The organism is Pseudomonas sp. Leaf58, from assembly GCF_003627215.1.
Classification (GTDB): Bacteria; Pseudomonadota; Gammaproteobacteria; order Pseudomonadales; family Pseudomonadaceae; genus Aquipseudomonas.
In genome coordinates this window covers 1,942,832-2,168,056 of sequence record NZ_CP032677.1, presented here as the reverse complement: position 1 = coordinate 2,168,056, position 225,225 = coordinate 1,942,832, and the positions used below count along the sequence as shown (strand labels likewise).

221 protein-coding genes, 1 tRNA gene, 4 pseudogenes and 2 riboswitches (2 of these 228 only partly in view) are annotated in these 225,225 nt (G+C 62.8%); of the genes and pseudogenes, 128 read left to right on the top strand and 98 right to left on the bottom strand.

Going from position 1 to position 225,225, the window contains the following annotated elements; genetic code table 11:
- A protein-coding gene (locus DV532_RS10210) for a response regulator (RefSeq protein ID WP_056800721.1) crosses the window boundary here: on the bottom strand, window positions 1-2,324 show its 5' portion. The gene continues 1,144 nt to the left of window position 1, outside the view; 2,324 of the gene's 3,468 nt are visible here — the first part of the coding sequence; the start codon lies at window positions 2,322-2,324; its stop codon lies off the left edge, out of view.
- A gap of 247 nt (window positions 2,325-2,571) precedes the next feature.
- On the opposite strand from DV532_RS10210, the gene DV532_RS10205 reads away from it, so the two are divergent.
- On the top strand, window positions 2,572-2,922 hold the full coding sequence (locus tag DV532_RS10205; RefSeq protein WP_056800719.1) for a response regulator: 351 nt from the start codon (window positions 2,572-2,574) through the stop codon (window positions 2,920-2,922).
- Between the two features lie 95 nt (window positions 2,923-3,017).
- On the opposite strand, the gene cobF is transcribed toward DV532_RS10205, so the two are convergent.
- Window positions 3,018-3,767 carry a precorrin-6A synthase (deacetylating) gene (gene cobF, locus DV532_RS10200; RefSeq protein ID WP_056800717.1) on the bottom strand — a complete coding sequence of 250 codons (750 nt, stop codon included), beginning with the start codon at window positions 3,765-3,767 and terminating at the stop codon, window positions 3,018-3,020.
- Window positions 3,768-3,834: 67 nt separating this feature from the next.
- A complete protein-coding gene (locus DV532_RS10195; RefSeq protein ID WP_056800716.1) occupies window positions 3,835-5,124 on the bottom strand; it encodes an OprD family porin in 1,290 nt (429 codons plus the stop codon).
- A gap of 362 nt (window positions 5,125-5,486) precedes the next feature.
- Here DV532_RS10195 and DV532_RS10190 point away from each other — a divergent pair, with 362 nt between their 5' ends.
- The 3 genes from DV532_RS10190 (at window position 5,487) to DV532_RS10180 (ending at window position 6,899) form a co-directional block, all read left to right on the top strand.
- Entirely contained in the window at window positions 5,487-5,846 is a 360-nt protein-coding gene (locus tag DV532_RS10190; RefSeq protein ID WP_056800714.1) for a histone-like nucleoid-structuring protein, MvaT/MvaU family, read from the top strand.
- Window positions 5,847-6,031: 185 nt separating this feature from the next.
- Window positions 6,032-6,559, top strand: coding sequence for a lactoylglutathione lyase (gene gloA, locus DV532_RS10185; protein WP_056800712.1), 528 nt, complete (start codon window positions 6,032-6,034; stop codon window positions 6,557-6,559).
- Window positions 6,560-6,656: 97 nt separating this feature from the next.
- Window positions 6,657-6,899, top strand: coding sequence for a hypothetical protein (locus DV532_RS10180; RefSeq protein ID WP_056800710.1), 243 nt, complete (start codon window positions 6,657-6,659; stop codon window positions 6,897-6,899).
- A gap of 121 nt (window positions 6,900-7,020) precedes the next feature.
- Here DV532_RS10180 and DV532_RS10175 read toward each other — a convergent pair whose 3' ends face one another.
- Window positions 7,021-7,842 (bottom strand): shikimate 5-dehydrogenase, encoded by an 822-nt coding sequence (locus DV532_RS10175; RefSeq protein ID WP_056800708.1) that lies wholly within the window; start codon window positions 7,840-7,842, stop codon window positions 7,021-7,023.
- Between the two features lie 199 nt (window positions 7,843-8,041).
- On the opposite strand from DV532_RS10175, the gene DV532_RS10170 reads away from it, so the two are divergent.
- The gene (locus DV532_RS10170) at window positions 8,042-8,224 is read left to right on the top strand and encodes a hypothetical protein (RefSeq protein ID WP_056801527.1); all 183 of its coding nucleotides are present in this window, start codon (window positions 8,042-8,044) and stop codon (window positions 8,222-8,224) included.
- Between the two features lie 118 nt (window positions 8,225-8,342).
- Here the strand turns inward: DV532_RS10170 and DV532_RS10165 are convergent, their stop codons facing one another.
- The gene (locus DV532_RS10165; protein ID WP_056800706.1) at window positions 8,343-8,657 is read right to left on the bottom strand and encodes a hypothetical protein; all 315 of its coding nucleotides are present in this window, start codon (window positions 8,655-8,657) and stop codon (window positions 8,343-8,345) included.
- A gap of 164 nt (window positions 8,658-8,821) precedes the next feature.
- Here DV532_RS10165 and DV532_RS10160 point away from each other — a divergent pair, with 164 nt between their 5' ends.
- On the top strand, window positions 8,822-9,643 hold the full coding sequence (locus DV532_RS10160) for a S24 family peptidase (protein ID WP_056800704.1): 822 nt from the start codon (window positions 8,822-8,824) through the stop codon (window positions 9,641-9,643).
- A gap of 37 nt (window positions 9,644-9,680) precedes the next feature.
- On the opposite strand, the gene DV532_RS10155 is transcribed toward DV532_RS10160, so the two are convergent.
- Window positions 9,681-10,004 (bottom strand): DUF1654 domain-containing protein, encoded by a 324-nt coding sequence (locus DV532_RS10155; RefSeq protein ID WP_056800701.1) that lies wholly within the window; start codon window positions 10,002-10,004, stop codon window positions 9,681-9,683.
- A gap of 244 nt (window positions 10,005-10,248) precedes the next feature.
- Here DV532_RS10155 and DV532_RS10150 point away from each other — a divergent pair, with 244 nt between their 5' ends.
- The 8 genes from DV532_RS10150 (at window position 10,249) to glsB (ending at window position 19,904) form a co-directional block, all read left to right on the top strand.
- Complete coding sequence (locus DV532_RS10150) at window positions 10,249-10,923, top strand: polysaccharide lyase family 7 protein (RefSeq protein ID WP_056800697.1); 675 nt, start codon at window positions 10,249-10,251, stop codon at window positions 10,921-10,923.
- A gap of 176 nt (window positions 10,924-11,099) precedes the next feature.
- Window positions 11,100-11,906 carry a shikimate dehydrogenase gene (locus DV532_RS10145; protein WP_056800695.1) on the top strand — a complete coding sequence of 269 codons (807 nt, stop codon included), beginning with the start codon at window positions 11,100-11,102 and terminating at the stop codon, window positions 11,904-11,906.
- A gap of 112 nt (window positions 11,907-12,018) precedes the next feature.
- Window positions 12,019-12,828: an IclR family transcriptional regulator gene (locus tag DV532_RS10140; RefSeq protein ID WP_056800693.1), complete on the top strand. Its 810-nt coding sequence runs from the start codon at window positions 12,019-12,021 to the stop codon at window positions 12,826-12,828.
- A 251-nt stretch (window positions 12,829-13,079) separates the two neighbouring features.
- Complete coding sequence (locus tag DV532_RS10135; protein WP_056800691.1) at window positions 13,080-14,423, top strand: aromatic acid/H+ symport family MFS transporter; 1,344 nt, start codon at window positions 13,080-13,082, stop codon at window positions 14,421-14,423.
- A gap of 26 nt (window positions 14,424-14,449) precedes the next feature.
- Window positions 14,450-15,259 carry a sugar phosphate isomerase/epimerase gene (locus DV532_RS10130; RefSeq protein WP_056800689.1) on the top strand — a complete coding sequence of 270 codons (810 nt, stop codon included), beginning with the start codon at window positions 14,450-14,452 and terminating at the stop codon, window positions 15,257-15,259.
- A 44-nt stretch (window positions 15,260-15,303) separates the two neighbouring features.
- A complete protein-coding gene (locus tag DV532_RS10125) occupies window positions 15,304-17,022 on the top strand; it encodes an FAD-dependent oxidoreductase (protein WP_056800687.1) in 1,719 nt (572 codons plus the stop codon).
- A gap of 24 nt (window positions 17,023-17,046) precedes the next feature.
- The gene (locus DV532_RS10120; protein WP_056800684.1) at window positions 17,047-18,807 is read left to right on the top strand and encodes an FAD-dependent oxidoreductase; all 1,761 of its coding nucleotides are present in this window, start codon (window positions 17,047-17,049) and stop codon (window positions 18,805-18,807) included.
- A 188-nt stretch (window positions 18,808-18,995) separates the two neighbouring features.
- Window positions 18,996-19,904 (top strand): glutaminase B, encoded by a 909-nt coding sequence (gene glsB, locus DV532_RS10115; protein ID WP_056800683.1) that lies wholly within the window; start codon window positions 18,996-18,998, stop codon window positions 19,902-19,904.
- Between the two features lie 122 nt (window positions 19,905-20,026).
- On the opposite strand, the pseudogene DV532_RS10110 reads toward glsB, so the two are convergent.
- A pseudogene (locus DV532_RS10110) lies at window positions 20,027-20,677 on the bottom strand (TorF family putative porin); the annotation flags it as partial.
- Window positions 20,678-20,825: 148 nt separating this feature from the next.
- Window positions 20,826-22,547 carry an amidohydrolase gene (locus DV532_RS10105; protein WP_056800681.1) on the bottom strand — a complete coding sequence of 574 codons (1,722 nt, stop codon included), beginning with the start codon at window positions 22,545-22,547 and terminating at the stop codon, window positions 20,826-20,828.
- A 243-nt stretch (window positions 22,548-22,790) separates the two neighbouring features.
- Between DV532_RS10105 and DV532_RS10100 the strand changes: the two genes are divergently transcribed.
- From DV532_RS10100 to pbpG, 9 genes are all read left to right on the top strand, one after another.
- Window positions 22,791-23,702 (top strand): LysR family transcriptional regulator, encoded by a 912-nt coding sequence (locus tag DV532_RS10100; protein ID WP_056800679.1) that lies wholly within the window; start codon window positions 22,791-22,793, stop codon window positions 23,700-23,702.
- Window positions 23,703-23,941: 239 nt separating this feature from the next.
- The gene (locus DV532_RS10095) at window positions 23,942-25,012 is read left to right on the top strand and encodes a C45 family peptidase (RefSeq protein ID WP_056800677.1); all 1,071 of its coding nucleotides are present in this window, start codon (window positions 23,942-23,944) and stop codon (window positions 25,010-25,012) included.
- Window positions 25,013-25,068: 56 nt separating this feature from the next.
- The gene (locus DV532_RS10090; protein ID WP_056800675.1) at window positions 25,069-26,427 is read left to right on the top strand and encodes an MFS transporter; all 1,359 of its coding nucleotides are present in this window, start codon (window positions 25,069-25,071) and stop codon (window positions 26,425-26,427) included.
- 109 nt (window positions 26,428-26,536) lie between these two features.
- The gene (locus tag DV532_RS10085; protein ID WP_056800673.1) at window positions 26,537-27,097 is read left to right on the top strand and encodes a nucleotidyltransferase family protein; all 561 of its coding nucleotides are present in this window, start codon (window positions 26,537-26,539) and stop codon (window positions 27,095-27,097) included.
- 141 nt (window positions 27,098-27,238) lie between these two features.
- Window positions 27,239-27,694, top strand: a complete 456-nt coding sequence (locus DV532_RS10080; RefSeq protein ID WP_056800671.1) for an isoprenylcysteine carboxylmethyltransferase family protein — start codon at window positions 27,239-27,241, stop codon at window positions 27,692-27,694.
- Between the two features lie 12 nt (window positions 27,695-27,706).
- Window positions 27,707-27,907, top strand: a complete 201-nt coding sequence (locus DV532_RS10075; protein WP_256659125.1) for a LysR substrate-binding domain-containing protein — start codon at window positions 27,707-27,709, stop codon at window positions 27,905-27,907.
- A gap of 270 nt (window positions 27,908-28,177) precedes the next feature.
- A complete protein-coding gene (locus DV532_RS10070; RefSeq protein WP_056800666.1) occupies window positions 28,178-28,786 on the top strand; it encodes a GNAT family N-acetyltransferase in 609 nt (202 codons plus the stop codon).
- The gene (locus DV532_RS10065) at window positions 28,783-29,142 is read left to right on the top strand and encodes a cupin domain-containing protein (RefSeq protein ID WP_056800664.1); all 360 of its coding nucleotides are present in this window, start codon (window positions 28,783-28,785) and stop codon (window positions 29,140-29,142) included. Before DV532_RS10070 ends, DV532_RS10065 begins: the two co-directional genes overlap by 4 nt.
- A 454-nt stretch (window positions 29,143-29,596) precedes the next feature.
- Window positions 29,597-30,523: a D-alanyl-D-alanine endopeptidase gene (pbpG, locus tag DV532_RS10060; RefSeq protein ID WP_056801525.1), complete on the top strand. Its 927-nt coding sequence runs from the start codon at window positions 29,597-29,599 to the stop codon at window positions 30,521-30,523.
- 160 nt (window positions 30,524-30,683) lie between these two features.
- Here the strand turns inward: pbpG and DV532_RS10055 are convergent, their stop codons facing one another.
- Entirely contained in the window at window positions 30,684-31,121 is a 438-nt protein-coding gene (locus DV532_RS10055; protein ID WP_056800663.1) for a hypothetical protein, read from the bottom strand.
- A 202-nt stretch (window positions 31,122-31,323) separates the two neighbouring features.
- Between DV532_RS10055 and DV532_RS10050 the strand changes: the two genes are divergently transcribed.
- From DV532_RS10050 to DV532_RS10010, 9 genes are all read left to right on the top strand, one after another.
- Window positions 31,324-32,658 (top strand): lysine N(6)-hydroxylase/L-ornithine N(5)-oxygenase family protein, encoded by a 1,335-nt coding sequence (locus DV532_RS10050; protein WP_056800661.1) that lies wholly within the window; start codon window positions 31,324-31,326, stop codon window positions 32,656-32,658.
- 231 nt (window positions 32,659-32,889) lie between these two features.
- Entirely contained in the window at window positions 32,890-34,083 is a 1,194-nt protein-coding gene (locus DV532_RS10045) for a PepSY domain-containing protein (RefSeq protein WP_056800660.1), read from the top strand.
- On the top strand, window positions 34,080-34,619 hold the full coding sequence (locus tag DV532_RS10040; RefSeq protein ID WP_056800658.1) for a hypothetical protein: 540 nt from the start codon (window positions 34,080-34,082) through the stop codon (window positions 34,617-34,619). The genes DV532_RS10045 and DV532_RS10040 overlap by 4 nt, the downstream gene beginning before the upstream one ends.
- Window positions 34,616-34,936: a hypothetical protein gene (locus tag DV532_RS10035; RefSeq protein WP_056800656.1), complete on the top strand. Its 321-nt coding sequence runs from the start codon at window positions 34,616-34,618 to the stop codon at window positions 34,934-34,936. The genes DV532_RS10040 and DV532_RS10035 overlap by 4 nt, the downstream gene beginning before the upstream one ends.
- On the top strand, window positions 34,933-35,502 hold the full coding sequence (locus DV532_RS10030; protein WP_056800654.1) for a DUF6162 family protein: 570 nt from the start codon (window positions 34,933-34,935) through the stop codon (window positions 35,500-35,502). Before DV532_RS10035 ends, DV532_RS10030 begins: the two co-directional genes overlap by 4 nt.
- 17 nt (window positions 35,503-35,519) lie before the next feature.
- Window positions 35,520-36,422: a metal ABC transporter substrate-binding protein gene (locus DV532_RS10025; RefSeq protein WP_056800652.1), complete on the top strand. Its 903-nt coding sequence runs from the start codon at window positions 35,520-35,522 to the stop codon at window positions 36,420-36,422.
- Entirely contained in the window at window positions 36,419-37,168 is a 750-nt protein-coding gene (locus DV532_RS10020; protein ID WP_056800649.1) for a metal ABC transporter ATP-binding protein, read from the top strand. The genes DV532_RS10025 and DV532_RS10020 overlap by 4 nt, the downstream gene beginning before the upstream one ends.
- On the top strand, window positions 37,165-38,064 hold the full coding sequence (locus DV532_RS10015) for a metal ABC transporter permease (protein ID WP_056800648.1): 900 nt from the start codon (window positions 37,165-37,167) through the stop codon (window positions 38,062-38,064). Before DV532_RS10020 ends, DV532_RS10015 begins: the two co-directional genes overlap by 4 nt.
- A complete protein-coding gene (locus tag DV532_RS10010) occupies window positions 38,061-38,924 on the top strand; it encodes a metal ABC transporter solute-binding protein, Zn/Mn family (RefSeq protein ID WP_056800646.1) in 864 nt (287 codons plus the stop codon). The genes DV532_RS10015 and DV532_RS10010 overlap by 4 nt, the downstream gene beginning before the upstream one ends.
- 91 nt (window positions 38,925-39,015) lie before the next feature.
- On the opposite strand, the gene DV532_RS10005 is transcribed toward DV532_RS10010, so the two are convergent.
- The 6 genes from DV532_RS10005 to DV532_RS09980 form a co-directional block, all read right to left on the bottom strand.
- On the bottom strand, window positions 39,016-40,095 hold the full coding sequence (locus tag DV532_RS10005; protein WP_372339997.1) for a DUF1615 domain-containing protein: 1,080 nt from the start codon (window positions 40,093-40,095) through the stop codon (window positions 39,016-39,018).
- The gene (locus DV532_RS10000; protein WP_056800641.1) at window positions 40,092-40,643 is read right to left on the bottom strand and encodes a hydrolase; all 552 of its coding nucleotides are present in this window, start codon (window positions 40,641-40,643) and stop codon (window positions 40,092-40,094) included. The genes DV532_RS10005 and DV532_RS10000 overlap by 4 nt, the downstream gene beginning before the upstream one ends.
- Before the next feature lie 57 nt (window positions 40,644-40,700).
- Window positions 40,701-41,420: a thioesterase II family protein gene (locus DV532_RS09995; protein ID WP_056800639.1), complete on the bottom strand. Its 720-nt coding sequence runs from the start codon at window positions 41,418-41,420 to the stop codon at window positions 40,701-40,703.
- The gene (locus DV532_RS09990; RefSeq protein ID WP_056800637.1) at window positions 41,417-41,638 is read right to left on the bottom strand and encodes an MbtH family protein; all 222 of its coding nucleotides are present in this window, start codon (window positions 41,636-41,638) and stop codon (window positions 41,417-41,419) included. The genes DV532_RS09995 and DV532_RS09990 overlap by 4 nt, the downstream gene beginning before the upstream one ends.
- A gap of 415 nt (window positions 41,639-42,053) precedes the next feature.
- The gene (locus DV532_RS09985; protein ID WP_056800635.1) at window positions 42,054-42,455 is read right to left on the bottom strand and encodes a hypothetical protein; all 402 of its coding nucleotides are present in this window, start codon (window positions 42,453-42,455) and stop codon (window positions 42,054-42,056) included.
- Window positions 42,456-42,556: 101 nt separating this feature from the next.
- Window positions 42,557-43,441 carry a LysR family transcriptional regulator gene (locus DV532_RS09980; protein WP_056800634.1) on the bottom strand — a complete coding sequence of 295 codons (885 nt, stop codon included), beginning with the start codon at window positions 43,439-43,441 and terminating at the stop codon, window positions 42,557-42,559.
- A gap of 146 nt (window positions 43,442-43,587) precedes the next feature.
- Here DV532_RS09980 and DV532_RS09975 point away from each other — a divergent pair, with 146 nt between their 5' ends.
- The gene (locus DV532_RS09975) at window positions 43,588-44,607 is read left to right on the top strand and encodes an alpha/beta hydrolase (protein WP_056800632.1); all 1,020 of its coding nucleotides are present in this window, start codon (window positions 43,588-43,590) and stop codon (window positions 44,605-44,607) included.
- Window positions 44,608-44,647: 40 nt separating this feature from the next.
- Here the strand turns inward: DV532_RS09975 and DV532_RS09970 are convergent, their stop codons facing one another.
- Window positions 44,648-45,040 carry a hypothetical protein gene (locus DV532_RS09970; protein WP_236707517.1) on the bottom strand — a complete coding sequence of 131 codons (393 nt, stop codon included), beginning with the start codon at window positions 45,038-45,040 and terminating at the stop codon, window positions 44,648-44,650.
- Window positions 45,021-46,085 carry a polymorphic toxin type 44 domain-containing protein gene (locus DV532_RS09965; protein WP_056800630.1) on the bottom strand — a complete coding sequence of 355 codons (1,065 nt, stop codon included), beginning with the start codon at window positions 46,083-46,085 and terminating at the stop codon, window positions 45,021-45,023. Before DV532_RS09965 ends, DV532_RS09970 begins: the two co-directional genes overlap by 20 nt.
- 225 nt (window positions 46,086-46,310) lie before the next feature.
- On the opposite strand from DV532_RS09965, the gene DV532_RS09960 reads away from it, so the two are divergent.
- Complete coding sequence (locus tag DV532_RS09960) at window positions 46,311-47,033, top strand: pirin family protein (protein ID WP_056800628.1); 723 nt, start codon at window positions 46,311-46,313, stop codon at window positions 47,031-47,033.
- Between the two features lie 117 nt (window positions 47,034-47,150).
- Here the strand turns inward: DV532_RS09960 and DV532_RS09955 are convergent, their stop codons facing one another.
- A complete protein-coding gene (locus DV532_RS09955) occupies window positions 47,151-47,444 on the bottom strand; it encodes a DUF1330 domain-containing protein (protein ID WP_056800625.1) in 294 nt (97 codons plus the stop codon).
- Window positions 47,445-47,522: 78 nt separating this feature from the next.
- Here DV532_RS09955 and ribBA point away from each other — a divergent pair, with 78 nt between their 5' ends.
- From ribBA to DV532_RS09915, 8 genes are all read left to right on the top strand, one after another.
- Entirely contained in the window at window positions 47,523-48,644 is a 1,122-nt protein-coding gene (gene ribBA / locus DV532_RS09950) for a bifunctional 3,4-dihydroxy-2-butanone-4-phosphate synthase/GTP cyclohydrolase II (RefSeq protein ID WP_056800623.1), read from the top strand.
- A 289-nt stretch (window positions 48,645-48,933) separates the two neighbouring features.
- The gene (locus DV532_RS09945; protein WP_043199056.1) at window positions 48,934-49,959 is read left to right on the top strand and encodes an ABC transporter substrate-binding protein; all 1,026 of its coding nucleotides are present in this window, start codon (window positions 48,934-48,936) and stop codon (window positions 49,957-49,959) included.
- The gene (locus DV532_RS09940; protein WP_056800621.1) at window positions 49,956-50,873 is read left to right on the top strand and encodes an ABC transporter permease; all 918 of its coding nucleotides are present in this window, start codon (window positions 49,956-49,958) and stop codon (window positions 50,871-50,873) included. The genes DV532_RS09945 and DV532_RS09940 overlap by 4 nt, the downstream gene beginning before the upstream one ends.
- Before the next feature lie 6 nt (window positions 50,874-50,879).
- Entirely contained in the window at window positions 50,880-51,689 is an 810-nt protein-coding gene (locus DV532_RS09935; protein WP_056800618.1) for an ABC transporter permease, read from the top strand.
- Window positions 51,690-51,708: 19 nt separating this feature from the next.
- On the top strand, window positions 51,709-52,857 hold the full coding sequence (locus tag DV532_RS09930) for an ABC transporter ATP-binding protein (RefSeq protein ID WP_056800616.1): 1,149 nt from the start codon (window positions 51,709-51,711) through the stop codon (window positions 52,855-52,857).
- A gap of 379 nt (window positions 52,858-53,236) precedes the next feature.
- Window positions 53,237-54,544 carry a substrate-binding domain-containing protein gene (locus DV532_RS09925; protein WP_056800614.1) on the top strand — a complete coding sequence of 436 codons (1,308 nt, stop codon included), beginning with the start codon at window positions 53,237-53,239 and terminating at the stop codon, window positions 54,542-54,544.
- A 156-nt stretch (window positions 54,545-54,700) separates the two neighbouring features.
- Window positions 54,701-55,744 (top strand): TerC family protein, encoded by a 1,044-nt coding sequence (locus DV532_RS09920; RefSeq protein ID WP_056800611.1) that lies wholly within the window; start codon window positions 54,701-54,703, stop codon window positions 55,742-55,744.
- A gap of 245 nt (window positions 55,745-55,989) precedes the next feature.
- Window positions 55,990-57,342, top strand: coding sequence for an SPFH domain-containing protein (locus DV532_RS09915; protein ID WP_056800606.1), 1,353 nt, complete (start codon window positions 55,990-55,992; stop codon window positions 57,340-57,342).
- A 53-nt stretch (window positions 57,343-57,395) separates the two neighbouring features.
- Here DV532_RS09915 and DV532_RS09910 read toward each other — a convergent pair whose 3' ends face one another.
- Window positions 57,396-58,631: an acyl-CoA dehydrogenase gene (locus DV532_RS09910; RefSeq protein ID WP_056800602.1), complete on the bottom strand. Its 1,236-nt coding sequence runs from the start codon at window positions 58,629-58,631 to the stop codon at window positions 57,396-57,398.
- Window positions 58,632-58,770: 139 nt separating this feature from the next.
- Here DV532_RS09910 and DV532_RS09905 point away from each other — a divergent pair, with 139 nt between their 5' ends.
- The 4 genes from DV532_RS09905 to DV532_RS09890 all read left to right on the top strand — a co-directional run bounded on the left by DV532_RS09905 (window position 58,771) and on the right by DV532_RS09890 (window position 62,721).
- A complete protein-coding gene (locus tag DV532_RS09905; RefSeq protein ID WP_056800600.1) occupies window positions 58,771-59,697 on the top strand; it encodes a LysR family transcriptional regulator in 927 nt (308 codons plus the stop codon).
- A 103-nt stretch (window positions 59,698-59,800) separates the two neighbouring features.
- Complete coding sequence (locus tag DV532_RS09900; protein ID WP_056800597.1) at window positions 59,801-60,931, top strand: saccharopine dehydrogenase family protein; 1,131 nt, start codon at window positions 59,801-59,803, stop codon at window positions 60,929-60,931.
- A complete protein-coding gene (locus DV532_RS09895) occupies window positions 60,928-61,410 on the top strand; it encodes a DUF2269 domain-containing protein (protein WP_056800594.1) in 483 nt (160 codons plus the stop codon). Before DV532_RS09900 ends, DV532_RS09895 begins: the two co-directional genes overlap by 4 nt.
- Before the next feature lie 156 nt (window positions 61,411-61,566).
- Window positions 61,567-62,721, top strand: coding sequence for a cysteine desulfurase family protein (locus DV532_RS09890; RefSeq protein ID WP_056801521.1), 1,155 nt, complete (start codon window positions 61,567-61,569; stop codon window positions 62,719-62,721).
- A 25-nt stretch (window positions 62,722-62,746) separates the two neighbouring features.
- Here the strand turns inward: DV532_RS09890 and DV532_RS09885 are convergent, their stop codons facing one another.
- Window positions 62,747-63,400 carry an oxygen-insensitive NAD(P)H-dependent nitroreductase NfsB gene (locus DV532_RS09885; RefSeq protein WP_056800592.1) on the bottom strand — a complete coding sequence of 218 codons (654 nt, stop codon included), beginning with the start codon at window positions 63,398-63,400 and terminating at the stop codon, window positions 62,747-62,749.
- A gap of 104 nt (window positions 63,401-63,504) precedes the next feature.
- Here DV532_RS09885 and DV532_RS09880 point away from each other — a divergent pair, with 104 nt between their 5' ends.
- Genes DV532_RS09880 through DV532_RS09870 form a run of 3 tightly spaced genes read left to right on the top strand, consistent with a single transcriptional unit; the run spans window position 63,505 to window position 65,940 of the window.
- Window positions 63,505-64,428, top strand: coding sequence for a LysR family transcriptional regulator (locus tag DV532_RS09880; protein WP_056800589.1), 924 nt, complete (start codon window positions 63,505-63,507; stop codon window positions 64,426-64,428).
- Window positions 64,429-64,474: 46 nt separating this feature from the next.
- A complete protein-coding gene (locus tag DV532_RS09875; RefSeq protein ID WP_056800588.1) occupies window positions 64,475-65,305 on the top strand; it encodes an AraC family transcriptional regulator in 831 nt (276 codons plus the stop codon).
- A gap of 50 nt (window positions 65,306-65,355) precedes the next feature.
- On the top strand, window positions 65,356-65,940 hold the full coding sequence (locus DV532_RS09870; RefSeq protein ID WP_056800584.1) for a LysE family translocator: 585 nt from the start codon (window positions 65,356-65,358) through the stop codon (window positions 65,938-65,940).
- 51 nt (window positions 65,941-65,991) lie between these two features.
- On the opposite strand, the gene DV532_RS09865 is transcribed toward DV532_RS09870, so the two are convergent.
- A complete protein-coding gene (locus DV532_RS09865) occupies window positions 65,992-67,191 on the bottom strand; it encodes a sugar transporter (RefSeq protein WP_056800581.1) in 1,200 nt (399 codons plus the stop codon).
- A 204-nt stretch (window positions 67,192-67,395) separates the two neighbouring features.
- Here DV532_RS09865 and DV532_RS09860 point away from each other — a divergent pair, with 204 nt between their 5' ends.
- A complete protein-coding gene (locus DV532_RS09860) occupies window positions 67,396-68,712 on the top strand; it encodes a hypothetical protein (RefSeq protein WP_056800579.1) in 1,317 nt (438 codons plus the stop codon).
- A 79-nt stretch (window positions 68,713-68,791) separates the two neighbouring features.
- On the opposite strand, the gene calA is transcribed toward DV532_RS09860, so the two are convergent.
- Entirely contained in the window at window positions 68,792-69,844 is a 1,053-nt protein-coding gene (calA, locus tag DV532_RS09855; RefSeq protein WP_056800576.1) for a vanillin reductase, read from the bottom strand.
- A 181-nt stretch (window positions 69,845-70,025) separates the two neighbouring features.
- Between calA and DV532_RS09850 the strand changes: the two genes are divergently transcribed.
- A complete protein-coding gene (locus DV532_RS09850; RefSeq protein ID WP_056800573.1) occupies window positions 70,026-70,931 on the top strand; it encodes an AraC family transcriptional regulator in 906 nt (301 codons plus the stop codon).
- Window positions 70,932-70,978: 47 nt separating this feature from the next.
- Here DV532_RS09850 and DV532_RS09845 read toward each other — a convergent pair whose 3' ends face one another.
- Complete coding sequence (locus DV532_RS09845) at window positions 70,979-71,575, bottom strand: TetR/AcrR family transcriptional regulator (RefSeq protein WP_056800571.1); 597 nt, start codon at window positions 71,573-71,575, stop codon at window positions 70,979-70,981.
- Between the two features lie 93 nt (window positions 71,576-71,668).
- On the opposite strand from DV532_RS09845, the gene DV532_RS09840 reads away from it, so the two are divergent.
- Window positions 71,669-72,265: an NAD(P)H-dependent oxidoreductase gene (locus DV532_RS09840; RefSeq protein WP_056800568.1), complete on the top strand. Its 597-nt coding sequence runs from the start codon at window positions 71,669-71,671 to the stop codon at window positions 72,263-72,265.
- Window position 72,266: 1 nt separating this feature from the next.
- Here the strand turns inward: DV532_RS09840 and thpR are convergent, their stop codons facing one another.
- Entirely contained in the window at window positions 72,267-72,812 is a 546-nt protein-coding gene (thpR, locus tag DV532_RS09835; protein WP_056800563.1) for an RNA 2',3'-cyclic phosphodiesterase, read from the bottom strand.
- A 158-nt stretch (window positions 72,813-72,970) separates the two neighbouring features.
- Here thpR and lpxO point away from each other — a divergent pair, with 158 nt between their 5' ends.
- The 9 genes from lpxO (at window position 72,971) to DV532_RS09790 (ending at window position 83,352) form a co-directional block, all read left to right on the top strand.
- The gene (lpxO, locus tag DV532_RS09830) at window positions 72,971-73,870 is read left to right on the top strand and encodes a lipid A hydroxylase LpxO (RefSeq protein ID WP_056800561.1); all 900 of its coding nucleotides are present in this window, start codon (window positions 72,971-72,973) and stop codon (window positions 73,868-73,870) included.
- A 129-nt stretch (window positions 73,871-73,999) separates the two neighbouring features.
- Window positions 74,000-74,344, top strand: a complete 345-nt coding sequence (locus tag DV532_RS09825) for a carboxymuconolactone decarboxylase family protein (protein WP_013973174.1) — start codon at window positions 74,000-74,002, stop codon at window positions 74,342-74,344.
- 78 nt (window positions 74,345-74,422) lie between these two features.
- Window positions 74,423-74,992 carry a GNAT family N-acetyltransferase gene (locus DV532_RS09820; RefSeq protein ID WP_056800559.1) on the top strand — a complete coding sequence of 190 codons (570 nt, stop codon included), beginning with the start codon at window positions 74,423-74,425 and terminating at the stop codon, window positions 74,990-74,992.
- A 66-nt stretch (window positions 74,993-75,058) separates the two neighbouring features.
- A riboswitch (cobalamin riboswitch) is annotated at window positions 75,059-75,267 on the top strand.
- Window positions 75,268-75,375: 108 nt separating this feature from the next.
- On the top strand, window positions 75,376-77,502 hold the full coding sequence (locus DV532_RS09815; RefSeq protein ID WP_056800555.1) for a TonB-dependent siderophore receptor: 2,127 nt from the start codon (window positions 75,376-75,378) through the stop codon (window positions 77,500-77,502).
- A 174-nt stretch (window positions 77,503-77,676) separates the two neighbouring features.
- Window positions 77,677-78,843, top strand: coding sequence for a DUF1624 domain-containing protein (locus DV532_RS09810; RefSeq protein ID WP_056800553.1), 1,167 nt, complete (start codon window positions 77,677-77,679; stop codon window positions 78,841-78,843).
- 28 nt (window positions 78,844-78,871) lie between these two features.
- A riboswitch (cobalamin riboswitch) is annotated at window positions 78,872-79,070 on the top strand.
- A 110-nt stretch (window positions 79,071-79,180) separates the two neighbouring features.
- Window positions 79,181-80,191, top strand: coding sequence for an ABC transporter substrate-binding protein (locus DV532_RS09805; protein WP_056800551.1), 1,011 nt, complete (start codon window positions 79,181-79,183; stop codon window positions 80,189-80,191).
- A 2-nt stretch (window positions 80,192-80,193) separates the two neighbouring features.
- Entirely contained in the window at window positions 80,194-81,207 is a 1,014-nt protein-coding gene (locus tag DV532_RS09800; RefSeq protein ID WP_056800548.1) for an iron ABC transporter permease, read from the top strand.
- Window positions 81,204-81,992, top strand: coding sequence for an ABC transporter ATP-binding protein (locus tag DV532_RS09795; protein ID WP_056800546.1), 789 nt, complete (start codon window positions 81,204-81,206; stop codon window positions 81,990-81,992). Before DV532_RS09800 ends, DV532_RS09795 begins: the two co-directional genes overlap by 4 nt.
- 16 nt (window positions 81,993-82,008) lie before the next feature.
- A complete protein-coding gene (locus DV532_RS09790; protein ID WP_056800543.1) occupies window positions 82,009-83,352 on the top strand; it encodes an OprD family porin in 1,344 nt (447 codons plus the stop codon).
- A 48-nt stretch (window positions 83,353-83,400) separates the two neighbouring features.
- Here the strand turns inward: DV532_RS09790 and DV532_RS09785 are convergent, their stop codons facing one another.
- Complete coding sequence (locus DV532_RS09785) at window positions 83,401-83,724, bottom strand: hypothetical protein (RefSeq protein ID WP_056800541.1); 324 nt, start codon at window positions 83,722-83,724, stop codon at window positions 83,401-83,403.
- 247 nt (window positions 83,725-83,971) lie between these two features.
- Between DV532_RS09785 and DV532_RS09780 the strand changes: the two genes are divergently transcribed.
- The 6 genes from DV532_RS09780 (at window position 83,972) to DV532_RS09755 (ending at window position 91,257) form a co-directional block, all read left to right on the top strand.
- Entirely contained in the window at window positions 83,972-84,451 is a 480-nt protein-coding gene (locus DV532_RS09780) for a hypothetical protein (RefSeq protein ID WP_056800538.1), read from the top strand.
- 75 nt (window positions 84,452-84,526) lie between these two features.
- Window positions 84,527-86,101, top strand: a complete 1,575-nt coding sequence (locus tag DV532_RS09775) for a sensor domain-containing diguanylate cyclase (protein ID WP_056800536.1) — start codon at window positions 84,527-84,529, stop codon at window positions 86,099-86,101.
- Between the two features lie 105 nt (window positions 86,102-86,206).
- Entirely contained in the window at window positions 86,207-86,983 is a 777-nt protein-coding gene (locus tag DV532_RS09770; protein WP_056800533.1) for a ParA family protein, read from the top strand.
- A gap of 84 nt (window positions 86,984-87,067) precedes the next feature.
- Window positions 87,068-87,475, top strand: a complete 408-nt coding sequence (locus DV532_RS09765) for a DUF2946 family protein (RefSeq protein ID WP_056800531.1) — start codon at window positions 87,068-87,070, stop codon at window positions 87,473-87,475.
- A gap of 68 nt (window positions 87,476-87,543) precedes the next feature.
- Window positions 87,544-89,694, top strand: coding sequence for a TonB-dependent siderophore receptor (locus DV532_RS09760; protein WP_056800528.1), 2,151 nt, complete (start codon window positions 87,544-87,546; stop codon window positions 89,692-89,694).
- A 225-nt stretch (window positions 89,695-89,919) separates the two neighbouring features.
- Window positions 89,920-91,257, top strand: coding sequence for an MFS transporter (locus tag DV532_RS09755; RefSeq protein WP_056800526.1), 1,338 nt, complete (start codon window positions 89,920-89,922; stop codon window positions 91,255-91,257).
- 32 nt (window positions 91,258-91,289) lie between these two features.
- On the opposite strand, the gene DV532_RS09750 is transcribed toward DV532_RS09755, so the two are convergent.
- The 3 genes from DV532_RS09750 to DV532_RS09740 are packed head-to-tail and all read right to left on the bottom strand — an operon-like array spanning window position 91,290 to window position 96,928.
- Complete coding sequence (locus tag DV532_RS09750; RefSeq protein WP_056800523.1) at window positions 91,290-94,436, bottom strand: efflux RND transporter permease subunit; 3,147 nt, start codon at window positions 94,434-94,436, stop codon at window positions 91,290-91,292.
- A gap of 16 nt (window positions 94,437-94,452) precedes the next feature.
- Window positions 94,453-95,682: an efflux RND transporter periplasmic adaptor subunit gene (locus tag DV532_RS09745; protein ID WP_056800520.1), complete on the bottom strand. Its 1,230-nt coding sequence runs from the start codon at window positions 95,680-95,682 to the stop codon at window positions 94,453-94,455.
- Window positions 95,675-96,928: a TolC family protein gene (locus DV532_RS09740; RefSeq protein ID WP_056800516.1), complete on the bottom strand. Its 1,254-nt coding sequence runs from the start codon at window positions 96,926-96,928 to the stop codon at window positions 95,675-95,677. The genes DV532_RS09745 and DV532_RS09740 overlap by 8 nt, the downstream gene beginning before the upstream one ends.
- A gap of 307 nt (window positions 96,929-97,235) precedes the next feature.
- Between DV532_RS09740 and aroQ the strand changes: the two genes are divergently transcribed.
- Window positions 97,236-97,685, top strand: coding sequence for a type II 3-dehydroquinate dehydratase (aroQ, locus tag DV532_RS09735; RefSeq protein ID WP_056800514.1), 450 nt, complete (start codon window positions 97,236-97,238; stop codon window positions 97,683-97,685).
- On the top strand, window positions 97,682-98,533 hold the full coding sequence (locus tag DV532_RS09730) for a shikimate dehydrogenase (RefSeq protein ID WP_056800511.1): 852 nt from the start codon (window positions 97,682-97,684) through the stop codon (window positions 98,531-98,533). Before aroQ ends, DV532_RS09730 begins: the two co-directional genes overlap by 4 nt.
- Window positions 98,534-98,629: 96 nt before the next feature.
- Here the strand turns inward: DV532_RS09730 and DV532_RS09725 are convergent, their stop codons facing one another.
- The 3 genes from DV532_RS09725 to DV532_RS09715 all read right to left on the bottom strand — a co-directional run bounded on the left by DV532_RS09725 (window position 98,630) and on the right by DV532_RS09715 (window position 100,480).
- The gene (locus tag DV532_RS09725) at window positions 98,630-99,145 is read right to left on the bottom strand and encodes a thioredoxin family protein (RefSeq protein ID WP_056800509.1); all 516 of its coding nucleotides are present in this window, start codon (window positions 99,143-99,145) and stop codon (window positions 98,630-98,632) included.
- A 10-nt stretch (window positions 99,146-99,155) separates the two neighbouring features.
- On the bottom strand, window positions 99,156-99,431 hold the full coding sequence (locus tag DV532_RS09720; RefSeq protein ID WP_056800506.1) for a DUF2790 domain-containing protein: 276 nt from the start codon (window positions 99,429-99,431) through the stop codon (window positions 99,156-99,158).
- A gap of 260 nt (window positions 99,432-99,691) precedes the next feature.
- Window positions 99,692-100,480 carry an SDR family oxidoreductase gene (locus DV532_RS09715; RefSeq protein WP_056800504.1) on the bottom strand — a complete coding sequence of 263 codons (789 nt, stop codon included), beginning with the start codon at window positions 100,478-100,480 and terminating at the stop codon, window positions 99,692-99,694.
- Between the two features lie 145 nt (window positions 100,481-100,625).
- On the opposite strand from DV532_RS09715, the gene DV532_RS09710 reads away from it, so the two are divergent.
- The 5 genes from DV532_RS09710 (at window position 100,626) to DV532_RS09695 (ending at window position 104,027) form a co-directional block, all read left to right on the top strand.
- Window positions 100,626-101,069 carry a helix-turn-helix domain-containing protein gene (locus DV532_RS09710; RefSeq protein ID WP_056800501.1) on the top strand — a complete coding sequence of 148 codons (444 nt, stop codon included), beginning with the start codon at window positions 100,626-100,628 and terminating at the stop codon, window positions 101,067-101,069.
- 153 nt (window positions 101,070-101,222) lie between these two features.
- Window positions 101,223-101,963 carry a response regulator gene (locus tag DV532_RS09705; protein WP_056800498.1) on the top strand — a complete coding sequence of 247 codons (741 nt, stop codon included), beginning with the start codon at window positions 101,223-101,225 and terminating at the stop codon, window positions 101,961-101,963.
- Complete coding sequence (locus DV532_RS09700) at window positions 101,960-103,246, top strand: HAMP domain-containing sensor histidine kinase (RefSeq protein WP_056800495.1); 1,287 nt, start codon at window positions 101,960-101,962, stop codon at window positions 103,244-103,246. Before DV532_RS09705 ends, DV532_RS09700 begins: the two co-directional genes overlap by 4 nt.
- 137 nt (window positions 103,247-103,383) lie before the next feature.
- Window positions 103,384-103,533, top strand: coding sequence for a hypothetical protein (locus tag DV532_RS30245; protein WP_156675989.1), 150 nt, complete (start codon window positions 103,384-103,386; stop codon window positions 103,531-103,533).
- A 5-nt stretch (window positions 103,534-103,538) separates the two neighbouring features.
- Window positions 103,539-104,027 carry a DoxX family protein gene (locus DV532_RS09695; RefSeq protein WP_056800492.1) on the top strand — a complete coding sequence of 163 codons (489 nt, stop codon included), beginning with the start codon at window positions 103,539-103,541 and terminating at the stop codon, window positions 104,025-104,027.
- A gap of 36 nt (window positions 104,028-104,063) precedes the next feature.
- Here the strand turns inward: DV532_RS09695 and DV532_RS09690 are convergent, their stop codons facing one another.
- From DV532_RS09690 to DV532_RS09655, 8 genes and pseudogenes are all read right to left on the bottom strand, one after another.
- Window positions 104,064-104,759 carry a DUF2063 domain-containing protein gene (locus DV532_RS09690; protein WP_056800491.1) on the bottom strand — a complete coding sequence of 232 codons (696 nt, stop codon included), beginning with the start codon at window positions 104,757-104,759 and terminating at the stop codon, window positions 104,064-104,066.
- Window positions 104,752-105,585, bottom strand: coding sequence for a DUF692 domain-containing protein (locus tag DV532_RS09685; protein ID WP_056800488.1), 834 nt, complete (start codon window positions 105,583-105,585; stop codon window positions 104,752-104,754). The genes DV532_RS09690 and DV532_RS09685 overlap by 8 nt, the downstream gene beginning before the upstream one ends.
- Before the next feature lie 148 nt (window positions 105,586-105,733).
- Window positions 105,734-106,024, bottom strand: a pseudogene (locus DV532_RS09680) (EF-hand domain-containing protein); the annotation flags it as partial.
- 165 nt (window positions 106,025-106,189) lie between these two features.
- Window positions 106,190-106,744 (bottom strand): DUF4174 domain-containing protein, encoded by a 555-nt coding sequence (locus DV532_RS09675; protein WP_056800485.1) that lies wholly within the window; start codon window positions 106,742-106,744, stop codon window positions 106,190-106,192.
- 210 nt (window positions 106,745-106,954) lie between these two features.
- A complete protein-coding gene (locus tag DV532_RS09670; RefSeq protein WP_056800483.1) occupies window positions 106,955-111,451 on the bottom strand; it encodes an NEL-type E3 ubiquitin ligase domain-containing protein in 4,497 nt (1,498 codons plus the stop codon).
- A gap of 71 nt (window positions 111,452-111,522) precedes the next feature.
- Complete coding sequence (locus DV532_RS09665; RefSeq protein WP_056800480.1) at window positions 111,523-116,001, bottom strand: NEL-type E3 ubiquitin ligase domain-containing protein; 4,479 nt, start codon at window positions 115,999-116,001, stop codon at window positions 111,523-111,525.
- A 78-nt stretch (window positions 116,002-116,079) separates the two neighbouring features.
- Window positions 116,080-118,440, bottom strand: a complete 2,361-nt coding sequence (locus DV532_RS09660) for a DNA polymerase II (protein ID WP_056800477.1) — start codon at window positions 118,438-118,440, stop codon at window positions 116,080-116,082.
- A gap of 77 nt (window positions 118,441-118,517) precedes the next feature.
- Entirely contained in the window at window positions 118,518-119,705 is a 1,188-nt protein-coding gene (locus tag DV532_RS09655; RefSeq protein WP_056801519.1) for an MFS transporter, read from the bottom strand.
- A 118-nt stretch (window positions 119,706-119,823) separates the two neighbouring features.
- On the opposite strand from DV532_RS09655, the gene DV532_RS09650 reads away from it, so the two are divergent.
- Entirely contained in the window at window positions 119,824-120,720 is an 897-nt protein-coding gene (locus tag DV532_RS09650) for a LysR family transcriptional regulator (RefSeq protein WP_056800474.1), read from the top strand.
- Here DV532_RS09650 and DV532_RS09645 read toward each other — a convergent pair.
- Entirely contained in the window at window positions 120,701-121,621 is a 921-nt protein-coding gene (locus DV532_RS09645) for a LysR substrate-binding domain-containing protein (protein ID WP_056800471.1), read from the bottom strand. The genes DV532_RS09650 and DV532_RS09645 overlap by 20 nt on opposite strands.
- Before the next feature lie 160 nt (window positions 121,622-121,781).
- Between DV532_RS09645 and DV532_RS09640 the strand changes: the two genes are divergently transcribed.
- The 8 genes from DV532_RS09640 (at window position 121,782) to DV532_RS09605 (ending at window position 127,374) form a co-directional block, all read left to right on the top strand.
- Window positions 121,782-122,570, top strand: coding sequence for a YqcI/YcgG family protein (locus tag DV532_RS09640; protein WP_056800468.1), 789 nt, complete (start codon window positions 121,782-121,784; stop codon window positions 122,568-122,570).
- Window positions 122,571-122,572: 2 nt separating this feature from the next.
- Window positions 122,573-123,199: a LysE family translocator gene (locus DV532_RS09635; RefSeq protein WP_056800465.1), complete on the top strand. Its 627-nt coding sequence runs from the start codon at window positions 122,573-122,575 to the stop codon at window positions 123,197-123,199.
- A 39-nt stretch (window positions 123,200-123,238) separates the two neighbouring features.
- A complete protein-coding gene (locus DV532_RS09630; RefSeq protein ID WP_056800461.1) occupies window positions 123,239-124,321 on the top strand; it encodes a hypothetical protein in 1,083 nt (360 codons plus the stop codon).
- A gap of 138 nt (window positions 124,322-124,459) precedes the next feature.
- A complete protein-coding gene (locus tag DV532_RS09625) occupies window positions 124,460-125,155 on the top strand; it encodes a hypothetical protein (protein ID WP_056800458.1) in 696 nt (231 codons plus the stop codon).
- An 86-nt stretch (window positions 125,156-125,241) separates the two neighbouring features.
- Complete coding sequence (locus DV532_RS09620; RefSeq protein WP_056800454.1) at window positions 125,242-125,934, top strand: AzlC family ABC transporter permease; 693 nt, start codon at window positions 125,242-125,244, stop codon at window positions 125,932-125,934.
- On the top strand, window positions 125,931-126,245 hold the full coding sequence (locus DV532_RS09615; RefSeq protein ID WP_056800450.1) for an AzlD domain-containing protein: 315 nt from the start codon (window positions 125,931-125,933) through the stop codon (window positions 126,243-126,245). The genes DV532_RS09620 and DV532_RS09615 overlap by 4 nt, the downstream gene beginning before the upstream one ends.
- On the top strand, window positions 126,242-127,075 hold the full coding sequence (locus tag DV532_RS09610; protein WP_056800447.1) for an AraC family transcriptional regulator: 834 nt from the start codon (window positions 126,242-126,244) through the stop codon (window positions 127,073-127,075). The genes DV532_RS09615 and DV532_RS09610 overlap by 4 nt, the downstream gene beginning before the upstream one ends.
- A gap of 71 nt (window positions 127,076-127,146) precedes the next feature.
- The gene (locus DV532_RS09605) at window positions 127,147-127,374 is read left to right on the top strand and encodes a hypothetical protein (RefSeq protein ID WP_056800446.1); all 228 of its coding nucleotides are present in this window, start codon (window positions 127,147-127,149) and stop codon (window positions 127,372-127,374) included.
- A gap of 43 nt (window positions 127,375-127,417) precedes the next feature.
- Here the strand turns inward: DV532_RS09605 and DV532_RS09600 are convergent, their stop codons facing one another.
- The 5 genes from DV532_RS09600 to DV532_RS09580 form a co-directional block, all read right to left on the bottom strand.
- On the bottom strand, window positions 127,418-127,900 hold the full coding sequence (locus DV532_RS09600) for a copper chaperone PCu(A)C (RefSeq protein ID WP_056800443.1): 483 nt from the start codon (window positions 127,898-127,900) through the stop codon (window positions 127,418-127,420).
- A complete protein-coding gene (locus DV532_RS09595; protein WP_056800440.1) occupies window positions 127,901-128,509 on the bottom strand; it encodes an SCO family protein in 609 nt (202 codons plus the stop codon).
- 200 nt (window positions 128,510-128,709) lie between these two features.
- A complete protein-coding gene (gene nfuA, locus DV532_RS09590) occupies window positions 128,710-129,294 on the bottom strand; it encodes a Fe-S biogenesis protein NfuA (RefSeq protein WP_003250416.1) in 585 nt (194 codons plus the stop codon).
- A 58-nt stretch (window positions 129,295-129,352) separates the two neighbouring features.
- Complete coding sequence (locus DV532_RS09585) at window positions 129,353-130,387, bottom strand: acyltransferase (protein ID WP_056800437.1); 1,035 nt, start codon at window positions 130,385-130,387, stop codon at window positions 129,353-129,355.
- 209 nt (window positions 130,388-130,596) lie between these two features.
- Window positions 130,597-132,897 (bottom strand): fatty acid cis/trans isomerase, encoded by a 2,301-nt coding sequence (locus DV532_RS09580; protein ID WP_056801517.1) that lies wholly within the window; start codon window positions 132,895-132,897, stop codon window positions 130,597-130,599.
- A gap of 181 nt (window positions 132,898-133,078) precedes the next feature.
- Here DV532_RS09580 and metH point away from each other — a divergent pair, with 181 nt between their 5' ends.
- The gene (gene metH / locus DV532_RS09575; RefSeq protein ID WP_056800435.1) at window positions 133,079-136,786 is read left to right on the top strand and encodes a methionine synthase; all 3,708 of its coding nucleotides are present in this window, start codon (window positions 133,079-133,081) and stop codon (window positions 136,784-136,786) included.
- A 109-nt stretch (window positions 136,787-136,895) separates the two neighbouring features.
- Complete coding sequence (locus tag DV532_RS09570; RefSeq protein WP_056800432.1) at window positions 136,896-137,111, top strand: DUF2970 domain-containing protein; 216 nt, start codon at window positions 136,896-136,898, stop codon at window positions 137,109-137,111.
- A gap of 289 nt (window positions 137,112-137,400) precedes the next feature.
- On the opposite strand, the gene DV532_RS09565 is transcribed toward DV532_RS09570, so the two are convergent.
- Window positions 137,401-138,477, bottom strand: coding sequence for an ABC transporter substrate-binding protein (locus DV532_RS09565; RefSeq protein ID WP_056800429.1), 1,077 nt, complete (start codon window positions 138,475-138,477; stop codon window positions 137,401-137,403).
- A 213-nt stretch (window positions 138,478-138,690) separates the two neighbouring features.
- On the opposite strand from DV532_RS09565, the gene DV532_RS09560 reads away from it, so the two are divergent.
- The 4 genes from DV532_RS09560 to DV532_RS09540 all read left to right on the top strand — a co-directional run bounded on the left by DV532_RS09560 (window position 138,691) and on the right by DV532_RS09540 (window position 142,586).
- A complete protein-coding gene (locus DV532_RS09560) occupies window positions 138,691-140,343 on the top strand; it encodes a nitrite/sulfite reductase (protein ID WP_056800427.1) in 1,653 nt (550 codons plus the stop codon).
- Complete coding sequence (locus DV532_RS09555) at window positions 140,327-140,821, top strand: DUF934 domain-containing protein (RefSeq protein ID WP_056800424.1); 495 nt, start codon at window positions 140,327-140,329, stop codon at window positions 140,819-140,821. Before DV532_RS09560 ends, DV532_RS09555 begins: the two co-directional genes overlap by 17 nt.
- Window positions 140,822-141,162: 341 nt before the next feature.
- Window positions 141,163-141,972, top strand: a complete 810-nt coding sequence (gene dkgB / locus DV532_RS09545) for a 2,5-didehydrogluconate reductase DkgB (RefSeq protein WP_056800421.1) — start codon at window positions 141,163-141,165, stop codon at window positions 141,970-141,972.
- A 149-nt stretch (window positions 141,973-142,121) separates the two neighbouring features.
- Window positions 142,122-142,586, top strand: a complete 465-nt coding sequence (locus DV532_RS09540) for a DUF1348 family protein (protein WP_056800419.1) — start codon at window positions 142,122-142,124, stop codon at window positions 142,584-142,586.
- Here the strand turns inward: DV532_RS09540 and DV532_RS09535 are convergent, their stop codons facing one another.
- Window positions 142,587-143,942 (bottom strand): ATP-binding protein, encoded by a 1,356-nt coding sequence (locus tag DV532_RS09535; protein ID WP_056800416.1) that lies wholly within the window; start codon window positions 143,940-143,942, stop codon window positions 142,587-142,589.
- Complete coding sequence (locus DV532_RS09530; RefSeq protein ID WP_056800413.1) at window positions 143,939-144,649, bottom strand: response regulator; 711 nt, start codon at window positions 144,647-144,649, stop codon at window positions 143,939-143,941. Before DV532_RS09530 ends, DV532_RS09535 begins: the two co-directional genes overlap by 4 nt.
- Window positions 144,650-144,817: 168 nt before the next feature.
- On the opposite strand from DV532_RS09530, the gene DV532_RS09525 reads away from it, so the two are divergent.
- Both DV532_RS09525 and DV532_RS09520 read left to right on the top strand, forming a co-directional pair.
- Window positions 144,818-145,600 carry a VacJ family lipoprotein gene (locus DV532_RS09525; protein ID WP_056800411.1) on the top strand — a complete coding sequence of 261 codons (783 nt, stop codon included), beginning with the start codon at window positions 144,818-144,820 and terminating at the stop codon, window positions 145,598-145,600.
- Window positions 145,590-145,829 carry a hypothetical protein gene (locus DV532_RS09520; protein WP_056800408.1) on the top strand — a complete coding sequence of 80 codons (240 nt, stop codon included), beginning with the start codon at window positions 145,590-145,592 and terminating at the stop codon, window positions 145,827-145,829. The genes DV532_RS09525 and DV532_RS09520 overlap by 11 nt, the downstream gene beginning before the upstream one ends.
- Before the next feature lie 41 nt (window positions 145,830-145,870).
- Here the strand turns inward: DV532_RS09520 and DV532_RS09515 are convergent, their stop codons facing one another.
- From DV532_RS09515 to DV532_RS09505, 3 genes are all read right to left on the bottom strand, one after another.
- Window positions 145,871-146,158: a DUF3303 domain-containing protein gene (locus DV532_RS09515; protein ID WP_056800405.1), complete on the bottom strand. Its 288-nt coding sequence runs from the start codon at window positions 146,156-146,158 to the stop codon at window positions 145,871-145,873.
- A 230-nt stretch (window positions 146,159-146,388) separates the two neighbouring features.
- Window positions 146,389-147,477, bottom strand: coding sequence for an NEL-type E3 ubiquitin ligase domain-containing protein (locus DV532_RS09510; RefSeq protein WP_056800401.1), 1,089 nt, complete (start codon window positions 147,475-147,477; stop codon window positions 146,389-146,391).
- Window positions 147,444-150,725 (bottom strand): leucine-rich repeat domain-containing protein, encoded by a 3,282-nt coding sequence (locus DV532_RS09505; protein ID WP_056800398.1) that lies wholly within the window; start codon window positions 150,723-150,725, stop codon window positions 147,444-147,446. The genes DV532_RS09510 and DV532_RS09505 overlap by 34 nt, the downstream gene beginning before the upstream one ends.
- A gap of 181 nt (window positions 150,726-150,906) precedes the next feature.
- Here DV532_RS09505 and DV532_RS09500 point away from each other — a divergent pair, with 181 nt between their 5' ends.
- Complete coding sequence (locus DV532_RS09500) at window positions 150,907-152,055, top strand: M14-type cytosolic carboxypeptidase (RefSeq protein WP_056800396.1); 1,149 nt, start codon at window positions 150,907-150,909, stop codon at window positions 152,053-152,055.
- Window positions 152,056-152,226: 171 nt separating this feature from the next.
- Here DV532_RS09500 and DV532_RS09490 read toward each other — a convergent pair whose 3' ends face one another.
- The 7 genes from DV532_RS09490 to DV532_RS09460 all read right to left on the bottom strand — a co-directional run bounded on the left by DV532_RS09490 (window position 152,227) and on the right by DV532_RS09460 (window position 158,565).
- Complete coding sequence (locus tag DV532_RS09490) at window positions 152,227-153,195, bottom strand: spore coat U domain-containing protein (protein ID WP_056800393.1); 969 nt, start codon at window positions 153,193-153,195, stop codon at window positions 152,227-152,229.
- The gene (locus tag DV532_RS09485; protein WP_056800390.1) at window positions 153,192-155,489 is read right to left on the bottom strand and encodes a fimbria/pilus outer membrane usher protein; all 2,298 of its coding nucleotides are present in this window, start codon (window positions 155,487-155,489) and stop codon (window positions 153,192-153,194) included. Before DV532_RS09485 ends, DV532_RS09490 begins: the two co-directional genes overlap by 4 nt.
- A 108-nt stretch (window positions 155,490-155,597) precedes the next feature.
- On the bottom strand, window positions 155,598-156,374 hold the full coding sequence (locus DV532_RS09480) for a molecular chaperone (protein WP_056800388.1): 777 nt from the start codon (window positions 156,372-156,374) through the stop codon (window positions 155,598-155,600).
- Between the two features lie 40 nt (window positions 156,375-156,414).
- A complete protein-coding gene (locus tag DV532_RS09475; protein WP_056800385.1) occupies window positions 156,415-156,918 on the bottom strand; it encodes a spore coat U domain-containing protein in 504 nt (167 codons plus the stop codon).
- Window positions 156,919-156,921: 3 nt separating this feature from the next.
- Entirely contained in the window at window positions 156,922-157,452 is a 531-nt protein-coding gene (locus DV532_RS09470; RefSeq protein WP_056800381.1) for a spore coat U domain-containing protein, read from the bottom strand.
- Between the two features lie 18 nt (window positions 157,453-157,470).
- The gene (locus DV532_RS09465; RefSeq protein ID WP_056800379.1) at window positions 157,471-158,007 is read right to left on the bottom strand and encodes a spore coat U domain-containing protein; all 537 of its coding nucleotides are present in this window, start codon (window positions 158,005-158,007) and stop codon (window positions 157,471-157,473) included.
- Between the two features lie 30 nt (window positions 158,008-158,037).
- Window positions 158,038-158,565: a spore coat U domain-containing protein gene (locus DV532_RS09460; RefSeq protein WP_056800374.1), complete on the bottom strand. Its 528-nt coding sequence runs from the start codon at window positions 158,563-158,565 to the stop codon at window positions 158,038-158,040.
- 266 nt (window positions 158,566-158,831) lie between these two features.
- On the opposite strand from DV532_RS09460, the gene DV532_RS09455 reads away from it, so the two are divergent.
- The 3 genes from DV532_RS09455 to DV532_RS09445 are packed head-to-tail and all read left to right on the top strand — an operon-like array spanning window position 158,832 to window position 163,958.
- Complete coding sequence (locus tag DV532_RS09455) at window positions 158,832-161,081, top strand: ATP-binding protein (protein WP_056800371.1); 2,250 nt, start codon at window positions 158,832-158,834, stop codon at window positions 161,079-161,081.
- A gap of 14 nt (window positions 161,082-161,095) precedes the next feature.
- Window positions 161,096-161,557 (top strand): response regulator, encoded by a 462-nt coding sequence (locus tag DV532_RS09450; RefSeq protein ID WP_056800368.1) that lies wholly within the window; start codon window positions 161,096-161,098, stop codon window positions 161,555-161,557.
- A gap of 13 nt (window positions 161,558-161,570) precedes the next feature.
- Window positions 161,571-163,958 (top strand): hybrid sensor histidine kinase/response regulator, encoded by a 2,388-nt coding sequence (locus DV532_RS09445; RefSeq protein ID WP_056800366.1) that lies wholly within the window; start codon window positions 161,571-161,573, stop codon window positions 163,956-163,958.
- 112 nt (window positions 163,959-164,070) lie between these two features.
- Here DV532_RS09445 and DV532_RS09440 read toward each other — a convergent pair.
- Window positions 164,071-164,145 (bottom strand) — tRNA-Gln (locus DV532_RS09440).
- 259 nt (window positions 164,146-164,404) lie between these two features.
- Between DV532_RS09440 and DV532_RS09435 the strand changes: the two genes are divergently transcribed.
- The gene (locus DV532_RS09435) at window positions 164,405-164,647 is read left to right on the top strand and encodes a hypothetical protein (protein ID WP_056800364.1); all 243 of its coding nucleotides are present in this window, start codon (window positions 164,405-164,407) and stop codon (window positions 164,645-164,647) included.
- A gap of 1 nt (window position 164,648) precedes the next feature.
- On the opposite strand, the gene DV532_RS09430 is transcribed toward DV532_RS09435, so the two are convergent.
- The gene (locus DV532_RS09430) at window positions 164,649-165,074 is read right to left on the bottom strand and encodes a DUF1810 domain-containing protein (RefSeq protein ID WP_056800361.1); all 426 of its coding nucleotides are present in this window, start codon (window positions 165,072-165,074) and stop codon (window positions 164,649-164,651) included.
- Between the two features lie 158 nt (window positions 165,075-165,232).
- Between DV532_RS09430 and zapE the strand changes: the two genes are divergently transcribed.
- Entirely contained in the window at window positions 165,233-166,303 is a 1,071-nt protein-coding gene (zapE, locus tag DV532_RS09425) for a cell division protein ZapE (protein WP_056801515.1), read from the top strand.
- A gap of 120 nt (window positions 166,304-166,423) precedes the next feature.
- On the opposite strand, the gene DV532_RS09420 is transcribed toward zapE, so the two are convergent.
- Window positions 166,424-168,313, bottom strand: coding sequence for a propionyl-CoA synthetase (locus DV532_RS09420; RefSeq protein WP_056800357.1), 1,890 nt, complete (start codon window positions 168,311-168,313; stop codon window positions 166,424-166,426).
- 180 nt (window positions 168,314-168,493) lie between these two features.
- Between DV532_RS09420 and DV532_RS09415 the strand changes: the two genes are divergently transcribed.
- Window positions 168,494-169,360: a LysR family transcriptional regulator gene (locus DV532_RS09415; protein ID WP_056800354.1), complete on the top strand. Its 867-nt coding sequence runs from the start codon at window positions 168,494-168,496 to the stop codon at window positions 169,358-169,360.
- Here DV532_RS09415 and DV532_RS09410 read toward each other — a convergent pair.
- From DV532_RS09410 to DV532_RS09390, 5 genes are all read right to left on the bottom strand, one after another.
- Window positions 169,334-170,488 (bottom strand): HPP family protein, encoded by a 1,155-nt coding sequence (locus tag DV532_RS09410; protein WP_056800351.1) that lies wholly within the window; start codon window positions 170,486-170,488, stop codon window positions 169,334-169,336. The genes DV532_RS09415 and DV532_RS09410 overlap by 27 nt on opposite strands.
- A gap of 240 nt (window positions 170,489-170,728) precedes the next feature.
- Window positions 170,729-172,063, bottom strand: coding sequence for a sensor histidine kinase (locus DV532_RS09405; RefSeq protein WP_056800349.1), 1,335 nt, complete (start codon window positions 172,061-172,063; stop codon window positions 170,729-170,731).
- Window positions 172,060-172,728 (bottom strand): response regulator transcription factor, encoded by a 669-nt coding sequence (locus tag DV532_RS09400; protein WP_056800345.1) that lies wholly within the window; start codon window positions 172,726-172,728, stop codon window positions 172,060-172,062. The genes DV532_RS09405 and DV532_RS09400 overlap by 4 nt, the downstream gene beginning before the upstream one ends.
- Window positions 172,729-173,043 carry a PepSY domain-containing protein gene (locus tag DV532_RS09395; RefSeq protein ID WP_056800342.1) on the bottom strand — a complete coding sequence of 105 codons (315 nt, stop codon included), beginning with the start codon at window positions 173,041-173,043 and terminating at the stop codon, window positions 172,729-172,731.
- Complete coding sequence (locus DV532_RS09390; protein ID WP_056800340.1) at window positions 173,043-173,354, bottom strand: PepSY domain-containing protein; 312 nt, start codon at window positions 173,352-173,354, stop codon at window positions 173,043-173,045. Before DV532_RS09390 ends, DV532_RS09395 begins: the two co-directional genes overlap by 1 nt.
- Before the next feature lie 88 nt (window positions 173,355-173,442).
- Here DV532_RS09390 and DV532_RS30240 point away from each other — a divergent pair, with 88 nt between their 5' ends.
- A complete protein-coding gene (locus tag DV532_RS30240) occupies window positions 173,443-173,580 on the top strand; it encodes a hypothetical protein (RefSeq protein ID WP_156675988.1) in 138 nt (45 codons plus the stop codon).
- A 221-nt stretch (window positions 173,581-173,801) separates the two neighbouring features.
- The gene (locus DV532_RS09385; RefSeq protein ID WP_056800337.1) at window positions 173,802-174,980 is read left to right on the top strand and encodes a tyrosine-type recombinase/integrase; all 1,179 of its coding nucleotides are present in this window, start codon (window positions 173,802-173,804) and stop codon (window positions 174,978-174,980) included.
- 13 nt (window positions 174,981-174,993) lie between these two features.
- Here the strand turns inward: DV532_RS09385 and DV532_RS09380 are convergent, their stop codons facing one another.
- The 11 genes and pseudogenes from DV532_RS09380 to DV532_RS09330 all read right to left on the bottom strand — a co-directional run.
- Entirely contained in the window at window positions 174,994-175,197 is a 204-nt protein-coding gene (locus DV532_RS09380; protein ID WP_056800334.1) for a hypothetical protein, read from the bottom strand.
- Window positions 175,187-175,495, bottom strand: coding sequence for a hypothetical protein (locus DV532_RS09375; RefSeq protein WP_056800331.1), 309 nt, complete (start codon window positions 175,493-175,495; stop codon window positions 175,187-175,189). The genes DV532_RS09380 and DV532_RS09375 overlap by 11 nt, the downstream gene beginning before the upstream one ends.
- 73 nt (window positions 175,496-175,568) lie before the next feature.
- A complete protein-coding gene (locus tag DV532_RS09370) occupies window positions 175,569-175,793 on the bottom strand; it encodes a hypothetical protein (protein WP_056800328.1) in 225 nt (74 codons plus the stop codon).
- 180 nt (window positions 175,794-175,973) lie between these two features.
- Window positions 175,974-176,486, bottom strand: a complete 513-nt coding sequence (locus tag DV532_RS09365; RefSeq protein ID WP_056800327.1) for a DUF2514 family protein — start codon at window positions 176,484-176,486, stop codon at window positions 175,974-175,976.
- A pseudogene (locus DV532_RS09360) lies at window positions 176,483-176,626 on the bottom strand (structural protein P5); the annotation flags it as partial. The gene DV532_RS09365 and the pseudogene DV532_RS09360, both read right to left, overlap by 4 nt.
- 20 nt (window positions 176,627-176,646) lie before the next feature.
- Window positions 176,647-177,237, bottom strand: a complete 591-nt coding sequence (locus DV532_RS30875) for a major capsid protein (protein ID WP_082476976.1) — start codon at window positions 177,235-177,237, stop codon at window positions 176,647-176,649.
- A gap of 9 nt (window positions 177,238-177,246) precedes the next feature.
- A complete protein-coding gene (locus tag DV532_RS09350) occupies window positions 177,247-177,993 on the bottom strand; it encodes a DUF6651 domain-containing protein (RefSeq protein WP_056800324.1) in 747 nt (248 codons plus the stop codon).
- A 150-nt stretch (window positions 177,994-178,143) separates the two neighbouring features.
- Window positions 178,144-179,220, bottom strand: a complete 1,077-nt coding sequence (locus tag DV532_RS09345) for a hypothetical protein (protein WP_056800322.1) — start codon at window positions 179,218-179,220, stop codon at window positions 178,144-178,146.
- Entirely contained in the window at window positions 179,220-180,626 is a 1,407-nt protein-coding gene (locus tag DV532_RS09340) for a DUF4055 domain-containing protein (RefSeq protein ID WP_056800320.1), read from the bottom strand. Before DV532_RS09340 ends, DV532_RS09345 begins: the two co-directional genes overlap by 1 nt.
- A 2-nt stretch (window positions 180,627-180,628) precedes the next feature.
- Entirely contained in the window at window positions 180,629-181,927 is a 1,299-nt protein-coding gene (locus DV532_RS09335; RefSeq protein WP_056800317.1) for a terminase large subunit domain-containing protein, read from the bottom strand.
- Window positions 181,914-182,129 (bottom strand): annotated as a pseudogene (locus DV532_RS09330) (hypothetical protein); the annotation flags it as partial. The gene DV532_RS09335 and the pseudogene DV532_RS09330, both read right to left, overlap by 14 nt.
- 30 nt (window positions 182,130-182,159) lie before the next feature.
- Between DV532_RS09330 and DV532_RS09325 the strand changes: the two are divergent.
- The 4 genes from DV532_RS09325 to DV532_RS30235 are packed head-to-tail and all read left to right on the top strand — an operon-like array spanning window position 182,160 to window position 183,387.
- Window positions 182,160-182,573 carry a hypothetical protein gene (locus tag DV532_RS09325; protein WP_082476962.1) on the top strand — a complete coding sequence of 138 codons (414 nt, stop codon included), beginning with the start codon at window positions 182,160-182,162 and terminating at the stop codon, window positions 182,571-182,573.
- Between the two features lie 21 nt (window positions 182,574-182,594).
- Window positions 182,595-183,017 (top strand): hypothetical protein, encoded by a 423-nt coding sequence (locus DV532_RS09320; protein ID WP_056800316.1) that lies wholly within the window; start codon window positions 182,595-182,597, stop codon window positions 183,015-183,017.
- Window positions 183,014-183,217, top strand: coding sequence for a hypothetical protein (locus DV532_RS09315; RefSeq protein ID WP_056800313.1), 204 nt, complete (start codon window positions 183,014-183,016; stop codon window positions 183,215-183,217). The genes DV532_RS09320 and DV532_RS09315 overlap by 4 nt, the downstream gene beginning before the upstream one ends.
- Window positions 183,214-183,387 (top strand): hypothetical protein, encoded by a 174-nt coding sequence (locus tag DV532_RS30235; RefSeq protein ID WP_162948972.1) that lies wholly within the window; start codon window positions 183,214-183,216, stop codon window positions 183,385-183,387. The genes DV532_RS09315 and DV532_RS30235 overlap by 4 nt, the downstream gene beginning before the upstream one ends.
- A 456-nt stretch (window positions 183,388-183,843) precedes the next feature.
- On the opposite strand, the gene DV532_RS09305 is transcribed toward DV532_RS30235, so the two are convergent.
- Both DV532_RS09305 and DV532_RS31190 read right to left on the bottom strand, forming a co-directional pair.
- On the bottom strand, window positions 183,844-184,092 hold the full coding sequence (locus DV532_RS09305; protein WP_236707516.1) for a hypothetical protein: 249 nt from the start codon (window positions 184,090-184,092) through the stop codon (window positions 183,844-183,846).
- 22 nt (window positions 184,093-184,114) lie between these two features.
- Window positions 184,115-184,294: a hypothetical protein gene (locus DV532_RS31190; protein ID WP_082476955.1), complete on the bottom strand. Its 180-nt coding sequence runs from the start codon at window positions 184,292-184,294 to the stop codon at window positions 184,115-184,117.
- A 350-nt stretch (window positions 184,295-184,644) separates the two neighbouring features.
- On the opposite strand from DV532_RS31190, the gene DV532_RS09295 reads away from it, so the two are divergent.
- From DV532_RS09295 to DV532_RS09275, 5 genes are all read left to right on the top strand, one after another.
- Window positions 184,645-185,769 carry a hypothetical protein gene (locus DV532_RS09295; RefSeq protein ID WP_056800309.1) on the top strand — a complete coding sequence of 375 codons (1,125 nt, stop codon included), beginning with the start codon at window positions 184,645-184,647 and terminating at the stop codon, window positions 185,767-185,769.
- Between the two features lie 10 nt (window positions 185,770-185,779).
- A complete protein-coding gene (locus tag DV532_RS09290; protein ID WP_056800307.1) occupies window positions 185,780-186,541 on the top strand; it encodes an ERF family protein in 762 nt (253 codons plus the stop codon).
- A complete protein-coding gene (locus DV532_RS09285) occupies window positions 186,538-187,182 on the top strand; it encodes a lambda exonuclease family protein (protein WP_056800304.1) in 645 nt (214 codons plus the stop codon). Before DV532_RS09290 ends, DV532_RS09285 begins: the two co-directional genes overlap by 4 nt.
- Window positions 187,179-187,700, top strand: coding sequence for a single-stranded DNA-binding protein (locus DV532_RS09280; RefSeq protein WP_056800301.1), 522 nt, complete (start codon window positions 187,179-187,181; stop codon window positions 187,698-187,700). Before DV532_RS09285 ends, DV532_RS09280 begins: the two co-directional genes overlap by 4 nt.
- Before the next feature lie 242 nt (window positions 187,701-187,942).
- Complete coding sequence (locus DV532_RS09275; RefSeq protein WP_056800299.1) at window positions 187,943-188,257, top strand: hypothetical protein; 315 nt, start codon at window positions 187,943-187,945, stop codon at window positions 188,255-188,257.
- Here DV532_RS09275 and DV532_RS09270 read toward each other — a convergent pair.
- Window positions 188,254-188,451 carry a hypothetical protein gene (locus DV532_RS09270; RefSeq protein WP_056800296.1) on the bottom strand — a complete coding sequence of 66 codons (198 nt, stop codon included), beginning with the start codon at window positions 188,449-188,451 and terminating at the stop codon, window positions 188,254-188,256. The two genes, DV532_RS09275 and DV532_RS09270, sit on opposite strands and share 4 nt — an antisense overlap.
- A gap of 113 nt (window positions 188,452-188,564) precedes the next feature.
- On the opposite strand from DV532_RS09270, the gene DV532_RS09265 reads away from it, so the two are divergent.
- Window positions 188,565-189,155 carry a hypothetical protein gene (locus DV532_RS09265; RefSeq protein ID WP_236707515.1) on the top strand — a complete coding sequence of 197 codons (591 nt, stop codon included), beginning with the start codon at window positions 188,565-188,567 and terminating at the stop codon, window positions 189,153-189,155.
- 88 nt (window positions 189,156-189,243) lie between these two features.
- Window positions 189,244-190,884: a DNA methyltransferase gene (locus tag DV532_RS09260; RefSeq protein WP_056800288.1), complete on the top strand. Its 1,641-nt coding sequence runs from the start codon at window positions 189,244-189,246 to the stop codon at window positions 190,882-190,884.
- Window positions 190,885-191,079: 195 nt separating this feature from the next.
- Here DV532_RS09260 and DV532_RS09255 read toward each other — a convergent pair whose 3' ends face one another.
- The 3 genes from DV532_RS09255 to DV532_RS30230 all read right to left on the bottom strand — a co-directional run bounded on the left by DV532_RS09255 (window position 191,080) and on the right by DV532_RS30230 (window position 193,204).
- Window positions 191,080-192,273, bottom strand: coding sequence for an HNH endonuclease (locus tag DV532_RS09255; protein ID WP_201785246.1), 1,194 nt, complete (start codon window positions 192,271-192,273; stop codon window positions 191,080-191,082).
- A 266-nt stretch (window positions 192,274-192,539) separates the two neighbouring features.
- On the bottom strand, window positions 192,540-192,839 hold the full coding sequence (locus DV532_RS30870; RefSeq protein ID WP_056800285.1) for a hypothetical protein: 300 nt from the start codon (window positions 192,837-192,839) through the stop codon (window positions 192,540-192,542).
- Between the two features lie 152 nt (window positions 192,840-192,991).
- Window positions 192,992-193,204 carry a hypothetical protein gene (locus DV532_RS30230; RefSeq protein ID WP_156675987.1) on the bottom strand — a complete coding sequence of 71 codons (213 nt, stop codon included), beginning with the start codon at window positions 193,202-193,204 and terminating at the stop codon, window positions 192,992-192,994.
- Between the two features lie 171 nt (window positions 193,205-193,375).
- Between DV532_RS30230 and DV532_RS09245 the strand changes: the two genes are divergently transcribed.
- The 7 genes from DV532_RS09245 to queD all read left to right on the top strand — a co-directional run bounded on the left by DV532_RS09245 (window position 193,376) and on the right by queD (window position 195,635).
- Window positions 193,376-193,627, top strand: coding sequence for a hypothetical protein (locus tag DV532_RS09245; RefSeq protein ID WP_024086938.1), 252 nt, complete (start codon window positions 193,376-193,378; stop codon window positions 193,625-193,627).
- A 14-nt stretch (window positions 193,628-193,641) separates the two neighbouring features.
- Window positions 193,642-194,079, top strand: coding sequence for a hypothetical protein (locus DV532_RS09240; protein WP_120715322.1), 438 nt, complete (start codon window positions 193,642-193,644; stop codon window positions 194,077-194,079).
- 84 nt (window positions 194,080-194,163) lie between these two features.
- Window positions 194,164-194,397, top strand: a complete 234-nt coding sequence (locus DV532_RS09235) for a hypothetical protein (RefSeq protein ID WP_056800279.1) — start codon at window positions 194,164-194,166, stop codon at window positions 194,395-194,397.
- A 52-nt stretch (window positions 194,398-194,449) separates the two neighbouring features.
- A complete protein-coding gene (locus DV532_RS09230) occupies window positions 194,450-194,764 on the top strand; it encodes a hypothetical protein (protein WP_056800277.1) in 315 nt (104 codons plus the stop codon).
- 38 nt (window positions 194,765-194,802) lie between these two features.
- Window positions 194,803-194,979 (top strand): hypothetical protein, encoded by a 177-nt coding sequence (locus DV532_RS30225; protein ID WP_162948971.1) that lies wholly within the window; start codon window positions 194,803-194,805, stop codon window positions 194,977-194,979.
- Window positions 194,980-195,002: 23 nt separating this feature from the next.
- Complete coding sequence (locus DV532_RS09225) at window positions 195,003-195,215, top strand: AlpA family transcriptional regulator (protein WP_056800273.1); 213 nt, start codon at window positions 195,003-195,005, stop codon at window positions 195,213-195,215.
- 63 nt (window positions 195,216-195,278) lie between these two features.
- A complete protein-coding gene (gene queD, locus DV532_RS09220; RefSeq protein ID WP_056800268.1) occupies window positions 195,279-195,635 on the top strand; it encodes a 6-carboxytetrahydropterin synthase QueD in 357 nt (118 codons plus the stop codon).
- A 39-nt stretch (window positions 195,636-195,674) separates the two neighbouring features.
- On the opposite strand, the gene DV532_RS09215 is transcribed toward queD, so the two are convergent.
- Window positions 195,675-196,913, bottom strand: coding sequence for a hypothetical protein (locus tag DV532_RS09215; protein WP_056800266.1), 1,239 nt, complete (start codon window positions 196,911-196,913; stop codon window positions 195,675-195,677).
- Between the two features lie 73 nt (window positions 196,914-196,986).
- Window positions 196,987-197,454 carry a DUF1289 domain-containing protein gene (locus DV532_RS09210; RefSeq protein WP_162241134.1) on the bottom strand — a complete coding sequence of 156 codons (468 nt, stop codon included), beginning with the start codon at window positions 197,452-197,454 and terminating at the stop codon, window positions 196,987-196,989.
- Between the two features lie 406 nt (window positions 197,455-197,860).
- Between DV532_RS09210 and acnB the strand changes: the two genes are divergently transcribed.
- Window positions 197,861-200,470, top strand: a complete 2,610-nt coding sequence (gene acnB, locus DV532_RS09205; protein ID WP_056800262.1) for a bifunctional aconitate hydratase 2/2-methylisocitrate dehydratase — start codon at window positions 197,861-197,863, stop codon at window positions 200,468-200,470.
- 158 nt (window positions 200,471-200,628) lie between these two features.
- Here the strand turns inward: acnB and prpD are convergent, their stop codons facing one another.
- The 6 genes from prpD to DV532_RS09175 all read right to left on the bottom strand — a co-directional run bounded on the left by prpD (window position 200,629) and on the right by DV532_RS09175 (window position 209,274).
- Window positions 200,629-202,113, bottom strand: a complete 1,485-nt coding sequence (gene prpD / locus DV532_RS09200; protein ID WP_056800259.1) for a 2-methylcitrate dehydratase — start codon at window positions 202,111-202,113, stop codon at window positions 200,629-200,631.
- Between the two features lie 167 nt (window positions 202,114-202,280).
- The gene (gene prpF, locus DV532_RS09195; RefSeq protein ID WP_056800255.1) at window positions 202,281-203,471 is read right to left on the bottom strand and encodes a 2-methylaconitate cis-trans isomerase PrpF; all 1,191 of its coding nucleotides are present in this window, start codon (window positions 203,469-203,471) and stop codon (window positions 202,281-202,283) included.
- Window positions 203,472-203,633: 162 nt separating this feature from the next.
- Window positions 203,634-206,222 (bottom strand): Fe/S-dependent 2-methylisocitrate dehydratase AcnD, encoded by a 2,589-nt coding sequence (gene acnD / locus DV532_RS09190; protein ID WP_056801509.1) that lies wholly within the window; start codon window positions 206,220-206,222, stop codon window positions 203,634-203,636.
- A gap of 158 nt (window positions 206,223-206,380) precedes the next feature.
- The gene (prpC, locus tag DV532_RS09185; protein ID WP_056800253.1) at window positions 206,381-207,508 is read right to left on the bottom strand and encodes a 2-methylcitrate synthase; all 1,128 of its coding nucleotides are present in this window, start codon (window positions 207,506-207,508) and stop codon (window positions 206,381-206,383) included.
- 162 nt (window positions 207,509-207,670) lie between these two features.
- Window positions 207,671-208,561 carry a methylisocitrate lyase gene (gene prpB, locus DV532_RS09180; protein ID WP_056800251.1) on the bottom strand — a complete coding sequence of 297 codons (891 nt, stop codon included), beginning with the start codon at window positions 208,559-208,561 and terminating at the stop codon, window positions 207,671-207,673.
- Window positions 208,558-209,274: a GntR family transcriptional regulator gene (locus tag DV532_RS09175; protein WP_056800250.1), complete on the bottom strand. Its 717-nt coding sequence runs from the start codon at window positions 209,272-209,274 to the stop codon at window positions 208,558-208,560. Before DV532_RS09175 ends, prpB begins: the two co-directional genes overlap by 4 nt.
- 307 nt (window positions 209,275-209,581) lie before the next feature.
- Here DV532_RS09175 and DV532_RS09170 point away from each other — a divergent pair, with 307 nt between their 5' ends.
- The 5 genes from DV532_RS09170 to DV532_RS09150 all read left to right on the top strand — a co-directional run bounded on the left by DV532_RS09170 (window position 209,582) and on the right by DV532_RS09150 (window position 214,985).
- Entirely contained in the window at window positions 209,582-210,118 is a 537-nt protein-coding gene (locus DV532_RS09170) for an ATP-dependent zinc protease (protein ID WP_027919647.1), read from the top strand.
- A 5-nt stretch (window positions 210,119-210,123) separates the two neighbouring features.
- Window positions 210,124-211,659 carry an inactive transglutaminase family protein gene (locus tag DV532_RS09165; protein ID WP_056800247.1) on the top strand — a complete coding sequence of 512 codons (1,536 nt, stop codon included), beginning with the start codon at window positions 210,124-210,126 and terminating at the stop codon, window positions 211,657-211,659.
- On the top strand, window positions 211,659-212,639 hold the full coding sequence (locus DV532_RS09160) for an alpha-L-glutamate ligase-like protein (RefSeq protein WP_056800245.1): 981 nt from the start codon (window positions 211,659-211,661) through the stop codon (window positions 212,637-212,639). The genes DV532_RS09165 and DV532_RS09160 overlap by 1 nt, the downstream gene beginning before the upstream one ends.
- 123 nt (window positions 212,640-212,762) lie before the next feature.
- Window positions 212,763-214,106 (top strand): aminodeoxychorismate synthase component I, encoded by a 1,344-nt coding sequence (pabB, locus tag DV532_RS09155; RefSeq protein ID WP_056800242.1) that lies wholly within the window; start codon window positions 212,763-212,765, stop codon window positions 214,104-214,106.
- A gap of 144 nt (window positions 214,107-214,250) precedes the next feature.
- The gene (locus DV532_RS09150) at window positions 214,251-214,985 is read left to right on the top strand and encodes a phosphoadenylyl-sulfate reductase (protein WP_056800240.1); all 735 of its coding nucleotides are present in this window, start codon (window positions 214,251-214,253) and stop codon (window positions 214,983-214,985) included.
- A 72-nt stretch (window positions 214,986-215,057) separates the two neighbouring features.
- Here the strand turns inward: DV532_RS09150 and cysB are convergent, their stop codons facing one another.
- The 3 genes from cysB to DV532_RS09135 all read right to left on the bottom strand — a co-directional run bounded on the left by cysB (window position 215,058) and on the right by DV532_RS09135 (window position 217,728).
- Window positions 215,058-216,032: an HTH-type transcriptional regulator CysB gene (cysB, locus tag DV532_RS09145; RefSeq protein WP_056800237.1), complete on the bottom strand. Its 975-nt coding sequence runs from the start codon at window positions 216,030-216,032 to the stop codon at window positions 215,058-215,060.
- A gap of 126 nt (window positions 216,033-216,158) precedes the next feature.
- Window positions 216,159-216,656 (bottom strand): universal stress protein, encoded by a 498-nt coding sequence (locus DV532_RS09140; RefSeq protein ID WP_056800235.1) that lies wholly within the window; start codon window positions 216,654-216,656, stop codon window positions 216,159-216,161.
- A gap of 112 nt (window positions 216,657-216,768) precedes the next feature.
- A complete protein-coding gene (locus DV532_RS09135; RefSeq protein WP_056800232.1) occupies window positions 216,769-217,728 on the bottom strand; it encodes a putative 2-dehydropantoate 2-reductase in 960 nt (319 codons plus the stop codon).
- 231 nt (window positions 217,729-217,959) lie between these two features.
- Between DV532_RS09135 and DV532_RS09130 the strand changes: the two genes are divergently transcribed.
- Window positions 217,960-219,036 carry a 3-deoxy-7-phosphoheptulonate synthase gene (locus DV532_RS09130; RefSeq protein WP_056800229.1) on the top strand — a complete coding sequence of 359 codons (1,077 nt, stop codon included), beginning with the start codon at window positions 217,960-217,962 and terminating at the stop codon, window positions 219,034-219,036.
- Between the two features lie 67 nt (window positions 219,037-219,103).
- Here the strand turns inward: DV532_RS09130 and DV532_RS09125 are convergent, their stop codons facing one another.
- Window positions 219,104-219,385 carry a GNAT family N-acetyltransferase gene (locus tag DV532_RS09125; RefSeq protein WP_003250290.1) on the bottom strand — a complete coding sequence of 94 codons (282 nt, stop codon included), beginning with the start codon at window positions 219,383-219,385 and terminating at the stop codon, window positions 219,104-219,106.
- 504 nt (window positions 219,386-219,889) lie between these two features.
- Here DV532_RS09125 and oprI point away from each other — a divergent pair.
- Window positions 219,890-220,141, top strand: coding sequence for an outer membrane lipoprotei OprI (gene oprI / locus DV532_RS09120; protein ID WP_003259780.1), 252 nt, complete (start codon window positions 219,890-219,892; stop codon window positions 220,139-220,141).
- A 132-nt stretch (window positions 220,142-220,273) separates the two neighbouring features.
- On the opposite strand, the gene DV532_RS09115 is transcribed toward oprI, so the two are convergent.
- The 3 genes from DV532_RS09115 to DV532_RS09105 form a co-directional block, all read right to left on the bottom strand.
- The gene (locus DV532_RS09115; protein ID WP_056800227.1) at window positions 220,274-221,251 is read right to left on the bottom strand and encodes a L,D-transpeptidase family protein; all 978 of its coding nucleotides are present in this window, start codon (window positions 221,249-221,251) and stop codon (window positions 220,274-220,276) included.
- A gap of 113 nt (window positions 221,252-221,364) precedes the next feature.
- Window positions 221,365-221,655, bottom strand: coding sequence for a hypothetical protein (locus tag DV532_RS09110; protein ID WP_056800224.1), 291 nt, complete (start codon window positions 221,653-221,655; stop codon window positions 221,365-221,367).
- Between the two features lie 58 nt (window positions 221,656-221,713).
- A complete protein-coding gene (locus DV532_RS09105; RefSeq protein WP_056800222.1) occupies window positions 221,714-222,319 on the bottom strand; it encodes an arylesterase in 606 nt (201 codons plus the stop codon).
- Between the two features lie 10 nt (window positions 222,320-222,329).
- Here DV532_RS09105 and DV532_RS09100 point away from each other — a divergent pair, with 10 nt between their 5' ends.
- The gene (locus DV532_RS09100) at window positions 222,330-223,016 is read left to right on the top strand and encodes an ABC transporter ATP-binding protein (protein WP_056800220.1); all 687 of its coding nucleotides are present in this window, start codon (window positions 222,330-222,332) and stop codon (window positions 223,014-223,016) included.
- Window positions 223,013-225,225, top strand: partial view of an ABC transporter permease gene (locus DV532_RS09095; protein WP_056800217.1) — the 5' portion only. It continues 295 nt past the right edge of the window; only the first 2,213 of its 2,508 coding nucleotides appear in the window; its start codon is at window positions 223,013-223,015; the stop codon falls past the right edge of the window. Before DV532_RS09100 ends, DV532_RS09095 begins: the two co-directional genes overlap by 4 nt.

Here is a 225,225-nt window from a genome sequence, read left to right as displayed (position 1 = left end):
GCGAAGTTAGGTTCGTCCTCGATCACCAGGATGCAGCGGTTGCCGAACGGCGCGCGCTCGCGGTCGTCGGCAAATGCCGGGGCCGGGCGTTTTGGCGCCGCCGCCACCGGCACCTGCGGGGCCGGTGGCAGGGTATCGACCGCCGGGCGCAGGCTGAGCGGCTCGATGTCCGGCCCTGCACGCTCATAGCGCTCAGGCAGGATCAAGCTGAACACGCTGCCTTGGCCAGGGCTGCTGTCAACGCTGATCTGCCCACCCAGAAGGTGTGCCAGGTCGCGGGAAATAGACAACCCCAGGCCGGTGCCGCCATAACGGCGATTGCTGGTGCCATCGACCTGGTGGAAGGCACCGAAGATCGCCTGCTGCTGGTCGGCAGCAATGCCGATGCCGCTGTCGCGCACGGCAAAGACGATGCCGGTGCCGGGCTGGTAACCAATGTTCAGGCTGACCTGGCCGCGCTCGGTGAACTTGATAGCGTTGGACAGCAGGTTCTTGAGGATCTGCTCCAGGCGCTGGCGGTCGGTGTACAGGGTGGCCGGCACCTGCGCTTCGGCAGCCACCTGGAAGGCCAGGCCCTTTTGCCCGGCCAACGGCTCGAACATGCCACGCAGGCCTTCGACCAGGCGCTCCAACTGGGTGGTTTCGGGGCGCACTTCGAGCTTGCCGGCCTCCACCTTGGCGATGTCGAGAATGTCATTGATCAGGTTGAGCAAGTCGTTGCCGGCCGAGTAAATGGATTCGGCGAACTTGACCTGCTCGTCGCTGAGGTTGCCTTCACCGTTCTCCGCCAGCAGCTTGGCCAGGATCAGCGAGCTGTTCAGCGGCGTGCGCAACTCGTGAGACATATTGGCGAGGAACTCCGACTTGTACTTGCTCGAACGCTGCAGATCGTCGGCACGCGCTTGCAGCTCTGTCTGAGCCTGGATCAGTTCGTCGTTCTTGCGGTCAAGCGCCTCGGTGCGCTCGGACAACTGCTCGTTGGTCTGCTCCAGTTCCGCCTGCTGGGTTTCCAGGTGGGCCTGGGACTCCTTGAGCACGCGCGATTGCTCTTCGAGCTCTTCGTTGGCGGTTTTAAGCTCTTCTTGCTGCACTTGCAGCTCTTCATTCAACTGCTGGGTTTCGGCCAGCACTTCCTGCAGACGCTGGCGGTAGCGAGCGCTTTCGATGGAGATACCGATGTTGTCACTGAGCCGCTGCAGCAGTTCCTCGTCGCGCGCCTGCAATGGCCGCAGGAAGCCCAGCTCCAGCACGCCGTTAACCAGCCCGTCATGGCTGGCCGGTGTCAACATGGCACTGCGCGGCAGGCCGCGGCCCAAGCCGGAGCTTAGGTGGAAGTAGCTTTCAGGCAAGTCGTCCAGGCGCAGTAACCGCGCCTCGCGCACGGCCTGAGCCAGCAAGCCCACATGGTCGCCCAGCACCTGCTCGCGGGCCTGTTCCTCAGCATCCAGGCCATAGCTGGCCACGCGCACCAGGCGGCCGTGCTCGTCACGCACGTACAGTGCACCCACCACACTGCCCACGTAACCGGCAAAGAAGCGCAGGATGTTGTCGCCGAGCATGGGCAGGGTCAGTTGGCCCAGCACCTGTTCGGCCAGTTGCGTCTGGCCGTTGCGTAACCAGGCCTGGTGCTCCAGCCGCTCGGCCGCGCGCTGCTGGGCCTGAAGGTTTTCATCGTAACTACCCGACAGCGCCAACAAGTCACGCCGCCCCAGGTAGGCCAGCATGGCGCTGAGGCCAACGATGAACAACACGAACGCCGACATGATGGTGATGGTAACGCTACTGACCCGTTCATTGCGGGCCATACGCAGCTGTTGCTCGGTGCCGATCAGGCCGTCGAACTCCTTGCGGATCTCATCGGTCAGGCGCTTGCCCCGGCCATTGCCGATCGAGGCGCGATAGTCGCCATCGCTGCGGCGCTGGGCGATCATCTCGCTGCCAAACGTGTTCCAGGCCTGTTGCAGCGCGATCAAGCGGTCGATGCGCTCAACCTGCTGCGGGTTGTCCTCGACCATGCCCCGCAAGCTTTGCAGGCTACCGAGGATGCGCGGCTTGGCCACCTCGTAGGGGTCGAGAAACCGCTCGTCGCCGGTGATCAGGAAGCCGCGCATGCCAGTTTCCATGTCGATCGAGAGTTTGACCGTCTCGTTGGCATTGCCGATCACCTGGTCGGTGTGCTCGACCCACTGCATGGCCGAGAGCAAGTAATTGATCACCGCGACGAAGGCTACGGCGCCCAACAGCCCAACCCCCAGGGGCAGGCCAATGTTGCGGCCCAATAGTTTGCGGAAGCTTCGCTGGTCCATCGAGGCTGCTTGAATCATGTGAAAACGCCCGAGCAAAAAAAGTCCATTGAAAGTGTGGCAAATCAGCAGTTGTCATTATTTGCCACCGCGTCGTCCTGTTAAGCGAGTCTAACCAGCTTTGCCAGGTCTGGCAGGGCATTTAGCCGCTATTTGAAGGCGGTGTACCTCAATCGTTCCATCTGATCGCCGGGCCCGGTATCCTCGGGAACTTCTGCTGCCGCCTGGCGTACAGATACAAGACATTCATTTGCACAGGATCCGAACCATGCACCTTCTGGTAGTCGAAGACGACGACATCGTACGCATGCTGATGGTCGAAGTGCTCGACGAGTTAGGCTACACAGTCATTGAAGCGCAAGACGCCGGCGCAGCGCTGCGCGTTCTTGAGGATGCGACCCAGCCCTTGGCGCTGATGATGACCGATGTGGGGCTGCCGGATATGCGCGGCGAAGTATTGGCGGCCAAAGCGCGCGAACTACGGCCGCTGTTGCCGGTGCTGTTCGCCAGTGGCTATGCCGAAAGTGTCAGTGTGCCCGAGGGCATGCACCTGATCGGCAAGCCGTTCAGCATTGACCAATTGCGGGAGAAGGTAGGGGCCATACTGGGTAACCCTTGAGGCGGTGCCGCCTGCGCAGCACATAACTCATTGATGTTGCAGGGCCCCTGTGGCAGCGGGTTTACCCGCAAATAGGCCGGTACAGGCCACCCACCTCACAGCTCTCTGCGCAACAGATAGGTGTCCATGATCCACCCCTTGCGCGCCCTCGCCCGCTCGCGCACCTCCAGGATTTGCGCCCTCACCACCTGCAATGGCCCGGCAATCAACAGCTCATCCTCAGTCCCCAGGTACGCGCCCCAATAGATCATCAACGCCGGGTCATCGAGCTGGGCAAACGCGCACAGCCCGTCAAGCATTACCACCACATTGTCGATACGGCCCTGCGCAGCCAGGCGTCGCCCCGGGAGCACGGTCAGCGGCTCGCCGATACGGTTAAGCGGCACCTGGTGACGCGCCGCCAAGGCCTGCACGCTGCTGATACCGGGGACAACCTGCAGGCGCAAAGCCACCCCACGCTCACGGACCAGGTCGAGGATGCGCAAGGTGCTGTCGTACAGGCTGGGGTCGCCCCATAGCAGAAACGCGCCGGTCTCACCGGCGCCGATCTCCTGCTCGATCAATGGCGCGTACAGCGCCGCCCGCTGCCGGTGCCAGCCCTGCACTGCGCCCAGGTAATCATCCGCCTGGCCGTCGCGTACCGGGTCTGCCACCTGCACCAGGCGATAGCCACCGTCGGGCCGGTAGCGTTCGAGAATGGCTTTACGCAGGTGCACCAGCGCGGCCTTGTCGCGGCCTTTGTCGAGCACGAAGAACACGCTGGCCTGGCGCAACGCATCGACCGCCTCATAGGTAACCTGGCGTGGGTCACCCGGGCCGATGCCGATCAACAACAGGTTTTTCATTGCCCTGCCCTTTGCCGGAGTTCGCAGCCATTGTCAGGTGCCTGCCGGTCGTTGGCAAAGTGACCGCTTAGAAAATGGAGAAGTTGTAGCTGACAATGACCCGTGTCTCGTCCATGTCCCGCGCCCACTTTTCATAGTTGCTGCGGTACGTGGAATTACGCAGGCGCACACTGACATCCTTGAACGTGCCACTTTGCACCTGGTACTTCAACTCGGTGTCGCGTTCCCATTCTTTGCCTTCGGCGGTGCTACCCGGCACCTTGATATTGTCGCCGTTGATGTATCGGGTGAAGAAGGTCAGGCCTGGCACACCCAGCGCCTTGAAGTCGTAGTCATAACGCACCTGCCAGGAACGCTCCTGGGCGGCGGCAAAGTCGTTGACCTGGGCGTAGTTGACCAGGTACGGGTTGCTGCCATCCAGGTAAGGCATGGCACTGTCGCCATACATACGCTGCCAGCCGGCACTGATCTTGTGGCCACCCAGGCTGTAGCCAAGCATGCCGCTGAATGCACGATGGTCAATTGCGCCGGCGCGGGCATTGCCGATGTCATCGCTCTTGATCAGGCGCAGGTCGGCTGACAGGCTGCCTACCGCTAACGGCTGGCTGGCCACCAGGCCGAGGAAGTGCTGGCGATAGATGTTCTCCAGTTTGGCGACTTGGTACTGGGCACTGAACCGCTCGTTGAAACGGTAATCGACACCGGCCAGGTCGAAGTGGTCGGCTTCGATGTCACAGGCATAACGCTTGTTCTTGCAGTGCACGCGAATATCCTGGCGGTCGGTGGAGTCCCGCGCGGTGTATTTGTCCAGGCGTGCCAGGGTGAACTTCAGGTCGCGTAGTTCTTCGGAGGTAAGCATGGCGCCATGGAACATGGTCGGCAACAGGCGACCATCGTTGTACTTGAGCAATGGCATGTCCGGCATCATCGAGCCGTACTTGAGCACGGTACTGGAAACCTTGACCTTGGCCGCCAGGCCCATCTTCGCGTACTGGTCGGCCGAGTGCCGTGGGTCGTGGCCGGAAGACGGCAGCAAGCCGCTGTTACTGTCTGCCGGGCTGGAGTCAAGTTTGAAACCGAACATGCCCAGCGCATCTACGCCGAAACCAAGCGGCCCCTGGGTATAACCCGACTGTACATTGAGGATGAAACCTTGTGCCCATTCTTCGCGCTTGGACGCACCCTGGCTGGAACTGCTGTGGCCGTCACGAAAGTCCCGGTTGAAGTAGACATTACGTGCTTCAACCTTGGCACTGCTGTCTTCAAGAAAACCGGCGGCCTGGGCATTGACGCCGGCACACAACAGGAACAAGCCGGCAACACGACGCCCGGGGGCGCGGGGGAAAGGGGCAAACATGCGAGGGAGCATCCACAATTAAGGCGAGTAAACAACCTGTGGCACGGGCTGGCCACGGTACTACGAGGGGGCCGAACATTAGCCGGCCATCATCTGAAATGATCGCGCAAAGGCTCTGGCACGGGCCATTGGACCATGGTCTAAGCGCACCACCAAGCAGTCGCGAAAAAACCGGAAACTTACCGCACACAAAACTAGGAAAGTTCCCGGCTTACTTACAAAAAGTTAGCAGTTTACCCAGTTCCCGTGAATGACTACACTCGATATCAGCGAACAGCGTAACCCACCCGCGTGGCTGGCGTTTTTATTCTTCTTCAATGTTCGTCACGCCCCGCCACGACCGACGTACAGGAGTGATTACAGTGTCCAGACTTGCAGAGTTTCGTGCTGCCGAAAAAGCGCTCCAGGAACAGATGGCGCAACTGGAAGCGTTGAAAAAGGATGCCGGCCTCAAACGCGAAATCGAATTCGAGCAGAAACTAGTCGGCCTGATGAAAAGCTATGACAAGAGCCTGCGCGATATCATCGCCATCCTCGACCCAAAAGCCGTGGCCAGGCCCCTCAGTGCAGCGCCCAAGCAACAACGCCGCCCACGCGTGGTAAAGGTTTACACAAACCCGAACACCGGCGAGCGGATCGAGACCAAAGGCGGCAACCACCGCGGCCTCAAGGCCTGGAAAGAACAGTACGGAGCCGCCACGGTAGAAAGCTGGGTACGCTGATGAAACGTCCACGCCTGCTTCACACTTTTTTCACAAAGGCTGGCTCAGTATCGAAACAGCTAAAGGACTAGCGACCCCATCACGCGCCCGCACATGCGGGCCTCTAATTCCAGCGCACTGCCGTATCATGGCCAGCCTGTCTGTTTTGCCGGTGCCCTGCGCCCGGCCTTGCCTCAGGAGTTCCCATGAGCCTGCACGATCTGCAAACCCTGCCGGGCGTCACCGCCCAACCGGATGCTGCCACCGCCCAGTTTGTCTTCAACCACACCATGCTGCGGGTCAAGGACATCGACAAGTCCTTGGACTTCTACACCCGGGTACTGGGCTTTCGCCTGGTAGACAAGCGCGACTTCCCTGAAGCTGCCTTCAGCCTGTACTTCCTGGCGCTGGTTGACCCGGCGCAGATCCCTGCCGATGACACCGAACGCCACCAGTGGATGAAATCGATCCCTGGCGTCCTGGAGCTGACCCACAACCACGGCACCGAACACGATGCCGAGTTCGCCTACCACAACGGCAACACCGACCCGCGCGGCTTTGGCCACATCTGCATCTCGGTACCGGACGTACGCGCCGCTTGCGCGCGCTTCGAGGCGCTGGACGTGCCGTTCCAGAAGCGCCTGCAAGACGGGCGCATGAACCACCTGGCCTTCGTCAAGGACCCGGACGGCTACTGGGTCGAAGTCATCCAGCCAACCGAGCTCAAGGGCTAAGCGTTCATCGCGGCTCGCTTGTCGGGCCGGGAACTCCCGGCCCCTTGCTGTGGTATATGAAGGTAACTGCTTCACACGCCACAGCGAGGTAAGGACGATGCAATCTCTTCACTGTGAATACCGCGAGCACACCATCACCGCCAGCGTGATGCCCCACCCCGACTCCCCCCTGCCGTACGCCGCCGGTTGCTTGATCACCGGCCCCGATGGGCACACCAGCAAGCGCATGTCGATGCCGATGAAGTTCTTCTCCGACCTTGAGAATGCGCAACATGTGTCGCTCGCCCATGGCCGGGCGCTGGTCGATCAGCAGCTGGATGCAGGGCACAAGGTGTTTTGATCCTGCGCTTGCCTGTACCGGCCTCTTCGCGGGCTTGCCCGCTCCCCCAGGGCGGAATCTGAAATCTCTGCATTGCCTGTGGGAGCGGGCAAGCCCGCGAAGAGGTCGGCACAGGGCGTAATCAAATATCCCGGGCGTAGGCCACCGCCGCCTCTACTTGCGCCCGCGTCGGTCGCACCCCGGTGTACAGCACGAACTGCTCCAGCGCCTGCAGGGCAATCACCTCCAGCCCGGTGATCACCGGCTTGCCCAACGCCTGCGCGCGGCGGATCAAGGGGGTCAGTGCCGGCATCGCCACCACATCGAATACCCGCTCCGCCGCCGCGATGGCGTTCTCGGAGAACGCCAGCTGCTCAGCCTCCTGCCCACCGGCCATGCCAATTGGCGTCACGTTGACCAGCATGGGTGGGCATCGGTCGCCCAGCTCGGGCACCCAGCGATAGCCGCACACATCCGCCAACTGCCGCCCTGCTTGCTCATTGCGTGCGACGATGATGCCTTCGGCGAAACCAGCATCGCGCAAGGCACAGGCCACGGCCTTGGCCATGCCGCCACTACCACGCAGGGCAAACGCCGTGGCCGGGTCGACCTGGTGCTGCGCCAGCAATTGGCGCACGGCCAGGTAATCGGTGTTGTAGGCCTTCAGGTGGCCATTGGTATTGACCAAGGTATTGACCGACTCGATGGCCGCCGCCGACGGGTCGATCTCGTCAACCAGGGCCATGCAGGCTTCCTTGTACGGCATCGACACGCCGCAACCGCGGATACCCAAGGCGCGGATGCCCGCCACTGCAGCCGGCAGGTCATCGGTGCGCATGGCCTTGTAGTAGAAGTCCAAACCCAGTTGCTGGTACAGGTGGTTGTGAAAACGCACACCGAAGGTGCCGGGTCGGCCGGCAAGGGAGATGCACAGCACGGTGTCTCTGCTGGGAATTGTCGACATTACCTGCCCCTAGTCATGACTGAAACGTTTGTGCAGGGTAACAGCGGCACGCACTGGCGTCGCCTGTCATGGCCCGCGGCCGGTGAATTACAGCCCCCGCAGGTGATCGTTGATGGAAGTAATGATCACTATCGAGGAAGTTGATTTCAAACCGTTCAGGCCGCTGGGTAAGGTAGCGCCATGTTTACAGGAGGTCCCCATGGCCACTATCCAGATCATGTCCGTTGTCGGTAGCGCTGTTCCCCCTTCATTGCGTGAGCAGGGCCTGCTGGCCTGCTGGTACCTGATGCGCAACGGCGAAACCGTCAGCGGCCCCATGCCAAGCCGTGCTTCCGCGCAGGCATTGGTCGAACAGTTGCAACCGGCCACTTTGCTGGCCTGACCCGAATTTGTTGTGCGTTGCTCCCTACGCCCTTATGGCCCGCCGACCTGGCGGGCTTTTTTTTGTGGGCCGTGTGTACCGGCCTCTTCGCGGGTAAGCCCGCGCCTACAGGCTTGCCTTAGCGTTGCGGGGTACGGGCCAGTTGCCCCGTCAGCGCTACGACCCTGCCTTGCAGCCGCCCTACGGTTAGCACCAGCTCATTGCGCTCCTTGGCCAATTGTTCAGCTTTGGCTTCCGCCTCTTTACGGGCGTTGCGCTCGATATCAAGCAGTTCGGTCAGGCGGCGCACAACAGCAATGTCTGCAGTGTCCATCGCGCGGTCGGCCGCATCCTTGGACAACCACTTGCGCAGCCACAGAAATGCACCTAGCACCACAGTGCCGGTACCGCCCAGCCAAGTGACGGTACCCGGGCCGAGGTCAGTCGGATCCATGTAAACCTCAATACGTAGGGGGTTGCCATTTGCCCCAAGGAAAAATGTCTTGGTGGCTTTTCTTATTTGCCAGCTTAATTTAGCCTACAGCTAATTACATCACAAGAATCAATTTAGCTCTGCGCGCATTTAGCAGCAAGCTAAACACTGGCATGCTTCGCCCTATGGACATCTACGAAATTCGCAAGCACAACCTGGTCAAGTTGATCGGCAGCCAGAGAAAGGGATCCTGCGCAGAGCGCTGGGGAATGGCGCCTGCGCACCTGAGCCAAATCCTCTCCGACAAGACGGCGAAGAACCTGGGCGATGACGTGGCCCGCCGGATCGAGGGTATCGAAGGCTTGCCGCGCGGGTGGTTCGACGCCTTGGCGGTGGGCGACCAGTCGCCGCCGGTCGAGCTTGGCGACAGCAAGCTTTCGGCGGCTGACCTGGTAAAGCAGATGCTCGCCAGAAGCGGCAGAGGCCTTTCCGAACAAACCCGGCAACGGCTGCTGGCTGCCGCCGAGGAGCCGGTAGATGCTGCGCTGGTGAAGGCTGACTTCACGCGCCCGGGCCTGGTGGGTGACGAAGTGTGGATCGCCCATTACGACGTCAGGGCGGCCATGGGCGGCGGGCAGATCCCCCACGATTACCCAGAGATGTTCCAAGACGTTCGCGTCAGCCCCAGCCACCTGCGCGAACTGGGGGTGGAGTTCAGCGAGCACCATCACCTGAAGATGGTGACCGGCTGGGGCCAATCGATGGAGCCGACCATCAAGCACCGCGACCCATTGATCGTGGACGTCAGCATCCGCGAATTCGTCGGCGATGGGATCTACTTCTTCTCCTGGGGGGACCACATTTACATCAAGCGCTTGCAGATCGCTGACGAAGACCATTTCGAGATGATTTCTGACAATTCGCGGCACAAGGACCGCATGATTCGCCGGGAAGAGACCTACATCCAGGCCAGGGTGCTGCTGGTATGGAATGCGCACCTTGTGTAGAACGAAGCCCGCCAGGCCAGCGGGCTTTTTTTGACCTTCAGAAAGGTGCCACCTCCTCGTCCTGCTGCTCGCTGCGCTGCTCGGCGATGAAGTCGTCGCGCTGTTCCACGGCGCAGCGCGCCCAGCGCACCGTTACACTTTCGTCGTCGTTGAAGGCGAGTTGCAACTCGGGCGTTTCGGCGAGCAACCCGATCACCTCCTCCCATTCCCTATCACCGTCGGCATCCAGGCGATGGACCGTCACCCAGCGCTGTGTTTGCGCCAGCGGGTGATTGATCATCGATGACACCCGCAAGCTCAGACGCTCTACTGCAGTCATCTCCTGACGCTGCTGGGGGGTCGACTTCATGTGCTTAGACATATTTCCATCCTGATAGCTGTATATTCGTACAGTGCTCTGCAAAAGCTTATCCCACTGCCAAATCCAGCGTAAAGCCCTGACCGCGGAAAATTTTCGCCAGCAGGTAATTTGTCGCCCGGCGAAATATATTTAGCCATAAGCTATTGACTAGGATTTAGCGCAAGGCTAATTTTCCCCCGGCAGCGGCCACTGCGCTGCCGCTAAGGCCTTCCGCCGCACACCGTTTTTTACTCAGGAGTTCGCCATGAGCGTAGATATCCGCAACCTGACCCTTGCCGTTCCAGTAGCCGTGTCCTCGACCAACCTCGTAGCGACAGAACTCACCGGTGCCGAAGCGATCGCCCGCTACCCCAGCTACGTGGCGGTGCTCGGTGACGGTTCGGTACAGCTCTGCGCCCCGACCAAAGGCGCTTCGAGCAAAAGCACCCGCAGGACCCGCTGCGAGTGGTCAGAACCGCAATACTGGGCACTGGGCAGCGCCCTGAACCATTGGAATCGCCAGGAAATGACCCTGACCAAGGTCAACAGCGCGCAGAAGGTGGTGATCGCGCAGATGCACGTGCGCGGCGACGATAGCCCGCCGGTGAAGGTGTTCTGGAAGAAGGGCGACATCACCCTGGGTTTTCGCCGCAGCTACAACCAAGCCGACCCAGTGAACTCGACGGTACTGAAGGGGGTACCCCTGGGGGCGAAGTTCAACGTGAGCATTCACGCCACGGCCCAGGGCCTGGTTACCGTAACGGCCAGCTGCAACGGGGTGACCGGCGGCTCTGGCAACCTGCAGTTCGACAGCACCTGGGCTTCGCGCGTGTTCGAGTTCCACGGCGGGGTATACAACCAGGTTGACTACACCGACGCGACAGCCGCCGACGATGGTTCGATCTGCATCATCAGCGAACTCTCACTGATACATGCCTGAGGGGTTTGCTGGGGACAGAGGGCTATCGTCTAGCAGGCCCTCCTGCCGGCTACCGGCGAAATCGCTTTATTTCAGAATATATTTTTAAAATGGAATTATATTCCTTTTACGATATGGTAGGTTTTTAACGCAACCGATTGGCCTCAGCGCCGTGGGATACCGAAGGAGAGAGAACGATGTCTCAGCTGTTAATACCCAGCCCTACTGGCAACACCCGGATTTTTGCGGTCATCGGTGACCCGGTGAAGCAAGTGAAGGCTCCCGAGCTACTCAACAAGGTGTTTGCTGATGAAGCCGTGGATGCCGTGATGATTGCGGTGCATGCCAGGCCTGAGCAGCTCGCGACGGTTATACGCGGCCTTCAAGCGATGGAGAATTTTTCGGGAATGCTGATCACCATTCCGCACAAGTTCGCTGCTCGTGACTTTGCAGATAAGCTCAGCCTTGCTGTTCAGGTCTCTGGCAGCACCAATGCAATGCGCCGCAACGAACAAGGCGTGTGGGAAGCTGACAACTTCGATGGCGTAGGGTTTGCGCTGGGCCTGCAGCGCAAAGGGTACAAACTGGCTGGGAAACGGGTGGTACTGGCCGGAGGTGGTGGTGCAGGTAGTTCGATTGCTGTGGCCTTGCTGCAGGCAGAGGTAGACGTCTTGTATCTACAAGAACCGGACACCGTGAAAGCCCAATCACTACTCGCCAGGCTGAACCAACATTGGCCAAGCCGCTGCGAGCTTGCCCAGCCACAACACCTTGGGTTAGCCGATATCGTTATCAACGCAACACCGTTAGGTCTCGCCGAGGAGGATCCACTTCCGGTAGACCTTGCCGCGCTGGCTGCGGGGGCCCTGGTCGCAGACATCATCATGCAACCCGTCGACACTCGCCTGTTACGCGCTGCGAAAGCAGCAGGGCATTCTGTGCACCCTGGTAGCCACATGCTCAGTGAACAATTAGGCTGCTACAGGACATTTTTCAGGATCTGAGAACGCGGGCCAAACCACCAGGGCCCCTCCATTTGCAGCCGTTTAGTAGGTGGAATACTATTCCACTGCACTTTTTTAGACGGCTCATCTCTCGCAAACCTAAGGAAAAAACATGAGCAATGCGCTTGAACGTGGCCTGCACGCCATCGAGCTGCTCGCCGGTAAAAGCACCGGGCTGGCCCTTCAACAAGTTGCTGAAGCCTTGGACATCCCGCCGAGCGCGACCCACCGCATGCTCAATTGCCTGGTCGAACAGGGTTTCGTGCGCCAAGAGCATCAGCACGGTCATTACGTGCTTGCCCTCAAGGTGGTCTCGCTAGCGCTGAAGCATCTGTCCCAGAGCGACATGGTCGACCTCGCACGGCCGATACTCGAACGCCTGGCCCAAGCGTCCGGCGAGCTTGTGCGCTTGAGCATCGTCGATGGCGATAGCCTGATTTGGATCTCCAAGGCCCAAGGCAGCCGCTCCGGCCTGCGTTATGACCCCGATGCAGGTGCCGAGGCCAAGCTCTGCTGCACAGCATCGGGCCTGGCCTGGTTGAGCTGCCTGAGCAACGAACGCGCACTGGAGCTGGTGTACCGCCAAGGTCTGGCAAAACCGGGCGAATACGGCCCCAATGCGGCCACCACCATCGAACAGCTGCTCGACAATTTGAAGATCGCCCGTGAACAAGGCTACGCCAGTGTCGACGAAAGTTTTGAAGTTGGCGCCGCGTCGATGGCCGCTGCAATCCGCGATTCCCAGCAGCAAGTCGTCGGTGTGATCAGCATTGCTGGCCCCAGCGTTCGCCTGTCTGCCGAGCGCATGCAGACGCTGAAGGCGGCATTGCTGGAAGCCGCCCACGAGATCACGGCGATCAACCTGGACAGCCTCCCCAAGCTGTCGATGATGACCTCCCGCATCAGCGAACCCACTGACTGATCGGCTCCCCGCTTGAACGCGGCCAGGCGTTCTGACCTGGCCGCCCTCCCCTAACAACCTAGCAGCTGCGGGCCCTTGCCAAGCCGCGGATCGCTGGCGCGCGAAAAACAATATGGAACGTATTTTATTTGTGGAATGAATTTCCAATTCTGATAATATCGGCTCCGCAATCCCTGTGATGCCGTGCTGCCACCCGCGCATGGCCAGGCCGGGAAAGGCATTTTTATAAAAACAAAAAGCAGGAGTTACCCATGTCGCACTCTCCCAATGTTGACGTGAGCACCTTCATGGATGCTCGAAAGATGAGCGCCAGGCAGTGGCTGGTGTTGTTCCTCGGTTTCATGGTGCTGGTGTTTGACGGGTTCGATACCACCGCGATTGGCTTCATTGCACCCGCGCTGGTCGATGACTGGGGCGTGCTGCGCCATGACCTTGGCCCGGTAATGATGAGTGGCCTGCTCGGGCTGGCATTCGGTTCGTTGACTGCCGGGCCATTGGCCGACCGATTCGGCCGCAGGCCGGTCATCATCGGCTCGGTGCTGCTGTTCGGTTTCTGGAGCCTGGCTTCAGCCTGGTCGACCGGGATCACCAGCCTAACGATCCTGCGTTTTCTGACGGGGGTCGGCTTGGGGGCATCGATGCCTAACACGGCGACCCTGATTTCCGAATTCGCCCCCAAACGCTATCGCTCTCACATGGTCTCGTTCATTTACTGCGGCTTCGCCTTTGGCGCCGCACTGGGTGGCCTGGGCAGTGAGTGGTTGATCGAACACTTCGGCTGGCGGTCGGTGTTGGTGGCCGGCGGCGTGCTGCCAATCGCTTTCGCCTTGCTGCTGGTTTTGAGCCTCCCGGAGTCCATCCGCTTCCTGGCCCAGAACAGCGCCTTGAAGGACCGCCTGATCAAGGAAATCAACAAGGTTGCCCCTGGCCTGGCCAACGCCCAGACACATTTCCATAGCAGCGAAACGGCGATCAAGGCCACAGGCAAGGTCAGCGCCTTGTTCGCGCCCGGTTTCAGCCTGGGCACCTGCATGATCTGGGTCACCCTGTTCATGGGCCTGCTGACCATGTACCTGCTGTCGAGCTGGCTGCCGCTGCTCAGCCGCGATGCCGGCTTGAGCATGGGTGAGGCAGCGCTGCTGGGCTCGTTGCTGCAAATCGGCGGCATGCTGGGCAACTTCACCGTCGGCATGAAGATGGACCGCTGGGAACACCACAAGGTGGTCGGCGCCACGGTGTTCTGTGGCGGGGCCTGCGCAGTGCTCATCGCCCTGCAGCAGCCGACCATGCAGGTACTCTGCCCGTTGATCCTGCTGTTGGGTTACTTCCTTAACGGCGTAAACGTCGGCGGCTATGCGCTGGCCGCCGCCTTCTACCCCACCCAAATCCGCGCCACCGGCGTGTGCTGGGCCACCGGCATTGGCCGGCTGGGCGCTATCAGCGGCGCCGGGATCGGTGCGCTGATGCTGGCCGCGCAATGGAATTTCAGCCAGGTCTTCCTGTTCCTCGCCATCCCGTCCTTGCTCGGGGTAACCGCACTGTGGGTGAAAAGCCGCAAGCGCAACGCGTCGGCAATCGCCACTGCAGCCAACTGAAGCCAACCGCTCTACGGAGACATGCCATGCAAGCCAGCTATTCCATTGCCCAACTGACCGCGCTCGCCTTAAGCCCTCCGCAAATGATCGAACTGGCTGCCCGCACCGGTTATGACCAGGCTGGCGTGCGCTTGCTGCCGGTGGCGCCTGGGGCTGTCGCCTATTCCTTGATGGACGACAAACCCATGCTGCGCGAAACCCTGGCGCGGATGAATGACACCGGCGTGAAGGTGTTCGATCTGGAGTTGATCCGGCTCGATGGGCAATTCGATGTGCAGCGTTACCTGCCCTTTTTCGACGTTGGCGCGCAGCTCGGCGCCAAGGCCGTACTGGTGGCCGGCGACGACCCCGAACCCAACCGGCTGATCGAACACTACGCGCAACTATGTGACGCCATGCAGCCCTTCGGCCTGACGGCAGACCTGGAGTTCATGCCGTGGACGGCTGTCAACGACCTGGCCAGTGCACTGAACGTCGTTGAGCAGGCCGACCGCGCCAACGCCGGCATTCTCGTCGACGCCCTGCATTTCGAGCGTTCCGACAGCCGCTTCCAGGACCTGCAACGCATCCCCGCGCAGTGGCTGCACTACGCGCAGATATGCGATGGCCCGGCGCTGCGGCCGAACACCCGTGACGGCCTGATTCACGCAGCGCGTTGCGAGCGGTTACTGCCGGGCGAAGGTGACATCGACCTGGCCAGGATCTGGCGTAGCCTCCCGGCCGCAGTCCCGGTCAGCGTCGAGATCCCGCATGACCACAGGGTTGCGCAACTGGGGGTGGAAGCCTGGGCGCGACAGGCCTTGGCCGCCGCCAAAGCAATCATCGAGCCGCTGTAAATCACCGCTACCCGTTCAAACACACCGCACCCGGAGACTGCTGAATGCTTGCCGACACTTCCCTGCACACCACGCTGGACTGCGATGTCCTGGTCATTGGCTCCGGCGCGGCCGGGCTCAGCGCAGCCGTGACCGCCGCCTGGCACGGCCAGCGTGTCATCGTGGTGGAAAAGGACGAGGTGTTCGGCGGCGCCACCGCCTGGTCGGGTGGCTGGATGTGGGTGCCCTGCAACCCCTTGGCGCAGCGTGCCGGGATCATCGAAGACCGCGCGCTGCCGCGCACCTACCTCGAGCACGAACTGGGCGAACACTTCGACCCGGCGATGATCGATGCCTTTCTCGAAGCGGCGCCCAACATGGTCTCGTTTTTCGAGCGCCATACCACGCTGCAATTTGCCGACGGCAATGCCATTGCCGACATTCACGGCGACACCCCTGGCGCCGGCACCGGCGGCCGTTCGGTGATTGCCGCACCGTACAACGCCTATGAGGTTGGCAAGCTGCTCAAGCGGCTGCGCACAACCATGCGCGAAACCTCGTTCCTGGGCATGCCCATCATGGCCGGCAAGGACCTCACCGCTTTCCTCACCCTGACCCGCTCCTGGCGTGCGCTGCTGCACGTGAGCAAACGCTTCGGCAAACACCTGATCGACCTGGCGCTCAACGGGCGCTCCATGCACCTGGTGAACGGCGTCGCGTTGATCGCCCGCCTGGCCAAGTCGGCTGAAGCGCTAGGCGTTCAGCTCTGGGAGTCGGCGCCAGCCACCGCGCTTTTGCATGAACATGGCCGCGTCACCGGGGCCGTGGTTGAAACCGCAAAAGGTCGCATCGCCATTCGCGCACGCAAGGGCGTGGTGCTGGCAGCGGGTGGCTTTGCCAATGACATCGAACGGCGCAAGGCACTGTTCCCGCGCACGCCAACCGGTCATGAGCACCTGGCCTTGCCGCCGCTGGGGGTCAATGGTGACGGTTTGCGCCTGGGCGAGAGCGTCGGGGGCCAGTTTGCCGCGGACCTCGCCTGCCCAGCGGCGTGGGCGCCGGTGTCGCGGGTGCCTTACAAGGACGGCAGCGTCGGCCACTTCCCACACATCATCGAACGCGCTAAGCCAGGCATCATTGGCGTGCTCGCGAACGGCCAGCGCTTCGTCAATGAAGCCAATGGTTACTACGACTATGTGGCCGCGATGGTCGCGACTGCGCCCGGCACCGAGGTCGCGTCCTGGTTGATTTGCACGCACGCATTCCAGCGGCGCTACGGCCTGGGTATCTCACGCCCCTTCCCGCTGCCAGTCGAGCCGTTCATTCGCTCGGGCTATCTGAAGACGGGCGACACCGTCGAAGCCTTGGCCAACGCGTGTGGTATCGACCCGAGCGGCCTGCGCCACACCCTTGCCGAATACAACCGCCACGCCCGCAACGGCGAAGACCCACAGTTTGGCCGCGGCAGCACGCCCTACAACCGTAAACAAGGTGATGCGCAGCACGGGCCCAATCCCTGCGTCGCGCCGATCGAGCAAGGCCCTTTCTATGCGGTGAAGGTTGAAGCAGGCTGCTTCGGCACCTTTGCCGGCCTCAAGACCAATGCCCACGCGCAAGTCCTCAACACTGAGGGGCAGCCGATCGCGGGCCTTTATTCAGCCGGCGCCGACATGGCCAGCATCATGGGTGGGCATTACCCCGCTGGCGGTATCAACCTGGGCCCGGCCACCACGTTCGGCTACATCGCCGGCCGTCACCTGGCTGGCGCCACCGCCTATGAATAACCACGCCATGAAGGAGCAAGCAAAGTGAGCACCACCACCCCCCTCCCCCCGCACTGGGACCAGGAAGTCGACCTGCTGGTGTTCGGCGCAGGCACTGCAGGTATGACCAGCGCATTGATGGCCAGCCACCACGGGCTGGACGTGCTGCTGTGTGAAAAAACCGCCGTGGTGGGCGGCATCAGCGCCACCTCGGGCGGCACCACCTGGGTACCCGGTACAACCCAGAGCCAACGCGCCGGCGTGCCGGACAGCGCGGCAGAGGCCGCGACCTTCCTCAAGGCAGTAGTCGGTGAGCGCGGTGGTGACGCATTGCGCGCAGCCTTCCTCGCCAGCGGGCCGCAGGCGATTGACGAACTCGAGCGCATCAGCGAAGTGAAATTCGTCGCCGCCGCCGCCCACCCCGACTACGTCAGCGGCCCAGGCGCCGCGTTTGGCGGCCGCGCCCTTGCACCCCTCGCGTTCGACGGCAGGCTGCTGGGCAAGGACTTCGCCCGCGTGCGCCCACCGCGCCGCGAGTTCATGGGCCTGGGCGGCATGATGGTGCCTCGTGCGGACCTGGATGCGCTGCTTGCGCCCTTTGCCTCTGTGCACAACCTAACCCGCACCCTGAGCGTGGTCGGCCGTTATTGCATCGACCGCCTGAGCTACCCCCGCGGCACCCACCTGGTGATGGGCAACGCCCTGGTCGCCAGGCTGTTCTATAGCCTGCGCCAGCGCAACGTGGCCGTCCGCTTTGAAACCCCCTTGCACGAACTCATCCTGGAAAACGGCCAGGTGGTGGGGGCAGTGGTGCTGCACAACGGCCAGCCTGAGCGCATCCGCGCCCGTCGTGGCGTGGTGCTGGCCACCGGGGGCCTGACGCGCCACCCGACCCTGCGCAAGCAGCTGTTCCCGGCGGCTGCCCAAGCCCTTTCACTGGCGCCCCTGACCCACACCGGCGACGGCATTGACCGCGCGCTCAAGGCCAATGCCCAGCTCGACAACGGCCACGACAGCCCAGGCCTGTGGATGCCTTGCTCGATCCGCACGGCCAAGGACGGCTACCAGGCAGTATGGCCACACATCCTGCTGGACCGCGCCAAGCCTGGGCTGATTGCCGTGAATGCCCGGGGCCAGCGCTTCGTCAACGAGTCAGACTCCTACCACGACTTCGTCATGGGCATGCTCCGCGACGCCAGCCCCACCGCCCACCTGATCTGTGACCAGGCTTTCTTGCAGCGTTACGGCTTGGGCCTGGTGATGCCGCTACGCAGCGCCCTCAACATCGCCAGCTTCGTCAAGTCTGGCTACTTGATCAAAGGCCGCACCCTGGGTGAGCTTGCCAGCAAACTCAAGGTTGATGCCGAGGGGCTGGCGAACACCATCAGCACCTACAACGCCGCCGCCGCACAGGGTGACGACCCGGCATTCAAGCGCGGTAGCAGCCCCATGAACCGTCACAATGGTGACCCCCAGCAAATGCCCAACCCCTGCGTCCGCCCACTCGGCGATGGGCCTTACTATGCGGTGACTGTGCAACCGGCCGACCTCGCCTGCAGCGCGGGCCTGAGGGGTAACGCCGATGGCCAGGTGCTGAACCCGCAAGGCCAGGTGATTGAGGGGCTGTATGCCTGTGGGAATGACCTGACTTCAGTGTTTCGCGGCACCTACCCAGGCCCAGGCACCACGCTGGGGCCTGCGATTGTATTTGGCTGGCGAGTGGCCCGGCATGCGGCGGGCGTTGCTGAAGGCAAAACGGGCATGGCAGAACCTATCAAGGTAGCGGCAAGAGAAGCGCTTGGCTGAGAAATTTTTCCCAAGATCGAGTGAAGCATTCGCTCAAGCTATCCGATTAGCCTTTTTTGATGGCCGGACACGCCTGCCCCAGATCGTCACCTAGGCCATTTTTTTGTGCGTGTGTGATCTCTCCAGCTCGATCTCCGTCACACACGCTACCCCCTGCTGTCGTCTGGGGAGTGATAAAAGGGCCTTCCATGCAAACGCTGTTGAACGAGATTCTCGACGAAGTGCGCCCCTTGATCGGCAAGGGTAAAGTGGCTGACTACATTCCTGCGTTGGCCGACGTGCCCGCGCAACAGTTGGGCATCGCTGTTTATGGCAACGATGGCAGCTATTATTGCGCAGGCGACGCCCTAGTGCCGTTCTCAGTCCAGAGTATTTCCAAAGTGTTCAGCCTGGTTCAGGCGATTGGCCACTCCGGTGAAGCCATTTGGCAGCGCCTTGGGCATGAGCCCTCAGGCCAGCCGTTCAACTCGTTGGTGCAACTGGAGTTCGAGCGCGGTCGCCCGCGAAATCCCTTTATCAATGCAGGTGCGTTGGTAATCTGCGATATCAACCAGTCGCGTTTCGCAGCACCTACGATATCGATGCGCGATTTCGTACGGCGGCTATCGGGCAACCCTCAGGTATCGATAGACGCCCGTGTCGCGGATTCGGAGTATCAGTTTCGCGCGCGCAACGCTGCCATGGCTTACCTGATGAAGTCATTTGGTAACTTCCATAACGAGGTCGAGACTGTACTGCGCAGTTACTTCAGTTACTGCGCGCTGCAAATGAGTTGCCTTGATTTGGCCCGCGCCTTCTGCTTTCTGGCTAATGATGGGTTCTGCAAACACTCGGGTGAACAAATCCTGACCCGACGCCAGACCCAGCAGGTGAACTCGATCATGGCTACTTCCGGACTCTATGATGAAGCAGGGAATTTCGCCTACCGCGTGGGGTTACCAGGCAAGAGTGGCGTGGGTGGCGGGATTGTGGCAATTGTGCCGGGTCAATTCACCGTATGCGTGTGGTCGCCGGAGTTGAATGCGGCAGGCAACTCCCACGCAGGGATGGCGGCGCTTGAGTTGCTGAGTTCACGGATAGGATGGTCGGTGTTCTGACCAGCGGGGTGCTCAACCTCCGCTCCCCACAAAGGTCCACACAAGACTTTCCGTACAGAGTCTAGAGAATTGTAACGAGGAGCCGAGCAGACATCCGTGAAGCCCAGATAGCTGGCGCATTAGCGCTTGGAAAGGTCGGTGTCGATGTAGCTGACCGACCAATCGAGCGACAGCATCGTGCGGCTCAGTTTCACTTCCCATTCGTGGTAATCGTCGCGGCTGGCGCCGTCATTGGCGAACCAGCTCGGGTCCTTGTAGTCGTTGCGCCCGTAGCGCACCAGCAGGTCGGTGTCGTACGGCAGCAGCGTGGTGTAGCCCACATAGCTGTAGAGCATCGACTGGTCGCCGTTGAAATTGTCCGAATAGTTGCCGCCGAGCAGTACACCCCAGGCGCGCAGTTCAGTATGGTATTCGCCTTAGTTGAAGTTGCCCTGACGCGGGTATACGTACTTGATGTACGAGGTGTCGAGGCTGGCGTCGTCGTTGATCTGCCAGAAGTAGCCGGCGTAGTAGTCCAGCTCCTGGCGTGTGCTGCTGCCAAAGCCGAAGTCGACGTTGGAGCTCCATACGCCTGCGTACAAGCCGCTGCTGTGAGCCAGGGTCAGCGAGCCCTGCAGGGCCGGATCGTTCTGGGTCTGGGAGATGCCGCGGGTGCGATAGTCGCTGAAAAGGCCAGCCTTGGCCTCGACGCTGAAATCGTCATTGAGGTCGATGGCATGGGCCAGCGGGGCGCAGGCCAGCAGGCCGGCTGCCAGGAAGTTGCGTACGGTCATTCGATGCTTTCCCTTTATTGTTGTTGTGTACGGTGCAGCGAGGTGTGGCTTTTCGCAGGTACACCCCGCCCCCACAGCGAGCTGTGTTGTGCTTGTGTGAGCGGGGTTTCCTGCAATACGGCCAGCGCTGTTTACGAGCAGATGCCGATCAGCGCTGGTAGATTTGCTGGCCGGCGAACCAAGTCTGTAGTACCTGGGTGTCACGCAGCGCCTCGGCGCCGACACTGAGCACATCGCGGTCGAGGACGATCATGTCGGCCTGCTTGCCGACCTTCAGCGAGCCGACCTGCTGCTCCAGGCGCATGGCGCGGGCGGCGTTGAGGGTGTAAGCCTGGAGCATGGTTTGCCGGTCGATGGCCTCGTCAGCGTTGAGCACGCCCTTGGGGCCCTTGCGGCTCACTGCCTGGTAGATCGCCTTCCATGGCGCTGGCGTAGTGATCGGCCAATCGCTTGCGCCAGCGATGGTTGCACCGGCCGTGTACAGCGACTGGGCCGGGTAGCTGTGGGCGAAGGCATGCTCGTCGACATAGGGCTTGACCAAGTCGAGGTTGGTCTCGTCGGCACTGGCCCAGTACAACTGCATTGAAGCGATCACGTCGAGCTGCTTGAAGCGCGGATAGTCCTGTGCGCTGACCATCTGCAAGTGGGTGATCGAATGGGGTACGCCGCTGTGACGCGCACGCCGAGCCTGCTCGACGCCGTTAAGCGCCTCGCGCACGGCACGATCGCCAATGGCATGCACATGTACCAGCCAGCCACGGGCGTCGGCGGCATCGACCAGTTCACCGAATTGCTTCGGGTCCAGCAGCAGTTCGCCGCGCTGGCCGGAGTTTTTGTAAGGCTCAAGCATCGCCGCGCTTTGCGCCGGCATTTCGGCGACGCCGTCGGCGAAAACCTTGATGCCGGGCAAGGTGAGGTTGCGCACGCCGAGGAACTGCTGGCGCACTTTGTCCAGTGCATCCAGGTCGGCCGGGCGGGCCTTGGCGTCGGCCATCAGCAGCGCGGCGACGTGGGCCGTCAGCTCGCCTCGTTCAGAAAGGTCCTTGTAGACCGGTAGCACACCCAGAGAGTCGTTCTTCACATCCGCCCCAGGCAACTCGTTGGCCAGCGGGTCCATCCAGCCGGTGATGCCAAGCTGCTTGGAGTAGTCCAGGGCCATGCGCCCGGCGGTTAGCAAGGTGTCGTGGGACAGCGGCGGCAACAGGTCGGTCACTGGGTAGTAGCTGGCGTCGGCGAGAAACCCGTTGGGTGTGCCGTCCTCGTGCTGGCCAATGGTGCTGCGGGCTTCGGCAGGCAACGCGGCGATGGTCTTGGCATCGACCCCGGCACGCTTCAGCAGGGCCTGGTTGGCCCAACCGGTGTGCATGTCATTGGCGGCCAGCAGAATCGGTTGTTCGGCCCATTCGCCATGGTTGAAACGCTGCTCCAACGCGGGGATGTCATCCCAGTAGGTCCCCGGCACGCCACCAAGGACCAGGAACTCACCGCGCACGGCCTTGCCATCTTTGCGCCACTCGCGCAGGCGCTGTTCCAGTTGATCGAGCGGGATCTGCTCGCCCATCAGGTTGGCCAGTTCCAGCTGCAGGCCACCCTTGATGGCGTGGGAGTGAGAATCGAGCATGCCCGGCATCAGCACCTTGCCACCGAGGTCGATGACGCGGGTCCCGGCGGCCTTCAGGCCCAGCACCGCCTGGTCCGAGCCCACGGCGACGATCTTGTCGCCCTCGACTGCCACCGCCTGCTGCAGCGGCTGGCCTGGCTCGGCGGTATAGACCTTGGCGTTGTGAAAGATTACGTCCACTGCCGCGAAGCTGTGCACGGAGGTGCAGGCCAAACCCGCGCTAACCGCCATCTTCAGGAGGTGCTTCATTCGATGCCTCGTTGTTGTTGTTATTGAGCCGCAGCCTAGCCAAGGTGCAACGCCGGTTAAATGCGCCAGCAGGCACAACTTTTTTCGCGATTGGGAAAAAATCCCCGGCCTATGATTGCCGTGGTATAAGCCACCCACCGCTCGGCGGCCATTCAAACCCACACCATTTGCAGGCTTGATGAAAAGGCGTGGAGACTCGCGCGCTCCCACCTTCGCCTCGCTTGTGCCGAATAGGAAGAAACGATGGACAAAATGTCGGCCCTGACCATCTTCGTCGCCGCCGCCGAACACGGCAGCTTCAGCCGTGCGGCCGAGCAGTTGGGCAAGACGCCTTCAGCCATTACCAAGGCGGTCGCCCACCTGGAGGCCGAGCTCGGCGTGCGCATGTTCGAGCGCACCACCCGGCGCATGGCCCTGACCGAGGCCGGAACGGTGTACTTGGAGGGCGCGCGTCAGGCCTTGATGCACCTGCAATTGGTCACCGAGGAGGTAGAGCAGTTGCAGCACGAACTGCGCGGCACCTTGCGCATCACCGCGCCACCTTCGTTCGGCCCGGCGTTTCTCAATCAAGTGTGCTTTCGCTTCATGCGCGAACACCCACAGGTGCGCCTGGAAGTGAACCTCAACGACGCCAACGAAGACCTGATCGACGGTGGCTACGACCTGTCGCTGCGCGACGGCCCCACCGACCAACCCGAACTGATCGCCCAGCCGTTGATCGAGAACCGCGTGATTCTCTGCGCAAGCCCCGACTACCTAGCCCGACGTGGCGAGGCCATCACGCTGGAGAACTACGCCCAGCACGACTGGCTGCTGCTGCGCCACCCCCTGCTAAACCGCAGCTTCTGGTGGGTCGAGCACGAGGGCCAGACCTTGCGCATACGTCAGCCCACTCCCCGCCTGGTGAGCGACAACTTCGACTTCCTCCTCGCCTGCCTGCTCGATGGCCATGGCCTGCAGTTCGTGCCCACCTGGTGCGCCGCGCCCTATCTGGCCAGCGGGCACCTGGTGGAAGTGCTGCCGGGCTACTGGCGGGCGCTGAGTGCCTTCGGGCCCTGGGTGCACGTACTGTACCTGCCCCATCGGCGCAACACGCGCAAGGTACAGGCCTTCATCGCCTTGTTGCACGAGCAGCTGCGCAGTCAGGGGCTGTAATGAGGCTGCTGGGCGCACTTGTGCTGCTCAGGCACAAAAGTTGTGCGGGTTGTGGCGATGATCGACCGGGGGCGGCTCGCTAGGCTAGCGGTGGTTGCCTGAACACAGCGGCCTCTTCGCGCCCAGCCCATGACCCTGTCACTCTCACAGCGGGGCATGCAATACGGGAACGAGGCGGCCTCACACTTTCCAGAACAGCAACGATGCCCCGAGCCAGCTGTACCAGGAGTTCCCCCGCAGTGAAGATCCATACCCTAGTCACCGATATCCGCACGCCCGCCGAGCGTGGTCGCCAGATCGGCGAGCACTTCGCCGAGCAGATCCGCCATACCACCCAGCTCTACCTGGACTTCTTCCCGCGGGTAGGCGTGCCCCTGCGCGAGGCGCAGCGTATCGGCGAAAACAGCCTCGCAGCCTTGGAAGCCTGGAGCCCGAACCTGGCAGCCGAGGTAATCGGTATGGCCAGCGGCGCCGACCTGCCGTTGTGGCAACTGGCAAGCCTGAATGCTCGCACCGAGGTGCTTGCCGCCCGTACCCGTCATAGCGAGTGCTCCACCACCGTCCATGCCCCGCGCGGCCCACGCGCGCCGCAAACACTGCAGACCTGGGACTGGCACGACAGCCTGTGCCCCCACGGCCTCATGCTGGCGTTGCACACCGAGCGTGGCATGCACGTCAAGCTGTTCTGCGAATTCGGCATGCTTGCCAAACTGGGGGTGAACAGCGCAGGCCTAGGGCTGCATTTCAACATTCTGCACCACACCCGTGACAACGACAGCGGCGGTGTGCCGGTGCATGCCATTGCTCGGCGCCTGCTCGAAGACGCCAGTAGCGTCGAAGAGGCCATCGAGTTGGCCCGCTCGGCGCGGGTCAGCGCTTCCACCGTGCTGACCGTGTTCTCCCGAGAAGACAGCAGCCCGCGTGCGGTGAGCATCGAACTGAGCCCTGAGCGCACGGCACTGGTGTTGCCGCGTGAAGACGGCTGGTTGCTGCACACCAACCACTTCCTCGACCCGCAACTGAGCCTGGGCGAGCAGGTCGCAGACCGTGCCGACAGCCAATGTCGCCTGGGTCACCTGGAGCAGGTGATCGGCCAGATGGGCAGCGCCGACCTGCGCGCCCGTGCTGAAGCCATGTGCGGCGCGCAGGGCGACAGCGCACCGATCTGTTTCCACCCGGACATGGCCATGCCCGATACCGAGCGTTGGGAAACCCTGCTAAGCGTGGGCATCGATACCGAGCGCTGCTTGCTGGAATATGTGGCGGGTACGCCCCTGCAACTGGCCAAGGTTGGCTGCGAACGTTTCTGAGCCCCACCGGTGCCGCCTGTGTAACGCGGCACCCGCTGACAACGAGAACAACAACAATGCATGCAGAACATTCCAACCCTGCGTCGTCCCGGTCTGCGTTGCGGACCTTCTGCGTCTCCGGCATGGGCACTGCGCTGGAGTTCTATGACTTCATCATCTACGGCACTGCGGCTGCGCTGGTGTTCCCTCAGGTATTCTTCCCCGAGCTGGACCACCTGACCGCGACCTTGGTGGCCTTCAGCGCCTTTGGCGCCGGCTTCTTCGCCCGCCCGTTGGGCGGCCTGGTGTTCGGCCACTACGGTGACCGCATCGGCCGGCAAAAGGTGCTGGTCGCGACCTTGCTGCTCATGGGCTTGAGCACCTTCCTGATCGGCTGCTTGCCGAGTCATGCCAGTATCGGTGTGGCGGCGCCGATTCTGTTGGTACTGCTGCGCCTGATCCAGGGCTTTGCCGCCGGTGGCGAATGGGGCGGTGCCGCGCTGTTCGGCATCGAGTCGGCGCCGCCAGGCAGGCGAGGGTTATGGGGCAGCTTCACCAGCATGGGTATCGGTGTAGGCGGTATTCTGGGCGCTACGGTGTTCGCTATCGTCAGTGCCGCCTTCAACGACAACCTGGTGGATTTTGCCTGGCGCATCCCGTTTTGGCTGGGTGGCACCCTGGTAATGATCGGCCTGTATGCGCGCCTGAAAGCGCCAGTGACGGTTGCCGTTCCAGCGGTCAAGCCGGCCCATGCACCGCTGGCCGAGGCCGTGCGCCAGCGTCCGCGCCAGTTGCTGCTGTGCACGGGTATTGCCTTCGGCTATTGCACCATCGCCTACATCGGCAGCACGTTCTTCCTGACCTACGCCACCCAAGTGGGCTTCGGCAGCACCCAGGCGTTGATGTTCGACCTGACCTTGTCGATCGCCATCGTGTTCTCTGCGCCGCTGTTCGGCTACCTGTCCGACCGCCTGGGCCGGCGCATGGTGATGGTGTTCGGTGCCTTGGTCATGGCGCTTGGGCTGTTCGCCTTCTTCGCGCTGGTGGGCATGAAGAGCTTTGCCATTGCCTTGTTCGCCTACAGCCTGACCGGCCTGTTGATGGGAGCAACCCAGGGCCCGATCCCGGCATTTCTCGGTGAGCAGTTCCCTCGCCGTATGCGCTACTCCGGGATATCGGCCAGCTACCAGATCGGTGCAGCACTGGGCGGTGGCACGGCCTCAAGCATAGCCACGGCGATCCTGATGCTCTCTGACCACAACCCGCTGGGTGTAGCGTTGTATGGCGCTGGGGCACTGGCTTTGGTCGCGGTGTGCTCGCTGAAGCTGCGTGAGACATCGCGGTTGAGCATGGCAGAAATCGATGAAGAACCTGAAGGAGTTGCAGATGGAGGCGAAGTTGCTGCAGCGTTGATGCCCATTGGCGGCAAAAAATAGACGTCACTGCACATGGGCGGATAGCAGCTATCGTGCTTTATCGGCAATCAATTGGCCTCTGTCGATCAGGTAAGCTCAGCACTCTGCAACGCCACCGAGGACGGCCCCCGTGCATTCGCTTACCGATGAGCACCTACTGGAAATCATCCGCCTGAACCGCATAAACCGAGCGTTACTTGAGATCTTGCCAACGTTAGGTATCCCTCATTCCATGCTGGTCGCAGGCGCTTTGTTCCAGACGTTCTGGAATCACCGCTCGGGACGACCTGCTGAATGGGGCATCAAGGACTATGATATCGCCTACTTCCACGCTGACTTGTCTTGGGAGGCGGAAAACCGGGTCATAGCCCAGGTTCATCAGGCGTGCTCGCACTTGGGTGTTAACGTTGAGGTACGCAATCAGGCCCGCGTGCATTTATGGTACGAAGCGAAATTCGGCGGCACTTATCCACCGCTGAAAAAGGTAACCGATGGCATTGACCGCTATCTTATTCGGTCGACCTGCCTAGGCGTTGACGCCTGTACAGGTAAGCTTTATAGCACTCATGGCCTGAACGACCTCCAGAACAACAGGCTCAGGATGAACGAACTGAATCCACGGCCAAGCTTGTTCAGGGAGAAGGCTGCCAGCTACCAGGCGCGTTGGCCATGGCTTCAACTGATTGAGTGAAGGTCCACTGTGGGTCGTCAGCAGCCGTTCTCCGTGTACCGCTATCGGCTCCTGGCGCCTCCTTCGCACTCATACGGCTTGACTCTGAAGTGGCTACACCGTTCACCCTGGCAAGACGTTCGTCTCTAACAGGAAGTGATCATGGACAACCGCATCCCACCGCCGCTGGTCGCCACCCTGTTCGGCTTGTTAGCATGGCTTGCCGCAGGGCACTTACCGGGCGCCTTGGCGCTGACGTTCGAGTGGCGTATGGGGCTGGCACTGGTTGTGCTGCTGGCCGGCGCAGCTATTTCTTTCGCTGGCGTCCTTTCCTTTTACCATGCACGTACCACTGTCAACCCATTGAAGCCGCAAGCGGCTTCGGCTCTGGTTCGCTCTGGCATCTACCGATACACACGCAACCCCATGTACCTGGGCTTCGCCACAGCCCTGACAGCCTGGTCTATCTTTCTCGCCTGGCCGCCAGCGCTGTTGGGCGTACTCGGTTTCGTGTTCTACATGAACCGCTTCCAGATCGGGCCGGAAGAGCGAGCGCTTGCCGACCTTTTTGGCGGGGAATTCACGCAATACTGCAGCGAGGTGCGGCGTTGGCTCTAGAAGTACCCGCAAATCGACGTCCGCGTGCAGTCCACTGCCGAGCTTGTGGACCTGCTGCGTGAGCCCGTTGACATCGCGCTGCGCCATGGCCTGGGCGAATACCTCGCCGTGGAGTCGATCCCACTGATGGCGCCCGTGCTATTACCAGTCGCCAGCCCCGGCCTACTGGCCGGCGGGCCTGCGCTGGAGGAGCCGCAGGATTGCCTTTCGTGACATACGACCCCATACGGAGGCAACCCTGCTCTGATTCCGGCCATTTCGCCATGGACGTACACGTCTCCCCGCTTCTCGCTTCACCACCTTCGGCAACTGCACGATCGATTCCCTAGGCCTGAGCCATTAGACGGCCTCGTGCCTTTGAGCAGGGGGCAGCGTCGCACGCCGTGCTGACGGAGTTCGCCCAGAGCATGATGGGAACCGTTCAACCCGTCTACCCTGCCCCCTGTCAAAGGCGTAATCCTTGAAAACTAACCACCCGACCCCATGGGAGCACTGTACATGCCTATCGACTTCAGGCCCGCTCAAGCCTCGGACGCGCACGATATTGCGCGCTTCTTTCAACTGACATCGGAGGGCATGGCCGATTACATATGGAGCAAGCTTGCCGCACCTGGGGAAGCATTGCTGAGTGTCGGTGCGTCTCGCTATGCCAGGGACCAGGGCGACTTCTCCTACAAGAACTGCCTGATGGCCACTTTCGAAGGGCGCGTCATCGGCATGATGCATAGCTACGCCTTGCGCGAGACCCCTGACAGGTCTGTCGAGACAGACCCGGTGCTCGCGCCATATTCCGACATGGAAATACCCAACACCTTGTACATATCCAGCCTGGCCCTGGATGAGGCCTGGCGCAGCCAAGGGCTGGGCGCCCAGTTTCTTCGCCACGCCCAGCAGCGCGCTGACGACGCTGGCCTGGATGGGCTATGCCTGATCGATTATGCAGAAAACCACGGTGCCCGCCGCTTCTACGAACGTCACGGTTTTCAAATTGTTAAAACCTGCCAGATCGTTCCGCACCCGATGCTGGGCGTGACCGGTGAAGCCTATTTGATGTATCGCCCTACCCACAACGTGCTCGAGAAAAAACCATGAACAAGAAACTGATCGTGTTCCGCGAACTGGATATCCCACCGGTGCGCGACCTTCCCTTTTTTGAAGAGGTCGTGGAAGGCAGCCCTCATACACTGACGTCCAAGTACTATCACGATGAACAGCAAGGTCGCATTTCCGGAGAATGGGAAGCCAGCACCGGAGCGTGGCGCATCAACTACAAAGTTTGGGAGTTCTGCCATGTCCTGAGTGGACGCTGCGTCATCGAGCTTGAGGGTTGCGCCCCCATCACACTGGCCGCTGGCGACACGTTCATTATCGAACCGGGCGCCAAGGGCAAATGGACCGTGCTGGAAGACATGAAAAAGAACTTCGTGATCCTCCTGCCCGCGAACTAGCCACGGGGTCGCGTTTCATCGAGCGCATCGCAAGGCCAGTGTGCATGCTTGCCGCTGGCGGCGCTCGATTGCTCTTCGACAGGCCACAACAGCCCTCTACCTCATGGCTGCGCTGTCGCGCATAGAACCGAGCCTTTGTGGCGCAACTGTCTTGATCAATACCTGAAAGCTTGCGCGAACACTGTAGGAGCGGGCTTGCCCGCGAACACGGGCGAAGCCCGTGCCATCCACCGCGGCACCACTTCGGGTCGATAGCTGCCCGCTGGGCCGAGCTGTCGAAGCTTGCAATGAACGTTATGGGTACGAATTTGGTACAGGATTAAATTTCGTTCACCTTGCGCCCTTTAGATATAAGGCATTCGACAGCCGTTCAGCCATACTCCAGAATGCAGCGGTTTTTTGGGGGAAAACCCTTGCACAGCCAACGACATACCAACTTTTAGTGAGCCTGAACGTGAAAACATCCCTGTCCATCCTCAGCCTGCTGCTGTTGCTCACAGGTACCGCGACCCTTCCGTCGACCGCTGCTGCACAACCCCCGGCCCAGGCTCAACGTGACCCCTCCAAGCTGCACCTGGCCTCAGGCAGCGCCCTGCTGATCGACCTGAACAGCAACCAAGAGCTGTATTCGAGCCACGCCGACCGCGTTGTACCCATTGCCTCGGTGACCAAACTGATGACGGCGATGGTGGTGCTGGATGCCAAGCAGCCCATGGATGAAATGCTCACCATGACCATTGCCAACAACCCGGAAATGAAAGGCGTGTATTCGCGTGTGCGCCTGGGCAGCCAGCTCGACCGCCGCGAAACCCTGCTGATCACCCTGATGTCGTCGGAAAACCGGGCAGCCAACAGCCTGGCCAACGCTTACCCCGGTGGTTACCCGGCGTTCATCAAGGCCATGAACGCTAAGGCGCGTAGCCTGGGCATGGCGCACACCCGCTACGTGGAGCCGACCGGCCTGTCGACCCAGAACGTGTCCACCGCCCGCGACCTGGCCAAGCTGCTGATGGCCTCGCGCAAATACCCAATGCTGAGCGAACTGTCGACCACCCGCGAGAAAACCGTGGCCTTCCGCAAGCCCAACTACACCCTGGGTTTCCGTAACACCGACCACCTGGTGAACAAGAGCAACTGGGACATCAAGCTGACCAAGACCGGCTTCACCAACGAAGCCGGGCACTGCCTGGTGCTGCTGACCCGCATGGACAACCGCCCGGTGGCCATGGTCATCCTCGATGCCTTCGGCAAGTACACCCACTTCGCCGATGCCAGCCGCATGCGCCAGTGGCTGGAAACCGGTGCAGCCAAACCGGCCCCGGCTGTGGCCATGCAGTACAAGTCGGAGCGGCAGAACAAAGGGCGCCTGGTGGCGGAATAACCGCGCCTGGGGCTATGCGGCCCTGTAGAAGAGGCTTTGTGTCGCGATGGTCTGCGCAGCGGCCCCAGGGATATTGGCGTTGATGCCCACATCGTCAGGGGGGGCTGCTTTGCAGCCCATCGCGACACAAGACCGCTCCTGCGGGGAAGCGTATTCGCCGTCAGGCTTGGGTGTTGACCATTCCGCCCGCACTGCTACCGCCGGTTTTCTGCAGCGCTTCGAGCAACTGCGCGGTGGCCTGCAGGATTTCACCATTTAGGGTCGCGATGATCGCCTGCTTGGCGCTTACCGCTGCCAGTTTGGTCGTTTCGTCCATCTTCTGCGCCATCAACTGGGCCAATTGCTTCTGTTCCTCGGCCAATTGCTTCTGCAGCTTCTCGATCATCTCGCGCAATTGCTTGATATACGAAGGCTCCGAACTTTCACTGCTGCCCTGGGCAGCTTGAGCCTGGCCCCCACCACCGTTCACTTTCGATGTGTCAGCCTGTGCACTAGCGCCACTTTCTTGGGTTTTTTGCGCATCCTGGCTGTCGGCGGTCTGGGTGATACTCAACGCCGGGGCCGCGGTGCTGATGCTGACTGTTGAAATACCTGTCATGTCTTTCTCCTTGCATTGAAAATCAGTCGTTGCATGGTTGTGCCTATCGGCCGCAAAGCCCAGCTCTTTAGCCTCTGTAGCAAATGGCCGTTCGCCCGCCAGTAAATTCCCCATCATTTGGCTCGTTCCACCCAATGTACAAACGCAGGCGCCGGCCCCTTCCCGGCGTGCGTCCACATTCGACCATTATGGAACCGCAGCCATGAGCCAGTCTGCCCCCCCGGAAACTATCAAGGACCTGATCGGCGTGGGCTTCGGCCCTTCCAACCTGGCCTTGGCCATCGCCCTGGAAGAGCTGGCCGAGGCCCAGGGCCATGCCCTCGACGCGCTGTTCATCGACAAGCAGCAGGACTACCGCTGGCACGGCGAAACATTGGCCACACAGAGCGAGTTGCAGATCTCGTTTCTCAAAGACCTGGTGTCGCTGCGCAACCCCACCAGCCCCTACAGTTTCGTCAACTACCTGCACCAGAAGCAGCGCCTGGCCGACTTCATCAACCTCGGCACTTTCTACCCCTGCCGCCTGGAGTACAACGACTACCTACGCTGGGCCGCCGAGCACTTCGCCAACCAGGCGGTGTATGGCCAGGAAGTGCTGCGCATCGAGCCAGAAATGCACGCTGGCCGGGTTGAGCACCTGCGCCTGGTCGCACGCGACGCACAAGGCCGCGAATATAGCCGCCGCACCCGTTCGGTGGTGGTCGGCAGCGGCGGCACGCCGAAAATTCCGGAAAAGTTCGGCGCCTTCAAGGACGACCCACGGGTATTCCACCACTCGCAGTACCTGAGCAGCCTGAGCAAGCTGCCGTGCACCGCTGGCGAACCCATGCGCATTGCCGTGATCGGTTCGGGCCAGAGTGCCGCCGAGGCCTTCATCGACCTCAACGACAGCTACCCATCGGTCAAGGTCGACATGATTCTGCGCGGCTCGGCGCTCAAGCCTGCCGACGACAGCCCGTTCGTCAACGAGATCTTTTCGCCGGACTACACCGACCTGGTCTACAACGAACCGGCCGAGCAACGCAGCAAGCTGGTGGGTGAGTACCACAACACCAACTACTCGGTGGTCGACCTCAACCTGATCGAGCGTATCTACGGCATCCTCTACCGGCAGAAGGTCGCTCACCAGTACCGCCACAACGTGCTGTGCCGGCGCCAGGTAGAAGCGGTGGTGGCCACCCGCGAAGGCCTGGAACTGACCCTGCGCGACCTCGCCACCGGCCAGCAGCAAACCCATCGTTACGATGCTGTGATTCTGGCCACGGGCTACGAGCGCCGCTCGCACCGTGACCTGCTGGCACCGCTGGCCGGCTACCTGGACGACTTCAGCGTCGACCGCAACTACCGCGTACTGGCCAGCCCTGACCTGCAAGCCTCGGTGTACCTGCAAGGCTTCTGCGAAAACAGCCACGGTCTGAGCGACACCTTGCTCTCGGTACTGCCGGCACGTGCCGCCGAAATCGGCCGGGCGCTGTACCAGGACCTGGCGCAACTGCATGGCAAGCCGCAACCGGCGCTGGCCCTGACCCGCGCCTGATTTCCTGTTTCTAGCCGTTGTGGGAGCGGGCGAGCCCGCGAATCAGGCGCCACAGCGCATGGCACCGGCTGCGCCGGTGTTCGCGGGCACGCCCGCTCCCCCATGGACCCGTTGCCACTCCGAAACATTTGCTTGCATTTAAAAGGTCAGGATTTCGATTCTCATTCGTCTTTATCAATACAGCCCTAGTTGGTTGGGCACACGCTCGACTCCCCTTGCAGAAGACGTCTGATGGCCAAATCCTCGAAAAAATCCAAATCCAGGCTGTGGTTCCTGGTGCACAGTTGGCTCGCCTTGCCGATCTGGTTCTTTGTCCTGATCGTCTGCTTCACCGGCATGCTCGCCGTGGTCAGCCAGGAAATCGTTTGGCTGGCCGACCCCGCCGTGCGCGCTAACAAGCCGGACGCCGACGTCGAGCGCATGAGCTTCCAGCAACTGCTGGACGCCTTGCACAAAGCCGAGCCGGACATGGTGGTGGAGCGGCTAAGCCAGCCCGACGGTTCGCACTTTGCAGTAAAAGCCAATGTCACCCTGCCTGACGGCACCAGCCCTACGTTGTATGTGAACCCGTACACCGGCGCCATCCAGGGCAAGACCCCAGACTTCAACTTCGAAGCGTTCACCCGCGCCCTGCACGGCTGGTGGCTGGTGCCGTTCAGCAATGGCTTCAGCTGGGGTTGGTACCTGGTGTCGCTGCTCGGCCTGCCCATGCTGGCTTCGCTGGTGACCGGCCTGGTGGTGTACAAGAAATTCTGGAAGGGCTTTTTCAAGCCGCTGCGCACCGGCCATGGTGCGCGGATTTTCTGGGGCGACCTGCACCGCCTGGCCGGGGTCTGGTCGATCTGGTTCATTGCGGTCATTTCCATCACCGGCACATGGTTCCTGATCCAGGCCATCCTGGCCGATAACCACATCACCTTTTCCAGCCGGCCGATCGTGCCGGTGATCGCCCGTGAGGATGTACCGCAAACCCCGGATGGCAGCCCGGCACCGCGCATCGACCTGGATGAAGCGGCACGCATTGCCGGCCTGGCAATGCCAGGGCTGGAGATCAATTTCATTGCGCTGCCGGCAACCGCCTACAGCCATGTCACCTTGTCCGGGCCAGGCTGGTACCCGTTGATGTTCCAGAGCGCTTCGGTAAACCCGTACACGCGCAATGTCGACAGCCAGTTCCTGATCAGCGACCGCTCGGCCCTGGAGTTTGTCACCGAGTCCATGCGCCCGCTGCACACCGGTGACTTTGGCGGCTTGCCGATCAAGCTGGTGTGGTTCTTCTTCGGCCTGGTGCTCACCCTGATGGTGTTCAGCGGCTTGCTGATCTGGACCAAGCGCACCGCCCAGGCCACCGCCGCCGCCCTCAAGCGCAGCGAGCGCGCGCCGCGCCCGGCGCGCCGTGCAACCCCCGTGGAGATCCACCCATGAGCCAGGCCCCAGCCGTGCCCGCCAGCCCGCTGAAACAGCGGTGGCTGAAGTGGCGCTTTCACCTCAACATCCTGTTGATCCTCATCCCGCTGGGCTTCATGCCCAAGTACTTTACCGACGCCAAGCTGTTTCGGGGTGAAGCTGGGCTTGGCGCCCATGTGATCCGCGACATCCAGGTCGGCCCCTACCGCCTCGACCTGGCCGAACTGCGTGATGAGGCCCCGCGCGCCGACGGCCCGGCCGGCCACTTCAAGGCCTTCAATGCTTCGCTGTGCAAGGCCTGCATCCAGGACGTCAAGGCGGCCTACCTGCGCATCGGCAAACCGCGCAACCTACGCGCCGCCGGCACCATCTTCTTCGGCGCGCCTTACAACATGGGCACCTCGTTGCCGATCCCGCCCCGCACCCAGCCCGATGCGCAAATCTGGATCACCCTCGAAGGTTGGGACGGCAGCATGCACCAGGCGTCGGTCCCCCTGGCCAAGGCATCGCCAGCCACCGTGGCCTGGCTCGAAAAACAAGGAGGCAAGAAATGAAACACCTGATGCACGCCCTCGCCCTGCCCTGGCTGGTGCTGGCCGCAGGCACTGCCCTGGCGCACAACCCAATGTGCGAATGCGAAGAACTGGCCAGCGGCCAAGTCAGATGCACCGGTGGCTTCTCGGACGGCAGCGGTGCCCCCGGGGTAACCCTGGATGTGATCGGCTACGACGAACAGGTGCTGGTCGGTGGCAAGCTGGGCGATGATTCTACCCTGACCTTCCAGCGCCCGGCCGGCGAATTCTACGTGCTGTTCGACGCCGGCCCCGGGCACGTGGTGGAAGTCGACTACGCCGATATCGCCCAGCCATGAGCCGCGCGCAAGTGATTCGCCCGGCAGGGGCCGGGCACGAGACCCTGTATGTGCTGCTGGTCAGCTTGCTGATCGTGGTGCTGGGCGCCAGCGTGGTGCTGCTGCGCGGTGGGCGCGAGGACGAACAGGCCATTGCCAGCCACCAGATCGACGCCCGCCGCTACCTTAGCGCCGCCGAGCAAGGCCTGTACACCGACCTGCGGGTGGCCTTCGACGAAATCCAACTGCTGCGTGAAGAAAACGCCGTCGCGCCCAGCGTGCAGGCCTTGGCCGCAGAAGGCCTGCCGCCGTTTGTGGTCGATGCCGGCAGCCAGAGCCGTGGCAGCCACCAGTGGTCGTGGCTGGAGCCCGGCGCCTACCTGGGCCGCAGCCAGGCACCTGAGATCGCCGGCAGCCTGCTGCTGATCCTGCCGGCCGACAGCACCGGCCAGGCCGATGTCTGGCTGCGCCGCGACAGTGCCGCCACCATCCCCGACGACCTCGGCCAGGCCGCGCTGATCGCCGCCGGCTGGCTACAGGTGGTCAGCCACTACGACGCCGGGGTTACCCGCGAACACCGCCACTGAACCCTAAGGACTCCGCCATGTTCCGCTCCGCCCTCGCCCTGCTTCTGGCCCTTGCCCTGCCGGCACTGGCCCTGGCCGATAACGGCAAGCCGCTGCGCATCGGCATCACCCTGCACCCCTACTACAGCTATGTAAGCAACATCGTCGGCGACAAGGCCGAAGTGGTGCCACTGATTCCGGCAGGCTTCAACCCCCACGCCTACGAGCCACGGGCCGAGGACATCAAGCGTATCGGCACGCTGGACGTGGTGGTGCTCAACGGCGTAGGCCATGACGACTTCGCCGACCGCATGATCGCCGCCAGCGCCAAGCCGGCTATCCACACCATCGAGGCCAACCAGAATGTGCCGCTGCTGGCGGCCACCGGCATTGCCGCCCGCGGCGCCGGCAAGGTGGTCAACCCGCACACCTTCCTGTCGATCAGCACCACCATCGCCCAGGTCAACAACATCGCCCGCGAACTGGGCAAACTCGACCCGGACAACGCCAAGCTGTACACGCAAAATGCCCGCGCCTACGCCAAGCGCCTGCGTGCCCTGCGTGCCGAGGCGCTGGCCAAGGTCAGCGAAGCCCCTAGCAGCACCTTCCGGGTGGCTACCATCCATGCCGCCTACGACTACCTGGTGCGCGACTTCGGCCTGGAGGTGACCGCAGTGGTCGAGCCGGCCCATGGCATAGAGCCCAGCCCGGCCCAGTTGAAAAAAACCATCGAGCAGCTCAAGGCTTTGGACGTGCGGGTGATCTTCTCGGAAATGGACTTTCCGTCGGCCTATGTCGAAACCATCCAGCGTGAATCCGGTGTGCGCCTGTACCCGCTCACGCACATTTCCTACGGCGAATACACCAAAGACAAGTACGAAGTGGAGATGAAGCGCAACCTCGACACCGTGGTCCGCGCCATCCAGGAGAACCGCGCATGACCGCCGCCGCCAACCTGCTGGCCGCCTGTGGGCCGCGCATCGAGTTCGCCGGCATCGACCTGACCCTGGGCCGTACACGCATCCTCGAACAGGTCAGTTTCAGCGTCGCCGCCGGCAGCGTACATGCCATTGTCGGCCCCAACGGCGGCGGCAAGAGCTCGTTGGTCAAGGCCCTGCTCGGGCAGATGCCGCACCAGGGCCAGCTGACCCTGCACTGGCCCGGTGAACGCGAGGTGATCGGCTACGTGCCGCAGGCGCTGGAGTTCGACCGTGGCCTGCCCATGACCGTGGACGACTTCATGGCTGCAATGTGCCAGCGCCGCCCTGCTTTTCTGGGCCTGTCGCGCCGTGTGCAGCCGGCCATCGACGCAGCCCTGGCGCGGGTGGGCATGCTGGATAAACGCAAGCGGCGCATGGGTGCATTGTCGGGTGGCGAGCGCCAGCGCGTGTTGCTGGCCCAGGGCCTGATCCCCGAGCCGCAGTTGCTGGTACTGGACGAGCCAATGTCGGCCCTCGATGAAGCTGGCATCCAGGTGTTCGAGCAGCTGTTGCAGGGCTGGCGCCAGGCCGGCACCACCGTACTGTGGATCGAGCACGACCTGGAAGCCGTGCTGCGCCTGGCCGACCGCGCAACAGGCCTGAGCCGCCGGGTGCTGTTCGATGCCCCACCCGCGCAGGCCCTGACCCCGGAGCGCCTGCTCGGCCTGTTCTCCGTTCACCCGCGCAGCGAGAGCCTTGCCTCATGAGCTATGAAGCTTTTCGTCAACTGATCGAGGATTGGGCCACCGCCGGCTACCTGCCCGAGGCGCTGGCCTATGGTTTCGTGGTCAACGCTTTGCTGGCCGGCTTGATGATCGGCCCGGTGCTGGGCGGCCTGGGCACCCTGGTAGTGGTCAAGCGCTTTGCCTTCTTCTCCGAGGCAGTCGGCCATGCCGCGCTGACCGGCGTGGCCATCGGCATCTTGCTGGGCGAGCCCTATACCGGGCCCTACGGCAGCCTGTTCGGTTACTGCCTGCTGTTCGGCATTTTGCTCAACTTTCTGCGCAACCGCACCGGGCTGTCGCCGGACACGCTGATCGGCGTGTTCCTCTCAGTGTCGCTGGCGCTGGGTGCCAGCCTGCTGCTGATGCTGGCGGGCAAGATCAACGTGCACATCCTCGAGAACGTGCTGTTCGGTTCGGTGCTGACCGTCAGCGGCCAGGACTTGTTGGTGCTGGGCATCGTCGCGGTGCTGGTACTGGCCCTGGCCTTGCCGCTGTACAACCGTATCATGCTGGCCAGTTTCAACCCTCAGCTAGCGGCCGTGCGCGGGGTGGCAGTGAAAACCCTGGACTACCTGTTCGTGGTGCTGGTGACGCTGGTTACCGTGGCCTCGGTAAAAGTGATCGGGGCCATCCTGGTCGGGGCGCTGCTGGTGATCCCCGCGGCCGCTGCACGCCTGGTCAGCCAGTCGCTCAAGGGCTTTTTCTTTCTGTCGGTGCTGATCGCCTCCTTGAGCACCGTGCTTGGCATTCTGCTACCGATTGTTTTCGACCTGCCGGTGCCCTCGGGCGCTGCGATCATCCTGGTCGCCGGCATCTGCTTCGCCCTGGCCGCGCTGGCCCGCGCCCTCGTCCCTCGCCTGCAAGGAAACCCGGCATGAACCTGAAACGCCTGACCCTGGCGCTGGCCTTGGCTGGCCTACCGTCGCTGTCGTTCGCCACGCAGGTGCTGACCACCCTGCCCGTCACCCACAGCCTGGCCGCAGCCCTGCTCGACGGGACCAGCGTGCAACTCAAGCACGCGGCGCCGGCCAACCTGCCGGCCAGCCGCCAACCTTCGTACTTCAGCGGGCGGGGTGGGGCCAGCCTGCAGAAGGCCGCGCAGCACGCTGACGCGGTGATCGGCGTGCGCTCGATCTGGCGTGACGACCCGCTGTACCCGATGGCTCGGCGCAGCAATATCCGTATCGTCGAGATCGATGCCGCACGGCCGGTGGACGGCGCGCTGCCCGGTATTGCCGTCAGCGGCGACGACGCCTACGGCGGCTACCCCTGGCTAAACCCAACCAACCTCGGGCGCATGGCCGATGTGGTGGCCAATGATCTGGAGCGGCTATCGCCGGACGACAAGGCGAAAATCCAGGGCAACCTGGCCGCGATCAAGCGCCAGCTGCTGGCGCTGGCTGCCAGCAGCCAGACACGCCTAGCCGAGCTCGACAACCTGACGGTGATTACCTTGTCGGAGCGCCTGGGTTATTTGGCCAGCGGGCTGAACCTGGATGTAGTGCAGCAGCCGCTGCCAGCCGCATGGGATGCCGCCGCACTCCAGGCGCTGACGGACAACCTGACGGCGCACGATGTAGCGCTGGTGCTGGACCATCGCCAGCCAGAGGCGGCGGTGGCCGAGGTAATCAAGGCCGCCGGGGCGAAACTGGTGGTGGTGGAGAGTGACCCCGAGGATGCGATTGCGGGGCTCAAGGCCAGTGTCGATCAGGTGGTGGGTGCATTGAGCGAGGGCTGATGCTGCCTGTGCCGGCCTCTTCGCGGGTAAACCCGCTCCTACAGGGGGCTCACTGTTTACCCGTGAAGAGGCCGGTTCAAGCAACACACTGCTAGCGCTTCAGGCACCGCTGATACCGCTCATCCACCCGCCCGGCAAACCACGCCGTGGTCAGCTTGCGGGTGATCTTAGGGCTTTTCAGCTCGATCCCCGGCAGCACCGCCCGTGGCACTGCTTTACCTGCCGCAGTATCTGCCAGGGCAAACACCCCGCTGTACAGCTTGCTGTCCTCGAAGGCCAACCTATCGCCCTCCTCCAGCTGGCTGCGAATCTGCGGGTTGCGCAGCCCCAGTTTCGCCCCAAGCTTGCGCGCCGCCAGTTCGGTAGTGCCCGGCATGATCGCCCCCGGTGCCACCAAGTCGCCGTCCAGGGCCAACGTTACCCCCGTTGCCTTGCTCAGTGCCGCCTGGAATGCCGCGTTGCGGCTGGCGTACCAGCCCGCGTTGAAATCGGCGAAGCGGTACAACTTGCGGTCGTAGCTGACCGGGTACCCCAGCAGGTGGGCGATACCGAAATAAAGCCCACCGCGGCGGGTGAACACCTCCTGGCGAATGCCCGCGTGGCTGTAGGGGTAATCCCGCGCGTGCTGCTCGGCAAAGTCGATACTGACCTGCATCGGCCCGCCGGTATGCACCGGGTTGAGCCCGCCCAGCAAGGTCTTGCCCAGCGGCACGCGCGCGATGACCTCGTCGTACAGTTCGCTCAGCTGCTTCTCGCTACGCACCGCCTGCAAGCGCTGCTGGTAGCTCTTGCCGTTGACCGAAGGCGTCTTCAGCGCAGCATCGACCAGCAGCTTGGGGATATGCAGGCGTGCGGCACGACGGTCGATTTCCTCACGGGCGATCCGCCCCAGGTTGGGCACCTGCGGGTCGGCATTGAACGTCGACTCCTGCTCGGTCACCGCCAGCACCGCGCACAGGTTGCTTTTGCTGGGGGCAATACGCTGGGCTTCGAATGCCACCTGAATGTCCTGGGCCCAGCCCTCGCGGTCCTTGACCTGGGCGGGCAACAACCGCAGCAATTGCGCGCGGACCTTGGCAGGGTCGGCTTCGGGTACTTCCTCACGCCGCCCGGCGCAACCTTGTAACAGCGCCAGGGCCACCAGCCCGGCAGCCAGTAACCGGCCGTTCAGGGCTGTTCACCGACCAGGTAGGTCTTGCTGATGTGACGGAACAGCGGGTGGCCGGCACTGCCCATCAGCTCGAACACCACCATTTCGCGGGTCACCAGCTGCGCACCCGCCGCACGCATGCGCGCAAGGCCGGCGGCTTTGCTCGCCGCGGTGCGGCTGTCGCAGGCATCCTCGACCACGAACACCTGCTTGCCCAGCGCCAGCAGGCCGAGCACCGTCTGCAGCACACACACGTGGGTTTCCATGCCGCAGACAATCACTTGCTCACGCGCCATCAGGCTGGCCGGCAGGCATTCGGCTGCCACACAGGAAAAGTGGTTTTTCTCCACCACCTCAGCTGCCGGTGCCGCGGCGAGCAGCGGCGCCAAGGTATGGCCCAGGCCCTTGGGGTACTGCTCGGAAATCACGGTAGGCAATTCCAACTCGGCCGTTGCCGCGAGCAACCAGCGGGCGCGCGCGCGGGTGCCTTCGGGGTCACTCATGGCGCCGATGAGTTTTTCCTGGATGTCGACGACCAGCAGCGTGGCCTTGTGTGGATCGATCAGCATTGTCGGCCTCTTGCCTGGGAAAAGGCCTAGCCTCCCTCAGGCAAGCGGTGACGTCAATCAGGCGCAAAGCCGAAGCGGCGCCAACGCCGCGGTCAATGCAGCGAGCACCTGGTCCTCATGCTCATGGATAAAAAAGTGGCCGCCGGGAAACATCTGTTGCGCGAACGCGCCGTGGCTTTCCTTACGCCAGGCCTGCAGTTGTTCTTCGCTGGCGCGGTCGCCCATGCCGCCCAGCACATATAACGGGCACTGCAGGGGCGGTCGCTGACGGTAGGCGTAGGTGCCGCACAGCAAGAAGTCCGCGCGCAAGGTCGGCAAAGTCAGGCTCATCAACTCGGCGTTGGCCAGTACTTCCTCGGGTGTACCCTCAAGCGCACGCAACTCGCTGATCAGCTCATGGTCAGCCTTGGGCTCACGCCAGTGCTTGCCGTCGTAGTCCTCACGGCGCGTCGGTGCTGCAGTGCCGCAGGCAAACAGCGCCAGGGGTGACGGGCAGCCCAGCGCTTGCAGCTCATGCGCCAGTTCGAAGGCCAGCAGCGCACCCAGACTGTGACCGAGCAGCGCGTAGGGGGCATTGGCCGCCAGACGTTGCTCAGCAGCCAGTTGCTGGGCCAGCACCTGCATGTCAGTGTGCAGTGGCTCGGCCATGCGCGCGCCACGCCCCGGCAGTTCCACCGGGCGCACCTGTAGCCAGGCTGGTAGCTTGCGCCGCCAGCGGCTGTAGACCATCGCGCTGGCCCCGGAATAGGGCAGGCACAGCAGGTTCAATGCGCTCACTGAGGGGCGGCTTCGGCCATTTTCTGGCGCAGGCTCAGCGGGCGCATATCGGTCCAAACCTCATCGATGTAGGCCAGGCAGTCCTTCTTCAGGCCGCTCTTGCCTACGGCACGCCAGCCGGTGGGGATGGCTTTGTAGTCAGGCCAGATCGAATATTGCTCTTCGTGGTTGACCACTACTTGGAACTGGATATCGTCGCGGTCGAAAACGGAAGTCATTGCCTGTCTCCTTGAGTGATGGATGCCGCTGCGCGCTTGCTGCAGGGGGCTTTCAAGTAGACGTGGGAGGCTGCTGGAAAATTAAGGCGGGTTGATGCGTTTGGGCCGCCATGGGCATGGCTTGGGCTGTGTGGTGTCTGTGAGATCGAGCGCCGCCCGCGCGGCGCTTCGCGGGACAAGCCCGCTCCCACATTTGTTTCGGGCCAATTACTCCTATAAGCTCACCTGTGTATGACTTGTCTGTCCGACTCGATATTGAGGTTTGCGCCAGGGCGCGCGCGCCTCAGGCACAGGAGTCACTGGCCCGAAACAAATGTGGGAGCGGGCTTGTCCCGCGAAGCGCCGCGCGGGCGGCGCTCGATCTCACAGACACCACAAAACCCAAGCCATGGCCTCCGATGGCCTCACTCATCCTTCAGGTATCACGTAGCAAGTCATGGGTATCGAGCAGGCGGAAGGCCACCTGTGGATTCCGCTCCAGCCCCCGTCGGATTGCCGCCGGGATCGACTGCCGGGTCTTGCGACACAGCCCAAGCTGGTCGTCCAGTTCAATGACGATGCCGCGCATGGTCCGCACTTCGTTGAAGCCTGGAGTGATATGCACGCGGATGCCGAGGTTTTCGTACATCCGTTGCTGCAGGCGTTGCAGGTCCTCCAGGTCGTTGAGGTTTTCCAGGCGTTCGAGCAGGCGTTTTTCTTCCTGACGGGTTAGCAGGAGGATGCGCTGGGCGGCCTGCGGCTGATCGCCCAGGTGTTCGCGGCCGCAGTCGCAGGCGCCAGGGGGGCAGGGTTGGCGCAAAGGTGGAGAGCTGGTCATGGGGCAAGCATAGCCAGTTTTTTGTACAGCCTGTAGCGGCCCTATCGCCGTCCGGTAGCAGCGGCCTTATGTCGCGAAAGGGCTGCAAAGCAGCCCCGGCATTACAGCTGCACCAAGCGCTCGCGCAGGAAGCTGACAAACCCTTGCACCGGCCGCGCCACCTGCCGGTGCTGCGGGTACACTGCCGACAACTGCAACGCCGGCGGCCGCCACTCATCCAGCACTGTCACCAAACGCCCATCCGCCAACGCCTGCCCAACGATGAAAGTCGGCAAGTACGTTATTCCCATCCCGGCAATCGCCGCATCCCTCAGCATCTCGCCATTGTTCGCGCGCATGCGCCCGGCCACCTGGATCGCCTGCGCTTTGCCACCTTGGCGGAACTGCCACTGTACCTGCCGCGAATGCCCATAAGGCAGGCAATCATGCCCAGCCAGCTCATCAGGTTTGGCCGGCACTCCCCGCGCGTCCAGGTATGCCGGACTCGCGCAGTACACCCGCTCGACATCGGCAATGCGCCGGGCAATCAGGCTGGAGTCTTCCAACGCACCGATGCGCAGCGCCACGTCGTAGCCTTCCCCAATCAGGTCGACGGCGCGGTCACTCAGGTCTACCTCCACATCCACCTGCGGGTGCAATTGCAAAAACTCGGTCAGCAGGCAGCCCAGGTGCGCCATGGCGAACGACAGCGGCGCACTCAGGCGCAAGGTCCCGCGCAAGGCCTGAGCCTGGCCGCTGATGTCGTGCTCCACCTGCTGCACTTCGCCCAGCAGGCGCAGCGCCGACTGGTAGTAATGCTGGCCCAGCGGTGTGGCATCCAGGCGCCGGGTGGAGCGGTTGAGCAGGCGCACGCCCAGACGCTCTTCAAGCTGCATCAGGCGCCGGCTGACCGATTGCTTGGACATGCCCAGGCGGTCGGCAGCGGCGGTGAAACTGCCGGCCTCCATCACCTGGGCAAAAATGCGCATGTCTTCGTACGGGTTCATTGTCTCGCTCATGTTGACAGTTAAACGCTTTATAGCGGCTTTTTCCCATCACTGCATCTCCTTAATCTACACACCAGTCGCAGCGATGGCCCAGCAGGCCAGGCAAGACGCCCACTCCCGACACTTGCACAGAAAAGGATTCGCTTATGAACATTGTCCACAAAACCCTTACCGCTTCCCTGCTGGCCCTGTCCGTATCCAGCGCCTTCGCCGCTGGCAGCCCAGGCGTCGAGCAGCATACCCAGGCCTTCCTCGAAGCGCTGGAACAAGGCGGCGGCAAGCCACTGGAGCAGCTCAGCCCGAAAGACGCCCGCGCCGTACTGACCGGCGCCCAGGCATCGGTCAAGGTCGACCTCTCCGGCATCGAGGTGAAGGCACGCACCATCCAGGCCAACGGCCAGGCGATCAAGCTGCAAGTGGTGCGCCCGGCCAATGTGAAGGGTGAATTGCCAGTGTTCATGTTCTTCCACGGCGGCGGCTGGGTGCTCGGCGACTTCCCGACCCACCAGCGGCTGATCCGCGACCTGGTGGTCGGCTCCGGAGCAGTGGCTGTTTATGTCGACTACACCCCGTCGCCTGAGTCGCACTACCCGACGGCGATCAACCAGGCCTACGCCGCGACCCGCTGGGTGGCAGAGCATGGCCAGGAAATTGGCGTGGACGGCAAACGCCTGGCCGTGGCCGGCAACAGCGTCGGCGGCAACATGGCGGCGGTGGTGGCGCTGAAGGCCAAAGAGGCCGGTACCCCGGCCCTGCGCTTCCAGTTGCTGCTGTGGCCGGTGACCGATGCCAGCTTCGAGACTGCGTCGTACAAGCAGTTTGCCGAGGGGCACTTCCTGACCACCGGGATGATGAAGTGGTTCTGGGATAACTACACCACCGACGGCAATGCCCGTGCGCAGATCTACGCCTCGCCGCTGCGGGCCAGCAGTGAGCAATTGAAAGGCTTGCCGCCGGCGCTGGTGCAAACAGCTGAGTTCGATGTGCTACGGGATGAAGGTGAGGCTTATGCCCGCAAGTTGAATGCGGCGGGTGTGACGGTAACATCGGTGCGCTACAACGGGATGATTCATGACTTTGGACTGCTCAACCCGCTGAGCCAGGTGCCGGCTGTGAAGGCGGCAATGCGTCAGGCGGGCACCGAACTTAAAGTGCATCTGCAGTGAGTCGATGAGCAAAAGACCCGCCCAGGCGGGTCTTTTGCTTCTATTGCGGAAATGGCCCGCAGGCTTCAATGAATCTGCCATCGGTGCGGCCATCTATGGCACCGTCCGCCCCGATGTAGATATCAATACTTGGCCATCTGGGTTTGGCCCGGATGCAATGCGATTTCCCACGGTTGTTCCAATACAACTCCATGAAAAACTGGTCGTTCGGGAAGATATGCCCTGCGCCTCCTGTGGCTTCACCCGGGTAGAGCTCACCTTTTGATATATCGTGCTGGACATTCAAGATGTAGCCGAGACGCCCCTGGCCTTTGTCAGAAAAATGAAAACTCACCTGAGGTGTGGCGACATACCAAAAGATGATAGGCGTAAGCATTATCACTACTACCCAGCGCCAGATATACCGTTTCGGTTTATTTGCAGGCGTGATCAACTATGGCACCTCCCCAGCTTGAGCGTGGCAATGCTAACACTTCGGCCATGAGTATTTTTGCCGTAATCCCACCATTTGGGTGCAGCTTGTGCAGTTTGACGCCAATGCTGATAGCGACACGATCACCTATATCATCCCAGGCCCGCAGCCCTTCTATATCAGCGGAGCGATGGGGGCCTTTGCGTTCAGCCCACTTTTGAACTTTCCGAATAGAGTCTGATGCAATCTGCTCAAGCCCAGCACCATCCAGAAGAACACTTTCTGACAGGCCTCCCGCCCTTCCTACATAGCCGTAGTGGATGTTCGACCAGATGTCGTAGAAGTAGTCGACTTCACCTTGTTTCTGCCAAGCCCCGCCGAACTGTTGCGCAATCGCCACCTTGTGATCCCATGGCCTGTTCTGACCCACCCGCTCTGTCCACAGCGCCATCGCGGCAGCAGTGTTGCCAACCATCATTGCTTGAAAGTCAGGCGGTAAAAGACGTGCATACCAAGGCAGCTTTTGAAATTTTGCATGTTCCTCTGTCGCGTCAAAGCGGGTTAGCTTCCGCATTTTCAGCACGGATGGGTGTGTGATGTTGCGATTCATTTCTCCGGCGATATAGCTGGCAACCTGCTCCATCATGTCAGGATCTTTGCAGATCACAGGCTGCGATTTTGCTTCTGCTAGCGAAGTTTTGATGGAGGCAGTGGAGTCGCCTTGACCTGATGTTACCGCCTGGCTTGCCTGCTGTGCCGCCGAGGGGCTTGCCGCCAAGCCAGATACTCCCATGGCCATGACACGGTTATGACCCTCTGGACAGCCACACTTGACCAGCGCCCCATCTACCACAGCTGGTTTTCCTTCGATGTTGAAGAACGGGACTCCCTCAACAATGACACCGGGCTTCTTGCAGTTCGGGCACTCAGTCGTGATATCTCCCAGCCTCAGCGCCCGCTGGTTGTTCGCCCGGTACTGGGTACTGCTGGCAATGCACACCGCACCGGTGGTGGTGAGGTCGCCATCGAGTGCCTGTCCTTTGCCATGTATCAATATGCGTGTCATGAGCAACTCCCTGTATGGAAATCCCGACGCTATCACCGGCAAAACGAACAGAGACCGAGCGGCGGAGAATTCAGAATTGCCCTACAAAAACCTGGATCAACTGTCACTTAAAACAAGACAGTCATTCCCTCTATAACCTATTTGTTAAAGCATTAAGTGACAGTAAAGTTATCTCCATCGACCGCACGGCAGCCCTCCCGGCCCCGGCATTCAAGGAGAATCACCATGCTTACCGTCCGTAACGCCAAAGACCGCGGCCTGGCCTTCCATGGCTGGCTGAAATCGTTCCACACCTTCTCCTTCGGCCATTACCGCAACCCGGACGAGCAAGGTTTCTCCGACCTGCTGGTGATCAACGACGACCGCGTCATCCCCGGCAAGGGCTTTGGTGAACACCCGCACCGCGACATGGAGATTTTCTCCTACGTGCTGGAAGGCGCGCTGGAGCACAAGGACACGCTGGGCACCGGCTCGGTGATCCGCCCAGGCGATGTGCAACTGATGAGCGCGGGCCATGGCGTGGCCCACAGCGAGTTCAACCACAGCCAGGCGCAGCCAGTGCACTTTTTGCAGATTTGGATCGTGCCAAACGTGCAAGGGGCAACACCGCGTTACCAGCAACAGCATTTCAGTGTCGAAGAAAAGCGCGGCAAGTTGCGCTTGATCATCTCGCCGGATGGCGCCGAGGGATCGTTGCAGGTGCGGCAGAATGCGTGGGTGTATGCCGGTTTGTTCGACGGTGACGAGCGTGCCAGCCTGACCTTGCCGGAGAACCGCCACGCCTATGTGCATGTGGCCCAGGGCAGTGTCGAGCTCAATGGGCAGGTGCTGAATGAAGGGGATGGGGTGCGGGTTAGGCAAGAGCAGGTACTGGAATTGGCCCATGGCGTGGATGCCGAGGTGCTGGTGTTTAACCTGCGGCCGCATGAATTGCCTGGTATGCCGTAAGGCAGGTTCGGCCCTTTCGCGGGTAAACCCGCTCCTACACAGGTCAGCACAGATTTCGAAACCTGTGCTGACCTGTGTAGGAGCGGGTTTACCCGCGAAGAGGCCGGCAAATCCCACTCAAGCCTCGAACCCTTCGACAATGATCACCTCAGCCTTCGCCGCGCCCTGGCGATGGCTGCACGCCTCCTGGTACAGCGCGGACCGGTAACACGCCAGCGCCTGCTCGTACGAATCGAACTCGATCACCACGCTACGCTGAGGGGTAGGCCGCCCTTCCATGGCCTCGCTGCGCCCGCCACGGGCCAAGAAGCGGCCGCCAAACGCCTTGAACGCAGCCGGGGCGCGCTGGGTGTATTGCTGGTATTGCTCGGGGTCGGTCACGTCCACATGGGCGATCCAATAGGCCTTCATGCGCTGCTCTCCTGCTACGGCGATATTTGTGTATGATGGTATACCATAATAATCATCCCACCACAGTGAGCGTGCAACATGGCTTTCAACACCATCGAAGAACTTCTCGAGGACTACCGGCAAGGCAAGATGGTCCTGCTGGTGGATGACGAGGACCGCGAAAACGAAGGCGACCTGCTGATTGCCGCCGAGCGTTGCGACGCCCAGGCCATCAACTTCATGGCCCGCGAAGCGCGCGGCCTGATCTGCCTGACCCTGACCGACGAACACTGCCAACGCCTGGGCTTGGAGCAGATGGTACCGGCCAACGGCAGCGTGTTCAGTACCGCCTTCACCGTGTCGATCGAAGCGGCCAGCGGTGTCACCACCGGCATTTCCGCCGCCGACCGCGCGCGCACCGTGGCCGCCGCCATGGCCGCCAACGCCCGCCCCGAAGACCTGGTGCAACCTGGGCACATCTTCCCCCTGCGCGCCCGCGAAGGCGGCGTGCTGACCCGCGCCGGCCATACCGAAGCAGGTTGCGACCTGGCGCGCCTGGCTGGCTTCAGCCCGGCCTCGGTGATCGTCGAAGTGCTCAATGACGACGGCACCATGGCCCGCCGCCCGGACCTGGAAATATTCGCTGCCCAGCACGGCATCAAGATCGGCACCATCGCCGACCTGATCCACTATCGCCTGAGCACCGAGCAAACCATCAAGCGCATCGGCGAACGCGAACTGCCGACCGTGCATGGCACCTTCCGCCTGGTGACCTATGAAGACCGCATCGAGGGTGGCGTGCACATGGCCATGGTCATGGGCGACATCCGCCGCGAGCAACCGACGCTGGTGCGGGTGCATGTGATCGACCCGCTGCGCGACCTGGTGGGTGCCGAGTACGCCGGCCCGGCCAACTGGACGCTGTGGGCGGCGCTGCAGAAGGTGGCCGAGGAAGGTACCGGTGTGGTGGTGATCCTGGCCAACCATGAATCCTCCCAGGCCTTGCTCGAACGTGTGCCGCAGCTGACCCAGCCAGTTCGCCCCTATCAACGCGGGCAGTCGAAGGTGTACTCCGAGGTGGGCACCGGGGCGCAGATTCTGCAGGACCTGGGCGTGGGCAAACTGCGTCATTTGGGCCCGCCGCTGAAATATGCGGGGCTGGCCGGGTATGAGCTGGAGGTGGTGCAGAGCATTCCCTTTGAGCCACAAGCTTCAAGCTGAAAGCTTCAAGTGAAAAGCGGATCTGCGTAAACACGCGATCCGCTTTTTTTTGCTTGCCACTTGCGGCTTGAAGCTTGCCGCTCAGGACGGGGTGATGGCCGGTCGCCTCATACCTCTTGCCAAAAGTTTGGAATACCATAATATGATATCCCGTAGACCTTGAATCTGCAGGCCGCTCCCAACAACTACAAACGGCCGCAAGACACTTTGTTTTAGCTGCTCCCCGAATACTGTTGGCGGGCGCACCCAAAGCCCCGCCTCGAATAACAAAAGCAACGAGGGCGTAACCATGCTGTTGAGCAAACGTGTAACCGCAGTGCTGTCCGCCAGCCTGCTGACCCTGGCATGTCAGGCCGCCCAGGCCGCCGACAGCCTGAACTTCGTCAGCTGGGGCGGTACCACCCAGGACGCCCAGAAAGAAGCGTGGGCCGTCCCCTTCACCAAAGCCACCGACATCAAAGTCGTCCAGGACGGCCCCACCGATTATGGCAAGCTCAAGGCCATGGTCGAGAGTGGCAATGTGCAGTGGGACGTGGTCGACGTCGAAGCTGACTTTGCCCTGCGTGCCGCCAGCGAAGGCCTGCTCGAACCCCTCGATTTCAATCAGATCAAGCGCGACAAGATCGACCCGCGCTTCGTCTCCGACCACGGCGTCGGTTCGTTCTTCTTCTCCTTCGTGCTGGGCTACAACGAAGGCAAGCTCGGGGCCAACAAACCGGTGGACTGGACCGCGCTGTTCGACACCAAGACCTACCCCGGCAAACGTGCCCTGTACAAGTGGCCCAGCCCCGGCGTGCTGGAGCTGGCCCTGCTGGCCGACGGTGTAGCCCCCGACAAGCTGTACCCGCTCGACCTGGACCGCGCCTTCAAGAAACTCGACACCATCAAGAAAGACATCGTGTGGTGGGGCGGCGGCGCCCAGTCGCAGCAGCTGCTGGCCTCCGGTGAAGCCTCGCTCGGCCAGTTCTGGAACGGCCGCGTCTATGCCCTGCAGCAAGACGGTGCACCGGTGGGGGTAAGTTGGAAGCAGAACTTGGTAATGGCCGACTTCCTGGTCATCCCCAAGGGCGCCAAGAACAAGGACGCGGCCATGAAGTTCCTGGCCAATGCCAGCAGCGCCGAAGGCCAGGCCGAGTTCGCCAACAAGACCGCCTACGCGCCGGTGAACGTCGACAGCGTCGCCAAGCTGGATAAAGACCTCGCACCGAACCTGCCAACCGCCTACGCCCAAGACCAAGTCACGCTCGACTTCGCCTACTGGGCGAAAAACGGCCAGGCCATCGCAGCCCGCTGGAATGAGTGGTTGGTCAAATGAAAGTCGCCATCAACGCCTTGCATAACGCACAGGGTGCCCCCACCGGCACCGGCGCCCCCGGCACGGCACCGCGCCGCGTCAGCTTGGGCCAACGCTGGCAAGGCAGCCGCAACTTGCTGCCGGCCCTGCTGTTCCTTGGCCTGTTCTTCTTCGCCCCGCTGGTCGGCCTCTTGCTGCGCGGGGTGCTGGAGCCAACACCGGGGCTGGGCAACTACGAGCAGCTGTTCGCCAACTCGGCCTATGCACGGGTGCTGTTCAACACCTTCTCGGTGGCCGGTGTGGTCACCTTGATCAGCGTGCTGCTGGGCTTCCCACTGGCCTGGGCGATCACCCTGGTGCCCAAGGGCTGGGGCCGCTGGCTACTGAACATCGTGCTGCTGTCGATGTGGACCAGCCTGCTGGCGCGCACCTACTCGTGGCTGGTGCTGCTGCAGAGCTCGGGGGTGATCAACAAGGCGTTGATGGCCATGGGTATCATCGATGCCCCGCTGGAAATGGTGCATAACCTGACCGGCGTGGTGATCGGCATGAGCTACATCATGATCCCGTTCATCGTGCTGCCGCTGCAGGCAACCATGCACGCTATCGACCCGATGGTGCTGCAGGCCGGCTCGATCTGCGGCGCTAGCCCCTGGACCAATTTCTGGAAGGTGTTCTTGCCGCTGTGCCGTTCGGGGTTGTTCTCCGGGGCATTGATGGTGTTCGTGATGTCGCTCGGTTACTACGTCACCCCAGCCCTGCTGGGCGGTGCGCAGAACATGATGCTGCCCGAATTCATCATCCAGCAGGTGCAGTCGTTCCTTAACTGGGGCCTGGCCAGCGCCGCCGCCGCACTGCTGGTGGTGATCACCCTGGTGCTCTTCTATTTGTACCTGAAGCTGCAGCCGGAATCCCCGGTTGGCAACGCGAGGTAAACCGCCATGCTCCTGTCTCCCAATGCCATGGGCCGCCCGCTGCGTACGGGCCTGTACCTGACCACCGGGGTCATCGCGGCCTTCCTGCTGCTGCCGGTCGTGTTCATCGTGCTGCTGTCGTTCGGCTCGTCCCAGTGGCTGGTGTTCCCGCCGCCGGGCTGGACCTTCAAGTGGTACGGCCAGTTCTTCTCCAACCCGGAGTGGATGGACGCCGCGCTGGCCAGCCTGAAGGTGGCCGTGCTGACCACCATCGCTGCCGTGTTGCTGGGCCTGCCCACCGCGTTCGCCCTGGTACGTGGCCGCTTCCCCGGCCGTGAAATGCTCTATGGCCTGTTCACCATGCCGATGATCGTGCCGCTGGTGATTATTGCTGTGGCGGTGTACGCACTGTTCCTCAAGCTGGGCTACACCGGCACGCTGTTCGCCTTTGTGGTCAGCCATGTGATCGTCGCCCTGCCCTTCACCATCATCTCGATCATCAACTCGCTGAAGCTGTTCGACCAGTCGATCGAGGATGCCGCGGTGATCTGCGGTGCCTCGCGCCTGCAGGCGATCTTTAAGGTGACCTTCCCGGCCATTCGCCCGGGGATGATCGCCGGCGGCCTGTTCGCCTTCCTGGTGTCGTGGGATGAAGTGGTGCTGAGCGTGATGATGGCCAGCCCTGACCTGCAAACCTTGCCAGTGAAGATGTGGACCACCCTGCGCCAGGACCTCAGCCCGGTCATCGCGGTAGCCTCGACCCTGCTGATCGGCCTGTCACTGCTGGTCATGTTCATTGCCGCCGCCTTGCGCCGGCGCACCGAAGACAACGCCTGAGCGCGCGGAGAAAACAACCATGAGTGCAGTGATCAAAGACAACGCGCCAGGCAAGACCCTGGTTAGCCTGCGCGGCCTGAACAAGCACTACGGCGACTTCACCGCCGTGGACAACCTCGACCTGGAGATCCAGGACGGCGAGTTCCTGACCTTCCTCGGCTCCAGCGGCTCAGGCAAATCCACCACCTTGTCGATGCTGGCCGGTTTCGAGACGCCGAGCAGCGGCGAAATCCTGGTCGAGGGCCAGTCGCTGGTCAACGTGCCACCGCACAAGCGGGACATCGGCATGGTGTTCCAGCGTTACTCGCTGTTCCCGCACTTGAACGTGCGCGACAACATCGGCTTCCCACTGGCCATCCGTAAAATGAGCGCCGCCGACACCAACAAGCGCGTCGATGCCATGCTCAAACTGGTGCAACTGGACAAGTTCGCCCACCGCAAACCGTCGCAGATGTCTGGCGGCCAGCAGCAGCGCGTAGCCATTGCCCGGGCGCTGGTGTACGAGCCACGCATCCTGCTGATGGACGAACCACTCGGCGCGCTGGACAAGAAGCTGCGTGAAGACCTGCAGGACGAGCTGCGCCAGCTGCACCGTCGCCTGGGCATCACTATCGTCTACGTGACCCACGACCAGGAAGAAGCCATGCGCCTGTCACAGCGCATCGCCATCTTCAGCCATGGCAAGATCGTCGGCCTGGGTACCGGCTACGACCTGTACCAGAACCCGCCGAATGCCTTCGTCGCCTCGTTCCTGGGCAACTCCAACTTCTTGCGTATCAAGGCCAACAGCAATGGCGCGGGCAGCTTCGAGGGCCAACCGGTGGCCATTCGCCTTACCCCTGGCCTGGCCGCCTCGCAGGAGGCGCTGATCATGGTACGCCCAGAGAAGGCCCTGGCCCTGACCGCCGAGCAGGCCGCGCGCGAGCCGCTGCCGGCGGGCTGGAACGAAGTCAGCGCCAAGGTCGGCGAGGTGCTGTTCCTGGGTGAGAGCCAGACCTGCCATGTAGTGACTGCGGGGGGTACCGAGCTGACAGTGAAGGCGCTGTCGGCTGCGGGGATGCCGATGCAGCCGGGCGATAGCGTGAAGGTGCGCTGGGCGGTGGCCGATGCGTGCATCTACACCGAATGGGCCGAGAGTGATTTGAGCAAGTCGGCTGGGGCGCATTAGCATTTTGAGAACTGCAGCGCCTGTGATATCGAGCGCCGCCCGCGCGGCGCTTCGCGGGACAAGCCCGCTCCCACATTTGTTGCAACGTGCCGAACCTGTCAGGCCATGGTTGCCAACCTTGTTGCCTCAACCGGATTTCTCGACTGACGTATCCGCCGCCTCACCTGTTTTCAGACATGCACCAAGGCTGACAACGCCTCTCCCACAGGCATGGCCACGTTGCAACAAATGTGGGAGCGGGCTTGTCCCGCGAAGCGCCGCGCGGGCGGCGCTCGATATCACAGGCGCTGTACTTCTGAAGACGTAAGCATCACTGTCACATTATCATCACGCCACTGTCGTAATCTGCCGGCCAATTCTACGCCATAGGCGCCCCGGCATGCCCCGCCTACTTGTCTTGCTGCTCTCCCTGCTCCCGCTGGCGGCTTTGGCCGAGCCGGCGAACCTGCGTGTGCAAGGCTCCAACACCATCGGCGCGGCCCTGCTACCGGCGCTGGTGCAGGGGCAATTGCGCGCGCAACAAGCCAGCGCCATCGAGCAACAACCCGGTAAGCGTGCTAACGAAACTGTGATCACCGCGCACGACGCGCAAGGGCAACCGGTGCAGGTTGATATTGCTGCCCACGGCTCCAGCACCGGCTTCGTCGCCCTGGGCCGGGGCGAGGCCGACCTGGCCGCCGCCTCGCGACCGATCAACGACAGTGAAGTAGGCCAATTGCGGGCCTTGGGCGACCTGCGCGCGGCCGCGGCCGAACAGGTCATCGGCCTGGATGGCGTCGCGGTCATCGTCCACCCCGACAACCCATTGCCACAGCTCACCACCCGGCAACTGGCGCAGATCTTTTCCGGGCAAATCCAGCGCTGGGAGCAACTGGGCGTTTCTGGCGGTGCCATCCATCTGTACGCCCGTGACGACCGCTCGGGCACTTACGAAACGTTCAAGGCGCTGGTGCTGGAGCCCCAGCACGGTGAGCTTTCGTCCACGGCCTGGCGCTTCGAGTCCAGCGACCAGCTGGCCGCACGGGTGGGTGCCGACCGCCAGGCCATCGGCTTCAGCAGCCTGGCCGCAGTACACGGGGCCAAGGTGCTGGCCGTGGCCGAGGGTGACGCACCGGCCATGCTGCCGGAACGCACGCTGGTAGCCAGCGAAGACTACCCACTGTCGCGGCGCCTGTACTTTTACCTGCCGGCCAACCCAAAACCCCAGGCCAAGGCTCTGGCTGACTTCGCCCAGAGCCCGGCTGGCCAGGCAATCGTCGCCCAGCAGGGCTTCGTTTCGCAGCAAATCACGGCGCAGGCTGTAGTGCCCCAGGCAGACCTGCCGCCGCGCTATCGCACCCTGGCCCAGCAGGCGCAGCGGCTGAGCGTCAACTTCCGTTTCCAGGCGGGCAGCGCCAGCCTCGACAACAAGGCCCTGCGCGATGTACAGCGGGTGGCCGAGTACCTGCGCCTGGCCGGTAAGCTGCACAGCAAGGCAGTGCTGGTGGGCTTTGGCGACCCCAAGGAGACGCCCGGGCGCGCCGCCCTGCTCTCCCGCCTACGGGCACAAGCGGTACGCCGCGAACTGGCACGCGGTGGCGTGGAGGTACTGGAGGTGACGGGAATGGGTGATGACCTGCCGGTGGCGGGAAACGAATTGCAGCAGGGGCGGCTGCGTAACCGGCGGGTGGAAGTGTGGGTGTATTGAAGCGCCCTGGCAAAGAAATGTAACAGCTCCCCATTCGGCATCAGCGGCAAACGGGTCTAGGCTCAAAACCATGTGATACCGGGCCCCTCTGACGGCTGCCAAGCTGCCATGTCGGATCACTGTTGCCATGCAACGTCGACAATCAAGGAGGGGCTCATGACCGCTCTACAAGCATTCCTCACCACCCCGTTCCTCGGTACCAGCGCCTGGCTGTGGCTGATATTCCTAGCCATTGTCATCGGCTTGCTGGTGCTCGACCTAGGCGTGCTGCACCGCCACGACCGAGAAATCGAAATGCGCGAAAGCCTGCTGCTGTATTCGGGCTATTTCAGCGTCGGTGTGCTGTTCGGCGCTGGTGTCTGGTACCAGTTGGGCGCGCAGTCGGCACTGGAGTTCTACACCGGGTTCCTGGTCGAGCAGTCGCTGTCGATGGACAACGTGTTCGTCATGGCAATGATCTTCAGCTACTTCGCCATCCCCCGCCGCTACCAACACCGCGTGCTGTTCTGGGGCATCCTTGGGGTGGTGTTCCTGCGGGCGATCATGATCGGCGTGGGCGCGGCGCTGGTGCAGAACTTCGCCTGGGTTTTGTATATCTTCGGTGCGTTCCTGCTGTTTACCGGGGTGAAGATGGCGTTGTCGAAGGAAGACAGCCGTCCGGACCTGGCCAACAACCCGATCCTGAAGTTCGTGCGCCGGCACATGCGGGTCACCGAGCAGATCCACGGCTCGCACTTCTTCGTGCGCCAGACCCCGCCCGGGCAGCACAAGGCACTGCGCTATGCCACCCCGCTATTCATGGCGCTGGTACTGATCGAACTGGCCGACCTGGTGTTTGCCGTCGACAGCGTGCCGGCGATCTTCGCCATCACCCAGGACCCGTTCATTGTCTATACCTCGAACATCTTCGCAATCCTTGGCTTGCGCTCGCTGTATTTTGCGCTGGCGGCGCTGATGCACCGGTTCGTGTACCTCAAGTATGCGTTGGCACTGGTGTTGATCTTCATTGGCTGTAAGATCTTCTACCACGGTATGGTCGGTAAGGTGCCGGCGTTGCTGTCGTTGGGGGTGACGTTCGGGTTGTTGCTGGGTGGGGTGGTGGTTTCGTTGGTCAAGACGCGGGGGGAGAAAGCGACGGTCGAGAGTAGCCAGCCGGGACAGGTTTCAAATGGACCAAGCAACGCAGGGCAGAAGGGGTAAGACCCGCAAATGGCGCGGACAAATCCCTATTTACAGTCATGTGCAAATCCCGTTGAGTCTTGGAGAGACTGGAAACTAGCACATCGAACCACACAGCAACAAAACAGAAATCTCTTACAACTTCAGAAGAATAAGACGGAACCCTTCGCAAGCACATCGAGTTTTCCTACAGCAGTTAAGGAATGACCCGACTGTGAAATTTTTCCCGCTTTTATCAGCATGCTTCTCTTTACAAGGAGAGGACCATGCAGAAGCTATCAATTCCTGATTTGAGCCAATTGCGCATAAACCGCAAGCTAATTGCCGTCATTGCCATCCCGATCCTCACTGCCGGTGCTCTGGCAGCAATCTTCAACGAAGTGTTCTTCTACAACGAAGCCGGACAGATGACCCACGTGCGCACGATCTTCGGCGAGGAAAAAGTGGTCGAGGACGTTGGCTACGCAACCAAGTGGTTCGGCCGCAGTACCGCCTGGCGCCGGACCATCGGCGTGCAATCCTCCTTGCGCATGGACAACCCGGAAGACACCCGCGGCGGGCACCCTTCGATCACGCTGGAAAACCTGCCCATCGTGTTCCTGGGCAACGTCGATGCCAAGGCCGAATTCAGTACCCAGTTTCGCCTGCCTTCAGGCGAAGCCTTCCTGAAGATTGCCCAGGAGTACCGCACGCCCGACAACTTCCTGCAGCGTGCCCTGCTGCCGGCCGTCAAAGAAACACTGCAGGCCACGGCCTCGCTGATGAGCGCCGACGATTACTACGCCGGCAACCGCAGCCACTTCGGTGCCGAATTCGAGAACCAGCTACGCAATGGCCTGTACCTGACCAGCCGCAGGGAAATCCGCGTGCAGCGCGACAACCACCCGGCGCAGACCGCAATCCTGCAGGCCGGTACCGAACAAGGCAGTTTTGGCGACAACAGCGCAACGCGTTTCGTCATTGAAAAGAAGCTCGACAAGAACGGCCAGGAACTGCGCAAGCAGCAACAATTCCGCCTGTTTGGCGTCGAAGTTGTCGACGCCCGGGTTACCCATATCGATCCCAACCCGCAGTACCAGCAACGCATGGTGCGGGTACAACAGGCACTGGCTGAACTGGCCGTGGCCCGGCAGAACCGGCTGAAGGAAGAGGAAGAAAAGGAACTGGTTTCCGCCCGCGGCGCCAAGGATGTCGAAGCCAAGCGCCAGGAAAGCCTGCGTCAGCAGATCGAACGCACCACCGAAGCCGAGACCGAGAAGCAGCTGACGCTGATCAACGCCGAACGGGAGAAGCGGCGTGCCGAGATCGACAAGCAAACAGCCGAACTGCTGCGGGACAAGGCACGCGTGAATGCAGAGGCGACCAAGATCACAGCCGATGCCGAAGCCTACGCCCGCGAGGCCTCGCTCAAGGCGGATGGCGCCCTGCAAACCAAGCTTGATGCGCTGGTGCAGATCAACCGGGCTTGGGCAGAGGCTGCTGCGCGAGCGCCGGTGCCGAGCGTGATGATGGGCAGCGCTGAGTCAGGCATAGGGCGGCAGGATGAAATGAGCAAGCTCATGAGCGTGCTGGCGACCAAGGCTGCCAAGGATCTGGTGGTGGACCTGAAGACGCAGTGAACCTTCAAGAGCCTCTTCGCGGGCTTGCCCGCGAAGAGGCTGGTGCAGGCGAACTAAATCACCGCCCTGCTACGCAACATCTCCGCCGGCACATACTTGCCAATTTCATACTTGCCAATCGCCGCGCGGTGCACTTCGTCCGGCCCGTCGGCCAGGCGCAGCGTGCGCTGCATGGCATACATGTAGGCCAGCGGGAAGTCGCCGCTCACCCCTGCCCCGCCATGTATCTGAATCGCCCGGTCGATCACCTTCAGTGCCACGTTCGGCGCGACTACCTTGATTTGCGCGATCTCGCTGCGCGCCACCTTGTTGCCGACCGTGTCCATCATGTACGCCGCTTTCAGCGTCAGCAGCCGGGCCATGTCGATCTCCATGCGCGAGTCGGCGATCTTGTCGACGTTGCCGCCCAAACGCGCCAACGGCTGGCCGAAGGCGGTGCGCGCCACCGAGCGCTTGCACATCAGCTCCAACGCGCGCTCGGCCATGCCGATCGAGCGCATGCAGTGGTGGATACGGCCCGGGCCCAGTCGCCCCTGGGCAATCTCGAAACCGCGGCCTTCGCCGACGATCACGTTGTCGTAAGGCACCCGCACGTTTTCAAAGAACACTTCGGCATGGCCGTGAGGTGCGTCGTCGTAGCCGAACACCGGCAACGGGCGGACAATCTTTACCCCAGGCGCATCAGTGGGCACCAGCACCATCGAATGCTGCTGGTGGCGTGGCCCTTCGGGGTCGGACAGGCCCATGAAGATCATCACCTTGCAGCGCGGGTCGCAGGCGCCGGAGGTCCACCATTTGCGGCCGTTGATCACCCATTCGTCACCGTCACGCAGGGCGGTGGCGGCCATGTTGGTGGCATCCGAGGAGGCCACGTCCGGCTCGGTCATGGCGAATGCCGAGCGGATCTCGCCGCGCAGCAGTGGCTCCAGCCACTGGCGCTTCTGCGCTTCGCTGCCATAGCGCACCAGCACCTCCATATTGCCGGTATCCGGCGCCGAGCAGTTGAACGGCTCCGGGCCGAGCAACGAGCGACCCATGATTTCTGCCAGCGGGGCGTATTCGAGGTTGCTCAAGCCGGCGCCGTATTCCGACTCAGGCAGGAACAGGTTCCACAGCCCCTCGGCGCGGGCCTTGGCCTTGAGCTCTTCCATGATTGCGGTGGGCTGCCAGCGGTCGCCCTCGGCAACCTGGCGCTCGAACACCGCCTCAGCGGGGTAGACATAGGCGTCCATGAACGCGGTAACGCGCTCGCGCAGTGCCTGGACCTTGGGCGAATAGGCGAAATCCATCGGGGTTACCTTCACGGTTCGGAGTACATGGCCAGAGCCTAGAGCAGCACGGCCCGATCCACCTAGTCTATTTTCAGCGTGTATAAACATTCATAACCGATATATGATCGGCCAATAATTCCAACAAAGAGCGGCGCCCATGAACCTCAGCAAGGTCGACCTCAACCTGTTCATCGTGTTCGATGCGATCTACACCGAAGCCAACCTGACCCGCGCCGGGCAGATCGTCGGCATCACCCAGCCAGCAGTGTCCAACGCCCTGTCGCGGCTGCGCGAAACCTTCAACGACCCGCTGTTCGTGCGCACCGCGCAAGGGATGGTGCCCACGCCCATGGCGCAGAACATCATCGGCCCAGTGCGCAACGCCCTGGCACTGCTGCGCACGTCGGTGCAGGAAAGCCGCATCTTCAACCCGCAACAGGCCAACAAAACCTTCCGCATCAGCATGACCGACCTGACCGAGGCGGTGATCTTGCCACCGCTGTTCCAGCGCCTGCGCCGCCTGGCACCCTCAGTGCTGATTGAGAGCTTCCTGTGCAAACGCCGCGAGACCACCAAGGAACTCGCCGCCGGCCGCCTGGATTTCGCCATCGATGCCCCGCTGAACACCGACCCGCAGGTGCGCCACGTCAAGCTGATGCAAGACCGCTATGTCTGCGCCCTGCGCCAGGGCCACCCGTTGGCCGACAGCAAGCTGACCCTCGACAACTACTTGGGCATGACCCACATCCATATTTCCAGCCGCCGCAACGGCTTGGGCTATGTCGACCTGGCCCTGGGCAAGATGGGCGTGCAGCGCAAGGTTGCCCTGCGCTCGCAGCATTATTTGATGGCCTCGCAAGTGCTGCAACAAACCGACATGGCAATGACCGTCCCCGAGCGCTTCGCCCGCCGCCACCAACTGCGCTATCAGCCACTGCCGGTGGAGGTCCCTGCACTGGAAACCCACCTGTACTGGCATGAAAGCACCGACCAGGACCCGGCCAACCGCTGGATGCGCGAGCAAATCACCGAGTTGTGCGAGCGCGTGGTGGCCGCGGAAGAGAAGGCCTTGGAGCCTGTCTGAACGGGCCTTTTCAGCAGCCTAATCCTTGCAATGACACCCCCTTTCGGTAACCCTTGCCCGGCCCTGTGACAGGCAACTATGTTTACCGAACAAGGAACGCTTCATGGCAATCAGGACGCTGGTGATCGGCGCATACGGCAATTTTGGGCGAATCATTAGCCGCCATTTGCATGGCATGGCCAATGTCGAGCTGGTGATCGCGGGGCGCAACCCGAAGCGGCTTTCCAGCCTGGCCCAACAACTCGCCGGCGCCCACGGCCCACTGCCAGCCAGCTGGTGCGGCGATGCCATGGCGGCGGGCTTTGCCCCGGCATTGAAAGCGCTGGGCATTGATTGGGTGATTCATACCGGTGGTCCGTTCCAAGGCCAGCCCTACAGCGTGGCCGAAGCGTGCATCGAGGCACGAACGCACTATTGCGACTTGTCCGACTGCCGGGTTTTCGTCAATGGGATCAAACAGCTCGATGCGCGGGCGCGGGGAGCCGGGGTAACCCTTCTCAGCGGCTGCAGCTCGGTGCCCAGCCTGTCTTCAGCCATTCTCGATGAGCAGCGTCATCACTTTCATCGCATTGATGCCATCGACCACGGCATCTCTTCTTCGGCAAAAATGCCCGGGCTTTCCACCGTCGAGGGCGTACTGGCCTATGCTGGGCGCCCCATTCCTCAATGGCGAGATGGCCGCGAGTGCACTGTGCAGGGCTGGCTAGGGCTGAGCCTGCGGCACTTACCAGGTTTGGGCTGGCGCTTGCTCGCCAACGTCGATGTGCCTGACATGGATATTTTCGCCAGCCGCTACGGTGCCCGCAACCTGGCATTCAAGGCCGGCTCAGGGCTGATGGCCGGAGGGCTGGCCAACGCACTCCTGGCAGTGGCCGTCAATGCTGGCCTGATTACTGACCCGCTGCCCTGGGCTCGGCGTCTGTACCGGCTGGGGGCGCATTGTGAGCGCTGGGGCGATGGCAAAAGCGCGATGTACCTGAATGTGCGCGGCACTGACCAGCAGGGCCGCCCGGTGCGCATGGCGGCCCAGGTAAGCGCGAGGGATGACAAAGGGCCTGAAATCCCCAGTTGCGCGTCAGTCGCACTGATACACAAGGTGGCGCAGGGTTACTCACCCATGCCCGGGGCCCGCCCCTGTGTTGGCGAGATCAGTGTCGCAGAATACCTGGCCGCCATCGATGACCCCGAAAAAGTGCAATACCGCGTGAGCTTTGCCCACGGACCACTGAAATGACCTATTTGCTGATCAAGTACCTGCACATCATTGCCGCCGTTTTTCTGTTCGGCTTCGGCATGGGTTCCTACCTGTACCTGGTTGCAGCCCATCGAACGGGCGATGCCAAGGTCATTGCTGCCGTGGCGCGCATGGTGGTGCGTTTCGATGCCTGGCTGACCACACCGGCAGGTGTGCTGCAGTTACTGACGGGCTACGCCATGGTCAAAACAGCCGGCCTGGATTGGAGCAGTGATTGGTTGCTCGGCGCACTCGGCGTGTTTTTCGGCGTTGGCGCGTTGTGGTTACCGGTGCTGGTACTGCAAACGCGCATGCAGTCGTGCGCGGCCCAAGCTGCGGCGGCCGGCGAGCCGCTGGGCCCTGACTATCAGCGGCTTTACCGGCCATGGTTGTGGATGGGCGTGGCGGGGTTTGCCGGCATGTTCGTGGTGGTGTTGATCATGGTCACCAAGCAGGCGCCGTGGCAGTGGCTTGGGTAAATCACGAACATTTTAAGTTTCTTGGGTGTTGTAGAAAATTTTTCTCAGCTAATGCTTAAAACGTATAAGAAAAAGGAAAAATCTTTGCTTCACGGCAGGTAGTCTTGCTTTACCGGCGCCGAATCACGGCGCCCTATGCCGGATCGGCCGCACACCATGCCCAACGCCCCGCTCTACTTCGACTACGCCGCTACCACCCCCGTCGACGACCGGGTCATCGAAACCATGCTCGCCTGCCTGGGCAGCCAGGCTAACTTCGGCAACCCGGCGTCCAGTGGCCATGCCTACGGCAAGGCCGCCCGTGATGCGGTGGAGCTGGCCCGCCAGCAAGTGGCCGAGCGCGTCGGCGCGCAGGCCGATGCACTGGTCTGGACCTCGGGTGCGACCGAGTCCAACAACCTGGCACTCAAGGGTATTGCCCAAGGCTTCGGCCAGCCCGGGCACCTGATCACCAGCCAGCTGGAACACAAAGCCGTGCTCGACACGGTGGCTGAACTGGAGCGCCAAGGCTGGGCCATTACCCGCCTGGCACCGGATGCCAACGGCCTGATTCAGCCCGCAGCCGTACAGGCAGCGTTGCGTGCCGACACTCGCCTAGTGTCGCTCATGGCGGTCAACAATGAATTGGGCACGGTCACCGACTTTGCCGCGGTTGGCGAACGGGTGCGTGCCCACGGTGCCCTGCTACACGTGGATGCAGCGCAGGCGGTGGGCAAACTGGCCATCGACCTGAGCACGATGGCGGTGGACCTGATGTCATTCTCGGCGCACAAAGTGTACGGGCCCAAGGGCATCGGCGCACTCTACGTGGGCCCGCGCGCCCGCACGCTGATGCGTGCACAAATGCACGGCGGTGGCCATGAGCAGGGCTTGCGCTCCGGCACCCTGGCGACCCACCAGATCGCAGGCATGGGCAGCGCCTTCGCCCTTGCCGGCCAGCCCGGCGACAGCGAGCACCAGCGCCTGGAGCTGCTGGCCAAACGCCTGCGCGAAGGCCTGCTGGCCTTGCCCGGCGTCGCCCTCAACGGCTGCGCCAGCCAACGCATTCCCCATACGCTGAACCTGTGCATCGACAGCAAAGGCTTCAACAGTGCAGCGCTGGCCAGCGCGCTGGCGTTGTCGACCACCTCGGCCTGCAACTCGGCGAGCAACGCGGCCTCGCATGTGCTGCTGGCACTGGGGCTGGATGAATGCCAGGCGCGTAACAGCGTGCGCCTGAGCATCGGGCGCTTTACCAACGAGGCTGAAGTGGACAAGGCACTGGCCGTGTTTGCCGGGGTGCTGACAGCGGCATCAGCGGCACTCTGGTGAACGTGCCAAGGACGGCATCAACCTCTCACAAGAAAGTGAACACCTGCGAAGCCGGCAACCGTGACTTGTTCAGCCCGGCGTTGAAGTCCGTCTCGCTGCGATAGCCCAGGCAGAGGATCACTACACTGGTGAAGCCACGCTCGCGCAAGCCCAGCTCGGCGTCGAGGATCTTGCTGTCGAAGCCCTCGATAGGCGTGGCATCCAGCCCATGTGCCGCCGCACCCAACAAGGCAGTACCCAAGGCCAGATAGGTCTGCTTTTCCATCCAATGCTGCACATCTTTCTGGTCAAAGCGGTGCAGGTCGACGTAGTGCCGGCGGCTCTGGTTCTGCCCGGCACGTGCCTGCTCATCACGGAAGCGGCCATCAGCGGCTTCCTGATCGAGCACGGCGTTCAGGTGCGCTTCGGTCATTTCGGTGCGGGTGCAGAACACGATCACATGGGAGGCATCGAGAATTTTCGGCGAGTTGTAGGCATAGCCTTCTGCGGTGCTCTTGGCCAGGCGCGCCTTGCCTTCGGCACTGTCGGCGACGATGAAGTGCCAAGGTTGCGAGTTGACCGAAGACGGGCTGTGGCGCAGTTGCTCGAGCAGTGCATCGACAGTGGCCTGAGGAATGCGACGCGAGGCGTCGTAGGCTTTGGTGGTGTAGCGGCGCTTGGCCAGCGAGACGGTATCCATTGCGGCAACTCCGAGATGAACGGGGGATTTGCCGGGCATCTTATCTTTCCTGTAGAAAATAAAAACCGGCACAATGCAGCAACACTTTCATCCCTGGAGTGAAAATGCTGCGCATCGCCGACCTCGAATTGTTCGTCCGCAGCAGCGTGCTGGGCAGCTTCACCGCCGCCGCCCACGAAGCCGCCCTGCTGCCGGGCCAGGTGGCCGCCGCCATCAAGCGCCTGGAGCGCGACCTTGACGTGCGCCTGTTCGCCCGCACCACCCGCAGCCTGCGCCTGACCGCCGAGGGCGAGCTGTACTTGCCGACCGCGATGAACGTGCTGGAGAGCCTGCGCCAGGGCCGCGAAAACCTGCATGGCAACGCCGCCACCCTGCGCGGCACCTTGCAGGTGTCGGCACCTTCCGACTTGGGCCGCAACATATTGTTGCCATGGCTGAGCGCGTTTCGCCGTGAACACCCCGCCCTGCACCTGCGCATCTTTCTGTCCGACCAGATTGCCGACCTTAACCGCGACCCGGTGGACGTAGCCATCCGCTATGGCCTCAACCAGGACGCCAACTACATCGCCCTGCCGCTGGCCGATTGGAACCGCCGGGTGCTGGTCGCCTCGCCCGACTACCTGGCCCGCCACGGCCGCCCGCTCACACCCGACGCCCTGCAGCAGCACGCCTGCCTGCTGTACATGCAGCACAGCCGGGTGTACGACAAGTGGCGGGTGGGCAACCGCACCGTGCAGGTGCATGGGCCGCTGATCAGCGACGATGCCGACGTGATTCGCCGCCTGGCCTTGCAAGGCGAAGGTATCGTCTACAAGTCGTGGCTGGACGTGAGCGCTAATATCGCCGCCGGCGAACTGGAAATCATCCTGCCCGAGTTCCTCGGTGAGCCCACCCCGGTCACCCTGGTGTGCCCGCACCGCAAACAACTCACGCCCGCGGTGATGCAATTGCACCTGTGGCTGCGCGAACACTTCGAGGCCATGCGCTGCCGGGCGCTGACCAACGGCTGCACAATCGTTCCAGACTGAGCCAGGCCGTTGCGCTAAGGTAACGATTTCCCCACGGCACGCCCCCATGAGCAACTGGATCGACCTTAAACAAGACGCCGACACCGGCATCGAGTCGGTCCGCGCGCATTTTGTCGGGCATGCCTACGACCCACACTGGCACGACAGCTTCCTGGTGGGCGTGACCGAACAGGGCGTGCAGCAGTTCAACTGCCGCCGGGTACGCCACCGCAGCACGCCGGGGCAAGTATTTTTGCTGGAGCCGGGCGATGTCCACGATGGCTTGGCGCCGACTGCAGAAGGCTTCACCTATTCGACGCTGTACCTGCAGCCCGCCTGGCTAGAGCAGCAGTTGCGGGCGCTGTTCGAGGATGCGCCCGGCGACAGCCTGCCCAGCTTTGCCGATACCCTGTGCCACGACAAACGCCTGGCCTGTGCCAGCGCCCTCGCCTTCCAGTCGGTGCACGGCCAGGACTTGCGCATCGTGCGGCAGACGGCCATGGACGACCTGCTCGTCTGCCTGACCCGCCACCTGCACTGGCGCCGGCGCATCAACCCCGACCCGCGCCTGCCGCTGACCGCGCAGCGCGCGCGCGACTACCTGCACGCCAACCTGGAGCGCGACATCGGCCTGGAAGACCTGGCCCAGGCCTGCGGCATTGACCGCTTCCGCCTGAGCCGGGCATTCAAGGCTGCGTTCGGCCTGGCGCCGCATGCCTACCTCATCCAACTGCGCCTGGCCCGCGCCCGGCGGCTGCTCGCCCAAGGCCAGACGCCTGCCGAAGTGGCCATGGCCCTGGGCTTTGCCGACCAGAGCCACCTGGGGCGCTGGTTTCGCCGCGCCTACCAACTGACCCCGGCCGACTACCGCAGGCGCTGCTCAAACCTTCCAGACTGACTGGCTGCTCGCAGCGAGCATGGTGCTTCGATATTCCGGAGTTTTTGACCATGACGCAGTCGTTGCTGCCCTTCATCCTGTTTGCCTTGGTAGCCAGCATCAGTCCCGGGCCGACCAACTTATTGATCCTCGCCCATGGCGCCCGCCAGGGCCTACGCGCAAGCCTGGCGCCGATCGGGGCTGCCTGTGGCGCGGCGGCGACGATTGTGCTGCTGGTGAGCCTGGGGCTGGGTGAGTTGCTGCTGCGCCACCCGCTGGCCCAGCAGCTGATGAGCTGGGCCGGGGTGCTGTGGCTGAGCTGGCTGGCGTGGAACATGCTGCGCAGTGCCGGCGCACCGCTACAGGGGCCCTTAGCGCAAGGCTTCAGTGCGCTCAGCGCAGCCTCGTTGCAGGTAGTGAACCCCAAGGTGTGGTTGATGGCCGTGGCGGTGGTCGGGGTGTTTGCCGCGCCGTCGTTACCGGTATGGCAACTGGCGCTGGTGTTCTTGCTGATTGCCCTGCCGTGCACGGCGGCGTGGGCGTTATTGGGGGTGGTCAGCGCGCGGTGGTTGCAGGCGCCGCGGCGATTGCGGGTGTTCAACCAGGTATTGGCAGTGGTGCTGTTGCTTTCAGCTTGGGCTGCCATGCTGGCCTGAGCCCTCTCCCACGGGCCTGCGCAGGGCATGTGGGAGCCCGCCAGCCTCGCGTCAGTGTGTCAGCGTCTCGCGGAACCGCCGGGTACTGGCCACGGCCAGCAGCAACCCGACCACCGCCACGCTACCGCCCACCAAGCCGATATTCGCCACGTCCATCTGGCTGCTGACGATACTGCCCAGCAGCGCGCCACCGCCGATGCCAATGTTGTAGATACCCGAGAACAGCGCCATGGCCACGTCGGTGGCATCCGAGGCCAGCTTCAGGGTCTTGGACTGCAGCGACAGGCTGAAGCTGAGGATCGCCACCCCCCAGAACATGCTTAGCACGGCTAACACATAGAAGTTGCCCGACAGCGGCAGCAGCAGCAACAGGCACGCCGCCAGCAGGCCGATCGAACCCACCAGGAAACCCTGCGGGAAGCGCTCGCTGTAACGGCTGAACAGCAACGAGCCGAACACCCCGGCGCCGCCGAACAGCAGCAGCAATAACGTGGTGCGCTCACCACCGATCTGCGCCACGTGTAGGGCGAACGGTTCGATGTAGCTGTAGGCAGTGAACTGCGCGGTGATCACCAGCGTCACCAGCATATAGGTAATGACCAGCGCCGGGCGCTTGAACAAAATCGGCAGGCTGCGCAGCGAGCCTGAGTTCTGGCTGGGCAGCAGTGGCAGCGATTTCATCAGGCACAGCATAGTGGCCAGCGCCACCCCGGCAATGCTCAAGAAGGTCACGCGCCAACCCAGCGCCTCGCCCACCACGCGGCCGAGCGGGATACCCAGCACCATTGCCAAGGTGGTGCCAGTGGCCAACAGGCCCAGCGCCTTGGCCTGCTGGCCCGGCGGCGCCACGCGCACCGCCAACGAAGCGGTGATGGCCCAGAACACCGCGTGTGCCAGAGCAATGCCGATGCGGCTGACCAACAGCATGGCAAAGCTCTGCGACAACCACGACAGCAAGTGGCTAACGATGAACACCAGGAACACCAACAGCAGCAGGCGCCGACGCTCGATGTTGCGGGTGAGCAACATCATCGGCAACGAGGCCAGCGCCACCACCCAGGCGTAGATGGTCAGCATCAGCCCAACTTGGGCGGTGCTCATGGCGAAGCTGTGGCCAATGTCACTGAGCAACGCCACCGGGACGAATTCGGTGGTGTTGAAAATGAAGGCCGCCAGGGCCAGGGCAATCACGCTCAGCCAGCTGCCGCTGCCCACCGTAGGCGGCAGGTGGGTGGGTATGGGTCCGTTCATGGGTAAAAACCGGTGCTCCGCAGACAAGGCAACAGGACGCACGCCAGCCACCTGCTATTTGGGGTGTCGACGTACGCTTTGTTATTGGTAGGAATGCGGGCATGGTACGCGTCAAGCCGGGGCCTCACAACCGCGAGGCAGGCAGAACGAGTACCATGCGCGCTTTGTATGAAACGCGTGTGCAACAAGGAGCCCGATCCGCTCATGGACAAGCAGCCCCCCCAGCAACAGTGGCAGCAAGCCGTCACCGCCTATGCCCAGGCCGTCAACGACTATGTCGCGCGGGGCCGTGCGCAAGGCTGGGACAACCTCGAAGCGCCGCAGGCGCCAGCCACCGATCACCTGCTCGACGCTTGGTTGGCAGCCCTGCAGGCGGCCAACCGCCCTGGCGTCGAGCAGCAACAGCGCCAAGCTTTCCGTGAAGCCTGGCCACCTGCCCACCAGCCCTTGGTGCCGTTGTTGGAAGAACACGGCCAAGGTATCAGCAACCTCCTGCTGCTGAAGGACGGCAGCCTGCTGGCACGCATCGGCATGCCGCATGAAAAGGGCCAAGTGGTGCGCATCGACCAACAAGGGGTGACGCCGGTGATCGGTATCGAGCACTTCGGGCGCTGCCCAGGCCGCCGTTACTTCGCCCTGGCTAACGCCGAGGGCGTGCGCGTGACCGACGGCTGGGGCGGCCCGCAGGTGCTGCGCCTGGCCTGGCCCAGTGGGCTGGAGGGGCTGCCGCCGGGCTACCCGTTCGAACCGTTCGACCTGCCGCCCACACCGACCGCGCTGATTCCCTTCCCCGAAGGCCAGCGGGTGCTGCTGGTAAGTGCCGAGGGTATCTTCCTGCTGGCCGAGCAAGGCGCGACGCGGCTGCTGCCGCACCAGGCTCGGGTGCTCGACGAACTGGCCGAAGGCACCGACCCCGACGACATCAGCCTGGGGCTGAGCATGGAGCATGGCGCGGTGTCGGCGGATGGTCGGTTGCTGGTGGTCGGCGAACAAGGGAGCCGTCACCTGGTGCTGGACGACCAGCTCAAGCCGGTTGCCGCGATCGGCCCCGGCTGCGAATACCCGCACTTTGCCCTGTTCAACCGCACGGGTGACCAGTTGATCCTCAATGCCTGCCACTTCTACAGTGGCGCCACGCTGGCCGTTCGGCTGGCCGACTTGCCGGGGCTGGATACCGACTATTACAGCCAGGACCCGCGTACCCCGCTGGTGCAGGAGGGCGCGCGGGTGTATGCCGGGGTGGCGCGCGACGGCGAGTACATTGTCGGCGATGCCTATGGCTATTTGCGGGCATTTGGCGAGGATGGCACGGAGCATTGGCAGCATTACCTGGGCTCGACCATCAGTGCGATGGATGTGAGTGTCGACGGACGTACGTTGGTGGCAGCGAGCCATGCGGGGTTTGTTTCGGTGATTGCGCTGGATAGCGAGCGGCCGGCGTGGCAGATCGGCACGGGGGCGCATGGCGAGGTGCGGCGGTGGTTGTTCTGGAAGGGCTGGGACAAGGCGATGGCTTGGTAACAGATCCCGCACTTTTGTGGGTTGTACCGGCCTCTTCGCGGGCATGCCCGCGAACGGGCCGGTACAGGCCACCGGTCACTCAGCGCTGCAATGTTGCCATGTCGATCACGAACCGGTACTTCACATCCCCGGCGATCATCCGCTCATAAGCCTGGTTGATATTGCGGATATCCAGCATCTCGATATCGCAACGGATGCCATGCTCGGCACAGAAATCCAGTACTTCCTGGGTCTCGGCAATGCCACCGATCAACGACCCCGCCAGCACCCGACGCTTCAACACCAGGTTGGCCGCATGCAGCGCCGGGTCGATGGGTTCGATCAGGCCGACCAGGATGTGCACGCCGTCGAACTTCAGGGTTTCCAGGTACGGGTTGAGGTCGTGCTGTACCGGAATGGTGTCGAGCAGGAAGTCGAAACAACCCGCAGCGGCGCGCATCTGCTCGGCATCGGTGGACACGACCACATGGTCGGCACCTTGACGGCGGGCTTCCTCGGCTTTGGCCGGGGAACGGGTGAACAGGGTCACTTCGGCGCCCAAGGCCTTGGCCAGCTTGATGCCCATATGGCCCAAGCCGCCCATACCGAGAATGCCGACCTTGTGGCCTGGGCCGACGCCGTGATGCTTGAGCGGCGAATACGTGGTGATGCCGGCACACAGGATCGGCGCTGCGCTGGGCAGGTCCATGCCGGCCGGGATGCGCAGCACGAAGTGTTCACTGACCACGATGCTGCTGGAGTAGCCACCCATGGTGTTGCTGCCGTCGACCCGGTCCGGGGTGGCGTAGGTCATGGTCGGGCCTTCCAGGCAGTATTGCTCCAGGTCCTTGGCACAGGCCTCGCAGTGGCGGCAAGCGTCGACCATGCAACCCACGCCGACTAGGTCGCCCACCTTGTACGCGGTCACTTGGGTGCCCACTGCGGTGACGCGGCCGATGATTTCGTGGCCAGGCATCAGCGGGTACACGGCAATGCCCCATTCATTGCGCGCCTGGTGGATGTCGGAGTGGCACACGCCGCAGTACAGAATTTCGATGGCGACGTCGTCCGGGCGTGGGCTGCGGCGCTCGAAGGTGATGGGGGCCAGTGGACTGGTGGGGGTCTGGGCGGCGTAACCGATGGCGGTGTACATACAGGGCCTCGCTATGAAATGAAACGATTCAGGCGGCGCATTTTGCGCGCCCTGCGCCGCCGCGCCCACCGCTGATTCTCCGGTATCGATGCCTGATTCTCCGAACATGCCCTGCAGCGTATGGCGCCAAACCTTCAATCTGCGATGATTAAGCTGTCCGATCCTCTGCCCAGGCCCATCAATGCAACTCACCCGCCACGTCGATGCAAACGCGCCGCTTTGCGCGCTGATTCGCAGCCTCGCCACGCGCCCAGGTTTCGTGCCCACCCACCTGCCACAGGTGCAGGTGCTGAGCTGGGACCACTATGTGGCCAGCAGCCCGCAAATTTACGAGCCAAGCCTGATGATCCTGGCCCAGGGCAGCAAGCTGGCGCGCCTGGGCCCACGCACCCTGGAATATGGCGCAGGGCATTACCTGGTGCAGGCGTTGTCGGTGCCCTTCATGTGTGAAACCTTCGCCACCCGCGAAGCGCCGCTGCTGGGCGTGGCGGTGGACATCGACCGTGCCGTGCTGGGCGAACTGGTGCAGAGCATGGACTTGGCGCCGGACGCGGCAGTGCAGGCGCAAACCCCACAGTCGATGACCTCCGCGGCACTCGATGCACCGATGCGCGAAAGTGTGGAGCGGCTGCTGGGCTGCCTGCAAGACCCGCTGGACGCCAAGGTGCTAGGGCCGGCACGGGTACGCGAGGTGCTGTACACCGCCTTGCGCGGCCCACAGGCTGGCGTATTGCGGGCGCTGGTGGAGCAACAGGGGCACTTCGCCCGCATTGGCGCCGCCCTCGCCCACCTGCGCGAGCACTACACCGAGCCGCTGAGCGTGGAGGCACTGGCAGCGCGCGCCAACATGAGCGTTTCCACCTTCCACGAGCACTTCAAACGCTGCACTGACATGGCACCGATGCAGTATCTCAAGCGCCTGCGGCTGCTCAAGGCGCAGCAGATGCTGATCGCTGAAGGCCTGGGTGTGGCACAGGCCGCGCACCGGGTGGGGTACCAGAGCACGTCGCAGTTCAGCCGCGAATACAAACGCCAGTTCGACCGCAGCCCTGGGGATGAGCTGGCCCACCAAAGCTTGCCAGTTTGATGTGATGGGCCGGCGGGCTGCGTTGCGGGCCGGGCCCTCTCAAACCTTCACTGCCGCTCGACCATCGCCACGATAGCTGCCTGCAGTTCAGCCTTGGCCTGGCCGGCTTCCAGTTCTCCCGCCGCAACCGCCTGGGACAAGGCATCCGCCGCCCCTACCAGCAGGCGCATGCCGGCCGCCCCTACAGTGCCGCTGGGCGAAAACCCCACCAGCGCATCCCGGCACCTGTCCAGGAACGGCTGCTCGCAGGCCCGCTTGAGCGCTTCCATTTCCGGCGAACCGGCCAATGCGGCCGACACCCCAGGTATCTCCAGCCCCTGGCTCATCACGCAGTCGACATAAGCCTCGGCAATCACCCAGGCGCGGCTGACCAGGTTGGCGTCACTGCGCGTCAGCGCCTGCTCGAACATCTGACATTGGCGCTCATCGTATTGCTGATACAGCGCTACCAGCAGCCCGGTGCGGGTTTCGAAATGGTCGTAGACCACTGGCTTGGTCACCCCTGCCCGCTCGGCCAGATGGCCCAGGCTCAGGGCATCGGTGCCCTCATTGCGCACCAGTTGCCAAGCCACATCGAGCAACTGGCGACGGCGCTCGTCGCGGCTAAGGCGTTTGCGCGAGCGGGTTGAGTCATCGCTTGACATCGCTTACCTACCAAAAGTAACTTACTAACCGTAACTTACCTTGAGTATATAGCGCTGAAGGTAACCCTGCATCACCGTCCTGGAGAATTCATCATGCACGCCCTGATCGTTGTCGCTCATCACGACCCGCAATCACTCACCCACGCCCTGGCCCGGCAGGTTGCCGCTGGCCTGGCCAATGCCGGCCACAGCAGCGAAATCGCCGACCTGGCCAGTGAAGGTTTCGACCCGCGTTTCGGCCTGGCCGACCAGGCCTTGTATCGCGGGCTGGCTGCCACGCCGGCCGATGTACGCAAGGAGCAGGCACGCATCGAACGCGCCGATGCCGTGGTGCTGGTGTATCCCGTCTATTGGTGGTCAATGCCGGCCTTGCTCAAAGGCTGGGTCGAGCGGGTATTCAGCAACGGTTGGGCGTATGCCTATGACGCAAACAGCGTGGTCAAGAAATTGCGCGGCATGAAGGTGCACCTGGTCGGCGTTGCCGGCGCCGATGGCGGTACCTTCGAACGGCACGGCTATGGCGAAGCGATGCGCGTGCAGATCGAGCACGGCATCTTCGACTACTGCGGTGCCGAGGTGCTCAGCTCTACCCTGCTGGAAAACAGCGAAGTGGTAGACCCAACCCCACACCTGCACACAGCACACGCGCTGGGCGAACGGTTGTTCGCAGGTTGCGAGGTAGCGGCGTGAATCAGTTCGACAGCGGCCACTGTGCCAATGGCCAGTAGGCGCCCTTGCGCGACTCGTAAAGGGTGAAATGCCGGGCAGCAAGGTAGAAATCCGGCGCGCTGCTGGCCTCTGGCGGCTGGCCGCGAAAATCCCTGGCCAGTGTCAGGTGCGGGCGATAGTCGCGGCTGGCCGCTGCCACTCCTAGTGGCAGCAACGCTTGCTGCAGGCCGTACACCAGTTGCAACAGCGCCGCAGGGGTTTGCTGGGCCTCCAGCACCAGGGCGCTGGCCCGCTGCCATACCTGCAAGCGGTCGAGTAACAGCCGCGGTGCCGTGGCCGGCAGCGCCAACTGGTCGACCGCCGCACAAATGGCTGGCACCTGGGCGGCCTCCACATCGCCAACAAACAGCAGTGTCACATGGAAGTTGGCAACCGGCACCGGCTTGCCGCTGCGCAGGCCCAAGCCGTGCCGCCACTGGGCCAGAGCACGGCGCTGGACATCGCTGACTGGCAAGGCGAAGAACAGCCGCTTGAAGGGGGTACCGCTGGGGCGTACATCCTGAATCATACCAACTCCTGAACATGAAACGTTTGCGCAAGTCTCTAGGGCATTACACCTAAGTCGCCCCGTCGATTCGCAACAATGAGTACAAACTGCCCCCATGATTGTTTATGCTGGCGGGCTTATGCCATGGCGCATGGCCATTTTTCGACAAGTAAACGTCCATGAAAATTGCACTCGTAGTCATCTTCGTTCTCTCGATCGCCTTTGTTCACCTGCGCGGTCGGGTTCGCCACAAGCTGACCCGTCAGTTGGGCGACCACTCCAGCTTCCTGGCTCCGGTCAACAGCTTCCTGTACCTGTTTTCCAAGCACCCGGCCAAGCCTTACCTGCCGGTAGAGGCCTTCCCCGAACTGCAGCCGCTGCAGGACCACTGGCAGGAGATCCGCGAGGAGGCTCGCCAGCTGCTTCATGTGGGGGAAATCAAGAAGTCCGACAATTACGATGACGTCGGTTTCAATTCGTTCTTCAAGACCGGCTGGAAACGTTTTTACCTGAAGTGGTACGGCGAAAGCCACCCGTCGGCGATGACCCTGTGCCCACGCACCACCGAGCTGCTGCAAGGTATCGGTACGGTCAAGGCGGCCATGTTCGCCACCCTGCCGCCCGGCGCCAAGCTGGTGCGCCACCGCGACCCGTATGCCGGTTCGTACCGCTACCACCTGGGCCTGGACACACCGAACGACGACGGCTGCTACATCGACGTGGACGGTGAGAAGTACTCGTGGCGCGATGGTGAGGGTGTGGTTTTCGATGAAACCTATATCCACTACGCGGCCAACACCACCGAGCACAACCGCATCATCCTGTTCTGTGACGTCGAACGCCCGCTGAAGTACCGCTGGGCGACCGCGTTCAACCGCTGGTTCAGCCGCAACGTCATGGCCGCTGCCGCCGCGCCCAACGCTGCCGGCGACAAGACCGGTGGCATCAACCGGCTGTTTACCCGCATCTACAAGATCCGCGAACGTGGCAAAGCGCTGAAGAAGCGCAACCGCATGCGCTACTACCTGGAGAAGTGGGCATTCGTGGCGGCGCTGGTGCTGGTATTCCTCTACATCTGATTGTTTAAAGCGGCCTTTACGGCCAATGGCAAGAGTGGCCTGCGCACACCCACCAAAGTACAAGTCTCACACTTCTCGCTCTTCGACTAGCCTGAAAGCTCCACTCGCAACCTCCCCAAGGTGAAGACGATGAGCATGATGGACTGGGACGCCTACCGTAAGCAGTTGATGGCCGGCATCGGCGATCTCAAGCAACTCTCCCCCGACACCGTGGCCGGCTACATGACCGCCAGCGGTGCCGGGGCCAAGACCAACCACCTGGACGCCAAGACCCGTGAGCTGATCTCGCTCGCCGTGGCCGTGACCACCCGTTGCGACGGCTGCATCGCCGTGCATTCGCAGCAAGCCGTCAAGCACGGCGCCAGCCGTGAGGAAATCGCCGAGGCCCTCGGCGTGGCCGTGGCGATGAATGCCGGTGCCGCGCTGGTCTACTCGGCACGGGCCATGGATGCGGTGGGCAAGGCCAACGGTTGACTAGCAACGGCGCCGCCGCCCTTGCGCGACGGCGCCGCGTTACCCAGACTGGGCGGCCCAGCCTTTGCAGGATTCCGCATGATTCACATCCGCCCCATGACAGCCGAAGACTTCGAACACTTCTGGCCCACCTTTCAGGCCATTATCCAGGCCCGTGAAACCTACGCATTCGACCCCGCCATGAACGTCGAACAGGCCCGCCAGCTGTGGCTGGAGCTGCCTGTGCGCACGCTGGTGGCTGAGGAAGACGGCGAGCTGCTCGGCTCGTATTACCTCAAGGCCAATGCCGCCGGGCCGGGCGGGCATGTGGGCAATTGTGGCTACATGGTCAGTGAGCAGGCACGCGGCCGGGGGGTGGCGCGGCTGATGTGCGAGCACTCGCAGAAACTGGCACGTCAGGAAGGCTTCCTGGCCCTGCAGTTCAACTCTGTGGTGGCCACCAACGAAGTGGCGGTGGCGCTGTGGCACAAGCTGGGCTTCGAAACCGTCGGCCGTTTGCCCAAGGCCTATCGGCATGCCCGCCTGGGGCTGGTGGATTGCCTGGTGATGTACAAGTGGCTGGCGGATGAACCGGTGGTGGAGAAGCCAGCGCTGCTGATCGGGCGCAAGAATATCGAGGCGCGGGTGTCGCGGCGGCGCGGGCGCTAACCTTCTCTCGCAGGTCTGGCCCCCCAATCACCCCAGCGAATTTGACGCCCCTGCGTTTCAATGGTCAGATGCGCGCCAGTTTCAGGTGCCCTGCGCCGCCGCGCGCAAGGTGAAACGGGAAGCCGGTGCGTCGTGTTGCCCACGACAAGTCCGGCGCTGCCCCCGCAACGGTAAGCGAGCGAACCCTTCGAGATACCACTGTGCATGTGCATGGGAAGGTGAAGGTTTCATGCCCCTCGCAAGCCCGGAGACCGGCCTGAAGCTTCACTTGGCAACCCGCGGTGGGCGGGCGCGGGCCGGTATCCGTGCGCGCGCCTGCATGCACGGTGCGCCTTTGCGTGTTTTCCACCGGGATCCATTCATTCCTGCAGCAGTGGAACGACATGTCCCGTATGTTCAAGCTTCACCCCCTGACGGCCTGCCTGGCCGTTGCCCTGCCGGCCTTGGCCGATGACCTCGACCGAAAACCCCTGGCCCTGCCCTCCACGGCCGTCACCGACACCTTCAACAGCCATACCATCGACCTGGCCACCCCGACCCAGGCTGGCTCGCGCCTGGGCCTCAGCGCCCTGGAAACCCCCGCCAGCACCAGCAGCCTCAGCGCCGTGCAGATCCAGCAGCGCAACAACCTTACCGTGCAGGACGCGGTGACCCGGTCACCGGGCATCACCTACATCGGCTCACCAGGCGATGGTGGCACCGGCCTTTCGGCCCGCGGCTTTACCGGGCACAACTCGGTGATGACGCTGTTCGATGGCGCACGCCTGTACACCGGTGCCGGCACCCAAACGTTCCCGGTCGACCCGTGGATGGTCGAGCGCATCGACGTGATTCGCGGCCCGGCCTCGGTGTTGTACGGTGAAGGCGCCACCGGTGCGGTGGTCAACGTGATCCCGAAAAAGCCGTTTGCCGGCGAGGTACGCAACCACCTGCGCCTAGGCTATGGTTCGTGGGATCGCCAGCAGCTCGGCCTGGACAGCGGCGGCAGGCTCAGCGAGCGCCTGAGCTACCGCCTGGCCCTGAACCAGCAGGCCGGCAACGGCTGGGTCGACCGCACCACCTCGCGCAGCCTCGCCGTGAGCGCCGCGTTGCGCTTCGATGCCAGCGACGACCTCAGCTTCACCCTCGCCCACGACCGTGGCGATGCGCAACCTGCCAACTACTACGGCACCCCGCTGATCGACGGCCACTACCGCAGCAGCCTGCGCAAACAGAATTACAACGTGCACAACGACGTGCAGCAGTATGTTGATGAATGGACCCGGCTGAACACCGACTGGACGCTGAGCGACCACCTCAGCGCCAGCAACCAGCTGTACTACATGAAAAGCCGCCGCCACTGGCGCAACGCCGAGGACTACAGCTGGGACGCCGAACACCAGCAGTTGCTGCGCGGTAGCTACCTGGAAATCAAGCACAACCAGGAACAGTTCGGTGACCGCCAGGCGTTCACCCTCGACCATACGTTGTTCAACTTGGCCAGCAAGACCGTGGTCGGCGCCGAATACAACAAGGTCCGCTTCAACGTCGACAGCAACGCGCCCTACACCGATGTGGGCGGCGACTACCTCGACCCGTGGCAACCGCAACCGGGCTGGTTCCACAGCGCTTCGCCGTTGCGCCCGCAAACCTTGTCCACCACCCATACGTTCGCCCTGTTTGCCGAAAACCGTCTGCAGTTGACCGATCGCCTGTCGCTGGTCACCGGGGTACGCCGCGACCAGAACCACATCGACCAGGCAAAACTGACCAACCACAGCCGCAGCGACCGTAGCCTGCAAGTTGGCAATTGGCGTGCCGGGCTGGTGTTCGCGGTCAACGACGACCTGTCGCTGTACGGCCAGTACTCCACCAGCGAGGACGGGGTCGACAACCTCATCAGCCTCAGCGCCAACCAGATGCACTACGACCTGGCCGAGGCCAGGCAGACCGAGCTGGGCCTGAAACAGCGCTTCTGGGACGGCCGTGGCGAATGGACTGTGGCGGCCTACCACATCGTCAAGCGCAAGTTGCTGGTGGATGACCCTATCAGCCACGACAAACAACAGGCTGGCCAGCAGACGTCCGATGGCCTGGAGGCGACCGTGGAACTGGCGCTGGCGCACCAGTGGCAGGTGTCGGCCAACGCTTCGCTGGTACGCGCCCGGTATGACGACTTCGACGAAGTTGTGGGCGGCGTCACGCAGGACCGCGCGGGCAACCGGCCGGCCAACGTCCCAAGGCGTACGGCCAACCTGTGGCTGAACAAAGGCTTCGGCCAGCAGCTAGAGGCCGGCATTGGCGCGCGCTATGTAGATGAGCGCTATGCCAACACCGCCAACACCCAGAGCGCCCCCGGGTACACCGTGGTCGATGCCAACCTCGCCTGGCAGGTGTTGCCGGATGTACGGCTGGGGTTGCAGTTGAACAACCTGTTCGACCGTGAATATGTGCAGTCGGCGTTCAGTGGCCAGCAGTGGCTGATGGGAATGCCACGGTCGTATTTCGCGACGGTGGATTACAGCTTCTGATCTGAGCTGCCTGTGGCGGCCCATTCGCGGGTAAACCCGCTCCGACAGGATTTACACCTTCCCTGTAGGCGCGGGCTTGCCCGCGAAGAAGCCAGCACAAAGCGCTACCAACCCACCCCAATTTAGTTATAAGATAACGTTTCATTTGACATCCATTCCCACCAGCGACCTTCCATGACAAGCGCCAGCGCAACCCCCACCCTGCTCACCCAGCGCCTGCAGAGCATCGATGCCCTGCGCGGCCTGGTAATCCTGTTCATGCTGTTGGACCACGTCCGCGAAACCTTCTTCCTGCACCGCCAGGTCAGCGACCCGATGGCCATCGATACCACCGAGCCCTCGCTGTTCTTCAGCCGTACCCTGGCCCACCTGTGCGCGCCGGTGTTCGTCCTGCTGACTGGCCTGTCGGCCTGGCTGTACGGCGAGAAGCACCAGGGCCGCGGCGATGTCTCGGCCTTTCTGTTCAAGCGCGGGCTGTTCCTGGTAGTGCTGGAATTTACCCTGGTCAACTTCGCCTGGACCTTCCAACTGCCGCCCAGCGTCATCTACCTGCAAGTGATCTGGGCCATCGGCGTCAGCATGATCGCCCTGTCGCTGATGGTGTGGCTGCCACGTGCCGCTCTGATCACGCTGGGCGCGGTCATCGTCGCCGGCCACAACCTGCTGGATGGCCTGCACTTCGGTGTGGAATCGGCACTGCACGTGCCATGGGCGATCCTGCATGACCGCGGCTGGCTGGAGCTTTCCGAAAACCTGCGGCTGCGCACCTCTTACCCGGTGCTGCCGTGGATCGGCGTCATCGCCCTGGGCTACGGCCTGGGCCCGTGGTTCGCCCGTGGCCGCGAGGCTGGCCAGCGCCAGCAGCGCTTGCTGCAGGCCGGGTTGATCGCGCTGCTAGGCTTTGCCGTGCTACGCATGCTCAATGGCTATGGCGAGGCGCCGTGGAGCGGTTATGCAACCTTCACGCACACCTTGATGAGCGTCTTCAACATCACCAAGTACCCGCCATCGCTGCTGTTCCTGGCCCTGACCCTGGGCTGCGGCCTGCTGTTGCTGCGCGCCTTCGAGCGTGCGGGCCCGACGCGCTGGCTCGCTGCCCTGGCCGTGTTCGGCGCAGCACCGATGTTCTTCTACCTGTTGCACCTGTACGTGCTGAAGCTGCTGTACCTGGCCTGCGTAGCGCTGTTTGGCCACAACCATGGCGACTATTTTGGCTTCGAGGGCATCAGCGCCGTGTGGCTGGGGGCGGTGCTGCTGGCAGTTACGCTGTACCTGCCGGTGCGTGGGTTCGCCCGCCTGAAGGCGCGGCGGCGCGACATCACCTGGCTGAAGTACTTCTGAAAAGCGTTTTCACCCGGCGGCGCGATGGTCTACCATGCCCGCCGCCGGTTTCCGCCACGGAATTAATAGGGAATCCCAGGCCCGCCCAAATGGGCCAAATGGAACTGCCCCCGCAACTGTAGGTGCTGAGCCTGCTCCATCGATGCCACTGGGTTACTCACTCGGGAAGGCCGGAGCCAGGCCATGACGCACCAGTCAGGAGACCTGCCGGCCCACATTCACCAACCGGCGGGGTGTCCGGGATTGGCCATCAGCGTTGCTCCTGCGGCCAGCGGGGGTTCGGCGGTGCCTGTCCGTGCGTTCCTGACCAGAACTGTCCGATAGGAGATCGCCCAGCATGCTGCGCCGTTTCGCCACCCTGCTCGCCGGCCTCGGCCTCAGTGGCCTTGCCCAGGCTGCTGCCACCCATTACCCGCTGACGGTCGACAACTGCGGCAAGCCGCAAACCTTCGCCCAAGCACCGGAACGCGCCGTTACCATTGGCCAGGCAGGTACCGAGATACTCTATACACTGGGCCTGGGTGACAAGCTGGCGGGCACCTCGCTGTGGTTCAACAACGTGCTGCCCGAATACCAGGCGCAGAACGCCAAGGTGCCGCGCCTGGCCGACAATGAGCCCAGCTTCGAGGCAGTGCTAGGCAAGCGCCCGCAGCTGGTGACGGTGCAGTTTGAATGGATGGTCGGTGCTCAAGGCGCGGTCGGCACCCGCGAGCAGTTCGACGAACTGAACATCCCCACCTACTTGCTACCATCGGACTGCGAAGGCAAGGACAATCTGGTCGGCGCCGACGGTACCCGCCTGCAGGCGTTCCAGGTAAGCAGCATCTACAAGAGTGTCAGCCAGCTGGCAGAAATTTTTGACGTACAGGCGCGCGGCATAGCCCTCAACGCCGAGCTGAAGGGCCGCCTGGACAGCGCCAAGGCACAGCTGGCCGGCACGGACCTGTCCGCCACCACGGCGCTGTTCTGGTTCTCCAGCGCCGACCTGCACATCGACCCTTACGTCGCAGGCCGCCAAGGGGTGGCCGACTTCATGTTGCGCACCCTCGGTGTGCGCAACGTGGTCGCGTCCAGCGAAGAGTGGCCGACCGTAGGCTGGGAAACCCTGGCCAAGGCCAACCCCACCTGGCTGATCATCGCCCGCATGGACCGCCGCCGCTATCCTGCCGATGATTACCAGAACAAGCTGGCATTCCTGCGCAGCGACCCGGTCACCCGCAACATGGACGCGGTGAAGCACGACCGCATCATCATCCTCGACGCCGACGCCATGCAGGCCGGCATTCGCCTGTTCAGCGGCCTGCAGACCTTGTCCGCCGCCTTCGCCAGCAGTAAAGCAACCCCGTGAAAATGCGCCTGTTACCCTGCATCGCGGTTGCCCTGGCGGCCCTGTTAATGGCCCTACTGGCCGGTACCGCCATTGGCGAGAGCAACCTGTCGCCCAGCGTGGTCGGCCAAGTGCTGGCCAACCACCTGTGGCAGGCGGGCTACGAGGTCGACCCGCTCGACGCCGGCATCGTCTGGAACTACCGCCTAACGCGCAGCTTGGTCGCCGCAGCCTGCGGCGCCGGCTTGGCCACCTGCGGTGTGATCCTCCAGGCGCTGCTGCGCAACCCACTGGCCGATCCTTACCTGCTGGGGTTGTCGGCCGGCGCCTCGACCGGGGCAGTGCTGGTCGGCCTGCTGGGCGTGGGCAGCCTGGCGCTGAGTATGTCTGGCGGCGCCTTCCTCGGTGCCTTGGCGGCGTTCGCCCTGGTGCTGGTGCTGGCCCGCGCGGCCGGTCCCAGCAGCAACAATGCCCAAGTGATCCTCGCCGGTATCGCCGGTTCGCAACTGTTCAATGCCCTCACCGCGTTTCTCATCACCAAGTCGGCCACCGCCGAGCAGGCACGCGGCATCCTGTTCTGGCTGCTGGGCAACCTCAGTGGCGTGCGTTGGCCTTCGGTGTGGCTGGCCGTGCCAGTGGCACTGTGCGGGCTGGTGGTGTGCTGGTGGCATCGCCGCGCGCTGGATGCGTTCACCTTCGGTGCCGATTCGGCAGCGTCGCTGGGCATCCCAGTCCGGCGCACCCAGTTGCTGCTGATCAGTTGCGCGGCGCTGGTAACGGCGGTGATGGTGTCCATCGTCGGTGCCATCGGTTTTGTCGGGCTGGTGATCCCCCATGCCCTGCGCCTGCTGCTTGGCCCCGGGCATAGCCGACTGCTGCCCGCCAGCGCGCTGGGCGGCGCACTGTTCCTGATCGCCGCCGATATTCTGTCGCGCACCCTGATCTGCGGCCAGGTGATCCCCGTGGGTGTGGTCACCGCGCTGCTCGGCGCACCGGTCTTCGCGCTGATTCTGATCAGCCGCCGGAGGCAGCCATGACCGCCATGCCGGCTGTCCCTATTGCGCCCCTGAGCTGCCAGGGGCTGAGCTTGCACTTGGCCGGTAATGCGGTGCTCCAGGCTATCGAGCTGCGCGTTGTCGCTGGCGAAACCCTGGGCATCGTCGGCCCCAACGGCTCCGGCAAGTCATCGCTGCTAAAGGTGCTGGCCGGGCTGCGCAAGCCAGGCAGCGGCAGCGTGCAGCTGCTTGGCGAAGCGCTGGCACAGTTGCCCCGCCGCCGTATCGCCCAGGCCTTGGCACTGGTCGAACAGCAGGCCGACACCCTCGATGCGATCAGCGTTTTCGACGCTGTTGCCTTGGGCCGCACCCCTTGGTTGTCGGCGCTGGCACCGTTCTCCCGGGAGGACCACGCCATCGTCGAGCAGGCCTTGGCCGACCTTGACGCCCTGCACCTGCGCACGCGCCTGTGGGGGGCGTTGTCCGGTGGCGAGCGCCAGCGCGTACACATCGCAAGGGCGCTGGCGCAGCGGCCGCAGGTGCTGCTGCTGGACGAGCCGACCAACCACCTGGACATCCAGCACCAATTGAGCCTGCTGCAACAGGTGCAAGCCTTGTCGATAACCACCCTGGTAGCCCTGCACGACCTCAACCAGGCGCTTACCTGCGACCGTGTCGCGGTGCTCGACAAAGGCTGCCTGGTCGCTCTCGGCAAACCGTTGGAGGTGCTCACACCCGAGCGCCTGTTAACGACCTTTGGCGTGCACGCCCACTACCTTACCGACCCCTTCGACGGCGCGCGCATCCTGCGTTTTCGCGCCCTCTGAACAGGACGTTCCCCCCATGCTGTTGCGCCCCGTCGCCCTGCTGCTCGCCAGCGCCCTGCTTGCCCCAGCCGCACTGGCAGGCTCCGCTCAATCGCGCAGCCAGGGCGTTGTCGAGGATGGCAGCTGGAGCCTGCTCAACCGCAGCGTGTTCGACCAACGCGACTACAAGCATGGCGGGCGCAACAGCGCCGCGCGCAATGCCTACAAGCCACGCAACGAGCGCAGCGGCAAGGCCGAGGAATGGGCCTATGGCTTGATGGGCAGCTTCCAGTCCGGCTTCAGCCAAGGCCTGGTTGGTGTCGGGGTGGATGCCCACGCCTACCTCGGTGTGCAGCTCAACAGTGGCGGCGGGCGCGCGGGCAAGGCGCGCCTGCTCGCGGTCGATAACCATGGGCACCCTGAAAATGAATACAGCCGGGGCGGCGCGGCGGTGAAACTGCGCGTGGCCAATACCGTGCTGTCCTACGGTGAGCAACGGGTCAAAACGCCAGTGTTCAGCGCCTCCGACAGCCGCCTGCTACCCGAAACCGCTACTGGTCTGCTTCTCACCAGCAACGAACGCGACCCGCTCAAACTGGTGGCCGGGCACTTCAACGAGGATACCGACCGCAATGCTTCCAGCCACGACCAAGGCTTCGTGGTGAACTACTCCAACGGCCGCCAGGGCAACAGTTTCGACCTTGCTGGCGCCGTGTGGAACCCCAACGCCACCTTCAGCACCAGCCTGTACACGTCACGCTATCAGGACAGCTGGAACCAGCACTACTTGGGCAGCACCCTCAGCCATGCCCTGGATGACCATCGCAGCCTCAGCCTGGACCTCAACCTGTACCGCACTACCGACACCGGCAAGGCACTGTCCGGGCGCATCGACAACACCACATGGAGCCTGGTCTCCCGCTACAACCTGGGGCCGCACGGTTTCAGCCTGGGCTGGCAGCAGGTAGACGGCAACACACCCTTCGACTACGTGTCGCGGGGGGCGATCTACATTGCCAACGCGGTGCAAATGTCGGACTTCAACGCGCCCAACGAGAAGTCGTGGCAAGCACGCTATGACCTGGACATGGGCGCCTATGGGGTACCGGGGTTGAACCTGACAGCGTTGTACGTGCGCGGGTTTGCCATCGACGGCACGCATGTCGACCCCAACGGCGGCTATGCGTACCTGGGTTATGGCAAGGGCGGCAAACATTGGGAGCGTGACCTGGAGGCGCGGTATGTGGTGCAAAGTGGCAAAGCCAAGGGCACCGCGTTTTCGCTGCGGCATAACGTGCATCGGGGGAATACGGCGCAAGCGGAGTTGGATGGGGACCAGATTCGGTTGGCGGTGGAATGGCCGTTGGCGGGCGGGTTCTGATATTTCGCCTTGCCTGAATGGGGCTGCTTTGCAGCCCCAAAAAACCGATCAGGCAACCGAACTGCCAACAGGGTGTAAGCCCCACTCCGCCCGCTCCTGCACACTCATCGCCGCCACCACCTCGGCGAATACCTGCTCGAGCTCCGAGCTGACATTGCCAAACGCCTGGTAATTAGTCAGCAGATAGCGCTTCACCGTCCTGGGCCAACGCCGCTCTTTGTGCGCCGCAATGATGATGCTTTTGGCGTCGTGATAAGTCGCCCCACGCCAGAGGTCCATCAACCTGCTCTCGAAATCACCGAAGGTCCACAGGTCTCTGCGGTCTTCGAACTCGTCCAGTAGTTTGAGTTTGTACAGGGCCATGTACGGCATCGTGAATCTCCCTTGGGTGCGTTGAAAAATCCGTGCACCTGGGAAAGTAAGCAAGTCGGGTGTTTTTTTAAATGAACGCGTCGATCACCTTCGCAGCACCGTTGTAGGCTGTTTCTGACCTAAGCGCCGCTAGTCAACCACCCCCGTTGCCCGTTGTCGTGCGCCTCCAGGCAAAATCACAGGGGTCGTCGTGACCGGGGTGACACCGCTATAATCTGCCCACTAGACTGCCCGACCAGGCCCCGCCATGCCTTGCTTCCAGAAGTTGCTGTTGCCCTTGTTGTTGGTTGCCGTCCTCGCTGCCTGCGAGCAGAAACCCTCCCGTGAGGAGCAGATCCTCGCCCAGTTGCCGCTGCAAGATGCCTACATGCATAACATCGAACGCATGGCCGCACTGCTCGGTCGCACGCACCCGCAGCTGTCGCCAGCGACCATCCAGGATGTACTGCGCAAGCACTTGACCGTCGAGGACCAGCGCCAGGACCTGTTCCGGCTGTATAGCGACAAGAACTTCAGCGACGCCGAGTTCGCCACCATCGTCGAGGCCACCCAGGACCCGGCCAAGGCCCGCGCCCTGGAGGACACCGAAGCCGGCAGGCGCCTGAGCGAGAAGCTTACCGCGCTGATGCGCGAGACTGCTCGCGACGTGAAGGTGCAGGCCTTGGTCGAACGGCGCATGCAGGAGGTGGAAGACGAACTGGACGCGCTGGAAAAAGCAGGCTCCTGAACGATTCCCCGCGGCGCCCATAGCGCGTAAGGTGGTCCCCATTTCGTTGCTGTTTTCGTTCCCCCGAGGTCAGGATTGTCATACGCCAAGCACGGATTGCGCCTGGATTTACGCACACTCATTCTGGTGCTCTGCGCACTTACCGCCCTGGTCATGCTGTGCGCCAGCTATTTCGCCAGCTACCGCGTGCAGCGCCAGTTGCTGATCGACCACGCCTTGGAAGCCAACCGGGTGTATGCGATGAAGCTGGCCACCATTACCGAGACTTTTATCGGCAATGCCCAGCAACAGTTGTCGTTCAGCGCCGGTATGCAGGGCCGGCAGCTGGCTGACGCTGGGGCGCTGCAGGCGGAGACCGACCGCGTCCTGAGCCAGAGCATGGCCTTCAACTCTACCTTCGTGCTCGATGCCAACGGCGTGCTGCTGGCAATTTCCCCCGCCCCGCTGCGGCACCTGGTCGGCAGCCGCATGCACTCACCGGGTGTGCAGGAGGCGCTGCACGAGCGTCGCCCGCTGGTGTCGACGCCTTACGTGTCGGTGGCCAACAACCTGGTAGTGGCGCTGTCGCAACCCATTTTCGACAGCAACGGCCGCTACTTGGGGTATGTCGGCGGCAGCCTGTATCTGCGCGAACGCAACATCCTCAACAGCCTGCTGGGCGAGCATTTTTACAAGGACGGTTCCTACCTGTACGTGGTCGACCGCAACCGCCGCCTGCTGTACCACCCTGACAGCCAGCGGGTGGGCACCGTGGTCGAAGGCAATGCATTGATCGACCAACTGGCGACACTGGGCAGCGGGACCCGCCAAGTGACGAACAGCCAGGGGGTGGAAATGCTTGCGGGTTTCGCCACCGTGCGCAGTGCCGGCTGGGGGGTGGTGGCGCAGCAGCCACTGGCGCAGACGGTGGCGCCATTGAACCGCTTGATTCTCAACGTGGTGGGGACCTCCGTGCCTTTAGCTCTGGTGGGCAGCCTGCTGCTGTGGTGGCTGGCCATGACCATCGCCCGGCCGCTGTGGCAGCTGGCCGCCGGCGCCCGTTCGATGGACCATGCCGGCACTGCCGAGCGCCTGCGTCGGGTACCGGCCTGGTACTTCGAGGCAGCCGAGCTCAAGCGCGCCTTGTTGTTCGGGCTCAACTTGCTGCAGGAGCGCATTGGCCGGCTCAACCGCGACGCCCAGACCGACCCGCTGACCGGCCTAGGCAACCGTCGCAGCCTGGAGTTCGGCCTGTCGCTGCTGGAAGCCGAGGGCCGGGCATTTGCAGCGATCGTGGTGGATATCGACCATTTCAAGCGGGTCAACGACAGCCATGGGCACGAGGTGGGGGACCAGGTACTGCGCCGGCTGGCGGAGTTGATGCGCCGCTGCTGCCGCGAGGGCGATCTGCTGTGCCGCACCGGCGGCGAGGAGTTTCTGATGCTGCTGCCGGGGGCCAGCCTGGAGGTGGCGACAGTGGTAGCCGAACGGCTACGCGTGACGGTGCAGGATACGCCAGTGGCACCGGTGGGGGCGGTGACGGTTTCGCTGGGGGTGGCGCGCTGGGATGGCCAGGCCGGTAGCGAGCCGGGGGATGCATTGAGCGAGGCTGATCGGGCGCTGTACCGGGCCAAGCAGGAGGGGCGCAATCGAGTTGTTATCGGCACATGAAACAGATGAATGTGCAGGGCGTAACAAGCCTTGTCATGAAACTGTCGCTTTTCAGTCATAGGATTGACCCCGACCTGACATTTTTACTTCATGGATGAGCGTCTCATGCGTCGTGTGGTTTTCAATCAGAAAGGTGGTGTGGGTAAATCCAGCATCGCCTGCAATCTTGCCGCCGCCAGTGCCACAGAAGGCTACCGCACGTTGTTGGTCGACCTCGACCCGCAAGCCAATGCCACCTACTACCTGACCGGCCTGGTCAATGACGCCATTCCTGCCGGCATCGCCGACTTCTTCCGCCAGACGTTGTCGCCGGTTACCGCCGCTGGCAAGAAGCACCGCGTGGCAATCACCGAAACCCGCTACAGCAACCTGCACCTGGTCACCGCCAGCCCCGACCTCAGCGACCTGCAAAGCAAGCTGGAGAGCAAGTTCAAGATCAACAAACTGCGCAAGCTGCTGGTAGAGCTGGGCGAAGACTACGAGCGGATCTACATCGATACCCCACCGGCACTCAATTTCTACACCTTTAGCGCATTGGTGGCGGCGGAGCGCCTGTTGATCCCGTTCGACTGCGACAGCTTTTCGCGCCAGGCCCTGCACAGTGTCATGGCCGAGGTCGAAGAGCTGCGCCAGGACCATAACCCGGCGTTGCAGGTAGAAGGCGTGGTGGTCAACCAGTACGCCGGGCGCACTGCGCTGCACCAGACCCTGGTGGAGCAATTGCGCAGCGAAGGCCTGCCGGTGCTGCCGGTGTACCTGAGCAGCTCGATCAAGATGCGTGAGTCGCACCAGGCCTCGGTGCCGCTGGTGCACCTGGCGCCACGGCACAAACTGGCGCTGGAGTTCGTCGACCTGCTGGATGTGCTTGAGCGCGCGGCCTGACACCGCTTGGGGGCGCGTTGCGCCGCAAAATTCTCGCGGCAAAAGCACTACCCGACCGTTCATCGGGATGGTAGATTCGCCGCCATGAAAACCACCCGCCACACCCGCGCGCTGACGGCCTGGACGCTCTACGCCAGTGTCCTGTTCAGCCTATTGCTGTGCGGTCTGCACCATGGCCAGATGGGCGGCCTGCGCCTGGCCGGCCTGGAAGGTGGGTTCTGCTCGATCAACAGCGAACACGGCGTGGCCATCGACCTCGATGGCGGCGGCGACCAGCACCTGGCCCAGCTCGACTGCCCGGTGTGTTCCTCGTTCGGCCTGGCGGTGCCGCTCAGCAGTGGCGGTTGGTCGTTCACCCCGGCACAAACCGTGGCCACCTCGCCCATTGTCGTGCGCAGCTGGGCGCAACCGCCGCCGCGCTATCAACGCCCCGCCCTCAACCCTCGCGCCTCCCCCGCCACGCTCCCCGCAGCCGTACTTCATTTCGCCTGACCTCAGCCGGGCGCGCCTGCCTGCGCGCTCGCCGTCAGCCATAAGCTTTGCGTGGAAGACACCCCAACATGCTTCGCAATACCTCCCTGGTGCTCCTCATGGGCACCTGCAGCTTCGCCTGGGCGGACGCTGCCCCCGTAGAACTCACCGCCACCACCATCGACGGTGAACGCGACGCCGTTAGCGGCGTGCAACTGGACGAACCGATCCGCACCGGCTCACGCCTGGGCCTCACCGCGCGGGAAACACCCGCCTCGGTCAGTGTCTCGGATCGCCGCGTGATCGAACAACGCGGCGCCAAGGACAGCCAGGACGTGATTAACGCCATGACCGGTGTCAACGCCTCGGCCAACCCCGGTTATGGGGGCTTCGTCGCCTACCGCGGCTTCACCCAAAACCAGGTCACCCAGTTGTACAACGGCATCAACCTGGGCTACAGCAGCGCCACCCGGCCAGTGGACGCTTGGGTGCTCGACCGCGTCGAGCTGATCGGTGGGCCGTCGTCGTTCCTGCACGGTGCGGGTGCGGTGGGCGGCTCGATCAACTCCATCACCAAGCTGGCCAGCCGCGACCAGCAGACCCTCGACGGCCGCCTCCGCTATGGCAGCTTCGACGACAGCGAAGTGGCGTTCGGTATCAACCAGGCACTGGCCAGCAACCCCGCCGATGCCCGCCATTTCGCCCGCCTGGATTTCAGCCGCGGGCACGGCAATGGCTACGTCGACCGCAACGAACGGCAAACCGACAGCCTGGCCTTCTCGCTGCTCAGCGACCTCGCACCCAACCTCACCCACACCCTGGCGCTGGAGTACCAGGAAGACCGCGAAGACAGCCCCTACTGGGGCTCGCCAATCCTGCCCGGGCGCCGCACGATGAAAATCGACAACAGCCGCCGCTTCGAAAACTACAACGTCGGCGACGGCCGCTACGAGCAGCGGGTACGCTGGCTGCGCTCGATCCTCGATTACCAGCTGAGCGACAGCACCAGCCTGCAAAACACGCTGTACCACTACAACGCCCAGCGCGACTACCGCAACCTCGAACGCTACAGCTACACCGGCGCTGGCGAGGTACAGCGCAATACCCCTTACCTGCAGCACCACGACCAGAACCTGTTGGGCGACCGCATCGAACTGCGCCACGACAACCAGCTGCTCGGCCTGGCCAGCCAGTGGTCGCTGGGGCTGGAATACTCGCGTATGCACCAGACCCTCTACCCCACTTCGAGCAGTTGGAGCGACGTGGTCGACGCCGAACACTTTGACCCCGGCAGCTTCGATGACATCCCAGGGGTGAACGCCGGCCTGACCAAGCAACGTCGCCACACGGTGACCAACCGCGCGGTATTCGTTGAAAACCGCCTGCAGCTCAGCGAACGCCTGGCCCTGCTGACCGCGCTGCGCTACGACTACCTGGATATGGAAGTGACCAACTACGGCGCGGTGACGCCAACCTCGCCGGCGTTCTTCGAGCGGCGCTGGGAGCCGCTTTCCGGGCGTATCGGCCTGACCTATGCGCTGACCCCTTCGGCCAGCGTATACGCGCAGTACAGCACCTCTGCCGACTTGCCGGCCGGTTCATTGGCGGCCGCAACCTATTCCAACGTCGGGCTGTTCGACTTGTCCAAAGGCGAACAGTGGGAAGTGGGCAGCAAGTTCGACTTTCTCGAAGGGCGCGGTGCCGCCACCCTGGCGCTGTACCAGATCGTGCGCAAGGACTTTGCCGTGCGTGACGCCAACGACGCCAACCTCACGGTGCAGGCCGGGCAGCAAACCTCACGCGGTGTTGAGCTGTCCGGGCGCCTGCAGGTAACGCCGAAACTGCTGGCCGAAGCCAACTATGCCTACGTCGATGCGCAATACGATGAGTTCAACGAGGCGGTCAACGGCGTGTCGGTGTCGCGCAAGGGCAACGCACCGGTGAACGTGCCGGCCAATCTCGCCAACGTGTGGCTGACCTACAGCTTGTCCACGGCGTGGTCCGTAGGTGCAGACGGGCGCTACGTGGGCTCGGTGTACGCCGACAACGCCAACAGCCTCAAGGCCCCGGCCTACACCCTGTACGGTGCGTTCGCCCGTTACCAACTGGATGAACACACCACGCTGACCGGGCGGCTGCGCAACCTGACCGATGAGGTGTACGCCAAGCAGGCCTATAACAGCCAGTACTACATGGGGCCACCGCGTACTTTCGAGCTGGCACTAGACATGCGCTTCTGATCGCCGGCCTGCTGGCCGACGCCGAGGGTTACCGCGAAATGGCTGGCACACCCTGGAAAGTCGGCCAGCCCTAAGCTGCGCCAACGGTTGAATCAGGTATCTCAAGGTCGCCCTCGACAAAGCACCTTTCAGCGCTCGGTTATCTACTGGTAAGCACAACAAGGATGGCGCGGCTCGACCGCGCCCCGTTCATCATGGCTGCCAATGGAACCGGAGAGCTCCCGCATGTCCGTACCTCATGAGGTATCCCCCGCCACCCTGCGCAAGGTGATCGCCGCCTCGGCCATCGGCAATTTCGTCGAATGGTTCGACTTCGCCGTTTACGGTTTTCTCGCCACCCTGATCGCCAGCCAGTTCTTTGCCAGCGAAGACGCCAGCGTGGCCTTGCTCAAAACCTTTGCGGTGTTTGCCGTGGCCTTCGCCCTGCGCCCGCTGGGCGGGATCGTGTTTGGCGCGTTGGGCGACCGCCTGGGGCGCAAGCGCATCCTGTCGTTGACCATCTTGTTGATGGCCGGCTCGACTACCCTGATCGGCCTGCTGCCGACCTACGCCAGCATCGGCCTGGCAGCCCCCGCGCTGCTGACCCTGGCGCGCTGCCTACAAGGCTTTTCCGCCGGCGGCGAGTACGCCGGGGCCTGCGCCTACCTGATGGAGCACGCACCGAACGACAAGCGAGCTTTCTATGGCAGCTTCGTGCCGGTATCGACGTTTTCTGCCTTTGCCTGCGCGGCGGTAATCGCCTATGGCCTGGAGGCCAGCCTGTCGGCCGAAGCGATGAATACCTGGGGCTGGCGCATTCCGTTTCTGATCGCCGCGCCACTGGGGCTGGTTGGCCTGTACCTGCGCTGGCGCATGGAAGAAACCCCGGCGTTCCGCGAAGCTGTTGCCCAGGGCAAGGAACATGAACATTCGCCGCTCAAGGAAACCCTGCGTAACCATGGCCGGGCGATCCGCAACCTGGGGGCGTTCATTTCGCTGACCGCGTTGTCGTTCTATATGTTCACCACCTACTTCGCCACTTACCTGCAGTTGGTCGGCAACCTGACCCGCGCGCAATCGCTGCTGGTGACCACCGTGGCCTTGCTGTTCGCCGCTGTCGGCTGCCCACTGGCCGGGGCGTTTTCGGACCGCGTCGGGCGGCGCAAGACCATTGGCTTTACCTGCCTGTGGGTGATGCTGTGCGTGTTCCCGGCGTACTGGCTGGCCAGCTCCGGCTCGATGCCCGGTGCGCTGCTGGGGGTGATGCTGCTGGCGGTGGGGGCGTTGTGCAGTGGCGTGGTCACGGCGGCGTTGTTGTCAGAAAGCTTCCCAACTCGCACCCGTTATACCGCCTCGGCGATTACCTACAACGTGGCCTACACCCTGTTTGGCGGCACGGCGCCGCTGGTGGCGACCTGGCTGATTGGGCAGACCGGCAGCAGCCTGGCACCGGCGTTCTACCTGGTGGTAATTGCACTGGTGGCGTTGCTGGGCGGGTTGGCGTTGCCGGAGACTTCGCGAATTTCGCTGCATGATGAGGTGAGAGGCGACGCTGTAAGGGGCGGGGCTCGGAGCTCTATGTGAGAAATTGGGGCCGCTTGGCGGCCCCAAGGATCTCAACCCTCCTGCCCCTCTTCGCGCCGATACGCCCACTGATACAACGCCGGTAGCACCAGCAAGGTCAGCGCGGTAGAAGACAGAATCCCGCCAATCACCACCGTCGCCAGCGGGCGCTGCACCTCCGCCCCGGTCCCCGTGGCCAAGGCCATCGGAATGAACCCCAGCGACGCTACCAGCGCCGTCATCAGCACCGGCCGCAAGCGCGTCAGTGCGCCCTCCTCGACCGCCGCGCGCAGCGTACGCCCTTGTTCCCGCAGGCTACGGATAAAGGCAATCATCACCAGCCCATTGAGCACCGCCACCCCCGACAAGGCAATGAACCCCACGCCCGCGGAAATGGACAACGGAATGTCCCGCAGCCACAGTGCCAGCACCCCGCCGGTGAGGGCAAAGGGAATGCCGGTGAACACCAGCAGGCCATCCCTGAGGTTGTTGAACATCATCAGCAACAACGCCATGACCAGCAGCAAGGCCACTGGCACCACCACCTGCAGGCGCTCGGCCGCCGACTGCAGCTGCTCGAACTGGCCACCCCAGCGGGTCCAGTAACCCGGTGGTATCTGCACTTGCTCGATCAGGGTTTGTTCGGCTTCTTCGACGAACGAGCCCAAGTCACGCCCACGCACATTGGCGCTGACCACCACCACCCGCTTGCCGTCCTCGCGGCTGACCTGGTTTGGCCCCAGCTGCAAGCTAAGCGTGGCCACCTGCGACAACGGGATAAAGCCGATTTGCCCGGCCCCCGCGGCAGCGCTGGCCGGTACCGGAATCAGCAAGTTGCCCAACCCGTCAATATCGGTACGCAGGTTCTCGGAAAGGCGCACCACCATGTCGAAGCGGCGGTCACCTTCATACAGGGTACCGGCCGTGCGACCACCCACGGCAATGGCGATGGCATCCTGCACATCGCCCACGTTCAGGCCGTGGCGGGCCGCTTTGTCGCGGTCGATATCGATGGTCAGCACCGGTAGGCCGGTGGTCTGTTCAACCTTCACTTCGGACGCACCCGCTACGCCCTGCAGGCTGCTGGCGATTTGTGCGGCCGTGCGGTTGAGCACGTCCATGTCATCACCGAACAGTTTCACCGCCACATCGCTGCGCACCCCGGAAATCAACTCGTTGAAGCGCAGCTGGATCGGCTGCGACAGCTCGTAGTTGCTGCCCGGCACGCTGGCTGCGGCGCGCTGAACTTCAGCGATCAACGCGTCACGCGGCTTGCCCGGGTCTACCCATTGTTCACGCGGGCGCAACATCACATAAGCGTCGGAGATGTTTGGCGGCATCGGGTCGGAGGCAATCTCGGCGGTGCCGGTGCGGGCAAACACCCGCTGCACTTCCGGCACCTGGGCGATGATCGCCTGCTCCAGGCGCTGCTGCATGTCCACCGACTGCGACAGGCTGGTGCCCGGCACGCGCAAGGCCTGCAGGGCGAAGTCCCCCTCGCTGAGGCTGGGAATGAACTCGCTGCCCATGCGGCTGGCCATCACCCCGGACAGCAGCACCAGCGTGGCGGCGGCAGTGAACGCCAGTTTTTGCCGGCCTAGCACCCAGGCCAGCACCGGGGCATAGCGTTGGCGCGCGGTGCGCATCACCAGGCCTTCTTCTTCCTTGACCTTGCCAGTGACGAACAAGGCAATGGCCGCCGGCACGAAGGTAACCGAGAGGATCATGGCACCGAGCAAGGCGATGACCACGGTAAAGGCCATGGGGTGGAACATCTTGCCCTCGACCCCGGTCAGGGCAAAAATCGGCAGGTACACCACCATGATGATCAACTGGCCGAAAATCAGTGGCCGGCGCGCCTCGCGGGCGGCAGCGAACACTTCGTGGAAGCGCTCGGCGCGGGTCAGCATGCGGCCATGGCGCTGCTGGGCATGGGCCAGGCGGCGGATAGCGTTTTCCACAATCACCACCGCGCCATCGACGATGATGCCGAAGTCCAACGCGCCAAGGCTCATCAGGTTAGCGCTGACCTTGTTGCTGAACATGCCGGTGAAAGTGAACAGCATCGACAACGGGATGACCATGGCCGTGATCAGCGCGGCGCGGATGTTGCCTAGGAACAGGAACAACACGGCAATTACCAGGATCGCCCCTTCGACCAGGTTTTTCTTGACCGTGGCAATGGCTTTTTCCACCAGGTTGGTGCGGTCGTACACCGTCACCGCGACCACGCCCTTGGGCAGGTTGCGGTTGATCTCGACCAGCTTGGCGGCCACCGCCTGGGACACCGTGCGGCTGTTCTCGCCAATCAGCATGAACACCGTGCCCAGCACCACTTCCCGGCCATTTTCGGTGGCCGCGCCCGAGCGCAGCTCTTGGCCCAGGCCCACCTGGGCCACATGGCTGACCCGAATTGGCGAGCCATCGACGCTGGAGATCACGATGTTGGCGATGTCCTCGGCCGACGCCACCTGGCCCGGCGCGCGGATCAGCAACTGCTCGCCGTTACGCTCGATGTAGCCAGCGCCAACGTTGGCGTTGTTGCGCTCCAAGGCCGCGATCAGGTCGTTGAGGGTGAGCTTGTAGGCTGCCAGGCGCTTGGGCTCTGGCGCAATCAGGTATTGCTTGGCATGGCCGCCGATGCTGTTGACCTCGGCCACCCCCGGCACATTGCGCAACTGCGGCTTGATGATCCAGTCCTGGATCACCCGCAGGTCGGTCGCGGTGTACGGCGTCCCGTCATCTTTCAGCGCGCCCTGCTCGGCTTCCACCGTCCACAAGAATATTTCCCCCAACCCTGTGGAGATGGGCCCCATACCCGCTTCGATCCCTTCGGGCAATTGCTCCCGTGCCACTTGCAGGCGCTCGTTGACCAGTTGCCGGGCAAAGAACAGGTCGGTGCTGTCGTCAAAAATGACCGTGACCTGCGACAGGCCCGAGCGCGACAGCGAGCGGGTCTGCTTGAGCCCGGGCAAGCCGGCCATGGCGGTCTCGATGGCGTAGGTGATGCGCTGCTCGGTCTCGAGGGGCGAATAACCGGGCGCGGCGGTGTTGATTTGCACCTGGACGTTAGTGATGTCCGGTACAGCGTCGATCGGCAGTTTCTGGTAGCTGTGGATACCCACCGCGGCCATCAGGGCTACGGCCAGCATCACCACCAGGCGCTGCTCGATGGCGAATTGAATCAGGCGTTCGAACATGCAGGTGTCCCCGTGATCAATGGCTGTGCTCGGCCGAGCCCTTGCCCAGCTCGGACTTGAGGACAAAGCTGCCGGCGGCGGCTACCTGGGTTCCGGCGGCCAGGCCGGTGGTGATTTCTACCTGGCCGGCATCGCGGCGGCCGGTCTTCACCGGACGGGCCTCGAAGCCTTGTTCGGTGCGGGCAAACACCACGGTCTGCGCCTCCCAGGTTTGCAGGGCGCTTTGCGGCACCACCACGGCGGCATTGAAGCGCTCAACGCTGACCGCAACATTGACGAACAGCCCAGGGCGCCAGGCGCCGTTGGGGTTGGCCAGGGTGGCGCGGACAGTGGCGGCGCGGTTCTGCTCGCCAAGCAGGCTACCCACGTAGTTGACCTTGCCCTCGACCTGGGCGCCCAAGTCCGGCGCGCTGACGGTGACCTGGCGGCCGGTTACTACCTTGTCCAGGTCACGCGGGGCCACCGCGAAAGTGGCCCACACCCGGCTGAGGTCGGACAGGGTGAAGGCATTGCTGGTTTCGTCGACCACCTCGCCCACGGTCAGGTGCTTTTCCACCACCACCGCATCGAAGGGGGCGCGCAGTTCATAGCGGTTGCCGGCACCCGCCGGGCCCACGGCGGCTACTTTCTGCCGGGCGTTGGCCAAGGCGATCTCGGCCTCCTGCAGTGCCTGGCGGGCCTGCAAGTAGTCCTGCTCGGCGCTGATGCGTTCCTGCCACAGCTGCTGTTCGCGCTGGAAGGTCAGGCGCGCCAGTTCCAGGCGGCGCTGGGCAGCCTGCTGCTCGCTGCGCAGGTCAGAAATCTGCTGGCTGGCGATCACCGCCAGCACCTGGCCGCGCTTGACCGCTTGGCCCAGCTCGGCTTGCACCGCCTCGACCACGCCGGGCACGCGTGGCACGACGTGGGCGGTGCGGTCTTCGTCAAAGCGAATTTCACCGGGAAAGCTGATGGCGGTGCCCAGCTCGCGCGGGCCAGCGGCGGCCAGTTGCACACCGGCGGCTTCAATCTGGGCGATGGACAGCTGCAGCGAACCCTCTTCTTCGGCGTGGCCTTCATCGCCGTGGCCTTCTTCGGCATGACCTTCTTCGGCCTGTTCCTCGCCATGGCCGTGGCTGTCTTCGCCATGCTCGTCGTGGCGGGCTTGCGCCTTTGACGCCTGGCCGAGGTTGCCGGTCCAGGCCAGGCCAGCGAAGCCAAGCGCGGCAACGGCGGCGACCACAAGGGCTATCTTGCGTGGGTTAGTCATTGTTGCTCCTGCTGTTCGAATGTGTGCTCAGGCCATCGAGGTCGCCATAGATCCGCTCGACCTGCGCCCGCGCGTCGGTCGCCGAGGCCAAAGCCTGGAGGTACAGCCCGCGGGCCTCGATCAACGTGCGCTGGGCGTCGAGGACATCGAGGAAGGCGAACTTGCCCATTTCGAAACCGCGGGTGGCGGTGTCCACGGCCTGTTGTGCGGAAGGCAGGATGCTGCGGTCATAGGCATCCACTTCCTGCATGGCGGTATCCCACTGGCTGACGGCGCTACGGGTTTCACTGCGCAGGCGCAGCTCCACAGCGTTACGCAGGTCACGTGCTTGGTCGGCACGGCGCGCGGCCGCCAACACGTTGCCCTGGTTGCGGTCGAACAACGGCAAGGGCATCGATAAGCCCACCACGTTGACCCGCTCGCGGTCTTCGCGGCTGTACTGGCTGCCAAGGCTGACGGTAAGGTTGGGAATACGCAGGGCCTTTTCCGACCCGAGGGACGCATCGCCGCGCTCGACTTGGGTGGCGGCCAGGCGCCACTCAGCCGTTTGCTCGACCTGACCGAGCAGCGCGTCGGCGCTGGGCGCGTTGCCAGGCGACAGGTTGGCTGCCTGCAACTGGTCGAAGCTTACCTGCGGGCTGCCAGTCAACCGTGCCAAGGCTTGGTAGGCCATGCTGCGCTGGGTTTGCGCGCGGCGCACTTCGGCCTGGGCCTGGGCCAGTTGCACCTGGGCACGCGTAGCCTCCACCGGCGATGACTGGCCGGCAGTCACCCGCCCCTGCACTACCCGCAGCCCACGTTCAGTCAACGCCTGCGATTGCTGCGCCAGCTCCAGCGCGGTCTGCGCGCGCAAGGCGGCGTGGAAGGCCTGTACCACATCGGCGCGCAGGCCATTGCGCTGGCGCTCCAGGTCCAGCTGGGCAATGGCCTGGCCGGCGCCGGCCACGGCGATGCGTGCGCCGCGCTTGCCACCCAGTTCCAGCGGCTGGCTGAGGGTAACAGTGGTGGTACGGGTGTCGCGGCGGGTGTCCTCGGCCTCCCAGGACAGCTCCGGGTTGGGGACCAGCCCGGCCTGGCGCCGCTCGCCGTCGGCAATGCCGATTTCTCGCCCGGCGGCGGCCAGCTCGGGGTTCTGGGCAAAGGCGGCGGCAAGCGCCTGGGGCAGGCTCAGGCTCTGGCTGGCCTGAGCGCTGGCGGCGCCGGCCAGCAACAGGCACAGCAAGGCGATCTTGCGGGGGATGGGCACGAAACAGGTCCTCGTCGGCGAGTGTTGGCGAGGGACTGTAGAAAGCGGTGCTTATCGGGGCGGTGGCGGGAAAATTACAATTTTGTAATCAAGCTTGTGCCGGTCTGTAGCGGCCTCTTCGCGGGCAGTCCAGAGACAACGCTTGCTTTTAAATGTAGGAGCGGGCTTGCCCGCGAAGAGGCCGGAACAGGCCACATCAGGTTCGATAATCGCCCACTTTCCCGGGGCGACGGTTTCGCCCAATTGACTAAACTAACCGGTCGGTACAAAACTAGACGCAACCAACAACAACAAAGCGATGCCCGTCATGAAGCCCCTTATTCTTGTGCTCAACGGCCCCAACCTGAACATGCTGGGCACCCGCGAGCCTGCCCAATATGGTTACGAAACCCTCGCCGACCTGGCCCAGGGTTGTGCCGATACTGCCCATGCGCATGGCCTGGAAATCGAATTCCGTCAAACCAACCACGAAGGCGAACTGATCGACTGGATCCACGCCGGCCGTGGCCGCTGCGCCGGGATCGTGATCAACCCCGGTGCCTGGACCCACACCTCGGTGGCTATTCGCGACGCCCTGGTGGCCAGCGAGCTGCCGGTGATCGAAGTGCACCTGTCCAACGTGCACAAGCGCGAGCCGTTCCGCCACTTGTCGTTCGTTTCCTCCATCGCCGTGGGTGTCATCTGCGGCCTGGGCAGCCATGGCTACCGCATGGCCCTTAGCTACTTCGCCGACATGCTCCAGGAGCGCTCAGCATGAGCCAGCAAGCCATCCTCGCCGGCCTGATTGGCCGCGGCATCCAGCTGTCGCGCACCCCGGCCCTGCACGAACACGAAGGTGATGCCCAGGCCCTGCGCTACCTGTATCGGCTGATAGATGCCGACCAGTTGCAACTGGACGACAGCGCCCTGCCCGGCCTGCTCGACGCTGCGCAGCACACCGGCTTTACCGGGCTCAATATCACCTACCCGTTCAAGCAGGCGATCCTGCCCCTGCTCGATGAGCTGTCGGACGAAGCCCGTGGCATCGGTGCGGTGAACACCGTGGTGCTCAAGGACGGCAAGCGGGTCGGCCACAACACCGACTGCCTGGGCTTTGCTGAAGGCCTGCGCCGTGGCCTGCCCGACGTGGCCCGGCAGCAAGTGGTGCAAATGGGCGCCGGGGGCGCGGGCTCGGCAGTGGCTCATGCCTTGCTGGGAGAAGGCGTCGAACGGCTGGTACTGTTTGAAGTGGACGCGGCCCGTGCGCAGGCCCTGGTGGACAACCTGAATGCCCATTTCGGTGCCGGCCGCGCCGTGCTCGGTACTGACCTGGCCACGGCACTGGCCGAAGCGGACGGGCTGGTCAACACCACGCCAGTGGGCATGGCCAAGCTGCCAGGCACACCGCTGCCGGTGGCGTTGCTGCATGCGCGCCTGTGGGTGGCGGAGATCATCTACTTCCCGCTGGAGACCGAACTGCTGCGCGCCGCCCGGGCATTGGGCTGCCGCACACTGGATGGCAGCAACATGGCGGTGTTCCAGGCGGTGAAGGCGTTCGAGCTGTTCAGCGGGCGCCAGGCGGATGCGGCGCGGATGCAGGCGCATTTTGCCAGCTTCACCGGCTAGGCCGGTGTTGGCTTCTTCGCGGGTAAGCCGGCGGCTACAGGGGTAACGCCACCGTTGTAGGCGCAAGCATGCCCGCGAAAAGGCCAGTACAAACCATCACCCTTGCTCATCCAATAGAGCCTTTATCACCTGCTCCTGCCCGGCATAATCCCCTTCGCCAAAGTGCACATGGCGCACCTGCCCTTTGCGGTCGACGAAGTAATGCGCCGGCCAGAACTGGTTGCCCCAGGCGTTCCACACCGTGTAGTCGTTATCCACCGCCACCGGGTAACCGATCCCCAGCTTGGCCACCTTGTCGCGCAACGTGCCGAGGTCATGCTCGTAGTCATACTCCGGCGTGTGCACACCGACCACCACCAAGCCTTGGTCGGCATAGCGCCGCGCCCACTCGTTCACATGGGGCAGGCTGCGCTGGCAGTTGATGCAATCCCAGGTCCAGAAGTCCACCAGCACCACCTTGCCTTTCAGCCCGGGGGCATCCAACGGCGCTGAGTTCAACCAGTGGCTGGCGCCCGACAGCGACGGCATGGCCCCGTAGCTGTCGCGGGCCATCAGGTGCCCGGCCAGGCCCAGCCCGGTCAGCGCCAGGGCAATGCCGCCCACCGTCAACATCAGGCGGCGATCAATTCTCATGGCAACCGCCGGTGGCATAGGTGCGGTATTGCACGCTCTGTTGCTGGCCCTTGGAATCGAGGTAATCCATGCGGGTGTTCACCAGGCCGCAGGCATTGCTCTGGTCATCCTGTACCGACAGCACTTTCTTTATATCCAGGTGGTCACCGTAGCGGTACTGCATTACCCCGGCATCGTCCATCGGTGCAGGGGCCGCCTGGGCGGCAAGGGCGCCGAAGCTGAGCACGGCAAACAGGCTGGCGCTGGCGAAGGTCTGGAAGTTCATGGCATGTCTCCTGGGTAACGCTTGGGGGTGGGGAGCCATGCTCCCCGGTCGAGAGCCATTTCACGCCTGCCAGGTATCGCGTATGTGTCGCCCGCCCCTGTGATGTGCCTCCTGCTGTATCTGTAGACGAGCCGACGAAGCGCCACACATCCATATAAAATTGTTTAAAAACAGTAAGATAGAAACAAAATTGGCGCCCACAAAGGGCGCCAACCTGGTACAGACGGATACAATCGAATCAAGCGTTAACAAGTACGTGCTCAAGGTTGTAGCTGATAGCGTTCAGCAGCGTGGGTTTGTCGAATGTCGGACATCAGCCCTTGACGCGCACTTTCCAGCGCATGCCAGCGTTCAGCAACATGCAGCGGCGGGATGGTCACCAACTCGCGCCGGTCGAAACCGACGAGTGCAGCATCGACCAGCTCACCGACCTCCATCACCTCCGGGAGTGTGTTGACGTCAATGCCGGCCCGCTGCCAAATCTCGGTGCGGGTCGCTGCTGGCAGCACCGCTTGCACGTATACCCCCTTGGGCGACAGCTCTAGGCTCAAACCCTGTGACAGAAACAGCACGAAGGCTTTGCTGGCTCCGTAGAGGGACATGCCCAACTCGGGCGCAAAACCCACCACCGAACCCACGTTGACGATCGCCCCCGTGCCTGACTGCGCGAGGCGCGGCGCGACCGCAGCAGCGAGCCGCGTCAGTGCGGTGGTATTGAGCGTGATAAGGCATTCGATGGCTTCGGCGGATTGGTCCAGGAAACCACCCGATTGGGCCATCCCCGCGTTGTTGATCAAGACGCCGATACCTGCGTCATCGCGCAGTCGATTTTCAACTACGGACAGGTCTGCCGAGCTTGTCAGGTCGGCTGGCAACACCTCAACGGCCACATTGTTCTCCTTGCGCAGGCGCAAGGCCAGTTGATCCAGGCGCGCTTGGTCGCGCGCAACAAGGACCAGATCGTGGCCACGACGGGCGAACCGCTCGGCGTAGGTGGCGCCAATGCCGCTGGAGGCACCGGTAATGAGTACGGTCGAAGGGGTGATCATGGAGGTTTCCTTTATGGCGATGGTTTGGATATGGCGCCCCTCGATGAAACCTCCCTACCGGGTGGATGACTCATCTTCGGAGTGTTAGTATCAATTTGATACGGACACTACTACCATTCCCAAAGCAAGTCACTATCAAAATAGTATGAACACCAAAAATAGTTGCGATAACCCCTGCCCGATCGCCCGCAGCCTAGCTGTCGCCGGTGATGCCTGGAGCATATTGATCCTGCGGGATGCCCACGCTGGCCTCTCGCGCTTTGACCAATTCCGCAAAAGCCTGGGCATTGCCCCGACCATGCTGACCCGCCGGCTGGCGGCACTGACGGAGGAGGGGTTACTGGAGAAGCGGCGCTACTCGGAGCACCCGCCGCGAGAGGAGTATCTGCTCACCGCGGCGGGTCGCGATTTTCTGCCCGTGCTGTTCATGATGGGTGCATGGGGGCAGCAGTACCGGGGCGGTGGAAAGCTGACTCGCTTCTTCGACGCGGAAACAGGCACGGAAATTAAAGCGGTTGCCGTGGACGAGGTGACAGGGGCAAAGATCGGCACTCGCCCCATGCGCATCGTCTTACCGGACGAAAGCTAACAAGGCCTCTGCTCCCGGCTGACTGGCTTGGCAGGTCGATAGCCAGCCACCCGTGAACGCCGGGCCAGATACACTGCAATACAAAACCCAGCAGGCAAGCACCAACGCGCTCGGTACACTGCGCCCATCCCCTCTTGCACAGGAACGCCGCGTATGGAACACGTCGATCACATCCTGATCGTCGACGACGACCGCGAAATCCGCGAACTGGTCGGCAACTACCTGAAGAAGAACGGCCTGCGCACCAGCATCGTCGCCGACGGCCGGCAGATGCGCGCCTTTCTCGAAGCCAACAGTGTCGACCTGATCGTCCTCGACATCATGATGCCCGGCGACGATGGCCTGCTGCTGTGCCGCGAGCTTCGCGCGGGCAAGCACCGCAACACCCCGGTGCTGATGCTGACGGCCCGCAACGATGAAACCGACCGCATCATCGGCCTGGAAATGGGCGCCGACGATTACCTGACTAAACCGTTCTCGGCCCGCGAATTGCTCGCCCGCATCAACGCCGTGCTGCGCCGCACGCGCATGCTACCGCCCAACCTGACCATCAGCGAAAGCAGCCGCCTGCTCGGCTTTGGCCAATGGCGCCTGGATACCACCGCGCGCCACCTGCTCGACAACGAAGGTACCTTGGTGGCACTGAGCGGTGCCGAATACCGCCTGCTGCGGGTGTTTCTCGACCACCCGCAGCGGGTCCTCAGCCGTGAGCAGCTGCTCAACCTGACCCAGGGCCGCGAAGCCGACATTTTCGACCGTTCCATCGACCTGCTGGTCAGCCGCCTGCGCCAGCGCTTGGGTGACGACGCCCGCGAACCCAGCTGTATCAAAACCGTGCGTAGCGAGGGCTATGTGTTCTCGTTGCCAGTGCAACTGCTTGAGTCGCCGTCGTGAAGTGGCCACGCACCCTCGCCTCGCGCCTGGCATTGATCTTCTTCACCGGCCTGGTGCTGGCCTACGGCTTGTCGTTTGGCCTGCAGGCCTACGAGCGCTATATCAGCAGCCGCTCGATGATGCTCAGCAACCTGGAACAGGACGTAGCCACGTCTGTGGCGATTCTCGACCGCCTGCCTGCGGCCGAACGCGCCGCCTGGTTACCGCGCCTGGAGCGGCGTACCTACCGCTACCGGCTGGACCAAGGCCTGACGGGCGAGGCAATGCCCAGCAGCAATCCACCCATGGCTGCCGAATCGATCGTCAAGGCGATCGGCAACGACTACCGCCTGACCTTTCAGGAACTCCCCGGCCCTAATGTGCATTTCCAGGCTCACCTAAGCTTGGCCGACGGCGCGCCGCTGACCATCGATGTGACGCCAGCCCCACTCCCGGTGGCCCGCTGGCTGCCCGTGGTGTTGCTGGTCCAGCTGGCCGTGCTGTTGCTGTGCACTGGGTTGGCAGTGCGCCTGGCCATCGGCCCGCTTACCCGCCTGGCCCACGCGGTTGACAACCTCGACCCAGACAAACCCGGGGTGCAACTGGATGAAAACGGCCCACGCGAGGTGCGCTACGCTGCCGTGGCCTTCAACGCCCTGCAGGCGCGCATCGCCGCTCACCTGAAGGAGCGCATGCAGTTGCTAGCGGCCATTTCCCACGACCTGCAAACGCCGATCACGCGCATGAAGCTGCGCGTCGAAGTGATGGACGAGGGGGTAGAGAAAGACAAGCTGTGGAGTGACCTCGGTGAAATGGAACACCTGGTGCGCGAAGGCGTGGCCTATGCGCGCAGCATGGATACCAACACCGAGGCCCTGTGCCGGGTCAACCTCGATGCCTTCCTCGACAGCCTGGTCTTCGACTATCAGGACAGCGGCGCACGGGTCGAGCGCCGTGGCACTACCGGCAGCCTGCTGGAAACCCGCCCGCATGCCCTGCGCCGGGTGTTGGTGAACCTGGTGGACAACGCCCTCAAGTTTGCCGGTGAAGCTGAGTTGGAGGTTTGCCATGAAGGCGGCAAGACCGTTATCCGCGTGCTCGACAACGGGCCGGGGATACCCGGTGGTGAATTAGACGACGTGCTCAAACCGTTCTACCGGGTGGAAGGCTCACGCAACCGCAGTACCGGCGGCACCGGGTTGGGCCTGGCCATCGCCCACCAACTGATCCAGGCCATGGGCGGCCAGCTGACCCTGAGCAATCGCGAAAGCGGTGGGCTTTGCGCGCAGATCGAACTCAAATGACCGCCAGGTGCGCGCCTTTGCAGGCGCCGCCGGCGCTGCCTGTACATTCCGACACGAAACTCCAGCAACCCTGACACGCTGCAGATACCTCACCCCCGCACACTCCCGGTGACACCCTCACACCCCGGGAGCCCTTGATGAAATCCCTCGCCCTGCCCTCTGACTGGAAGCTGTTCGCCGCCCTCGCCGGCCTGCCCCTGATGATGACCACTGCGGTCCTGGCGTACCAACCTAACCCGGATGGCCTGCGCAGCGCCCTTTCCTGCAGTAACCGTCCTTGGGAGTGAACACTATGATCACCTTGAACCGTACCCTGATCACCTTCGACCGCGTAGGCAGCTGGAGCGCCGATCTGCCGTTGCGGTTGTTTGTGGCCTGGGAGTTTTTAGAATCTGGCTGGGAGAAATTCAATGGCAGCAATTGGTTCGCTGACCTGCAAACCAGCTTCCCGTTCCCCTTTAACCTGCTACCCGCCGAGCTGAATTGGCAACTGTCAATGTGGGCGGAGCTGATCCTGCCGTTGCTACTGTTGCTGGGGTTAGGAACCCGGCTGGCGTCATTGGGCCTGATGGTGGTGACGGTGGTGGCGATCGCCGCCGTGCATTGGCCGGTGCACTGGTCGGGGTTGGCCGAACTGGCCCAGGGTTATGTCATTACCGATCAGGGCTTTGGCAACTACAAGCTGCCGCTTATCTATCTGGTGGCATTGCTGCCGCTGCTGCTCAAGGGAGCTGGGCGCTTAAGCCTCGATTACTGGTTAAGGGCACGGTTGTACAAGTGATATCGAAAGGGCTGCCTTGCAGCCCTTTCATCTTCATTACGTCCCGATGATGACACCCTGATCGCGCAACTTTTCCAGCAATACCAACCCCTGTTGTACATCGGCCCCCAACGCTGCTAGCCGCGCCCGCCCGCTACCCTGCTCCAGCGCCAGCAACCGATACGCCAGCGGCGCCAGACGCGCGAACTGCACCTGCAACTGCGCATCACGGTAGACCAGCAACAAGGTGGGCGCCTCTGGCGCCACCGTGGGCTGATAATCCGCCCCAATTTGCTCCACCGGCCAGCGATAAGCCAACACCCTTGCCACACAAGACAACAGCGGCTCGCCCTCCAGCAGATCGCCTGCCGGGTCATGGGCCGGCTCTTCAGCATCGCTTAGGTACAACTGCGCCTCGACCCATTCATAATGAGCCAGCTCCACCTGCCAGGGCGCATCCAGCTCGATACCTTGCAGGTAGTTGACGAACGCCTCGGCAATTTCGGTGAACAAGGGGGTGAGGCTACGGTAGTTGGCGTAAAAATCCCGTACCCGGGCATGCCAGCGCGGCCCACCCAAGGCTTGGCGCATCACCGGGAAACTGCCAGCCAGCAAGCCTTCGATGCCACCATAGAACAAATCGCGGTAAACCTTCAGGCGTCGGGCCTCCACGCCCGGCGGCGGGGCATGACGCTGCGGGTCGCGCAGGTGCCGGGCCAAGGTATATTGCTGTTCGCGCAAGGTCTCATTCACCTGCTTGCCCTCCCGAAGCACGCTGCACGGCGCGGATGCGCGCCGTTTCAGCCAGCAACTCGGCCAATGGCGGGTAGTTGAAGTCACGCTCCAGCACCGTCGGTTGCACCCCAAACCGTGTGCAGGCGATGGCAAACAACGCCCACACATCCTCCTTGACGGGTGCCCCATGGGTATCGACTTTGAGGTCTGGCGCTTCATCGTAATGGCCGGCCAGGTGCATGCCGGTAACCCGCGCCTTGGGCAAGCCATCAAGGAATTCTCGGGCGTCGTAGCCATGGTTGCAGGCATTGACGAAGACATTGTTCACATCCAGCAGCAGGTCGCAGTCGGCCTCATCGAGCACAGCACGGATGAAATCGAGTTCGCTCATCGCCTGGTACGGCGCGGCGTAATAGCTGATGTTCTCTACAGCAATGCGCCGCTCCAAATGCTCCTGGGCCTGGCGAATGCGGGCGGCTACATGGCGCACGGCCTCGTCGGTGAAGGGAATGGGCATCAGGTCGTACAAATGCCCGTCATCGCTGCAGTAGCTCAGGTGCTCGCTGTACAAGCGCACTTGGTGGCGTTGTAAAAACTGGCGAGTTTGGTCAAGGAAATGGCGGTCCAGCGGCTCGCTGCCACCCAGTGACAGCGACAGCCCGTGGCAGGCGATGGGAAAACGCTCAGCCAGCTGGGCCAAGCCCTTGCCATAGGCGCCCCCAACGGCAAGCCAGTTTTCCGGGGCGCATTCGAGAAAGCTCACTGCATCAGCCTCCATGGCCAGCAGTTCGGGCATCAGGCCGCGGCGCAGGCCCAGCCCGGTGTGCGAAGGTGCAAGGTACATGAACGAGTCTCCAACTGGCCCAACGCCCCGCCTGACGTGCAGGCGGGGCGCTGGGTCGTTTCCGGGTCAAGGTCAGGGCTTGTCGGCCTGGCGGCTGAGCAGGCCCTCGGGGGTATTGCCGTTAGCCTTCGCTACTGCCCTGGGGCTTGTCGCCGCACTTGCCTTCAGCCTCAGCCTTGGCACTGCCGCCGCACTTGCCTTCAGCCGCGGCCTTGGCACTGCCGCCGCACTTGCCCTCAGCGCTTTTGCCTTCGCCCTGGGTGGCTTTGCCGCTGCCTCCGCACTTGCCTTCGCCACACTTGCCCTCGCCTGCTACCTTGGCCGAAGCCAGCTGGTAACCCTGGGCCAATGGCTCGACGGCAAATGCGCTGCTGCCCAATGCCATGCTGCCGATCAGGGCGGCGCCAAGCAGACCAAGAGTATTCCGTGCATGAGTCATGGTGTTGCTCCACTGTGGTTGGAAAGTGGAGCCATTAGGCACTGTGGGTATGTCGTGGGTGTATCGCGTAAAGCCGTATTTTGTATAGGAATGGGTATCCAACGTCGCCAGATACAGGGAGAAACACCGGCCCAGCAAATGGCTTTGGCCTTGCTGGGCGCGTATTCAGTCTTCTAGCGGCTTGGGTGGCGCAGCCGGCTTGGCGGGCTTGGCCGGCTTGCTGTCTTTGGCCTTGGGTTCCGGCGTCGCGGTCGCAACAGGCTCAGGCACGGTAACGGCCTTTTCGCTGGCGGGCAGTTCATCCACCGCCTTGAGGATCGCCTGCGGGTCGAGGGTTCCGCCCGCCTCGTCATCCTTGAGCATGTGCCGCTCACCGTCCTTGCCCACCAAGATCACCTTGGTGCCCTTGCTGGCCCCCAGCTTCAGTTCGCGGATCAAGGCCATGGTAGTTTGTTGCTCGAGGTTCTTGTCCTCACGCTTGCCCATCATGTTGGCGACGCTGTACACCACCAGGCTGCGCTCTTTGAAGGCGGCCTGGGTGGCTGGGTCCTTCAGCGCCTCGTTCAACCCTCGCAATGTCGGGTCGGCGCTGCTTGGTGCAATGACGACCAAGGGCCTGGCCTTGCCCAGTTCCTTGGCCAGTGGCGCGTCACTGTCGGCGGCGAACGCAGGGCCGACAAGCGCGAGCAAGGTGGCGAGGGTCAGTGACCGGACGAGCATGCGTATCTCCTTATTCTCTCGATAAACCAAAGACTACAGATCAGGGAGAAAGATCCTACAGGCGAGCCTAAACCAACCGCACCGGCACGTGCGTATGCAAAGGTAACTTGGCATTTCCCCCGGGCATATCCGGCGTTCAAGCTCGTTGCCGATGCCCGTAATTGAGCATAGATCATCGCCATACCGCTGCCCGCCCTCGCACCGACTAGGTCAAGCGCCTCCCTGCCCGGCCTGCCTGTCCAGCGCGTCGAGGGTAAGCGTCAGCATCAGGTCTCTTTCTGCTACCTGGCGCTCATTGGCCACCCGTTGGATTTCCGCCAAACGTTCAGCCTCGGGCACTCTGAAGTCCGCCTGTAACGCCTCCAGGCGCTCGTGGAACGGTGTGTCGATCGATTCAAACCGCGCTACGTAGGTAGCGCGCAAGTGGGCTTGCCAGAAATCACGCACAACCAGCGAATCGGCCAGCCGCTCCCCGGTTTCATTGGTCAGGACCCAGTTTTGCGCACGCGCCAACTCCTGCGCTTCAACCCGGGCAAGCGTACGATAGGTCATGCCGCTGGTCAGCACCGGCAGGTCAAGTTGCTCGCGCAAGCCCAGGCGATAGGCCAGCGTGATGTCGATCGGGTCTGTGCCTCGCTGTTCCAGCTCACGCTCCAGCACATCTTGCTGGGCAAACTGATCGACCTCATCCAGCCGCCACATTTGCCGACCAAGCCTTAGCAGTGCCTGTTCCTCCCCGCCCACCGCCGCCTGGGCACGGGCCCGCCACGCGAGTAAACGTAGCTCCAGATCGCTGAAGCGCAGGGCTACGCTGTCCTGGCAGGTCAACTGCTCAGCGTCGTTGAACATCAAATCGCGCAGCTCGTCCGACCCTTTCATGGCACGCAACAGTTCCAGCACCCGGCCAGCCAGGTAGCGGGCGCCGGTCAGATGCTGAAAGTCCTGGGTCTCCATCACGCGCTCAATCAAGTTGAAGAACTGTGTGGCGTTGGGCATGGCTTCCAATGCCTCCCAATGGGCGCTGAGCTCGGTGCGCAAGGTGACCCCGGCGGCATCCATCCAGCGCAACCGCGCGGGTACCATCGCAGCGCCGCCATCGGCCATTTCGGCAAGCAGCACTGCATGCAGCCGTTGGGCCTCGGGCTCGCTAAAAGGGTTACCGCTCAGGTGCATTTCGTGCTCTACCCACAACGGGGACTCATAGAAACCCTCCGGCATGCTGGTTATCAAGTTGTCGCGCAAGTCCACCACCCTGAGTGAAGTACTTTGGGCAAGACCAAACGGGAGATCCCGAATGCCTGTGTCGGCAAGCCGCAACTCCCTCAGGCGGGGCAACCCACTCAACGAAAAAGGTCGCCCCAGCGGGTTACGCGACAGGTCGACGAATACCAGGTTGGGGCAACTGGCAATAATCGTGGATTGGCCCGGGTCCAACCTGATGCGGTTGTGCTGCAGGCTCAGCCGCATCAGGTTGGGCATGCGCAGCAACGCTTGCGGGATTCGGGTGAGCCGGTTGTTGGGCATCTCCAGGCCACGTAGATTCGGGAACGCCCGCAAGAAGCTCTCGGGCACCTGTTCAAGCTGCATGTTCTGAAGCGTCAGCACATGCACATGGGCAAACAATACCTGCTCGGAAAACGCCGGCAGGCTACTGATGTGGGTATCGGCCATGTCCCAACGGTACACAGTGGTGGGCCCCACTTCGTGCGCCCCGTCCTCGACCATCTGTTGCCAGCAACTGCGCAACGCATAGCGCAGCCTCCGCCTGTTCTCTCGCTCTTCGGTGGTGGTGGCCGCGTGAACCCAGCGTCGCAGTTGCGTGGTGAGGGCGTCGAAGGTCTGCTCGTATTGCTGCAGCGTGCGCTCCAACCCTATGACCGAGCGGCGTGCGTGCTCCACCCAGGCAAACACCTGGTCATCGGTGAAGCTTGGGTACAGGTAGCGCACACGGCGCAGGATCGGCCCAGGGCGATATGCGCTCGGCGAGCCGCCCGCCCGGCGCCCGCTCAAGGGGTAGCCGATACGGCCGTCGGCCAGCCGGCTGGGCAGGTGCAACCCCGAGGGGCGCGAAGGGCTAAGCAGTAGCTCGATAGCCTGGCGCCTGGCCAGGGCTTGGCGCGTGAGCAGCACCCGCAAGTTATGGGCAAAAGGCTCGCCCACTTGCAGGGCTGCGCGCAGGTCATGGCCATAGGCAGGGCTGATAACTTCGAACAGCTCGCCGGCCTCGCCCACAGGCAGCCCTTGCGGGTCGATACGCTGGAACAGCCCGTCCTCGAAGACCAGGTCTCGGGCCTGGCTCCCCGCCTGCATCGCAGCCACCGGGGCGGCGCGCTCCCCGCCGTTGAACAACCGCCAGCGTATGCCGTCATTGGCCGCCGGCAGGTACTCGAGCAGCGCCAGCACAACGCGGGCAAGGTCGAGGTTTTGCGGGGTGTCCCAGTGCAAGGCTTCGAACACCCGCACCCTGCGCACCTCAGCCAGGCGCTGCCTGGCCGCCTCGGCCAAGCGTAACGGGATGCGCCCGGTCAGTTGCAGGCGCTCACGGTCCGCTGCACTGGCTCTGGCCAGCAGCGCCTGTGCGGCACGCCAATGAAGGCCCGGAAATACACGCCGCAGCGTCGCCAGGCTGGGGTCGCCTGTCAGCACCTGGGCTTCAGTTTGATAGACCTGTTCGAACAACCGCCGCCGCTGCGCCCATGCCAGGTCTGCCAAGGCTTGGGCGCAGAGGCCTGCGGCGCCTTCAAGGCCATTGAGCTGCGCCAGCAGCGCACTGTCCTCGGGCTGCTGCCCCGCGCGCAAGCGGGCTACCAGCGTGCGAATACGCTGGTCGATCCCCACCCGCTGGGCACTGTCGAGCAACGCAGGGTCCGGCGCCCGCCCCAGCACATGCCAAGCACGTAACTGGTCGCTACCCAGGTCGTGAATGCCCAGCACCTCATCCACCTGCTCGCCCTGAAGCTTCGCCAGTTGGCCACCCAGGCGCCTGAACAGATAGTGGGAGGTATCCCACTGCAGCGGTTGTTCGTACCAGAGCCGCCAGGCACCGGCACCATTGTGCACCAGCAGCGGCCCGTGGCCGTTGCGCGGCAGCAGTTGCCAGTGGCCGTCGGTACTGCGTTGCACCACGCGATAAAAGTGTTCGTCAATGGTCACCCAGGCCTGCTCGCCCAGGCGCCACACGCCTTGCGCATCACTCACCGCATCGGCAGGCGGCGCCTCACCACGAAAGGCGCCCAGGTCGCCGTCCCATAAACACTCGCTGCCATTCTCCAGGCGCGCCTGGGGCATGCCGTCCACCCGCAGCGAGCGCTGCCACAGGCGCCGCGCACCGCTCACCGCAATACCTGTGGCGGCGATCACGGCCAGGTCGGTGGCTACTTCGGTGACATGGTCCAGTGCCTCGCGGGTGTCCCCTTCCTGCCAGGCCGACACCGACTGGAACACATCATCCAGCCATTTCCAGGCAAGCATGGCCAGCAGCACGGTCCCCAGTGCAGGGAGGTAAAGGCTGGCAGCGGCCAAGGCAGTGAGCCCTAAAGCCTCCAGGCGTTGCTCGTGCGCCTGCTGAACCTCCCGGTCCAGTTTCGCGACCGAGGGCGCGAACACCTCGGCATCATCCTTGACCTGCGCAACGCGCAGTGCAGCCAAGTATTTGAACACATAAGCCCCCATGGGGTGCATGCGCTCGTCAAGGTCGATGTTGGCCCATAGCGGCAGGTCGTCATAACCTGCCACGATGCGCGAAAAGAACACTTGGCTGTCACGCGCTCGCACGAAGCGTGCGAAAAATTGCCGGTAGTCGGCTGTGCGCAAACGCTGCCCCAGCACGCGCCGGACAAAGCGCTGCAAATCGTCATGGGCGCTCCACGCGCCATGGGGGTCTCCCGGGATATACACCAGCACGCGCTGGGTACCGGTGTGCAGCGGGGCAAAGGTTTCATCGCGCACATCCAGCACCACGATCTGCTGCAGCGGGCAACCCAGCACCTCCAAACGCTTGCCCAGCACCCGCGAGTCATTGAGCTGGGATAACCAACCGTCACGCCACAGCTTGACCAGCAACTCCAGCTCGGCGCCGTCGAGCACCCCTTGGTGGCGAGCCTGCATGGCGTCGATCAGCATGCCGTGACGCAGGCTGTCTGCCAGCAACGCTTTGCTCTGCGGAGTTGCCAGTTGGCTGTCCAGATGCTGCTGGTAACGCTCGCCCAGGTCCAGTTCACGCACCAGGCTGGCAAATGCCACGGCACTCAGCGAAACCAGTGGTGTGCCGTCAGTGTGGTACAGGCCGTTACCCGGTGCCTGTCCCCCGGCCGTTGCTTCGGCAGCGGTGAAGCTGCGCAGCGCCGCTTCGAGCAGAGGGATTTGGTAATAAATACGCTCGGCCAATGGCACACGAATCGGTGCATAGGTGCTCAGTGGTTTTTCAAAAGCCGCGCGCATCCATAAATTGTCGAGGTCGTGCGTCACACCATACCGCGTTTGCAGCGCCTGTTTGAGCAAGGGAGCGGCAAAGCGCTCGATTGGGGCAACCTGCTGCAACAAGGCCTGCAGGCGGTAGCGGCAGTCCAAGCTGCCCTTCAATGCCTGGCCCAGGGCTGCCATGTGCTCAGGGTTGCCCGGGCACATCCAGCCGGGCAACCGTTTGGCAATGATTGCGTCCTGCGCAGCTTGTTCGAGCAGGTCGTGTGTGGCTTGTGCGTTTCCCATGGTGCCGCCTCCGCGTGCTGAAAAAGCGCAAGGCTATCGGCACGCCGGCCACACTGGCGCCTAACGGGTTACTACCAGGGCGCTGCCACGGGCATCATTACCGCGGTGAGGTGACGGCCCAACGCTTCACGTGTCAGTTGCTTGATCACATTGAGCTCCCACTGCTGCACGCGGTCCTGAAGCCGGTCGATTTCCGCTTGCGCAGCCTCGCGCTCGACCAGCGCTTCCAGTTCGGCATGAAAGAAATGCGGCGTACTCAAACGCGTTGCAAACGCGCGTGTGAGGTGCTCCTTCCAGAACGTTGCGGTCGCCAGGTAATCAACTAGCGCTTCTCTGGACTGGGCCACCCGCACCAACTGCGCGGCGTCCTCGATATCCTGCTGCGACAGGTTGGCAACACCGGGGTTGAGCATTTCATCGTGCTCGATGGGCAGGTCCAGGTCATCGGCTAGCGCCAGCCGGTAGGCCAGCGCGAACTCCAACGACTCCTCAGGCCGGCCAGCACGCACAGCATGCAGGCCACCCACCTGGTCGAGGACACCCAACCGCCAGCATTGCCCGCCCAGGTGCAACAGTGCCCGCTCCGGGTCGTCGGCCACGTTGCCGTGCAGCGCTTTCCACGTGCGCACCCGTACCTCCAGGTCGCTGAAGCGCAGGGTTGCATTGTCCTGACAATGCTCGGTCCGCGCATGCGCGTACAGTTCTGTACACAGCAGCGGCTGTTCGTTCATCAACACCAGCATGCGCAGCACCCTCAACGCCAGGTAGCGCGCCAGGAATGCCTGTTGGAAATCGGCCGAGCTGGTCAGACGCTGCAGCAGGTGAAAAAAGTCTCTTGCCCCCTCCTGGCCATTGAGCTTGCCCCAGATATCGGCCATGCGGTCACGTTCAGCGGGTTGCACCAGGTCGATCCAGCGCAGCATCGTTGGCACCTGGTCCTCAAGGATTTCGTGCCAGGCATCCTGGTCGCGGAGCAAAGGATTGCCTGCGAGCCAGACCCGTCTGGTGGCCCACAAGTCCGAACGATAAAAACCGTACGGCAAGGTACGGATCGCGTTGTGGCTGACGTCCAGCGTGTGAAGAGACGGTGCCTCCGTGACCCCGGCAGGCATCTGCGTCAACTGCGCGCCCCGCAGCATCAGGGCATTGAGCCGGGGCATGCCCGTCACTGATAGCGCTACGCGTAACGGGTTATGGGACAGGTTGAGGTACACCAGAGAGTGACAGGCATGCAGCAGGGCTGGCATGCCGCCATCGGGCCCAATCTGGTTGTTCGACAGGTCCAGTACCTGCAAGCGAGCGGCCATGGCCTGGGACAACGACAACGTGCGCAACCGACAATGGGTGATATTCAGCGCGCTCAGCGTGGAAAAGGCATGCAGAAATGTGTCGGGCACGGTGTTTATCTGCAAAGACCGTAACGCCAGCTCTGACACGTGGGCAAAACTGACCGTCGCCGGGATAGCCGGCAGCGCATCCAGGTCACTGCTGCAGCAACTCAGCAGAAAACCACGGCCTGCATTTACCGCCCCCAAGTGCTTGGGCACCAGGTAGCGCCAGCAGTCGACGAGGCCGCGGGCAAATTCGCGGCGCGCCTTCCAGGCCCAGGCCTTGAGCGTGCTCGCCGGCCAGTGCTTCAAGGATCGACGCAGCGTGCCTAACTGCTGTTTCAGGGCGGCCAATTCGGTAGCGGGGTCACGTTGCGAAGCCCGCAACTGCTCCAGCCAGTGCTCGACTTCGTCATCGTCAAAGCCTGGGTAAAGGTCACGCAGTTCCGCGGCCAGGTTCCTGACCACGCCCCGGCCCAGGCCCAGGCACTGGCGCCAGCCACTCAACGGGTAACCGATGCGGCCATTGGCCAAGCGTAATGGCATGAACACCCCGCCATTCGAGGGCCTGATGCCAAGCACTTCGGCGATCACTTCGCGCTGGTGCGCCACCCGCCGCGCCAGCTCGCTGCGTAGCTGCTGGGCGAACGGTTGGCCAATGGCCAATGCCGCGCGCTGCTCACGGGTGTAGCCGTTGGCAAGCAACTGGAACAATTCGCCCGCAGCGCCCAGCGCCCCCCCTTGGGCATCGCAAAGGTGGAACAGGCCATCCCGGTACCGCAGCTGCAACTGCCGAGCGCCTCCCCGGGTGCTGAGCAGCGGCGCAGCGGCGTCACCGTCGAACAATTGCCAACGCGGGCCAACCTCTACGCCTGGCATCCGCTCGAGCATGCCAAAGGTGAAACGCGCAAGGTCCAGGGTTTGCGGGGTATCGAACAACAGGGCTTCGTGTACCCGCACACAGCGGATGCGCTTGGCCAGTGCCGCGGCCGAAATCAACAGGTCGTCCGGGTTTGCCGTAGCCAGCAAGTGCTCCGCCGCCAGCCGGTGCAAGCTGGCAAAATCACGCTGCAATGCCTGGGTATCGCCGGTCAGCGGGTACTGCTCATAATACAGCTGCCCCAGCAATGAACGGCGCCGGCTCCAGAGGTAACCGGCCAGTTCGTCATTCGCCACGGCCGCTGTGCCTTGCCAGCGCTGCGCCCGTGCCAGCAGTGCAGCATCGGCCACCGCCCCGCCGCCGCGCAGCTGGCTGACCAACAGCTTGATGCGGTTTGCCAGCCTGACCCGGCTGACAGTGTCCACCAGGCAAGCGTGCGGTGCCTGGCCGCACACATGCAGGCCACGCAAAGCGTCCGCCTCCATCCCATGGATAGCCAACACCTGGTCGATCTGGTCGTCTTCCAGCTGTCGAAACTCACCGCCCAGCCGCCGGAACATCCGGTGTGTGTCATCCCACTCCACCGGCTGCTCGCACCACACCCGCCATGCGCCAGCCCCGTTATGGCGTAGCTGCGGGCCGTGCCCTTGCTTGGGCAGCATGCGCCATTGCTCGTCGTCGCCCTGCACCACTTCGTAGAAGTAGCCCTGCATGTTCACCCAGCAACGCCCGCCCAGGCGGTACACCCCTTCGGCGTTGGGCTGCGCCTGCAACCCAGGCGGCTCGCTGCGAAACGGCGCCAGATCGAAGCGCCAGAGCTTTTCGCTGCCATCCTCGAGCCGCGCCGTGACCAATTGTTCGACCAGGTCGGTTTTGCGCACTACTGCTCCGGCCAGCACCGACGTGATACCCACCGTGATGACCGTGTTGGCGATGTTCAGCAGGTGCTCGACCGCAGCACGGGTATCGCCCTCACGCCAGCTTTGCACCGCATGGAACGCATCCTGGAGCATGTCCCAGGCCGTGGCGGCCAGCATCACCGCGCCAATGGCCGGCACGAACAGCCCCGCTACACTAGCCGCCGCCCAGCTGCCGGCCTGTAGGCGTTCACGCTGCGCCTGCTGTACTGCGCTGTCGATCATGCGCACCGGTACCGCGATGAACGCCGCATCGTCCTTGATCGCCTCGAGACGTGCCCGCGCCAGGTGGTCGAACAAGGGCAGTGCATAGTCGGCCAGGTGCTGCTCCATGTCCCGCGAGGCCGCTGCGGTCACATCCACAAGCGCTTCAGCAACGCGGGCGAAAAAACCGGCCTGGTCCCGCAGGCGCACGAAGCGGCTGAAGAAACGCTGGTACTGAGGGTCGGCAAGGCGTTTGCCCAAGGTTCTACGGATAAAGGTGTCGAGGTCTGGCGCAGCACACCAGGGACTGACCGGGTCGCCGGGCAGGTACACCAGCACGCGCTTGGTACGGGTAAAACCCAGCGTGGTGTGGGTGATATGCAGCACGACGAGCTGCTCCAGCGTGCAACCGAAGGCTTGCAGCTGCCTGGCGGTGACCGGGTCGCCCGCGAACGTGCCAGGCTCGCCGCTGCTGCACACCCCCAGGATCAAGGCCAGCTCAGCCCGGGTCAGGGCCGACTCGGTCATGGCCTTGAAGGCGTCCACCCGCATGTTCGCCACCAGCTGTGCCTTGAGCGTGGCCTGCATGCCCTCGGCGCCGTTGGCGGATGCGTACAGCACCGAATCCAGGTGTTCCTGGTAACGCTCCCCGAGGTCCAGTTGACGGCACATCTTGGCCAACGCCGGGGCGCTCACCCCCGGTACCACCACGCCCGCCGCGTCCACCAGGCAGTCGCTGCGCGGCAGGTTGCCCGGGCTTGCTTCATCTGCGGTGACGTTAGCCAACGCAGCATCGACTAGCGGAATGTCGTAGTGGTTTTTTTCCTGCTGCGGTAGGTGACCCGTGGCGAGTTCGGGCTCAGGCGAAACGGTGAAATAGGTATGGCGGTAGAACAGCGAATCGGGGTCTTGCTGACAATGCAGTTTCTCGCTCAGCGCCCGATGCAGCAGAGGCTTGCTGAACTCATGGATGCCTTGCAGCAGGGCCAGTTGACGCTGCAGGCGCTGCCGGTAGTCGAAACTGTCCTGCAGAGCCTGCAGCAGCGCTGCCAGTTGGTCAGCCGTCACCGAAACATGTGGCGGCTGTACATTGTCAGGGCTTGCCAGGGTCAGGTGGCCTAGCCAGGCCGGTAGCCGACGAGCGAGGATGCCGTCCTGAAAGCCTCGCTCCAGGTCCAGGGTGGTGGGCAGTGCTTGCGCCGAGTTGAGACTGTTGTGCATGTCGCGCCTCCAGGGGTAAAGGAGGTGCGAAACTAGTGACTGCCACTGGCCGGCGAGTGCTAGCCAGCTACCACCGCGTCAGAACAACAGCAGCTGGCGATCAGTCAACGCCGCAAAATCATCCCCCACAAACGGCAGAATGGCATCGGCCACCGGCTGCAGCTGGCGGCTCAGGTAATGATCGTAATCGATGGGCGCCTGCAGGTTTTCCAGCGGTTCGGGGCCGGCGGTGGTCATCAGGTAGCTGATCCAGCCGCCGCGCTGGTACTGCTTTGGCCGGCCCAGGCGGCTGTTGTAGTCATCTGCCAGGCGCGCAGCGCGTACATGCGGAGGTACGTTGCGTTGGTAGTCGGCCAGCGGCCGGCGCAGGCGCTTGCGGTACACCAGCAGCTCGTCCAGCTCACCGGCCAGCGTCTGCCGCACATAATCACGTACATAGTCGCGGTAAGGCTCGCCACGGAAGACCCGGGTATACAGTTGTTGCTGAAACTGCCGGGCCAGCGGCGACCAGTCGGTGCGGACGGCCTCCAGGCCCTTGTAAACCATCTCCTCGCGGCCATCGGCGCGCAGCACCAGCCCGGCATAGCGCTTCTTGCTGCCTTCATCGGTACCGCGGATGGTGGGCATTAGAAAGCGCCGGTAATGCACCTCGAACTGCAGTTCCAGCGCACTTTCCAGGTTCATCTGCTCGCGCAAGTATTCGCCCCACCATTGGTTCACCCGGGACACCAACTCGTGGCCGATACGTGCCGCAGCCTCCTCGCCATGGGCGCCCTTGAGCCAGACAAAGGTTGAGTCCGTATCGCCATAGATCACCTCATAGCCTTCGGCTTCGATCAGCGCGCGCGTCTGGCGCATGATCTGGTGGCCGCGCATGGTGATCGACGAAGCCAGGCGCGGGTCGAAGAACCGGCAGCCGCTCGAGCCCAGCACCCCATAGAAGGCATTCATGATGATCTTCAGCGCCTGCGACAGCGGTGCGTTGCCTTCGCGCTTGGCCGCTTCGCGGCCCTGCCATACCCGCTCGACAATGGCCGGCAGGCAATGCTGGCTACGCGAAAAACGCCCACCGCGAAAGCCGTCCACCGAATCCGCGTCATCGGGCAGGCGCAAGCCTTCGATCAGCCCCACCGGGTCAATCAGGAAGGTACGAATGATCGACGGGTACAGGCTTTTGTAGTCCAGCACCAGCACCGAGTCGTACAGGCCCGGGCGCGAATCCATGACGAAGCCACCGGGGCTGGCTTCATCGGGGCGGCTGCCCAGGTTGGGGGCGACGAAGCCCAGGCGGTGCATCTGCGGAATGTACAAATGGCAGAACGCGGCTACCGAACCACCACTGCGGTCCACCGCAAGGCCGGTGACCGATGAACGCTCAAGGAGGAACTCAAGCAGGCGGGTGTGGGCAAAAATGCGTGTGACCAGTTCGCAATCCTTGAGGTTGTAGCGTGCCAACGCCGGCTTGTCCTCGGCGAAGCGGCGATTGATTTCGTCCATGCGCTGGTACGGCGTGTCGATGGCCTTGCCCTCACCGAGCAAGGTCTGGGCGACACTTTCGAGGCTGAACGACGGGAAACTCCAGGTTGCCGAGCGCAACGCCTCGATGCCGTCGATCAGCAGCCGCCCTGGGGCGTCGGCGAACACGTGGCCGCCTCCCGCATGGTTGCGCAGGGTCATGGGTGCGCCATGGCGCCCCAGTGCCAGGGGCACCTGCAGCAGCTTGGCGTGCTCATGCAGCAGGCGCAGGTCGAACTGGATCAGGTTCCAGCCAATGATCGCGTCCGGGTCATGGACCGCCATCCACTGGTTGAGGCAGGCCAGCATCTCGGCGCGGTCGCTGCAGTAATGCAGGTCGAAGTCGAGGTCAGCGGCCACGCCGTTGGCCGGGCCGAGCATATACACCTGGCGCTGGCCGCAGCCTTCCAGGGCGATGCTGTACAGCTCGCCACGCTCGCTGGTTTCGATGTCCAGCGACACCAGGCGCAGCGACGGGCGATAGCCGGGCCAGGGCTTTAACTGGGCGTTGCAGACCATACCCTGGGCATCTGGCTGGCCGCTGAACTGCACTGGGGCGGTAATGAAGCGCTCCATCAGGTAGCGCTCGGGCGGGCGGATATCGGCCTCGAACACCTCGATACCGGCGGTGCGCAGGCGTTGCTCGAGCTGCATCAGGTGCCGATGTTGGCGGCAGTACAGGCCCAGCACCGGGCGCTGGTCGAAGTCTTTCAACTGCAGTGGCCGCAGCTCGGTGCCGGGCTCGTTGGCCAGCAGCACGCGTGCGTGCGCTTCCTGCGCCTGGGGGATGAACGCCACCGATACCTGTGGTGCCAGGCGCAACTGCCGCGGCCCCTGATCGGTGGCCAGCCAGAAGTCCACGCAGGTGCCTTCGGGCGTGTCATGCCAATGCCGGGTAAGGACAAAGCCCTGCTGCAACTCCACTGCTTCGACCTCTGGATTGGTTGTTGAGGGTGATTCTACCTCTGTCGCGGCTGTCTTGAGCGTTTTAGCGCCTGAGATCAGCGCCGCGCCCCAAACCCGTTGCCTCGCCCGGCCCAGGCCAACAGCCAGGCAACCCCGGCCAACCCCAGCACCACCCCGCCAAACCACTCCACCCCTGCCCCGCTCAGCAACAACCCGCCAATGATCCCGCCCAAAGCAATGGCGCTGTTCCATACCGTTACCAGCATCGACTGCGCCACATCCCCGCCCTCACCCGCCGCATCCGCACAAGCGGTCTGCAGCAGGGTCGGCGCACCACCGTAGGTCACGCCCCACAAGGCGATGCTCAGGTACATCGCTGACGCCGAGGCCTGCCCCAGCACCAGCGTGGCCAGGGCAAAGCCGGCCAGGCTCAGTAACACCAGCGTGCGCAGATGCCGGTCGACCAGTAGCCCCACTACGCCGATCCCGACCAGGGCCGACACACCAAACACCATCAGCGCCGGGCCGATGTCGGCGCCCATGCCGGCCGCCACCAGCAGCGGCACGATATAGGTGTAGAGAATGTTGTGGCCTAGGATCCAGCTGAGGATCACCAGCAACACGACCAACACCCCCGGCGTACGTAGCACTAGCAGAGCCGCCGGGCGTTTATCGGCAGCGTGCCCCGGGTAGTCCGGCACCGACCGCAACACCCAGGCCACCAGCAGCAGCGCCACCACGCTGACCACCATGAATGTTGCCCGCCAGCCCAGCCCCGCGCCCAACCAAGTGGCGATCGGCAGCCCGAGCGACAAGGCAATCGGCTGGCCGAGCATTGCCACCGCCATGGCGCGGCCCTGCAGCGCCACCGGCACCATGCGCCGGGCATGGCCGGCAATCAGCCCCCAGGCCAGCCCCGCCGCCGCACCGGTGAAAAAGCGCAGCACCAGGGTCAGGGCGTTGGACGACGACAAGGCCGTCAGCCCGTTGAACAGCACAAAGCCGCCAATTGCCAGCAACAGGGCGCGACGGCGGTACCAGCCCTGGGTCAAGGTCACCAGCGGGATGGCGGTCAGCAGCGAGCCCAGGGCATACGCCGTGACCCATTGCCCAGCCATGGCCTGGCTGATGTGCATGCCATCGACGATCTGGTCGAGCAGGCCAGCTGGCAGGGTTTCGCTGAGGATGGCGATGAAGCCGGTCATGGCCAGCGCCAGTAGCCCGCTGAGTGGTAAACGTTCGCGGCTAGTGGCCAGCAGCGGTGCGGAGGATGTCTGGGACATTGCAGATGCCTTGAATAGGAAAACCGGGTGCACAGTGTGCAAGCCCAGGCCATTACGGAAAAAGGCGGTTACAATGCCGCTCACCCAGGACATCAATGTCCGCAATCAAGGATGCTGCATGGACAGCCTGAGCGGCTTCGTGGTCTTCAACCGGGTGGCCGAAACCCGCAGTTTTGTCGCCGCCGGCCAGTCGCTGGGCATCAGTGCTTCAGCCGTGGGCAAACGTGTGGCGCGCCTGGAAAGCCGGCTGGGCGTGCGCTTGTTCCACCGCAGCACGCGCAGCATCACCCTCACCGCCGAAGGCACGTTGTTCCTTGAGCGCAGCCGGCGCATCCTGGCCGAGATCGAGGCCACCGAGCAGGAGCTGTCCCAGGCCAGCGAAACCCCATGCGGCCGCCTGCGGGTGAGCATGCCGCAGGTTACCGGGCTGGTGATGCCGGCGCTGGCAGAGTTCATGGCGCTGTACCCGCAGGTAGCGCTGGACCTGGACTTTTCTGACCGCATGGTGGATATCGTCGGCGAAGGCTTCGATGTGGTGATGCGTGGCGGGCAACCGGTGGATTCACAGCTCAACGCCAAGTTTCTGGGGCACTTCCAGCACTGCCTGGTGGCTTCGCCCGAGTACCTGCGCGAACGCGGTACGCCCCTGCACCCCCGCGACCTGGTGGCGCATACCTGCCTGCATTACCGCTTCCCCAGCAATGGCAAGCTGGAAACCTGGCCGCTGCGCCAGGAGCACCCCGAACAAGGCTACGACATCCCCATCTCGATGGTGTGCAACCACGTAGAGACGCGTGTCTGTTTCGCCGTCAACCACCGCGGCATTACCTGCCTGCCGGATTTCACCGTGCGCCGCGAGTTGGCCAGTGGCGCCCTGGTCAGCGTGCTCGACAGCTTCATGGAGCGGCGCGGCAGCTTCTACCTGCTATGGCCCTCCGGGCGGCAAATGCCGCCGAAATTGCGGGTGTTCATCGACTTCATGCTCGAACGCGTGTTCAACCGTACAGGTAATTGATGTCCTTGCAGGCCAGCGGCGGCACTTGGCCAAGTAAAAACTCGCGCAACTTGTGCATCTGCCGCGCCTTGGGGCTGGCCTTGAGCCAAGTCATGTAATAGCCGTCACCGGTGGCCACCGCATGCTTGAACGGCGTGACCAGGCGCCCGGCCGCCAGGTCAGCACTGGCTAGCACCAGATCGACCACCGAAATGCCTAGGCCTTGCTGGGCGGCCGAGATGCCCTGGTCGAGGGTATCGAACACCTGACCGTGGTCGATGCTGGTGTCCAGCGCGTCCATGCGTGCCAACCAACGCCGCCAGTCACGCCGATCGGGGGATGGGTGCAGGATTTCGCACTGGGCCAAGTCAGCCAGGTCAGGTTGCGCCTGGGTCATGTAGTCCGGGTGGCACACCGGGATCAGCCATTCATCGAACAGCTTGAAACTCTCGATATCGGCGGGGAAACGCCCGCTGGCCAAAAGAATGGCGCAGTCGTAAGGCTCGGAATAGAAGTCCACGCTGTCGATGTCCATCCACACGCTGGACAACTGCACACTGCAGGTGTCATCGAGCTTCTTGAACCCATCCAGCGCCCGCAGCAGCCAGCGCACGGTGAGCGTGGACGGCGCCTTCAGGCGCAGGCCGTAGCGGTCCTGGCGCAGCAGCGCGCAGGCATTTTCGATGATCTTGAAGCCAACCTTCAGTTCCTGCGCCAGCAGGCGACCGTGTTCGGTCAGGCTCAGTTTAGGGCCACGGCGCTCGAACAGGTCGCAGCCGAACAACGCTTCGAGGGTTTTGATGTGGTGGCTGACAGCGCCCTGGGTCAGGGCCAGCTCCTCCGCTGCGCGGGTAAACGAGCCATAGCGAGAAGCCACTTCGAAGGCACGCAGAGCGTGCAGAGCCTGAATCCGTTCCGACATGGCGCTGTCCCGATCATGAGTAAGACTAATAGTAGGTCATAGTTCCACGCGTTTTACAACGTCAAGTTCGTCTCGGAAAATGCAGGTAAATAACAAACATAACCAAGATCCTGCCTGCATGTGACTGGAACGTTCAACTTAATCAACGCCTGGGGAAATCATGTTTACGGGATATGGAAATTGCTATCGCCTGGATGCGCTAGAGCTCGCCGATGAACATGTTCGCAAAACCCAACATTGGACCTACAGCACCATAGAACATTTTCGCAGCGTACTCGCCAACCCCGAGTTCCCTTGCCTGTTCGGCCGCAAGGCGGTGAACGGCGAAACTTGCCATATTCTCTTCGCCCGCGCCGAGCAGCTGGCCGATGACATCGCCCAAGGCTTGGCCGACTACGTGCGCACCATTGCTCCGATCAACCCCAAGCAGCGCATCGGCAGCCCGCTGGTGGTGTTCCTCGAAACGGCCAGCGAGTGCACCTTGGCCGAGCAACAGGCACTGGCCTGGAAGGTGTTGCGTGGCGTGCATGCGCGTGACCCGCACCCTTGGCCGCAGGGCATGCCGACCGACCCCGATGACAACGGCTGGTCGTTCTGCTATGCCGGCATGCCGCTGTTCATCAACATGAACTTCCCCGGCCATCAGCAGATGAAGAGCCGCAACTTGGGGCAACACATCACCTTCGTCATCAACCCTCGGGCGAACTTCGACGAAGTGGCCAACGCCAACACCGAAAGTGGCCAACGTATCCGCGAACGCATCCGCGAGCGCGTGCGCCACTACAACGACGGCGTCATGCCCGACACCCTTGGCTTTTTTGGCGATGCCGACAATTACGAGTGGAAGCAGTACCAACTGCAGGAGGCCGGCTCGCTCAACCCGTCCCGCTGCCCGTTCCACGCCCATGCCGTACACCCGGCAACACCCGACATACTGATCGAGAACTGACCGTGAATACTGCACTGACTGCCACCTATGCCCTCACCGTCCTGCTACTGATCGCCACCCCCGGCCCGGTGGTGGCACTGATCGTCAATACCGCCGCCGCCTCCGGCTCGCGCAAAGCGATGTTCACCGCCGTCGGTACCAACTGGGCGTCATTGGTACTGATCGGCGCCGCGGCCTGGATCATCCTCACCAGCGCCGCCATCGACAAAGTTTGGCTCAGCGCCATGAGCCTGCTTGGCTGCCTGTTCATTGGCTACATCGCCGTGGGCACGCTGAGGGACGCCCTGCAGGCACCGGCAGCCGAGGCATCCGGCGAGTTCGCCAAGCCAGCGCGCGGCGGGCTACTGCAAGGCTTCATGGTGGGTATTTCCAACCCGAAGGACATCATCTTTTTCATCGCCTTCTTCCCACAGTTCATCCAGATCACCGAGTCATTCGGTAAAAGCATGGTGGTGTTGTCGCTACTGTGGGTGGCCATCGATTTTGCCGTACTCAGCTTGTACATCTTCGCCATCGGCAAACTCGCTTCGCAGCGCAGCAACCGCATGATCAGCCTGGCCTCGGGGGTTGCCCTGCTGCTGATTGCCGCCGGCGGCCTGCTGTACAACCTCAAGGAACTGGCGGCCTGAATGTGATGCAAAGCGCGCCCTGCAACAGAAGGAGAGACCATGACAACGACTGACAGCAACCCGTCGCCTTCACCGTTGCAACAGGACTATCAGCGCTTTCTGCTGCTGGGCAACCGACGCGCTCCGCACACCGTGCATGTGCACGAAACCAGCTACCGCTCTGACACCATCAACACCGATGCTCTGGGCCTGCGCTACAGCCATTGCGCCGGTAAGCGTTTTTCGACGGCCGAACGCGGCGGTGCGTCGCGCATCAATTTGCTGGTCGGCGGCTCTACGGCGCTGGGCATCGGCGCCAGTTGCGACGCACACACGGTGGCCTCGCAGCTGTCGATGCTCACCGGCGAAGTGTGGCTGAGCCTGGCTGGCTGCGGGCTCAATGCCAGCCAGGAGCTGCTGCTGTACCTGACCCACCAGCACCGCCTTGGCCAGCTAGGTCACGTGGTCGTGCTCAGCGGGCTCAACAGCCTGGCCCATGAGGCCCTCTGCGAAGTCCTCGCCAGCCTCAACGACCCGCAACACGCCAAGGCCTACCAGGGCTTTCTCAACAGCTTCAGCGAGGGCATGCAGCCCACCGCCACGCCTCGCCGACAGTCGCTGTGGCGACGTATCGGCCAGGCTTTGGCCGCGCCTCCCGTAGCAGCGCCTGCCAGCTGGCCGCTGTCACCACCGGAAAAGCGCCTGGCGCGTGCAGCCGACAACATTGGCCGGACACTGCGCCAGTGGGACCGCCTGCTGGCAGACAGCCATTCCACCCTCACCTTCATCCTGCAGCCGCTGCTACCCTGGTGCCGGGATACCCTGCCTGCTGGCGAGCAAGCCATGCTGAACGCGCTGGAGCGGCAACCCGCGAATTTCGACCGGTTGCTGGAGGGCGTGTTCGACAGCCAGTTGCACTCGGCGTTTTTCCGCCGTATCAAGAGCCAGGCGGACCCGGTCCCCTGCTACGACATGAACTGCATGCTCAGCAGCTCGCCGGTGTTCGGGGCCGACCTGTTCATCGACCGCCTGCACCTGAACGACCTGGGCAACAATGCCCTGGCCAAGGTCATTACCGCCAAGCTTGGCCTGGCCCAGGAAAAAAACGCCCAGCGCAAGGTCACGACCATCAAGCTCGTCTGACAATTGGCGGTTGGGCTTCCGGCAAGGCCCCTTGGGTGGCTAGAATAGGCCGTCGTTTCGATTTACCCGAGGCACACGCTTGACTGCTATCAACATCCAAGCCGTCCATCAGTACCTGGCACCTCGTGGGGCGGGCCTGTGAGTCGCATGTGGCGCCTACCCCCGCTGTTGCTTGCCCTGATGCCGCTGGCCGTGCAGGCGCAGGACGTGCGCATCGACCCCCACGCCGACCTGCTCTACCGCCAGGCCTTGCCACTGCTGGAACAGGCCGATAACCAGGATGACAGCACCGGCACGCTGCGCACGGCAGTGGGCGGAGACCCGGAACTCAGCCGCCAGGGCCAAGCCATGGCCCACACCCTGCCAACAGCGGTCGCCTTGTTGAAAAAATCTGTAGAGCTCGGCCACCCCGTGGCGCAGTACCGCCTTGCGCTTTACTACATGACCTACCTGCCCGCCGCACAAATCGCGGATGCCGCCTGCCCGTTGCTCGAAGCCAGCCTCAAACAGGGTTTTGCCGCGCCGGCACCGGCCATCGCCACCTGGTGCCCGCCTTACAACGTCAGCAGCGACTACCGAAGTGCGCTGGAGGCCATCCCCAACATGGCCACCGTGTATGCCCCTTACTACCCTCAGCCGGCCACACGCCTGGCCTGCAACCGCAGCCGGCCAAAGGGCCTGCAAATGCAGTGGGGGCGCCAAAGGGACTACCAAGCCGAGCTGTATCGCCTGCTTAGCGACCTCGACCCGCAACACCGTCAGAGCCTGCTGCAGAAGGCCGTGGACACCAACGGCTGCGTGACGGCGCAACAGCACTTGACCAGCCATCCATAACCATCGCCCAGGCACAGCAAGATCGTTCAAGCCATCACTCGCCCTGTCTGGCATGCTGGCCTGCCACGTCACACACTGCAGCCATCATGCCCCACATTGCCCGCCAAGCTTTCCTTCACGGCGCTATCGCCATTCTCCCGCTCTCTTTGGCTGTCGCCCCCTGGGGCTTGCTGGCCGGCTCCATGGCCATCGAAGCCAACCTCAGCGCCTGGGAAGGGCAAGGGCTGTCGGCCATCGTTTTTGCGGGTGCCGCGCAACTGGTGGCCATCGGCATGCTCAAGGGCGGCGCCAACCTGGCGTCGATTCTGCTCACCACCCTGCTACTGACCTCGCAACACCTGCTGTATGGCTTGACCATGCGCCCGGTGTTGTCCAACCAGCCGCTGCGCTGGCGATTGGGCCTGGGCTTTTTGCTGACCGACGAATTCTTCGCGTTGACCAGCCAGTACGACCAGCAGCAATTCAACCGCTGGTACGCCCTGGGCGTGGGCCTGACGTTCTACGTCGCCTGGAACCTGTTTACCCTGGCCGGTATTTTGCTGGGCAAGAGCATTCCACACCTGGACCAGTTCGGCCTGGACTTCTCCATCGTCGCCACCTTCGTGGCCCTGATCGCCCCGCTGGTGCGCAACCTGGCCACCGTGGTATGCGTGGCTGTGTCGCTGTTCTGCTCGGTGCTGTTCAGTTACTGGCACTGGGAAGCCGCCCTGGTGGCCGCCGGCCTGCTGGGCATGAGCGCCGGGTTCATTTGCCAGAAATTCTTTGGAGCCCGAGCATGACCTGGATCTTGATTTTCGCCATGGGCGCCATTGTGTTCCTCAACCGCTATGCGTTCCTGGAGCCACGCCTGCCCTTGCGCCTGAGCTCCAACGCCCGGCAGTTCCTCGGTTTTGCCGTACCCGGCATGCTCACCGCCATTTGCGGCCCGATCATCTTCATGCCGGACCATCAGCTTAACCTGAGCCTGCTCAACCCCTACCTGCTGGGCTCGCTGGTAGCCATCGCCCTGGTGTTGTTGACCCGCAGCGTGTTGCTGAGCATGCTGATAAGCATGTTGCTGTTCTTCTTCCTGCGCAGCTGGCTGGCATGAGCACGCCCCTGCGCGAGCAGACACACCTCTGGCAGGCGCCGGCATTGGGCGACGTCGAGATGCTGCACGCACGCTACTTCCAGCAGCGCTTCGCCCCGCATGTGCATGAAGGCTATGTGTTCACCGTGATCGAATCGGGGGCCCAGCGCTTCTGGCACCGCGGCAGCGAGCACCTGGCCCCGGTTGGCAGCATGGTGCTGATCAACCCCGACGAACTGCACACTGGCGCCACCGCGCACGAAGCGGGTTGGCGCTACCGTGGTTTCTATCCGGAGCATGAGCGGGTCACCGGTGTGCTTGACGAGCTGGAGCTGGGCCGCCACGGCATGCCCAGTTTCAAGGACAGCGTGATCAATGACCCGGTGCTGGCCATCGCCTTCAGCCAGTTGCACCAGCTGTCCGAAGCCGGCGCCAGTGCCCTGCAGCAACAAACCGCCTGGCGCCAGGCGGTGCTGGCTCTGGTGCAACGGCACGGGCGCTGCGCTGCACCGGCGGCCCCGGGCAACGAACCACTGGCCGTAGCCCGCGCCCGCGAACTGCTGGAAAGCCAGCTAGCTGCCCCACCCTCGCTCGAAGCGCTGGCGGCGGCGGTCAACCTGTCGCCATTTCACTTCGCCCGGGTGTTCCGCCAGGCCACCGGCCTGCCGCCGCATGCCTGGTTGAAGCAGCGGCGCCTGGCCCGCGCGCGGGAACTGCTAAAACGTGGCGCAGCAGCCTCGGAGGTGGCGTTCGACCTGGGCTTTGCCGACCAGAGCCATTTTAGCCGGCAGTTCAAGCAGGCTTACGGGGTGACGCCGGGGGCCTATCGCAGCGCCTGCCAGCAAGGATGAGTGCGACAACCGGCCTCAGGCAAGCTAGCCAGCCACTGCTACACTGACAGGGCTGAATGGAGGATCCTGCCATGTCCGAAAGAGAGCTCACCACCCTTCTGTCGCTGATGAACCAGCGCCAGGCCTGCCTGAGCAGTGCCTGCAAGGAGATTGCCGACTGGATCGACCGGCAGGGCGACATGCCCGCTGCTGGCAAGATCCGCGCAAGTCTCAAGGCCTTGGAGGCTGACGAAGTTCAGGTCCGCAAGACCTTGACCTCGCTAACCCTCGACAGGCCACTGCCCAAGTTCCGCAGTTGATTGAGCTGGGGCTGCTTTTTGCAGCCCCAGATGCTTCAACCGGTCAGTGCTTCATGTGCATGTGATCATGCCCAGCGCCCGCCTCGGCGTTGAGCGCACGCACTTCGGCCTGCACCTCCAAGGTTTCCTTGGCCCCTTTGCCATCCTCGATGGTCAGGGTCAGCGGTACTTTCTCGCCTTCCTTCACCTGGTTGTTCAGGCCCATTAGCATCACATGCAGGCCATTTGGGTCCAGCGTCACGGCTTTGCCAGCGGGCAACTCGACGGCCTTTACCTCACGCATGCCCATCACATCGCCGTTCATGGTCATCTCGTGCACCTGCACGGTCTTGGCCGCGGGCGAGGCGACGCCCACCAGCTTGCTGTCGCTGCTGGCAGTGAGGGTCATGAAGGCACCGGTGGACTGCTGGTGCGGCACGCTGGCACGGACCCAGGCATCGCTCACAGTGGTTTGGGCCAAGGCCGGCAGGGCCAAGCCCATCAGTACCAGGGTAGCCAAACCACGTTTGATCGGTTGCATCGACATTCAGCAAATCTCCATCAGGGTGACCAGGTCTTCGGCGCATTCCTTGGCGGTCAGGGAATGGCCCAGGCTCAGGCGCAGGGTGCCACGGGTGTCGTAGACGTAGCTGGTGGACGAGTGCGAGACGGTGTAGGTATCACCGGCCGGGACCTTCTCGTAGAACACCTTGAATTCCTTGGCCACCGCGGCGATTTCCTCAGGGGTGCCGGTGAGCGCGGTGAACGACGGGTCGAACGCCTTGACGTAGGCATCGAGTACTTCGGGGGTGTCGCGCTCCGGGTCCAGCGTAATGAGCACTACCTGGAACAGATCGCGGTCGCGGCCTTTCAGCTGCTGGCGGATTTGCGCCGCGCGCGCCAGGGCAGTCGGGCACACCGCCGGGCACTGGGTGAAACCGAAGAAGATCATCGGCATGCTGCCGTAGAAACTCGACAGGGTGCGCACATTGCCTTGGGTGTCCTTGAGGCTGAACTTGCGCCCAAGGATCTCATTGCTCATGTTCTTGCCATACTTGAACTCGAGCCCCCGGGCCGGGCTGCAGCCTGCCAGCAGGCCTAGACCGAGAACGCCCATCCCAGCGACTACCGAGCGCCGGGTAAACAGATCATTCATTGAACCATCCTGTACAGGGAAGGTGCCGGCCCTCGGGACGGGCCGGTCGAAAAACCGGGGCATTCTGGCATGACCCCCATAGGGGTTCTACCCGGCCAAGGCGGCATTGGGTTGCAGCCCTTTGAACATGGGCTGCGGCCTGTTGTCGCAGGGGTTGAAACAGTAACAGTTTGTTGCTAAAGAACGCCGTTCCCACCGCTTTAGTAGTAGGCGTTCTCTTTCTGGCTGTGGTCGGTCACGTCACGCACGCCCTTCAGCTCCGGAATACGCTCGAGCAGGGTGCGCTCGATGCCTTCCTTCAGGGTCACGTCGGCCTGGCCGCAGCCCTGGCAACCACCACCGAACTGCAGCACGGCGATGCCGTCGTCCACCACATCCACCAGGCTCACCTGGCCGCCGTGGCTGGCCAGACCGGGGTTGATCTCGGTTTGCAGGTAGTAGTTGATGCGCTCGTTGATCGGGCTGTCTTCGTTGACCATCGGCACCTTGGCGTTCGGCGCCTTGATGGTCAGCTGGCCACCCATGCGGTCGGTGGCGTAGTCGACCAGTGCGTCTTCCAGGAACGGCACGCTGACCGCGTCAAGGTAAGCAGTGAAGCTCTTCAGCCCCACCGCGGTGTCGTCAGGCTTTTCTTCGCCCGGTTTGCAGTAGGCAATGCACGTTTCGGCGTATTGGGTGCCCGGCTGGGTAATGAAAATGCGAATGCCGATGCCAGGCGTATTCTGCTTGGAGAGCAGATCGGCCAGGTAGTCATGGGCGGCGTCGGTAATGGTTATAGCGCTCATGTAGGTTCCTCACAGACTTGCCGCCAAGTGTACGCCAAGCCGGCCTTCGAACAAAGTCCTAGCATTTGACTCGGGAAAGCGCATAGTCAGGGGCCGGTCCCCGTGGCGCCGCCAGCCAGGCCTGCATACGCCGGTACAGGCCGCGCTCCAGCCACTGGTAGCTGAACCACGACATTAGTCCAATGGACGGGACGCACAGGGCAAACACCCAGTACGGGTTCAACGACAGGCGCTGGCTGGCAAACCAGCCGGCGTAAAGCACCAGCACATGGATCAGGTACACCGAATAAGAGCAGTCACCCAGCGCCTTGAGCAAGCGGTTGCCTTGGAACACTGGCTCCAGCGCAATGAAGGCCAGCACGATCAGCGCGCTTGGCACCCCCCAATGCAGCAAGCGCTGCGACGCATCCAGGTGATAGATGGCCAGGCCAGCCACCCCCAGTAGTGTCAGCGGCAGCCACCGCCCTTGGCGGATCAACCCTCGGCGGTACAGCACACCCAAGCCAATACCAAGCAGGAACTCGTAGATGATGTCGTTGTTGTAGAAGCGGCTGACTATACCCAGCCCGCCCAGTACTTCGCTGGCCAGCAACAGGGCGGCGGTCACCAGCAGCAGGTGATGGCGCTGACGCACCAGGAACGCCAGGCCGAACAGCAGGTAGAAGAACATCTCGAAGTTCAGCGTCCAGCCCACGTTCAGGGTCGGGTACAGGCCATAGCCGCCGGGGTTTTCCGCCGGAATGAACAGCAGCGAGAGCAACAGGTGATGCCAGGCGAATTGTTGATGTGGCATCACCTGGCTGAAAGCCAGCAACAGGGCGGCCATCAGCGCCGTGTAGAACCAGTAGGCGGGGACGATACGCAGTACCCGGTTGAGCAGGAACTGGTGGGGTTCGATGGCTTTGTCGCGGGTCGACAGGTAAATCACCAGCCCGCTGATGACGAAGAAGATGTCGACGCCTACAGCGCCGCGGTCGGTGAACAGTTGGCCGATGGGGCCAGAGGCGTTGAAGTCGAAGAAGATTTGCATGAAATGGTGGCAGACCACCACCCAGGCGGCGAACGCCCGCAGTGCCTGAAGCGAATACAGCATGGAATACCCTGTGATTGCCGGTGCATTGAGGCCCGGCGAGCGCACCGCGCTCGTTCGCGGGCTTGCCCGCTCCTACAGGACTCATGGCATGCCCGAAAGCACCCTATATCCTGTGGGAGCGGGCAAGCCCGCGAATGGGGCTGCACTGCAGCCCCCGGACCACCCACCTTTTCCGACCGCAGGGTAGCCGGAAAGGTCAGCCAGCCCGATCAGAGGTTCTCGTAGCGGTTCATGTCCAGTACGCCCGCCTCGACCGGTTCGGTCTCCTTGATGTAGCTGTTCAGGTCATGGAAGTAGCGCCAGAACTCAGGGTGGCTGCGGCGCACGCCCCAGCGCAGGACGATGCGCTCGAACTTGGCCGGGTCATCCTTCGCATACTCCATGTCCTCGACGAACTCCGGTACATCCTTGGTCGGGATGTTGAAGATAAAATTGGGGTAGCTGCTGAGCACCCCGGGGTACAGGGTCAGGGTATCCAGCCCCGGCTGGTAGCGGTAGGCCTCACCCAGCAGGAACGCCACGTTGCTGTGCGCGCGGTTACGCAGCAGGCTGTACACTTGGCGCTGGCCGCCCTGCCCTTCGATGCGCAGCATGGTCGCCTCGGGCAGTTGGCTGATCACCTTCAATCCGGCAGCCGGGCGCGACACCAGGCGGCTGAGCGACTGCTCGGCGTTGCGCAACTCCTCGTTCAGCTGCGGCCGCGAGCAGAACGCGCCCTGGCAGCGGTTGATCGGGTCGGGCGCTGCATTCAGGCTGCCGGTGCGCTGCACCAGCTTCAGGCCGAAGTCGCGCTTGGGATCGCGCGGGTCGAGCTGGATAGCGCTCGGGGTGTCGGTGTCGATGTCCTCGTAATCCATCCACATCTTCACCTTGCCAGTGGTCTGGTACCAGTCACCGAGGATCGCCTGGCGCTGGTCGGCCGGCATCAGCCGCAGGAAGTTGACCTCGGCGCCGTTACGGATCAGGTCAAAGTACAAGCGCGTCTGCAACTGGTGCGAGACGTTGCCGAACACGTCGAAGTTGACCGCCAGCTGGTAGTAGGTGCGCTCGAACAGCGGGTAGTCGAACAGCCACACCGTCTTCGGCACGTCACCGATCAGGCCCTTGGTCACCGAGGCGCTGTCGAAGTGGCGGAAAATGCTCAACAGTGCGTTGTCGTTACCGGCCCACAGGGTGGCCCAGCCCGGCGCCGGCATGTCGGCATAGGCTTCGCGGCGCAGCTTCTCGTAATCGTTGCGCTTGTCGCGGTAGGCGTGCCACAGGCTCAGTACACTGCCCACGTCATCGATCTGCCCTGGCATGGCCAGCAGCGGCGTGGCCTCGCCACGGTACACGGCATCGGTGATGTAGCGGTCGTGGGCCGGCTCCTGGAACAGCGCCCAGAAGTTGTCGCGAATCACATCGGTAGCGATTTGCCCACGGCACACCGGGCCACGGATGAAGGTGCGCACGAAGTATTCGGCGTTGTCCAGCATGAACTGGTAGCGCGCCACCGCCGGGATCGCTTCGAAGGTTTCGAACGGGTTGGCGCGGTGGCGTGGGCCGTAGCCCGGCAGCGCGGCAGCATGCCAGTCGCCGGCGTAGAACAGTTGCTGCACCCGCTTGAGCTTCTGCGGCCCCATCGGGTAGGTGATGTGCGTCTTGTGCACGATCACGCCCTGCACCGGGATCAACCGGTAATAGAAGTCGGTGCCCGGCGGGTCGTTGGGGCGGCGCGTGGCGATCAGGTCGACCGGCTGGCCGCTGGGCGTGCGCGAACGCACCCACTGGAAGAAGTGGCCCTGCTCGCCACCGACGAAGTGGATGTGCGCCAGGAACAGGTGCTCGTAGAGCCAGCGGCCGACCAGTGCCTCGGTGGACCCTGGGCGATTGAGCAGTTCTTCCCAGTCGGCGATTTGCTTGGCTTCGGTTGCGCTCGGCGTGATCGGCTGGTATTCCACCGGCGCGCCGGCGGCCAGCCAGTGGCGCAGGGTGTGGTATTCCTTGTCGGTCAGCCCGGTCACCGCCAGCGGCATGCCTTCCTTGGGGTGGGCGCCGGCATAGGCATCGAACTCCTCGGGCAAGGGGCACATGTTGTTGCGGTTCAGGCCCAGGACGATTTCCTCGGGCAGCTTGGCGTTGGGCGTGAGCGGGGTCTGGTGCCCCAGCTCCAGCATGCGCGCCATCAACGCGGCCTGGCTGCCCTGGTTGTCGAGCACCGAGTAAAAGCCCTTCTTGCGCCACTCGCCCTCACTGTGGGCGTCGTAAAACAGCCGCGTGGTGGCCACCGCCTTGCTCCGCTCACCCTGGTACACCGGCACCTTGGTAGCCCCGCGCACCGCGCCCTCGGGGCTTTCCAGCTTCAGCTGGCAGGCGGCGTCATTGCAGGCATGGCAGGCCACGCATTTCTCGGTGAAGATCGGTTGAATGTCCCGGGTGTAGGAAATAGCCGGGCTCGACTGGGGGGCTTGCCCGAACACCACGCCGCTGATGAGCAGGGCGAAGGCGCCAGCAAGGAAACGATGCACCATGTGCGGAAAGTCCTGGTTCTTGAAAGCCATCACGATTTGTTGCCTGGTCGTTATTGGGTGCCTTGCCGACGCCAGCACCGCCAACATGAGCAAATTTCATGCAAATGGGCGATGCACCTAAAAACCGCGCAGCTTTGTTATGATTCGGCATCTTCTGATATTCGCCCGACCAGGTAGTCCTATGTCCGACCGCAGCGCTCGTCTACAAGCACTCCAGAACGCACTCAAAGAGCGCATCCTGATCCTCGACGGCGGCATGGGTACTATGATCCAAAGCTACCGGCTCGAGGAACACGACTATCGTGGCACGCGCTTTGCCGCTTGGCCAAGCGATGTCAAGGGTAACAACGATTTGTTGCTGCTCAGCCGCCCCGATGTCATCGCCGCCATCGAAAAGGCCTACCTGGATGCCGGTGCCGATATTCTCGAAACCAACACCTTCAACGCCACGCAGATTTCCCAGGCCGACTACGGCATGGAGTCGCTGGTCTACGAGCTGAACGTCGAAGGTGCACGCATTGCGCGCCAGGTGGCCGATGCCAAGACCCTGGAAACACCAGACAAGCCGCGCTTTGTCGCCGGCGTGCTCGGCCCAACCAGCCGCACCTGCTCGATTTCCCCAGACGTCAACGACCCGGGCTACCGCAACGTCACCTTCGATGAGTTGGTCACCAACTACATCGAGGCCACCCGCGGCCTGATCGAGGGCGGCGCCGACCTGATCCTGATCGAGACCATCTTCGACACCCTCAATGCCAAGGCGGCGATTTTCGCCGTGCAGCAGGTGTTCGAAGACGACAATGTCGAACTGCCGATCATGATCTCCGGCACTATCACCGACGCCTCTGGCCGTACCCTGTCGGGCCAGACCACCGAAGCGTTCTGGAACTCGGTGCGCCATGCCAAGCCGATATCCGTGGGCCTAAACTGCGCCCTCGGCGCCAAGGACCTGCGCCCTTACCTGGAAGAGTTGTCGACCAAAGCCGACACCCACGTATCGGCCCACCCCAACGCTGGCCTGCCGAACGCCTTTGGCGAGTACGACGAGACTCCGGCCGAAATGGCGGCCGTGGTCGAAGAGTTTGCCGCCAGCGGCTTCCTCAACATCATCGGCGGTTGCTGCGGCACCACCCCCGGCCACATCCAGGCCATCGCCGAGGCCGTGGCCAAGTACAAGCCGCGCGAAATTCCGGAAATTGCCAAAGCCTGCCGCCTGTCAGGCCTGGAACCGTTCACCATCGACCGCCAGTCGTTGTTCGTCAACGTCGGCGAGCGCACCAACATCACCGGTTCCGCCAAGTTCGCCCGGTTGATCCGTGAAGAGAACTACACCGAAGCGCTGGAAGTCGCCCTGCAGCAGGTCGAGGCCGGCGCCCAGGTGATCGACATCAACATGGACGAAGGGATGCTCGACTCCCAGGCGGCCATGGTGCGCTTCCTCAACATGATTGCTGGCGAGCCGGACATTTCCCGCGTGCCGATCATGATCGACTCCTCCAAATGGGACGTCATCGAAGCGGGCCTCAAGTGCATCCAGGGCAAGGGCATCGTCAACTCCATCTCCATGAAGGAAGGTGTCGAGCAGTTCAAGCACCACGCCCGCTTGTGCAAGCGCTACGGCGCTGCCGTGGTAGTGATGGCCTTCGACGAAGTGGGCCAGGCAGATACCGCCGATCGCAAGCGCGAAATCTGCAAACGCAGCTACGACATCCTGGTCAACGAAGTAGGCTTCCCGCCGGAAGACATCATCTTCGATCCAAACATCTTCGCCGTTGCCACCGGCATCGAAGAGCACAACAACTACGCCGTCGACTTCATTGAAGCCTGTGCCTACATCCGCGATCACCTGCCCTATGCGCTGAGCTCGGGTGGCGTGTCCAACGTGTCGTTCTCGTTCCGCGGCAACAACCCGGTGCGTGAGGCGATCCACTCGGTATTCCTGTTCCATGCCATTCGCAATGGCCTGACCATGGGTATCGTCAACGCCGGCCAGTTGGAGATTTACGACGAAATCCCGGCCGAGCTGCGCGAAAAGGTCGAGGACGTGGTGCTCAACCGCACACCGGAAGGCACTGACGCCCTGCTGGCGATTGCCGACGACTACAAAGGCGGCGGCGCCACCAAGGAAGTCGAAAACGAAGCCTGGCGTTCGCTGCCAGTCGGCAAGCGCCTGGAGCATGCGCTGGTCAAGGGCATTACGGCGCACATCGTCGAAGACACCGAAGAATGCCGCCAGCAATGTGCGCGCCCGATCGAAGTCATCGAAGGCCCGCTGATGAGCGGCATGAACGTGGTCGGCGACCTGTTCGGCGCCGGCAAGATGTTCTTGCCGCAGGTGGTCAAGTCGGCGCGGGTGATGAAGCAGGCGGTAGCCCACCTGATCCCGTTCATCGAAGCCGAAAAAGGTGACAAGCCAGAGGCCAAGGGCAAGATCCTGATGGCTACCGTCAAGGGCGACGTGCACGACATCGGCAAGAACATCGTTGGCGTGGTGCTGGGCTGTAACGGCTACGACATCGTCGACCTTGGCGTCATGGTGCCGGCCGAGAAGATCCTGCAGACCGCCCGCGAACAGAAGTGCGACATCATCGGCCTGTCCGGCTTGATTACCCCGTCGCTGGACGAAATGGTCCACGTCGCCCGCGAAATGCAGCGCCAGGGCTTCGAGCTGCCGCTGATGATCGGCGGCGCCACCACGTCCAAGGCCCACACGGCGGTCAAGATCGAGCCCAAGTACAGCAATGACGCGGTCATCTACGTGACGGACGCCTCGCGTGCGGTCGGCGTGGCTACCCAGTTGCTGTCCAAGGAGCTCAAGCCAGGCTTCGTCGAGAAGACGCGCCAGGACTACGTGGAAGTGCGTGAGCGCACCGCCAACCGCAGCGCCCGCACCGAGCGCCTGAGCTACGACCAGGCGATTGCGGCCAAGCCGCAGTACGACTGGGCGAGCTACCAGCCAGCGGTCCCCTCCTTCACCGGCGTCAAGGTGCTGGAAGACATCGACCTGCGCACCTTGGCCGAATACATCGACTGGACGCCGTTCTTCATTTCCTGGGACCTGGCCGGCAAGTTCCCGCGCATCCTCACCGACGAAGTGGTCGGCGAGGCTGCCACAGCGCTGTACCAGGATGCCCGCGAGATGCTCGACAAGCTGATCGACGAAAAGCTGATCAGCGCCCGCGCGGTGTTTGGCTTCTGGCCGGCCAACCAGGTGGCCGATGACGACATCGAAGTCTATGGCGAGGATGGCGCGGCACTGGCCACCCTGCACCACCTGCGCCAGCAAACCATCAAGCCGGACGGCAAGCCCAACTGGTCGCTGGCCGACTTCGTCGCGCCGAAAGCCAGCGGTGTCACCGATTATGTCGGTGGTTTCATTACCACCGCCGGCATCGGGGCCGAGGAAGTGGCCAAGGCCTACCAGGACAAGGGCGACGACTACAGCTCGATCATGGTCAAGGCACTGGCCGACCGCCTGGCCGAGGCCTGCGCCGAATGGCTGCACGAGCAAGTGCGTAAAGAGCACTGGGGTTACGCCCGCGACGAGCACCTGGACAACGACGCGTTGATCAAGGAGCAGTACAGCGGCATTCGCCCGGCCCCGGGTTACCCCGCCTGCCCGGACCATACCGAAAAGGAAACCCTGTTCCGCCTGCTCGATGGCACTGCCATTGGCGAGACCGGGCCGAGTGGCGTGTTCCTCACCGAGCACTTCGCTATGTTCCCGGCAGCGGCGGTCAGCGGCTGGTACTTCGCTCACCCGCAGGCGCAGTACTTTGCCGTGGGCAAGGTGGACAAGGACCAGATCGAGCGCTACAGCGCGCGCAAAGGGCAGGATGTGAGTGTTAGTGAGCGCTGGTTGGCGCCTAACCTCGGGTACGACAGCTAACTTGGCGTTGGCCTGTTCGCGGGCAAGCCCGCGAACAGGCCGATACAGGCAAGCTCCCAACCCTTGCCTACACTGTCCTTGATTGCCTCTGATTTTTTCAGGAGCCACCATGGACGATTCCAGCCAAGGCAAACCCCCGACCTTCTGGCAGATGCTGCACAGCATCCTTGCCGCCGCCTTCGGCGTGCAAAGCGGCAAAAACCGCGCCCGCGACTTCACCCACGGCAAGGCCAGCCATTTCATTGCACTGGGGGCACTGTTTACCCTGGTGTTCATTGCCGTATTGATTGGCTTGGTGCAACTGGCCATGCACCTTACCCGCTAGCCCGCGAAGAGGCCGAAACAGGCAACATGAAAACGCCTGCGGGGTTCCCTCCCGCAGGCGCTCTGGCTGCATCACGGTCTTGAATAAAGTCTACTGGTGGCTGACCCAATACACGGCAGTGACCACCACCAGGACGATCAGGCAGAGGATCGCCCAGGCATCGACGCTGCTGTCAGCTTTGCGGACCTTGGTTGAATTTCCCATTGCATTGCCTCTTGTAGTGGTTATGGGAATGCACTTCACCACCAGCAGTTAAGACGAGCAATGCCCTTCGCTCAAGCAGGGTCTTTCAATAATCGACTGGCGACGTCAGAAATGGGTACTGATAGCTAGCCGGCCGTCCTTCGGCGCTGTAACGCTGGAAATCAACGCCATAGTCGGCCCGCTCCAGCAGTTTCAACCAACGCTTTGCCTTGGCCTGACCGATCGGCTGCAACACCGGCAGGCGGTGCTCACGCAGTCCGTCACGATTAACCGCCAGCCCTTGGGCGTCATCGTGCAACATCACCATGGCCCAACCACCCAGGCTGAAATGGCCGCCCATCAGCGCGCTCAAGCGCCCGTCGATACGCGCGCGCAAGGCTTCGGGCGAGCTGTTGACCGCACTGAACAGCACATCGCGCCCCGGTTTGCGCCCCGCCTCCTCGAACGCCTGCATGGCACCAAAAGCCATCTCGTCATTGGCCGACCACACCAGGCGCGTGCCCGGGTAGCGCTCCAGTAACTGCTGCGCCTGTTCGTAGGCGCGCTGGCGGCTCCAGCCGCCATACACCACCTGCCGCAGGCGCACTTGGGGGAAGTCGGCCAAGGCGCGGCGCATGCCCTCCTCGCGCAACTGCGAAGCCGGGGTGGTCTTGACCCCGGCAAACGCCACCAGGTCCACCGGCTGGTTGTCGCGGGGCAATTGCGCGACCATCTGCTGCAACATCTCGAAGCCTGCCTGCTCGTCGTTGCTGATCAAGGTGCCCAGGGGCTCGGCATACTTGTCGGGCTGTGCTTCGATGCTACGGGCCTGGCTGGCGGTCAGGCCGTTGTTGACCAGTAACAACTTGACCTCGGTGCCACGCGACAAGCGCATGATCTCCGGTGCCACATACTGTTCATTGACCAGTACCAGGTAGTCCGGCCGCTGTGGCCCGTTGAGGATTGCCCTGGCCTGGGTCAGCGTCAGGTCGGCACGGCGCTCGCTGTACTCCACCCGCAAGGTCATACCCAGCTCGTCCGCAGCAGCCTGCATAAAGCGCGAATAGCTGGCCCAGAACGTCTCGGTGGACAGCCCCGGGTTGAGGAACACCACCGAAGCAGGCTGCGCGTTTGCCGCCAGCGGCAAGGCAAGACACAAGCTTTGGCACAACGCCTTGAGCATGGGCTGTCATCTCTGCAACGCAAACCGTGGATTATAACCGCCACGCCACCTACAACGCACAAATGGCAGTCAGTCTCACATAGTCCATTTGGTTCTTTTCATATGCAAAAACATCACTTTAGCGCATAAACCCAACCTGCTATCTTTCCCCGGCTCCGTACCGGAGTGCGCGGCCGTGCGCGCGAATAGCTGCATGCCTGAGACAGGACTTTTATGTACGTATACGACGAGTACGATCAGCGGATCATCGAGGACCGCGTCAAGCAGTTCCGTGATCAGACCCGCCGCTACCTAGCCGGTGAGCTGAGCGAAGAAGAATTCCGCCCTCTGCGCTTGCAGAACGGCCTTTACATCCAACGTTTCGCGCCGATGCTGCGTGTCGCCGTGCCGTACGGCCAGCTGAACGCCAACCAGGTCCGCACCCTGGCCAAGATCGCTCGCGACTACGACAAGGGCTACGCCCACATTTCCACCCGCCAGAACGTGCAGTTCAACTGGCCGGCACTGGAAGACATCCCGGACATTCTTGCCGAGCTGGCCACCGTGCAGATGCACGCGATCCAGACCAGCGGCAACTGCCTGCGCAACACCACCACCGACCAGTTCGCTGGTGTGGCCGCGGACGAAATCATCGACCCGCGCCCATGGTGCGAAATCGTCCGCCAGTGGACCACCTTCCACCCGGAATTCGCCTACCTGCCGCGCAAGTTCAAAATTGCCATCAACGGTTCGCAGGAAGACCGCGCCGCCATCGAAGTGCACGACATTGGCCTGGAGCCGGTGCGCAATGCAGCTGGGGAGCTAGGCTTCCGTGTGCTGGTCGGCGGTGGCCTGGGCCGCACCCCAGTGGTGGGCTCGTTCATCAACGAGTTCCTGCCATGGCAGGACCTGATCAGCTACCTCGACGCTATCCTGCGCGTGTACAACCGTTACGGTCGCCGTGACAACAAGTACAAGGCGCGGATCAAGATCTTGGTCAAGGCCCTTACCCCAGAAGTGTTTGCCGAGAAGGTCGAGGCCGAAATGGTCCACCTGCGTGGCGGCAACAGCACCCTGACCGAAGCCGAAGTGCAGCGTGTATCGCGCCACTTCGTCGACCCTGAGTACCTGGCCCTGGACAACGTCGACTACGCCGCCCAAGACGCCGAGTACCCAGGCTTCGCCCGCTGGCGTTCGCGCAACACCCGCGCCCACAAGCGCCCTGGCTACGTGGCCGTAACCCTGTCGCTCAAGCCTACTGGCGTCGCCCCAGGCGACCTGACCGACAAGCAGCTGGACGCCGTGGCCGACCTGGCCGAGCGCTACAGCTTCGGCTTCCTGCGCACCTCGCACGAGCAGAACATCATCCTCGCCGACGTCGAGCAGCGCCAACTGCACGCCCTGTGGCTAGAATTGCGCGAGGGCGGCTTCGCCACCCCGAACATCGGCCTGCTGACCGACATCATCTGCTGCCCGGGCGGTGACTACTGCTCGCTGGCCAACGCCAAGTCGATCCCAATCGCCGAGTCTATCCAGCGCCGCTTCGACGACCTGGACTACCTGTTCGACATCGGCGAAATCGACCTGAACATCTCCGGCTGCATGAACGCCTGCGGCCACCACCACGTGGGCCACATCGGCATCCTCGGCGTGGACAAGAAGGGCGAGGAGTTCTACCAGGTATCGCTGGGCGGCAATGCCGCGCGTGGCGCGAGCCTGGGCAAGATTCTCGGCCCGTCCTTCGCCCAGGATGCCATGGCCGATGTGATCGAGAAGCTGATCGCCGTGTACGTCGAGCAACGTACCGAGGAAGAGCGTTTTATCGACACCTACCAGCGTATCGGCATCGACCCCTTCAAGGAACGCGTCTATGCAGCGAATCATTAAGAACAACCAGATCGTCGACGAAACCTGGCACTTGCTGCCCAAGGAAACCTCGTTTGACGAGCTGACCAACTGCGACGACTACATCGTCCCGCTGCAGATGTGGCGCGACCATGCCCACGTGCTCAAAGTCCGCGATGGTGGCCTTGGCGTGTGGCTGGACAGCGACCAGGAAGCGGAAGAAATTGGCGAAGACGTGCAGCACTTTCAGGTCATCGCCCTGAACTTCCCGGCGTTCACCGACGGGCGCAGCTACTCCAATGCGCGCCTGCTGCGTGAGCGCTACGGCTTCAAGGGCGAGCTGCGCGCCATTGGCGACGTACTGCGCGACCAGTTGTTCTTCATGGCCCGTTGCGGCTTCGATGCGTTCGCCATCCGTGCCGACAAAGACCCGGAAGACGCACTGCAAAGCCTGAAGGACTTCTCGGTGACCTACCAGGCCGCCACCGACCAGCCGCTGCCGCTGTTCCGCCGCCGCTGATCGTCACCTGCAATGCCTGACGGCCCGCCTGTATGGCGGGCCGTTTCGTTTCCCTGTGCCGGCCCTTTCGCGGGTGAACCCGCTCCCACAGGGATCGCACCGCACTCAAAAGCGGTGCAGTACCTGTGCCCGCGAAAGGGCCGGTACAGGAAGTAAACCCTATTCCAGCAACACAGGCACAACTTGCCCGCCCATTCTTGACTGTGAATCAAATGACCTTGGCCCCGCCCTAGCTTAATCACCCCCCCAAAAAACCGCACACTGCTCCCCACACGAAGCGCGTTCGAACCCGAGCGAGCAGACTCGGTTCGCTTTACCCTTTCTTCAGCAGGAGCAGATCCATGAGCATTCCATCCTTCGGCCTCGGCACCTTCCGCCTCACCGGCCAAGCCGTCATCGACTCGGTCAAGTCGGCCCTGGAACTGGGTTACCGAGTCATCGACACCGCGCAGATCTACCAAAACGAAGCCGACGTTGGCCAAGCCATCGCCGAAAGCGGTGTGCCGCGCAGCGAGCTGTTCATCACCACCAAAATCTGGGTCGACAACTACGCTGCCGACAAATTGATCCCCAGCCTGCGCGACAGCTTGAAAAAACTGCGTACCGACTACGTCGACCTGCTGCTGATCCACTGGCCGGCCCCGGGCAATGGCATTGAACTCGCCGAATATATGCAAGCCCTGGCCGAAGCCAAGAAGCAGGGCCTTACTCGTCAGATTGGCGTGTCCAACTTCAACATCGAGCTGACCCGCCAGGCCATCGAAGTGGTTGGCGAAGGCGAAATCGCCACCAACCAGATCGAACTCAGCCCGTACCTGCAGAACAGCAAGCTGACCGCATTCCTGAAAGAACAAGGCATCACTGTCACCTCCTACATGACCCTGGCCTACGGCAAGGTCCTGAAAGACCCGGTACTGGCCGCGATCGCCGCCAAGCACAAGGCCACCGTCGCCCAGGTTGCCCTGGCCTGGGCCCTGCAGTTGGGCTACGCGGTGATTCCGTCGTCGACCAAGCGCGAAAACCTGGCCAGCAACCTGCTCGCCCGTGACCTTAAGCTGGACGCCGACGACCTGGCACACATTGCCAAGCTTGAGCGCAATGGCCGCGAAGTCAGCCCTGACGGCCTGGCGCCAAACTGGGATGTCGACTAAGCCGTATAGCCTGCTGGCGGATGCTGCGCGGTAGCGCAGCCCGGGCATTGTTCCACGCACCGCAATTCTGAAATGCCAGGCACATCCATTCCCTGCGCGGGCATCGGCTACTAATCTCTTACAAGCCAATTGACCTGAGGAGAACCCCGATGTCTCGCCCACCCCTTCCGCCCTTCACCCGCGAAAGCGCGATCGAAAAGGTTCGCCTGGCCGAGGATGGCTGGAACAGTCGCGACGCGGCCAAGGTCGCACTCGCCTATACCCTCGACACCGTCTGGCGTAACCGCGTCGAGTTCCCCCGTGGCCGTGCCGAGGTCGAAGCGTTCCTGAGCCGTAAATGGAACCATGAACTGGAGTACCGCCTGATCAAGGAGCTGTGGGCCTTTACCGGCAACCGCATTGCCGTGCGCTATGCCTACGAGTACCACGATGACAGCGGCCAGTGGTACCGCGCCTATGGCAACGAGAACTGGGAGTTTGCCAACGATGGGCTGATGCAGAACCGCCATTCCAGCATCAACGAGCACCCCATCAGCGAAGCCGAGCGCAAGTTCCGCTGGCCGTTGGGCCGGCGCCCGGATGATCACCCCGGGCTCAGCGAGCTAGGGCTGTGATTAGCCCAGCGGCAGGGTAATCCGCACGTCCAATCCGCCACCGGGGCGGTTGCCCAGGGTTATGCTGCCGCCCTGCTCCAGCACGATGGCCCGTGCTGCCGGCAGGCCCAGGCCAACCCCCCCGGTGTCACGGTTGCGTGAGCCTTCGATACGGTAGAACGGCGCAAATACCTGCTCGTGTAGCTCTGGCGCAATGCCAGGCCCGCGATCCTGTACGGTTATTTCGATCTGCCTGGCGCTGACCGCCAACACCACCGTGGGCTCGCGGCCATATTTCGCAGCATTGTCGATCAAGTTGACCAGCACCCGCCTGATCCCCACTGGCCGCCCGCTATACACACAGCGGTGCGGCCCGCTGAGGACGACCTCGACCCCCGCATCCTTGAAATCGTCCACCACAGTCAGCAGCAACTCACCCAGGTCGAAAACGGTAGTCTGTTCCAGCCGTGCGTCATCACGGAAAAAACCCAGCGCCGCATCGACCATCGCCTGCATCTCGTCGACGTCCTTGAACAGCTTTGCCTGTAGCTGGGCATCGTCGATAAACTCGGCGCGCAAGCGCATGCGTGTCAGCGGTGCGCGCAAGTCATGGGAGATGGCCGCAAGCATCTGGGTGCGGTCGTTAAGAAAATGCTTGAGCTGCGCCTGGGTAGCGTTGAAGGCGAGAATGGCCTGGCGCAGGTCGTGGGGGCCCACTACCGGGATGGGTGGGGCGTTGAAGTCCTTGCCAAAGTGCCGCGCCCCTTCGGCAAAACGCTCCAAGGGTTTGGCCAGGTATCGCGCAGCCAGCAGCGCGACAGCCAGGCTGGAAACCAGCATCAACGCCAAAATGATCAGGTTGCGCGGCAGTTCATCAAGGCCCCAACTGCGGTAGGCAGCGCGGAATAGCACCCAGGATTTATCGGTGAGTTCAATCATCAGGGCATAGCCACGTTCAGCTGCGTAACCCGGTATGTCACCAGGCTCAAAGACCTGTACTTGGGCAGCCGGGCGCTTGAGCAGCGCTCGCAACAGCGGCGTGCCCTGACGGAGTTCAGCATCGACTAACAGCGGCATGCCGGCTTCCTGATAGTGCTGCAACCATTGCACGGTGTAAGACCCATCGCCCGCAGCGCTGGCGAGTGTGGCGCGCTGCGCCATGGGTGCGGCATCGAGGATACGGGTAACCGCTGCAACCTTTTCGATCAAACCGCTCTCCAGCAGGGGTGGCTGCGCCCATACGCTCAGTAGCAGGCTGAACAGCACTTTCAGCAGCAGCAGGAAAAGCATCGCGGCCAATGTGGTCAGGGCAATCCAGCGGGCTATGGTGATTTTTGGCTGCGGCAAGCCCCGGCGAACCCGGGCGAGCAAGTTCATCGCTTAACCACCGTGGGCGCGAACAGGTAACCGGCGTTACGCAAGGTGCGGATCAGCGGTTCGCTGCCCGCGTCGGTTTCAAGCTTGCGGCGCAGCCGGCTAACCTGCACGTCAATGCTGCGATCATAGGCGTCGTAGCCATCGCCACGGGCCAAGTCCAGCAACTGCTGGCGGCTAAGCACCCGCCGTGGATGCTCGGCAAACACCCACAACAATTCAAATTCACCGTTGGACAAGGGGATCAACACGCTGTCCGGCGAGCGCAGTTCGCGGCGCACCACATCCAGCTGCCAGCCGGCAAACTCCAGCATCGCGCAAGCATGGCCCGCCGCACCGGCAGCCGCTTCGCCGGCACGGCGCAGCACTGCCCTCACCCGTGCCAGCAGTTCACGGGCGGCGAAGGGCTTGGTCAGGTAGTCATCTGCGCCTAGTTCCAGGCCAACCACCCGGTCACTCAACTCACCCATGGCAGTGAGCATGATCACCGCCACCCTATGCTCGGCCAGCAACCGCTGACACAACACCAGGCCGCTGTCGCCAGGCAGCATCACATCTAGAATGACCAGGTCTGGCACGCGCCGCTCAAGGGCCTGCCAGAGCGCTTTGCCATCCCGGGCCACGTCCACCTCGTAACCATGCTGGCAGAGAAACTTCTGCAGCAGATCGAGCACCTCGACATCATCGTCGACTATCAGCAAATGGCTCACAAAAAAGCACCGCAAAACTAGGTTAGCAAGGCGTACTTTAAGGCCATCCCCACGCAGCCGTCATATATTTCAACCCGGTAACAAAGTGGCGAAGTCGAGATAATCCGGACATTCCCAGGCAAACAAAACTGCCCAGCATCGCCAACAGTTCTTGCCAGGATTGTGTTTATGTCCCGTTCATCCTCCACCTCCCGTTCAGCGCGCTCTGCCGCGCTGGTCTTGTCGCTGCTGGCGGCGGGAGGCTACAGCCAACGCGCCCCCGCCACGCTGGCCTGCGGCAATGTCGCCTATCAAGTCAGTGACCCGGCGGAGCCGGCCAACCGCGCCGTGTTCGCCTTCAACCGCACGCTCGATGACTACCTGCTGGCCCCCGTTGCCCGCGGCTACAGTGCGCTGCCGGGTTTCGCCCAGCAGGGCGTGCATAACTTTGCCAACAACTTCGGTGAGCCCAAGGTGTTGATCAACGACCTGCTGCAGGGCAATGGCGAACGGGCAATGACCAGCCTCTCGCGCTTCATCTTCAACACCACCCTGGGTGTGGCGGGGCTGGTCGATGTTTCTGGAAAAATGGGGCTGAGCCAGCACAGGTCGGACTTTGGCCAAACCTTTGGGGTATGGAACATCGCCACCGGCCCCATCGTCGAGCTGCCGCTGCTGGGCACTCATAACCTGCGCGATGCCACCGGTACGGTGCTGGGGATGGCGTTGGACCCGTTTGGCGGCAACAGCGACACCGTCGATACCCTGGGCAATGTTGCCACGGCGGGGGCTATCGTCGACGCGCGCGCCGAAGCACTGCCACTGACCGACCTGCTGCGTACCTGGCCTGATTATTACCTCGCGCTTCGCGACTATACCGCGCAGCGGCGCAGCAACCGGGTGGCAGAGGGCAAGGCCGGCGAGCTTGGGCAGTGGCCGGTAGATTGTGCGGGGGGTGCTCATGAGCAATGATGGCCAAGACGCCGTGCTGTTGTTCCGGCGCCTGGAAGGCGCTGCCCGGCAACCGTTGTTGCTGCACGAACTGGAGGCGCGGGTTTCTGCCGATGGCCGCAGCCTGGTCCTGAGCCGCTACCGCGAACGGTTCACCGCCGAGGGCAAGCCCTATCGGCACGAGGCTCACCGCAGCGTACCAATTGCCGCCTTACTGCGCTGGATGGCCCGTCAGGGCCAATCGCTGTGAAGGGGCCGGGCAAGTGTCCGGCCCCTTCGTCCCCCTGCGGGTCAGGCGGCTTGGTTATTGACAGCCGCCAGCAGCAACGGCGCGGCCTGCTCGTCGGCCATTGCCGGGTAAACGTGCATGTGCATCAGGTCACTCCACTCCAGGCTCCATTGCAGGACCGGCTCCAAGCGGTCGCTTTCGACCACGGCAAAGCCCAGCAACTGCCCCACGGCATACCAGCGGCCATGGACTTTTACTTCTGCGGGGGCCGCGCCGCCGGTCCTGGCGAAACGCGTGAGTACGGCATTGCGGTTTTCCGGGGCGATGGTCCAATGAATGATGAACAACATGTGGCACCTCCCAGTTGCGCTCGGCACCTGTTTGAAGCGCCCACCCTCGGGGTGCCGGGGGCCGGGAGTGAACGCCTGGGTACAGGGCTGCTCCTACTGCGCCAGGCCTCGGCCGGAACGAATACTCCCTGTTTAGGCATAGCAGGTTTTTGCGCCCAAAGCACACAGGCCAGCAATGCGCCAGGCTGCAGACCAGCCGCCACAAACCGTGTTGAAATCTTCGCGCTCAATCAACTGGGGTGGCGGTCATAGGCCTCACGGGTCAACTTCAGTATCAATGCCCGTTCGGCCAGCAACCGCTCCGCCTGCACCCGTGCCACTGCATCCCGGTACGCCTGGTCGCCGGTCTGCTGACGCTGTTCGAACAAGGCATCGACGCGGTCATGGAAGGGCGCATTCATGGTCTCGAACGCTTGCGGGTAGGTGGCCTGCAGATAGCCTTGCCAGAATTCGCGCTGCGCCAGCGAGCGGCTCAGGGCATCGCGCGTTTCAGCATCCCACACCTCCCGCTCGGCAATGTCCAGGTCGGTACTGGTCACGCCACTGACCTGCGCAAAGTGCATGCTTGACGCCTGACCCGGTAGGCGCAAGGTTTCGGCCAAGCCTATGCGATAGGCCAAGTGCACCTCGACGTCGTCGACGGGTATATAGGCATCGCGGCTACGCTCGCGCTGGATATGCTGCGTGGCGATGCGGTCCACCTCGTCCAGGCGGAACAGCTCGCGCCCCAGCCGCAGTAGCGGGCGCATGGCTTTCAGCCCTTGCAAGCCCGCAGTGCGTTGAGCCACCAGGGTGCGCACCTCAAGGGCGCTGAGGATCAATAGCATCTGGTCGGCACAACTGCGTGGGCCGGACGCCTGCTGGAATACCGCCTCGCGCACCTCCCCGTCCAATACACAGGCCTCGATGATGTCCCACACCCGTCGGCACATGTCCTTGGGCTGGCGCGTAAAGTCTTGCGAGCGGGAGAAATCGGTGAAGAACCGGAACAAGTCCTGGGCCCCCTCCTCAGCCGCCAACGCGTCCCATTGCGCCAAGCGGCGCGGCTGGTCCGCCTGGCTGACGCCATGTAGCCAGCGCAGGCGTTCGTCCTCCAGGGCCTCCACATGGTTACGCGCGGGCATGATGCGCAGCGCCTGTGCCTCCAGCAGTTCACGAAGGTGGATGACGGCCTGCTGCGCAAGGGGATTGCCATGCAGGTAGATCCGGTAGGGATCGTCTCGCATCAGCTCCAATGCCCGCTGCGGGAGGGTGCCGATGTGGTTTTCCCGCAGGTCGATCAGGGTCAAGGTCGACGATTCCAGCAGCCGCAGAGGCACCGCGCAAAGTCCGTGGCCCGCAGGTACAGGCTGCGCAAACGCAGTAGGCCGCTGACCTCGGGGGCGCGGCCCAGCAGGTTGCTGTTGAGGTTCAGCGAATGCAGCCTGCGCAAGGCGGCAATTCGCCGTTCGCTGGCGGCATTGAGGGCAATGTGGTTCTCCGCCAGATGCAGCACTTCCAGCTCAGCCAAGTGCTCAATGCCGGCCGGCACCTCCAGCAGCACATTGCCACGCAGGTCCAGCCTGCGTACGCCGCTAAACCGCTGCAGGAAGCTGGCATCGATACTGACCAGGCTCATGTTGCGCAAACTCAAGTGCGTGACATGGCTGAAATCGACGCTTTCAGGCAGCCGCGGCAAGGCGCCGACGCGCCAGCCATGAATGTACAGCGCATAGTTACCATGAGCGTCATGGCTCAGCCGCTGCCAGGCGCGTCGAATCGTGCGGGCCACCCAGCTGCGGCGCAGGGCTTGAACGCGGCTGGCGGACTCCCGGCGCCAGGTGGTCAGGGTGTTTTCAAGTTGACGCGACTGCTCCAGGAGCTGGTAATAGCGGTTCCACGGCGTCATGCCAAAACGGCTCGACGAGGCCAAAAACTCCTCCACCTGGCTGTCGCTGTACGTGGGGAACAACCGCCTCAGTGCCTGGCGCAATGCCTCGCTGCTGCTTTCCCCACGCCCGCTCAGCGGGTAGCCCAGGCGGCCATCGGCCAGCCGCACCGGAGGGCGTACGCCGGTACCGATGGGGGCCATGCCCAGCAATGTGGCAAGCCCTTCACGTTTGTCGAAGGCCCGCTGGGCCAAGGCTTGCGCAAGCTGCTCGGCCGAAAGGTCAGCGGCGCCCAACAGCGCACGCTGGGTCTCACTGAGCTGCCACAAAAGCGCCTGCATCAGGCAGTCCTCCTTACCCGCCCCGGCCAACGGCTGGCCTGCGGCACCCAATGCCAGGTAGCCCGCCGCGCCCTTTTCGATGACCCTAACCTCACTGGCGCCCAGGTCGCCCACTTGGGCAAGCAGTGGCGCGGTCAGCCGCGAATCGCGCAACTCCAGGCGTAGCGAGCCGGGCCAGGGCAGCCAGTCCCGCAACAAGCCAAGGGCCAGGCGTTCGGTATCGGCGGTTACCGCCGGTGCCTGGTGCAGGCCCGCGCAGGCTCGGTCCAAGCGGCTGTCCCGCACCCACCAGCGCGCCTGCTCGGCCAACTGCAACGGTACACGTTGTTCACCCACCATGCGCTCGACCAGGGTTTCGTCCGCCTGCGCGACGATTTCCCGCGCGCCACGCGCGGTCAAGCCAGTAAAGTCACGTAGCAGCAGCTGCTCGGCAGATGACGAGGCCACTTGCAGTTGTGCGACGTGGTGCTCGAATGCGGCCCCTTGCAATGCCGGAAACTGGCTGTGCAGTTGCTGACGCTGCAACGCATCAAGCAACCGCGCAGGTGCGTTGCCCTCCTGCACATGCAGCAAACGCAAACGCGCCTCATCGAACCCCGTTGCCAGCATCACCTGGTTGGCGAGCCGCTCATCCACCTCGGCCAGGCCACTGCCCAACCGCTGCAGCAAGGTGACACCTTGCCAGTCCTGAGGTGTTTCCAGCTCGTGCCGCCAGGCGCCATCCCCGTGGTGGCGTAGTTGCGGCGTATAGGCTTCGGCACGGGTCGGGTGCTGGATATACAACTGATCCTCGGCCAGCTCACCCGTCACCCGGTAAGCCGCTTGATGGGTGCGCAGGTAGGCCTTGCCGGCCACGCTGACCCGCTGGCCGACTGCAGCCTCGCGCTCCGCCAGGGCGTAGGCCTGCAAGCTGGGATCTATCAGCCTGCGCTCGCCTAGCGCAGTACTCACTGGCGCCAGCGTGTCGACGAACGACGAACGCGGCAGCAGGGTTTCAGTGGCCACCCCGACAGCCGTGCCCACGGCCAGTTGCCCGACATTCGCGGCGACCCCTAGTGCATGCGCCAGCGCCCCCTGGCGATCACCCAACTGCCAGTCGACATAGCCTTCGTAAACGTCGTCTACCACCTGCAATGCCGCGATGGCTAGCAGCGGCAAGCCCAGGCTCGGCACATAGAAACTCGCCAGCCCCAACAAGTCGAGGCCAACACGGGCATAGAAGTGCAACCGCCGATCCCGTTCGAGGCTGTCCTGAACGCCGGTTGGTACTGCCAGCACCTGCGCATCGTCGAACAGGGTGTCGAGCTGAGTCTTGCGCAGGTGCTTGAACAACGGTTGGCGAATAACCTCGTGACGCCCGTCGAGCTCTACGGGTGCGTGCGCGCCACCCTGCGCCATCGCGCTGACCAACGCCACGCTGAAGGGTTCACGATCACGCTCACTGACAAACCGTTGAAAGTATTGGGGATAGCCGGGCAAGCGAAACAGCTTGCCCAGCGTCTGGAACAAAGCCTCCCAGGACGCATACCAAGTCATCGCCCCCTGAGGGTCATCTGGCAGCCAGCACAGCACGCCTTCCAGCTGCCCCTTGCCCCCATCATCGCGGTGCAGTTCGAAGGCCACGGCCCCCCGTACACGCTTGCCCAGGATACGCAATGCTACTGGGCGCATGCGCGTAGCCACGCCGGGCGCCGAGGTAATCGCCGTCAGGCACTGCAGCAGCGCGGTTTCGCCAATGTCGCCTTTAAGCGCAGCCAGGCGCAGGGCCGCTTCGAACGCATGGCGATGAGCGTGCTCAAGCAGTGCTGCCACACGTTCACCGGTGTCACCCGGGGCGCTCAAACGCGCCTTCAGATAGGCCTGGTACTGCCCGCCGATATCGAGCGTGCGGCAAAGGCCGGCAAAGGCCCGGGCAGTCATTGGCAAGGTCTTGCCGTTAGCATCGAGCAGTTCCGAGGCATCGGTCAGCCCAAGCGATAGCGTTTCGCCTTGGCCGAAATTGTGCAGCGCGGCCGCCAGCAAGCTGTGCTGCAAAGTGCGCTCGCGAACGGCGCCCGGTACGTCGCCACGGGAGACCGGGTAGCGCTCCAGCAGGTGCAGCCGCAGCGTCGCCTTACGCACATCCAGCAGGCGCGCAAGCTGCGCGGAAAGCGCGCGCTGTAGCAAGGGGGCGGCAAAAGCATCCAACGGTGTGATGCCACCGAGCAATACCTGCAATTTTTGCTGCACGGCTTGTTGTGCCTGCAAACAGGTATTCAGCTCGACCAGGCGCTGGGCAGGCGCCTGGGTCAGCCAGCTGGGCAGGCAGCTGGCGATCACGTCATCAATGCAACCTTGCGGGCGTGCGGGGGTTGGCATACTGGGCCTCTCCTGTGTGGGAAAGGCCCATCACACCTTGATGGGGGCGCTGGCGGCGGTAGTTATGTCTGCAATACCGCGATACATCAGTTGCGCAACACTCGCTGCCTGATCTTGCGCAGCAACCCTGCCAAGCCGTGTACAGTACCCTAATAACAAAGCCCAAAAAGGAGCCCGGCACATGACCGTAACGCTGTCCCCCCTGCAAATCGACTGCGATTTCGACTCCGGCAATATCCAGGTGCTGGATGCCAGCAACCCGGCCCAGGTGCACCTGGCCATCCGCCCCGACACCCACAGCGGCCACTACCAGTGGTTCCACTTCAAAGTCAGCGGGCTGACGCCGGGCCAGGTCCATCGCTTCAGCCTCGACAACGCCTCCGGCTCCTCCTACAAAAACGCCTGGAGCGGCTACAACGCAGTGGCCTCCTACGACCAGCACACCTGGTTCCGCGTGCCCAGCCAGTTCGACGGCACAGCACTGTCGTTCGAGGTAAGCGCCGAACAGCCGCAAATCTGGTTCGCCTACTTCGAGCCCTACTCGCGCGCCCGTCATAACCAGCTGATCGAACGGGCGCGGCAATTACCGGGGGTCGAATTGCTCGCCAGTGGCCGCAGCGTACAGGGCCGCGACATTCCGCTGCTGCGTGCCGGTGATGGTGGCGCTGGCAAGCGCAAGCTGTGGCTGATTGCCCAGCAACATCCGGGCGAACACATGGCCGAATGGTTCATGGAAGGGCTGATCGACCGCCTGCAGGCCAACGATGCGGTGGTCCGGCAATTGCTGACCAAGGCCGACCTGTACCTGATCCCCAACATGAACCCCGACGGTGCCTTCCTCGGCCACTTGCGCACCAACTTCAAGGGCCAGGACCTCAACCGAGCTTGGCAGGATGCCAGTATTGAACTCAGCCCCGAGGTGTTCTACGCCCAGGCACAGATGAAGCAATACGGCGTCGATGCCTTCATCGACGCGCATGGCGACGAAGAGATACCCCATGTGTTCACTGCCGCCTGCGAGGGCAACCCGGGCTATACGCCGCGGCTAGCCAAACTGGAAGCGCAGTTCCGCAACACCCTGTGCAGCCTGACCCGCGACTTCCAGACCGTGCATGGCTACACCCGCGATGAGCCCGGGCAAGCCAACACCACGTTGGCTTGCAATGCGGTGGGCATGGCCTATGACTGCCTGTCACTGACGCTGGAAATGCCCTTCAAGGACCATGACGACGCGCCCGATGCGCGTACCGGCTGGTCGGGGGCGCGCTCGAAGGCGCTGGCCGGAGCGGTGCTGGAGACGTTGGCGAAGATGGTTGATGATTTGCGCTGAGATCTTGCCTGATGAAAATCTGACAGCTTGCGCCATTGAACTGTAGGAGCGGGCTTGCCCGCGAACACGGGCCGTGCCACCCACCGCGGTGCCTGCTTCGCAGGTGAACCCGCTCCTACAAAAGCGCACCCCACCGGTAGATACCTGCTAGCCACGCGGGCATGGGCTGTATCAGAACTGCACATCCAGGATCACACTGTCGGTATAAGTCGCCGCCGGCGGTGTAGCCTGGTCGGTATAAACCTTGGCGTTGTAGTTGAACACCTGGCTACCAGTGCCGGTACCCGCGCCGGGGTTCACATCCGCGTCGGTACTGGCGCGTCGCGCAGTTCCCAGCAAACCCCAACGCTCCACCCCGGCGCTTTTAAAGATGTCATAAGCCAAATAGTTGTTGGCCGGCGACTTCATCCGCCGTCGCCCACTGGCCACGTTCTGCCCGTCATTCAGGCCCACCGTGTAGCTGCTGCCCTTGGTGCAAGACACGCTCAGGCTCTGGCTCACCGTGGCAAACCCCACCACCACTGGTGCGCTTCCAAAGCTGATGTTGGGCGTGGTGATCTGGCAGTCGTTGGTCACCGTCATGCTCACGAGCAGGGTATTGCTACCGCTGCTCGTGTCATGGCCTATGCAAAACCCACCCAAGCCGATCCCCTCGCAATAATCCCAGGTCCACTCGACGTTGAGCGTTTCCTGATAAAGCCCTGCCGCAACGTTGCTGCCGACCTGCGTGCGCATGTAGAGGGGCACGTTCTTGGGCGTACCGTTGAGCAACCCCAGCACATCGAGAATGCCGGTGGTCCTGTACTCGAAGGGCGTGCCGCGGGTGATCGGATAGGCAGTGGTGGCGTTGGCATATAGCCTGTACGGGATGACGTCCCCGGTTGGCCCCACCAGGCCACCGGTAGTAGCCGTGATCTTGATCTTGAAAGAGTCCGTGCTGCTGAGCACACTCAACACTGAACCGCTGCACTGCAAACCCGAGTTGCTGCTGGAGGCCAGCTGTACCACGTTCAGTACTTGATTCGAGTTGAGCGAGCCAAACGCCGCTGGCGCCGTCGCTACTGACGTGCACTTGGCCCACGCTGGGCCAGCCCCGGCCAACACGGCGCAGGCCCACAAACACTGCCAGCAAGCCTTCATTTGCACACCAACGGGCCGATCAAGGGGACCGAGCCTGGCGCTTCAGGCAGGTCGAACGCCACCTGGCATTGCCCGCCCCCTTCCACCTCTACCTGCAGGCGGTTATGCGGCGCCAGGTTCTCCAGGTACACCAGGCCATCCCAGCCGACCACCGCCTGGCTGCCACTTTCGGCATGGGTGACGCGGCTGCCCAGCTTGAGCACCTGCTGGTTGCCGTCCACCAGTTCGACACTGGCCGCCAGTACGCGCCTGAGCGGAAACTCCAGCAAGTAGCCGCTCCCCCGACGCACCGCCACGCGTTGTTCAACTTCCGGCGCGAGGATGTCCGGCGGCAGGTCCATGGGGTCGATCTCGTACTTGCCGCGGTAGTAACCGCTGCTGTATGGCACCAGCAGATGACCGCCGCCATCGGTACGGCCAACCACTTGGTTTTCATAGCGTACCGGTACATCGGCGTAACCACTGGTGCTGACTACCACGAAGGCATCGTCGATGCGGTTAGCGGCGAACAGCCCGGCATCCATCCACACCAGCGAACCGCTGGCGTCGGCCCAGCGGGTCATCTCGTCACTGCTGCCATACACACCGGCCTGCAACTGCACCGACTGCAGGCGCCAGGTAGCATCGGCCTGGCGATAGGCATCGCGGTCGTTACCAGTGGCATAACCCAGGTTGTAACCAACACCACCGCCCACCGGCACCGCACGGCTGTAGTTGGCCCGCTGCAAGCGCTCACCTTCCTGGCTGCGCTCCAGGCCCAAGGCCAGGGTGCCGTGCAGGTCGAACGGAATGACCAGTTGCGCCTGCAGCGCCCACTGGTTGTCACCCACTTCACGGTTGGCCGACAGGTACACGCTGCTGTTGCCCCACAGGGGCCTGCTGTAGCTCAGGTTGACCAGCCGGGTGCGTGTGCCGTCGCCGGCGCGCACGTCGAAGTAGCCGGCGCCGATGCTGCCGTATTGGTTCAGGTTGAGGCTGAGGGTGACTTGTTCGCTGCGCTGGCTTAGCTGCAGGTCCGAGCTGTCGACCCGGGACAGGTCGGCATAGTCGCCGTGGCGTTGCAGGCGCTGGTAGCTGAAGCCGATGCGCTGGCTGTTGTACTGGTAACCAAGGGCGACTTGATGCCCCTTGTCGCCGTCAAACTGGCTGTGTGCCAGGGCGGCATTGAGCACCCCGAAGTTGCCCAGCTGCATATTGCCGCCAAGGCCACCCAGCATTAGCGAATCAGCGGTTTCTGCATGGGTTTCCAGGGTAAACCTGTCGCTGACCCCGTAACGCAGGCTGGCCGAAGCAACCCCAGGGCCGTAGGCGAAATCGCGCACGCCGTAATCACGGCGCAGGCTACCGGCAGCCACCGAATAGTCGGCTAGGCCCTTCTGCAGTAGGCTGCTGGTGACATAGAACGGCAAGGTGGTCGATACCTGCCGGCCAAGGGCATCGGTGGTGACCACTACCGCCTCCCCGGCGCCGTTGATGTACGGCACGTTGGTCAACGTATAGGGGCCGGGCTGCAGCTCGGTGGTGCTGGACTTGTAGCCGTTGATGAACAGGTCGAGCGAAGTCGGTACCGCCGCTTCGCCGGCGAACGCTGGCAAGGGGTAGGTGACCAGGTCAGGCCGTGCAGCAAAATCGCGCGACAACTGCAGGCCGCCCACCCGCACCGAGCTACTCCAGGGCAAGGCTCCGGTCACCAGGTCACCGCCCTCGTAAGTTAACAGGCGCTGCTCGTCGGTGAAGCGCCAGGTGGTGTCGTAACGCAGAAAACCCTGGCGCGTGTCGTCAGCCTGCGCCCCCTGGAACGATTGGCGCCACTGCCCCGTGCTGGCGAAGGTGCCCCAGTTGTCGAACACGCGCAGCTCGTTCCAGGCCGCCAGGTAAGTGCCGCCATCATCGGTGTCGTTAAGGTAAAGGTCGTAGTTGAACAAGGCACCAAAACTGCTAAGCGCATCGCTGGCCGGATACAAGCTGCGCTCACCCACTTGCTGGTCTGGCAACCAGGCCGGCGGCACTTGCAACAGCAGGCGTTGGTTTTGGCTGTCGTAGTCGGTGTGCAGCCCAGGCACGGTAGCCAGGGCCACTTCGCCTTGGGGATTACCTGGCAACGACACACCCGCCGCTCGCAACACTTCACTGCCCAGGTACAGCTGCCCTGCCCGCTGCTGCACCGGTACCAGTTCAGCCCTGGGCATCTGGTTCACCAGCAGGTCGAGGTACAGCGTGGCATCGGCAATGGCAGACATCTCCGTGGGCAGAGGGGGCAGGTCGTCGGCCAGCGCCAGGCCAGGGCTGAACATAGCCAAACCCAGGCACCAGTGGCGCGTCGCCGCCGTCAGCCGTTTCACGGACGGTTGCCGACCATTGCCGGGTCCTGCCTGGCCCTTGCGTGGCATTCTGGCGCTGGCTCATTGACCTTGGCGGATGGCGTCCGCGCTACTCTGGCCGTTCACCCGCCCCTTCAGCACGCTGCCGGAACTCGGCACCAGCGGCGCCGGCCAGCGCATACTGGCCCCCGGCAGCACATAGCCCAGCAGGCCCTCGGCCAGTGGCTTGCTATGGCTGCCCTGCTGCACCACCACATCGGTCAGGCGCGCATGCACAGGGCCGGTGTTGCGCAGTTCTATATACGGTTTGCCCTGCACAGTCACCGCGCTCCAGCTGAGTTGCGGCTTGCCCACGCCCTCGGCATTGCGTTTGCCCTCGGGGTCTGCCTTGCCCCACAGGCCCTCACCGTAGACGAACAAAGGCACCGAATAACGCATCTGCAAGCGGATTGCCGCAGTGGTGCCGGGCTCGGCCTTGTCGACAGCAATGGCCGCCGGGATTTCGTCGATGATGATGCGGTAGGCCTGCTCCTGGCCGGCCGGCGAGGGGCTGGTGCGGGTCAGCCGGATCAGTTGCTTCTGCCCAGGGGCAATGTTGGCCACCGGCGGGCTGCCGATGATCTCGCGCTGCACCTGGAACTGCTCTTGGTAATCCCCTTGGCGCCAGGCGAACACCCGCACCTGCAGGTTGGCCGGCGCTGTGCCGCGGTTTTCCAGCCACAGTGCACCGGCCTTCTGGTCAGCCTCCAGCACCGGGTCGATCGGCCAGATCAGCACCGAGGTGGCTGCCCCCGCCGGCAGACTTGCCAGCCAGCACATTCCGATCAAACCACGCGCCCACTTCGCGCCTGCCCCCATGTAGCTCTCCTTAGACACTGTTCGTTGGTGCCGGTGGTTTTCACCAGGTCACCGTCACTTGCACCACATCGGTGTAGGCCCCTGCCGGCAGCAGGCCGCTCAGCTGGACCCGCCCGTACACCGGCAGCTTGATCGCCGTCGGGTCGGCATAGCTCACGGCCACGCTCTGGCCGATACCCAGGCTCTGGCTGAAGGCCGCGTCCTGGTACAACTGGTAGGCCAGCACCTCGGTGCCGCCCGTGCGCTTGAGGTTGCGTGTGCCATTGGCGCTGTTCTGCCCACCGTCCAGGCTCATGCTCAGGGCCACGCCCGGGGTGCACTGAAAGGTCACTGTGTTACCGCCCAACGAGGTGCTCAGGGCCCCCGTAGCCAGCGCCGAGTGCGAACCATAGTCGAGCGTGCCGTAGTGGCTGACGCCACCCGCCACTAGGCAACCGGCAACAATCTGCGCCGTCACTGTGAAATTGCTGGTGGTCGCCGCATCCAGTGGCGCTGCCAACAGCAAGACGATGCCGCTCAGACAACCTGCCAACCAAACGCGCATGGTTCAGAACGACAACTCGACCGCCACGGTGTCGGTGTACACCCCCGCGGGCAGGCCGGCCTTGCCTCGCGCCTGGCCGTATAGGTTGACGGTCTGGGCCACACCCGTGCTGGTCGGCAAGGTGATGGTGCCGTCGATGTCCAGCAATTGTGTGTGTCCGGCATCGGTGTAGAAGTCATACGGTACAAAGTTACCGGAGCCGTCTGCCAGCGCACGGGTCCCCCCGGTCGACTGGCCATCGTGGGTACCTGCACGCAGGCGAATCGCCGGTACCGTGCCGGCTGAACAAAGAATGCTCATCGCCCCACCGCCGCCACCCAATACTTGGGCGTTGGCGGTGGTGAACAGAGCATCCATGGAGCCGAAGTTCAAGTTACCGAAGTTCACCCCCGAAGTGCCCGAGCTGCCATTGACTTGGCACGCCGCGGTCAAGGTCAGCGTCGCGGTGATATTGCCGGTGGTGGCGGCCTGCGCCTGGTAAGCCAGCAGCAGGCCGAGGCCGGCGAAAATGCAGCGTGAAAGGTTTGTGCGCATCGGAGTCTCCTTGCGTGGTTACCAATCCAGGGTCACCCTGAGGGTGTCGCGGTACAGCCCGGCCGGCAGCGCGCGCGGATGCGCCACCACCACACCGTAAATGGGGATAGGTATCTGCTGGGTACTGCTGATAGTGAAAGCACGCGCCTGGCCGACGCCGTAACGGCTGTTGCCGCCCGGGTCGAGCGCCAGTTGATAAGGGATCAGCTCGCGGCCATTGCTAAGGCGCCGCACGCCATCACTGCCATTCAGGCCACCGTTGATACGTACGTTGAACGCCCGTACCTGCGGCGAGCAGCTGATCTGCAAGCTGCCCTGGCCGCTCACATCGTCAACCTGGCTGTGTAGCGGCTGGTCCCAGTTCGGGCCACGCTCACCAAAATCCAGCACGCCAGGGTTGCCCAAGGTTGTCGGTTGCGCCTCGTTGCTGTTGATCTGGCAGGCGGCGCTGAGCACCAGCCGTGCCTGGATGAAACCGCTGCTGGTGCCATGCGCCGCGCCGCCAGGCACCAGCAGTGGGCCCAAGGTAAGCAGCAGGATCGAAGTGCGCTTCATGGTGTCGCATCCTTGTGCATGGTGACATCCCTACCAGCTGACGGTGACCTTGAGCAGGTCGGCATACAGGCCTGCGTGCGGTACCCAGGCCAGCTTATCGATACGTGCGTACAACGGCAGCTCGACCGAACCGCTGGCCGGTACCCGCGCCGTCTGCGCCACATTCACTGCCAACGGCTCGCGCCAGGCGGCGTCGCGATAAAGCCGATAGGGAATGGGCCGGGCATTACCATTGTCGCTGGCCAGAAACCGCAGCTCGCCGACGCCGCCATGTTGCCCGCCATCGACGCGCACCTGATACGGGGTGTCGGGGTTGCACTCCAGGCGCGGCGGGCGCTGGCTCAGCAGCACACCGCTGAGGGGGGCATCTGCGCCGTCCAGACGGGCTGCAGTGCCAAAGTCAATCCGCCCCAACATCTGCGCACCGGCATCGAGGGGTTGACTGACCAACATACAGCCGCGCTGCACCAGTACCCGCACTTCCACCAGAAAGTCCGTCGCCATGGCACCGCTGCTCACCACCAAGCCCAACAGCGCGGGCAGGAAGCGCTTCGTCACCTAAATTATCCTTGTCGATGTGTGCTGAGGTGAGCGTAGCAGCGAGGTGACATCAGAGTGCCGGCATCAAACACTTTTTTAGTGTTAGCAGGAAAGCGCTACGGCCAGGATAAAAAGAGCCGGCCTGGCGCAGAACCCATCGCCATTTCAGGTCTCCAATAGCCAAGGCCGCCAATCGTGCCGCTAATCTGTTAGGGTGAACACCTTCATCCTGCACCAGGCACATGCGGCATGCATGGACAGAAATGACAGGAGCGTTTTCATCGATGACTGCAGACCGCACGCTCGCCCAGGCTCTCGAACGCTGTGCCCAGGAGCCGATTCAGTTGCCTGGCAGCATCCAGCCCCACGGTTTTCTGCTGGTGCTGGACGAAACCGACCTGTGCGTGCTCCAGGCCAGTGAAAATATCCAGCATTGGCTGGGCCTATCGGCGAGGGAATTGATCGGTAGCAGCTTCGCCGACTTGGTCAGCGGCGCCTTCGACCTGCGCCTGCACCTGGCCCGCCTGCCCCAGGACGAGGTCTTTCCGTTCCACATCAGCGATGTGCACTTGCGCCAGGGCGCGCCGTACGGCGACAACCTGCATCTGCTGGTCCACCGGCATGACCACGTGCTAATTGCCGAGTTCGAACCCCCGCGCCTACCCGCAGACCTCGCCGGGCAAGGCGACTACTACCCGCTGGTGCGCAGTTTCGTCGGCCGCCTGCACCAGGCTGGCAGCCTCGAAGAACTGCTGCAACAAAGCGTGCTGCAACTTAAGCGCATCAGCGGCTTTGGCCGGGTGAAGGCCTACCGCTTCGACGCCGAAGGCAACGGCCAGGTGCTGGCCGAAGTGGCCGACCCGGGCTACCCCAGCTACTTGGGCCTGTGCTTTCCGGCCGCAGACATTCCGCGCCAGGCGCGCGAGCTGTATCGGGTCAACCGCATTCGCGTGATCGAGGACGCCAACTACCAGCCCTCGCCGCTGCTGCCGGTTGCCAACCCGTGCACCGGCAAGCCCCTGGACCTGAGCTTTGCGGCTCTGCGCAGCGTGTCGCCGGTGCACCTGCAGTACATGCGCAACATGGGCACCCTGGCGTCGATGTCGCTGTCGATCGTGGTCGACGGGCAACTGTGGGGACTGGTGTCGTGCCACCACCAACAACCACGCGCAGTGGACCTGCGCACCCGCACCGCCTGCGAACTGCTGGCGAGCGTGCTGTCATTGCAGATCGAGTCACGCGAGTCCCACGCCAGCACCCGGCAATTGCTGGAGCTGCGCCAACATATCGTGCGCATGATCTCGTCCATGGCCGACCATGACAGTGTCAGCGACGGCCTGCGCGACTTGCCCGAGGTATTGCTGGCCTTCGCCGACGCCCAGGGTGCCGCGGTGATTTCCGCCGAACGTTGCGACTTGATCGGCAAGACCCCGCCCGCTGCACAGGTAACCGCACTGGTGCACTGGCTGGGGCAGCGTGGCGAAGAAAGCGTGTTCCACAGCGACAACCTGGGCCGCGACATTGACGAACTGCCCGAGCTTGCGGCCCATGCGGGCGGTGTACTGGCGGTGGCCATTTCGCAGATCCACTCGCACTACCTGCTGTGGTTCCGCCCCGAACAGGTGCGCACGGTGAATTGGGCTGGGCAGCCGACCAAGCAGGTCGGGCCGCAGGGCAACCTCGACCCACGGCACAGTTTTGAACGCTGGCAAGAGCAACTGCGTGGTTACTGCGAACCGTGGCACCCGCTGATCATCGAAGGCGTACAGGAACTGCGCACGGCGGTGCTCGGCATTGTCCTGCGCAAGGCCGAGGAACTGGCGCAACTGGCCGGCGAGCTGCGCCGCTCGAACAAAGAGCTGGAAGCGTTTTCTTACAGCGTGTCCCACGACCTGCGCGCGCCTTTGCGGCATATTGCCGGCTATTCCGAACTGCTCGGTGAAGTGGAAGGCCACGGCCTGAGCGAGCGTGGCAAGCGTTTTCTCCATCACATCGAGGAGGCCGCGCACTTTGCCGGCAGCCTGGTCGACAACCTGCTCAACTTCTCGCAAATGGGCCGTTCAGCCTTGCGGCTGTGCGACGTCGACCTCAATGCCTTGGTCGAGGCCATTCGCAGTGAGCTGGCCCCTGATTACCAAGGCCGTGAGATCGTCTGGGACATCGCCCTGCTACCCAAGGTGATCGGCGACCCGGCGTTCATCAACCTGGCCCTGCACAACCTGCTGGCCAACGCCATCAAGTACACCCGTGGGCGTACCCCGGCGCGCATTCAGATCAGCGCCGTGCAACACCCAGACGAAACCGAAATCTGCATTCGCGACAACGGCGTGGGCTTCGACATGGCCTACGCCAACAAACTGTTCGGCGTGTTCCAGCGCCTGCACCGCATGGAGGACTTCGAAGGCACAGGGATCGGCCTGGCGAGTGTGCGCCGCATCATCGAACGCCATGATGGCCGAGTTTGGGCCAGTGGCAAGATCGACCAGGGCGCAACGTTCCACTTCACCCTCCCGCGCCACCCCGCCACCACCTGAGGTACCGCCCCCCTATGCTCAAACCGATCCTGCTGGTCGAAGACAACCCACGAGACCTGGAGCTGACGCTGCTGGCGCTGGAGCGCAGCCAGCTAGCCAACGAGGTTATCGTGCTGCGTGACGGCGCCGAAGCACTGGACTACCTGCTGCGCCGCAATGCCTACGCCGAACGTGATGATGGCAACCCCGCCGTGTTGCTGCTAGACCTGAAGCTGCCAAAGGTCGACGGCCTGGAAGTGCTGAGAGAAGTGCGTGCCACCGCCGAGCTGCGTAGTATCCCAACGGTGATGCTAACCTCCTCGCGCGAAGAGCCCGACCTGCTGCGCGCCTACGAGCTGGGGGTGAATGCGTACGTGGTGAAACCGGTGGAGTTCAAGGAGTTCGTCGCCGCCATTTCCGACCTGGGCGTATTCTGGGCCGTACTCAACGAACCGCCACCCGGCTCGCTGCGCCTGCACCGGCGCGGCAGCAACTGAGGCCGCCGCGACAATGCAGCCAACGCCGCTGAAACTGCTGATGGTCGAAGACAGCTCGATGGACGCTGAGCTGACCCTGATGCGCCTGGAGCGCAGCGGGCTGCATGTGCAGGCGCAACTGGTGTTCGACCATGTTGGCGTCGAGCACGCTCTGCACGAGGGCCACTACGACCTGATCCTGTGCGACTGCGTATTGCCGGGTTCGTCCGGCACCGAGGTGCTGGCCATCGCCCAGCGCCTGGCACCCGATATTCCGTTCATCTTCCTGTCCGGCATCTATGGCGAAGAGCATGCGGTAGAAATGATCCGCCTAGGCGCCACCGATTATGTACTGAAGAAGAACCTGCCGCTGCTGCCCAAGGCGGTACGCCGGGCCCTGACCGAAGTGCACGAGCGCCAGCGCCGGCGCCACGCCGAAGAAGCCCTGGCCGACGTCGAGGCCCGCGCGCGCATCGCCATCGACGCCGCCGGCATGGGCACCTGGGACCTGCGCCCAGCACAAGGCCTGCTGCTGTGGGATGACCGCTGCAAGGCACTGTTCGGCCTGCCCGCCAGCACCGAAATGAGCCTTGAGGCGTTCTTTGCCGGCATCTACCCCGACGACCTGCCGCTGGTGCGCGATGCGGTTGAACAGGCCATGCGCCCAGAAAGCGGCGGCCAGTACCGGGTCGAATTCCGCATCCCCCAGCCCAATGGCCAGGAGCCGCGCTGGTTACTCAGCAGCGGCCAGAGCCAGTTCGTGAATGGCCAATGCGTGCGCTTTTCCGGCGTATTGCAAGACATTCATACCCAGCGCCTGGCCACCCAGGCGCTGCGCCAACTCAATGAGATGCTCGGTGAACGGGTCGAGCGCCGCACCCGCGAACGCGACCGTGCCTGGGAGCTGTCGCAGGACTTGCTGGCAGTACTCAACAAAGACCTCACCCCAGTCGCGCTGAACCCAGCCTGGGAGGCCAGCCTGGGCTTTTCCCGCGAACGCCTGAGCCAAACGTCCCTGCTGCACCTGCTGCCCGAGCCCGACCAGGAACAACTGCTCACCGAACTGGCCGCCCTCGCCCATGGCCGCACCAGCGCCCGCTTCGTTGGGCGCATCCTGCATGCCGGTGGCCAGCAGCGCTGGCTGTCGTGGGTGGTGGTACCGGAAGACACCTTGCTGTACGTAGTTGCGCGCGACATCACCAGCGAGCGCGAGGCGGCCCTGGGCCTGGCCGAAGCCAACGCCCGCTTGCGCGAGCAAATCGACGAACGCGAACGCATCGAGGCCGCACTGCAGCAGATGCAGCGGCTGGAAGCGGTCGGCCAGCTGACCGCTGGCGTCGCCCACGACTTCAACAACCTGCTGACGGTAATCCTCACCGGCGCCAGCTTCCTCGAACGCGACCTGGCAAAGGGCGACCTGGACAAGGCCCGCACACGCCTTACGCACATCCGCGAAGCCGGCGAACGCGGTGCCAAGCTGACCTCTCAACTGCTGGCGTTCTCCCGCCGCCAGCGCCTCGAACCAGTGGCACTGAACCTCAACCGCACCTTGGCCGGCCTGGAAGAGCTGCTGCGCCGCACGCTGGGTGGCAATGTCTCGGTGCGTTTGGACCTGGACCCAACCCTGTGGCAGGCACTCACCGACCCGACCCAGACCGAAATGATCATCCTCAACCTGGCGATCAATGCCCGCGATGCCATGCCCGACGGCGGCCAACTGACGCTGTCGACTCGCAACACCCAAATCGACGCCCACCCGCAACGCCCGGAAGACCCGGACCCCGGCGAGTACGTAATGCTGAGCATCCGCGACACGGGCTGTGGCATGAGCGAAGAGGTGCTGGCCAAGGTGTTCGAGCCGTTTTTCACCACCAAGGACATCGGCAAGGGCTCGGGCTTGGGCCTGGCCCAGGTATTCGGCTTTGCCAAGCAGTCCGGCGGTGGCGTACGCATTGACACGGCCCCGGGCCAAGGCACGCAGGTGTCGGTGTACCTGCCGGCAGTCAAGGATGAACCCGCGAGCGAACAGCTGCCATCGCTACTCAGCCATTCGATAAGAGAGAACGGCCACAACCGCACCGTGCTGCTGGTGGATGATGACCATCTGGTGCGTGACATGCTCGGCGATGTGTTGCGCCAGTACGGCTACCAAGTACGCCAGGCGCACAGTGGCGAACAGGCCCTGGCCCTGCTGGATGAGCACATCGACCTGCTGCTGACCGATTTCGCCATGCCCGAGTTCAACGGCGCGCAGCTGGCACTGGCAGCACGCGAACGGTATCCGCGCCTGCCGGTCGTGATCCTGACCGGTTATGCCGAGCTGCAAGGGCTGGAGCTGCCGGGCAGCGTGGTCATGCAGAAACCCGTGCAGGCCGACGAACTGGCCCGGGTGCTGAATGAGATGCTGAAGATTGCCGGGTGATCGACGCCGGCACAGTCGCGGGGTACGCCGGATGTGATGCAGAAGACGGAAACGACAAAACCCAGCGCTTATCTTTCTAAGCACCGGGTGAAGATACGTTTGAAGCTAAAAATGGCAGGGGCGGCTGGATTCGAACCAACGCATGGCAGGATCAAAACCTGCTGCCTTACCGCTTGGCGACGCCCCTGTATCGGATGCAGCGTTTGCTGCTCTGACAATTCCAACTGAGTGACAACTGGGTTGTTGTCTTGGAATGCGCGGCACTTTAACAACAAACTTTCGACCTGTGAACCCCCTGATGAAAAAAAATTGCCAGAAAACAGCGAGTTAGTCATTTTCGCGGTGGCTCGGCAACCATCCGTCGTTTTCTCCCCGCTTCGCTTCAACACAATCGCATTGCGCCCTTCCAATCAGATGAGGCCATTGCATTGACCAAGGAGGACCCCATGCCTGTCTCCCACGACCTTTATCAGGACCTGCACTACCCGCGCGAAATCGTCCAGCAACGCCGCCAGCAGGACAAGGCGCTGGACCGCCTGCTAGATGAATACATCGACATCGACAACCAGGTGCTGGCCGCCGAGTCGATCTCGGCGGGTAATTTCGAGGACGACGACCTGCGTCACCTGAAGGAACGCCGGCTGGCCGTGAAATACATGATCGCGCGCCAACTGGAGCGCAAGCGCTGAACTAACCCGGCAAGCCGGCCACGGTCAGAGGGTCCGTCTCACCGCCATAGAACTGCACCAGCGCCCGCTGGAACAACGGGTTGTCCGGTGCCGCCCGGGCGAACAGGGTCAGGCACGAGCGCAGCTTGAGGCAGTCGGGGCTGCCGAGCATTGCTTTGGCACTCTTGTCGCTGTGCTGCAGCAGCGCGGTCACGCACGCTTGCAGCCGCGGGCCAAGCAACGGGTGAGCGAGGTAGGCCCGGGCCTCCTCGATCCCGGCCAACGCATAACGTTCGGCCATGGCACTGTGGCCCAGCCCATCGAGTTGGGGGAACACATACCATATCCAGTGGCTGCGCTTGCGCCCGGCCTGCAGTTCCTGCATCACTTGGCCATACACCCCGCTCTGCGCCTCGACGAAGCGCTCCAGATCAAAGTCGGCTTGCATGTTCGCCCCTCCTCGCACCGGTTCCACCTTCTACTGTACGCCTGCAAGGCGGACCTATCTCGTCAGGCGATCATTGCCGCACACTTTCTGTATTGGTCAAAATGGCCGCCCTCGGGCAAGCTGCACGCTGCCTCGCCATCGCCCAAGGAGCTTTGCTTTTGCCTGCCTGGATCCCTACCCCGCTACGCCAGCTTGGCCAACGCCTGCGCGGCACTGCCGCCAACCAGAGCGAACTGCTCGGCTGGTTCGAAGACAAGGCGCACAGCCGCGGTTACCAGCTTAGTGATGGCCAGCGCCGGGTAATCCACTGCATGGCCGAGCAACTGGCGCAACTCGAACAAGGCCAGCCGCGCAGCCTGTATCTTTACGGTTCGGTGGGCCGCGGCAAGAGCTGGCTGCTCGATGGCTTTTTCCAAGCGGTGCCGGTGGAAGCCAAGCGGCGCCTGCACTTCCATGACTTCTTTGCCCGCCTGCATCAGGGCATGCACCGCCACCGGGCGCTGGACGACTCATTGGGCGCGACCCTCGACGAGCTGGTGGGCGACTGCCGGGTATTGTGCTTCGATGAGTTCCATGTGCACGACATTGGCGATGCCATGCTGCTCACCCGCCTGTTCAACGCCCTGTTCGCACGTGGCGTATTTTTGCTGGTGACCTCCAACTACGCGCCCGACGGGCTGTTGCCCAACCCGCTGTACCACGAACGCTTCCTGCCGGTGATTCGTCTGATCAACAGCTCGATGGCAGTGCTCGAAGTGGGTGGCGACACCGATTTTCGCAGTCTGCCGGCCAACCGCGAGCATCAGCGTTTTACCCAAGGTCACTATGTATGGCCGGGCAATGCGGCGCAGCGCCAAGCGCTGAGGGTACCGGCCCCGCAGCCGGTAATGCTCGAAGTGAACAAACGCCCGCTACGCGCGCTAGCCACCGATGGCCGACGGCTGATGCTGGCCTTTGACGACCTGTGCGAGAAAGCCACGGCAGTCATCGACTACCTGGTGCTGGCCGGGCAATACGATGAATGGTTCATCGATGGGCTGGATGATCTGGCGGAATGCTCGCTGGCGGCTCAGCAGCGCTTCGTCAACTTGGTGGACGTGCTATATGACCAGGATCGCCAGGTAGTGGTGATTGGCAAGCGGCCGCTGCAAGACAGCCTGGGCGGGCCGCTTGCCGACCTGATGCGCACACGCAGCCGGTTGGGGCAGCTGCATCAGGTAGCCCCCTAGTACTGTGTTGCCTGGACCGACCTCTTCGCGGGTAAACCCGCTCCTACAGGTACAACACAGGGCTGTTGGTGGACCTGTAGGAGCAGGGTTACCCGCGAAAGGGCCGGCAAGGTCAACCCATCAACCCGCCCTGGGCAAATCCGCCAGCACCGCCTCGATCTCCCCCAGCACTGCCGGGTCATCCAGGGTCGACGGCGGCACATAGGCCTGCCCGTCGGCAATCTTGCGCAGCACCGCGCGCAAGATTTTCCCCGAGCGGGTCTTGGGCAACCGCTTCACCAAGCGCACCCGGTTGAAGCAGGCCAGCGCGCCGATCTCCTCACGCACACTGCCCACCAAGTCCACCAGCAACTGCGCCTCGGCAATGCCCTCGCCGTCCTTGAGCACCACCAGCGCCAGCGGCACCTGCCCCTTGATCTCGTCATGCACGCCAATCACCGCGCACTCGGCCACTGCCGGGTGGCGCGCCACCAAGTCTTCCATCTCGCCGGTGGACAACCGGTGCCCGGACACGTTGATCACGTCATCCGTACGCCCCATGATGTAGACGAAGCCGTCATCATCCAAGTAGCCACCATCGCCGGTGTGGTAATACCCGGGGTAAGTGCGCAGGTAAGCCTGCAAGTAACGCTCGTGGTCGCCCCACAGCGTCTGGCTGCAGCCAGGCGGCAATGGCAGGGCGATAACGATCGAACCCTGGTGGTTAGGCCCCAGCAAGTGGCCCTCGTCGTCCAGCACACGCACATGGTAGCCCGGCACAGCACGGTTGCTTGAACCCGGCTTGGCCGCACTGCCTTCCAGCCCGACGCAGGGCGCGGTAACCGGCCAGCCCGTCTCGGTCTGCCACCAGTGGTCATGCACCGGCTTGCCACTGACCCGCTCCAGCCATTCGTGGGTGCTGGAATCGAGCTTCTCCCCAGCCAGAAACAGCTGGCGCAGCGAACTCAGGTCGTGCTTGCGGATCAGTTCACCCTCCGGGTCTTCCTTGCGAATGGCGCGCATGGCGGTAGGCGCACAGAACAGGGCGTTGACCCGGTACTGCTCCACCACCCGCCAGTAGGCCGAGGCGTCCGGGGTGCGGATCGGCTTGCCTTCGTAGAACACCGTGGTGCAGCCGCTCATCAGCGGCCCGTAGACGATCAGCGAATGGCCGACCACCCAGCCCACGTCGGATATGCCCCACCACACATCGCCCGCCTGCATGCCGTAGATGTGGCGCATGGCATAACACAGCGCCACGGCATTGCCGCCGTTTTCCCGCACGATGCCCTTGGGTTTGCCGGTGGTGCCTGAGGTGTACATGATGTACAGCGGGTCGCCTGCATCCAGCTCCACCGGGGCCACCGGTTCGGCGCTGGCCAGTGCTGCCTGCCAGTCCAGGTCGCGGCCCGCTTGCAGGTTGGCACGCGCCTGCGGCCGTTGCAGCACCAGCACGTTGCGCGGCTGGTGCCGGGCCAGTTGCAGGGCGCGGTCGACCAGCGGCTTGTATTCGATCACCCGGTCGAACTCAAGCCCGCAGGACGCCGTCAGCAGCAGCGTCGGCCGGGCATCGTCGATGCGCAACGCCAGTTCGTTGGCGGCAAAGCCGCCGAACACCACCGAGTGCACCGCACCAATCCGCGCACAGGCCAGCATGGCCATGGCCGCTTGCGGCACCATAGGCATGTAAATGATCACGCCATCGCCCTTGTTCACCCCCAGCTGGCGCAACAAGCCCGCCAGGCGCGCCACCTCGTCACGCAGCTGGTTATAGGTGAAGGCCTGCTGCACGCCGGTCACCGGCGAATCGTAGATCAGCGCCAACTGCTCGCCACGGCCCAGCTCGATTTGATGATCAAGGGCCAGGTAGCTGCTGTTCAGGCGGCCGTCGGCGAACCAGCGGTGGGTGCCGTCGGCGTTGTCTTGCAGGGTAAGGGCAGGTTTGCGGTGCCAGGCCAGGTGCGCGGCCTGTTCCGCCCAGAAAGCGGCAGGGTCGGAAATGGAATGGGCGTAGCTGTGCTGGTAGCTCATATCTAGGAAAACCCGGTACTTGTTGTTATTGAAGGGCGAACCTTGAGTATGGACCGCTACTCCCGCGCCGCCATGGGACTAAAGTCACAACCGACCTGCAAATTTGCAGACAACGCAAAAGCGCCCCATAACGGTGCAAAGCCTCTAGAATAGGCCACCCCTTCCGCCACCGAGCAACTCATGGACATCGATCAGGCCCGAACCTTTCTGGAAATCGTGCGCTGCGGCAGCCTGGTCGCCGCCGCCGAGCGCCTGTTCGTGTCACAGACAGCGATTACCGCACGGGTGCAGCGCCTGGAGCAGCAACTGGGTTGCCAGTTGTTCGTGCGCAGCCGCAACGGCGCCAGCCTGACCAGCGATGGCGAGGCATTCGTCAGTTATGCCAACCAACTGGTGCAAACCTGGGAAGCCGCACGCCGCGACCTGCCGCTGCCCGAAGGCTGCCAACAAGTGTTGCACGTGGGCGGCGAAGTGAGCCTGGGCAACCCGATGATGCTCGACTGGGTCAGTGCCCTGCACCGCGAGCTGCCTAGCCACGCCATCCGTAGCGAGGTCAGCGACGGCGAGTCGCTGCTGCGCAAGGTCGAGATGGGTTTGCTGGATGCCGCGCTGGTTTACCAGCCGACCTACGGCCCAGGCCTGCAGGTAGAGCAGTTGATGGAGGAGAAGCTGATCCGCGTACGCCGGGTCGGCCAGCCAGACCCGTACATCTACATCGACTGGGGCGAAGCCTTCCGCCGCCAGCATGACGCCGCCCTGCCCGACTGCGCGCGCCCGGCGCTCAGCTTCAACCTGGGCCCCCTAGCCCTGCAGTTCATTCTCGACCAGGGTGGCAGCGGCTACTTCCGCACGCGGGTGGTGCAGGCTTATCTAGACAGCGGGGTGTTCGAGCGGGTACCGCAAGCGCCGGAGTTCACCTACCCGACGTTCCTGGTGTACCCGCGCAAACGCGACAGCGAAGCCCTGCAACAGGCCTTCGCCATCCTGCGCCGGCTAGTGGCCGCCGGCGCCAGCGATTGGTCACAACGCTGGGACCCGGTTATCTAAAGCCTCGGCGTTGCTGAGCAGATGGCGCTTGAGGCCGGCGATCAGGTCGGTCTGGGTAATCACCCCCACCAGTCGGTCGCCATCGAGCACCGGCAGGCAATGCAGGCCCTGCTCGCACAGCAATGGCAGCAGGCGTTGCAAGGGGTGTTGGCTGCTGACGCTGATGACCCGGCGGCTCATCACCTGCTCCATGCGCACCGCCTTGCGGCCAAACAGCCCGCGCCAACTGAAGCGGCCACGCTGCATAGCCGGGCCGACCAAGTCGCTGAGGCTGACGATGCCCACTAGCTTGCCCTGCTGCAGCACCGGCAGGGTTTTCAGGTGGTGGCTGGCCAGCAGCTTCCAGGCCTGTTCCAAGGTGGTGTCGGGCGTGGCGAATTGCACATCACGGGACATCACCGAGGCTGCGCTGATGCCGCCGAGGCTACGTTGCAGGGCGTGCTGCTCGGTGGCCAGGATGATGCGTTCCAGTTCGTCACGGGTGACGTCGACGAACTCGCCCAGTTCTTCCAAGGCCTGGTCCAGGTCTTCACCGCGAATGCCGACTCGCTCGCTGGGCAGCGGGTCATGGGTGTGGTGCAGGTCCTTGCGCGGTGCCGCGCCTTTCGGGTAGCGCACGCCGGTGAGGCGGTTGTAGAGAATCGCTACCGTCACCAGGATCAGCGCATTGAGCAGCACCGGCTCCAGCAGGTGATCGCCCATGGCCGTCAGCCCCGTGTCAGCCAGTACCGCGCTTACCGCCACCCCGCCGCCCGGCGGGTGCAGGCAACGCAGCAGGCACATCAGCAGGAGCGAGATGCCCAAGGCGGCGGCGGCCACCCACAGCTCCGCGCCGAAACCCTGGCGCATGGCCAGGCCGACCGCGCCGGCCACGGCGTAGCTGCCCAACACTGGCCAGGGCTGGGCCAACGGGCCGGAGTGCACGGCAAACACCAGCACCGCCGAGGCCGCCAGCGGGCCGAGCAGGTGCAAGGCGATGCCGGGGCCATAGGCCATACTGGTCAGCCAGCCGGCGAGAAACAGGCCGAGCAGCGCGCCGATACCGGCCCGCAACCATTCTTTGGGGGGAATATTCAGGGGCGCCGGCAACAGCCGCTGCAGACGACTTTCGGAACGCGAGGCAGACATGGAGGTAATCGAGATCTTTAGTTTTTTTGATTAAAAAGAAAGCCCAGCCGTAGTGGCCTGGGCCTCGTATTGCGCGTGCAATATCACAAGGGGCTCCGTCCATGGAGAGATGGAAACCGCAAGGTTTCGTGGAGGGGATTTTGCCGGGTGGGGTGAGATTGGGCTAATTCAAAATAATGAGTCTGTACTGCAATTTTTTTGCAGTGGTGATACGGACAGGGGCGCTTGGCACCCCCGGCATTATCGAACCTTGCGCGGCAAGTCGATGCTTACCCGCAACCCGCCCAAGGGGCTCTCCAGCAGGGTCAGGCAGCCCCCCCAGGCCTCGACGATATCGCGCACGATGCCCAGCCCCAGGCCATGCCCATCAACCTGTTCATCCAGCCGCGAACCACGCTCCAGCACCTGTTGCCGCTGGCCCTCCGGGATACCCGGGCCATCGTCATCGACCCATAGCCGGTAGCGCTCGGCATCGGGCGCTATGCCCAGCATTACCTCGCTGTCGGCCCACTTGCAGGCGTTATCCAGCAGGTTGCCGAGCAGCTCCAGGAAATCCTCGCGGTCCCACGGCAACAACAGCCCGGGCGGCACATCGCGGGTCAGCAGCAGGCCCTCGCCATGGATCAAGCCCAGCGTGGCCAACAACCCCGGTAACTCGGCATCACAGTCGAACTGCGCCCCGGGCAGCGCGTCCCCGGCCAGGCGTGCACGGTTCAGCTCACGCGCCAGGCGTTGCTGGATCTGCTGCAGTTGTTCGCGCATTTGCGCGCGCACCTCAGGCAGGCCTTGCAAACGCTCGCTGGAGGCCAGGCTCAGCAGCACCGCCAGCGGCGTCTTCAGCGCATGACCAAGGTTACCCAGGGCATTGCGCGAGCGGCGTAGGCTGTCTTCGGTATGGCTCAGCAGGTGGTTGATTTGCCCCACTAACGGTGCCAGCTCGCTGGGCACCTCGGCATCCAGCTGTGAGCGCTGGCCCTGCTGCAACTGGGCGATCTGCTGACGTGCCCGCTCCAGTGGCCGCAGCGAGCGGGTAACGGTGATGCGCTGCAACACCAGTATCAGGATCAGCGCCACGAGGCCCATGCCCAGGCCGATCTGCTGCAGATGCCGGAAACCTTCGCGCACGGGTGAGTAATCCTGCGCCACACTGATCGAGATGTCCTGGCCCAAGCGCCGGTAGTCGGCACGCAGGGCCAGCAGTTGCTGGCCTTCCGGCCCCAGCTCATGGCTGTCGGAAAGGCCCGGCGCGGCAGGCTTGGGCATGTCCAGGTCCCACAGCGAGCGGGAGCGCCAGGTGTGCTGGTGGCCGGTGCCGTTGTCGAAATCGATGCGGAAGTAATACCCCGAGAACGGCCGCTGGTAGGCGGCCGAGATACGCCGTTCGTCCAGTTGCAGGCCGGAAGGCCCGCGCACCAACGCCACCAGCAGGTTCTCGCTTTCCTTGCGCAGGCCGTTTTCCAGGTAGCGCTGCAGGCCGGCCTCGAACAGCCACAAGGTCAGTTGCGCCAGCACCAGGCCGACCACCACCAGCACCGCCACCAGGCCCAGGCTCAGACGCGCCTGGATCGACTTCACGCAGTGCTCCCGGCGTAGATGTACCCTTGCCCGCGGCGGGTCTCGATCACACTGCGGCCGAGCTTGCGCCGTAAGTGGTTGACGTGCACTTCCAGCACATTGGAATCACGCTCGGTCTCGCCGTCGTAGAGGTGTTCGGCCAGGTGGCTTTTGGACAGGATCTGCTGCGGATGCAGCATGAAGTAGCGCAACAAGCGGAACTCGGCGGCGGTCAGCTGGATATCCACGCCGTCGCGGCTCACGCACTGGCGGCTTTCGTCCAGGTGCAGCCCGGCTGCTTCCAGCGTCGGCCGGTTGGCCAGGCCACGGGCACGGCGCAGCAACGCCTGGATGCGCAGCTGCAGCTCTTCGGGGTGGAAGGGTTTGCTCAAGTAGTCATCGGCCCCCGCTTTAAGCCCCTCGATGCGCTCGGCCCACGAGCCACGGGCGGTGAGGATCAGCACTGGCGTAGCAAGGCCGGCGGCACGCCACTGGGCCAGTACTTCCAAGCCCGGCAAGCCCGGTAAGCCGAGGTCCAGAATGATCAGGTCGTAAGGTTCGCTTTGACCCTGATACACCGCGTCACGGCCGTCGGCCAGCCAGTCCACGGCGTAGCCCTGACGCTGCAGGCCCGCGGTCAGTTCATCGGCCAGTGGCACGTTGTCCTCGACAAGCAACAGTCGCATTCAGTCGTCTTCCTCGTCTTTGAGCAGGGCGCCAGTGCTGGCGTCGAGTTTGATTTCGCGCACCACACCTTCAGCCGTCAGCAATTCGACTTCATATTCGTAGCGATCGTCGTCCTGCTCCAGCTCGGCCTCCAGCAATCGCGCCCCGGGGTGACGCCCCAGGGCGGTTGCCAGCAGCTGTTCAAGCGGCAGGATAGTGCCCTTCTGGCGCAGCGCCAGGGCTTCGTCCTGGTCAAGGTCGCGGGCGACCGCCAGCGAGCAGACGACCAGCAGCGCCAGTGTCAGGTAGCGCGCCGACCGCGGTGCGTGGATCATCAGTTGTCCCGCTCGTCCTTCAGTACTTCACCGGTCTTGGCGTCCAGCGCTACGTCCCATTCGACGTTCTGCGTGTCGCGCAGCTCGACCTTGTAGATGTAGCGGCCGTACTCGTCTTCAAGCTCGGAGTCGGTGACGGTGGCGCCCGGGTGCTTAGCCACGGCGGCGGCCTTGAGTTCGTCCAGCGACTTGACGGTCTTGGCGTTGACCAGTTTGACCACTTCGTCGGGCTGCACGTCCTTGGCAATGGCGGAATGGGCGCCCAGGGCAAGGGCGGCGGCGACGGTGAACAGGGCAGTCAAGTTTTTCATCGTTCTTCTCTCCTGAGAACTGTGCAAGTTGTCTACGGGGTTAAGATAAACCCCCAGTCCTTAATTCAACCTGAAAACAGCTGGCGGCATGATAGCGCAGCTGTTTTGCAATGAGGCGATCAGCGGCCAGGTGCATGGCGCAGGAGAGACGGTGCCTATCAAATCGGGCGCCGCGCGGGCGGCGCTCGATCTGATAGGCGCTGAAGATATCGAGGCGAACTGGTAAACTGCGCGCATTCTTGATTCACACAGAGCTAACCCCGCGTGGAAATTTTCAAAGATTCCACTATGGATTCCCGCCGAAAACCGAGCGATACCACAAACAGCCATGACGCCCTAAAACCGGCGTCATTGGCGTATCGCCGCGTACCACTCTGTACCTTCCCAATGCCAACAACGTAGTACATCATCCAGTACATCCATCACACAGCGAGAGGCAATGTACTAGTGGCGCTCACGGACACCGCGGCCAGGCAGGCCAAGCCCCGGGAAAAGGGCTACACCCTTGCGGACTCGCTCGGGCTCACGCTGTACATCGCCGACACCGGCGTAAAGAGCTGGCACTTCAGGTTCACTTGGCTAGGCAAGCAGGCCAGGATTTCGCTTGGGACTTATCCAGAGATCGGATTGAAGGAGGCGCGTGCGCGGAGGGATGAGGCGCGCGAAGAGGTTGCGCAGGGGATAGACCCGCGCGAATCAAGGAGGACGAAGAAGACAGAGCGCTTGGGCGCCCAGGAGAGGACATTCCGCCGCGTCTATGACGAATGGCTGGAATTCAGGAAGGGAAGCCTGACCGAATCGACGGTCAAGATCATTTCGAATGCGATGGAGCTGGATGTACTACCGGCCTTCGGCCTGCGCCAGATCGATTCCATCAAGCGATCCGACGTGATCACGCTCATTCGCCGGATTGAGCGCCGCGGATCGGTCACCACAGCAGTCAAGACGAGGCAGTGGATGGGCCAGGTGTTCCGGTATGCAATCGCCACGGGCATGATCGAGAACAACCCCACGGCGGAAATGCACACTGTCACCGAGAAGATGGCGCCGCACAAACACCGTCCGTTCATGGCCTTCTCCGAGATGCCCACCATCATCAAGGCCATCGAGGACAGCCAGTCAGGTTTGCAGCTGCAGTGCGCCACCAAGCTGCTGATCCTCACGGCATGCCGACCAGCTGAGGTGCGCAAGGCCGAATGGGCGGAGATCGACCTAGACACGGCGACCTGGTCCATCCCTGCCAGCAAGATGAAGATGCGCCGCGAGCACGTAGTGCCGCTGTCGCGCCAGGCGGTGGATATCCTGCGCTCAATGCTGCCGATCTCTGGGGGGATGAAATACGTGTTCCCGAACCGTTCCGATGCTGTGCGCCCGATCGGCATCAACTACGCGGTCAACCTGCTCGACCGGTGCGGGTATACAGGCCGACAGTCTCCCCACGGTTTCCGACACCTGTTTTCCACGGAAATGAACAGCCGCGGCTACAACAAGGATTGGATCGAGCGGCAGCTTGCCCATGCCGACAGCAGCGCGATCCGGGACGTGTACAACCACGCCACCTATATAGAGCAGCGCCGCGAGATGATGCAGACCTGGGCTGACATGGTTCTGCCGCCAAAAGGCTAGTTCGTCGCCAGGATCATTCGTGCTCCTGGAGCGCCCACATCCTGGCCGCCTCGGCAAGCTCGAGCATGTCGACCAGATCGCCGTCGTCCACATCCCGCCGCCGGCGAGCGGCATAAGCCATCTCACTGAGCACGGCCGCACGTCCGTCAGGATCGGTTACCAGGGCAACCTGATCGCCCAGCTCGGCCAGCCAAGCCTGCGGCAGATTAGTTGCCATAATCACCCACCGCCCTGCACCACCACGACTGCGCGTACAGCACGCCGTCGATCTCCTCCACGCCGTTGATGTTCATCCCGAGCTGGGCCATGCCGTTGACTTTGGCGTCGTGAAGGCGCGGGATGATGTCGGGTCCGGGCGTCGGATTGAACACCCAGGCCTGGGTGGCCACCCTGCCTAGAATTTCGCTGTGGTGGTCGCCTATGTGGATGTCAGCACGCAGCGCGCGGACCTTGGTGAGCTGATTGGAAGGGATGGCCACGCCATTCACGCGGCGGCGAACGAGTAGGAAATACATGCGGCACCGATACTGTACAAAAACACAGTATCGTATAGATGGCCCAGCCTGCGGGCAATTGCCGATCAGCGGGTTAGTGCAGTGGTGGCAATTCCTTGCCGCGCGCCTTGGCGATCACCCGAAGCTGGTAATCGGACACGACCTGGAACAGCGACTCCGCCAGGAGGCGCAGGCGCTCGACCTCTTCTGCCGGCGCGCCTCGATCCTGAGCTTGGTGATATTCGCGCATAGCGTCGACAGCCTGCTGAATTAGCGGCTCACCGGCCTCGACCATTCCAATGAAGGTGCGCTTGTCCAAAATGCCATACTCTGATCAGTTGATCGGCAGAGTATAGAAGGCCATCGGGTATGCATGCCGGGCCCCGGGTGACTCTCAGGGCTCGCGCTGATACTATCTCGCCACGCTAGCTTGCCACTCATAGGGACCAAGATAGCTAGAAGCCCTGGACGCCAGCATCCGGGGCTTCGTTTTTTCTGCCTACGGACCCTTCATCCGTTCAACCACAGCCTCGCACGCCAGGCCAGCTATTCGACTTCGCTCAAGCGCTGCTGCGCAGCTGCCCGCCATTCGGTCAGACTCTTCAAGCAATCCCCCAAGCACCACAACGGCAGAGGTTCCTGCCTGGCGCTGCTGGCTAGCGATGGCACCGCAGGTTGCCGCTCTGCCATTGCGCAGTCGTTCGATTTCCCCGCGCAGCCCGCCAGCAGCAGACTCAGCAGCAGCGGCCCGGCCTCGGGCCAGTTCCAGTTTCTTGCGTGCACTCTCACCCTCCTCGTCCGCCAAGGCTTGGCGGCGCTGTTCTTCGGTTCTGCTCTGAGCCGCGGCGCGCCGGTCGCGCTCGGCCACCTGCACGCGGTAGTCGGCCAGATCGCCTCGCGCTGTGCTGGCTTCGCCCTGGGCAACCACCACCCGGCACTGCTGGCCGCCGGCTACCAGCACCAGCGCGATCAGCCACCAGCACCAGGCCGGCACCGCGCCGAGCCAGTTCACACCAGCGCCCTCCGCACACCCTCGTCGATCACCTCAGGCTTGTAGGGGTTGCCGCCGTTCTCATGGACGATGATGCCCAGCACGGCCTCACGCAGCACCTGCGGCTTGGAGATGTCGATGGAGTCGCGCACCCCGGCGCGCATGAATTTCTCGATCATGATTAGAGGTACTTCAGGCCAGGTGCCAGGGTGGTGGTCAGCACGGTGCGCAGACCGTTGGTGTTGAGCAGGTCGAAGAATCCGGCGGTGAGCTTGGCCACGTCGTCTTCATATTCCCGGCTGAGCAGCGTCATGCGGTACCGCTCTTGCGGGAACGTCAGGTCCTCGGCCAGATAGCGCCGGAAAGTGATAATGAAGCGCTCGTCGGCCGCCTTGGCCTCCTCCACGACCTCCTGCACTTCGCCGGTCACGTTGTCCAGGCCCAGCACCAGGTTCTGGAATGCACTGTTGTCGTTCTTGGGCAGGGCCAGGTCCATGGCCATCGCAATGAAGGTAAGCGTGCGGCCATCCTCGGTCGTGCACAGCGGGGTAGACGCCTGGTTGCCGTTGGCAGCGTAGCGGTCGACACGACGCTGGGCGCCGTGAAGGCCAGCCCAGAACGATTCCTGGAGGAAGTCGCCGTCGATGCCCTGGGTGGTAAGGCGGATGGCGCCGGCCGAAGATGCGTTGAACTTCTCGACGTCCTGGGCCAGGGTCTCGATGGTGGTGCGTTTGAGGTATTCGTTGAACACCTTCATGTTCGAAAGGGCCATTGGGCCTCCTTATTCGCTTGCGGTCAGGCCCTTGATGGCTTCCAGGCGCTCTGCCTTGGAGCCACCGAAGTTGCCCTTCGTAGGTTTGTGCTGGCCACCGCCATTTGGAGCGCCGCCACCATTGGCGCCGGAGCTCTTCAAGATGTGGTCACGATGGGGGTACTGCGAGACGAGAGTCTCGAGCGCTTCGTTGAAGTCGGCCAGTTCGCCTGGACGGGAGCGACTGAAGACCTTCTGGCCTTGGGCGTCATAAGCGACGACCTTGCCTTCCTCGATCTTGAAGTTGCTGCCAAAGGTGGCCTGAACCATGTCAGCCGGCACAGCCATCTTCTCGGCGATGAACTGGGAACGGGCAAAGCTCCCGCCGATCTTCTCGGCATACAGCTGCTGCTCGAAGGTCTGCGCCTTGGTGTTGGCTTCGTCCAGCTGGGTCTGGAAGGCCTTGCTGATCTCGCCCTTCACCTTCTCGATCTCGCCGGCATCCACCAGCTTCTTGGCGTCGAGATTGGCGACAGTTTCCAGGGCCTTGCGCGCAGCGGCAGCATCCTCGATGCCCTCGAAGGCCTTGGCGACCTTCTCGAATCCATCGGCACGCTCGCGATGCGACTTGGCCTCGGCGTTCAGCCGGGTGATGGTGTTACGGGTGCCCACTGCGTCGAAGGCGACTTCTTTGCCGTCGTCTTCCACATAGACTGGTTTCCCGTCTTCGATCACTGCGTACTGCTTACCATCCACTTCAACAGTCTTGAGTTTCATCTCGTCTCTCTGGGCCATCCGGCCTGTTGGTGAGCCATCCGGCCCCAGGTCGCCCCGTCCATCCGAACCGCAGGCATGAAAAAGCCCCGCACTGGGCGAGGCTCTGGAATTGCGCGCCACGAAATGGCGCTTGGTGTTTTGTGGCGCGGGCTATAGCAGTCGATCCCGCAGCTCATCGAGCCTCAGGAAGTTGCCCTTGTCGTTGTAGAAGTCCTGCAGCTTCAACTTGCCCTGGCGCATCAGCTTGCCGCGCTCAGGCCCGAGGATCCGATCCTGCCTCGCTGCTGGCTGACGCTCCAGCCACTCCCCGAATGTCGTCTGCTGGGGCGACTGGCCGTCCATCAATGCCATGGCCTCGGCGTCGGTGATGCCAAGCTCTTTTGCGCTCTTAAGCACCGGCCACTTGGATGACCGGCAGCAGAAGTGCAGCCTGCCCGGGCCGGCTAGCCATGGGATCTTGTGACCGATGGGCTTGTAGGTACCCAGCGTGTAAGGCAGCCGGTCACGGATGCGGCACATGACCGTGGTCCTGCTATCCAGGATGCTGATCCACTCGACATGGCTTATGAGGACGCTGTTTGCCTCGAATACCTTGTCGCTTGCCACTTCCGCTGCGCTCGATACCGCTGAACGCACCACCGATTCGAGATCGCGGCGCGACTTCTGCAAGACGCCGTCGGCATACCGCTCTGCCCTTGTTCCCATGATTGACCGGACGATTTCAGCAGCGTGCTTGCCATCCACAACGCCTGCTCGCACAGCATCGCGGATAGAGGCCGCCCGCCCCGACTCAATGCCGGCCAGCCATTCGCTGATCAACCTGCCCTGAAATGGCAGAGCTCTCGCGGCTGACTGCACTGAACCGAAATCGGCTGATTTGACCGGGAATTGATCCTGCACTAGAGCTGGGAGCACAGCGTGAAGCGCACTGTGAACGAACGACAGCTCGTACCTGATCAGGTCGTCTGTTGATTGGGTTAAGGCCTGCCGGACTCGAGCGAAGACGGCCCGGTTGATTCCCAACACGCCGGCCAAGGCGAGCGCTACGGCTGATTCGGAGAGGTCAGGACCGATACCGTCGATCTCCTCTATCAGCGCAGCCCGCAATTCCGCATCCTGGCTGTTCAGGATCTTGATGATTTCGACGACCTGGGCATTGCTCAGGTGCGTAAGGTCGACCTCATGCCCGATCAGCTCATCCAGCAGCTTCTCGTTGGCCGTCTTCATCACAGCGTACCGAGAGCCGGGCCCTGGGCCTCAATCTTCGCGAGCTCCTCTTCCCAGTCGTATTCGTCACTGATCACACCGCGCCGCTGCATCTCGGTGAATAGCGTCTCCTTGCTGATCATGCCGGCATTAGCCATGGTGACCAGCGTAGGTAGCGACACCTCTGGCATGTAGTCGACATCGAAGTTGCCGCGCATCTCGACGGTTCCGCCGTCGCCCAGGCCGCGATAATCGGCCATGAACTGGAGCAGTTGCGCCAGGCAGTCGGCGAAGTGGTGCGCCATGCGCGCCAGCGGGGACAGCTCTTGCGCCGCCTCCTCCTCAGCCTGGGTGGCGGTCTTGGTTGCCGTTTTGTCCTGCGTCAGCAGCTTGGCCCCGGCCATGCGCATCTCGTTGATCAGGTCCTGCAGCGCGGTGCGACCCGACTCTACGGCCTGGCCGGTGTGCTCTACATACTTGAGGTCACAGTCCCTAGGCAGATCGGTCAGCTGGCCGGTGCCAACCTTGAACTCTGGAGGGATCACCTTCCCCTGGTTGTCGTACTGTGTCTGGATGCCGATGCGCACCAGGATCGGCACGCGGATGACGTGGAGGATGTTGTCCTGGTCGCTCTGGCTCTGCCAGTGCTTCACGTTCAGGTGTGCCAGCTCGATCAGCGGCGGCTTGGCAGTCATGAAGCCGGTACGGCCGGTGTAGAAGGTTACCCAAGGGATAGCGGTCAGGCTGTTGGTGCCCTCATCGTACTGCTCCCAGGTACCTCCAGCTGCGGCCTGCTTGCCCCGTACGGCCTTGGCCGACCTGCGATAGGTTCGCCATGATCCAGGTTCGAGCACGCGGATCTGCTCGACGCACTTGGCGCCGAAGTCGCCATCCTCTTCCTCGACCACCTCGATGTATCGGACCATGGTCAGGACGCCGCCCTTGGAGCGCCAGCCCAGAACCTGCTCAGGCCTCACCATCACAACGTATGGGCGCACACCGGCGGCCTGCTCATCGGCCTGGGTCTTCAGCTCGCCCGCCGGGGGATGATCGACGAAAGCATGGCACAGGCCGTGGCTCAGCCCCTCGGTGAAGAAGCCAACAGCCCAGGAATTCAGGTCGTTGCCGGCGTGATCGATGTCCGTGGTCATCTGGACAATGGCCTCTGGCACATCGTCACCAACCTGCAGCGGCTCGGCGAACACTCGGGAGGTCATGTTGCCCACGGTCTCGGAATACGCCGGCAGCAGGGTCGAGAGGCGCAGGCGCTCTTTGTAGGCCTCGTCGTCTTCGGCTGGGTACTGCGGCAGCAGGGTCTTGCCCGCCGCGCGCATCGCCATCGTTCCACCCATGAGCGGCGAGATCACGGCCCAGTAGGCGCGCATCGCGTCGACAGCGGGCAGCGTGATGCTCGGGTTATCGCTCATGGTCACATTCTCAGGGATTGGGTCGTGAAGACCGGTCGTTCAATTGGGTAGTCGTGGTGGATGAAGTAGCCGCCGGCGTCGTTCGCGTGGTCCACGCCGGATTTCTTGTCGGGCTCACCGTTGGTAGCCCACACCTGCTGCTCCAGGCCGTCTGCATAGGTCGGGCAGCGCAGCGGGTTTATCAGGTAGCGGCGTTCGCCATTCGCGTTGCAGAACATCGCGTTCATGGCGTTGATCCGGTCTTTTACCGGGGGGTTGGCCTCGGGGGCGATGACGCTGAAGCCGGCCTGCCGCAGGATGGCAATGTCCGTCTCGCTGGCATTCACCGACTTGCGCGACCCGCCCGAGGCGTCGGGGTAAATCCTGATTTCGCAGGTCTTCTCGTAGTCCCGGCCGTTGTGCCGCCAGTAGCGCTCCTTGATGCGCCGGATCATGTCCGGGGTATCGAAGCCATCGATCAGCTCATCCACGGCCCTGGGCTTTCCGTCAGGCCGCTTGACATGGACGATCGCCGCCATCTTGCCGACGTTGAAGTCCATACCGATGAACAGGGGTTCTCCAGGCTCCACGGTGTCGAAGCAGGAGTTCAGCTTCCGGTCGTAGGCGTGGTAGATCGAGCCGGCGTTCAGGTTGACGAACTGGCCATTCAGGTAGGCCAGGATCAGCTGGGCCGGGTACGACTCCATCAGCGACGGGATGTAGTCAGGCGGAAGGTTCAGCTCATTGTCGAACGTGCTGGCCTGCACCAGGCCATACATCCCCTGCAGGGCTGGCTTCTCGCGCAGATGCTTCACGAACTGCTGGTAGACGAACTTGAACCCCTCTGGGGTCGTGGTCACGTCTACGCCGTTCTTCAGCCCAGGTACGCTGTAGCGCATCCGGGCGATGATCTTGCGCCAGGCGTGCTCAGCCTTGAGCTTGGGCAAAACGTCGAGTTCGTCTACCAGGCCGTGGCCGATCTTGAATCCAACGATGGTCTGCGGCTTCTCCATCGAGCGGCAGATGGTTGTGCTGCGGTACTGGCCGCCGCTGTAGAACTCGACTTCCTTGTCGCTCTCCTTCGTCTTGACCTTCAGGCCCCAGTCGAAGGCGACCTCTTCGATGGTCGGAAAGAAGATGTCGCGGATCTGCGGGTAAGTCGGGGCGAAGTAGCCGGAGTTGATCCTGGGCCATTCCCAAACGTGCTTGCAGATGCCGGCGCAGCCTACCCAGGTCTTGCCTGAGCCGAACCCAGCGACGAAGCCGCGGAACTTGTGCGGCATGTTGATGAACGTGGCCTGAGGGACGTTAAGCGTCGGCATCGCGCTTCCTCGCATCCATCACCGTGACCTGCACCGAAGTGGGTACCGCGTTATCGAGCGGGCTGTCCACCTTCGTCTGCCGATTCACGTATACGTCGCCGACCTCTTTGGCTGCCTGCTCAAGCAACTGGGCAGTCAGGGCCATGTTCTTCATGCTCTCGGCCTTCTCGGCCATGCGACCCAGCGCGCGGAGACGATACGCCGATGCCATGCTCGCCGCCCGGGTGAAGCTATGACCCAACTTGGATACTTGGAGGGGGACACCTGCGGCCGTGACGGCTGCGAGGGCGTCGTCGAGTCCCACAGGGTAGTGAATTGCAGCTGCCATATCTCTCCACCATGCGGCGCCTGCACCGCGCCGCGCGGCTACTGCGAAGCCTGCGGATGGGAGGAGTCGGAAGACCCAACGCCGCCGCTCGAATCCTACAAGGGCAAGCCATGGCAGCCACCCGAGCCGCGCCCACTTGACCCAAGCAAGGTCGATTGGCGCTTTGTGCCTCACACCCACTTCTCGATGATCAAGGACGGGGTATACCCGCCGCACATGAGCCGCGAAGAGGTTGAGCGCGAGGTTCGCGGGACCTTCGGGGGCCGCTTCGAGCAATTCGGCAATGGCCGCTTCAAGTACATCGCATACACCGACTGAATCCACCACCTGGAGGCGACCATGGGCGCACTTCGAGCATCACAGTTTGAGTACGACAACCGGATGCCGCCGGCGGTGAGCGAAAGCGAAGCTGACGGCGCCGAAGAACGCTGGATCGACGACGGCATCGCTGAGCTGATGGCGCGCCGCGATTTCGTGTTCCAGCGCCGCCTGCGGCCGCAGATGGGCGTCACCTTCGAGCGCTTCGCCCAGGCAGTCGACGAGTTCGTCATGGGGCAGCTTGGCCTGTCGGGGATCAGCAACTCAGTGCTGGGTCGCCTGGTCCTGGCAGCGCGCTGTAAGGTCACCAGCGATGCCGCGGCAGCGGCCGACGAGATCCTGAGCGTTGCCAATCCCGAGTCAGCGCTGGAAGAGATCGCCCGCCAGCTCCTAACCCCCTTCGCCAAAGAGGGAGTGCTGGCCCAGGCCGAGGAGGCGCAATGACTCCTCACAGCGTGGCGGTCAGCGCCATCGAGGCAGCAATCGAGACGATGCTTCTGCCGGGCTCTGGGCCGGTTGAGGAAGCGAAGGCCGAAACCCTGGCGGTGGCCTATTTCTCTCTCCTAGCCATCGATTCCAACGAGTTCAAACACTACTGCGAGCGCATCCGGCGTATTGCCGTACGGCGCAAGGAGGCTGCATGACTACGCCAATCGTTAAATCGCTCATCGACGAGCAGATCGAAGAAGCGAAAGCCGCTCAAGTGCGCGGCACCGTCCAGTTCCCGATCGGTATGCGTGTTGCCGACCTGCCCTACCCGATCAAGGCTGATTGGCTGAAGCGTCGGCCAATCAGCACCAGGCCGCGGCCATGACCAGCTAATAGCGCGCCGCCTAGTCATCTGGCGCGGAATCCACATGCAAAAAGCCCGGCGCAGGACCAGGCTTTTTCATCTAGATCCATCTACAGCTGAACGTTATTCCAATGGGCGCTTGTGATAACTATAACGCTCAGCATGGGATACCCTCGATGGGTCCGGCGGCCCCTGCTTCTGCCCTCTTCGAAAGGGAGGGCTGTCGAAATTGTCGTCACGGTCCGCTTGGCGAATGCTTTCGTTGTGATCGACTGGCTTCTGTAGCGGTCCCTCATTACCGGCTGGCTGACTGACCTGTCTGTCACTATCTACGCCATACCTATCTCTGGACATACACACCTCTCATTGCTCAGAAGTCCTGAGCTACTTGAGTATGCGCCTCAAACTGTTCCAGAATATTTAAACCGGACAACCGGGACAAGGCTTCGAATGAGTTTGCGTCGCAAGATCGCATGCTCAATCCAACTCAATCACACGCCTGTCGCCTGGCTTTTCAACTTTCATAAAGAGGGTGAAATTGCCAGTAAGGCTATGGCGTAGCTCACAGGGCATAGCGAAGGAAAAGTGGATGAGCCACGAACCATCTTTCAATGTATCACCCCGGTAAAGAGCTACATCCGCCTCGCCGACTCCAATCCGTCCCGCAATATCTAAATCACTTGGCGCATCAAACATACTTGTGCCCGCGCGTTCGCTGTGGAGCAACCAAGCGGTTCATTTGGAAGCGCTATCGTTTATGGATCGGCTTGGCCGTGTGAGGGCTCGTCCAAATAACTTTTGGCTTGCTCGCTGACACTCCGCTGACTCCAGAAGGAACGCTTTCAATCTGGCCTCCCTGGTTGATGAACAGTTTGGTCTGTTCATTCAAGCGCTCATGGGCACGCTGCGTCTCGGGGGATATGGGCATAAAAGCTACCTAATCATAGTGAAGAGCCGCGGAAAACGGCTACTCAGTCACTATACAGGGAATTGGCAGCACTCATCACAATTCGAACGAGATGCTGAAAATTGGCAGCATAATAAACACAAAATTCTGCACGTTTCGTATGGAAATCCGTGAGCCGAGCCATCCGCCGCGGCTATAACGCTGCATTTTCAGGAAATTACTCGCTACTTCCCTTCGCGCCTCGATGAGGCAACACAATCCGGCAAGAACGCACACCCACCGACAGCCAGGGAGCCTGGCCTACAGACTGGGCGTGACCGGGCATCTCCCCTATTTCTACTGACGGCGCCGGCCTGGCGCGAGGTTTTCCAATGTCCGCAGAACAGAAACTGATCGCTATCGAAGAGATCAGCGAGGCGAACGCCCCGGCCATCTACGTGGCCGGCGGCCTGCAGCAATTTATTGACCTGGTGAAGGGTGAGATCGAAGGCGAAGTCCCTGATCTGACCACCCGCAAGGGGCGCGAGCGGATCGCCAGCCTTGCCGCCAAGGTCAGCAAGTCGAAGACCGCCGTCGAGAAGCCGGGCCGCGACTACCTGCGCCGGCTCAAGGAAATGCCAAAGGTGGTCGAGTCCGAGCTGCGCGAGTTCGTGACCAAGATGGATGCGCTGCGGGACGAGACGCGGCGGCCACTTACCGAGTGGGAAGCCGCCGAAGATGCCCGCATTGATCGCCACAACGACCGCCTGAACTGGCTGAAGACACTGGTCGACGATCTGGGCGAACTGAGCTCGCTGCACATCAAAGGCCTGATCGCTGAGGCTGAAGGCATGCAGCTCGGCGCCCACTGGGAAGAATTCGAGGCAGAGGCAGCCAACAGCAAGGACAAGGTTCTCACCACCTTGCGGGCAGGGTTACAGAAGCGCGAGCAGTTCGAAGCTGAGCAAGCCGAGCTGGCCCGCCTGCGCCGCGAAGCAGAAGAGCGCGCCGAGCAAGACCGCATCCGGGCAGCACAGGAGGCCGCTGTCGAGCTGGAGCGCCAGCGCGTGGCCCAGGAGCAGCAGGCAGCGCGCGAAGCCGCAGCCCGCCGCGAGCAGGAGCTGCTTGACCAGGCTGCCGCACAAGAGCGTGAAGCCGAGAACCAGCGCCTGCAACTCAAGCTGCAGGCCGAGCAAGCCGAGCGCGCTCGAGTTCAGGCCGAGGCCGACCGCGTTGCGGCAGAGCAGCGGATGGACCAGGAGCGCCAAGACGCCGCTCGACGGCAAGAGGAGGCAGCCGAGCAGGCGCGCCAGGAAGAACGCCGCCGCGCCGATGCAGCAGCAGCCGAAATCCTCCGGCAGCAAGAGGCCCGCGAGCGCGACAAGGCGCACCGGGCCAGCATCAACCGCGCCGCATTGGAGGCCTTCGTTGCCGGCGGCATGCCCGAATCCTGCGCAAAGCAGGCGGTCACCCTGATCGCTCTCCGCAAGATCCCCAACATCGCTATCACCTACTGAGGCACAGACCATGACCAGCGCAATCATTGTGCCGGAACAGCGCCGCCAGGCAGTGGCTGCGCCCGGCCCCGTCGACAACAGCATCATGGCGGTGATCAGCCGAGCAGCTGCAGATCCGTCCTGTGACATCGAGAAGATGGAGCGCCTTCTGGCCATGCATGAGCGCATGCAGGCCAAGACTGCCGAGGCAGCATTCAACGCCGGCATGGCCCAGATGCAGTGCGAGATCCCGACCGTGTTCGAAGCCGCGGTGAACCTGCACACGGGCAACGCCTACGCAACGCTGGACGACATCACCCGCATCATCAAGCCGATCATGCAGCGGCATGGCTTCGCAATCACCTTCAAGGTAGAGAACCTGGAAAAGGCAATCAGCGTCACCGGGATATTGATGCACCGCGATGGGCACCGGGAACAGACCACCATGAGCCTGCCGGCCGATATCGGCAAAGGTCGGAACGAGGTCCAGGCGGTTGGCTCCTCCACCACCTACGGCAAGCGATACGTCATGTGCGCCTTGCTGAACATCACTACCAGCGACGTTCGCGACGACGACGCGCAATCGTCGGATGGCTCCGATACGGCAGAAATGCGAGCCCAGGCGCTGAACGACATCCTTGACCAGGTCGAAGCAGCCTCAACCCCCGACGAGCTCAAGGATGTTTGGCAGGCATCCGTAAAGGTCATGCAGGCCAGTGGTGACAAGGCCGGGTACGACACGGTGAAGATCGCCGTGACTAAGCGGAAAACTGCAATGGAGACTCCCCAATGATCATCGTCAATTGCGCCCAGGGCTCCGCAGAGTGGCACGCAGCGCGTGCAGGCGTCATTACCGCCAGTATGTTTGGCGACGCCAGGGCCCGGCTGAAATCTGGTCCGAACAAAGGCGAGCCCACCGCCAAAGCTCTCGACTACGCATTCAGGCTGGCAGTCGAGCGGATCAGCGGAAAACCGCTGGATAACGGGTTCGAGACCTGGCAAATGAGGCGAGGCCACGAACTCGAACCCGAAGCCCGCATGGAGCATGAAATTCAAACGGGCTTGATCGTCACTCAAGTCGGCCTGGTCAAGACTGACGACGGCGCGTTTGGCGCCAGCGCAGACGGTTTCATCGGCGAGGATGGCGGCAGCGAGTACAAGTGCTTTCTAGCACCCGAGAAGCTGCGGTCCTTCCACATCGACAACGATGCCAGCGAGATCATGGACCAAGTCCAAGGCTGTATGTGGATCACGGGCAGGAAGTGGTGGCACATCGGCCTCTATTGCCCGGATCTGCGCCCCGTCGGCCGCCAGCTCTGGTGGCAGGAATTCAAACGTGACGACAACTACATCGAGAAGCTGGAGGAAGACCTCTGGCAGTTCAAGCTGCTCGTTGACGAATACGAGGTCAAGCTGAGGAGCAAAGCCGCATGAGAGGCATCAACAAAGTCATCCTGGTAGGCACCTGCGGCCGGGACCCGGAAATCCGGTACCTGCCAAACGGTACTGCGGTCGCCAATGTCAGCTTGGCCACCAGCGAATCGTGGAACGACAGACAGAGTGGCCAGAAGGTCGAGAAGACCGAATGGCACCGCGTCGTGCTGTTCGGCAAGGTCGCGGAAATCGCCGGTGAGTACCTGCGCAAAGGCTCCCAGTGCTACATCGAAGGCAAGCTGAAGACCCGCGAATGGGAACAGGACGGGATAAAGCGGTACGCCACAGAGGTAAACGTCGACATCAACGGAACCCTTCAGCTTCTGGGCGGAAGGCCCGACAACCAGGGTGGCGGCCAGCAGTATCAACAGCGCCAACCCCAGCAGCAAAGGCAACAGCAGCCCCGCCAGCAGCAGCGCCAGGCGCCACAGCAGAACCAGCAGGCCGCGCCGCCGGACTACGACAGCTTCGACGACGATATCCCGTTCGCCCCGCTCCACCACCTGGCGGGCGCATGATCGCCACCCTGTCTCAGCCTGTGCCAGCCGTGAAGTACGCGGCGGCCATGGCCAGATCCACTGGTCAGCCTTGGGGCGTATACCGAGGAAACAAGCGTCTACTGGTGGTCATGCCGTCAGGCTCGACGAAGAAAACGCCCATTGAGGTGTGCCACCCATGAGACGCATCCAGAAACTCACGCAGCAGCGTCGCCGCCAGCTGCACATACACATCCCGCCCAGCGGATTGAAGGAGGTGCCGTATGGCGATGGACCAGGCAGAGCGCGACCGGCGCCGGCGCGAGAAGTCAGCAAAGTACCAGGAAGAAGACCTGCGCTTGAAGGTTCGACCAGGGACTAAACAGGCCCTGCTGGAACTGATGGAGTGGGCCGGCATTGAGGAACAGGGCGAGGCGATGACGCTGATGATTCATCACCTTCATGGGCTTGGCCCGGGCGGCGCGTTGCCGCTTCTGGAGCCTCCGCGCCACGAAATCAAGGTGTCGCCGTCTGTGGCGCGGAAGCTGGAGAATTTCCGGGCGCGCGAGGCGCTGCGGATTTCTTTCGATGAGGCTTAGAACTGCTGCTTCAGATGCGCCAGATATTGACGAGCTGCGGTCTTTTCGTCGGTGCCTGGCGGGCCGTCTTCGCTCATGAGCGAGGCTTCGGCTTTATCAAATACCGCTTTGCTCGGGATGCTAGAACCGCTGGTTTTCAGCAGTCCAATCAGCAGATGTTCCAGGGCGTCCAATTGCGCTTGTTGCTGACTCATAAATCACTCCGTTGACCCGGCCCTATGCCGGTCACCCGTAATACCCCATCCCCAACCAAATTGCCACCATGCCGCATCCGGCCACGGAGGGCGGCGCATGCATGGAGAAAGCCATGAGCGATATCAACCCCGGCCCGAGCCTGGCAACCGGCCACCCGATGGGCGCCGACACCTGGCAGGACTTCGTCGCCCGCCTTCGTCACCACTGCAACGGCCAGGGCGTGAAGTGGCACCACACGGCCTGCGCGCTGTTCACCGTGCAGCAGAATCGCATCGATTACGGGTATGAGGCTGACTATGCCGAGGGCCTGGTGGTCTGCCTGGAAGACAACAGATGGTTCAGCCCTGAGGAATACTGGACAGATCTCGACGAGGACGAGCAGGAAGAGCTCAACAAGGTTGTCCAGGCCAGAAACGAATGTGATTTTCTGGAGCTCGATACCGATGATCAGTGGGACTTTCTGGGCGAACTCGACGACCACACAGTCACTGGCTGGAACAAGCGCTGGGAAGTCGTGAACAGTCACTTCACCAAGGAAGCGGCCGAGGCCTTCATTCGCCGCAAGCAGCACGACTACCCCGAGCTCCGGGTTTACGTAGAGTCGCAGTACTACGCCTGGGAGTTCGAAGCGATCAAGGCCGCCATCCTCGACGGCACGCTGGTCTACCAGCCAAAGCCTGCGGCTGAAGACGCCACCGCCTGACCCTCCGGCGCTGCCCGCCAGCGCCTTCCCCTCTCAAACGATGAACGCCTCCCCGGCGAGGGCGGCGCCTGCACGCCTGGAGCCTGCCATGACCTACACGCTGCACCTGGGCGACTGCCTGGACATCCTGAAAGCCATCCCTGACAACTCGATCGACAGCGTGGTTACTGACCCTCCATATGCCTTACCCGGTGGATTCATGGGTAAATCGTGGGACAACCATGACGGTCGAGAGGATGCCGGCTTCGGCTACTGGCTGGCCGGTTTCACCGACGGCGAGGGGTGCTTCCGGGTGCAGCGCCATGAGCGCGGTACTCACACCTGCGCATTCCAGATCAAGCTGCGGGACGACGACCGAGCTGTTCTTGAGCGGATCCGGCGCTTCGTTGGAGCGGGCACAATCGCTGCGACTGATGACTCTACTCCCAGCAAGCCACAGGCTCGGTATGTCGTCCAAAACAAGGATGGATGCGCTCGGCTTGTTGCGATATTCCGAAAGTACCCGCTGACCGCAAAGAAAGCGCTCGACTTCGAAGTGTGGGCAGAGGCGGTTGAAGAGTGGCTGGGTCGCGCTCGCGGAAGTCGCTGGCATGGTGCCACTGACCAAACGCGAGCCGCTGCGCTAAAGGCGCGCCTTGAGAATGTTCGCAAGTACACCGATGTTCCGTGGTCTGGGCACAAATTCCAAGACTGGGTGCGGCAATGGTCGTTGGAATGCCTGCGGATCTTGAAGCCGGGCGGCCACATGCTGGCGTTCGGCGCCACTCGGCAATACCACCGACTGGCTTGCGGGATTGAGGATGCGGGCTTCGAAGTGCGCGACACGCTGGGCTGGGTATTTGGTTCGGGGCTTCCCAAAAGCCACAACCTCACCGGCGACTGGCAAGGCTGGGGGACTGCGCTAAAACCCGCTTGGGAATCCATAGTTCTGGCGCGCAAGCCGCTGGCCGGTACCGTCGCAGCAAACGTACTGGCCCATAGCACCGGCGCGCTGAATATCGACGGTTGTCGTGTTGGCTGGCCGGATGGAAAAGCACCAGAGATCGGCACGCCAGGCTGGGGCGGACCGGGCAAGAAGCTGACGGTCGTACCAGGGCAGGATGGCAAGACCGTTGAGCGGAGCGTACCAAGCTCGCTTGGCCGCTGGCCTGCCAACCTGATTCATGATGGTAGTCCAGAGGTCGTTGCATTGTTCCCGACCGAAGCGGGCGCAAGCGCTCCGGTGAAGGGCACAGAACCCACGGCCAACGGGTTCAGCGGCGCTGTCGCGTACAGCGGCATGATGGGTCGCGTGCAGGGTGCCTTCCACGCCGACACCGGCAGCGCCGCCCGGTTCTTCTACTGCACCAAGACCAGTCGAAAGGACCGCAATGAGGGCTTGGACCATGGCGACCAGAAGGCCGTCAGAACCAACGCCACCATGCGAGAACGTGAGCAGGCCGACTGGTCCAAGAGAAATGGCAATCATCACCCCACCGTGAAACCCACTGATCTCATGGCCTACTTGCTGCGCCTGGTAACCCCGCCAGGCGGTACCGCACTTGACCCGTTCATGGGCAGCGGTAGCACTGGAAAGGCCGCCATGCGTGAAGGATTCCAGTTCATCGGCTGCGAACTCGATCCGGAGTACCTGGCGATTGCCAAAGCACGCATCGAGCATGAGCAGGCGAAGGTTGCCGCCGCCCGCGAGAGCGCTACCGAATCGCAGCTTAGCCTGTTTGGCAACTAACCCCATCTAACCTTCTCTTTTGCGCCACCCCGGCGAGGATCACCCATGCCCATAACCTACGGAAGCGTCTGAAGCGGCATTGAAGCTGCGGCCGAAGCCTGGCATCCGCTGGGCTAACGTCCGCCGAGCCGCAATCCACCATCCTTTGGTCGGCGATCGCATCGAGGTTATGCGCTACGGACAGTACATTCCTCGCTACGGCTTACCTTTATAGACTTTTGAGCGGTGGTGGCTCAGATACTGGCGCTGTTCCGGTGTGAAGTCGCCGACATTTATGCCTGACGCCAGCCCCCATGCCGACACAACCTCCTGAGCGGTATCGGCAACCTTCACCTCCCCATTGTCCTGGAAAGTTATCCAGCCTCGGTCAAAAAGCTTGTCCACATGAGGGGCCAACATGAACCCATTGCTCCCATCTAATCGCTCAGCGTTCGAACAATCCTTCCACGGTTTGATGTGGCTAGCGATAAGGAAACGTGTATCGGTAACACCTGTAATACGGCAAGATTTTTCACGTTCCAATACTTGCAGGCGGAATGTTCCCTGACCGATGCGCGAGCGAACCAACTGCTCGCGCTCTGTAGCGGCCAATTCTTGGTTGAGCTCGATCTCGCGCTCGACTTCATCTGCTCTTACCTGATCTTCAATCTCATGGACTCGCTCACTTATCGCGCTCCCAGTAGCGTTGGATAGGCTGAGGACAAACGAGCCAAGCTCAGGCGAAATTCGAGCGAGATAACATCCCTGGTTGCCGTTTCCGTTGACCTGCAGCGGGGAGTTTTTAGCCGGTAATAGCCTAGCAATGGTCGTGATGTGGTCCTTTGGTGAAACAGCCTGCTCCAGCTCAGTCCACTCGACAGGAACCAACCATCCAGCATCCGACCAGTTATGACCTGCTTGGCCGAAAGCGCTGGGCTTTGGTTGGTCGGTATAGGCAGAAGTCGCCACGCCGATAGCTCGAATCTGCCCTCCAGCGTAAGAAATGACAATGTCACCCGCTTTAACCAGTGTCAGGTTGATGTAGGTCTGGTTTCGAGCACCATTTTGATTTTTTGTGGGCGACCAGATGTAACCGCCTTCCAGTTCGGCTTGGTATGTCTGCTTGTGGTTGACCCACCAGAAGCGCGAAGTTTCTTGCTCGCGCGAATGACGCTCGAAAACTACAACCTCTCTAGTCAGGTCAAGGGACTTACGTTCCCAACCAGCCTCGATCCAGAGATGCGCCCAGGTGTGCGAGTCATCAGTCCTTGAGTTTGCCCACCAAGCGTTGTGATTTCGCGCGACTGGTGGTAGCCCGCCCACTAGCTCATCAATTTGCGCGAAGGTCAGCACAACAGAGTTAACAGTCTGGGACCGAAGAAAATCGGCCAGGGGCGTGTACTTACTCACCGGTCACCTCTGAGCGCAAAAGCAGAAAGCATATTGCCATCAAGCACTAGCAGCAATCCTTCCATTCGCACAAATCCGCCAATCCATCCACTGCCACGACATGGCGCGAGCTATCCCCGTTCCCACGGAGGTCATCGCCGAGCAAGAGCACATCTGTACTCCACTCAGCTGTAACCCCTCTCCCCTCTATTCACTGCCGCGATATGGCGGCCTGTTGGGGCTGGCTCAGTTTCAGCGCCTGCTCCAGCCCCAGGGTGACGACAGCTCTACCCAGCAGAAGCTTTGGGTGTGACGGCAGGCAAGCCTTCAGTAGCTATCCGGCGCGCCCGGCCTACGCCCCAGGCCATCGCACGAGTCATCGATTCGCCAGGACGGGAATCGAACGCCTCCTCGTGCAAGGCCGTGCCTTCAGATGTATAAACACCGATGAACATCTGTGTTTGACCCGTAGCTGAAAGCCTCACCTGGACATCAATGTGCGTGCCGTCGTCGAGAGTTTCGTCATGGGAACGGTGGTGGAGCGCTGGGTCTGCCCACTCCCAAAACACATTTCCTCGAACTCGCATTTGACCCTCCAATATTTATTTTTCATCCATTAGAGGGTCAAAATAAATCGCGCACAAAAAACTACAAGTGACGTAGATCAGAAAGTCTAGCGAAGCGACAGTCGGTGTTAAAGTTATACATCTTTAATCTTTTTGTATAAGTTTTATAGCAATCAAGAAGAGCGGTCCCGTTCTTTCGCTTCGGCTGTAAGAGAATCAGCAAATTCAATCCAAGCGCTGAACGCAGCGCGATGCGCGTCGCACGCAGCTTCCCATTCTGGCCCGCCCAAGCGGCCGTAAGCCACCTGGTTCATGATGGTTGATGTGAGCGAATCAAGCTCCCGCAGCAATTTGTAAGCGCGATATCTTTTTTCTATATCCGGCATGGTCTTTTCATCCTACTTGCACAGCAAGGTGTGGGCCTTTCCAAGGCCACTGCCCGATGGACCTCCCCTGGTCTCAGTTATTTCCATCAATCTTAAACCGTCCGCCGAATTGCGGCGAGGAGGAGCTATGCCCGATTCAACGCTGTTGCCCGTCCTTGAGGATCGCTGCTCATGACCCGCCTCGCCCTCTGCCTCCTGCTGCTGGCCACCGGCGCCAGCGCAACCGAGAACGTCATCGACGTGCAGCACGACAGCCAGCGCGGCGTCACCTGCTACCTGCTCAATGGGGTCGGCATCAGCTGCATCCCCGACAGCCAGCTGCAGGCCGGCAACGAGCGCCAGCTCTCCCCGCACGAAACCCAACCCGAACCTACACCCGCACTGGCGCCTGGGCGCTGGATTGATGAGAGGTATCAGCTGTGACGGAAGCGAACAAGATGCGCCAGCACCTGCTGGTAGACGAATGCGCACTGCTGGATCTTGCAAGCAGCGCGTGCCAAGAAGCCATTTCGTTCGGCGTGAACGAAAACGTTTTCGAGAGACTGGCTCGATCAGTCGAACTCAAGTGCCAGGACGGTATGCCAGCGGCAGCCCGCGACGTGGTATCGGAGCGCCAGCGCCAGGTGAGCGACGAAGGCTACCAGCCATCGCGCGACGATGTTTATCGCAATAAGGAGCTCGCTCATGCTGCGGCCTGTTATGCGCTAATTCCGCCTGCTGAAGAGGGCCGAACTCCGAACTGCCCGCCGCTGTGGCCTTGGCCAACCGCGTCTTGGAAGCCTCGTGGAAGACGGGAGAACCTAGTTCGTGCAGGAGCTTTGATTTTGGCCGAGATCGAACGGATTGACCGCAGCCTGAAGGATGCGAAGCCATGATCCTGCCCCCGATGTACATGGCCTACCTGGTATGGAAGGCGCCGCGATGAACGCTCACCAGGTCACGCATCGCCAGGAGGCCCCATGGGCTACATCAACCCGCTGCTGAAGCTGCCGGCAGGGCAGGCCCTACTGGAACTGCCACCTGAGGACAGAGCACGCATCGAGGCAGTGATGCGCGAATTGCGCGCCCAGGCCGACGCCGAGGCCGAAAACTCCTGGCTCCGCCGCAAAGGTCCGATGGCCGCCTACTGGCGAGCCGTCTCCACCTATGCCCGCCATCTGGCGCACGCCCTTTCTCGCAACGCACAGCCGTAACCCCTCCCCCTACAACTCAAGCCCGCCGGCATGCGCGGGCATGGAGAGACTCATGCTCAATTTCTTGGCCCGCCTGTTCAAGCGCAAGAAGAAACCGGCACAACGCGCCGCGCTCGGCCCGGCCGGGTATGCCCGCGGCCACAGCCCGGCATCCGGCCGGCAAGACCCGATTCTCTACCCGCTCAACCCTATGAGCCCGGTCAGCCCCATGTATCCCACCTACCTGGCGGACAGCTACGAGCCGACACGCTCGAGCAGGTCCTGCTCTAACCGGGACTACGGCAGCTACGACAGCGGCAGCAGCTACTCGTCGAGCGATAGCAGCAGCTCCAGCGATAGCGGGTCCAGCTCCAGCAGCTGCGATTGACCACCAACCTACCGCCGCCGCCGGCGTGGAGACAATCCATGAACCTGATCGACTGCTACGTCACGAAGATCCTCGGCGAGCCGTACCGCAAGTTCGGCCACTGGTGGGTATCGGCCGAGTACGAATCGGAAGGCCGCGCAGGCACAACCCAGCTCATGTTCCGCACCGAGGAAGCCGCCCGCGCGGCGAAGGTCGGGCACCACTTCACGGCCTGACCCTGCTATATAAAGGAGACACCATGCGACACGCAGAAAACATCGATCGCTTCCTGCGCCTCGACGAGGTGCTGCACGTGACGGGGATCGGCCGGAACACCGTCTATCGCAGAATCCGTGAAGGCACCTTTCCAAAACAGGTTAAGATAGGACCCAATTCGGTAGCCTGGCGCCAGTCGGACATCACCCAGTGGATGACCTCTTTCGACCCCAGCGACGACCAATCAGTACATTGAGCAGTACACTGAAAGGCCAGATTCTGCTCAAGCCCTTACCCCGCAAGCTATACAGGTCCACCAGTGGAAATTTTCAAAGAGTTCACATTCGAATCGGCCCACCGCCTGCCCCACGTCCCAGCGGGCCACAAATGCGGTCGCCTGCACGGGCATTCGTTCAAGGTCGGCCTGCACCTGACCGGCCCGCTCGATCCGCACACCGGCTGGATCCGCGACTTCTCCGAGATCAAGGCCATCTTCAAGCCGATCTATGAGCAGCTGGACCACAACTACCTAAATGACATCCCAGGCCTGGAAAACCCCACCAGCGAAGTGATCGCCAAATGGATCTGGGATCAGGTCAAGCCGCTGCTGCCCGAGCTGTCGAAGGTGCGCATTCACGAAACCTGCACCAGTGGCTGCGAGTACAGCGGCGATTGACAGCAGGCACGGGCGCCCTTACGGCGCCCTGCTACCGGGCTAACTTCTGGCTGACGTTTCCAGTATGTGCAGTGTCAGGGAACCATCATCACCCTGCACCCCTGCCCTCAGCCTGTTTTCGCTACCGGTATGCGCCAGCTTCACAAGCTGACCACTGATGTGTTGCAACTTCACATTGGTTACCGTTGTAGCTTCCTCCAGGGCAGCCGGGTCCAATCCCACCAGCCGCCAGAGAAAATCCGGCTCCGCACGCTCCTTTTCCCCACGTTGCGCCAGGCTCGTGCGCCACCCTTGCTGTTCTCGGAGGGTGAAGTTCAAGCGCCTGCCACGCTGGTCGAGCGGCCATATTTCGTAAACACACGCCCCGTTGTCCACATAGGCCGCAAACCAGAAATGGTCACAGGCCGGGCGGGTCTCATCGTCACACCAGCGATCCTGCAGGGTGTCGCTGGCCTCCACATTCAGCCCGGCCCTGGGGTACCACTCCACCCCCTCATCGAACCGCGCGGCAATGAGGCCTGCCGGTGCCGAGGGCTCGTCAGGCCGCCACCAGCTACGCGCAATGAAACTGTACTCCGGCTTGAATGCGTATCGGCTGCCTATCTGGTTCAAACCAGAGCCCCATGCAACGTCACGGGCTTCATGAGCATAATCCAGCACTTCCAGGGCCATCAGGCCAGGCTTGCCATTCACGGTGTTGATCAACCAAGCCCCATTGTTGGCGTAGCGCCTTGCCCGCTGGCCGGCGGCATTTTGCAAGATCACGTTGCACATTCGCGCGCCGCGCTTTATTTCTCGGTAATCGAGCCCAGCCAAGGACCACAAGTGCGAAGGGCCGCTCAAGCAATGCTGACCCGCCTCAGGCTCTGCAACATCCTTGATGCCCGCATAGCCCGACAATACGGTAGGGTTGTGGTGGACTATCCTGTTGAGTGGCTTCCACTTTCTGTCGTAGGGCCTGATCTCATAACACAGCTTCGGCCCTGCCTGCCCCTTCGAAGACACATAGGCTGCAAACCAGAACAGCTCTCCATAGACATGGCCTGGCCGGCTGTAGTCCTCCGGCCCCAGCTGCAACGGCCCTTCGCCTTCGGGCTCTGCGCGCAGGTACTTGTACCATTTATCGTTGTGAATGCCGGCTCCGCCAAAGTGCAGCCACACTGGCGCGAGCTCGGCAATGGAGTCCCACCATTGATCGGGGTTGAGCAGTTCATCGGACAGCTGCCACCAGCAGCGCGCCAGAAAGGAGAAATCAGGGTGGTAAAGGTAATCGCTCATGGTGACTCACTGTGCTGCTTGAGGTGAGCCAAACGCTAACCGGGCAAGGCTATGCCCTACAGAAGGAAGCAGTCTACTTCAACGACTGCGCCAGAAATGCCGGCGCGATATAGCGCTGGTAATGCGCTTCGGACAGCAGGAAGAACTCGCGATCGATGGCATCACGCAGCTGTGGCAGCTGCCAATCGCGAAATTCGGGCAGCAACACCATGCCGTAGGCCTCCAGGTCACGGATCATCCGCGCCCCGCGGGCGATCAGCTGATAGGCCCAGCAATACTCGGACTGCTGTGCGACGAAGCGGATGGAACGCTGCTCCAGTTGCTGGCGCAGCAGGCCTTTGTCGAACACTTCCAGCTTGGCCATCATCACCTGCACCAGCAGTTGCTCAAGGCGCAGCCACACGGCGCGCTTTTGCGTGTCGTCGTAGCCATTCCAATTGATCACTTCGTGGTGAAAACGCTTGCAGCCACGGCACACCGTGTCGCCGTACACCGTGGAGCACAGGCCGACGCAAGGGGTTTTGATGGACTTGTTGGACATGAAAAACAACAGCTTGGCGGTGGAACACGGGCCCATGTTAGCCCTTTGTCTAACCAGGGTCACTCGTTAAAGTCATCTTCAGCGCCTTACCTTCGGGCTTTTTTTACCGTAGAATCATCCGGCCTTTTCAAAGGCAACAATGTCCGTTGGAAGCTGTTTTCAAAGCGTCACGAGCACAGTACATCCGGTAGAACGGCGTTGGCCCGGGCCATGCATCCCTCGCATGCCCGTGCCAGCCCTCATCAGCTCCCCGTTCTGCAGGCGTAAAACTTTGAAAGCAGCTTCTGTAAGGATTCTTTGCGACCCTGGCTGGGCGGCCCAAAAAGCCGTGGCAGCGCATGGGTGCATTGAATGCTGGATGAGCGTCCCGGACCCCCTTTAGGGACCACTGATGAGGGAAATAACTGTGCTTGAAGCCTACCGCAAACACATCGAAGAGCGCGCCGCCCTGGGTATCGTGCCCCAGCCGCTGAACGCCGAACAAACTGCAGGCCTGGTCGAGCTGCTGAAAAACCCGCCGGCCGGCGAAGAAGCCTTCCTCGTAGACCTGATCACCAACCGCGTACCACCAGGGGTCGACGAAGCTGCCTATGTCAAGGCCGCTTTCCTCTCCGCCGTCGCCAAGGGCGAAGCCAAGTCGCCATTGATCGACCGCAAGCACGCCACCGAACTGCTGGGTACCATGCAGGGCGGCTACAACATCGAAACGCTGGTCGCACTGCTGGATGACGCCGAACTGGGCGCCGTCGCGGCCGAACAGCTCAAGCACACCCTGCTGATGTTCGATGCCTTCCACGACGTGGCCGAAAAAGCCAAGGCCGGCAACGCTCACGCCAAGGCCGTGCTGGACTCCTGGGCTGCCGGCGAGTGGTTCACCTCGCGTCCGGCCATCGCCGACAAGTACACCCTGACCGTGTTCAAGGTGCCTGGCGAAACCAACACCGACGACCTGTCCCCTGCTCCGGACGCTTGGTCGCGCCCTGACATCCCGCTGCACGCCCTGGCCATGCTGAAAATGGCCCGTGACGGCATCGAGCCACAGCAGCCAGGTTCGGTCGGCCCACTGGCGCAGATCGAAGCGGTCAAGGCCAAGGGCTTCCCGGTTGCCTACGTCGGCGACGTGGTGGGTACCGGTTCCTCGCGTAAATCCGCCACCAACTCGGTGCTGTGGTTCTTCGGCGACGACATCCCGTACGTACCGAACAAGCGTGCCGGTGGCTTCTGCTTCGGCACCAAGATTGCCCCGATCTTCTACAACACCATGGAAGACGCCGGCGCCCTGCCGATCGAGTTCGACTGCACCGACCTGGCCATGGGCGACGTCATCGACGTTTACCCGTTCAAAGGCGAAGTGCGCCGTCACGGCAGCGACGAACTGGTCACCAACTTCGCGCTGAAAACCGAAGTTCTGCTGGATGAAGTCCGCGCTGGCGGCCGAATCCCGCTGATCGTCGGCCGTGGCCTGACCGAAAAAGCCCGTGCCGAGCTGGGCCTGGGCGCTTCGGACCTGTTCAAGAAGCCAGAGCAGCCTGCCGACACCGGCAAAGGCTTCACCCTGGCGCAGAAAATGGTCGGCCGTGCCTGCGGCTTGGCAGAAGGCCAGGGCGTGCGCCCAGGTGCTTACTGCGAGCCGAAGATGACCACCGTCGGTTCCCAGGACACCACTGGCCCGATGACCCGCGACGAGCTGAAAGACCTGGCGTGCCTGGGCTTCTCCGCCGACCTGGTCATGCAGTCGTTCTGCCACACCGCGGCCTATCCGAAGCCGATTGACGTCAACACCCACCACACCCTGCCAGACTTCATCCGCACCCGTGGCGGCGTGTCGCTGCGCCCAGGCGACGGCATCATCCACAGCTGGCTGAACCGCATGCTGATGCCTGATACCGTGGGTACCGGTGGCGACTCGCACACCCGCTTCCCGATCGGCATCTCGTTCCCAGCCGGTTCCGGCCTGGTGGCCTTCGCCGCCGCCACCGGCGTCATGCCGCTGGACATGCCAGAATCGATCCTGGTGCGCTTCAAGGGTAAACTGCAGCCAGGCATCACCCTGCGTGACCTGGTCCACGCCATCCCTTACTACGCCATCCAGCAGGGCCTGCTGACCGTCGAGAAGAAAGGCAAGAAAAACGCCTTCTCCGGCCGCATCCTGGAAATCGAAGGCCTGGACGATCTGACCGTCGAGCAAGCCTTCGAGCTGTCCGACGCCTCGGCCGAGCGCTCCGCTGCCGGTTGCACCATCAAGCTGCCGGAAAAGGCCATTGCCGAGTACCTGCAGTCCAACATCACCCTGCTGCGCTGGATGATCGGCGAAGGCTACGGCGATGCCCGCACCCTGGAGCGTCGCGCCCAGGCCATGGAAGCCTGGCTGGCCAAGCCTGAGCTGCTGTCGGCCGACGCCGATGCCGAATACGCTGAAATCATCGAAATCGACCTGGCCGACGTCAAAGAGCCTGTGCTCTGCGCGCCGAACGACCCGGACGATGCCCGCCTGCTGTCTTCGGTACAGGGCGAGAAGATCGACGAAGTGTTCATCGGTTCGTGCATGACCAACATCGGCCACTTCCGCGCTGCCGGCAAGCTGCTGGAAAAGGTCAAGGGCGGTATCCCGACCCGTCTGTGGCTGGCCCCGCCAACCAAGATGGACGCTCACCAGCTGACCGAAGAAGGCTACTACGGCATCTACGGCAAGGCCGGTGCGCGCATGGAAATGCCAGGCTGCTCGCTGTGCATGGGTAACCAGGCACGCGTGCAGACCGGTTCGACCGTGGTCTCCACCTCGACCCGTAACTTCCCGAACCGCCTGGGCGACGCCACCAACGTGTACCTGGCATCGGCCGAACTGGCTGCTGTCGCTTCGATCATCGGCAAGCTGCCGACCGTCGAAGAGTACATGCAGTACGCGAAAGACATCGACAGCATGGCTGCCGACGTTTACCGCTACCTGAGCTTCGACCAGATCGCCGAGTTCCGTGAAGCGGCGGCCAACGCCAAGATCCCAGTGGTTCAGGCGTAAGCTGAGCGGCGAGTTGTAAGCTGCAAGCTACAAGAAGAAGCCCTGGCAGAAATGCCGGGGCTTTTTTATGGTTTTTGTGTTGGCATTGCCGGCCTCTTCGCGGGCAAGCCCGCTCCTCCATCGAAAACCACAACCCCTGAAAACCGCACGCAGCAACGTCAGATCACGAACAGGTCGACAAACCTGTGCACCGCCATCTGCTCAAGCTTCTGCTGGTCCTTGCACACAGCCAGTATTTCCCCGCACCGCTGCCGCGCAAAGCGTGTCGCCAGGTTGGCCCTGAACTTTGCCTCCAGCAACGGTATGCCCTCCCCGCGCCGCCGCCGATGTCCGATCGGGTACTCCACAAGCACTTGCTCGGTACTGCTGCCATCCTTGAAAAATACCTGCAGCGCATTGGCAATCGAGCGCTTGTCCGGCTCCAAGTACTCGCGACTGAAGCGTGGGTCTTCCACCACCTCCATCTTCTCGCGCAGGCGGTCGATACTGGGGTGGTGGGCGTGGAAGGTGTCTTCATAATGCTCGGCCACCAGATGACCGAAGATCAACGGCACCGCCACCATGTACTGCAAACAATGGTCGCGGTCGGCGGCATTGGCCAGCGAGCCGCTCTTGGAAATGATACGGATCGCCGACTCTTGGGTGGTGATAACGATGCGGTCGATTTCATGCAGGCGGTTGCGCACCAGCGGGTGCAGGATAACTGCGGCTTCGCAGGCGGTCTGGGCGTGAAACTCAGCAGGGAAGCTGACCTTGAACAGGACGTTTTCCATTACATAGCTACCCAAGGTCTGTGGCACCCGCAACGCTTGCTGGCCGGCCGGCTTGAGCGCCAGGTCCTTGTTGGTGTGGCTGAACAGCACGTCGTAAAAGCCCCATTGTGGCGCTGTAAGCACACCGGGCACGCCCATCTCCCCGCGCATGGCGATGTCGGCCAGGCGCACGCCGCGGCTGGACGCGTCGCCAGCGGCCCACGACTTGCGCGAACCAGCGTTGGGCGCGTGCCGATAGGTACGCAGCGCCTGGCCGTCGACGAAGGCGTGGGACAACGCTGAGAGCATCTGTTCGCGGTTGGCGCCCATTAGCCTTGCGCAGACTGCGGTGGAGGCCACTTTGACCAGTATCACGTGATCGAGGCCAACCCGGTTGAAGGCGTTTTCCAGCGCCAACACGCCCTGGATCTCGTGGGCCATGACCATGGCTTCCAGCACATCACGCATCAACAGGGGGGCTTCACCAGCGGCCAGGTGCTTCTGCGACAGGTGATCGGCAACGGCCAGGATGCCGCCGAGATTGTCCGAGGGGTGGGCCCATTCGGCGGCCAGCCAGGTGTCGTTGTAGTCCAGCCAGCGTACCGTGCAGCCGATGTCCCAGGCAGCCTTGACCGGATCAAGGCGGTAGGCGGTGCCGGGGACACGTGCGCCATTGGGCACCACGGTGCCGTCCACCTGAGGGCCGAGGAGCTTGGTGCATTCCGGGAAGCGCAGGGCCAGCAGGCCGCAGCCGAGGGTGTCCATCAGGCAGTTGCGCGCGGTGTCCAGGGCTTCGGCGGATTCGACCCGGTAGCCAAGGGCGTAGTCAGCCAGGGTTTGCAGCACCCGGTCGTAGTCCGGGCGGTCGTTGAGGTCCACATTGGCGCTCATATCCAGCTCCCTTCAAAAGTGCTGGGGCTGCTGCGCAACCCATCGCCGCCAAGCCAGCTCCCACAGGGTTCGCACAGTTCTTGAGGCCTGTGCAGTACCTGTGGGAGCTGGCTTGGCGGCGATGGGCCGCGCAGCGGCCCCGCTTGAAGCCGAGCGCCAGTGGTGCGTTAGAAGCTATCGCCAGGCACGCGAACCCAGCCCTCCATCAGCACGCGAGCACTGCGGCTCATGATTGCCTTGGTCACCGTCCACTCACCATTCACTTGGCGCGCCTCGGCACCGACCCGCAGGGTGCCAGAGGGGTGGCCGAAACGCACGGCGCTGCGCTCGCTCCCGCCAGCGGCGAGGTTGACCAGCGTGCCCGGAATGGCCGCCGCAGTACCAATAGCCACTGCGGCCGTACCCATCATTGCATGGTGCAGCTTACCCATGGACAAGGCCCGCACCAGCAGGTCGATATCACCCACCTGCACCGCCTTGCCACTGGACGCAGTGTAGGTGCTCGGCGGCGCGACGAAAGCCACTTTCGGCGTGTGCTGACGCCCGGCAGCCTGGTCGACGTTGTCGATCAGGCCCATGCGCACGGCGCCATAAGCACGAATAGTCTCGAAGCGTAGCAGCGCCTGCGGGTCGCCGTTAATGGCATCCTGCAATTCGGTACCGGTGTAGCCGATGTCCGCCGCATTGACGAAAATGGTTGGGATGCCGGCATTGATCAAGGTTGCCTTGAAGGTGCCAACCCCCGGCACCACCAGGTCATCGACCAGGTTGCCGGTCGGAAACATGGCGCCACCGTCACCGTCTTCGTCAGCCGCCGGGTCGAGGAACTCCAGCTGTACCTCGGCCGCCGGGAACGTTACGCCGTCCAGCTCGAAATCACCGGTTTCTTGCACTTCACCTTCGGTAATCGGCACGTGGGCGATGATGGTCTTGCCGATATTGGCCTGCCAGATGCGCACGGTGGCAATGCCATTGCGCGGAATACGGGCCGGGTCGACCAGGCCGCTGCTGATGGCGAACGAACCGACCGCCGCAGAGAGGTTGCCGCAGTTACCACTCCAGTCAACGAAGGCCTTGTCGATGCTGACTTGGCCGAACAGGTAGTCGACATCGTGTTCGGGTTTGATGCTCGGCGACAGGATCACGGTCTTGCTGGTGCTCGACGTGGCGCCGCCCATGCCATCGATTTGCTTGCCGTAGGGGTCGGGACTGCCGATTACCCGCAGCAGCAGGGCATCGCGGGCCGGTCCGGGGATTTGCGCCTGCTCGGGCAGGTCTTGCAGGCGGAAGAACACGCCTTTGCTGGTGCCGCCACGGATGTAGGTGGCGGGGATTTTTACTTGCGGTACGTGAGCCATTGCTTTGCTGTCCTGTCTGAAAGGCATAAACCCCGGGGCTGCTAAGCCGCCCATCGCCGACAAGCCAGCTCCCACAGGTATCGCGCTGGTTGCGGAATTACACGATCCTTGTGGGAGCTGGCTTGCCGGCGATGGGCCGCAAAGCGGCCCCCGCTCTTATGGTTAGGCGGACGCTTCGAGGAAGTCCTGGGCAAAGCGCTGCAGCACCCCGCCCGCCTCATAGATCGACACTTCCTCGGCGGTGTCCAGGCGGCAGGTCACCGGCACTTCCAGGCGCTCGCCATTGCTGCGGGTAACCACCAGGGTCAGCGTCGCCCTTGGCGTACGCGCGCCCAGCACGTCATAGGTCTCGCTGCCGTCAAGGCCCAGGGTCTTGCGGTCGGTGCCTGGCTTGAACTCCAGCGGCAGCACACCCATGCCGACTAGGTTGGTGCGGTGAATACGCTCGAAGCCTTCGGCGACGATCGCCTCGACACCCGCCAGGCGCACGCCCTTGGCCGCCCAGTCACGGGACGAGCCCTGGCCGTAGTCGGCACCGGCGACGATGATCAGCGGCTGCTTGCGCTGCATATAGGTCTCGATCGCCTCCCACATGCGAGTGACCTTGCCTTCCGGCTCGATGCGCGCCAGCGAACCTTGCTTCACGCTACCGTCTTCCCCGCGCACCATTTCGTTGAACAGCTTGGGGTTGGCGAAGGTCGCCCGCTGCGCGGTCAGGTGGTCGCCACGGTGGGTGGCGTAGGAGTTGAAGTCCTCTTCCGGCAGGCCCATCTTCGCCAGGTACTCACCAGCGGCACTGTCGAGCATGATGGCGTTGGACGGCGACAGGTGGTCGGTGGTGATGTTGTCCGGCAACACCGCCAGCGGGCGCATGCCACGCAGGGTACGCTCGCCAGCCAGCGCCCCTTCCCAGTATGGCGGGCGGCGGATGTAGGTGCTCATCGGGCGCCACTCATACAACGGCGCCACCTTCGGCCCACGGTCTTCCTCGATGGCGAACATCGGGATGTACACCTTGCGGAACTGCTCCGGCTTGACCGCCGCACGTACCACGGCGTCGATCTCTTCATCGCTAGGCCAGATGTCCTTGAGGCGGATTTCCTTGCCATCGACCACGCCCAGCACATCCTTCTCGATGTCGAAGCGGATGGTGCCGGCGATGGCATAGGCCACCACCAGCGGCGGCGAAGCCAGGAACGCCTGCTTGGCATACGGGTGGATACGCCCGTCGAAGTTGCGGTTGCCCGACAGCACCGCGGTGGCGTACAGGTCACGGTCGATGATCTCTTGCTGGATCACCGGGTCTAGCGCGCCAGACATGCCATTGCAGGTGGTGCAGGCGAAGGCGACGATGCCAAAGCCGAGCTGCTCGAGCTCCTTCTCCAGGCCAGCCTCTTCCAGGTACAGCTGCACGGCCTTGGAGCCCGGCGCCAGCGACGACTTGACCCACGGCTTGCGGGCCAGGCCAAGCTTGTTGGCATTACGTGCGATCAGGCCTGCGGCAATCACGTTGCGTGGGTTGCTGGTGTTGGTGCAGCTGGTAATCGCGGCAATGATCACCGCGCCGTCAGGCATTTGCCCCGGCACTTCTTCCCAGCTGCCAGCAATGCCTTTGGCCGCCAGGTCGCTGGTGGCGACACGGGCATGCGGGTTGGACGGGCCTGCCATATTACGTACCACGCTCGACAGGTCGAAGCTCAGGGTGCGCTCGTAGACGGCGCCGCTCAGGCTGTCGGCCCACAGGCCGGTGGCTTTGGCATAGGTTTCCACCAGCTTGACCTGCTGCTCTTCGCGACCGGTCAGGCGCAGGTAGTCGATGGTCTGCTGGTCGATGGCGAACATTGCCGCAGTGGCGCCGTATTCCGGGGCCATGTTGGAAATGGTGGCGCGGTCGCCCAGGGTCAGGGCGCGGGCACCCTCGCCATGGAATTCCAGGTAGGCACCGACGACTTTCTGCTTGCGCAGGAATTCGGTGAGGGCCAGCACCAAGTCGGTGGCGGTGATGTTCGGCGCCAGCTTGCCGGTCAGCTCGACACCGACGATTTCTGGCAGGCGCATCCACGAGGCGCGGCCGAGCATCACGTTTTCGGCTTCCAGGCCGCCCACGCCGATGGCGATCACGCCCAGGGCGTCGACATGCGGGGTGTGGCTGTCGGTGCCAACGCAGGTGTCCGGGTAGGCCACGCCACGGTCGCTGTGAATGACCGGCGACATCTTCTCCAGGTTGATCTGGTGCATGATGCCGTTGCCCGGCTGGATCACATCGACATTCTTGAACGCTTTCTTGGTCCAGTTGATGAAGTGGAAGCGGTCTTCATTGCGACGGTCTTCGATGGCGCGGTTCTTTTCGAAGGCTTGCGGGTCGAAGCCACCGCACTCGACGGCCAGCGAGTGGTCGACGATCAATTGCACCGGCACCACCGGGTTGACCTGGGCCGGGTCGCCGCCTTTGTCGGCAATGGCGTCACGCAGGCCGGCAAGGTCGACCAGCGCGGTCTGGCCAAGGATGTCATGGCATACCACGCGGGCCGGGAACCACGGGAAGTCGAGGTCGCGCTGGCGCTCGATCAGTTGGCCCAGCGAGGCGTCGAGGGTGGCCGGGTCGCAGCGGCGCACCAGGTTTTCGGCAAGTACGCGGGAGGTGTAAGGCAGGCCATCGTAGGCGCCGGGCTTGATCGCCTCGACCGCTGCGCGGGCATCGAAATAGTCCAGGTCGGTGCCTGGCAGGGCTTTGCGGTATGCAGTGTTCATCATTCAGGCTCGGTCACAGGATTCGGAAGGTTGCTCCGTCCCTGTAGGAGCGGGCTTGCCTGCGAATGCGTCAGCAGGTGCAAATGGGTTGCCCGGTCGGACGCATTCGCTGGCAAGCCCGCTCCCACAAGGGAAACGGGTTGCCTCTCTATAACTAATCAGCGCTGCTCAATCGGCACAAACTGGCGCTGCTCGACGCCGACATACTCGGCGCTCGGGCGGATGATGCGGTTGTTGGCGCGCTGCTCGAAGACGTGCGCCGCCCAGCCGGTCAGGCGCGAGCAGACGAAGATCGGGGTGAACAGCTTGGTCGGGATGCCCATGAAGTGGTACGCCGAGGCATGGTAGAAGTCGGCATTGGGGAACAGGCGCTTCTGCTCCCACATGGTCTTGTCGATGGCTTCGGAAACCGGGTACAGCACCTTGTCACCGACCTCGTCGGCCAACTGCTTTGACCAGCCCTTGATCACCTCGTTGCGCGGGTCGGACTCTTTGTAGATGGCATGGCCAAAGCCCATGATCTTGTCTTTGCGCTCGAGCATGCGCAGCAGCTCGGCCGTGGCGTCCTGCGGGTTCTGGAAGCGCTCGATCAGCTCCATCGCCGCTTCGTTGGCACCACCATGCAGCGGGCCGCGCAGCGAGCCGATAGCGGCGGTTACGCACGAGTACAGGTCGGACAGGGTCGAAGCACAAACGCGGGCGGTGAAGGTCGACGCGTTGAATTCGTGCTCGGCGTAGAGGATCAGCGACACGTTCATCACTTTGACGTGTAGCGCGCTGGGCTTCTTGCCATGCAGCAGGTGCAGGAAGTGGCCGCCCAGGGTGTCTTCGTCGCTGGTGCAGTCGATGCGCACACCGTCGTGGGTGAAGCGGTACCAATAGCACATCACCGCCGGGAACAGCGCCAGCAGGCGGTCGGTCTTGTCGCGCTGGGCGTCGAAGGTCAGCTCTGGCTCGAGGGTGCCCAGCACCGAACAACCCGTGCGCATCACGTCCATCGGGTGGGCGTCGCGGGGGATGCGCTCAAGCACTTCCTTCAGCGCCTGGGGCAGGTCACGCAGGCCCTTGAGCTTGTGCTTGTAGTCGGCCAGCTCGGCCTTGCTCGGCAGCTCGCCGTACAGCAGCAGGTAGGCGACTTCTTCGAATTCGGCAGCGGCGGCCAGGTCACGCACATCGTAACCACGGTAGGTCAGGCCGGCACCGGCCTGGCCCACGGTCGACAGCGCAGTCTGGCCGGCCACCTGGCCGCGCAGGCCTGCGCCACTGAGTACTTTTGCTTCGGCCATGGTGTTTCTCCTTTCTTGAATTTGTTATGGAAGTCTTGCTGGCTAATCGTGTTTGCCTGTACCGGCCTCTTCAAGGGTAAACCCGGGCCTACAGGGGGCAGTGGAAACCTGTTTGTAGGAGCGGGCTTGCCCGCGAAGAGGCCAGCCGCTCCAACAAAGCCTTCAGCCTTTCTTCTGGGCAAACAGCGCATCCAGGCTTTGCTCGAAAGCGTGGTAACCAATGGCATCGTAGAGCTCCATGCGGGTTTGCATGGTGTCGATCACGTTCTTCTGCGTGCCGTCGCGGCGCAGTGCGGTGTACACATTCTCGGCAGCCTTGTTCATGGCACGGAACGCCGACAGCGGGTACAGCACCAGCGACACATCAACCGAGGCCAGCTCTTCGGTGGTGTACAGCGGCGTGGCGCCGAACTCGGTGATGTTGGCCAGGATAGGTGCCTTCACCCGGTCGGCGAAGGTCTTGTACATCTGCAGTTCGGTGATGGCTTCTGGGAAGATCATGTCGGCGCCGGCCTCGACGCAGGCGGCAGCGCGATCCAGCGCAGCGTTCAGGCCCTCGACGGCCAGGGCGTCGGTACGCGCCATGATCACGAAGCTGTCATCGGTGCGAGCATCGACAGCGGCCTTGATGCGGTCGACCATTTCCTGCTGGCTGACGATTTCCTTGTTCGGGCGGTGGCCGCAACGCTTGGCGCCAACCTGGTCCTCGATGTGGATCGCAGCAGCACCAAATTTGCACATCGAGCGGACAGTGCGGGCGACGTTGAAGGCTGAGGAGCCAAAGCCGGTGTCGACATCCACCAGCAGTGGCAAGTCGCACACGTCGGTGATCCGGCGCACGTCGGTGAGCACATCGTCCAGGCCACTGATGCCCAGGTCTGGCAGGCCCAGGGAGCCTGCAGCCACGCCGCCACCGGACAGGTAGATGGCCTTGAAGCCGGCGCGTTTGGCCAGCAGGGCATGGTTGGCGTTGATAGCGCCTACCACCTGCAGCGGATGTTCAGCGGCAACGGCGTCGCGGAAACGCTGACCGGGGGTGCTCTTCACAGTCATTTCTCACCTCGTGGGCTGTTGTTGTGAGCGTCCAGGTAGTGACGCTCGATATTGCGCTTGGACGCGCCAATGTGGCGGCGCATCAGGAGTTCGGCCAGTTCGCCGTCACGGTCGGCGATGGCATCGAGAATGCGGTGGTGCTCGGCGAAGGCCTGGCGTGGCCGATTGGGCGTGGCCGAAAACTGGATGCGGTACATGCGCACCAGCTGGTACAGCTCGCCGCAGAGCATCTTGACCAGGGTCTGGTTGCCGCTACCCTGAATGATTCGGTAATGGAAGTCGTAATCGCCTTCCTGCTGGTAGTAGCCCAGGCCGGCCTGGAACGCGGCATCGCGCTCATGGGTGTCGAGCACCCGGCGCAGTTCATCGATGTCCGCCGTACTCATGCGTTCGGCGGCCAAGCGGCAGGCCATGCCTTCCAGCGATTCGCGAATTTCGTACAGCTCGATCAGTTCGGCGTGGTTCAGTGACACCACCCGCGCCCCCACATGCGGCACGCGCACCAGTAGGCGCTGGCCTTCGAGGCGGTGGATAGCCTCGCGCAGCGGCCCACGGCTGATGCCATAGGTGCGCGCTAGTTCCGGCTCGGAAATCTTGCTGCCGGGGGCGATGTCACCCTTGACGATGGCCGCCTGGATGCGCCGGAAGACGTTTTCGGACAAGGTTTCCGTTTCGTCTGTCAGCATCGGGCTGGGGGTGGAAAGGTCCTGCATATTGTCGACACCTTGAAAATCTCTTTGCGAGAAATTAGCTAAATAAGCCGTCACAGTCAAAGACAAAATGAATATTGTCGACAATCGTCTAAGAACGAACTATCGCCCACCCACCGCTGTCAGATCGCGCACCGCTGGCGTCAAGACGTCGGCGTGATAGAATGCCGCGCCTCCGATGGGGTTATGGATAGCCTGTCTGTCATACATTCATGCTTGTTGACAGATGCACGAGGACGCTTGCGCAGTAGTTGCCAGTCGCCTTGACCCAAACCTTGCCCAGAACCTTGCACTGCACCGCGCCAGGAATATGAGACTTACACCCGTTTTATTGCTGCTATGCCTCACCCTGCTGCCGGCCCTTGGCCAGGCGGCGGGCAAGACCGTGTATGGTCTCAACGAATATGCACGCCTGGGCGATCTGGACCTGGAAGTGGCCGCCAAGCTCGACACCGGCGCCAAGACCGCATCGCTCAGCGCCCGCGACATCAAGCGGTTCAAGCGCAACGGCGAAAGCTGGGTGCGCTTCTACCTGGCCATCGATGCTGCGCATTCGCACCCAATCGAACGCCCCCTGGCACGCGTGAGCAAAATCAAGCGCCGGGCCGGTGACTACGATGCCGAATCGGGCAAGGCCTACACGGCCCGCCCGGTCATCGAACTCGAAATTTGCATGGGCCAGGCCAGGCGCACCATCGAAGTCAACCTCACCGACCGCAGCGCGTTCCAGTTCCCGCTGCTGATTGGCTCCGAGGCGCTCAAGCACTTCGACGCGCTGGTAGACCCAAGCCTTAAATATGCGGCCGGCAAACCTGCCTGTGCCACCGACGCTCCCAAAGCAGAGTAATCCCGATGCGCTCTCTTACCCTCCATCTGAAAGTCCTGATCACCGTGCTGGTGCTGTTGGGCGTGGCGGTCACCGCTTATCAGATCTTCGTCCTCGGCATCCCGGTGACTGAGGATGAAACCGACGACCTGTGGAACATCGACGCCAAGGTCGAGTTCGTGGCCAGTACCAAGGACCCGGTCAAGGTGCAGATGTTCGTGCCACCGCTGAACCGCGACTACGTCAGCCTCAATGAGAGCTTCATCTCCAACAACTACGGGGTGAGCGTCAACCGCGCCGACGGCAACCGCAAGGTCACCTGGTCGGCCCGTCGCGCCAGCGGCAACCAAACCCTCTACTACCGCCTGGTACTGACCAAGCGCTACAGCAACGAGAAAACCACGGTCAAAGGCCCGACCTTCCGTGACAGCCTGGCGGTGGATGGCCCCGAGAAGATTGCCGCCGAAGCCCTGATGGCACCTATCCGCCAGCACTCCGCCGACGTCGAAACCTTCGTTAGCGAGACCATCAAGCGGGTCAACAACCTCAACGACGACAACGTCAAGCTGCTGCTGGCCGGTGACACCTCGGCCATGAAAAAGGCCCAGGTCATCGACCTGCTGCTGTCGATCGCCCACGTACCGATGGAGAAGGTGCACACCATCCGCCTGGTGGCCGACACCCCGCAAACCCCTGAACTGTGGCTGCGCAGCTTCAACGGCAACGACTGGTTGTACTTCAACCCGGACACCGGCGAGCAGGGCCTGCCCAGCGACCGCCTGCTGTGGTGGACCGGTGATGACAACCTGATCACCGTCGATGGCGGCAAGAAGGCCAACGTTACCTTCAGCATGAACAACAGCGAGATGAACGCCATTCGCCTGGCCAAGCTGACCGACGAGAATACCGACGCCGACTTCCTCGAATACTCGCTGTACGGCTTGCCGCTGCAGACCCAGCAAACCTTCATGATCATGGTGATGATCCCGATCGGCGTGCTGGTGATCCTGGTGCTGCGCAACCTGATCGGCCTGCAAACCCTGGGTACCTTCACCCCAGTGCTGATCGCCCTGGCCTTCCGCGAAACCCAGCTGGGCTTCGGTATCGTGTTGTTCACGGTAATTACCGCCCTGGGCCTGTCGCTACGTTCGTACCTTGAGCACCTGAAACTGCAGATGCTGCCGCGCTTGTCGGTGGTGCTGACCTTCGTCGTCGTGCTGATCGCCGCCATCAGCCTGTTCAGCCACAAGCTGGGCCTTGAACGCGGGCTGTCGGTGGCACTGTTCCCGATGGTCATCCTGACCATGACCATCGAGCGCCTGTCCATCACCTGGGAAGAGCGTGGCGGCGGCCATGCCATGAAAGTGGCCATCGGCACCCTGTTCGCCGCCTCCGTGGCGCACCTGCTGATGATGGTGCCGGAGCTGGTGTACTTTGTGTTCACCTTCCCGGCCGTGCTGCTGATCCTGGTGGGCTTCATGCTGGCGATGGGCCGCTACCGCGGTTACCGCCTGACCGAGCTCGTGCGCTTCAAGGCATTCCTGAAGAAGGCTGACGCCTGATGTTTGGCCTGATCAAGACGTGGAAAGCCCTGGAGGCCCGGGGCATCATGGGTATCAACCGGCGCAATGCGGATTACGTATTGAAGTACAACAAGCGCCACCTGTACCCGATCGTCGACGACAAGATCATCACCAAGGAGCGCGCCCTGGCGGCCGGCATTCATGTGCCGGAAATGTACGGCATCATCGAGACCGAAAAAGAGATCGACAAGCTTGACCAGATCATCGGCGGGCGCAACGATTTCGTCATCAAGCCGGCGCAGGGCGCCGGCGGTGACGGCATCCTGGTCATCGCCGACCGCTTCGAGGACCGCTACCGCACGGTGTCGGGCAAGATCATCAGCCATGAAGAAATCGAGCACCAGATCTCGAGCATCCTCACCGGCCTGTACTCGCTGGGCGGCCACCGCGACCGTGCGCTGATCGAGTACCGGGTCACCCCCGACCAGATCTTCAAGAGCATCAGCTACGAAGGCGTGCCGGACATCCGCATCATCGTGCTGATGGGCTACCCGGTAATGGCCATGTTGCGCCTGCCAACCCGCCAGTCCGGCGGCAAGGCCAACCTGCACCAAGGCGCCATCGGCGTGGGCGTCGACCTGGCCACTGGTGTAACCCTGCGCGGCACCTGGTTGAACAACATCATCAGCAAGCACCCGGATACCACCAACGCGGTGGATGGCGTGCAACTGCCGAACTGGGACGGCTTCATGAAGCTCGCCGCCGGCTGCTACGAGCTGTGTGGCCTGGGCTACATTGGCGTCGACATGGTGCTGGACCAGGACAAGGGGCCGCTAATTTTGGAGCTCAATGCCCGCCCAGGCTTGAACATCCAGATCGCCAACGACTGCGGGCTTACCCAGCGTACCCATGCTATCGAGGCGCACCTGGAAGCGCTGGCCAAGGAGGGTATTACCGAGGATGCCGAGCAGCGGGTGCGGGTAGCACAAGGGTTGTTCGGCCACGTGCCTGGGCAATGAAATACGGGGGCCGCTTTGCGGCCCCAAACACAACACGATGTTGAATGTCGCGCCCAGTGCTAGGCGCTTTTCCTACACAGGTCTACAATCGTCCCCCTCGCTTTTACATCGCCGTCCATACTGATGCCGACCTGTACGCTCCACCCCCTACCCTACCAGCCCGACCCTGCTGCCTACTTCGCCCGCCTGCGTCAGGCCCCCGGTGCGATTCTGCTCGACAGCGCCCGCCCCGGCGCCGAACGCGGCCGCTTCGACCTGCTCAGTGCCTGGCCGGTGCAACAGCTACAGGCGCAACCTGATGAGGATGGCCGCGCCTTCCTCCAGCGCCTGCGCGCGGGCCTGGCGCTACTGGGCCATGCCCACCTGCCCGAAGGCAGCGAGCTACCGTTCGCCGGTGGCCTGATCGGCTACCTGAGCTATGACTTCGGCCGCCGCCTGGAACACCTGCCAAGCCTGGCCGTTGACGACCTCGGCCTGCCGGACGCACAACTGGGCCTGTATGCCTGGGCACTGGTCACCGACCACCAGCGCGCCACCAGCCAACTGGTATTCCACCCAAGCCTGGCGGGCGGCGAACGCGAACGCCTGATTAGCCTGTTCGAAACTGTCGACAACGCAAAAAGCGGCAGCTTCCAGCTACTGGCTGCGATGACCGGCGACTTGCAGCCCGAGCAGTACAAGGCCGCCTTCGACCAGGTGCAGCGCTACATCCAGGCCGGTGACTGCTACCAGATCAACCTTACCCAACGCTTCCGCGCCCCCTGCCAGGGCGACCCGTGGAGCGCTTATCAGGCCCTGCGCAAAGCTTGCCCCACGCCTTTCTCCGGTTACCAGCAACTGGCCGACGGCAGCGCCGTGCTCAGCTTCTCGCCCGAGCGTTTCATCCGCGTCAGCCAGGGCCAGGTGGAAACCCGCCCGATCAAGGGCACCCGCCCGCGCTCGGCGGACCCGGCCGAGGACGCCAGCAATGCCGAAGCGCTGCGGCACAGCCCCAAGGACCGCGCGGAAAACCTGATGATCGTCGACCTGCTGCGCAACGACCTGGGGCGCACCTGCGAGATCGGCTCGGTGCAGGTGCCAGAGCTGTTCAGCCTGGAGAGCTACCCCAACGTGCACCACCTGGTCAGCAGCATCATTGGCCGGCTGGCCCGCGACAAGGACGCCCTGGACCTGATCGGTGACAGCTTCCCCGGCGGCTCGATCACTGGCGCCCCGAAGATTCGCGCCATGCAGATCATCGATGAGCTGGAGCCTTCGCGCCGCGCACTGTACTGCGGCTCGCTGATGTATGTGGACGTGCGCGGCGAGATGGACAGCTCGATTGCCATTCGCAGCCTGCTGGTCAAGGACGGGCAAGTCAGCTGTTGGGGTGGGGGCGCGGTGGTGGCCGATTCCGAGTGGCAGGCCGAGTATGAAGAGTCGATTGCCAAGGTGCGGGTGCTGATGGAGACGCTGCAAGGCTTGTGATCGGCGCCGGCATCGCGGGCACGCCCGCCGCCACAGCTACAGCGCAGGTTTGCCGCCGACTACAAGCCCGTCTACCCGGCCTTTTTTTGATACCATCACCCCACTACGAGCGCACAGCGCCACAGCCAAGATGGAAACCGCCTGATGAGCCAACCCTTCGACGTCGCCGCCCTGGCCGCGACCTATGCCAACAAGTCCCCGCAGGACATCCTCAAACTTGCTTTCGAGCACTTCGGTGATGACCTATGGATCTCATTCAGCGGCGCCGAGGACGTGGTGTTGGTGGACATGGCCTGGAAGCTGAACAAGCAGGTCAAGGTATTCAGCCTCGACACCGGTCGCCTGCACCCGGAGACCTACCGGTTCATCGACCAGGTGCGCGAGCACTACAACTTACCAATCGAAATCCTCAGCCCCGACCGCGCCAAGCTCGACCCGTTCGTCAAAGAAAAGGGCCTGTTCAGCTTCTACAAGGACGGCCACGGCGAGTGCTGCGGTATTCGCAAGATCGAGCCGCTGCGACGCAAGCTGGCCACCGTTAGCGCCTGGGCCACCGGCCAGCGCCGCGACCAGAGCCCGGGCACCCGCAGCCAGGTGGCGGCAATGGAAATCGACAGCGCCTTCTCCACCCCCGAGCGCACCCTGTACAAGTTCAACCCGCTGGCGCAGATGACCAGTGAAGAGGTGTGGGGATATATCCGCATGCTCGAACTGCCGTACAACAGCCTGCATGAGCGCGGCTTCATCAGCATCGGCTGCGAGCCATGCACCCGGCCAGTACTGCCGAACCAGCATGAGCGCGAAGGCCGTTGGTGGTGGGAAGAGTCGACGCAGAAGGAATGCGGGTTGCACGCAGGCAACCTGATCAGCAAGGCTTGATTGGCAGCTGCAAGAAAAAAGCAGCCCGTATGTGGGCTGCTCTCTCTTGAAGCTTGTCGCTTATAGCTGCTGTCAGTGCACCGGCAGCTCGACACCCTCGAACAACTCTTCCAGCTCCTGCTTGTTATGGCACTGAATGGCCTTGGCCATCACTTCACGGGTCAGATGCGGGGCGAATTTCTCGATGAAATCGCACATGAAGCCACGCAGGAAGGTGCCACGGCGGAAACCGATCTTGGTGATGCTGGCTTCAAACAGTTCGCTGGCGTCCAGGGCCACCAAGTCGCTGTCAAGCTTGGCATCCACGGCCATGCCAGCAACGATACCCACGCCCAAGCCCAGGCGCACATAAGTCTTGATCACGTCGGCGTCCGCCGCAGTGAACACAACTTTTGGCGTGAGACCACGGTGGCTGAAGGCCTCGTCCAGCTTCGAGCGCCCGGTAAACCCGAATACATAGGTGACAATCGGATATTCTGCGACTGCTTCCAGGGTTAGCTTCGGCAGTTTGGTCAATGGGTGACCTTGCGGCACCACCACGCAACGGTTCCACTTGTAGCACGGCATCATGATCAGGTCGCCGAACAACTCCAGCGCCTCGGTGGCGATGGCGAAGTCGACCGTTCCGTCTGCGGCCATCTCAGCAATCTGCATGGGTGAACCCTGGTGCATGTGCAGGGACACTTCCGGGTATTGCTTGATGAAGCTGCTGATTACCGGCGGCAAGGCATAACGCGCCTGGGTGTGAGTGGTGGCGATCGACAGCGTGCCCTTCTTCTCGTTGGAGAACTCCTGGGCAATCTGCTTGATGCTTTCGACCTTGCGCAGGATTTCGCCGGCGGTATTGATGATGCGTTCGCCGGCCGGGGTAACGCGGGTCAGGTGCTTGCCGCTGCGAGCAAAAACTTCAACGCCCAGCTCATCTTCCAGCAGGCGGATCTGCTTACTGATACCTGGCTGCGAGGTGTACAGGCTTTGCGCCGTCGCGGAGACGTTGAGGTCATGGTGCGCCACTTCCCAGATGTAGCGCAGTTGTTGAAGCTTCATAGGTTCCCCTCGGTTCAGCGATGAGTCCGCGGCAGCAGCAGCGACGATATATAACTATATTAGTGGTTCTGGAAATAAATCTAGAACTATTTTGTTACATGCCACGGAAATGGCCTACAACCATCTTCACGCTTTCCTGCGCCCCAAATGCTGCGCCAACGGCACCATGTACACCGGCACAGGGGACAACTGCAGCAGCCGCACCGCGGTGCGCCCCAAGGGCACATCCACGCCCGCGCCGGCGCTGTGGCTACCGAAAATGAGCAGGTCGACACTCAACCGCTGGGCCTGATCGAGGATGACCTGCGCCGGGTCGCCCTGCCGTACCCGCACAGTCTTGATCACCGCCAGGTCGGCCTCCTCGCCCAACTCGTCGCGAAAGTTCTCCAGCACGCGTTGCTCGATGTTGGCCATTACCGTGTTCACGCCCTGACTGTGCAGTTGGTCTAGCGTCTGCTCATCGAGGTAGCTTTGCAGAAGCGATTCGGCGAACTGGCCCATGGGCTCCACCGCGTGGATCACATACAACTCTGCGCCGAAGGTACGCGCCAGCGCCAGCGCGTGCTGCATGACAAAAGGGGCGTAGACACCGAGGTCGGTGGCGTACAGCATGGAGCGGATCATTCGACCTCCTCGACTGCCGTAGCGGCAGAGCAAGCTTCAGCTTAGCAGCGCGCCGGCCTCGCGCTTGGCCGTCCGGCGCACTGCTGGCGGGGGCTGGAGAGCACCGGCAAGCTCAACGCTGGCTTTGCCGAGCCTGCTCGCTGTGATCGATGAAGGCCAACGCCTCATACAGCATCTGCATGCGCGGCAAGCTACAGCCTGCGGCTCGCGCACGCGCCAGCGGCTCAGCATAAATGGCCTGCAACTCCAGCGGGCGCTTGTGGGCGTAGTCGTGGTACATGCTGGGCCAGTAATCGGGCATGCGCTCGGTCACCTGGAGCAGGTTTTCGGCATAGCCCTCGGGCAGTACGTGGCCACACGCCGCCGCCCCCTGTACCACCTCGGCCATCAGCGCCTGGATCAGCGCGCGGCTGTGGCTGTCGGCCATCAGCGGCGTGGTGCTGGCACCGAGCAGTACCGACAAACCGTTGTAGGGCACGTTCCACACCAGCTTCTGCCAGCGCGCCTGGGCCAGGTTTGGCATGGCCTGCGAATCGATGCCAGCGGCCCGGAACAGCGCCGCGCCCTCGTTGACCAGCGCGGCGCCGCCATCGCTGGCTGGCCCGCTGTGGTACCCAAGGTTGACCGTTCCCAAGGCCTGGTGACGGATCACGCCGGGTGCCTGGCGGTTGACACAAATGAAACATAGGCCGCCCAGCAGGTGCATATCGCTGCGCAAGGCTGGGCGCAATTGCTCCTCCACGCCCAGGCCGTTCTGCAGCAGTACCACCTTGGCACCGGCAGCGGCCGCCTGCACGATCAGCGGCGCCAGCTGGTCGTTGCTGGTGGCCTTGGCCCCAATCAGCAGCCAGTCGCAGGGCGGCATATCGGCGACGCTGGCATAAGCCTGCACCTTCATTTGCAGCGCGCCATGCACAACGCTGTCCAGGCTCAACCCCTGCTCACTGACGGCCTGGTACTCGCTGCGCAACAGAAAATGCACATCAAAGCCGGCCCGCGCCAACATCAACCCATAAAAGCCGCCGATGGCGCCACTGCCGATGATGCCGATGCGGGGTGTGTGCGGATGCATACCGATCTCCAGGTAAAAGTCAGCCCTCTTTATTACACAGGTTGCGCAGCGCTGGGCAGCCCATTCGCGGCAAACGCCTTCCATCTCGGAAAAACCCCACACGGACTGGGCCCAGCCCATTGTCGCGCCACCTGTAACGCGCTAAGGTTCGGCTCCCCGCTGCGATTATTCTGCTGCTGGGCCGCACGGGGATAGTTGGCGGCCGGCACCCGTGACCTGACGAGTAACACGATGGCTGATTTACCGATCGATGACTTGAACGTTGCCTCCAACGAGACGCTGATCACCCCCGATCAGCTCAAAAAGGAAATCCCTCTCAGCGCCAAGGCCCTGCAGACCGTAACTGCCGGCCGTGAAGTGGTGCGCAATATTCTCGACGGCAAGGACCATCGCCTGTTCGTCGTGGTTGGCCCTTGCTCCATCCACGATATCAAGGCTGCCCACGAATACGCCGAGCGCTTGAAGGTACTGGCTGAGGAAGTGTCCGACACGCTGTACCTGGTCATGCGCGTGTACTTCGAAAAACCGCGCACCACCGTTGGCTGGAAAGGCCTGATCAACGACCCCTACCTGGATGACTCGTTCAAGATCCAGGACGGCCTGCACATCGGCCGCCAGCTGCTGTTGGACCTGGCCGAGATGGGCCTGCCGACCGCCACCGAAGCACTTGACCCGATTTCCCCGCAGTACTTGCAAGACCTGATCAGTTGGTCGGCCATCGGCGCCCGCACCACCGAATCGCAGACCCACCGCGAGATGGCCTCGGGCCTGTCTTCGGCGGTCGGCTTCAAAAACGGCACCGACGGCGGCCTGACCGTTGCCATCAATGCCCTGCAGTCGGTGTCCAAGCCACATCGTTTCCTGGGCATCAACCAGGAAGGCGGCGTGTCGATCGTCACCACCAAGGGTAACCCTTACGGCCACGTGGTACTGCGCGGCGGCAACGGCAAGCCGAACTACGACTCGGTCAGCGTCGCCCTGTGCGAGCAAGACCTGGCGAAGGCCAAGATCAAGGCCAATATCATGGTCGACTGCAGCCACGCCAACTCCAACAAGGACCCAGCCCTGCAACCGCTGGTGATGGAGAACGTCGCCAACCAGATCCTCGAAGGCAACCAGTCGATCATCGGCCTGATGGTCGAGAGCCACCTCAACTGGGGCTGCCAATCGATTCCCAAGAACCTGGACGAACTGCAATATGGCGTGTCGGTCACCGATGCCTGCATCGACTGGTCGGCCACCGAGAAGACCTTGCGCAGCATGCACGCCAAGCTGAAGGATGTGCTGCCGCAACGTAAACGCGGCTGAGCTTTGCTGTAACAAAAAACGCCGGGCACTGCCCGGCGTTTTTTTATGTTTGGCGGCTGTCGCCGGCTCAAGCCTTGCTCGAATGCCGCTGCTGGCGCTCCATGTAGCGTTCCACGTACGAGCAGGACGGAATCACCGTATAGCCCATCTGCTCAGCGTACTCCAACGCCCGTTCGGTCAGGGCGGCAGCAATCCCGCGGCCTCGCAAGGCGTTGGGCACGAAGGTGCGATAGATGTCCAGCGTCTGCTTGCCCAGGTCCATGTAGGTCAGGTAGGCACGATGACCGTCCACATTGGTCTCGAACTGATGACCGGCCTGGTCATGGTGGATGGTCAGCGCTTCGCTCATCACTACTCCTCGCAGGTCTTCTCGGCAGACCCATACCTTAACCGATGGTGGTTTATCCGGCACAGAACCTCTATGCCACCTATTGCCCCCTTCGACCACTGGACGATTGCAATCGTTCGGATCCTCTGGCGCTCACAAGATAGTAGGCGCGGCATGCAGGGTTGCTCAAGGTGGCAGCGGTTAAAAATGGCGAAAACGCCGCAAAAACGGCTCTTCGCTGCACGCTCAACAGCCTCCGGATGTTCTAGGGCTTAAGACGCTGAGGGACAGTTAAAGTCACTGCAAGTTCAACAAAAAGTTCCTGTACTACAGTCGCTTGCGAACCCTGCAGGCGCTCTCACACGCGTATCGCAAATCGTGTCCACTGCCGTCAAGGAACATTTTTTTTGCAGTTCTTGCGCTTAGTCAGTTTACTTACTACAAGTAATGGGTACTATGTACGCCGGCCAGTTTCTCTTTTCCGAGAGATGGCTATTTAATAGAAAGTCCTTGAAGGGGAACACGATGAACAACGTTCTGAAATTCTCTGCTCTGGCTCTGGCCGCAGTTCTGGCTACCGGTTGCAGCAGCGTATCCAAAGAAACCGAAGCTCGTCTGACTGCGACTGAAGACGCAGCAGCTCGCGCTCAAGCTCGTGCTGACGAAGCCTACCGTAAGGCTGACGACGCACTGGCAGCCGCTCAGAAGGCTCAGCAGACCGCTGACGAAGCCAATGAGCGTGCTCTGCGTATGCTGGACAAAGCCAGCCGCAAGTAATAATCCTCACGGATTGTTATGAAGCCGACCCACTTGTGGGTCGGCTTTTTTATTGCCCGGGTACAAGGCAAACGCGCCAGGTAAAAACGAAAAGGCCTGCACTAAGGCAGGCCCAGATGTGTCGCAACAACCCTACTGCAGTTCGGGCGGAATGCTCGACACCATCGGTGCTCCACCTTGGCTCTCGGTCGGCACGGCAATTTCCACCGGCATGCCATCTTCCGCGGCAACCACATCGCGCACCATATCCCAGTTCATGCGTAGGTTATTGGCCAAGTCTTCACGCTTGAGCAAGGCATTGATAACCGCTGTGTGTTTGTCGACCACCGACGGATTACCCTGGTCGTCCAGCGGCGTGTGTGCCTCCAAATAGACCTTGCCGCTACTGATACCGAACTTGTAAGGCTCGTTGATGATGCGCACCGGCGTTCCCACCGGCACCATCTTCGACAGTTCCAGCACGTTGTTGTTAAGCATGCGGAAGCAACCGTGGCTGGTACGCATACCAATGCCGAACTTCTTGTTCGAGCCGTGGATCAGGTAGCCCGGCACGCCCAGGGTGAACTTGAATGGCCCCAGCGGGTTGTCCGGACCGGCCGGTACAACAGCCGGCAGGATGTCACCGTCCGCAGCGTGCTCTTTACGAATAGAAGCAGGCGGCGTCCAGGTTGGGTTTGGTGTCTTGGCGATGATCTTGGTGTTGGCGATGGGCGACCCCCAACCTTCACGGCCAATCCCGAGCGGGAAGGTGTGCACCACGCTTTGCCCTTTCGGGTAGTAATACAAACGATACTCGGCCAAGTTGATGACCACCCCTTCACGCGGGCCAGGCGGCAGGATGTAGCGCGTCGGCAAGATGATCTCGGTGCCAGCACCCGGCAGCCAGGGGTCGACGCCCGGGTTGGCGGCGATCATTTCCAGGTAGCCGAGGTCGTTGGCAGTGCCGATATCGGCAAACGTATCCTCGTATTTTGCCTTGATCACCTGCACCTGGCCGACGATGTCTTCACCAGGCGGTGGCAGTGGCAGCTCCAGTGCAGCAGCGGGACCCGCTACCAACAGGGCGGCCAGGGACAGGCTACGGGTGACGACAGGAAAGCGCGGCAACATCCGGTAAGTCCTTCGAAAGGTGGGTCAAGAGGAACGATTGTACACCCGCGCCGTTGCAAGCGGGAGGCATTGGCGCCAAGCAGGCGTTTCAGATGATGAAAGGTGCCTGCCGCTCAGGCGCCCTGCAGCTCGGGCCACACCGGGCGCATGCCGCGCCGCTGGGCATCGAGGATGGCGCGGCACAGGTCGCACAGACGGCCGTCGCGGTAGATCGAACGCGGCACGCCCGACCAGCGCGGCTGCGCCGGCAGCAGGCCACCGCACAGGGTGCGGTCAACCGGCACGCCCAGCTCAAGCTGACTAGCCACCAAGTGGACGCGGATTTCCTGGCAGGCGAACAGGTCGAGCTGCTCATCGGGCTCGATCAGTTGGTAGGCATACAGGGACCAGGCAGGGCGCGGCATTGGGGGCACTCGAAACGGGGGGCGCAACCTTAGCCGAAAGCCGGCGCCGTTTAAAGCGTCACAGCAAGGGTTTTATCGCCGGCCAGGCATTTTCCAGCAGGCGCTGCTGAGCACCCTGAGCCGGGTGGATACCGTCGGCCTGCATCAATTCAGGCACGCCCCCTACCCCGTCGAGGAAAAACGGCACCAAAGGCACCTGCTTGTCAGTGGCCAGTTGTTCATACACCTTGGCAAACGAAGTGGTGTAGCGCACACCGTAATTGGGCGGCAAGCGCATACCCAGCAGCAGCACCTTGGCACCAGCCTGGCGCGCACTGTCGATCATTGAGGCAAGATTTTGTTGCAATTGCGCCGGCGGCTGCCCGCGCAGGCCATCGTTGCCACCAAGCTCCAGCACCACCAGGCTGGGCTTATACGCTGCAAGCAGCGCCGGCAACCGCGCCTGACCACCTGCACTGGTATCGCCGCTGATCGATGCATTGACCACTTTGTCATCGAAACCTTGGTCTTTGAGACGGGCCTGCAGCAAAGCCACCCAACCCTGGCGGGTATCCAGGCCAAAACCGGCGCTGATACTATCGCCGACAACCAGCAGTGTTCCCGCCGCCGCGCTCTGGGCCAGGCAATACAAGGCCAGACCGGCACTCAACCACCACATTCGCATCGGATTCTCCATGGGCCCCAGCATTCTCGTTGCGCAGAACCTTAGCAAAGTGGTCCCCAGCGCGGAAGGTGACCTGACCATCCTGCACGCGCTCTCCCTTGAGTTGGCCCAAGGCGATAGCCTGGCCATCGTCGGCGCTTCGGGCTCGGGCAAGTCGACCCTGCTTGGTCTGCTCGCCGGGCTCGATCAGCCCAGTGCCGGCCAAGTAATCCTCGCCGGCCACGACTTGGGGCCGCTGGATGAAGACCAGCGCGCGCGGGTGCGCGCCGAACATGTGGGCTTCGTGTTCCAGTCGTTCCAACTGCTCGACAGCCTCAACGCCCTGGAAAACGTCATGCTGCCGCTAGAGCTGGACGGCCGCCGCGATGCCCGCGATCACGCGCGCACCCTGCTCGAACGGGTTGGCCTGGGCAAGCGCCTGAGCCACACCCCGCGCCAACTGTCGGGCGGGGAGCAGCAGCGGGTGGCCATCGCCCGCGCTTTCGCCGCACAACCGGCGGTGCTGTTTGCTGACGAGCCCACCGGCAACCTCGACAGCCACACCGGCGAGCGCATCAGCGACCTGCTGTTCGAACTGAACAAGGAGCGTGGCACCACCCTGGTGCTGGTGACCCACGACGAACGCCTGGCCTGCCGCTGCCGCCGCCAGATCCGCCTGGACGCGGGCCGCCTGGTAGCCCCGGTGGAGGCCCGATGAACCATATGCCGTTGTCCCGCTTGGGCGGCCTAGCCCTACGCCAACTGCTGCGCGACCTTCGCGCCAGTGAAGTGCGCGTACTGTTCTTCGCCCTGCTGGTGGCGGTGGCGGCCAGCACGGCCATCGGCTATTTCGGTGCCCGCCTGAACGGCGCCATGCAATTGCGCGCCAGCGAGTTCCTGGGCGCCGACCTGGTACTGCAAGGCAGTGCACCGGCCCGCGAGCAACAGCTCGAAGCCGGCAAGGCGCTTGGCTTGCGCCATGCGCAGGTGGTTGAGTTCACCAGCGTGGTCGGCGGCGACAACGGCATCCAGCTATCCAGTGTCAAAGCTGCCGACAACGCCTATCCGTTGCGTGGGCAGGTGCGCAGCGCCGCAGCGCCCTATGCCGCAGAAGCCCCCGGTGGCGGCCCGGCGCCTGGCGAGGCGTGGGTCGAGCCGCGCCTGCTGGCGGCACTGGGGCTGTCGGTGGGCGACAGTATCGACGTCGGCATGAAAACCCTGCGCATGAGCCGCGTGCTTACCTACGAACCAGACCGCGCCAACAACTTCTACAGCCTTACCCCGCGGGTAATGATGAACCTGGCCGACCTGCAAGCCACCGGCGTGATCCAGCCGGGCAGCCGGGTCACCTACCGTGACCTGTGGCGCGGGGATGCCGAGGCGTTGGCCCAGTACCGCCAGGCCGTTGAAAAGGACCTGGCCGCCCACCAGCGTTTGCGCGATACCCGCGATGGCAACCAACAAATCGGCGGCGCCTTGGGCAAGGCCGAACGCTACCTGAACATGGCCAGCCTGGTGGCGGTGCTGCTGGCCGGGGTGGCCGTGGCCTTGTCCGCCAGCCGCTATGCCGCGCGCCGCCTGGACGCTAGCGCCTTGCTGCGCTGCCTGGGCCTCTCGCGGCGCCAGGCCCTGGGCCTGTATTGCCTGCAGTTGGCTATGCTCGGCCTGGTCGCGGCACTGGTCGGCGCGCTGCTCGGCTGGCTGGCGCAACTAGGCCTGTTCCGCCTGCTGCATGGCCTACTGCCAAGCGTGGTGCCTGCCGGCGGCATCATCCCGGCCCTTGCCGGCATCGGCACCGGGCTGGTGGCACTGGCCGGCTTCGCCCTGCCCCCCATCGCCGCACTGGGCCAGGTCCCGCCGCTGCGCGTGCTGCGCCGCGACCTACTGCCGATACCGCCTAGCAGCTGGCTGGTATACGGCACCGCCCTGCTCGCCCTGGGCCTGATCATGTGGCGTTTGAGCCTCGACCTGCTACTCACCTTTGCCCTGCTCGGTGGCGGCCTGGTCGCCGCGCTGCTGCTTGGCGGCCTACTGTTGCTGGGCTTGCGCAGCCTGCGCCAGCTGCTGGCCGGGGCACCGCTGACCTGGCGCCTGGGGCTGGGCCAACTGCTGCGCCACCCCATGGCCGCTGCCGGCCAGGCCCTGGCGTTCGGCCTGATCCTGCTGGCGATGGCCCTGGTCGCCCTGCTGCGCGCAGAACTGCTCGACACCTGGCAAGCGCAGTTGCCCAAAGATGCGCCCAACCATTTTGCCCTCAACATCCTGCCGGATGACCGAGCACCCTTCGCCCAGCGCCTGCAACAGGTCAACGCCACTTCGGCGCCGCTGTACCCGGTAACGCCCGGGCGCCTGGTACAAATCAATGAGCAGCCGGTGCAGCAGGTGGTCAGCAAGGACTCAGCCGGCGAACGTGCCGTGCAACGTGACCTCAGCCTGACCTGGGCCGCCGCATTGCCCGACGGCAATCAACTAACTGCCGGCGACTGGTGGCAAGCCTTGCCAGCCGAAGGTGAACTCCCCGGCGTTTCGGTGGAGGCCGAGCTGGCCACCAGCCTGAAACTGCAATTGGGCGACTTGCTGACCTTCGACATCGGCGGGCAGCAGCGCCAGGCCCGGGTCAGCAGCCTTCGCAGCGTGCACTGGGACAGCTTCCAGCCGAACTTCTACATGATCTTCCAGCCCGGCACTCTGCAGGGGCTGCCTACTACCTACCTGACCAGCTTCTACCTGGCGCCAGGCCATGACCTGGAGGTAGTGGCGCTGTCACGGGCGTTCCCGGCAGTGACCATCTTGCAGGTAGACGCCTTGCTCGACCAGTTGCGCAGCATTCTCGCCCAGGTGACCCTGGCAGTGGAGTACGTGTTGTTGTTTGTGTTGGCAGCCGGGCTGGCCGTGTTGTTTGCTGGCTTGCAGGCAACACTGGACGA

Excerpts from the sequence above, each read along its gene's own strand:
- DV532_RS09805 (WP_056800551.1), top strand. The coding sequence starts at position 79,181 with ATGCTGCGCCGTTTCGCCACCCTGCTCGCCGGCCTCGGCCTCAGTGGC.
- DV532_RS09870 (WP_056800584.1), top strand. The coding sequence starts at position 65,356 with ATGACGCAGTCGTTGCTGCCCTTCATCCTGTTTGCCTTGGTAGCCAGC.
- acnD (WP_056801509.1), bottom strand. The coding sequence starts at position 206,222 with ATGAACACTGCATACCGCAAAGCCCTGCCAGGCACCGACCTGGACTAT.
- DV532_RS09245 (WP_024086938.1), top strand. The coding sequence starts at position 193,376 with ATGACCCGCCTCGCCCTCTGCCTCCTGCTGCTGGCCACCGGCGCCAGC.
- calA (WP_056800576.1), bottom strand. The coding sequence starts at position 69,844 with ATGTACACCGCCATCGGTTACGCCGCCCAGACCCCCACCAGTCCACTG.
- DV532_RS09285 (WP_056800304.1), top strand. The coding sequence starts at position 186,538 with ATGATCATCGTCAATTGCGCCCAGGGCTCCGCAGAGTGGCACGCAGCG.
- glsB (WP_056800683.1), top strand. The coding sequence starts at position 18,996 with ATGCAAACGCTGTTGAACGAGATTCTCGACGAAGTGCGCCCCTTGATC.
- DV532_RS09435 (WP_056800364.1), top strand. The coding sequence starts at position 164,405 with ATGCCTGTCTCCCACGACCTTTATCAGGACCTGCACTACCCGCGCGAA.
- DV532_RS09600 (WP_056800443.1), bottom strand. The coding sequence starts at position 127,900 with ATGTCGATGCAACCGATCAAACGTGGTTTGGCTACCCTGGTACTGATG.
- DV532_RS30870 (WP_056800285.1), bottom strand. The coding sequence starts at position 192,839 with ATGCGAGTTCGAGGAAATGTGTTTTGGGAGTGGGCAGACCCAGCGCTC.
- DV532_RS09320 (WP_056800316.1), top strand. The coding sequence starts at position 182,595 with ATGGGCGCACTTCGAGCATCACAGTTTGAGTACGACAACCGGATGCCG.
- DV532_RS09755 (WP_056800526.1), top strand. The coding sequence starts at position 89,920 with ATGTCCGTACCTCATGAGGTATCCCCCGCCACCCTGCGCAAGGTGATC.
- DV532_RS10045 (WP_056800660.1), top strand. The coding sequence starts at position 32,890 with ATGGCCAAATCCTCGAAAAAATCCAAATCCAGGCTGTGGTTCCTGGTG.
- DV532_RS09135 (WP_056800232.1), bottom strand. The coding sequence starts at position 217,728 with ATGCATCCGCACACACCCCGCATCGGCATCATCGGCAGTGGCGCCATC.
- DV532_RS10170 (WP_056801527.1), top strand. The coding sequence starts at position 8,042 with ATGGCCACTATCCAGATCATGTCCGTTGTCGGTAGCGCTGTTCCCCCT.
- DV532_RS09980 (WP_056800634.1), bottom strand. The coding sequence starts at position 43,441 with ATGAACCCGTACGAAGACATGCGCATTTTTGCCCAGGTGATGGAGGCC.
- DV532_RS10150 (WP_056800697.1), top strand. The coding sequence starts at position 10,249 with ATGAGCGTAGATATCCGCAACCTGACCCTTGCCGTTCCAGTAGCCGTG.
- DV532_RS09445 (WP_056800366.1), top strand. The coding sequence starts at position 161,571 with ATGCAGCCAACGCCGCTGAAACTGCTGATGGTCGAAGACAGCTCGATG.
- DV532_RS09450 (WP_056800368.1), top strand. The coding sequence starts at position 161,096 with ATGCTCAAACCGATCCTGCTGGTCGAAGACAACCCACGAGACCTGGAG.
- DV532_RS09965 (WP_056800630.1), bottom strand. The coding sequence starts at position 46,085 with ATGACACGCATATTGATACATGGCAAAGGACAGGCACTCGATGGCGAC.
- DV532_RS09880 (WP_056800589.1), top strand. The coding sequence starts at position 63,505 with ATGCTGCGCATCGCCGACCTCGAATTGTTCGTCCGCAGCAGCGTGCTG.
- DV532_RS09260 (WP_056800288.1), top strand. The coding sequence starts at position 189,244 with ATGACCTACACGCTGCACCTGGGCGACTGCCTGGACATCCTGAAAGCC.
- DV532_RS09860 (WP_056800579.1), top strand. The coding sequence starts at position 67,396 with ATGGACAAGCAGCCCCCCCAGCAACAGTGGCAGCAAGCCGTCACCGCC.
- DV532_RS30230 (WP_156675987.1), bottom strand. The coding sequence starts at position 193,204 with ATGCCGGATATAGAAAAAAGATATCGCGCTTACAAATTGCTGCGGGAG.
- DV532_RS10035 (WP_056800656.1), top strand. The coding sequence starts at position 34,616 with ATGAAACACCTGATGCACGCCCTCGCCCTGCCCTGGCTGGTGCTGGCC.
- DV532_RS09420 (WP_056800357.1), bottom strand. The coding sequence starts at position 168,313 with ATGAGCTACCAGCACAGCTACGCCCATTCCATTTCCGACCCTGCCGCT.
- DV532_RS09490 (WP_056800393.1), bottom strand. The coding sequence starts at position 153,195 with ATGAAGGCTTGCTGGCAGTGTTTGTGGGCCTGCGCCGTGTTGGCCGGG.
- DV532_RS10205 (WP_056800719.1), top strand. The coding sequence starts at position 2,572 with ATGCACCTTCTGGTAGTCGAAGACGACGACATCGTACGCATGCTGATG.
- DV532_RS09705 (WP_056800498.1), top strand. The coding sequence starts at position 101,223 with ATGGAACACGTCGATCACATCCTGATCGTCGACGACGACCGCGAAATC.
- DV532_RS09505 (WP_056800398.1), bottom strand. The coding sequence starts at position 150,725 with ATGCCAACCCCCGCACGCCCGCAAGGTTGCATTGATGACGTGATCGCC.
- DV532_RS09820 (WP_056800559.1), top strand. The coding sequence starts at position 74,423 with ATGATTCACATCCGCCCCATGACAGCCGAAGACTTCGAACACTTCTGG.
- DV532_RS10030 (WP_056800654.1), top strand. The coding sequence starts at position 34,933 with ATGAGCCGCGCGCAAGTGATTCGCCCGGCAGGGGCCGGGCACGAGACC.
- DV532_RS09280 (WP_056800301.1), top strand. The coding sequence starts at position 187,179 with ATGAGAGGCATCAACAAAGTCATCCTGGTAGGCACCTGCGGCCGGGAC.
- DV532_RS09955 (WP_056800625.1), bottom strand. The coding sequence starts at position 47,444 with ATGAAGGCCTATTGGATCGCCCATGTGGACGTGACCGACCCCGAGCAA.
- DV532_RS09605 (WP_056800446.1), top strand. The coding sequence starts at position 127,147 with ATGTCCGAAAGAGAGCTCACCACCCTTCTGTCGCTGATGAACCAGCGC.
- DV532_RS09350 (WP_056800324.1), bottom strand. The coding sequence starts at position 177,993 with ATGAAACTCAAGACTGTTGAAGTGGATGGTAAGCAGTACGCAGTGATC.
- DV532_RS09615 (WP_056800450.1), top strand. The coding sequence starts at position 125,931 with ATGACCTGGATCTTGATTTTCGCCATGGGCGCCATTGTGTTCCTCAAC.
- DV532_RS10010 (WP_056800646.1), top strand. The coding sequence starts at position 38,061 with ATGAACCTGAAACGCCTGACCCTGGCGCTGGCCTTGGCTGGCCTACCG.
- DV532_RS09565 (WP_056800429.1), bottom strand. The coding sequence starts at position 138,477 with ATGCTCAAGGCGTTGTGCCAAAGCTTGTGTCTTGCCTTGCCGCTGGCG.
- DV532_RS09945 (WP_043199056.1), top strand. The coding sequence starts at position 48,934 with ATGCTGTTGAGCAAACGTGTAACCGCAGTGCTGTCCGCCAGCCTGCTG.
- DV532_RS09270 (WP_056800296.1), bottom strand. The coding sequence starts at position 188,451 with ATGAGTCAGCAACAAGCGCAATTGGACGCCCTGGAACATCTGCTGATT.
- DV532_RS10130 (WP_056800689.1), top strand. The coding sequence starts at position 14,450 with ATGCAAGCCAGCTATTCCATTGCCCAACTGACCGCGCTCGCCTTAAGC.
- DV532_RS10160 (WP_056800704.1), top strand. The coding sequence starts at position 8,822 with ATGGACATCTACGAAATTCGCAAGCACAACCTGGTCAAGTTGATCGGC.
- DV532_RS09290 (WP_056800307.1), top strand. The coding sequence starts at position 185,780 with ATGACCAGCGCAATCATTGTGCCGGAACAGCGCCGCCAGGCAGTGGCT.
- DV532_RS09745 (WP_056800520.1), bottom strand. The coding sequence starts at position 95,682 with ATGACTAACCCACGCAAGATAGCCCTTGTGGTCGCCGCCGTTGCCGCG.
- DV532_RS09825 (WP_013973174.1), top strand. The coding sequence starts at position 74,000 with ATGAGCATGATGGACTGGGACGCCTACCGTAAGCAGTTGATGGCCGGC.
- DV532_RS09340 (WP_056800320.1), bottom strand. The coding sequence starts at position 180,626 with ATGAGCGATAACCCGAGCATCACGCTGCCCGCTGTCGACGCGATGCGC.
- DV532_RS10145 (WP_056800695.1), top strand. The coding sequence starts at position 11,100 with ATGTCTCAGCTGTTAATACCCAGCCCTACTGGCAACACCCGGATTTTT.
- DV532_RS09630 (WP_056800461.1), top strand. The coding sequence starts at position 123,239 with ATGACAACGACTGACAGCAACCCGTCGCCTTCACCGTTGCAACAGGAC.
- DV532_RS09685 (WP_056800488.1), bottom strand. The coding sequence starts at position 105,585 with ATGTACCTTGCACCTTCGCACACCGGGCTGGGCCTGCGCCGCGGCCTG.
- DV532_RS09105 (WP_056800222.1), bottom strand. The coding sequence starts at position 222,319 with ATGCGAATGTGGTGGTTGAGTGCCGGTCTGGCCTTGTATTGCCTGGCC.
- DV532_RS09890 (WP_056801521.1), top strand. The coding sequence starts at position 61,567 with ATGCCCAACGCCCCGCTCTACTTCGACTACGCCGCTACCACCCCCGTC.
- DV532_RS09845 (WP_056800571.1), bottom strand. The coding sequence starts at position 71,575 with ATGTCAAGCGATGACTCAACCCGCTCGCGCAAACGCCTTAGCCGCGAC.
- DV532_RS09465 (WP_056800379.1), bottom strand. The coding sequence starts at position 158,007 with ATGAAGCGCACTTCGATCCTGCTGCTTACCTTGGGCCCACTGCTGGTG.
- DV532_RS09585 (WP_056800437.1), bottom strand. The coding sequence starts at position 130,387 with ATGCTGTATTCGCTTCAGGCACTGCGGGCGTTCGCCGCCTGGGTGGTG.
- DV532_RS09610 (WP_056800447.1), top strand. The coding sequence starts at position 126,242 with ATGAGCACGCCCCTGCGCGAGCAGACACACCTCTGGCAGGCGCCGGCA.
- DV532_RS09215 (WP_056800266.1), bottom strand. The coding sequence starts at position 196,913 with ATGAGCGATTACCTTTACCACCCTGATTTCTCCTTTCTGGCGCGCTGC.
- DV532_RS09940 (WP_056800621.1), top strand. The coding sequence starts at position 49,956 with ATGAAAGTCGCCATCAACGCCTTGCATAACGCACAGGGTGCCCCCACC.
- DV532_RS10055 (WP_056800663.1), bottom strand. The coding sequence starts at position 31,121 with ATGACAGGTATTTCAACAGTCAGCATCAGCACCGCGGCCCCGGCGTTG.
- DV532_RS10175 (WP_056800708.1), bottom strand. The coding sequence starts at position 7,842 with ATGTCGACAATTCCCAGCAGAGACACCGTGCTGTGCATCTCCCTTGCC.
- DV532_RS09110 (WP_056800224.1), bottom strand. The coding sequence starts at position 221,655 with ATGCCGCGCCCTGCCTGGTCCCTGTATGCCTACCAACTGATCGAGCCC.
- DV532_RS30225 (WP_162948971.1), top strand. The coding sequence starts at position 194,803 with ATGAACCTGATCGACTGCTACGTCACGAAGATCCTCGGCGAGCCGTAC.
- DV532_RS09785 (WP_056800541.1), bottom strand. The coding sequence starts at position 83,724 with ATGCCGTACATGGCCCTGTACAAACTCAAACTACTGGACGAGTTCGAA.
- DV532_RS09345 (WP_056800322.1), bottom strand. The coding sequence starts at position 179,220 with ATGAAGACGGCCAACGAGAAGCTGCTGGATGAGCTGATCGGGCATGAG.
- DV532_RS10025 (WP_056800652.1), top strand. The coding sequence starts at position 35,520 with ATGTTCCGCTCCGCCCTCGCCCTGCTTCTGGCCCTTGCCCTGCCGGCA.
- DV532_RS09760 (WP_056800528.1), top strand. The coding sequence starts at position 87,544 with ATGCTTCGCAATACCTCCCTGGTGCTCCTCATGGGCACCTGCAGCTTC.
- prpC (WP_056800253.1), bottom strand. The coding sequence starts at position 207,508 with ATGGCCGAAGCAAAAGTACTCAGTGGCGCAGGCCTGCGCGGCCAGGTG.
- DV532_RS10180 (WP_056800710.1), top strand. The coding sequence starts at position 6,657 with ATGCAATCTCTTCACTGTGAATACCGCGAGCACACCATCACCGCCAGC.
- DV532_RS09925 (WP_056800614.1), top strand. The coding sequence starts at position 53,237 with ATGCCCCGCCTACTTGTCTTGCTGCTCTCCCTGCTCCCGCTGGCGGCT.
- prpD (WP_056800259.1), bottom strand. The coding sequence starts at position 202,113 with ATGAGCGCCAATGTGGACCTCAACGACCGCCCGGACTACGACCGGGTG.
- DV532_RS09715 (WP_056800504.1), bottom strand. The coding sequence starts at position 100,480 with ATGATCACCCCTTCGACCGTACTCATTACCGGTGCCTCCAGCGGCATT.
- DV532_RS09525 (WP_056800411.1), top strand. The coding sequence starts at position 144,818 with ATGTCCCGTTCATCCTCCACCTCCCGTTCAGCGCGCTCTGCCGCGCTG.
- DV532_RS09930 (WP_056800616.1), top strand. The coding sequence starts at position 51,709 with ATGAGTGCAGTGATCAAAGACAACGCGCCAGGCAAGACCCTGGTTAGC.
- DV532_RS09100 (WP_056800220.1), top strand. The coding sequence starts at position 222,330 with ATGGGCCCCAGCATTCTCGTTGCGCAGAACCTTAGCAAAGTGGTCCCC.
- DV532_RS09675 (WP_056800485.1), bottom strand. The coding sequence starts at position 106,744 with ATGCTCGTCCGGTCACTGACCCTCGCCACCTTGCTCGCGCTTGTCGGC.
- DV532_RS10015 (WP_056800648.1), top strand. The coding sequence starts at position 37,165 with ATGAGCTATGAAGCTTTTCGTCAACTGATCGAGGATTGGGCCACCGCC.
- DV532_RS09230 (WP_056800277.1), top strand. The coding sequence starts at position 194,450 with ATGCTCAATTTCTTGGCCCGCCTGTTCAAGCGCAAGAAGAAACCGGCA.
- DV532_RS10070 (WP_056800666.1), top strand. The coding sequence starts at position 28,178 with ATGGGAGCACTGTACATGCCTATCGACTTCAGGCCCGCTCAAGCCTCG.
- DV532_RS09470 (WP_056800381.1), bottom strand. The coding sequence starts at position 157,452 with ATGCGCACAAACCTTTCACGCTGCATTTTCGCCGGCCTCGGCCTGCTG.
- DV532_RS09815 (WP_056800555.1), top strand. The coding sequence starts at position 75,376 with ATGTCCCGTATGTTCAAGCTTCACCCCCTGACGGCCTGCCTGGCCGTT.
- DV532_RS09915 (WP_056800606.1), top strand. The coding sequence starts at position 55,990 with ATGCAGAAGCTATCAATTCCTGATTTGAGCCAATTGCGCATAAACCGC.
- DV532_RS09770 (WP_056800533.1), top strand. The coding sequence starts at position 86,207 with ATGCGTCGTGTGGTTTTCAATCAGAAAGGTGGTGTGGGTAAATCCAGC.
- DV532_RS09325 (WP_082476962.1), top strand. The coding sequence starts at position 182,160 with ATGACCCAACTTGGATACTTGGAGGGGGACACCTGCGGCCGTGACGGC.
- DV532_RS09670 (WP_056800483.1), bottom strand. The coding sequence starts at position 111,451 with ATGGGAAACGCACAAGCCACACACGACCTGCTCGAACAAGCTGCGCAG.
- DV532_RS09865 (WP_056800581.1), bottom strand. The coding sequence starts at position 67,191 with ATGAACGGACCCATACCCACCCACCTGCCGCCTACGGTGGGCAGCGGC.
- DV532_RS10065 (WP_056800664.1), top strand. The coding sequence starts at position 28,783 with ATGAACAAGAAACTGATCGTGTTCCGCGAACTGGATATCCCACCGGTG.
- DV532_RS09750 (WP_056800523.1), bottom strand. The coding sequence starts at position 94,436 with ATGTTCGAACGCCTGATTCAATTCGCCATCGAGCAGCGCCTGGTGGTG.
- DV532_RS09725 (WP_056800509.1), bottom strand. The coding sequence starts at position 99,145 with ATGTTGACGGTGGGCGGCATTGCCCTGGCGCTGACCGGGCTGGGCCTG.
- DV532_RS09170 (WP_027919647.1), top strand. The coding sequence starts at position 209,582 with ATGAGACTTACACCCGTTTTATTGCTGCTATGCCTCACCCTGCTGCCG.
- DV532_RS09485 (WP_056800390.1), bottom strand. The coding sequence starts at position 155,489 with ATGTTCAGCCCTGGCCTGGCGCTGGCCGACGACCTGCCCCCTCTGCCC.
- DV532_RS09620 (WP_056800454.1), top strand. The coding sequence starts at position 125,242 with ATGCCCCACATTGCCCGCCAAGCTTTCCTTCACGGCGCTATCGCCATT.
- DV532_RS09650 (WP_056800474.1), top strand. The coding sequence starts at position 119,824 with ATGGACAGCCTGAGCGGCTTCGTGGTCTTCAACCGGGTGGCCGAAACC.
- pabB (WP_056800242.1), top strand. The coding sequence starts at position 212,763 with ATGCCGACCTGTACGCTCCACCCCCTACCCTACCAGCCCGACCCTGCT.
- DV532_RS09165 (WP_056800247.1), top strand. The coding sequence starts at position 210,124 with ATGCGCTCTCTTACCCTCCATCTGAAAGTCCTGATCACCGTGCTGGTG.
- DV532_RS09415 (WP_056800354.1), top strand. The coding sequence starts at position 168,494 with ATGGACATCGATCAGGCCCGAACCTTTCTGGAAATCGTGCGCTGCGGC.
- DV532_RS09990 (WP_056800637.1), bottom strand. The coding sequence starts at position 41,638 with ATGACTTCCGTTTTCGACCGCGACGATATCCAGTTCCAAGTAGTGGTC.
- DV532_RS09235 (WP_056800279.1), top strand. The coding sequence starts at position 194,164 with ATGGGCTACATCAACCCGCTGCTGAAGCTGCCGGCAGGGCAGGCCCTA.
- DV532_RS09540 (WP_056800419.1), top strand. The coding sequence starts at position 142,122 with ATGTCTCGCCCACCCCTTCCGCCCTTCACCCGCGAAAGCGCGATCGAA.
- DV532_RS09555 (WP_056800424.1), top strand. The coding sequence starts at position 140,327 with ATGCAGCGAATCATTAAGAACAACCAGATCGTCGACGAAACCTGGCAC.
- prpB (WP_056800251.1), bottom strand. The coding sequence starts at position 208,561 with ATGACTGTGAAGAGCACCCCCGGTCAGCGTTTCCGCGACGCCGTTGCC.
- DV532_RS10000 (WP_056800641.1), bottom strand. The coding sequence starts at position 40,643 with ATGCTGATCGATCCACACAAGGCCACGCTGCTGGTCGTCGACATCCAG.
- thpR (WP_056800563.1), bottom strand. The coding sequence starts at position 72,812 with ATGATTCAGGATGTACGCCCCAGCGGTACCCCCTTCAAGCGGCTGTTC.
- ribBA (WP_056800623.1), top strand. The coding sequence starts at position 47,523 with ATGGCTTTCAACACCATCGAAGAACTTCTCGAGGACTACCGGCAAGGC.
- DV532_RS09885 (WP_056800592.1), bottom strand. The coding sequence starts at position 63,400 with ATGGATACCGTCTCGCTGGCCAAGCGCCGCTACACCACCAAAGCCTAC.
- DV532_RS09875 (WP_056800588.1), top strand. The coding sequence starts at position 64,475 with ATGAGCAACTGGATCGACCTTAAACAAGACGCCGACACCGGCATCGAG.
- DV532_RS09765 (WP_056800531.1), top strand. The coding sequence starts at position 87,068 with ATGAAAACCACCCGCCACACCCGCGCGCTGACGGCCTGGACGCTCTAC.
- DV532_RS10080 (WP_056800671.1), top strand. The coding sequence starts at position 27,239 with ATGGACAACCGCATCCCACCGCCGCTGGTCGCCACCCTGTTCGGCTTG.
- DV532_RS09265 (WP_236707515.1), top strand. The coding sequence starts at position 188,565 with ATGAGCGATATCAACCCCGGCCCGAGCCTGGCAACCGGCCACCCGATG.
- DV532_RS09710 (WP_056800501.1), top strand. The coding sequence starts at position 100,626 with ATGAACACCAAAAATAGTTGCGATAACCCCTGCCCGATCGCCCGCAGC.
- gloA (WP_056800712.1), top strand. The coding sequence starts at position 6,032 with ATGAGCCTGCACGATCTGCAAACCCTGCCGGGCGTCACCGCCCAACCG.
- DV532_RS10195 (WP_056800716.1), bottom strand. The coding sequence starts at position 5,124 with ATGTTTGCCCCTTTCCCCCGCGCCCCCGGGCGTCGTGTTGCCGGCTTG.
- DV532_RS09455 (WP_056800371.1), top strand. The coding sequence starts at position 158,832 with ATGACTGCAGACCGCACGCTCGCCCAGGCTCTCGAACGCTGTGCCCAG.
- DV532_RS09380 (WP_056800334.1), bottom strand. The coding sequence starts at position 175,197 with ATGGCAACTAATCTGCCGCAGGCTTGGCTGGCCGAGCTGGGCGATCAG.
- DV532_RS09160 (WP_056800245.1), top strand. The coding sequence starts at position 211,659 with ATGTTTGGCCTGATCAAGACGTGGAAAGCCCTGGAGGCCCGGGGCATC.
- DV532_RS09730 (WP_056800511.1), top strand. The coding sequence starts at position 97,682 with ATGAGCCAGCAAGCCATCCTCGCCGGCCTGATTGGCCGCGGCATCCAG.
- DV532_RS31190 (WP_082476955.1), bottom strand. The coding sequence starts at position 184,294 with ATGCCCATATCCCCCGAGACGCAGCGTGCCCATGAGCGCTTGAATGAA.
- DV532_RS09920 (WP_056800611.1), top strand. The coding sequence starts at position 54,701 with ATGACCGCTCTACAAGCATTCCTCACCACCCCGTTCCTCGGTACCAGC.
- DV532_RS09395 (WP_056800342.1), bottom strand. The coding sequence starts at position 173,043 with ATGATCCACGCACCGCGGTCGGCGCGCTACCTGACACTGGCGCTGCTG.
- DV532_RS09140 (WP_056800235.1), bottom strand. The coding sequence starts at position 216,656 with ATGATCCGCTCCATGCTGTACGCCACCGACCTCGGTGTCTACGCCCCT.
- DV532_RS09390 (WP_056800340.1), bottom strand. The coding sequence starts at position 173,354 with ATGAAAAACTTGACTGCCCTGTTCACCGTCGCCGCCGCCCTTGCCCTG.
- DV532_RS09130 (WP_056800229.1), top strand. The coding sequence starts at position 217,960 with ATGGCTGATTTACCGATCGATGACTTGAACGTTGCCTCCAACGAGACG.
- DV532_RS09795 (WP_056800546.1), top strand. The coding sequence starts at position 81,204 with ATGACCGCCATGCCGGCTGTCCCTATTGCGCCCCTGAGCTGCCAGGGG.
- DV532_RS10020 (WP_056800649.1), top strand. The coding sequence starts at position 36,419 with ATGACCGCCGCCGCCAACCTGCTGGCCGCCTGTGGGCCGCGCATCGAG.
- DV532_RS09515 (WP_056800405.1), bottom strand. The coding sequence starts at position 146,158 with ATGTTGTTCATCATTCATTGGACCATCGCCCCGGAAAACCGCAATGCC.
- DV532_RS30875 (WP_082476976.1), bottom strand. The coding sequence starts at position 177,237 with ATGGCCCTTTCGAACATGAAGGTGTTCAACGAATACCTCAAACGCACC.
- DV532_RS09275 (WP_056800299.1), top strand. The coding sequence starts at position 187,943 with ATGGCGATGGACCAGGCAGAGCGCGACCGGCGCCGGCGCGAGAAGTCA.
- DV532_RS09475 (WP_056800385.1), bottom strand. The coding sequence starts at position 156,918 with ATGCGCGTTTGGTTGGCAGGTTGTCTGAGCGGCATCGTCTTGCTGTTG.
- DV532_RS09520 (WP_056800408.1), top strand. The coding sequence starts at position 145,590 with ATGAGCAATGATGGCCAAGACGCCGTGCTGTTGTTCCGGCGCCTGGAA.
- DV532_RS09570 (WP_056800432.1), top strand. The coding sequence starts at position 136,896 with ATGGACGATTCCAGCCAAGGCAAACCCCCGACCTTCTGGCAGATGCTG.
- DV532_RS09900 (WP_056800597.1), top strand. The coding sequence starts at position 59,801 with ATGGCAATCAGGACGCTGGTGATCGGCGCATACGGCAATTTTGGGCGA.
- DV532_RS09560 (WP_056800427.1), top strand. The coding sequence starts at position 138,691 with ATGTACGTATACGACGAGTACGATCAGCGGATCATCGAGGACCGCGTC.
- DV532_RS09640 (WP_056800468.1), top strand. The coding sequence starts at position 121,782 with ATGTTTACGGGATATGGAAATTGCTATCGCCTGGATGCGCTAGAGCTC.
- metH (WP_056800435.1), top strand. The coding sequence starts at position 133,079 with ATGTCCGACCGCAGCGCTCGTCTACAAGCACTCCAGAACGCACTCAAA.
- DV532_RS09810 (WP_056800553.1), top strand. The coding sequence starts at position 77,677 with ATGACAAGCGCCAGCGCAACCCCCACCCTGCTCACCCAGCGCCTGCAG.
- aroQ (WP_056800514.1), top strand. The coding sequence starts at position 97,236 with ATGAAGCCCCTTATTCTTGTGCTCAACGGCCCCAACCTGAACATGCTG.
- cobF (WP_056800717.1), bottom strand. The coding sequence starts at position 3,767 with ATGAAAAACCTGTTGTTGATCGGCATCGGCCCGGGTGACCCACGCCAG.
- DV532_RS09910 (WP_056800602.1), bottom strand. The coding sequence starts at position 58,631 with ATGGATTTCGCCTATTCGCCCAAGGTCCAGGCACTGCGCGAGCGCGTT.
- DV532_RS09790 (WP_056800543.1), top strand. The coding sequence starts at position 82,009 with ATGCTGTTGCGCCCCGTCGCCCTGCTGCTCGCCAGCGCCCTGCTTGCC.
- DV532_RS09225 (WP_056800273.1), top strand. The coding sequence starts at position 195,003 with ATGCGACACGCAGAAAACATCGATCGCTTCCTGCGCCTCGACGAGGTG.
- oprI (WP_003259780.1), top strand. The coding sequence starts at position 219,890 with ATGAACAACGTTCTGAAATTCTCTGCTCTGGCTCTGGCCGCAGTTCTG.
- DV532_RS09335 (WP_056800317.1), bottom strand. The coding sequence starts at position 181,927 with ATGCCGACGCTTAACGTCCCTCAGGCCACGTTCATCAACATGCCGCAC.
- DV532_RS09175 (WP_056800250.1), bottom strand. The coding sequence starts at position 209,274 with ATGCAGGACCTTTCCACCCCCAGCCCGATGCTGACAGACGAAACGGAA.
- DV532_RS10155 (WP_056800701.1), bottom strand. The coding sequence starts at position 10,004 with ATGTCTAAGCACATGAAGTCGACCCCCCAGCAGCGTCAGGAGATGACT.
- DV532_RS09595 (WP_056800440.1), bottom strand. The coding sequence starts at position 128,509 with ATGAATGATCTGTTTACCCGGCGCTCGGTAGTCGCTGGGATGGGCGTT.
- DV532_RS09115 (WP_056800227.1), bottom strand. The coding sequence starts at position 221,251 with ATGTTGCCGCGCTTTCCTGTCGTCACCCGTAGCCTGTCCCTGGCCGCC.
- DV532_RS10105 (WP_056800681.1), bottom strand. The coding sequence starts at position 22,547 with ATGAAGCACCTCCTGAAGATGGCGGTTAGCGCGGGTTTGGCCTGCACC.
- DV532_RS09840 (WP_056800568.1), top strand. The coding sequence starts at position 71,669 with ATGCACGCCCTGATCGTTGTCGCTCATCACGACCCGCAATCACTCACC.
- DV532_RS09480 (WP_056800388.1), bottom strand. The coding sequence starts at position 156,374 with ATGGGGGCAGGCGCGAAGTGGGCGCGTGGTTTGATCGGAATGTGCTGG.
- DV532_RS09150 (WP_056800240.1), top strand. The coding sequence starts at position 214,251 with ATGAGCCAACCCTTCGACGTCGCCGCCCTGGCCGCGACCTATGCCAAC.
- DV532_RS09665 (WP_056800480.1), bottom strand. The coding sequence starts at position 116,001 with ATGCACAACAGTCTCAACTCGGCGCAAGCACTGCCCACCACCCTGGAC.
- DV532_RS09985 (WP_056800635.1), bottom strand. The coding sequence starts at position 42,455 with ATGACCAGCTCTCCACCTTTGCGCCAACCCTGCCCCCCTGGCGCCTGC.
- DV532_RS10090 (WP_056800675.1), top strand. The coding sequence starts at position 25,069 with ATGCATGCAGAACATTCCAACCCTGCGTCGTCCCGGTCTGCGTTGCGG.
- DV532_RS09800 (WP_056800548.1), top strand. The coding sequence starts at position 80,194 with ATGCGCCTGTTACCCTGCATCGCGGTTGCCCTGGCGGCCCTGTTAATG.
- lpxO (WP_056800561.1), top strand. The coding sequence starts at position 72,971 with ATGAAAATTGCACTCGTAGTCATCTTCGTTCTCTCGATCGCCTTTGTT.
- DV532_RS09375 (WP_056800331.1), bottom strand. The coding sequence starts at position 175,495 with ATGTATTTCCTACTCGTTCGCCGCCGCGTGAATGGCGTGGCCATCCCT.
- DV532_RS09975 (WP_056800632.1), top strand. The coding sequence starts at position 43,588 with ATGAACATTGTCCACAAAACCCTTACCGCTTCCCTGCTGGCCCTGTCC.
- DV532_RS30235 (WP_162948972.1), top strand. The coding sequence starts at position 183,214 with ATGACTACGCCAATCGTTAAATCGCTCATCGACGAGCAGATCGAAGAA.
- prpF (WP_056800255.1), bottom strand. The coding sequence starts at position 203,471 with ATGGCTCACGTACCGCAAGTAAAAATCCCCGCCACCTACATCCGTGGC.
- DV532_RS10050 (WP_056800661.1), top strand. The coding sequence starts at position 31,324 with ATGAGCCAGTCTGCCCCCCCGGAAACTATCAAGGACCTGATCGGCGTG.
- dkgB (WP_056800421.1), top strand. The coding sequence starts at position 141,163 with ATGAGCATTCCATCCTTCGGCCTCGGCACCTTCCGCCTCACCGGCCAA.
- DV532_RS09655 (WP_056801519.1), bottom strand. The coding sequence starts at position 119,705 with ATGTCCCAGACATCCTCCGCACCGCTGCTGGCCACTAGCCGCGAACGT.
- DV532_RS10125 (WP_056800687.1), top strand. The coding sequence starts at position 15,304 with ATGCTTGCCGACACTTCCCTGCACACCACGCTGGACTGCGATGTCCTG.
- DV532_RS09315 (WP_056800313.1), top strand. The coding sequence starts at position 183,014 with ATGACTCCTCACAGCGTGGCGGTCAGCGCCATCGAGGCAGCAATCGAG.
- DV532_RS09535 (WP_056800416.1), bottom strand. The coding sequence starts at position 143,942 with ATGAACTTGCTCGCCCGGGTTCGCCGGGGCTTGCCGCAGCCAAAAATC.
- DV532_RS10165 (WP_056800706.1), bottom strand. The coding sequence starts at position 8,657 with ATGGATCCGACTGACCTCGGCCCGGGTACCGTCACTTGGCTGGGCGGT.
- DV532_RS09695 (WP_056800492.1), top strand. The coding sequence starts at position 103,539 with ATGATCACCTTGAACCGTACCCTGATCACCTTCGACCGCGTAGGCAGC.
- DV532_RS09210 (WP_162241134.1), bottom strand. The coding sequence starts at position 197,454 with ATGTCCAACAAGTCCATCAAAACCCCTTGCGTCGGCCTGTGCTCCACG.
- DV532_RS09895 (WP_056800594.1), top strand. The coding sequence starts at position 60,928 with ATGACCTATTTGCTGATCAAGTACCTGCACATCATTGCCGCCGTTTTT.
- DV532_RS09295 (WP_056800309.1), top strand. The coding sequence starts at position 184,645 with ATGTCCGCAGAACAGAAACTGATCGCTATCGAAGAGATCAGCGAGGCG.
- DV532_RS09850 (WP_056800573.1), top strand. The coding sequence starts at position 70,026 with ATGCAACTCACCCGCCACGTCGATGCAAACGCGCCGCTTTGCGCGCTG.
- nfuA (WP_003250416.1), bottom strand. The coding sequence starts at position 129,294 with ATGAGCGCTATAACCATTACCGACGCCGCCCATGACTACCTGGCCGAT.
- cysB (WP_056800237.1), bottom strand. The coding sequence starts at position 216,032 with ATGAAGCTTCAACAACTGCGCTACATCTGGGAAGTGGCGCACCATGAC.
- DV532_RS09935 (WP_056800618.1), top strand. The coding sequence starts at position 50,880 with ATGCTCCTGTCTCCCAATGCCATGGGCCGCCCGCTGCGTACGGGCCTG.
- DV532_RS09430 (WP_056800361.1), bottom strand. The coding sequence starts at position 165,074 with ATGCAAGCCGACTTTGATCTGGAGCGCTTCGTCGAGGCGCAGAGCGGG.
- DV532_RS10140 (WP_056800693.1), top strand. The coding sequence starts at position 12,019 with ATGAGCAATGCGCTTGAACGTGGCCTGCACGCCATCGAGCTGCTCGCC.
- DV532_RS09400 (WP_056800345.1), bottom strand. The coding sequence starts at position 172,728 with ATGCGACTGTTGCTTGTCGAGGACAACGTGCCACTGGCCGATGAACTG.
- DV532_RS09410 (WP_056800351.1), bottom strand. The coding sequence starts at position 170,488 with ATGTCTGCCTCGCGTTCCGAAAGTCGTCTGCAGCGGCTGTTGCCGGCG.
- DV532_RS09780 (WP_056800538.1), top strand. The coding sequence starts at position 83,972 with ATGCCTTGCTTCCAGAAGTTGCTGTTGCCCTTGTTGTTGGTTGCCGTC.
- DV532_RS09240 (WP_120715322.1), top strand. The coding sequence starts at position 193,642 with ATGCGCCAGCACCTGCTGGTAGACGAATGCGCACTGCTGGATCTTGCA.
- DV532_RS30240 (WP_156675988.1), top strand. The coding sequence starts at position 173,443 with ATGATAGCGCAGCTGTTTTGCAATGAGGCGATCAGCGGCCAGGTGCAT.
- DV532_RS09905 (WP_056800600.1), top strand. The coding sequence starts at position 58,771 with ATGAACCTCAGCAAGGTCGACCTCAACCTGTTCATCGTGTTCGATGCG.
- DV532_RS09500 (WP_056800396.1), top strand. The coding sequence starts at position 150,907 with ATGACCGTAACGCTGTCCCCCCTGCAAATCGACTGCGATTTCGACTCC.
- DV532_RS09125 (WP_003250290.1), bottom strand. The coding sequence starts at position 219,385 with ATGAGCGAAGCGCTGACCATCCACCATGACCAGGCCGGTCATCAGTTC.
- DV532_RS10100 (WP_056800679.1), top strand. The coding sequence starts at position 22,791 with ATGGACAAAATGTCGGCCCTGACCATCTTCGTCGCCGCCGCCGAACAC.
- DV532_RS30245 (WP_156675989.1), top strand. The coding sequence starts at position 103,384 with ATGAAATCCCTCGCCCTGCCCTCTGACTGGAAGCTGTTCGCCGCCCTC.
- DV532_RS09720 (WP_056800506.1), bottom strand. The coding sequence starts at position 99,431 with ATGAACTTCCAGACCTTCGCCAGCGCCAGCCTGTTTGCCGTGCTCAGC.
- DV532_RS09580 (WP_056801517.1), bottom strand. The coding sequence starts at position 132,897 with ATGGTGCATCGTTTCCTTGCTGGCGCCTTCGCCCTGCTCATCAGCGGC.
- DV532_RS09645 (WP_056800471.1), bottom strand. The coding sequence starts at position 121,621 with ATGTCGGAACGGATTCAGGCTCTGCACGCTCTGCGTGCCTTCGAAGTG.
- DV532_RS09960 (WP_056800628.1), top strand. The coding sequence starts at position 46,311 with ATGCTTACCGTCCGTAACGCCAAAGACCGCGGCCTGGCCTTCCATGGC.
- DV532_RS10135 (WP_056800691.1), top strand. The coding sequence starts at position 13,080 with ATGTCGCACTCTCCCAATGTTGACGTGAGCACCTTCATGGATGCTCGA.
- DV532_RS10040 (WP_056800658.1), top strand. The coding sequence starts at position 34,080 with ATGAGCCAGGCCCCAGCCGTGCCCGCCAGCCCGCTGAAACAGCGGTGG.